Below are 230,686 nucleotides of genomic sequence, written 5' to 3'. Positions count from 1 at the left end.
ACGACGTGCCGCGCATTGCGTTGCGCATCATGACACTCACGCCGCGTCGCAGCGGCCGGCGACAACCCGCGCCCGGCCGCCTGCCGCAATCCGCACGCAACGCGACGCACGTGTGGCGTCAGCCTCCGATACGTCGCGTCGTGGACTCAATTCGAACCGCCGGATACCACCGATTGCCTGACCGACCGGCGGCGCAAACGCGAGATCGTGCGCCGCACCCGCGACGGCCACTTCGGCATCGCGCGGATAGCGCCTCAGCACGCGTGACTGCCCGTCGACCTGCCCGCTGACGATCCAGTCGCACGACCATTCGGCCGGATCGCACCGTTCACCCGCACGCAAACAGGCGCCGCCGCTCCCGGCCCTGCACAGCGTGACACGCACGCCGAGGCGCATCGCCTCGGTACGTGCAAACGACAGCGCGCCGAGCAGCGCGCGCGAGCGTGCATCCACACGTTCACGCATGCGCCACTGATCGAACGCGGGCGCCGCATGGAGCGCGAGCCCGGCCGCCAGCGAGAGCGCGACCATCAGCTCGACGAGCGTGAACCCGCCCGAGCGGCGCAACACATTTTTCAGGGGTAAAGCGTGCAGTCCCATCGCAGCCGTCCTTCGCCAAGGTGATGCGACGACTGTAGCGACGCGTGCGGACGCGCGCCATTTGCCGAACGGCCGACTGGCGGCATGCGATCGCGACCGACACAATCGGCGCAAACTGATCCAACGGAGAAGACGATGAACGGACGCAGCGCGTCAGCGCTTACGCGGAGTCTTGGCGGGAGAGGCGCGACGGAACTCTTCGATCACGTCGGCAAATTCGGAAACGTCCTCGAACCGGCGATACACCGATGCGAAGCGGACATAAGCGATCGTATCGAGGCCGCGCAACTCGTTCATCACGAGTTCGCCGAGCTTCTCGCTACGCACTTCGCGCTCGCCTGTCGCGAGCAGTTGATACTCGATGCGGGCGACCGCCGCGTCGATCGCGTCGGCAGCAACCGGCCGCTTGCGCAGCGCGAGTTGCATGCTGGCGACGATCTTGCGACGGTCGAATTCCGTGCGGCTGCCGTCCTTCTTCACGACGAACGGCAGGGACAGCTCGACCCGCTCGTACGTCGTGAAGCGCTTGTCGCAAGCCGAGCAGCGACGGCGCCGCCGGATCGCGGCGCCATCTTCGGACACGCGCGAGTCCACGACCTGCGTGTCGTCATGCCGGCAGAACGGGCAGCGCATCGTCGATCAGCGATAGACCGGGAAACGCTTGGTCAGCTCGGCGACCTGCGCGCGCACGCGCTCGATCGTCGCTGCATCTTCCGGGTTTTCCAGCACGTCAGCGATCAGGTTGCCCACCTGTTCCGCTTCCGCCGGACCGAACCCGCGCGTCGTCATCGCCGGCGAGCCCAGGCGCACGCCGCTCGTCACGAACGGCTTTTCCGGATCGTTCGGGATCGCGTTCTTGTTGACCGTGATGTGCGCGGCGCCGAGCGCGGCTTCCGCTGCCTTGCCCGTGATGTTCTTCGCGCGCAGGTCGACCAGCATCACGTGGCTTTCGGTGCGGCCCGACACGATGCGAAGGCCGCGCTTCACCAGCGTTTCAGCCAGCACGCGTGCGTTCTCGACCACCTTCTCCTGGTACGCCTTGAATTCCGGCGACAGGGCTTCCTTGAACGCCACCGCCTTGCCCGCGATCACGTGCATCAGCGGGCCGCCCTGGATCCCCGGGAAGATCGCCGAATTGATCGGCTTCTCGTACTCCGCCTTCATCAGGATCACGCCGCCGCGCGGGCCGCGCAGGCTCTTGTGCGTCGTCGTCGTCACGAAGTCCGCGTGCGGCACCGGGTTCGGGTACACGCCCGCCGCGATCAGGCCGGCGTAGTGCGCCATGTCGACCATCAGGTACGCACCGACCGACTTCGCGATCTTCGCCAGACGCTCGAAATCGATCTTCAGCGAGAATGCCGACGCGCCCGCGACGATCAGCTTCGGCTTGTGTTCCTGCGCAAGCTTCTCTGCCGCTTCGTAATCGATATCTTCGTTCTCGTTCAGGCCGTAGCTCACCACGTTGAACCACTTGCCCGACATGTTCACCGGCGAGCCGTGCGTCAGGTGGCCGCCGTGCGCGAGGCTCATGCCCATGATCGTGTCGCCCGGCTTGAGCATCGCGAAGAACACGCCCTGGTTCGCCTGCGAACCCGAGTTAGGCTGCACGTTCGCCGCTTCCGCGCCGAACAGCTGCTTCACGCGATCGATCGCCAGCTGCTCGACCACGTCCACGTATTCGCAGCCGCCGTAGTAACGCTTGCCCGGATAGCCTTCCGCGTACTTGTTCGTGAGCTGCGAACCCTGCGCGGCCATCACCGCCGGGCTCGTGTAGTTTTCCGACGCGATCAGCTCGATGTGATCTTCCTGGCGGCGGTTTTCCTGCTCGATCGCAGCAAAGATTTCGGGATCGACGTTCGCGATGGTGCTTTGGGCTCTGTCAAACATACGGTTTCCGTTAAGTGTGTACAGGTTGACCGAAGTGGCCGAGTACGGTGCGCTGCTGGCGGGACCAGCTCGACGTGGCGGAGGAATCCGTATGACGCGAGGCAGGACAGCCACCGGCGATGCACGCGACGGCGCACAACGGCTGCCCAGGCGAACGGCAAAAACGGCGCCCCGCGCTTCACGGTGGGATGCTCCACCTTGAACCCGAAGGGTTCTATCGCCAGTCACGCAGGGGTGATGAGCGCGTTAGTGTATTGGATGCGTCATGAATAGGCAACCGCACGGCGGTGCGCCCGGAGCAATTGGGGCCAGACTCTACGCGCCCGTGCCGGAACGCTTTGCCGCCTTGCCGCGGTGCGGCATTCTCAGTAGGCTTGCGGGATATCACCCGCTATTTTGTCTTCGACCAGGAGCAGCAATGATCGTGTTCGTCACAGGCGCGTCCGCCGGCTTCGGCGCCGCCATCGCCCGTGCCTTTGTCAACGGAGGCCACCGCGTCGTCGCGACCGCGCGTCGCAAGGATCGTCTCGATGCGCTCGCCGCCGAACTCGGCGACTCCCTTCTGCCGCTCGAGCTCGACGTACGCGATCGCGCGGCCGTCGAGGCCGTACCGGCCGCCCTTCCCGCCGAATTCGCGGCGATCGACGTGCTCGTCAACAACGCCGGCCTCGCGCTCGGCGTCGAGCCGGCCCAAAAGGCCAGCCTCGACGAATGGCACACGATGATCGACACGAACTGCACGGGCCTCGTCACGGTCACGCACGCGCTGCTGCCCGGCATGATCGAGCGCGGCCGCGGCCATATCTTCAATCTTGGCTCGGTCGCGGGTTCGTACCCTTATGCTGGCGGAAACGTCTACGGGGCGACCAAGGCTTTCGTCAGACAATTCAGCCTGAACCTGCGCGCCGACCTGCTCGGCACGCCGTTGCGCGTCACCGACGTCGAGCCCGGCCTGTGCGGCGGCACCGAATTCTCGAACGTTCGTTATCGCGGCGACAACGAAAAAGCGGCGAACGTCTACAACAACGTCCAGCCGCTCATGCCCGAGGACATCGCCGACACGATCTACTGGATCGCGACGCGCCCGGCGCATGTCAACGTCAACACGATCGAGCTGATGCCGATCGCGCAAGCACCCGGCGGCCCGACCGTCCACCGCGGCTGAAGCCCCGCTGGCCGGCCCCTTCGGGCCGGCCAGCAGTGTGCTACCGCATACTACATTCCGTTACGAATCGGTTACGAATCAGGCTCCTGCCTTCCGGTAGAATGCGCGCCATGACCCAGCCTACCCGCTCCCCGGAAGCGCCCTCCGGCTTCATCTGGCCGGTGCGCGTGTACTACGAGGATACCGACGCAGGCGGCATCGTCTTCTATGCCAACTACCTGAAGTTCTTCGAACGCGCTCGCACCGAGTGGCTGCGCGCATGCGGCATCGACCAGCGTCGGCTCGCCGACGAGACCGGTGCGATCTTCGTCGTCCGCAGCACGTCGCTCGACTACCGCGCACCGGCGCGACTCGACGACACCCTCGCGATCACGAGCCGGCCCGGACGCATCGGCCGCGCATCGGTGGAGTTCACGCAGGAAGCCTGGTGTGGAGACACGCTGCTCGTGGCCGGGCACATCCGCCTCGGTTGCGTCGACCGTACCGGCATCCGGCCCGCGGCGATCCCGCCGGCCGTGCTCGACGCGCTGGAACGCGGGCCCGTCATCGACGACGGACAGACTGCACTGTCAACGAAGCTCGCATGAGCGCCGTTTAGACACAGCCTATGAACTTGCCTTTCTGATTCGATACTAAGCAAGGTTCGGCGCCAGGCATGGCCGGCGCGCCGCGCCGCACGCATACCGGGCGCCCCGAAGGGACGTTACTCAAACCTCTATGAACACTTCTCAAGACCTGTCGATCATTTCCCTCGTCCTCAACGCGAGCGTGCTGGCCCAGGCCGTGATGGGGCTGCTGCTGCTGCTGTCGCTGATGTCGTGGACCTTCATCTTCCGCAAGTGGTTCGCGATCCGCCGCGCACGCGCGCAGACCGAACGCTTCGAGAAGGACTTCTGGTCGGGCGGCGACCTGCAGGCGCTGTACCAGAGCGCAGCCAACAACCGCCACACGATCGGCGCGCTCGAGCGGATCTTCGAATCGGGCATGCGCGAGTTCCTGAAGGCGAAAGAAAAGCGCATCAGCGATCCGGGCCTCGTGCTCGACGGCGCACGCCGCGCGATGCGCGCGTCGTTCCAGCGTGAAATGGACGTGCTCGAAGCGAACCTCGCGTTCCTCGCGTCGGTCGGCTCGGTCAGCCCGTACATCGGCCTGTTCGGCACGGTCTGGGGGATCATGAATTCGTTCCGCGGCCTCGCGAACGTGCAGCAGGCCACGCTCGCGAACGTCGCGCCAGGCATCGCCGAGGCGCTCGTCGCCACCGCGATCGGCCTGTTCGCCGCGATTCCGGCAGTGGTCGCGTACAACCGCTACGCGCACGATATCGACCGCCTCGCGATCCGCTTCGAGACCTTCATCGAAGAGTTCTCGAACATCCTGCAGCGTCAGGCCCAGTAAGGAGCGCGCCATGGCAGGAAGCCCCATCCGATCCAGCATGCGCGGCGGCCGCTCGCGCCGTGCAATGGCCGACATCAACGTCGTGCCGTACATCGACGTGATGCTGGTGCTGCTCGTGATCTTCATGGTCACCGCACCACTCGTCGCCCCGTCGATCATCAACCTGCCGACCGTCGGCAACGCCGCGCCGCAGGAGCAAACACCGCCCGTCGTCGTCAACATCAAGGCCGATCGCACGATGAGCGTCAAGTACAAGGGCGACTCGGGCGCGACCCAGGAAGACACGATGACGAAGGCCGAGCTCGACAGCTTCATCGTGGCCCGGCAGGCCGATCATCCCGACCAGCCGGTCGTGATCGCGGCCGACAAGACCGTGCAGTACGATGCAGTCATGACCGTGATGTCCGATCTGAAGGCGCGCGGCGTCAAGCGCGTCGGCCTCCTCGTCAAATCGCAATGAACCGGCAGCAATCCACGCGCAGCTCCGCCTACCCGCCTCAGCCCCCCCGCGAGCGCGGTACCTGGCGCGCATTCGCGCTCGCCGCGCTGATGCACGTGCTGCTCGCGCTGTTCCTCTATCACGGCGTGCAGTGGCAGAACAGCACGCCGGCCGGTGCCGAAGCCGAGCTATGGACCGAGGTGCCCGACGTGCCCGCGCCGCGGCCCGTCGTCACGCCCACGCCGCCCGTGAAGGTCGCGCCGCCCGCTCCCCCCGTGCGCGACGAGCAGGCCGACATCGCGCTGCAACAGAAGAAGCGGCAGCAGGAAGCGGCCGCGCGTGAAGCGCTGCTCGAGCAGCAGCGCCGCGCACAGCAGTTGAAGGCGCAACAGGAAGAGGAAGCCCGGCGCGCGCAGCTTGCCGCGCAGCAGGCGGCCGCACTCGCCGCGCAAAAGGCCGCGGAACGCGACCGGCAGAAACAGGCCGACAAGCTCAAGCAACAGCAGCTTGCCGAGCAGCAGAAGCTCGAACAGCAGAAACTCCAGCAGCAGAAGCAGGCGCAGCTCGAAGCGCAGCAGGCGGCGAAGGCGAAGGCCGACGCGGCCGCGAAGGCAAAGGCGGAAGCCCAGGCCAAGGCGAAGGCCGAAGCCACGGCACGCGCGAAGGCCAATGCGGCGGCGAACGCGAAGCTCGACCGCGAGCGCAGCGCGCGCCTCGCGCAGATGCAGGGCCTGTCCGGCGCCGGTGAAGGCGGCGGCGAAGGCCTCGCGAAAAGCGGCACCGGCACGGGCTCCGGCGGCAATGCCGCGACGCCCGGCTATGCCGACAAGGTGCGCCGCCGCGTCAAGCCGAACATCGTTTGGGGCGGCGAGCGGGCAGGCCTGACCACCGTCGTCAAGATTCGGTGCACGCCGTCCGGTGACGTATTGAGCGCATCGGTCTCCCGCTCCAGCGGGAATTCGGGGTGGGATCAAGCCGTGGTCAATGCGATCCACGCATCGGTCCCGTTGCCGCCCGATTCTAACGGTCGTACCCCGTCGGACATTACGATTACCTTCAAGGCGGCGGAGTGAAACGAAATGCGCTTACACTCCGGGCGTCGCTGTCGGACGGGAACGAATCGGGTATTTTTACTGTCTCTGCCGTTGCGCAGCGATCCAAGCCATACGGGAAGCAAGAAGCATGAGTTTGATGACAAAGCTAGGTTTCAGGGCACTCGTGGCCTCGTGTCTGATTACGGCGGGCAGCGCCGCTAACGCCCAGGTCAACGTGCTGATCACCGGTGTCGGGTCGACCCAGTTCCCTATCGCCACCGCGAATTTCGCGAACGAGGCGAACCTGCCGCAGCAGGTCACGTCGATCGTCCGCGCCGACCTCGCCCGCAGCGGCAAATTCACCAACATCGACGCAGGCAGCACGCCCGTGCCGGAGACCGCATCGGTCGATCTCGGCGCATGGAAGGCCAAGGGCGCCAATGCGTTCGTCGCCGGCAGCGTGAACCGCGAAGCGAACGGCCAGTACAAGGTCAACTTCATCCTGTACGACACCGTGAAGCAGCAAAGCCTCGGCGGCCTGTCGCTGACGGCCACCGACACCACGCTGCGCACGGCCGGCCACAAGATCGCCGACTACATCTACCAGAAGCTGCTCGGCGTACGCGGCGTGTTCGCCACGCGCCTGTCGTACGTGATCAAGACCGGTAACCGTTACCAGTTGCAGATCTCGGATTCGGACGGCCAGAACGCGCGCATCGCGCTGTCGAGCACCGAGCCGATCATCTCGCCGTCGTGGTCGCCGAGCGGCACGAAAGTCGCGTACGTGTCGTTCGAGCGCAAGAAGCCGATCGTCTACATCCACGACCTGCCGACCGGCCGCCGCTACATCGTCTCCGACCAGAAGGGCAACAACAGCGCACCGGCATGGTCGCCGGACAGCAACACGCTGGCCGTCGCGCTGTCGCTGACGGGCAATACGCAAATCTATTCGGTCAATTCGACGGGCGGCGGCCTGCGCCGCCTCACGCAGAGCAGCTCGATCGACACCGAGCCGTTCTACTCGCCGGACGGCCGCTGGATCTACTTCACGAGCGATCGCGGCGGTGCGCCGCAGATCTACCGGATGCCCGCACAGGGCGAAAGCGCCGGCGCCGCGCAGCGCGTGACCTTCACCGGCAGCTACAACACGAGTCCGCGTATCAGCCCGGACGGCAAGCTGCTCGCTTACATCTCCCGCACGGGCGGGGGCTTCAAGCTGTACGTTCAGGATCTGCAATCGGGCGCGGCGAACGCCATCACGAATACGAATCGCGACGAATCGCCGAGCTTCGCGGCAAACGGCCAGTACCTTCTGTACGCTACCCAGTCGGGTGGTCGCAATGTTCTGGCAGCAGTGCCCTCCGACGGCAGCGCGCCGCCGCAAATCCTGTCCGTCCAGGGCGGCTCCGTACGTGAGCCGTCGTGGGGGCCCTTCATGCAATGACCACAAGGAGAGTAACCATGATGTCGAATAAAGCTCGTCTGGCCCTGGCCGTGATGATGATCAGCGCGCTCGCAGCGTGCAAGTCGGGCGTGAAGCTCGACGACAAGGCCAACAACGCGGGTGCGGTCAGCACGCAGCCGAGCGCCGACAACGTCGCGCAAGTGAACGTCGATCCGCTGAACGACCCGAACAGCCCGCTCGCGAAGCGCAGCATCTACTTCGACTTCGACAGCTATTCGGTGAAGGACGACTACCAGTCGCTGATGCAGCAGCACGCCCAGTACCTGAAGAGCCACCCGCAGCGCCACGTGCTGATCCAGGGCAACACCGACGAACGCGGCACGAGCGAGTACAACCTCGCGCTGGGCCAGAAGCGTGCGGAAGCCGTCCGCCGTGCGATGGCACTGCTCGGCGTGAACGATTCGCAGATGGAAGCCGTGAGCCTCGGCAAGGAAAAGCCGCAGGCAACGGGTCACGACGAAGCATCGTGGGCGCAGAACCGTCGCGCCGACCTCGTCTACCAACAGTAAGTAACGGAAGAATCGCCGTATGACGCACCGTGTATCCCTGCTGCGCGTTGCCGCAGCATTCTGCGTCGCGGGCGCGGCGTGGTCGGTCGCGCCGGCGCACGCCGGCGTGTTCGACGACAACGAAGCGCGCCGCGCCGTGCTCGATCTGCGCACCAAGACCGACAACCTGGCCAGCCAGTTGTCGGCCGCCCAGCGTACGATCCTCGATCAATCCGGCCGTCTCGACCAGCTGAACCAGCAGGTCGCGACGCTGCGCGGCGAGAACGAGGATCTGACGAACCGGCTGACGACGCTCGAACGGCAGCAGAAGGAGTACTACCAGGATCTCGACACGCGGCTCAAGAAGTTCGAGCCGCAGCAGGCGACGATCGATGGTGTCGAAGGCACCGTGCAGCCGGGTGAAACGGATGCGCTCAATGCGGCGCAACAGCAGTTCCGCAACGGCAACTTCAAGGCGGCCGCGGCTTCGTTCCGCGCGTTCATCGCGAAGTATCCGCAGAGCCCCTACCAGCCGACCGCGCAGTACTGGTACGGCAATGCGCAATACGCACTGCGCGACTACCGCGGTTCGACTGCAACGTGGCAAGGGATCGTCAGCAAGTTCCCACAGCACCCGCGCGCGGCCGATGCCCTCGTGGCGATCGGCACGAACCAGCTCGAGCAAGGCCAGAAGGCGGCCGCGAAGAAGACGTTCGAGCAGGTCGTTTCGCAGTACGCCGGGTCGAATGCTGCACAGACGGCGCAAGGCAAGCTTGAAACGATCAAATAATTATCGCTGCGGGTTGTTGACAGCCTGACACCCCGTCGCTATAATCTTTTGCTCTTTGGGTCGTTGCCCAAGTTGTTCAAGCAACGAACCGACAGGTTTCAAGAACGTGGGGTGGTAACTCAGTTGGTTAGAGTATCTGACTTTTAATCAGAGAGTCGAGGGTTCGAGTCCCTCCCACCCTACCAACTATCTTTGATAGTGCAAATAAAGCCTCCCAAGCGGAGGCTTTTTTGCGTCTGTCGCATCCGTGTCGATGGCAGGCATCTCCGCGATGCCTGCCGCACTACCCAGCGCCCTCCCCCCGGCTTCGGCAGAAGCGACTTTCCCTTCAAGCCGGCGCAAAGAAAGCCATCGTGAACGCGATCGAGATGATCGACTCGAGCCACATGTTCGTGAACGTGTCGACTGTTGCGCTGGCTTGCGGCCTGGCCGGGTCGTAGCGCACCGGCACCGTGTCACCGAACGCCATCGTCACGAAGCTTCCCGGAAACGATACGCGTTCGCCGCGTTTCGTCACGAACTCGATCAACGGGTGATGCGCGTCGTGCGTCAACCGGACGACCGTCCCCTGCACGGCAACGGACGATCCGATAACCGCGAGCCCCGTTCGTCGATCGTTTCCGCACCCCCACACCGCCAGGATCGCGCCGATCGCCAGCGCCACGCAATTGAACCTCGCAGGCTTGTCGACCATCATGTTCCCGGTATCGATCCGCTCATGATTCCCGTCCCGTCCACGCGTCAACGCACGCTGACGTCGCGCAGCACCGCACCATATCCCGCGTACAGATTGCCGTCAGGCAGCAACTGCCGCTGCACGAGCTGCCGATGCACGGCCGGCAGGTGATGGAACGGCATCCGCGTGAACAGGTGATGCTCGATATGAAAATGAATCGCGTGCGGGCCGAACAGGAACGTCTGCCACGAACGCCGGGCGATCGTGCGCGCGTTGCGGCTCTGGTCGGCACCTGCCGGCAGCCCCGCGTGCTCGAAGATCGCGCGCACCTGCCCGGCGAGCGGCAGCAGCGTGACGGACGGCACGATCCACAACGTGACGTACAGCAGCGGATGTCCGGCCCACGCGAGCGCACCGAGCAGCACACCGTTGCCTGCGAGCATCGACACGACCTCCCACGCGGCATACGCGCGCGACTTCCCGACCTTCGGCAACGCATGGGCGAACTCGCCGCGTGCGAGCTTCACGACACTCGTCACGTAACCGATCCCGCATGCGTACGCGAACAGGCGACCGATCAGGCGCCCGCGCGTCACCGGATAGTCGTGCACGCCGAACAGCAGCGCGACGGGATCGTCCGGCTGCATCGGCGCGCGATGGTGCTTCAGATGGCCTGCACGATACGTACGCAGCGACAGCCACAGCGGGCCGGCCGCGAACAGCTGGCCCAGCGCGTCGTTGACGCGCCGGTTCCGCGCCAGCAACCCGTGCGCGCCTTCGTGCATCATGACCGCGAGCGCCAGCTGGCTGCGCGCGATCACGACCGCGGCCAACGCGTACACGAGCGGATGCGCAAACGCGATCGCAACGGCGAACGCAGCGGCAATCAACAGCCAGTCGCCCGCCAGCGCCGCACCGACACGCGCCGCGCTCACGCGAAACAACGCGGGATCGGGCACGAACCGCGCCAGCTCGGCATTCGGCCCGGCCGGGTGAACACGGGTATCCATCAGGCGAGCCTCCTGCGCAGCGAACGCCGCTCGACCCACCGCGCACTGACCATCGCGAGCGCCACGCCGCCCAGTACATCGGCGACCGTATGCTGCTTGAGCGTCAGCGTCGACGTGCAGATCAGCAGGCCGACCGTCACGGTCACGAGCCGCCGCTGGTCCGCCAGCATCCGGCAGGCCAGACACGTCACCGCGACGTGCAGGCTCGGAAAGCCGTTGGCCGCGAGATCGAGCTGCCACATGCGCGCGAGGCGGTGGCGTACGAACGCGTTGCCGATCTCCGCGACGTCGGGTCTCGGCACGGCTTCCGGAAACAGCAGAAAACACACGACACCGAGCACGAACGCGATCAGCACCGCTTCCTTGAACGCGGCGAACGCGGGCGGCCGGGCATACCCGGCAAGCGCAATCACGAACGGAAAGAAGCCGACATAGACGAACCACGACCATGCGATGAACGGAATCCGTGCATCGATCGCCGTGGCGAACACATGGCGCGGCGTGACGCCGCGCTCCAGCAGAAAGAAGATCGCGAGGCCGGCTGCCATGCCGAACGTCGCGGCCAGCATCTGCCGGATATCGGGCCGGCGATCGTCACGAAACGACAGCGAATTCATCGTGGCGCCGGCGCCTCGCATCGCGTATCCGCATCGGCCACCTGCGCACACGGACGCAGCGCGAGGAGGCGCGACGTCCACGCATCCACGCGCGCACGCGCATGCTCGCGGCCGGCGATCGTTCCAGCCTGCGTACCGGGATCGCGCATCAGCTCGGCCGCGGCCTGCCCGACTTCCCGCCGGAACGCGGCCGCATCGCCGCGCCATGTGACAACGCGGTGCATGAGTTGCAGGCGTGCGGCGCGTGCGGCGTTGCTCGCCTGCTCGGGCTGGTCGGACTGCACGAGCAGGATCGGGCGGCGATACACGCGTGCGATCGACAGTGCGGCCATGCCGGGGGCCGACACGATCAGCGGTGCGTGGGCGGCCCGCGTCACCCAGTCGGCGTCGACGCCGGTCCAGCCGTCGTGCCCCGCATAGCCCTCGCCCACACGGTGTGCGGCGAGCCCCGCGTCGCGCATGCCGGCCGACAACGCATCGGCGAGCGCGATATCGCGGAAGTGCGGATTCAGATAGACGGCTGCGGCGGCCGGCTCCGAGGCCGGCCGTTCGGCGACGATCGGCACCGGAGTCGGCAGCCGGCAATGCGCGTGGGCCCGCCGGACTTCGTCGGCGGCATCGTATGCGAAATCGTGTTCGATGCAGCACCGCGCCGAATCGATCTGCCAGTCGACGATCCGTGCGAAAGCGCGCGCCAGCACACGCGGCAGCCGCGCATCGAAATTCGCGGTCAACGCGCGGCGCAGGCTGCCGCCGTACACGTGCACGACGCGGTGCCGCCAGCTCGGCATCGCGCCCATGAACAGCAGCGCCGGATGGAACGAGTCGTTGATCACGAGATCGGCATCGCGACCGATCGCACGCAGCCGCGCGATGTCGCGCAGCATGCGCGTCGGCCGGAACACGTAATGCGCGACATTGCGATCGGTCGCATCGCGCAGCATGTTCTGCCGCTCGTCGAACTGCACCGCGTAGTGACGGGACAGCACGGCTGCGTCGATGTCGAACGCGGCCAGGAACGCCTGCCCCGCATCGGACGTCGTCAGCACGTCGACCTGCGCGCCGGCCGAGCGCAACGCATGCACGAGCAGTTGTGCGCGCATCAGGTGGCCGCGCGCGTCGGCCGTCGCGAGATAGACGATCCGCGGCATCATGCGCGCGGACGAAGCGACTGGAGCCAGCCGGCCGCGTACATCGCCAGCGCGCCCGTCACGCCGAAACCGGCTTCGATCGCGCGGATCTCGTCCAGCAACGCGGCGAGCCGCGCAACCTCGGACGGCGCGACGAGACGGCGCAGCGTGTCCGCGCAGAGCCGGACGTGCCGCGTCTCGTCCGCGAGCACGCGCGAGAGCAGCGGATACAGCGGATGGGCAACGCCGATCGTCGCGCAGTGGCGCGCGAGCACGCGCATCGCCATCTGTTCCGCGCACAGCCCCGTCGCATAGGCCGGCACGAGCACGCCTTGCGCGAAATGCGGCGCATGGCGCCGCGCGAGCCGGCGCCACCGCATGATCTTGCGCCGGCTCAGCCAGTCCGGCTCGTGCGGCGCGGTCGACGGCGCGACGCCGCGTGCGCGCAGCGCATCGGCGAACGCGGCCGCATGGCGACGCTCGTCCGCGAGATGCTGCTCGATCCGCGGCGCGAGCCAGTCCGGCGGCTGGCCGGTCCAGTCCTCGTGCAACGCGCACTCGGTCGCTTCCTCGCCGATCAGGTACATGCGCAGCACCCAGCGCTCGCCATGCGTGCTGCGATGAAGCTGCCGGATCGCCGCCCGCTTGATGCGATCGACGAGGTACGCACGCACCCGCGCCGCACCGCGCGGCGCGGGCGCATCGAGACAGTCGAAGCGCCCATCGAGCGCCGCCGGCGGCGACGCGGGCAGTTCACCTGCCGCGGTCATGCCGGCACGCCCCGTGCGGACGCGGATTTCGTCGCGGATGCCGCGGCGGCGGCCGGATCGCGACGCCATCCGAGGATCAGGCCGATGAAGCTTTCCTGCATGAACGCATGCGCGGACGCGGTCGCCCCCGCGAATGCCTCCTCGCGGCCGTTCACGCGCAGATAACCGTTGCCGTCGCGCGCGCCGAATTCGATCCGGTCGCTCTTGCGGAAACCGCGCTCGCGCACGTCTTTCAGCAGCGCACTGCCGTCGAGACCGAACAGGAACAGCTCGCGCTGCGCGACCCACACCGGAATGTGATTGCTCAGTGCGTCAAAACGGATCGACCACGTACCCGATGCCAGTGCCTGATCGACGTCCGCATCGTGCGGCGCGCTCGACGTGAAACTCGCGCGCGCGACCGACTTCGTCAGGCCGCCGACGCCGAGTGCGATCGTGATGTCGTCCGCGGACGGCTGCTTCGGATCGGTCGCGCTCACCTTCACGAGATGCCGCGCGAGCCGCGATGCCAGCGACGGATGCGCGAACAGCGCCAGCGTTTCATCCGGCGTGAGCACGTCGTGCTCGCCATCGCCCTCCTTCACGCGCACGCGATACGGATCGATCCGGACATCGGTGAACGTGCCGTGCACGGGCGCATGTACGTACACGTCACGGTCCCATTTCGCGCCGTCGCGACGCAGCAGCACGTGAACGCTCAACGGCACGCGCCGGCCGTCGCGGTCGACGCCCGTGCCCTGAAGCAGCACGTCGCCGAGCACGTCCTTCGTGCGGCGCGTCGCATCGCTCGAGAAGACGATCGCGTGCGCATCGGTATCGATGCTCGCGTGAACGTCGGGCGCATCGAGCGCGACGCGATTGCAGTCGGCGGCGGCCGCGTTCGCGAACGGGCAGCCGCTTTGCGACGCGAAGTGGTAGATCCCGCGCCCCGCGTAATCGACCGGCGCGGCATGGGCGCCGGCGCTGGCGGCAAACAGGGCGACGCAGGCAACACGGGTGGCAAGAGAAGGCATGGTCGTGGACGGAATGAAGGCAGGGTGCGGCGTGTCGTGGCCGCGCGCGATGCGCGGCGCCGGTTCAATGACGGTGATAGGACAGCGCTTCGAGATCGCGCCGGGCCGATGCGCGCCCGACGAGACCGAAACCGCGCGCGAGCGCACCGAGCGTATCGACGGCGGACGCCGCGATCGTGACGCCGACGGCCGCGAGATAACGAAGGGCGCCGAGCCGCGGCAACTGCTGCCGATCGAGCGCGCGCAGGCTGTAGCCGAGCCGCATCGCCATCACGCAGAACGGTCCGAGCGGGCCGCTGCGTCCGAGCCACTGCCATCCGCGCGGCAGGTACGCGTTCACGAGATACGGCGTCAGCCCGACGCTGTCCTCTCCGCGCATCCAGCGCAGCTTCAGCGATTCGCGATGCGTGTCCGGCAGCCGATGCTCGGTATGCGCGGCCGGCGCGAATTCGACGGCCACGCCGGCCGCCTGCATCCGCAGCCCCATCACCTGGCAATGTGCGCGATAGACACCGTCGAGCGGCTCGTAGCGAAATTGCGCGAACACGTCGCGCCGGAACGCGACGTTGTTCGCGTAGAAGTTGCGCGTTGCGCCGGCGCGCAGCGGGCTCGGGAAATACATGAAATCGATCGACGTCAGCGCGACGCCGAGCACGTTCGGCGCATAGCTCGTGCGCCCCGCCACCGCGACGGGTGCATCGCCGGCTTCGCGTGCAAACGGCGCGAGCAGGTGCTCGAGCCAGTCGTCGGCCGGCCGGCAATCGGCATCGCCGAACACGACGATGTCGCAGCGATCCGCGTCGACGCGATCGAACCCGTCGTTCTTCGCATCGTAGTAGCCGGTGCTCGCACCGATCTCGACGAAGTCGATCGGGCGGCCGGCCAGCACGACGATCTCCGCGCACGCATCGGCCGGCAGCCCGTCGTGCGTAATGATCCATTGCGCGAGTGCCGCGGGCGGCACGGTCTGCTTCGACAGCGCCGAAACGAGGCGCTTCAGGCTATCGACGGCCTGCGCGAGGCCGGCACCGCCGCGCAGGTTGTTCGTTTCCAGCACGAGCGCGGCCCTCGCCGCCACGGCGTGAGCCGCCGTGCGCGTGCGCGGCGAGGTTTCCGTGATGTCCGGCATCCTGAATGTCTCCATCGTCATGCGCGACGGCATGGATGAAACGAATGGGCGGCGAGCCCGCGCGCATTGGCGGATGCGGGTCGCCCGCGACCGTCATCGCAAAACGGGCGGCCCGGAAGGCGCCCGCTTCGCGTGTGGTCACTCCTGGACGGACGGCGCCGATTCGGCGTCGGTATAGCGCGGCTTCGCGTTCTGCAGGTCGCGCGTGTTCTTCTGCACGGCCACCGAACCGAACAGCGCGAGCACGAACGACATCGCGTAGAAGCCTTTCTCGCTCAGTTGCAGCGTCGCATTGAAGAGGCCGACGATCAGCAGCGCGATCGACAGCAGCAGCGCGATCCAGCTGAGGCCGTAGTAGATGCCGGTGACGGGAATGCCTTCCGCGCGGTCGCGCACGCTCTTCTGCAGCGAGATCGCCGCGTACAGGCCGAACACCAGCACGGTGAAGTAGTAGCCCTTCTCGTTGAGCTGCATGCCGGCGTTCCAGAGACCGATCAGGAATGCCGCGAAACCGGCGAGCAGCGCGGCCCACGACGCGGCCACGAACGCGAACGACGGTTGCTGGATGGTGGTCTGGTTCATTGCTTTGCCCTCTCTTTCTTCTTGTTCGAAATCGTTTTCGTTGAACTGCGTTTCGCGCATGGTAGCAGCTTTGGCACGCGGCAAGACGGCTTGCTTGCAGTCTTACGATTCGCGCCGCGCGCGTCGCCAGCGCCCCGGCGTCGTGCCGAGCACCGCGCGAAACGCCTTGCCGAACGCGGCTTCCGACTGGTAACCAACCGCCTGCCCGATCTCCGCCTGCCCGCGCTGCGTGTCCTGCAGCAGCGCGCACGCATGCATCATCCGGATCTGCGCGACGAACGCGCCGACGCTCATTCCGGCCCGCTCGCGGAAATGCCGGGCGTACGTCGCACGCGACATCGCGGATGTGTCGCCGAGCGACTCGACCGTCCACGGCTTCTCCGGTGCCTGCAGGACGGCCTGTACCGACGGGCCGAGCCGCGCATCGGCAGCGAGCGCAAGCCAGCCGGACGGCACGCGCGCGCCACGACCGTATGCGCGCAACGCATACGCGAGCAGCGCCTGCCCGAGTGCGTTCACGATCGCGCCGGCGCCCGGCTGCCCATTCGACGCCTCGGTGCGCAGCACGCTCGTCAGCAGTTGCAGCGGCGCGAACACCGACGCCTCGCGCAGCCCGACATGCAGCACGTGCGGCAGCGTACGCATCAGCAGTTCGCCCGCGCCGCGCGCATAGACGAACCGTCCGCACAGCAGATCCACGCTCGCACCGCCCGGTTCGGCCGGATCGAGATTCGTCTTGACCGGCAGCACCGCGCCGCCGCCGGCACCGTGTTCGCGCAGCGCCGCAACCGGCCGCGACCGGCCTGCGCCTGCGTCGAGCAGCTCGTGCGCGCCGCCCGCGGGCAGCAGCACGAAATCGCCGTCGGCGAGCTGCAGCGTGCGCCCTTCCGCGGTACGCAGCCGGCACGTTCCGGCCAGCACCAGGTGAAACGCCGCCTCGCCCGACGGCAGCGGGTCGTGCGGCATCGCGAACGGCCCGCCAAGCAGGCAGCGCACGTCGAGCTCGACATGGCTGCGGCCCAGCGACAGCAGTTGACTCAGGGCATCCATGAGACGATTGCGCTAAAAATTGACACTCTAGCGTATCGAAACCCTCAGCGTGAACGATCAGAATAACCCTGCATCGCCCGAGATCGCGGCGCCCGCCGCCTTCCTCACCTCTTCTCGAAAAGGACGCATCATGCTGAACTGGAACGAATACCGGAAGGAACTCTCGACGCGCATCGGCGACATCGCCAAGCTGTCGCCGGACACGCTGGCCGGCTACCAGGCGCTGGCCGGCGCCGGCGCCAAGACAGGCCATCTCGACGCAAAAACGCGCGAGCTGATCGCGCTCGCGGTGGCGGTCACGACACGCTGCGACGGTTGTATCGCCGTGCACACCGCCGAAGCGGCCAAGCATGGCGCGACGAAGGAGGAAGTAGCGGAAGCGCTCGGCGTCGCGATTGCGCTGAACGCGGGTGCGGCACTCGTCTATTCGGCGCGCGTGATGGACGCGCTCGGCGACTGAACCTGACGGCCGCGGCGCTGCCGTCGCGTGACGGCGCCCGGCTGCATGGCTTCAGGCTGCATGGCTTCAGGCTGCATGGCTGCCCGGTTGCTCACCGCACATCCGGGTAAATGACGTATGAAGATTGGCCAGCGCATCTGCCCGAATGGCGGGCCGGGCGCCCGCGGGCGAGGATGCGCCGCGAAGTCGGCTACCATGCGCGAACGATCCATCGTGAAGGAGCGCTTCATGTGCCGCTGGCTCGCCTATACGGGTAATCCGATCCATCTGGAGACCGTGCTGTTCCGCGCGAAGCATTCGCTGATCGACCAGAGCCTGCATTCGGAGCTGGGGGCGACGACCACCAACGGCGACGGCTTCGGCATCGGCTGGTACGGGCGCCCCGACGAACTCCCGTTCCGCTACCGCTCCGTGCATCCCGCGTGGAACGACCGCAACCTGCGCGAAGCCGCACGCGCGATCCGCTCGCGGATGTTCATCGCGCATATCCGCGCGGCTACCGACACGCCGGTACAGGAAACCAACTGCCACCCGTTCCGCCACGGCCGCTGGCTGTTCGCGCACAACGGGCTGATCCGCGACTTCCACAAGCTGCGCCGCGACCTGACGATGAAGGTCGATCCCGCGCTGTTCCCGACGCTCGAAGGCTCGACCGACTCCGAACTGATGTTCCGCCTCGCGCTGACCTACGGCCTCGAGCAGATGCCGCTGCCCGCGCTCGAGCGGATGGTCGGCATGGTCGAGGAAACGGCCGCGCGGCACCGCGTGGCCGAACCGCTCAACATGACGATCTGCGCGACCGACGGCGAGCGGATCATCGCGGTGCGTTATTCGAGCGAACGGCAGTCGCGTTCGCTGTTCCACAGCACGTCGTTCAAGCACCTCCATGAGCTGTATCCGCACAACCCGCGCATCGCCGAAGCCGGCGACGACGCGTTCATGGTCGTGTCCGAGCCGCTCGTCGACCTGCGCGGCGCGTGGGAGGAAGTGCCAGAGAGCATGGCGATCGTCGCGCAGGGTGCTGATGTGCAGCAGCGGCCGTTCGCGCCGCGGCGAAAGTAGCGGACGGCACCATTGAAGGCATCGTAAGGGGATGCCAAACGTAAACGGAAGAACGAATACGCCCGGAAAATAACGGATTACAAACATACCGGCGCGTTACAATTGTCAATGGAAGTCGACGAGACTCCAAACAAAGTAACTGTGCGATCGTCCGTACCTCTAATCGGAAATGACCCAAGATTCCAAGAATTGGCCACCCGTCAAGCCGACGGACTGCGAACCGGCACGTCCTCGTGTGAAACAGAATCGAGCCTTCGTGGTATGGCTGACCGGGATCTCCGGCGCCGGAAAATCGACGCTGGCGAACCTGCTGAAGGAACAGCTCGATGCACGCGGGCTTCGCACCTATCTGCTGGATGCCGACCGCCTGCGCGAGGGGCTTAACCGCGATCTCGGGTTCAGCGATGCCGATCGTCATGAAAATATCCGGCGAACCGCCGAAGTGGCCAGGCTGCTGGTGGATGCAGAATTCGTCGTCATCGCCGCATTGATCTCGCCATTTCAGGCAGCGCGTGACAAGGCCCGCGCGCGCTTTGACGAAGGCACGTTCGTCGAGGTCTTTGTCGACGCTGCATTGGAGGTCGCCGAGGCGCGTGACCCGAAGGGATTGTATGCATTAGCCCGGCAAGGAAGCATTCGCCAGTTCACCGGCATCGATTCCGTGTACGAGCGGCCGCACTCCCCCGACGTACACGTCAAGACGGCCGAGACAGATCCGTCGGAGTGCGTGGATGCGATCATCCGGAAACTGCCGCTGAACGACTGACATCATCGGAGTCAGCCGCCGTCCCTTGGTTTCCGGCGCGCCGCCCGAACAAATGACGATCGTGTCCGCGCATGGTGCCGATGTACACCGGCGGCCGTTCAGTCCACGGCACAAATCGCGTCAGGCGCGGCGCGAAAACCGCATCCGCACCGAATCAAGTCCGGCGGGCAGCCGGCGCGAACGGGCGCGCGGCCGCGGCAGTGCGGTGAACCCGAGCCGTTCGTACAGCGCGCGGGCCCGCACGTTGCGGGTCAGCACGTCGAGGACGACATCGCGGCTGCCGTCGGCCGGCAATGCCCCCGTGTCCAGCGCGTCGCGGAACAACGCACTGAAGATCCCCGTGCCGCGCTGTCGCTCGTCGGTTGCGCAATGCGCGACGAGAATCTGCGAGCGCTTCGGCGCCGGAATTTCCGTTTCGAGAATCAGCCCGCGCAACAACTGCCCCATCGTGCGGCGCACGCCGAAGAAGCGCGCCAGTGCCCACACGACATGCACGTCGTCGAACATCGTCCGTTGCCCGTCGTGAATCGCCATCACGGCGAGCACGGTGCCGTCTTCACCGACCGCGACGCGATGCCGGCGCCACGAGAAGCGCCCATGGCGCGACCGGAATGCCTTCTGCAGGAAAGCGATGCAGCGCGCATCGCTTTCGCCGAGAAAAAACCCGAATTCCGCCACGCCGGACGCAAACACGAGCGGCCCGCACGACGCCGCGTCGTTCGCCTCGGCCGCACGAAACCGCACGCGCTCGCCGGCACGCGGAGCCGCTTGCGCGAACGCACCGGCCAGCGTCATCCGCTGCGCCCCGCGAGTCGCGACAACACGGCGACCGTCCGGCTGATCTGTTCCGGCTCGTGCGTCGAGCAGATGAAGAAGCGCAGGCGCGCAGCCTTTTCCTCGACGGCCGGATAGAAGATCGGCTGCACGTTGATCCCTTCGTCGAACATCGCATTGGCCCATTGCGCGGCCTTCAGCGAGCTCCCCGTGATCACCGGCACGACCGCGAACCCGGCACTCGTGCCGGTATTCAGCCCGGCGGCGCGCGCTTCGTTCAGGAACTGCCGCCCGCGCGCCTGCAGTCGCGCGACGCGCTCCGGCTCGGCCTGCAGGCGCTCGAGCGCGGCCAGCGACGCTTCGGCGAGCGTCGGCGCCAGCCCGACGCTGTACAGGAAGCCCGGCGCCAGATGGCGCAGCATGTCGACGAGCGGCTGGCAGCCGGCGATGAAGCCGCCGCAGCCGGCCAGCGTCTTGCTCATCGTGCCCATCCACATGTCGACCTGGTCGGGCGCGACGCCGCAATGCTCGCGGATGCCCTTGCCGGTCGCGCCGAGCACGCCGAGCGAATGCGCCTCGTCGACCAGCAGGAATGCACCGTGGCGCGTTTTCACGTCGACGAAGCGCTGCAGGTCGGGGAAATCGCCGTCCATGCTGTACAGCCCTTCGATCGCGATCAGCACGTGCCGGTATTCGCGGCGTACGCGCGCGAGCAGCTCGTCGAGCGCCTGCCAGTCGTTGTGCGCGAAGCTCAGCCGCTTCGCGCCGCTCAGCTGCGCGCCCTGCACGATGCTGTTGTGCGCGAGCGCATCGTGGACGATCAGGTCGCCCGGTCCGAACAGTGCGCCGATCACGGTCACGTTCGTCGCGTGGCCGCTCACGAACGCGACGCAGTCGTCGGTTTCGTAGAACGTGGCCAACGCGCGTTCGAGATCGCGCTGCACCGGGCGTTCGCCCGCGACCATCCGGCTCGCCGATGCCGACGTGCCGTACCGGTCGATCGCGGCCTTCGCGCGCGCGGACACGTCCGGATCGCCAGCCAGGCCGAGGTAGTTGTAGTTCGCGAAGTTCAGGTATTCGCGCCCGCCGATCTGCGTCGTCGCACCGGCGACGCCGTCGTGCACGCGGAAAAACGGCGAGTCGACGCGCAGCTTCTCGCCCATCTCGCGCATGATCCGGACCTGCTGATACTGCGGCATCGATTCGAAGCGGCTGCGCGCCGATGCGGTCTGCGCTGCCTGCGTGCCGGGCACGCCCGGTGCCGCGGCAGCATCCGTCGCGCGCTCCAGCTGCCGTTTCAGCGCTTTCGCCGCCAGTTGCTGGCGAAGATGCTCTCCCAGTGCCATTGCTTCCTTCGCTTAATCTCGAAAAGACGCTATGTTACGCCGCGCGTCATGAAAAGACGTGGTGTCACGCGTCGGAAAACTCGGCCCACTGCCACGCGTCGGGCGAGGCCAGCAGCGCGTCGACCAGCCGGAAATTCATCTCGTGGCTCGGCCGCAACGCGCTCACGCGCGCCAGCAGCGGCGCGCCGGCCAGCGCGAGATCGCCGACCAGGTCGAGCACGCGGTGCCGGACGAATTCATCCGGCAAGCGCATCCCGCCCAGCACGCGGCTGCCGACGATGGATGCGGTACACGACGGCCGTGCGCCGCGCAGGATCGGCACGCCGCGCAGATAGCCGGCGACGATCGCCGGCACGGCCCATTTCACGCGCCCGTACGAGCGCGACGGCGCGATTTCGGTTTCGAATGCGGCCGGCGTCAGCGCACCGTCCCAATGCATGTCGCCGAAGCCGCGCAGGTCGTTGCGCACGCTCAGTTCGTAACGCGGCGCCGGCTCGACCCGCATTTCGCGCCGCTGGTCGCCTTCGCCGTCCGTGACGACGACGGGCCGCAGCACGCGGATGAAGCGTTTCGGCGCATCGAGCGCGACCCGGCCGCACGCGCGGATGGCGTCCACCCACGGCGTGGCGCTGCCGTCGAGAATCGGCACTTCCTCGGCGTCGATCTCGACGATCGCGTGATCGATCTCGCATGCGAGCAGCGACGCGAGCAGATGCTCGATCGTGCGAACGCCAACGCCGTCCGCATTGCGCAGCATCGTGCAGAGCGGCTGGGCGCGGCGCAGCGCGGGATCGACCGGCAGCGTCGCGAGCGTGCGCCCCTGCGTGACGCGACGGAACACGATTCCCGTCACGCCGTCTTCCGGCCGCGCGGGCAGGATCCGCACACCCACCCGGCGCCCCGTGTGCAGCCCGTGACCGTCGATCGCCAGCGGACCTGCCAGCGTGCCCTGGCGCGTCGCCCAGCCGGACGGCGCGCTCATCGCGCGACCTCCAGCGTCGGCGACACCTGGCCCGCCACGGGCGCCGGCCGCGTATCGAGCATCGCGCGCGCTTCGCCTTCGATCGCGTGTTTCGCGGCAAGCGCCGCGACGGCCTCCTGAGCGGCATCGGTCGCCGCCCCGGCGTCGGACGCGTCGGCCGACGCGCCGATCGAATCGACGATGCGTCCGGCCAGCGTCGTCACCGACGCGCCTTCGGCAATCGCCATCACCGACAGCTTGACCTCGAACGCTTCCTCGACCGCCAGGCCAAGCTCCATCCCCATCAGCGAATCCATGCCCATGTCGAGCACCGACTTGTCGAGCGCGATGCGATCCGGCGTCATGTGCAGGATCCGCGCGATCTGCGCCTGCAGCGTCCGGGCAACCAGCGCGATCGCTTCGTCGCGCGGCAAGGCCAGCACTTCTTCCCGCAACTGCGTGCCGCCGTCGCGCGCATCGCCGCCCTTCGCATGCGATTGCAGCAGCGAATACCGGCGTGCCTTCGCGGCGGGCATCCCGCGCGCCACGGCATGCCAGTCGAGCCGGACCACGGCTTCGCCGGCCGCGCCCGCGACCAGCGCGCGCTCGAGCGCGGCCATCGCTTCGTCGGACGTGATCGATGCACCGCCGATCCGCGACTGCAACGCCTCGCGCGTATCCGCGTGGCGCGCGAGGAAGCCGACGTCCTCGAGCGGGCCCCACGCCATGAACGTGCCGGGCAGCCCGGCCGCGCGACGATGTTCGACGAGCGCCTCGAGGAAAGTGTTGGCCGCGACGTAGTTCGACTGCCCCGGATTGCCGAGATAGGTCGTCGCCGACGAATAGACGACGAACAGGTCGAGCGGCAGCGCGCGTGTCGCGCGGTGCAGGTTCCATGCGCCGGCCACCTTCGGGGCGAGCACCGCGGCCATGCGCGCATCGTCGAGATTGCGCACGAGGCCGTCGTCGATCGACATCGCGGAATGCAGCACGCCCTTGAGCGGGCTGCCGCGCCGCGCGATCGCGGCAATCATCGCATCGACCGCCGCGGCATCGGTCACATCGCACGAGACGACATCGACCGTGACGCCGAGCGTCGCGCGCCAGCGCTCGACCTCCTCGCGGGCCGCACCGGCAAGCTCGCCGGAACGGCTCGCCAGCGTCAGCCGGCGAGCGCCGCGCCCGACCATCCAGCGCGCGCTCGCAAACCCGAGCCCGCCCGTGCCGCCGACCACCAGGTACGTGCCGTGCGGATCGAGCGCGAGCGAGCCCGCGCGCGTGACACCGCGCGTCGGGGCCGGCGTGCCGGACGGATAGGTCACGAGTACCTTGCCGATCTGGCGCGCCTGCTGCATGTAGCGGAATGCATCTTCGGCCCGTTCAGCGGGGAACGCGCGATACGGCAGCGGATGCAGCACACCTGCCGCGAACAGCGCCATCACTTCGCCGAACAGGCGTTCGGTCAGCTCCGGCAACGCACCCATCAACTGGTCGGCATCGATGCCGAAATAGCTGATGTTGTTGCGGAACGGCCGCAGCCCGATATGGCTGTTTTCGTAGAAATCGCGCTTGCCGAGCTCGAGGAATCGACCGAACGGACGAAGCGTGTCGATGCTGCGCACCATGGCTTCGCCGGCGAGCGAATTCAGCACGATGTCGATGCCCTGCCCGCCCGTCAGCACGCGAATGTCGTCGGCGAACGCGAGGCTGCGCGAATCGAGCACGTGGTCGGCACCGAGCAGGCGCACGAACTCGCGCTTCTCGTCGCTGCCGGCCGTCGCGAACACTTCCGCGCCGAAGTGGCGCGCAAGCTGGATCGCGGCGATCCCGACGCCGCCCGCGCCGCCGTGCACGAGCACGCGCTCGCCGCGACGCAGGCGCGCGAGTTCGACGAGCGCGTAATACGCGGTGAAAAACGTGGTCGGCACGGTCGCCGCTTCCTCGAACGTCAGACGCTCGGGTTTCAGCGCGATCGCTTGCGCGCGCGTCCTGACGCGCGTCGCGAACGAGGCCGGCGCGAAGCCGAGAATCGCATCGCCCGGCGCGAATGCCGTCACGGCGCCGCCCACGCGGACGACGCGGCCGGACAGTTCCATGCCGATCGTCGCGCCCGCGAAGCCGGTCTCGACCGCCTCATCGGACAAGAGCCCCATCGCATACATCACGTCGCGGAAATTGAGGCCGGTCGCAACCGGCTCGATCTCCACTTCATCCGCGCCCAGCTCACTTTCCGGCAACGCGAACCATTCGAGATTGCGCAACGAGCCCGGTGCATCGAACGCGAGCACGGCCGCGCGCGCAATCGCGCCATCGCTGCGGGCCGCGGCCTGCGCGGCCGTCAGCATGCGCGGCACCAGACGCCCGTGTGCGCCCAGGACGACTTCTTCCTCGACTGCCGAGCCGGTCAGCTCGCGAATCAGCGCATCGGAAATCCCGTCCACCGCGCGATCGACGTCGATCAGGCGGCACGCGAGTTCGGGATGCTCGTTCGCCAGCACCCGACCGAGGCCCCACAGCGTTGCCTGTTCCGGATGCGCATTCGCGGCCCCGGCGAACGGCGCGCCGCCGCGCGTGACGACGGTCAAGCGCGTGGCCGCGTTCGGCTGCCCGCCGAGCGCGCGGACGAGCGCGGCCAGCGCGATCGCGCCGTGACGCTGCGCAGCCATCAGGCCGTCGCCCGTCGCCGATTCGGCCAGCGGCGTTTCCGGTGCGCAGAACACCACGTGCGCCGGCTGCCCGGCCGGCAACGACGCGATCGCGTCGGCCGCATGCGTGATGTCCACGATGTCGGCCGGATAGCCCGCGCGCGCCAGCGCATCGGCCAGCTGCCCGCCGAAACCGCCGGCGGCACCCGGCGCGTGCATCACGAGCCATTGTTCGTTGCGTGCGAGCGTATCGAGATCGCTCGGGTCGTCGGTGCGTTGCGCAGCAGCGGCGCTTGCGGGGTTGCGCGCGATGACGAACGTCGGCGTACCGTCCAGATCGAGCGATTGCTCGACGTGCCGCACGACGTCGACGTAACCCGCGCGTGCGAGGGCTGCCTCGAGATCCGCCGGCGCCAGCGGCGCGGGGGCAGCGGCTTCCGTCGACGTTGCCTGCGAGGCGAACACGATGTCGGAGAAGCGGCCGTGACGAGACTCGGCCAGCAGCAGCAGCCCGCCCGGCGCCAGCCACGACCGCATCGCATTCAGTGCATCGACCACATCATGACGATCGCTCAGCGCGCGGTTCGCGACGATCAGGTCGTAAGGCCCGGCGTCATCGGCCGACAGCGACAGCCGCTCGCCCGACTGCAGTGCCACCGTGCGCACTACCGCTTCCGCATCCGTGTCGAACCCGGCCAGCTGGCCGGCCGTCGCCGCGATCGTGTGGTCGCAGCGCGCGGCAGCGAGATGCATGCCGAGCGTCTGCAGCACGTCGCCGTCCGTCGCGCCCAGTTCGAGCACGCGCAGCCGGCGCGCCGGCTGCCATGCATCGACCGCCTGCTCGACGCTTGCGGTCAGCAACGCGTGCACGTGCTGCCACGTCGGCGACGCGGCAAGGAGCTGCTCGACCAGGCTGTGCCCGGTCGGCGACAGCAAGCGCGCGCCATCCTTTGCGCCGCCCAGCACGTCGGGCAACGCCGCACCGCAATGCGCGAGCAGCGTCAGTTCGGCCACGTGCCCCGGCGATTCGGCCAGCAGCCCGCGCCACAGCTCGTCGAGCGGCGGCAACGCCGCACACGCTGCGTCGTCGCGCACGAGCAGCGCGCCGTCGCGATGAGCGAGACCATCCTCGACCAGCATGTCGGCAAGACGCGCGGCCAGCGCCGCACGCCCGGCCGCCGGCTGCCACGTGCCGGCGAATGCGCCGAGCGCATCGAACGCACGGAGCGCGTAGAGGCTCGCCAGCACGTCGAGCAGCGGCAGGATTTCGGTCAGATGCTGCGTCCGGCGGACGTCGTTACCGGTTGCGTCCAGCCGCGCGACGGCCAGCGCGAGCAACGCGTCGGGGGCCGGCAAACCGGCTGCATCGACGTCGCCCGGCAGCGGCATGTCTTCAAGGCGATAGACGAAGCGTGCAGGCAGGTTCTGCCGACGGCCGACGAGATCGACGCGCCGGAACCGGCAACCGCCGAGCCGCGCGACGATCGCGCCCCGTGCGTCGAGGAATTCGAAATGCGCGACGATCGAATGCGGGCTGTGCCGGTCGATCTGCACAAGCACCCGCTCGACCATGTCGCCGCGCAGATAGTCGACCCGGCCGATCTGCACCGGCACGTAAGCCGGATGCTCGCCTTCGCGTGCGTGCGCCGCCAGCAAGGCGAACAGCGGATGAAACCCGCTGTCCATCAGCGCCGGATGCAGCAGATACGCGGACAAGGCCTTCGCATCGCCGCATGCGGCCGGCGCGGCGACGTCCGCCAGCGCCGCACCGTCACTCGCGGCAACCCGCACGGTGCGAACCCAGCGGAACGCCGGCCCGTAGCCGAGGCCGATGGCCGCGGTGTTTGCGTACAGCGTGTCGCCGTCGGCTGCGGGCAGCGCGAGCAGACGATCGAGCGCGGCGGACGGCACGACGCTCGTATCGCCGAGCGCGTTGCCGCTTTCCAGCATCCGCCCGGTTACGTTCAGCGTCCACGCGCTGTCGGACATCCGGTCGCGCGTCTCGATCGTGAAGGTCGCGGTGCGCGGCTCGATCACGAGCCGGAACAGTTTCGCCTGCTGCGGCTGGAATACGACCGGCGTGCGGATCTCGACGTTTTCGAGCGCTGCATCCGGTGTATCGAAGAAGGTCCGTGCCGCGGCGAGGGCCATTTCCACGTAACCCGCGCCCGGGAACGCCACGCCGCCGTCGACGACGTGATCGGCCAGCATCGGCAGCTTCGCCGGATCGAGCTGGTTTTCCCACGCGAATGCGTGCTCATGCAGGCGATAGCCGAGCAGCGGATGCTCGCGACGGCGATTGACGAGGCCGTAGCCTTCGACGGTCGGCGTCAGCCAGAAGCGGTCGCGCTGCCACGGATAGGACGGCAACGCAGCTCGTGATTCGCCCGGCGCGAAGCGGGCGGGATCGACGCTCGCGCCGTGCGCGATCGCCGCGAGAATCGCTTGCCGCAGCGTCGCCGCGCTGCCGTGACCGCGCTTGAGCGTCGGCAGCGCCATGCCGGTTGCACCGGCGGCCGTGAGCGCCTGCTTCACGTACGTACGCAGGATCGAATGCGGCGAAACCTCGACGAACAGGCGCACGCCCTGCTCGATCAGATGCGCGATGCCGTCGCCGAAGCGCACCGGCTCACGGATATTGCGCCACCAGTAGCGCGCGTCGAGCTCGGTGCCGGCAAGCGCGCCGCCGGTCACGGTCGACACGTACGTGCCGTTGCCCAACTGCGGCCGCAGGCTCGCCAGTTCGGCCAGCACGACCGGCTCGATGCGATCCATGTGGCTGCTGTGGAACGCGTAGTCGAGATCCAGCATCTGGAAGAACTTGCCGCTGCCGCGCAGCGCCGCCTCCAGTGCCTGCAGACCCTGCAGCTCGCCCGCGAGCGTCACCGCATCGGGGCTGTTGATGCCGGCGATCTCGACACGGCGCGCAAGCCCGTGGCGCGCGATCAGTTCGCGCGCCGCTGCATCGCCGATGCCGACGGCCGCCATCCGGCCGCTGCCGCGCGTCATCGCCTGCGCGCGGCTGCGGATCTTGATCACGCGCACCGCATCGGCGAGCGAAAGCGCGCCCGTCACCCACGCCGCCGCAATCTCGCCGACGCTATGGCCGATCGCCGCGTCGTAACGCATCCCGCTCGCATCGATCACGCGGATCATGCCGACCTGGATCGCGAACAGCAGCGGCTGCGCGTTCTCCGTCGCGGCGAGCCATTCGGCGCCCTGGCCGGCCAGCCATTCCGCGCTCGGGCCACCGCGCATCACGTCGACCAGCGACGGGCTGCCGTCGGCGCACCACAGCGCGTCGACTTCGTCGAGCGCCGCGCGGAAGACGGCGTTCTCTGCATAGAGCTCGTTGCCCATCCCGACCCACTGGCAGCCGTTGCCCGAGAAGACGAGCGCGGTGCGTGGCGTGTCGGCCGGAGCCTGGCCGGTCGCCACGCAGGCGGGCAACCCTTCCGGTGCCGGCTGGGCCAGCGCCACGAGTGCCGCACGGCCTTCGGCCAGGTCGGCCGGCGCGACGATCGCGCGATGCTCGAGCCATTGGCGACGACGTGCGGTCGCGGCGGCAAGCGCCTGCCAGTCGCCGCCGTTGTCGAGCATCGACAGATAGCGGCCCGCGAGCGCGCCGAGCGCATTCGCGCTGCGCGCGGTCAGGACGAGCGGAGACAACTGCGCGTGAGTCGGCTCGGGCGCGGCCGCCGACGTCTGGTTTGCAGCCGGCGCCTCGGTCAGCACGACGTGTGCGTTCGTCCCGCCGAAGCCGAACGAGTTGACGCCGACCGTCAGCGGCGCGTCGCCCGTGTCGAGCGGCATGAAGCGATCGACGACACGCAGGCGCCCGCCGTCGAAATCGATGCCCGGGTTGGGCGTGACGAAATGCAGCGAGCGCGGTACCGCGCGATGCTTCAGGCACAGCACGGCCTTCAGCAGCCCGGCCATGCCGGATGCCGTTTCGAGGTGGCCGATGTTGGTCTTCGCCGAACCGATGAGCAACGGACGATCGGCCGGGCGCTCGCCCGACACGACGTCGATCAGCGCACGCGCCTCGATCGGATCGCCGACCGCCGTGCCGGTGCCGTGCGCCTCGAGATACGCCAGGGACTGCGGATCGATGCCCGCGCGCGCGTAGACGCTGCGCAGCAGCGACGCTTGCGCGGCCGCGCCCGGCACGCTGATACCGCCCGGCGAGTGGCCGACCGAGTTCACGCCGGAGCCGGCGATCACCGCATGGATCGTGTCGCCGTCGGCGAGCGCGCGATCGAGCGGCTTGAGCAGCACGAACGCGCCGCCTTCCGAGCGGACATAACCGTCGCCGGTTGCATCGAACGCGCGGCAACGGCCGCGCGGCGACAACATCGACGCCTTGGAGAAGCTGACGAAACCGAACGGGTGCAGCAGCAGGTTGACGCCGCCCGCGAGCGCCATGTTGGCTTCGCCGGATTGCAGCGCCTTGACGGCCTGGTGGAGCGCGACGAGCGACGACGAGCAGGCCGTATCGACGGACATGCTCGGGCCGCGCAGGTCGAACAGGTAGGACACGCGGTTCGACGCGATACTCAGGGTGTTGCCGGTCGCCGAATACGGATCGATCACGTTCAGATCGTCCATGTTGCGGTTGCCGTAATCCATGCTGGCGGCGCCGACGAAGACGCCGCAGTTGCTGCCGCGCATGTCGGCCGGGCGCACGCCCGCGTCCTCGAACGCTTCCCATGCGAGTTCGAGCAGCAGGCGCTGCTGGGGGTCCATCTGGGCCGCTTCGCGCGGGGAAATGCCGAAGAATGCGGCATCGAAGCCGGCGACGTTGTCGACGACGCCGGCCGAGAACGTGTAGCTCTTGCCCGGTTCGCGCTTGGACGGGTGCTGGTAGAAATCGGTGCCGAAGCGGTCGGCGGGGATTTCGGTCACTGCGTCGCGTTCGTCGCGCAGCAGTTGCCAGAAGTCGCCAAGATCGTTAGCGCCCCCGGGAAACCGACAAGCCACCCCAATTATTGCAATCTTACTGTTCATCTTTTATGTCGCTTTCTCGGATGCGCACGGTTGTTGCGTGCGGTTTCCGTCATCTTGTACCACATGCAGCAGTGCCGATCCGAGTTCCTCGGCCGCCAGATTTCGGCATTCGGGGGTATCTACGCCGTAATTCCGCCAAATGAAGTAGTCGCTGTGTTGCGGATTAACGCCGAGCTTCTCGAAGACATGAGGCAAGGCGGGAACGTGGTCGCCGTAAAAACAAACGACTGTTTCACGATCGCTGGTGCGCAAATAATCGAGCAAGCGCCCGATCATTGCGTCTGCATTTTCAATGTGCCGTAAATATGCCGTCAAGTCGCGCCAAGAGGCGTCTTCGCCAAGAGTATGCCTCGAAGACGATTCACCAGGCAAAACCTGCTCGAGGTGCAGCGGGCCGTGGTTTTCCATCGTCATCGCGAAGATGAAACGCGGTTTCTCGCCCTCGCTTTCCAGCGCCGCGATCACTGCATCCAGCACAGCTGCATCGGAGATATACGGACCGGCACGCGACGCATCGACAAAGTATTCGATGTCGAGAAATGTGTTGAATCCGAGCAACGGAAAGACTCGATTGCGGCCAAAGAAGTCGCCGTAGTACGGATGAATCGCCAGCGTTTCGTAACCGCCACGACCAAACCAGCTTGCGATCGACGCGCACGCACGGCGCACGAACGCATACGGATAAAAGCGCGCATAGCCGAGGCGCTCGAACGGCAGGCCGGTCAGCATTGAAAATTCCGTGCGCATCGTATTTGCGCCCCATGCCGGCACCGAAAGCTCGCCGTAGCAAACTGCTTCGCGTCTTGCTCGATCAAATTGGGAAAGCATTGCAGGCGCAATTGCCGGTGAAATGCGTCGCACGTCGAACAGCGATTCGCTCTGGATCACGATGACGTCGGGGCGCTTCCCCGACTTACCGGCGACGAACGGCCCCGATTCGACCACGCGTCGGAAGGCTTCGAACGTCGCGGGCCGCATGCCGTTCAGCAAGTATGCGATGAAGACTGCGAAAAACCCGTGACGGCGCTGATCTTCCTTGGCATCGAGTGCCAATGGCAAGCGAGCGGCAAAGTATCGCGCCAGTAAGAATGTAAAGACGACAACGGCCGCCAACGCGAACGCCGGACGCGGCGTGATCGGCGCCTCGCCGAGATAGCCCGCGACGACGAGCACGATCCCAGCGCCAATCGCCACGACCTTGCCTGCGCTCAGGAACGGCAGATAGAGCCGCGGGTGCGAGAAAAGCTGGCTGAAGAGGCTGAGATCGGTAAAAACGAACGGTTCGCGCAGAGATTCGTACTTGGCGTTACTGACGACCGCGACGAGCCCGACCAGCGCGACCGCGACGGACGAAGAAAAGATCGGACGCGCGGTGACAAGCAACATCAGCGCCGCAAGGAACACGACGGAAAGCACGTGCAAGAGCAGCGCATCCGCGCGACGCCGCAACGGAGCACGCGGAACTGCGATCAGATCCGGCAGAAACGACACACCAGCCGCGACGGCGAACGGAGCCCAGATTGCGCCCGTCAATTTGCGTCTTCCTTGCCGGGCAGATACGAAAGCTTGTCGAGAATCGCATCGGCCAGTGCGATGGGCAGCACGGTCAGGATACGCATGCCGAACGCAAGCAGACCAGGGAACGCGATTTCCGCACGCCCGGCATCGAGCTTCCTGCGAATATATGCGGCGGCCTGCTCGGCAGTCCACATGAACGGCTTGTCGCCGGGAAAAACGTCGCTCATCGACGTTTTGACGAAACCCGGGAGAATGACCGAGACACCAATACCGTCGCGCTTCAGTAGCGGACGGACAGAATCGGCGTAGGCCTTGATCGCCGATTTGCTCGCGCAGTACGCGGGCGAGATGGCCATGCCGCGAAGCGCGGCGAGCGAACTGATCGCGGCGATACGACCATGCTTGCGGGTGCGCATACGCTCGACAATCGGGAGAACCGTGTGCATCGCACCGTAGAAATTCGTATCGACGACGGTGGAGATACGGTCGAGGTCCTCCCAGTCGGACGCGGAAGACAGCGTGCTCGCGACACCCGCGTTGGCGATGAGCAGGTCGATCGGATACTGATCATCGAAACGATGCAGCCACACGCGAATCGGATCGGACGCTCGTACGTCGACGATGCCGACGATCACTTTTGCACCGCGCGCCCTGCACGCCGCCGCAGTCGATTCAAGCTGCGCTTCGTTCCGGCCAACGATGCCGAGCACGGTATCGGGTTGCGCGTATGCGAGCGCCAGAGCGCGGCCGATGCCTGCACTCGCGCCGGTGACAACGACATGCCGAACTGGGGACTTAGTCATCCGTATGCTCTAGCCGGGCAATCGCGCCCGCGATGGCCATCGTGATGCCCGTCCGGGTGTAGAAATCGCCGTTGATCTGCGTGTGATGCATCACGTAGTCAAGGAATGCGTGATAGAGATCCATATCCGGCGGCACGCCTCCAAGCCAAAAGTCATTGAGATCTCCCTGCCAGGTCAAGCCGCGGAAATTGTAGATAGCAGAGCCTAGCGCGACCAGCGGCCGCTTGTGATGCAGCGCAGACAAGCCAACCGTGCTGTTGATAACCACGACCCCGCGCGCATGTTCGAGCAATGTCGGAAGATGGCCGGCATCGATGAAACGAATCCGATTCTCCATCCCTGCGGCACGCGCGATTTTAAGCGAAAAATTTCGATATTCGATCAGCCCCGTATCCAGGGGGTGATTTTTGATGACCAGCAACGCATCTTGCGGCGCATGTCGCGCGAACGATTCCAGAACGTGGTGGATCGCTGCGCGAATTCCGTCGAAAGACGAATGCACGACGATTTGCGCATCCGAATTCAATTGGAGCGGAAACAGATAGTAAATACGGCCGCTATCGAGCAGTTCGCGCGTGACGGCCTCCGCTTCGCGCCGATGCTTGCGCTGCAGCAGCATCCGGACGGCGAGCCCCGAATATTCGAAGAAGCCGTTCCTCGGCCGGTGACTGCGATACTTCGGAAACCGGGGCCAGCATACCGTATTCGCGAAGCGATACGTGATGTCGTGAAACGCGCGCTCGTACAGGTTGTAGCCGGTGGCCTGCCATTGCTCGGCGGGCGGCGTCACGCTGCGTTGCTGCAGATACCATGCGGGGTCACGCGGCAGCAGCGAGCGCCCATTGACGCCATGGCGCTCCAGCGTGATCCAGTGCGGACGGACGTAGCCTTCTTCGAATACATGGACGCGCAGGCCATGCGCCGTCGAGACCCCCAGCATCTCGCGATGGATGTCGCGGCAGTCACCGAACATGATGACGTCGGTGATCGCTTCTCGCCGCACGATATTGTCATACCATTGCGGCAAATTCCCAACTTCACCTCTATAGTTTAAAACGGTCCCTGCCCCGCCATACAGCAAGTCACCGCCGCAAAAATTGACTCGATAGACGGCAAACCCCTTGTCCTGGAGCGCGCGTGAGAGCCGATAGAAAAAAAGCGAGGCAGTGCCTTGCAGCACGAGAAACGAGCGCGGCATCTAGGTTATTGAATGGAAGTCCGAAGAAAGCGGAATGCTTGCGCAATACCACTGAAAGCAAAACGTAATAAACGCAAGTTTCCGAACCAGACTCAGTGGCTGAATGAGGCAACAATGGCCGCCGGAGGGATGGAGGATACCGCATCGCAACACAAATGCGAAATATCCGGCGTCGTCAAAAAAACGACATCCGGTGCTCGTCGAACCCGATTCGTACTCACATCACATTTCCGAGAGTGGTCCAGCGTGACATCGAGCCGACATTTACACCCATGTTGCCGCTAACGCCGACATGCCACGCACCTTCGATTACCTGACGCATGGCCTGGCCCCGGGCTTGCGGCCTCCGCGCTTTGCCGAATCGGGTACGAAAATCGAGACTCCGTCGACTACGACTCGAGTCATTCAGATCAACAACCGGGGCACCACGGCACGTCGTGGAGCACTTCGTCGTCGCAATGCTTGGACGTCACGACCGTGCGATAAGGGGGCTCCACACTACATCGAGGATCGCGCGCCTGCGCGCACGTCGTCGCACCTGTCCCAATGCAGCGGGCACAGTTCATGCCATTACTGCCGGGCGCAGCTTTCGTGTCAAATCCGAGGGACATCGGCAGCAAGCCCAATTTCCAATCGGGTTGCATGTGTTTTCTCAGCGCGTCTCGTCGGCAACGAGATCGCGCATTGCCTGCGGCGTCTTACTGCCCATGGAATTCGCTACGATGCGCCGGCTCATTACTGCCGCGCCCCGTCAATCGCCGACAGAACTGCTTGATTTTCCCAATACGCCGGATTATTGGCCGCCATGCTCTGGCCAGCGGGAGCACATCGCGCACAGCCATTGCCCCCTTCCAACCTTAAATCGTTAAAAAGGCAATTCTGTTGAGCACACAGTTCATCATGTTGACACGAAAGCTGTTCGCAAGATTTCTGCAAGTTCCCAAGCGCCAAGGCGTTAGCAGCACTTTCGGAGAGCGCCGTATCTCGGGCTTCCGAATGAGCCGTCAACTCGTGACTATGGCCCTCGCTTACAATACGTGCGTTTTCGGTCTCGCGAGCCAGTATGAAATCTCGCTCCGCCGTCAGGTTATCGAGACTAAACAGAAGGGTATCCCGATCATACGCCAGGCCATCCCGCTCGGAATGAATGGCCAGACGGCGACTCGCTCTATCCCGGTATACATTGAACATGACTTCCGAGATCAGATCATCAGCCAATCTCATCAATCCCATAAACTTGTACGCGGCGTAGTCATAAAATTCGTCGATCGGATGGAACTTACCTTTACCGAACGTCACATCAAATGATGTGACTGCGAACCGACCATTCAGATCAAGGACATTCAACCTACCCAGGAAACTGTCAATTTTCCTCCGGAGCAGGTCAACCCGCTAATTGATTTCCGCCGAACTGGGATCGCCCAACCCGATCACACCATCGTGAGTAATCTCGTTGACGCACGTTCGCCGCTTCATGATTACAAACGGAAGACCGATCTCGTTAGCAAGCTCAATTAATTCCTTGAGATAATTAAAATAAATCTCAAGATAATGATAGCCCCCGGTGAAATCTTGACCTACCCCGCATCCACAAACCCGTCAAACCATTTCCAGTTCTGTGCCAGCCCTATCGTCTCCATGTCGGAGATGACACAACCGTCCCTCTCGTAATAATCGTTATTGAAATCGCTGGTCGGATCGAAAATCGAAAATTCGTATCCACCAATTTTGAGTTTTCGTAACACCTGCTTCGCCAGTTCAAAATTTATCCGCCCGGACAATTAGTGGCCATCCGATTCGAAGTAAGTGCGCCCTTCCACCCTCTTCGACATCAGGTAAGGTACGCTTACGTGTCACAGATGCGTTACATCCGCGAGCCGGTTCATTCTCCCAGCAAGAACTTCGGTAACGCACCCGCCGATGCTCAAAATTTTGGGCTTTCGCAAAGCAGAGACTGGAACCCGCCCGCTTTCGGCGATGTCGGTTCCAACCACTCGGAAAATTTCGCTGATGCTTATGATCTCCCGATTGCCACGATTGCGCGGACCAAAACTGCACACTGCGATTTCGCCCCGTTCGGTTGCTGTAGCAATCCGACCGTCCGACGAGCCGGCTTATCTAAAAATTTGTGATTTCACCGCGAGGAATTTTGCAATTTATATGCACTTTCCTGACAATAAAATGTTTCTCAACGGAGAAAAAAGAAATGCAACAAAGCACGGCTCATTTGTTGCAATCTAGCCGCGCACGATGAAATGTCTGTCAGGCGGACTTGACATGCACCGATCAGCCCGACAACGGGATGAACGCGCTCAAACTCAGGATTTCCTCTGTATCGTCCATCGGCTTATACATGTCTTCGCGCGTTTGGTGTCGATCACGGAAGCCGCATTTTTTTGCATTTAATTACATGGCGCCGATAGCACGCTCGGTCGATCGCACTTACTCCGTTTTTTGCGCGAATGCCGTGTCCTCGATAGCCTCATGCCGGTTCGAAGCCGAATTTGCCGCCCCGAACCTGAGTGACACTCCCCCGGAAAAACGACTGCGGACATTGACAGGACGGATTGGCGGCCACACCAAAGATGTTCCGGAATTGGATCGAAACGATGGCAGCACGGCCGAACACGCCGCCCGCCAAGACACGCAGAACCGGATTTAAATGGCGCAACCATTGAGGCTCGGGATGTCGCCTAACGACTCGCGTCACTCATTGCACTGATATCCGGCCTACGCGGCAACACACGAATGCGCACCCTCCCCGGATGGGCAGGATGAATGGATACAGACGAGCGAATCGAAAGACAGACAAGGCAGCAAGAAGGCACGATTGCTCCGGGTAATGGGTACGAGCAGGTTGCGGAAACGGCATCGAACTGCTGTCCATGCGACGGGGGCGTGCCGCGGATCGCAAAGCGGGCGGATGTGATCGCAGGTAGCTACACACGCCAGCGGGCGCGCTGATTCGCTTTCCCCGTGGCGGCTCCTTATCCAAGCGGGCCAAGGCTACAGGCAGGCACCGCTGGCTCCACTACGCCGAGAAATGGGCGCCCGTGCGGCGCCACCATTTGCCGACGCCGTGCGAATTCCATTTCATGTGCTCCTCGTCAAACCCGGATTTTTTCCGGTAGCGGGAAACACATTCAATCACACAATCACCCGAATGGGGTCAGGAGGAGGTCATCCACTTGCGCAATCTTCCCGTCAAGGTTCTCGACTCACGCGGCGCGGTGCGTGCAGGCGATACGACTTCCTCGCCCAGATAGGAATTGCGCTTTCGCGATCCATCGACGATGCTGACCAAGTCGCGAAGCTGCAAACGTCCCAGGTATTCGTCGGAAAACGCGGGCGTATAGTAAACACAATCGTCAAAGAAATAATGTGTCACCTGTGACCAGCGCGTCATCACAGCATTGATTTGCGGACTCCCTCCGTGCAGCAGATTGGCGCACCAGATCAGCGCCTGCCCTTTTCGCGCCTCGAAAATCTTGGTACTGGCCCCCTTTGCCTCCACCATTGCATCCCAGATTTCCTGATAGGGCAATTGCGCCGACTCGCTGGACACTCCAAACCCACGCCGACCGGCCACAGCATTGTCGATCATGGGCCAGTTATGTGATCCGGGAACGAGCTGAAGCGGTCCGGCCTCCGGGGAAATGTCTTCCAGTGCGATCCATACGCCGCACATGAAACGCTGAGGAATCGACGAGAAATGCACCGCATCGGTATGCATCTTTTGCTGCGTACCGACCCGGAAATTGAGCGTCTGAAATGGAAATGCAGCGCGGCCATACAAGCGCCCAAGCAAATCCAGCATCTGACGATTGGTGGCGATCGCCTTGACATCAGGATCGCTTATCCAAGCATCCTGAATACGACCGGCAGCGTAGAACACGCCGTCGCTGCCCAATCCCGTGTCGGCAAATCGTGAGGTCAGGCGTTCCCGAATACGCGCAATCCGTGCATCGAGCTCAGGATCGGGAAAGTCGATCACGGCATAGCCGTTACGGTTCAGCGCAACCGCGATCTCACGCTCGTCAGGCGTCAGTTCCGCCTCTGCAACCTCGGTATCGAAAAGTGGCGACTCAATCAGTGGAATGCCAGGCAGCAGCCGTTTTTTAACATCCATGAATATTCCTTCCGCGTTAATTTATTCGGCCCGCCTCGGTATACCCCAAAGAGACCACCGAATTACCCAATCTCCTACAACCCCATGCAGTGCGATGTTCCTGTCAAAAAAACAGAAACTACAGAATCAATTCAACTTATGCCGTTCATTCATTCCATGGAGCATACATTCTCGGAAAATCGGCAATAGTAAAATCCTCTCTATCGAGCGTCAAATTTTGATTGTAATATGGATCATCCAGTCGATCGGTATTCCACCGGGAAAGCATAAATCCCTTCTCCCTATTAAACCTGGCACGCTTCTCGGCGGACATTTGATCGTCGCCTCTGCTGTAGGACTCGAAGTGATGCAGGACTGCGTATGGCGTCCACACCACCCTGTAGCCAGCCTCTCGTACACGGAGACACAAATCCACATCATTAAATGCAACTGGAAGATTTTCTTCATCAAAACCGTCGATCGCACGAAAGATTTCCCGACGCATAACCAGACATGCTCCCGTGACCGCCGTAAAATTTTGAACAAGTGCGGCTCTTCCGGCATACCCTGGGTGTGTCGACGGATACAACCGGTGCGCATGGCTCGCGAAGCCCCCGATCCCCATCACGACGCCTGCATGCTGGACAAATCCATCGGCGTAAAGGAGCTTTGCCCCCACGGCGCCGATATCCGGGCGCAGCGCGTGCGAAACCATCTCCGCCAACCAATCCGGCTCGATTGCCTCGACATCGTCGTTGAGAAAACACAACACATCACCAGACGCATGATTTTCCGCAAAATTATTAATTGACGAATAATTGAAAGGAAAATCATATTTCAATACGGTGACATTATCTCTCAGCGAGAGCGATTGCAGAAAATCGATCGTCTCTCGGTCCTTGCTCTGATTGTCTACAACAACGATTTCCAGGTTCTCATAGGCGGTTCCATCGAATATGCTGAAGATGCATTTTTTCAGCAACAGCCCGCCGTCTCGAGTCGGAATGATGACAGTGACCTTGGGTGCGGGAGCAGGTATCGGGTATCGCACCCGATAGGTTCCAGCGAGCTCGCCGCGCGAAACCTTCACTCCCGGCTGCTCCTTGAAAAATTCGGAAAGCGCCCTTTCTTTCGCGTTGCACGCATCGCCTTCTGCATCCGCATCGGTCGAACCAGATTCACCGAATCGACGAAAATGATAGAGCACGCGCGGAATATGGCAAATCTGAGACGACGTGCTGTTTTTTACGCACCTGAGCGTGAGGTCGATATCCTGACCACCTTCATATTCAACCCGGAACCCACCTATCTCGCGCAGGAGCGACGTTCTATAAGCAGCTGAACGAGAAATCATGTCGCAAGAAAAAAACAAATCCGGATTCCATGAACTCTTGAACAACACGTTATCCCGAATTCCACGCTCGTCGATTTCATCGCTATCAGAATATATGATATTAACATCATCATTCTCATTGATTTTCAAGGCAATGAGATAGAGTGCATGAGATGAAATAACGTCATTTTGATCGAGAATCGCAGAAAATTCCCCAGTCGCCAACCCCAGCGCAGCATTCGCTGCAGCCGACGCATATCCACCTGAATTCATAAAAACGATTTTCACTCGATCGTCTTTTTCAGAAACAGACTTCAGGAATTCAGCAATCCCCGACACATCGACGCCATCGACAGCAATGCACAGCTCCCAGTTTCCGTAAAGCTGTACCAAAATCGACTCGATGGCCGGTTCCAGATACTCCGGGGAAACCCCACGCACCGGAACCAGAATAGAAATCAGCGGATGCTTCGCGAATGAAGCCATGTGCCGTCGAATCGATGCAATATCGGATTGATGCAGTACATCAAATTTCTCTACATACGATCTGTAATCCAAAGGGACGGAATGGAACCGCAATTTTGCACAATCGGCATACGCTCCATTCAGGTCCGTCAACATGCGCCCCAAGGTGATATTGTATTTTCTCGCGCGCCCGGTATCTTTGAATTTTATTATATCCCCGATGGTCCACTCGACCATCCTGGCAATTCTTTCCACGCTTGATATTTTTGTTATTTTAAAAAATTCCAGCCTGACAGCCCCCTCGCCCCGCATCGGCGACAGACGCAAACGGCGTGTATTACGCGGAATCCTGATGACCTGCTTGATATTTCCCGAGCGAGCCGCCGGGATGACAAAGGATTCCAAATCCGAAAAACCCGAGCCTGTATCCACGTAAAGCCGAGCCACCAGGTGTGCGCCTCGTCGAATCATCCTGGATTCGACATAGACCCAGCCGGATGGCACCGCCTCCTCCCCGCCTTCCGGCTCGAGGTCAAAAACCGGATGCTCTCCCGTCGACGTCCAGTCGAAAGGCGTCGCTCCCGACAGGGCGAGATCCCGGACCGGCTTGACCTTGTATCGAACGGCTCGGCGAACTATCGACAGGAGAAAATCTTTCATATTGATCGAAAATGGATGAATCCGGATCGACGGCGTGACGAGCAGACACGCGAACCCGGTCCACCCCACAAAGGGATTTTTTTATGAAGGCGCAAGACGTCGCGCCGAAGCAAGCTGCAGAGTCGCGCCATTCCGAACAGCGAAATCACGGTTCCCTCGGAGGCACCCTCGCTAGCCTACACACACTGTCTTGCAATCGTTCCCGTCTCGCACTTGCAAGAACGGCCGACGATCGGGTGATTCAGTTCAAGGTCGGCATCGGCTGAGTTGCTTGCCAGGTATCCGCACGCACACCGCTCAAGAAGTCGCCGCTCCGGGCACATCAAGGGCGAGACGCCTGAGAGACGCGACACGCGGCGGCCACGCAAGCTGACAATCGAATTGATCGAGCGACAGGTTCGGGTTGTAAGCCGGATCGTTCGCAATCAGGTCAGGCCAGTGATCGCGCATGTACTCGATCTCGCGAGTGGCACGGACCATCTTCTCCTCGGTATCATCGCGACCTCGCGTGGCGGATTCGTGGTGATACAGCACGGCGTGCGGTGTCCAGACCACCGTATAACCCGCCTGCCGGATGCGAAGGCAGAAATCGACGTCGTTGAATGCAACGGCGAGATCGCATTCGTTCAATCCACCCAGTTGCCTATACAGCGATCGCCGGACGACGAGACATGCCCCCGTTACGGCAGACAAGGACTGTGTCGTTACCGCGCGCGCCAGATATCCGGGCTCGTCGCGCCCCAACCCGCGATGCACATGATCGGCGCAGCCGCTGAGCCCGACAATGACACCCGCATGCTGAACGGTTCCGTTCGAAAAGAGCAGTTTGACACCGACGACGCCGACCCCCGGACGCAACGCGTGTCCCATTACTTCGTCGAGCCAGTCTCCGTCGATAATTTCCACGTCGTTGTTGACAAGCGCGACGAACTCACCGTGCGCCAATTCGACCGCGCGATTGTTGAGAGCGGAGTAATTGAACGGACGATCGTCCCGGAGGATACGTACGCCGTGATCGACCGAAAGCCGCTCCATGTAGTCTAAGGTTTCCGGGTCATCGGACCCGTTGTCGACAACGATGATTTCGAAGGCGCGATAGCGTGTCTTCTCGATAATCGAATCGACGCAACGACTGAGCAGCGCAAACCCGTTGCGAGTCGGAATGACGAGCGTGACGAGCGGTGCCTTTTCCGGCAACGGATACCGAATGCGACGGCCATGCTCCGTTGACGAGACCGTTGCCCGGACGCCAGTCCGCAACAGGTGACGTACGACCGCCATCCGGCTTGCATCGCGCGCATCGTGTTGCGCCCCCGGTTCCTGAGCGGCTTCGGGTCGAGCGCGTACGTGGTAGAGCACACGAGGAATATGCAGGATCCTGTCGGGACCGGTATAAGCAAGACAGCGAAGCGTCATGTCATAACACGACGCAGCCCCATGGCGATGGTCCCGCCCGCCAGATGACGCAAAAACTTCAGACCTGTAGACGCCAAGACCGGTGAACAGATCCGACGAGAGCATCAGATCCTCGCTCCAGTTGCTCTTGAAGCGCGGGCCGTGGCGAACTCCGTCGATGCCGATACTGTCTTCATCCGCATAGATCAGGTCGACATCGGGGTGGCGGTTGATCGCGTCAGCCACGACGTAGAGGCCGTGCCGAGGAAGTACGTCGTGCTGCCCGATAAACATGACCCAACGACCGCTTTCGGCGAGCGCCCTATCAAGTGCTGAATGCGCTTCGGCTGAATACCTGTCCGAAATGACGCGGATACGCGTATCGGCAAGCAGGTCACCAGGAATCAATGCCGTGCGATCGGAGCCGGAACGTCGGTCGACGATCAGAAGTTGCCAGTGCGGGTAAATCTGCGCAGCGATCGAACGGATTGCCGTTTCCCAGTGCGGCGACGTTGCGCCGGACACCTCCATGCCGATCGCGAACAGCGGGCCGCCATCGAAGTAGCGCAGGTTGTCCCGCATCACGCTGTACGTGTCAGGACTCGGCGTATCGAAGTGACGAACCCAGTCCGGGTATCCGACTAGGAGTTCCGATTCGTCGAACAGGCAGCAGTAATCGCGCCACGCTTGCGCCATGTCGACACGACCGTGACCGGCATCGATCAGATCGTAATCGTCGCCACATGGCTTGTACCTTGGGTGCAGCGCACCGAGCTTGGTCATAATGCGCGAGTGCGCAAATCGCGTCGTGACCCTGACAAGGCGAAATGCTTCGATTCGATCGACCGCCTGATCACCGCAATCAATCTCGATTTCGATCTTTCCGCGAGCCGGGAGCTGAACCAGACGCTTGCTCACCTGCCGTGCACTAAGCGCCATCGCGAGCGTTGCAGACGATGCCCTTCCGGGCAACCGCAACCGGGCTCGCAGCTGCGTCGCATGACCGCTCATGCGGAGCTCGATCATGTACCAACCCGGCAGCAACTGTACGTTGACCCAATATACCCGGGATCCCGGTCGATCTGCCGACGCATGCGACGCGGCATCGGACCGGTCGATCAGGAACGACATCCCCCACGTCAGGCGTAAGGCGTTGAAGTCAAACATGGACTTGCAGGAAGCAGCTCAAAAGTACTCGGCATCCTTGAAAGCGGGCGCAGCGCCATCCTTGCCGGACACCAGCGCTTCACCTGAGATGGGCCATTCGATCGCGAGCGTCGGGTCGTCCCAGCGGATCGCTCGTTCGGCGTCCGGATACCAGTAATCGGTGGTCTTGTACAAAAACTCCGCCGTGTCCGAAACGACGACAAAGCCATGCGCAAAACCTTCCGGAATCCACAGCTGCCGCTTGTTCTCGGCCGACAGCACGACACCGACCCACTGACCGAACGTCGGCGATTCGCGACGAATATCGACCGCCACGTCGAACACTTCCCCGGCGACTACCCGAACCAGTTTCCCCTGTGCGTGATTGATTTGATAGTGTAGCCCTCGAACGACGTTCTTCGCCGATTTCGAATGATTGTCCTGCACGAATTCGACGGAATGCCCAACCGCCTCTTCGAACACGCGCTGGTTGAAACTCTCGAAGAAGAAACCACGCGCGTCGCCGAATACTTTCGGTTCGAAAATCTTTACGCCGGGAATGGCGGTCGCTATTACGTTCACCGAGCTTTTCCTTCTTTCAGAATGTTCTGCAGGTAACGGCCATAGCCGTTTTTGCTGAGCGGCTCAGCGAGACGCTCAAGTTGCTCATCGTCGATATAGCCGAACCGATATGCGATCTCTTCGACGCATGCGATCTTCAACCCTTGCCGATGCTCCATCGTGGCAATGAAATGCGAGGCCTCCAGCATCGAATCGTGCGTGCCAGTATCGAGCCAGGCAAAACCACGCCCCATGGTCTGCACGTTGAGCAAACCATCCTTCAAGTACAGTGCATTGAGATCGGTGATCTCCAGTTCGCCGCGGCGCGACGGTTTCAACGATTTCGCAAAGGCCACTACCTGCTCGTCGTAGAAGTAGAGCCCCGTCACCGCGTAATGCGATTTCGGAACCTCGGGCTTTTCTTCGATGCTGATTGCTTTACCGGCTGAGTCGAACTCGACAACGCCATATCGCTCCGGATCCTGGACATGGTAGGCGAAGACCTGCGCACCCGAAGTCTTGTCGGTCGCTCCTTTCAAAAGACCGCCGAGATCATGACCATAGAAGATGTTGTCGCCAAGAATCAGCGCGGAAGGGGCGCCATCGATGAAAGACTCACCCAGCAGGAATGCTTGGGCAAGCCCGTCCGGGCTGGGTTGCACCTTGTATTGCAGCCTGATCCCCCACTGGGACCCGTCACCCAGCAACTGCTCGAAACGCGGCGTATCCTGCGGTGTCGAGATGATCAGAATATCCTGAATCCCCGCCAGCATCAGCGTGCTCAACGGATAGTAAATCATTGGCTTGTCGTAAATCGGCAGCAGTTGCTTGCTGACCGCCTGTGTCGCCGGATAGAGACGGGTACCCGACCCTCCGGCGAGAATAATGCCCTTGCGCTTCATGCTTGTTTTTCCGTATCAGTCGTGCAGTTGCTCGAAGACGTAATCAACGCCGGTTCGCCAGTCAGGCAGCGATATCCCGAACGTCGACATCAGTTTGCTGCAATCGAGCCGAGAATTCATAGGGCGCTTTGCAGGCAGCGGATACTCATACGTCGCAATTGGCAAGATATCAGTCGAGCGCAACTTTAGATCAAGGCTTCTCGCTTCCGCAAGCGCCACGACGTGACGCGCATATTCGCACCAATTCGTCTCGCCGGAGGCCGCTAGGTGGTATGTGCCGAACGCAAAGTGTTCGCGATCCGTGAAATAGCGGCCAACGAGGTGTGCCGTCACATCGGCGATCAACGCGGCCGAAGTGGGCGCGCCCGTCTGATCGGCCACGATACGAAGCTGGTCCCGTTCCCGGGCGAGACGCATGATCGTCTTGAGGAAATTGCCCCCATGCGCGCCAACGACCCAGCTCGTCCGAAGAATCAGATGCTGCGCGAACGCCTGCCGAACCGCAATTTCGCCTTCACACTTGGTCGCTCCGTAGATCGATTGAGGATTAACCGGTGCGTCTTCGCGGTACGGCGTCACACCGGTACCTTCGAATACATAATCGGTCGAGTAGTGAACGAGCGGCACATTTTGGGCCGCGCCCCATTGAGCCATCACGCCGGGCGCTGTCGCATTGACTGCCCGTGCCTGTTCCGGCTCGCTCTCGGCCTTGTCCACGGCCGTGTAGGCAGCGGGATTCACGATCAGGTCGGGGCGATGACGGTCCAGCGCAGCAACAAGGCTTGCGGGATCAGCCAGGTCCACGTCGCGGCGAGTCAGCGCAATCACCTCTCCAAGCGGCGCAAGCGCGCGTCGCAATTCGAAGCCGACCTGCCCGTTCGAACCGGTAATCAGGATGCGCGGCATTGTTATTCTCCGTAGTGGCGTTCGACCCACGTACGATACTGGCCGCTTGTGACGTTCGTCACCCAGGCCTGATTCGTCAGGTACCACTCAACCGTCTTGCGGATGCCGGTATCGAAGGTTTCAGCGGGTTTCCAACCGAGCTCGCGCTCGAGCTTGCGCGCATCGATTGCGTAACGACGATCGTGGCCCGGTCGGTCCTGCACAAAGCTGATCTGCTCCACATACGACTTACCGTCATCACGCGGCTGCAGTTCATCGAGGATCGCGCAGATCGTATGCACGACTTCGATATTCGGTTTTTCGTTCCAGCCGCCCACGTTATAGGTTTCGCCAAGCACACCATTCGCCAGGACAGTGCGAATCGCCGAGCAGTGATCCTTGACGTAGAGCCAGTCACGGATCTGCTGGCCATCGCCATAGATCGGCAGCGGCTTGCCTGCGAGCGCATTCAGGATGATCAGCGGAATCAGTTTCTCGGGGAAATGATACGGCCCATAGTTGTTCGAGCAATTGGTTGTCACCACTGGCAATCCATACGTATGGTGCCACGCGCGCACCAAGTGATCCGACGCAGCCTTGCTCGCCGAATACGGGCTGTTCGGCTCGTACGTATTGGTTTCGGTGAATGGAGGATCATTCGCGCCGAGCGTACCGAACACTTCATCGGTGGAGACATGCAGGAAACGAAATGCGCGACGCTCGTCTTCCGCAAGTTCGGACCAGTAGGCGCGCACCGACTCGAGAAGATTGAACGTTCCGACAATATTCGTCTGGATGAAATCGCCGGGGCCGTGGATCGAGCGATCGACATGTGATTCGGCCGCAAAATTGATTACCGCACGCGGCCGATGCTCGGAAAGCAGCCGCGAAACCAACTGCCGATCACCGATATCGCCCCGCACCATGCGATACCGCGAATCGCCGTCCAGCGACTTCAGCGTGTCGAGATTTCCGGCATAAGTCAATTTATCGAGGTTGATGACAGGCTCATCGGAACCAGCAAACCAGTCAAGGATAAAATTTCCGCCGATGAAGCCAGCACCGCCCGTAACGAGAAGCATATATACCCCGCACAATTCCAATAATCATTTCAATTTCGGCTTGCGACCAACCCACTCCACGTCCTGAGGTCACAAGTCGCACAACAACAGAGGTCGTGCAAAGTTCAATTTCGTTTCAACCATACAACGGCAAAGAGCGCTATTTCAAATTCTGCGGGTCCGACATCGAGATGTGTCTTCCCAGCCGTACTCCTCGCGTCAATTCACTGTGCCTTGGCCGCGCGAAGTTCGTTCATCTCCTGTTCCAGACGCCACTCGTAACGCAAGAGCGGCGCGATATCGTCGAGATAAGTTTTGGCTTCCAAAAAGGCGCTTTGCCAGTCCGGCGAATCAGGGAACCCGGATGCCGCCTCACTGAGCGCCCAATACAACGCCTTGACCTGTCGAGGTGCCGAATTTACCAACTGAAGATCATCAACGGTATAGCGAGTGTGCCGCAGCTTGTCGTCGAGAAAGGCAGATTCAAATTCTTCGAGCCTGGATTCAATCAATGGCAAATCAAAAAAATCGGATATGTTTTCAAGCTCTTGACGCGGCATGTCCATGAGGCGATCGTAGTCGATCAGTACCCGACGCACGTCTTGCGTCAGATTGAGTGCCGACACGACATAGGCGAGCCAAAGAATATAAGACTTCTCTACCGGGAAGCCATCTCTCCGCGCAAGCGACTGCACGACACTGATCGGATTTCGCACCGCAATCAGATACAAAACCCGTACGCCGATGCAAGCAAAGACCGGTTTCCAGAATGGCAGCAGCCTGGCCAGACGAGGATCCTTGATAGACAGGATCCGGTTCTCTCGGCATTTTGCGCGCAACAAATCGATGGCGCGAACCCGAAACTGGTCAAGCTGCTCGGGCTGGAGGACACCGAGATCGATAGGGGCCATCGAATGCCAATCTCCCCCAGCCGCATTCAACAAGTCGACATTGAGCGCAACTACGTCGAGATCCTCGAAAAATCCCTTGTCGTTGTTACCGGGAAGAGCAGGCATCAGATTGCTTCCGAATTCCGCCCCCAGCACGGCTGTAGCTCGTGTCAGGGTGCTGGTACCACTTCGATGCATACCGAGAACGACGATAAGAGTCGGCGGACAAGAGTCGCCGGAATTATTAGCATTCAATTGCGCCATAGATTTAGGTGCCATACCAGCATAACAAAACGATTGTGGATAGAACAACAATCACTGCGATTTAAAACAATACTTTTAAAATTGCTCCTTAGAGCAATTCCCGAATAATCTTAAATCGACGTCAAAAGTACCACGACCTGGACACCGGCTCGGCAACCAGATCCATTCTGTTCTGCGCTAGCCCCGGATGAGATGCAGGATCGCTATCGAGCCATCGAGCCCACCTCGAAAGGAACAACGCCACCTCCGCACCATTCGGAATGGTTTCACCACGCGACGCTTTCTCGGCATGAGTGAATTGTGCGTCCGGATTGTAAACGATGCGGTAGCCAAGATTTCGAATCCGCAAACAAAGGTCGACGTCGTTGAATTCGAGAGCGAATCGTTCGTCGAAACCGTTCAACTGGCTGAGAATGGATCGCCGCGTCGCGAACACGGCGCCGGTAACGACTGACCATTCTCGCTGAGCCAGAGCCCAATTCTGATAGGTTTTGGCGTCTGCCGGCCATCCGAGCCATGCGTGGGCGATGGTGCGATGTGTCGGGAACATGCCGGCGTGCTGGATATGGCCATTCTCGAAGTAGAGACGCGCGCCGACACCGCCGACACGTTCGTCAACTGCGAAGGTAAGAAGCGCAGCAAGCCAATCCGTGCCGACCGGAACAACATCGTCATTCATGAAGATGACCTGTTCGTCCGCTGCCGCTCGCCACAGCTGATTCATCTTGGCTGCGTAGTTGAAAGACTCGCCCGCATCCCGGACCGTCTCGATTCGTTTCAACCGGAACGGCCATGCTCGACTTATCCAGTCGGGATGCCCCGCGATGTCATCTCCAACGATAACCGTCAGACGGTCCATGGCCCACCGAACCTTGGAAATCCCTTCCAGCAGCTGCTCGATGTAGCTCCCATCCGCTCCGACCCGAGCGGTCCTGCAAGTAGGAATGACGATGGTCACCGGGGGATAGCCAATATCCGCGAAGCGGCGGCGCTGCGACAGCAAGTTGCTCGCAGGTTCGTTGGAAAGTGCGATATCGGCATACCCCTCTAGCGACAACAGCGCGGCAAGCCGCGCACCGTTGTCCGCGACAGGACGCCGGCCCTCGAAGCCGAGCAGGACCTTGGGAATGCGACTGATTGCACCACCTGCTTCAGCGACACGGAGCACGACGTCATAAAGCAGCGCCGTTCCGCGCCGCACATTCAATCCTCCGATTGCCGTTAGCGTTTTGCGTCGGATCGAGACTGGTGCTCCGATGTAATCCTGCGCGACAAGCAGCGTCGGATTGAAATCCGGCTTCAACCGAACACGATCCAGCGGATCCTCATCCGCGGCGACATCGTCGGCATAGAACAGGACGACATCGGGGCGGTTGGTGGCTGCACTCAGAAATGCCCGTTTGGCATCAGGTGAAATGCGAGCATCACCCGGGGCAAAAATCAACCAGTCATCGGGATCACCATCGGCGAGCGGCGCCCCGGTCCATGAGAGGTCGTCAGCCAATGGGACAGGAACCAGACCATCGCCGGGCGCAAAGTCCGCAAAGCGTCGAGCCGACGCAACGTTGACGGAAATGACCGGCGGCGCCGGCGGAATGTCGACAACCAAGTGACCGGACGAGCCGGCAGCCTTGGTCGCGGAAGCGGCGATCGACGCAGCAAAGCTCGCCTCGACTGCACGTGCCACGGTGTCATACGACAGAAGCCGTGCGATATTCTTTCGAGCAGCCTCGTTCATCGCGCGATCACCCTTCGCGATCGCCGTCGCGGCCTTGACAAGCGCTGCGGCGAACGCGCTTTCATCGACCTTGCCCCAACCGTGACCAGCCAGATAATGGCCGTGGTCTTCTTCCAATACCCAGGGCGCAGCCTGTACAGGATAGCCACAGCCCGAATTGACAAAGTCCCGGGTACCGCCAAAATCCGTCGCGACCACGGACTTGCCGAGCGCCATGGCTTCCGCAACCGTCAGACCGAATCCTTCCGAACAATGGGGCGATGCATAGATGTCGGCGGCAGCCATCAGGCTGGTGACTTCATCCGCGTGAAGCGAAACTTCCAGCAGCTTCACTCCCGGCGTGCTCGTGGCCAATGCATAAAGCGCCTTGCCTGCGTCCGGGCGGTCGTAGAGATGCTTTGTCTTGAGAACGAGATTCCAACCTTGCTTTGCCAGCCCGGATTCGCTAAAGGCGCGTATTAATCCCTCGGGATTCTTTCGAATCAGATAGCTGGCTGCATCGAAAATATAAAGAATTACACGATTCTCCGGGTCGATTCCAAATCGCCGAAGAATCGAATCACGCCCCGAAGCAATACGTGTCGGCACGCGAACCGGATGATGGATGACGTCGACAGGCACCTTGACTTCGGCAGAAAAGATATCGGCGCAATATTGGCTCGGCGCCCAAATGCGATCGACCGAGTGCAACTCCTTTTGCCAGGCCGGCGGAATCCGATCCGTTTCCCAGACCCAGTACCCGATCCTCTGCTTGGCGGACTGAATGATCTCGCGCTGCTCGTCCGTCAACACCTCCCAGGAATCCGGGTTCAGATGAACGACGGCAATATCAGGATTCCCCACGAAATCCAGTGTCTCGACAGCCGGGCAAATGAGCCGGTGAACATGAAACGGCTTGGTCACCGGATAGGCGTTGAGCTGAACATTCGTGTGCCTCAACGTACAGAGCATTTCTCGGCTCGCGGCCCCGAGGCCGTTCTCGTAGTTCCAGGGGCCGAAATATGCGACGCGCAACGGATGGTCGTTGCGAATCGCCTCGTAATCCCTGGCGTTGACGAGCAGCGCATCGTCGGCGCCGGCAGGCTGACGCGCCATGTCCCCGGCACGGATTGATGCACGAACGAGATTGACATCAAAACCGGCTCCCGCAAGTACCTGCGGCCAGTTTTCATGTATCTCCTGAAGCATTGCGGGCTGATCGGTTGCCTCGGCAAACCGCTTGAGCAATATCTCGATCTTGATGAACGGAAAGCCCTGGTCGATTAGTTCACGCCAACTGAAAAACGTCGGATTGACAGGAGAGGATCCAGTGAACAGCGCACTCACCGCCAACCCGGCCTTTCGCATCTGCATCGCGAATGGCATTTCATAGGCGCGAATCGCATCGTCCTCGTTATCGATCCGCCGGATGTCGCGTACAAAGTGCTGAAAAACCCACGAGCTGAGCGCCCTGGGTTTGACACCCATGAAATGGCTCTGTACGTGCCAGCCATGTTCATGACTCGCAGTAAGGCCAACGATATCGGAGGGGCAAGAGCGGACGCGGTCCATCATCTCGAGGAAGGTCGCCCTATCCGCGGTAGGAACAATGCTGTCGTTGGTCATGACCAACAAACTGGCGCCAAACAGGCTGGGACAAAGTTGAAAGGCATGGGCCCACGCGCCGAAGTCGTAGCCGACGTTGTCACGAACGATGATGCCATCTGCGGCCGCAATTTCGTCATCGCGCAACTCCAGTGGTCGATAGACGACGACAACAAGCTGGACCTTCAAACCCGCGCCTTGCAACTGCTGAATATACGGGAGCACATGCGGCTTCAATCGCCCTGCCGGAGCGTGGGTAACAAGAAGCGCGGCCTCGCCCCGAGGCGCGAGGCACATTTCCTTCACGATCACGCTTCGCGCTTCCGCCACCAACCCACCGTAAAGCTGGCGTGCGTTGGTTGCTCGTCCCTCCTGTCGTCCCAGTTTTATGTAGTGAACAAGAGGATTCAATCCGGTACCGGATACGTCTGGGTAGGTGAGAAGATAGAAATTCGTATCGAATTTCGGACCGGGATTTCTATTCTCTCGACTCCCATTGACTACATAGTGCAATAACGGATCGACTCCACCCTCCCGCACATCGGGGTACGTCATGCAATACCAGTCGGGGTCAAATATTCCTTCGACCTTGTTTCGTTCGCTCCGGATTTCTTTTTCATCGATTCCCAGCCAGCCTGCCAATTCTTCCTTTTCTTCAAAACCACGCGACTTGGAATCCACAGGAATGGACTGTGCCCCTTGCTGCCTGCCAGCATGATTGGCACGCACTCGTGCCTTTCGATGAGCTGGCGTCACACCAAGCTCGGAATCGAACAGCGCGAGCCGCCACCCGCCAAGGCGACGCGATTTGCGAAAACGGGCAACCGCAATCGAAAGGCCAGGCACACTCTCCCAATCGGGCCGTACTTCTGCTGATCGAATCAACTGATCCAGGATCGACATACGAGAGTGGCCTTTGCGCAGACGACCGGCATAATATGCTAGCCCGACCGCATCCACTGCTCGTTTGAAGAGCAACTGGAATGCAAGGCCAACAAATAGCTCGTCGCGCGCCTCCATTAGATGATCTATTGAGACGAGATGTCCTTCATCGCCCGCGCCACTCATCTTAGTCACCGAACATTCCCATTAGATTGAATCAACAAAATTGCCATTCATCGAAATTCATCTTAGTCAAACATCTCGCCAATCAGGCGTTCATGTTGATTGCTTCGCTTGATCTCACGGCTCGTCTCGGCCATCGGCGACATGTGCGACTGATCAGAAGACCCGCCGGGGCTTTCGAGCGACGATGCTGCCCTCTGGACAGCGGTAGCTGTCGCGCCATCGAGCGTGTCGAAATATGAGTCGGCGCCACCGCGGAACGCCCCTCCGGCGCGTTGCCACCCATTGTTCCCGCGCCGGTTCCGCAACCACAGCCTCGACTCCGTTCCCGCGCCCCCCCCATCGCTTGAGGTGCAATGAAACGACCACGGAGCCGTACAGGCTTGCTCGGAAAAATATCTAGGTCGGGGCACGTGGCAGACACCGATTCGTTCATTGTGGAGCGGCTGCCTCTGGCACAGCCGCGGGCACTGCAGAAGACATTCCGCCGGACCAACTTGGCACGATGAAATGGTAGATGAACTTTGTGGAAGCCCATAGGGCAGCCTGAGCGCACGTGACAAAACGTCGACCATTGAACCGGAAGAGTTCGGCAGCATGCCACGCGCGGGACACGCGAAAACGCCTGGACGAGAAATGCGTCGGAAACGTGGCGCACGGCCACCAGGCACCGTGCGCTCAAGGGCAGTACACAGAAACTCGCAGCCTAATCCGGCGCTCGCCGACCAACGAACCGAGGCGAGGATCCGCTCGCGGATCGCGCCACGTTTCATATCGTCAAGAACCCTTCTCGCTGTCGCATGACGTAACGCGAAAAGTTGACCAGGCGCGCTGCGCACTTGCCCAACCTGTTCCCCGAGCAAACCCGGCATTCGCGATAAATCTGCTGCGGTCGGTTCATGGAAACAATCCGTCATGCGAGTGAAAGGTCCGGGAAGCGAGGTTCGCCTTCGAGCCCGAGTGGTCTCGACGATCGTCGCTTCGCAGTTTCATCCACAAGACACGACGCCATCGCATTTGCACCCTGCCCGTTGACTCACCGTTCAGCGCTTCCCGGAGTGAACTAACGATATATCGGATCGACACCAATATCGTGCACGGAAGCGTACCCCGAGCACGAAATCATTCAAGTCACATCTTCACGGTGTCGTTTTTTTCGAGAAGATTTCTCGAAACGAACCACAGCCCGTCGATGTATTTCTTCTTGGCCTCGATAATGCCGGCGCAATCAGATTGCGCCAACCCAAGTCGAGCGGCATCCATCATGACAGCCCGCTCGACGTGTCGAATCGAATACAGATAGTCCCTTACGGACGAAAATCTCACGATCCCGAAATTCTGGAACAAAGCTTCCGCTTCCTCCGTTCCTCTCTTGAACGACTCCGCGGGGTTGTTCGTGTAGTCGTGGGAATGAAACACGACAGCACCCGGGCAATACGCCCGGGAATATCCGGCATCAAGCAATCGCTTCGCGATCCCTTGATCTTCCGCAAACTCGACGCTCGGGAAACGGTAGTGCCTGAGCAAGTCACCCCGATAGGCAGCGTTGTTGTCACTGTTGAAGCACAGTCCGGCCCTGAAGAATTGATCGCTTTGATATCGATCCCCCCAGCGCCTTCTGTCCGTCAGAATGCCAAACTGCGTTCCAATGTTGCCGAAATGCTGCGAAAGGTCGTAATCGTAAATCGGATGATGCTGCTGATAAGCCCGATGTGCCCCAAACGAGTACCCGCAGTCCGGCAGCATGGCAAGCGGAGACACCAGAGATTCCAGCCAATACTCAGTTGCCGGAAGCGCATCTTGCGTCAGATAAGCGTAATAATCCGCTTGATGCAACTCAGCCCCAAGATTGCGGGTGTCGCCATGCTGGAACTGCGACACGTCGATCGCATGAACCTTCGCCAAACCAAGACGTTCGATTTTTTCGATAACCGGAGATACTTCTCCACCTTTCCGCGTATCGACAATCTGGATTTCGGTGTTGTAGGACGTCAACTGCCCGTGTATTGCCTCGACTACCCCTTCGAAATCCATATCAGGGTAGTACGTAGGTATGACGACGCCGACGTTCTTTTTCACGACAACAGCGGGAGCACCGCGATGATCCGGGCTCAATTTTTCATCAAGCCAGCCTGACAATTTCTCGAACTCGCTTTCCCATGAAATCGAACGCGCGAAGTTCATGTACTCACTGCGGAGTTCATCGAATTTCGGTTGATCAAGATTCTTTGCCAACGAGAGGATTTTTCCAACGACTGCTTCACTCGTAGGCGCGACAGATATCGCCCCGTGAATATCGGTAGTTTTCTGCGTCGATTCGGATCTCGGCTGAATGACGATCGTTCCAGCCGCCGCCAGTTCCACCGGCAAGATCGAATAGTTGGTCGCCGAAGCTGCAAGACCAAATTTCGCTCGCTGAAACAACTCCGCCATCTGTTGAACGCTCAGTATCCCTGCGTTCGTGACGGTCGGCGACACGCGAGGCCCGGGCTCGTCGTCGCCAAAAATTACAACCTCGCCCATTCCCAACCTGGAGAGTCGATTTGCTACATCGATCATCAAGTCCGAACAGCGTCGATTCGTATGCCCGCGGACGTAGATGACGGCGAGGATATCGCGTTCTTCCAGTTTCGGATCCTTTTTCTGGAAAACCGATTCCGCGCACAATTCAAAATGCGTGTGGTCACCGTCCTGATCGGAAATCAGCGATTCGAGCCAATTCCCTGCACACACAAAGTCCAACCCCATCTTGAACGTGTACTCGGCGCGAAGTGCATCCGTTCCAGCCGGCAAGAAAAGGCTTTCCCTATCCTGCAGAAAATACAGCCTGACATTCGACTGTACGTTCTCGGCAACGGTATATACGGTTGTCCAGGCCGTCGCAATCAAGAACTCGTTCTCGATCGACTTGAACCCGCTCTCCATCAGACGGAAAGAAACATTCGTGCTCGGAAAATGGCCGATATATTCCGAATACAGCGCATCGATTTGAGCACTGTTGGTCGCGTCATCGACCCAGAACACCGACTTCCAACCCAACCGCGCCAACGTTCTGGCGCATCTGAAAATGGTCGTGTGTCCGCCTCCCCCCTTCGAGAACAGCGGAATGACCCAGTTCAGCGTTTTCGTCCCGGCAGATTTTGCGGATTTTTCATACTTGGCTTCCGCGTAGCTGGCTTCACCTTCGAGCAGGTGCAACTCTTTTTTGCCCTGGGTTGGCTCACTCAACCCCAGCCAATGACGAACCCACTCGATCGCCGAGTGATAGTTCAGCCGTCTCGCCCCTGCGGCAACCTCTTGCGACGGGAAATGCCCCGTCAACATGCCGATTGAAAGGAAATGCTCAAGCGCGGAATGCGGCCAACGCTCCAGGCTCGACGAATATTTTTCCTTGTAATAGGACGGATCAAAAAATCTGGATGGCTGGGCACGCTCGGATTCCCCGAACACCACATAGTGTTCAAAGGGATCCACGCTGGCGTTCTTCAGATCCGGCCTATTTTCCAGATAAAAATCGGAATTGAATTGGAAGAATTGTCGAGCCGAACCAATTTCTTCCGTAGAGTAAATTTTACGCGACTTCTCGAACGAGATATCCGCCCGGGAAAACTCCCGCTGCTCCGCATGACCGTACGACACATAATGCAGCAGCGGGTCAGTCAACGTGCGAGCGACATCCGGGTTGAATTTCCAGTAACTAATTGGTGAAAACTCAGCATTCGGGGCAAGCAAGTTGGCCCTGCCAATTTCCTGATAATGCTGGACCGGCTGCTGGCCATCTTCGAGATGATAGATCTTGGCATACCAGTCTACATTGAACTCGACAAAGGCACCGACCTCGGAGAACCCTTGCTCCCTGTAGCTTCTCTGTTCCGCGATGCCATATTGCAGATAATGCAGCATCGCATGCCAACGACTCCACGACTGAGGCAGATCACCGTTCAGCAGGATGTATTTTTTCCAATCAAAATCATTCGGAATATTCGACACCTTCAGATTGAGCGACTCGGTCAGATCCGAGAACGATGAATGGGTTTTTTTCCCGTTGCTGCGATGCCGAACCCCGAAAATATTGCGGACGTGTCTCGTGAGGTTATTGCTGGCGCGCCAGTGATTAATGATCTCATCATCGCTCAGATCTTTGATTTCCGGATACCAATCACGATAAAATTCAAAATCCACTCGCTTCACGAATTTCACTCCCGCAATTTAATTATAAAACCTGGAATAGCGACAAAGAGCTTCCCTTTCATCTACAAGGAAGCCAGCTCTGCGTTGTAGCAACCGTTCCAATTTTCGTGCGAAAACGTCTTCCACACCGAACAATCGATTACAAATCGGATGCAGCCTTACAATATCAAATCGATTCCACTACAAATGCCCGGGCCCCATCCGTCAAGTATCCAACCAACTGCTGAACATGAAGTGACGCGCTCCTCCCTCGCAAGAATCAGCGAACACATTTCGGGCGGTCACCTGCAGAAAATCACTCTTCCACAACGTTAAAGCGATTCGTAGATCTCAATCGCCTCGTCAACCGTCCCGCAAGCCTTCAGTACACCATCATCAAGCACCGCAGCATGGCTGCAATGATTCCGGATGAGATCTGTCTGGTGTGCAACGATAATCATCGCCCGGTCACCGCGCTTCTCGAACAATTCGACATTGCACTTCTGATGAAAACGATGATCGCCGACGGACATCCCTTCGTCGATCAGGAAACAATCGAATTCGATCGACATCGAGATAGCAAAAGCCAGCCTCGAAGCCATGCCGGAAGAATATGACTTGACCGGTTCGTCAAGATACGCACCGAGCTCGGCGAAATCCTCAACCAGGTCGAGCGCTTTTCGATAGTCGACGTTGTATACGCGAGAGATCAGACGTACATTATCCTTGCCCGTCAGGCTGCCCTGGAACGTGCCGCCAAATGCCAGCGGCCACGATACGGACATCGACTTGACGACCTCACCGGAATGCGGTTTGTCAGAGCCGCTGATGATACGAATCAACGTCGACTTCCCGGCACCGTTACGTCCGAGAATACCCCACCGCTCACCCGCCTGCACACGCAGGTTGACGCCTCTGAGCACTTCCCGATGCGAACGCCCGTGATGGATCGAGTAGCGTTTGGTGACATTGCGCAATTCAATCATGCTTCCCCTCAGTTCAACTGCACGCGCCGGATGGCGACGTGGGCAATCGAAAGCGCAAAGAGTGTAAAAAACGTCAACACGGCTACGGTATAGTCAAGGTAAAACATCGTCGGCATACGATCCCCGTAATATCCGTAGTGGAAATATTCCACTGCATCAATCAGGGGAAAATACGTCATCAGTTCACCTATTTTCGGCGGAAGAACATATGTAGGAATAAAGACCCCCGAAAACGGAATCATCAGATACAGGATGATGTGCGAAACCCGCTCTATCGCCTCACTCAATTCCGACAATGCCGCCATAGTCATGACGAAATTGAACGAAAACCAGACGACAAGAAGATACCCGAGAATCATGCTCAGCACGTCAGCCGGGAATTGGCAAATACCAATCACGACCAACACAACGTACAGCACCAGGAACGAAGCAGCCGCCCCCGCAAATTCGAGGATGATCCGTGAATATAATATATCGATCGGACGAATCGGCTTGTGATGCAGCAATGCACGATTGAATTCGATGGCCTTCATCACTCGGCCGGTAGTATTTCGCCAAAGGAGCAAGGTTGGATAACTGACAGCCAGATACTCTGCCACCGAATACCGAGTCGTTGTTTCGGTATGACTGAAAATAACCATCACCCCGATAACGAACATGGCCGGCTCGGCCATTATCCACAGCACGCCGAGCCCCTCTCGGCCGAAGCGCGTGATCATTTCGCGCATCACCAACGCCCAGATTACTCGGACCTGGATACGCAGTTGATCCGAGAATGTCGGGGGACGGTGATCAACGCTCATAGTGTTCCTTCACTCCACCGATAACGATGGTCAGCACGCCCCACAGAACAAGACCGAGAAGGAACGTCGCGAGAATCGCTCGGGCGCGGCGCGGATTCATCGCGTAATCCGGCAAACTGGGTTCCGAGATACGCTCGAGGTAGAGCTGCTTTCGCTCGGCTTCGACACGCGCCTGATCCAGCAACGTGATGGCACCCGCAAGAATCTTGTCGGCCACGTCCTTTTCCAACGTCAGACGCTGGAACTCCGCAGCCTTGCTGGCTAACGAGGCGCCTTGGGTACCGGCAACGTGCTGGCTCACCTGATCGATTGCCTGTTGCAGCAACTTGGCACGATCCCGCAAAGTGGGCAGCCCCGGGTTGGCCGGCGACAGTCGCTCCATCTGGGCAATCTGCACGCGAGTGGCAATCAGGTCGTCCTGCAATTTCCCGACCTGCTGCAACGGAATGGTGGACTGGCGCTCAGGATCGATTACACCCGCATTGTTCCGATAACGCGCCAATGCCAATGTGGCGACACGATCATTTTCCTTGGCAACGTCGACGTCATGTTGGGCGGTATTGATCAAGTCAGCCCTGGCTCGCGCATTCATCTGGTTGACGATTCGCTCGCCCAACTCCAGCAGGCGCTTGTTCATGCTCCAGGCGAGACGTGCGTCATACGCATTCGTGCTCAACGTCACGATCGGAGAATCGGTATCGACTTTCGCATCGACGATTTTCTTGCCATAGTAAAGATAAAACTCTTCCAGACTTTCATTAAAGCCAAGAATGGAAAATCGATTCACAAAATCGATTGAGCTTTTTTGAAATTCCGATTTTATGTGCTGCTCACGATCCAGAACCATCATCGCATCGCGCGAGAGAATGTATTTCTGAACCGTGTACGCGCTTCCTTCGGGCTGCGAAAATCCGCCGACGCCTTTCAGCAACCCACCCAGCCCGGTGGCGCTGGTTTGCTGCGGGCTGCGAATAAGGAAACTGCTGACGGAAGTGTATTCATCGCTAGCAATCAAACCAAAATAAATAATCGCAATACCGGTAGGTATGACGACCGTTATCAAAAACAAACGATTAATGCGCTTCAGAAATTTCATAATTATCTTAACGTCTGCACACCAGACACGATCGGGTAAGCCACGGAGAACACTAGGTTCAGCACTTTCTGCAGTTCCGCCACCGGCGCATTGGAGACGTAGAGGACGTCCTTGTTGCCCATCATGAAACTCTGCGCCACGAAGAACGAATCCGGGTCTTTCAGGTTGACGTGGTAAATGACGGGGACTTTGCCGTTGGCCGTCGTTCGCACAGGCTGGTTGGGCCACTTGAGCGCCTGCTGATCTTCCAGCCGGAAAATGAATACGCCCTGTGCGTCCGAACGCGAGTCCTGCAGGCCCCCAGCCCGCGCCAATGCCTGCGCCAACGTGATGCCCTGTGCCTCGAAATTGATTTCCTCGTTCTTGCCCGTCGCACCGAACGCAGTAAAGCTGTAGGGCTGAAACAATGCAGTGACGACGTCACCGGCCTTGAGCGGCACGTTCTGGCGCGGATCGCGAATCACCGTCTCCAGAGGCTCCAGCGCGACCGTTTCGCCACGCGTCACTTGAATCATGGTCTTGTTGATCGGCTGCTTCACTCCACCGGCCGCGGCGACTGCGTCGAGCACGCGTTCGCCACGCGCGCTCAGTTGCATGCGCGTACTACTCGTTACGTCTCCCACCACGGTGACATACGAGGTCTCGTTGCGCGCCAGTTGCACCAGAACCTGCGGGTCATGCGCGATATTTTTCAGGCGCGCCGCGATATAGGCTTGCAATTGGCTCGGCGTACGTCCGGTTGCCTTGATCGCGCCAACGAACGGCACCTGGATGTTGCCGTTGCCGTCGATCACTTGCGTTGGCAGCTTGGTCAACCGCGCGCCGGTCGGTACGCCGCTGGGCGCCGGGGAGTCGCTCACACCGCCGCCAAACAGAGTCGCAGGCGGCGCCTCCCAGATCGATACTTCGACCACGTCCCCCACACCTAACTGTTGCTGAAACGCCAAGTTGTCGCCCAGTGCTGCTGCAAAATCCGTACTTTTGCGGCCGGCATAGAGTTGCCGCGCAATCTGGTCTGTCACATCAACGACCTGGATTCCTTGCATACTGACCTGATTTGTGCCACCACCACTGGCATTAATCTCGGAACGACTCGGCCCGGACGTGGGAATGGCCCCGCAAGCAGCCAACCCAATGGCACCGCCGATGGCAGCAGCCACCCAAACACTGCGATTTAAACTCTGCATTTAACAATCCAGTCATTCAAAGGCCGCCGGATTTTACCGCACAATGTAAGATGTACCGGAGAATTTACCGGCATGGCGCACGCGAAATGCCGATAGACGCCCTTGGAGCTCCCTCGGTTTTTCGCCGTCCATCTGCCCTGGCTTATGCTCAGCCGAATCCTTAGCCCGCTAAGGAGCGAGCCGGTCTGGCACAAACAGGGGCGGTCTCAAAAGTCCATTGCTGCCGCGCGCGGGGGCGCGAACGAATCGGTAAATCTGACTTCAAGCTTCAATTGTTTGGCATGCCCCGCATTCGTGCAGACGACAGACGCGCACGCGCGAATTGTCCCGCCATGCGAGATACCATAGAATTACCCGGCGGAATTGTTGCATGAGCCATCACGCTTCGGCAAACAGAAACATCTTTCATTTCCGTGCGCACAACCACATTGCACCTGCGTGACAAAAATACTTCTGGACGTCACTCGTCTTGCCACCCGTTTTTATGATGGCCTGATCCCCACCGGGGTAGACAGAGTTGGACTGGCTTACATCCGCCGATACGGCGACCGTGCACGCGCAGTCCTGAGTGAACGCGGTTTTTCCATCGTTTTAACGGAAAAAGACTCGCAAAAAATATTTGCGTTGCTGCTGTCGTCCAGTCGCGATCGATGGGCGCTGCGCAAGATTATCGCTTCTGCGTTGCTGAACCAGCTTTATCCACCGCGATTCGATCGTGCAATTTTGTTGCATACCAGTCACAACGGGATGGAGTTCCCCCGGTACTATCGGGCGATGGCGCAACGTAACGCGCGCTCGGTCTTCATGGTCCATGACCTCATTCCGTTGACGCACCCGGAGTACTGCCGCCCGGGCGTGGACGCATCGCATCGCGCCCGCATCCATACCGCGCTACGGCACGCGAGCGGCTTGATCAGCAACTCGCAGGCGACCTACGACGAGTTGGCGAACGAGGCGCGCCAAGCGTCGCTGCCGCTGCCGCCGGTCGTCGTCGCGCCCCTCGCACCCGCGGTGGAGCCTCATCCGCCGAGCCCGCCACCGATCACAGCACCCTATTTCGTGATGCTCAGCACGATCGAGCCGCGCAAGAACCACTGGTTCATCCTGCACGTATGGCGGCATCTGGTCGAACAGATGGGCGACGCCGCTCCCAAGCTCGTCGTCATCGGCCGGCGCGGCTGGGAATGCGAGAACGTCATCGACATGCTGGAGCGGTGCGCCACGATTCGCGGTGCAGTCATCGAGGAATCGGATTGCAGCGACGATCGGCTGCACGCCTGGTTGCAGCATGCGCGTGCGCTCGTGTTCCCGTCGTTCGCCGAAGGCTACGGCATGCCGCTCGTCGAAGCGTTGATGCTGGGCGTGCCGGTGCTCGCCAGCGACCTGCCGGTCTTTCACGAGATCGCGTCGGACATTCCCAACTATCTCGACCCGCTCGACGGGCCAGGATGGCTCGCTCGGATTCGCGCGTACGCGCTGCCAGACAGCGCCGAACGAGCGAACCAGATCGCGCGGATCGAACGCTTTCGAGCGCCGACGTGGGCCGAGCACTTTGAACGAATCGACGGCTTTCTAGAATCGTTCCGGTAAATGAATCCGGCACCGACTGAATCTTCGATGACGCCCGACATCCAGCCATTCGACACAACCGCCATTGTGCCCGGCAAGCGCAGGGGCACCTGGCCGCCCGGAAAATCGCCGTTCGTGTGGGTCGATTCGTGGCTCGGCGTCGCCCTTGCTCGAACGTCCGCATCGCTCGGACGCACCGTCTACCCGGTCTGCCCCGGCCCCGTCTTCGTACGGCACGCGCCGCCGCTTTCGTGGTTCCGCATTCCACCGGATCTGATTGCGCGCGGCGGGCTTGTCGCCGCACTCGACCGCATGCTCCAGGCTTCGCCCGTCACCGACGCGGACGCGCGATGTCGCGCTCTGATTCACCGCGTCCTCGACAGCGATGCGTTGCACGTTCGGCACCGGGTGGCCGAATTGCCGGATGCATGGCACGCATCCGGCCGCGAAAAACGCATCGTGCTGATCGACGAAAGAGAGGCGTCGCATACCGACGTCTGTACGCCGGCCGGGCACCGCCGCGGGAACTTTGCTGCGATGGCAGATGCAGCGCGTATCGCGCACCCCGGTGCCGACGTGTGGATCCTGCGCTCCGCCGATGCAGGCGCCGGCGATTGGTTGTCGAACAAGGCACGACTGCCCGGGAATGCCCGAGTCCTCGACGTCGCACACTCCTTCAGGGACATCCTTCGACATGCCGGCGCCGTCTATGTCGTCGGCGCGTCCGAAGGGATGGCTGCACTGCTGGCCGGCGTCCCGGTTCATGTGTTCGGTACGCCCTATTACGCCGGCTGGGGACTGACTCGGGATCGCACCGCGATGGCGGAGCGGCGCGCGCGCCCGTCCGTGTTCGCGTTGTTCGATGCCGCGTTCCTGCAACTCGCGCAGTACCTCGACCCGGCACGCGGCACTCAGGGCACGCTCGAGAGCGCACTCGACTGCATCGAGCTGCAGCATGCCGTCGCCACCCGCTACAGCGACCTCGACCGGGTCGCCGGCATACGCTTCCAGTGGTGGAAACGTCCGTATGCAACACCGTACCTGTCGGCGGGAGGCGGGACGTTACGCTGGATAGCGGATCCGCGCGACACGCGCACCGGCGAACACGCTGCAATATGGGGTGGACGTTCGGCAGAAGGCCTGCCGGACGCGGCGGTACGCGTGCGGATCGAAGACGGCTTCATCCATTCGACGGGGCTCGGTTCCGACATGTCGCCGCCGTGCAGCCAGGTAATCGACCGCCGTGGCCTGTATTTCGACGCGAGTCGCCCCAGCGACCTGACTGTCATTCTCAATCAGGCCGCCTTCGACGAACCGGAATTGCAGCGCGCGGCAGCGCTGAGGCACGAGATCGTGCGACTCGGTCTCACGAAATACAATCTCGGCCGCCAGGCGCCGACATGGCGTATCCCGCACGACAAGCGCATCGTGCTCGTCGCAGGCCAGGTTGCGGATGATGCGTCGATCCGACTAGGAACGGGCACGATAGCCACGTCGGAAGCCTTGTTGCAGGAAGTGCGTGCTCGCCGACCTGACGCATTCATCATTTACAAGCCACATCCGGACGTGCTGTCCGGCAATCGTGCGGGGCTGGTCGACGCAGCACACCTCGCAGACATCGTCGATGCGCACGCAGATCTCATTTCGCTGATCGACGTGACGGACGAGCTGCATACGCTGTCGTCGCTCGCCGGCTTCGACGCGTTGATGCGCGGGAAGGAAGTCCATACCTACGGCCTGCCGTTTTATGCCGGCTGGGGACTGACGCACGATGCGCTGGAACAGCCGTGGCGAGAACGCCGGCTGTCGCTCGACATGCTGACGGCAGGCGTGTTGCTGCGTTATGCAATCTATTGGGATTGGCAGCTCTCGCTATTCACAACGCCCGAGGCAATCGCCCGGCAACTCGCGCCGAACGCGGCTCGACCGCTCGAAAAAATACGTGGCAATCGCGCCCGCCCGCTTGTCAAGGCAGTACGCTGGACCCGCAACGCGATACGTTATGCCAGTTGGCAGGGACGGCAATATTTTCGCGATCGCACAATGCGCTGACCAAGATCGGGGCATTTGCGGCCCGATGATCCGTAGGCGCTCGCTTGATCGACAGAAACATGTCGCCTAAGGTGGTTTGAATACCATTTAGATAAAACCCGATACGTCTCCAACGGGCAGCACGCACCCGCGTCCTGCCCGTTTTCCATTACGTCAAGCAGTGTCAGACAGGTTGCCGCCCCTCCCGGCTCAGGTTATAAAAGCGCCACCCACCCGGTGCATGCGCCGCCCTTTCTACCCTTGACTTCGGAGAACGCATGATCGATCTCGCCACCGCCCAGCAATTCCTGATGACCCGCGGCCTCGACTTCGGCCTCAACCTCCTCGCAGCGATCGTCTTGTGGTTCGTCGGCCGCTGGGCGATCCGCATCGGCACCCGCCTGCTCGGCAAGGTCGTGCGCCGCAGCGGCAAGGTCGACCCGACACTCACCGACTACCTGACCTCCGTCGTCGGCGTGCTGCTGACGATCCTGCTGATCCTCGCGATCCTGCAGATCTTCGGCGTGCAGACCACCTCGTTCGCCGCGCTGCTCGCCGGCCTCGGCCTCGCGATCGGTACCGCCTGGGGCGGCCTGCTCGCGCATTTCGCCGCAGGCGTGTTCATGCAGGTGCTGCGTCCGTTCAAGATCGGCGACGTGATCAGCGCGGGCGGCGTCACGGGCACGGTCAAGGAGCTCGGCCTGTTCGGCACGACGATCGTCACGCCGGACAACATCGTGACGATCGTCGGCAACAACAAGATCTTCTCGGACAACATCGCCAACTACAGCGCAACGTCGTATCGTCGCGTCGACCTGACCGCGAAGATCGCGAACGGCGTCGATGCCGTCGACGCGATCAACCGCCTGAAAGCGTCGATCCAGCAGATCCCGAACGTGCTGACCAGCCCGGCGCCGGACGTCGGCGTGCTGCAATTCACGCCGGAAGGCCCGCTGCTGTTCGTGCGCCCGTCCACGCAACCTGAAAACTACTGGCAGGTGTACTGCGACACCAACCGCGTGATCCTCGAGACGTTCCGCGACGCGCAATACCCGACGCCCGAAACGCCGCTCTTGCATCGCAGCGCATGACGGCGGCACCGGACGAAAAAAAAGCGTGGCACCCGCCACGCTTTTTTATTGCCTGAAACCGAAGCGTCCGGGCTTACCGCCCGCCCGTCTTCTGCGCGTTATCCGACTGCTTCCCCCGCACCAGCTTCCACACCGCGCCGAGCGCGACCGGCACGATCGCCGCACCGATACCGACCAGCACGATCACGTTCAGGTACTGGCGGATGAACGGGATGTTGCCGAAGAAATACCCGAGCAGCACGAGCAGCAGCACCCACACCAGCGCACCGATCACGTTGAAGAGCTGGAAACGCGCGACGCTCATCGACGACGCGCCCGCGACGAACGGCGCGAACGTACGCACGACCGGGATGAAGCGCGCGAGCACGATCGTCTTGCCGCCGTGCTTGTCGTAGAACGAGTGGGTTTTCTGCAGCGCGGCGCGGTCAAGGAAGCGCTCGAGCACCGGGATATGCGTATTGAACACCTTCGGGCCGACCCAGCGGCCGATCAGGTAGTTCACGGTGTTGCCGGCGATCGCCGCGACGAGCAGCAGCACGATCAGCGCGCCGACGTTCATTTCGCCCGTCGCCGCGAACGCGCCGCCGATGAACAGCAGCGAATCGCCCGGCAGGAACGGGAACACGACGAGCCCCGTCTCGCAGAACACGATCAGGAACAGCACGAGATAGACCCACGCGCCGTACTGCCGGATGAAATCGCCGAGGAAGGCGTCGATATGCAGGACAAGGTTGACGAAATGAAGCAGCGTATCCAAATGCGATTCCTCGAAGGCGATAGGGCCGGAACGGCCGAAACAGGCCAGACTTGGCGGAAGCGCCCGCCGGCCAAGGCGGCGCGCGAAACGGAGCCATGATACCGAAACTACCTTAAGGCTCCGTGAAAAAACGTAACGCTCCGGCGCCCCGGCACGCATCCGCCGCCTCGCTATAATTCGGCCATGTCCGAAATCACCGAAATGGCCGCGGGCGACACGCCCGCCCCTGCTCCGCGCCCGCTGCGCGCGATCCAGCCCCTGCCCGACCAGCTGATCAGCCAGATCGCCGCCGGCGAGGTCGTCGAACGTCCGGCGTCGGTCGTCAAGGAGCTGCTGGAGAACGCGATGGACGCCGGCGCCACGACGCTGCGCATCGTGCTGGAAGAAGGCGGCGTCAAGCGCATCTCGATCACCGACGACGGCTGCGGGATTCCGCCCGACGAGCTGGCGCTCGCGCTGATGCGCCATGCGACCAGCAAGATCCGCTCGCTCGAGGAGCTCGAGGCGGTCGCCACGCTGGGTTTCCGCGGCGAAGCGCTCGCGTCGATCGCGTCGGTGGCCGAGATGTCGATCACGAGCCGGACGGCCGATGCCGCGCATGCGATGAAGATCGACGCGCAGACGGGCGTGCTGTCGCCCGCCGCCGGTGCGACCGGCACGACGATCGAGGTGCGCGAGCTGTACTTCAACACGCCCGCGCGGCGCAAGTTCCTGAAGAGCGAGCAGACCGAGTTCGGCCACTGCCTGGAAATGATCCGCCGCGCGGCGCTCGCGCGGCCGGACGTCGCGATCTCGGTGCTGCACAACGGCAAGGCCGTCGAGCACTGGAATGCGACCGAGCCCGCGCAGCGCGTCGCGAAGATCCTCGGCGACGGCTTCGCGACCGCGCACCTGCCGCTCGACGAGCAGGCCGGCCCGCTCGCCGTCTACGGCTGCGCCGGGCTGCCGACCGCAAGCCGCGGGCGCGCCGACCAGCAATATTTTTTCGTGAACGGCCGCTTCGTGCGCGACAAGCTGCTGACGCACGCGGTGCGCGCGGCCTATGAGGACGTGCTGCACGGCGACCGCTACCCGTCGTACGTGCTGTTTCTCGACCTGCCGCCGGAAGCCGTCGACGTGAACGTGCATCCGTCGAAGATCGAGGTACGCTTCCGCGATTCGCGCTCGATCCACCAGTACGTGTTCCATGCGGTCCAGCGCGCGCTCGCGCGCCATGCGGGCGCGTCGCCGGAAACCACGGCGGGCGGCCATGCCGCGCATATCGAACCGGCACCGCGCGGGCCGTCGTCGTTCCTGGACACGCCGCTCGGGCAGAGCCAGGGCCACGCGACCGGCGGCATCGGTGGCACGGGCGGCAGCGGCTTCTCGTCGCCGTCGTCCTCGTCGGCAGGCAACACCTGGATGCGCCAGGCACGGATGACGCAGGGCACGCTGCCCGTCGCGCAGCCGCTCGCGCTCTACGACGCGATGTTCGGCCGCAAGGATAGCGGCGCCGGCACACCGGACGGCACGACCACCATCGCGCGCGATTCGGCCGACACGCCGCTCGCACCGCTGCCCGGCTTCACCGTATCGCCGATCGCCGCCACCGCGCACGACGAGCAGCCGCTCGGCTTCGCGCTCGGCCAGATCCACGGCATTTACGTGCTCGCGCAGAACGCGCACGGGCTCGTGATCGTCGACATGCACGCGGCACACGAGCGGATCCTGTACGAACAGTTCAAGAACGCGCTCGCCGACCGCTCGGTCGCCGTGCAGGCGCTGCTGCTGCCGATCTCGATGACGGCCACGCCGGTCGAGATCGGCACGGTCGAGGAAGAGCGCGACACGCTCGAATCGCTCGGTTTCGACCTGGCGGTGCTGTCGCCGACGACGCTCGCGATCCGCGCGGTGCCGGCGCTGCTGAAGGATGCCGACCTGCAGTCGCTCGCGCGCGCGGTGCTCGCCGACCTGCACGCGTTCGGCGGCTCGCGCGTGCTAACCGAGCGCCAGCACGAGCTGCTCGGCACGCTCGCCTGCCACCACGCGGTGCGCGCGAACCGGCGCCTGACGCTCGACGAGATGAACGCGCTGCTGCGGCAGATGGAGGCGACCGAACGCGCGGACCAGTGCAATCACGGCCGGCCGACGTGGTATCAGCTCACGCTGAACGATCTCGACCGCCTGTTCATGCGCGGACAATGAGCGCTTCACCGCAGACCTCTCCGACGACGATCGCCTGCCTGCTCGGCCCCACCGCATCGGGCAAGACGGCCGCGGCGCTGGCGCTCGCCGCGCGCCGCCCGATCGAGATCGTCAGCGTCGATTCGGCGCTCGTCTACCGCGACATGGACATCGGCACCGCGAAGCCTTCGCGCGAAGAGCGCGCGAGCGTGCCGCACCACCTGATCGACATCATCGATCCGGCCGACGCGTATTCGGCCGCGAGTTTCCGCGCCGACACGCTGCGCCTGATCGGCGAGATCGCCGCGCGCGGCCGCACGCCGCTGCTCGCGGGCGGCACGATGCTCTACTACAAGGCACTGACGCAGGGGCTCAACGACCTGCCCGGCGCCGATCCGGACGTGCGCGCGACCCTCGATGCGGAAGCCGCACGCGATGGCTGGCCCGCCCTGCACGCGCGACTCGCGCAGGTCGATCCCGACACGGCCGCGCGGCTCGCGCCGAACGATTCGCAACGGATCCAGCGGGCGCTCGAAGTGTTCATGCTGAGCGGGCAGCCGATGTCGGTACTGCTCGCCGCCCCGCGACGCAGCGACGATGCGGCCGCCGCTTACCGCTTCGTGCCGGTCGCGCTCGAGCCGTCCGATCGCGCGGTACTGCACGCACGGATCGCACAGCGCTTCGATGCGATGCTCGACGCGGGCTTCATCGACGAAGTCGAGCGGCTGCGCCGTCGCGAGGATCTCCATCCCGACCTGCCGTCGATGCGCTGCGTCGGCTACCGGCAGGCATGGGAATTCCTCGACGGCGACACCGACTACCGGACGATGCGCGACAAGGGCATCTTCGCGACGCGCCAGCTCTGCAAGCGCCAGATCACCTGGCTGCGCGCGATGCCGGAGCGGATCGTCGTCGACTGCATCGCGCCGGACGCCACGGCCCGCGCGCTCGACGCGCTCGAACGCGTGCTCGACGGCGGCACGCCGGCCTGACCGTCAGCCGCGCGCGCGTGCTGCCAGGCGCGCGCGGGCGCCGTCGACGATCAGCGCGACGCCGCGCTCGAACGCTTCGTCTCCGCCGCGTGCACGCAGCGCGGCCCAGCCCTTGGCGAGCAACGGATACTCGGCCGCGTCCGGCAGCGGCGCATCGGCCTCGCCTTCGGGTTCCGCCTGTTCCTCCAGCACCCATCCAACCACGAAGCGGCCCAGCGCATACATCACGTCGACCGCCTCGTCCGGCGCGAAACCCGCTTCGCCGAGCAGCGCGACCTTGCGTTCGATCGAGCTGAAATGCAGCGCCCGCGGCCGGGTACCGGCATGCAGGCGCGCGCCGTCGCGATAGGCCAGCAGCGCGCGCCGGAAACTGCGCGCGTTGTCGAGAAGCCACGCATCCCACGCCTCGCCCGGCCGCGGCAGCGACGCATCGTGCCGCTCGAGCATGATCGCCTCGGCCATCGCGTCGAGCAGTTCGGCCTTGTTCCGGAAATGCCAGTAAAGCGTCGGCGACTGCACGCCGAGCCGCTCGGCGAGCCGCCGCGTCGACAGCCCATCGATGCCGACTTCATCGAGCAGGTCGAGCGCCGCGCGCAGTACCGTGTCGCGCGTCAGCCGCGCCCCTGTGTCCTTCATCTCTATCACCGATAGGGAAAGTTGTGGAATAATCGCCACTCTATCACCGATAGAGTCACACCCTTGAATCCGTCCCTGATTGCCATTCTGGCCACGGTCCTGCTCGACGCGATCGGCGTCGGGATCGTGATGCCGATCCTCCCCGGGCTCCTGCGCTCGCTCGCCGATGCGGGCAGCACCGACACCCACTACGGGATCCTGCTCGCGCTGTACGCGTTCGCGCAGTTCCTGTGCGCACCGCTGCTCGGCGCGCTGAGCGACCGCGTCGGCCGCCGGCCCGTACTGCTCGTGTCGCTCGCGGGCGCCGCGCTCGACTACCTGCTGATGGCGCTCGCGCCGACGCTCGCCTGGCTCTACGTCGGGCGGCTGATCGCGGGCATCACCGGCGCGAACGTCGCGGTCGCGACTGCATACGTCACCGACGTCACGGCCGAACCCGACCGCGCACGACGCTTCGGCCAGCTCGGCGCGATGATGGGCATCGGCTTCATCGCGGGCCCGTTGATCGGCGGCCTGCTCGGCGCGCTGCATGTGCGCGCGCCGTTCGTCGCGGCCGCCGTGCTCAACGCGCTCAACCTCGTGTTCGTCTGGCGCGCGCTGCCGGAATCGCGGCCGCGTTCGGCCCGCGAAGGCCAAACGGCCGGCGCGCTCAACCCGTTCGCCAGCCTGCGCCGGCTGACCGGCTCACCGGCGCTCGTGCCGCTGATCGGCATTTACGTGATCGTGGCGCTGGTGTCGCAGGCGCCCGCCACGCTGTGGATCCTGTACGGCCAGGAACATTTCGGGTGGTCGACACCGATCGCGGGGCTGTCGCTGGCGGGCTACGGCGCGTGTCACGCGCTCGCGCAGGCTTTCGCGATCGGGCCGCTGATCGCGCGGCTCGGCGAGCGCCGCGCGCTCGCACTGGGCCTCGCGGGCGACGCGTTCGGGCTCGTGGCGATTGCGTTCGCGACCGCCGCGTGGGTGCCGTTCGCGCTGCTGCCGCTGTTCGCGGCGGGCGGCATGACGCTGCCGGCGCTGCAGGCGATGCTCGCGCGGCAGGTCGACGATGCGCGCCAGGGTGAACTGCAAGGCGCGCTCGCGAGCGTGGCGAGCCTGATCGGTGTCGCGGGGCCGCTGGTCGTCACCGCAACCTATGCGGCGACACGCGCGACCTGGCCGGGGCTCGTCTGGGCCGCGGCCGCGCTACTTTATCTGCTCGTCCCGCCGTTGCTGGCCGGTGCCCGGCCAGCGGGTGCGGCGCGGCCGTCCGCCTGAGCGCCGGCCGGCACCGTCGCGCCCGCCGCCGTGCTCAATGCGCGAGCGTCACGAGATTGGCATCGCGGACGAGCTGCCAGCGGCCGTCGGCCTTGCGGAAGATCGTCAGCGTATGGCCCGAACGGCGGATCGTCTCGCCGCCCGGCGGAGTCGCCTCGATCTCGATGAAATTGCGCATGTACGCCCAGTCGCCCAGCACGCGCAGTTCGTCGATCCGGTAACGGCCGTCGATCGTCGGCGCGGGCCCGCCCCCGGCGTTCGCGTCACGCGATGCGGCCGCAAACGCCGCCTTGTCGAACGGCGGCCTGCCGGCCACCATGAAGATCGCGTCGTCGGCGATCAGGTCGAGCACGGTCGCCAGGTCGCCGCGGCGGCTCGATACGAACCAGTTGTCCACGAGCTCACGGATCGCGCGTTCGTCTTCGGTCATCGTCGCTCCTCCTTCATCGGCGCGCGCCCGTACGCCGCGCGGCGCCCGAAAAAAAAAGCCGCCCGGATCGACTCCGGGCGGCTTTCCTTGCTGCATCTGCTGCGGCCGTGCGTCAGACCACGACGGTCTGCGCCTCGCCTTCGCGGGTCGCACGCACGGTGCCGATCTTCCACACCTGTTCGCCGGCGGCGGTCAGGTCGGCGATCGCTGCGTCGGCATCGGCCGCCGAAACGATCACGGCCATGCCGATCCCGCAGTTGAACACGCGGTGCATTTCCGCGTCGGCGACGCCGCCGTGCTCCTGCAGCCACTTGAACAGCGGCGGCAGCGGCCACGCGTTCTGGTCGAGCTCGGCGGTGAGGCCTTCGCGCAGCACGCGCGGAATGTTCTCGACGAGGCCGCCGCCGGTGATGTGCGCCATGCCCTTCACCGACAGCTTCTGCATCAGCGCGAGCAGCGGCTTCACGTAGATGCGCGTGGGTGCCATCAGCGCGTCGGCGAGCGAGCGGCCGTGGAAATCGGCCGACAGGTCGGGGTTCGCGCGCTCGATGATCTTGCGCACGAGCGAGAAACCGTTCGAGTGGATGCCGCTCGATGCGAGGCCCAGCACCACGTCGCCCTCGGCGATCGTGCTGCCGTCGATGATCTTGCTCTTCTCGACCGCGCCGACCGCGAAGCCGGCCAGGTCGTATTCGCCGTCCGGGTACATGCCCGGCATTTCGGCCGTTTCACCGCCGATCAGCGCGCAGCCGGACAGTTCGCAACCCTGCGCGATGCCCTTGACGACCGTTGCCGCGGTATCGACGTCGAGCTTGCCGCACGCGAAGTAGTCGAGGAAGAACAGCGGCTCGGCGCCCTGCACGAGGATGTCGTTCACGCTCATCGCGACGAGATCCTGGCCGACGGTGTCGTGTTTGTTCAGATGAAAGGCCAGCTTGAGCTTGGTGCCCACGCCGTCGGTGCCCGACACGAGCACGGGCTCCTTGTACTTCTTCGGTACTTCGAACAGCGCGCCGAACCCGCCGATGCCGCCGAGCACGCCGTCGCGCAGGGTTTTCTTCGCAAAAGGCTTGATCTTGTCGATGAGCGCGTCGCCCGCGTCGATGTCGACGCCTGCGTCGCGATAGGACAGACCTTGGGCGTCGGGAGCGGATTTCGGAGGATTCATGGGGGAATGCGAGAAGGTCGGTAAAATGCGATTTTACCCGAAGCCGGCCCGTTGGCCGGAATTCCCAGCACCGAATCGTCAGGGATTGCATCTTGGTCAACACGTCCCCGTTTTCATCGCCGAGCGAACCGCGCCGAAACCGGCGTGGCGCCGTGCGTGCGGGCGCGCGTGAAGCCCGCGAAGGCGCAGTTCCCGGCGCGTGCCCGGCGTACGGCACGCGTATTTTCAACCGACCCGCATTGTGACTGTTGTGTCCCGTCAACTGACGCTCGATCTCGGCACGCCGCCGCCCGCCACGTTCGACAACTTCATCATGAACGAGGAGAACGACGAGCTCATCTCGCGCCTGCAGAAGCTCGACCTCGCGCTCGCGGCGGGCCCCGTGCCGGACCGGTCGTTCTATATCTGGGGCGAGCCCGGATGCGGCCGCACCCATCTGCTGCAGGCGCTCGTGAGCGACGCCTCGTACGGCTATGCGCGTTATCTCACACCGCAAAGCCCGCTCGGCGCGTTCACGTTCGACCCGCGCATCGGCATCTACGCGATCGACGACTGCGACCGGATGAGCGACACGCAGCAGGTCGCGCTGTTCAACCTGTTCAACGAAGTGCGCGCGCACCCGTCGAGCGCGTTCGTCGCGGCGGGCCCCGCGGCGCCGCTCGCGCTCGACGTGCGCGAGGATCTCCGCACGCGCCTCGGCTGGGGGCTCGTGTTCCACCTGTCGCCGCCGTCCGATGCCGGCAAGATCGCCGTGCTCAAGCTCGCGGCGAAGGAACGCGGGATCGCGCTCACCGACGACATCGCCGCCTACCTGCTGACCCATTTCCGCCGCGACATGCCGAGCCTGATGGCGCTGCTCGACGCGCTCGACCGCTTCTCGCTCGAGCAGAAACGCGCCGTCACGCTGCCGTTGCTGCGCCGCATGCTGGCGCGTCCCGGCGACGACATCACCCCACCGGGCACGGGCCCGAACCGCTTCGAGTAAAATGCGCTTCCATGACTAATCTGGCACTCTTTGACCTCGATCACACGCTGATCCCGACCGATAGCGACCACGAATGGGGCCGCTTCATGGTGAAGCTCGGCATCGTCGACGCGGAAAGCTTCTCGCGTCAGAACGACCAGTTCTTCGCCGACTACAAGGCCGGCAAGCTCGACATCCACGCGTACCTCACGGCGATGCTCACGCCGCTCGCGAAGTATTCGCGTGCGCGGCTCGCGCAATGGCACGAGCAGTACATGCACGAGGTGATCCGGCCCGCAATGACGCCCGCCGCGCTCGAACTCGTGCGCAAGCACCTCGATGCGGGCGACCTGTGCTGCGTCGTGACGGCGACCAACGAATTCATCACGCGCCCGATCGCCACCGCGTTCGGCGTCGACACGCTGATCGCCTGCGAGGTCGAGACGACCGACGGGCATCCCGATTCGCCGTACACGGGCCGGCCGACCGGCACGCCGAGCTATCGCGAAGGCAAGATCGTGCGGACCGAAGCGTGGCTCGCGTCGCTCGGCAAGCAATGGAGCGACTTCACGCACACCTACTTCTACAGCGACTCGCACAACGACATCCCGTTGCTCGAGAAAGTCACCGACCCGATCGCGACCAACCCTGACGACACGCTGCGCGCGCATGCAAGCAACCGCGGCTGGCGCATCCTCGATCTCTTCTGAACGTCGTGATCAAAAAATTCATTCGCAAACTGCTCGGCCAGGACGAAACCGAGCAAACCTCTCCCGCAGCGGCTCCGGCCGACGAAGCGGCCCCTGCTACCCCGCGTGCCCCGAAAGGCGCCCGCGGCGGCACGAAAAAGCCGCGCAGCAACCATGAGCCGACCGTCGTGCCGGCCAGCGTGCACGGCATCAACCCGGCGCTGATCTCGAAGAATGCCGTGCGCGTGACCGACACGCTGCAGCAGGCGGGCTTCCGCGCCTTCATCGTCGGCGGTGCGGTACGCGACCTGCTGCTCGGCATCGCGCCGAAGGACTTCGACGTCGCGACCGATGCAACGCCCACCGAAGTTCAGCGCCTGTTCCGCCGCGCGCGCCTGATCGGCCGCCGCTTCCAGATCGTCCACGTGCAGTTCGGCCAGGAGCTGATCGAGGTGTCGACGTTCCGCGCGCTGGTCGATGCGCCGCCCGAGGCGGCCGCTGCCGAGCCGCCGAAGCGCCTGAAGCGCGACGAACTCGATCGCCGCACCCATGCAGTCGACGCGAGCGGCCGCGTGCTGCGCGACAACGTGTGGGGCGAGCAGCACGAAGACGCCGCACGTCGCGACTTCACGATCAACGCGATGTACTACGACCCGTCGACGCAGACGGTGCTCGACTACCACGACGGGATGGCCGACGTGCGCGCCCGCCTGTTGCGGATGATCGGCGATCCGGCCACGCGCTTCCGCGAGGATCCGGTGCGGATGCTGCGCGTCGTGCGCTTCGCGGCGAAGCTCGGTTTCGAGATCGAGCCGCACACGCGCGAGCCGATCAACGCGCTCGCCGACCTGATCAACAACGTGCCGGCGGCGCGCCTGTTCGACGAAATGCTGAAGCTGCTGCTGTCGGGCCACGCGCTCGCGTGCCTGAAGCAGCTGCGCAAGGAGGGTCTGCATCACGGGCTGCTGCCGCTGCTCGACGTCGTGCTCGAACAGCCGCAGGGCGAAAAGTTCATCACGCTCGCGCTGAACAACACCGACGCGCGCGTGCGCGCCGGCAAGACGGTATCGCCGGGCTTCCTGTTCGCGACGCTGCTGTGGCACGACATGCGCCAGCGCTTCGAGCAATACACGGCCGAAGGCGAAATCCCGGTGCCGGCGCTCCATCGCGCGATGGACGACGTGCTCGACATGCAGACCGAGAAACTCGCGATCCACAAGCGCTACTCGGCCGACATGCGCGAGATCTGGGGCCTGCAGCTGCGCCTCGAGAAACGCTCGGGCCGCAGCGCGATGAGGCTGCTGGAACACCAAAGGTTTAGAGCGGGGTATGATTTCCTCCTGTTACGCTGCGAATCCGGCGAGCTCGATGCGGAAGTCGGACAGTGGTGGACGGATTTCATCGAAGGCGACGCGGCCGCTCGCGAGGCATTGCTCACGCAGGGCGGCTCGAAGGAAAAATCGCCCCGCAAGCGGCGCCGCCGCGGCGGTGCGCGAAACCGCAAGCCGGGTGAAGGTGCCGCCGAGCAGGCACCGGACACCTCGGGCGGTTCCGACGACTGACGCGCACGACGGCGAACGACGTAGGAAGTGATGCCATGACGGTTGCATATATCGGACTGGGGGCGAATCTCGGCGATGCGCGCCAGACCCTGAAGGACGCGGTGGTGTGCCTCGCGCAGCAGCGCACCATCTCGATCCTCGGCAAATCGAGCCTGTATCGCACGGCGCCCTTCGAAGCGGGCGGCGACGACTACTACAACTGCGTCGTCAAGCTCGACACGACGCTGTCGGCGCGCGAGCTGCTCGCGCTCTGCCAGAAGATCGAACATCACTTCGGCCGCGAGCGCCCGTATCGCAACGCGCCGCGCACGCTCGACCTCGACATCCTGCTGTTCGGCGCCGACTCGATCGACGAACCCGACCTGATCGTCCCGCACCCGCGCCTCACCGATCGCGCGTTCGCGCTCGTGCCGCTCGTGGAGATCGAGCCCGCACTCGACATTCCCGCGCGCGGCCGTGCCGATACCTTCCTCGCCGCCGTCGCGGATCAGCGTGTCGAGAAGGTGCAGACCTGCCAGTGCCCGATGCAGAAGGCGCTCGCCGCCAGCGCAGACGCCGACAAGAACCGCTGCCGATGACCCCGACACCCCTCACCGTCACTGCGCCCGACCTGCGCGCCCCGCACCGCTATCTCGTGATCGAAGGCCCGATCGGCGTCGGCAAGACGACGCTCGCGCGCCTGCTCGCCGAACGCTGGTCGATGCAGACGCTGCTCGAGCGCCCGCAGGACAACCCGTTCCTCGAACGCTTCTATCGCGATACCGCGCGCTACGCGCTGCCCGTGCAGCTGTCGTTCGCGCTGCAGCGTGCGCAGCAGGCCCGCGAGCTGATCGGTGCGCTCGAAACGGGCCGCCCGGTCATCGCCGATTTCATGCCGCAGAAAAACGACATCTTCGCGCGGCTGAACCTGCCGGAAGACGAGTGGCAGCTCTACCGTTCGGTCGCCACGCACGTGGACGTGCCGCAGGCGCCGTCGCCCGACCTCGTCGTCTACCTGCAGGCGAGCCCCGAAGTGCTGTTCTCGCGCATCCAGAAGCGCGGGCTGCCGATGGAGCTGCAGATCAGCGACGCGTACCTGCGCTCGCTCGTCGACGCGTACAACGAATTCTTCTACCACTACGACCGCACGCCGGTGCTGACGGTCGCCGCGGAACACCTGAACCCGCAGGATTCCCCCGAAGATCTCGCCCTGCTGGTCGAGCGCATCGAGACGATGCGCGGCCGCAAGGAATTCTTCGTCAAGGGCGAGACGACGCGCTGACGCGTCCTCGCCTGTCGTTCCTTACCCATCCGAACCGGATTTCCCATGACCTATCTCCAGGAATCGAGCCGGCCTGCCGTCACGGTGCCCAAGCTGCAGGCAATGCGCGTCGCCGGCGAGAAGATCGCGATGCTCACCTGCTACGACGCGAGCTTTGCCGCCCTGCTCGACCGTTCGGGCGTCGACGTGCTGCTGATCGGCGATTCGCTCGGCAACGTGCTGCAGGGCCAAACGACCACGCTGCCCGTCTCGCTCGACGACATCGCGTATCACACCGCCTGTGTCGCCCGCGCGCAGCCGCGCGCGCTGGTCGTCGCCGATCTGCCGTTCGGCACGTACGGTACGCCGGCCGAGGCGTTCGCGAGTGCCGTCAAGCTGATGCGTGCCGGCGCGCAGATGGTCAAGCTCGAAGGCGGCGAATGGCTCGCCGAGACGATCCGCTTCCTCGTCGAGCGCGCGGTGCCCGTATGCGCGCACGTGGGCCTCACGCCACAATCGGTGCACGCGTTCGGCGGCTTCAAGGTGCAAGGCAAGACCGAAGCCGGTGCTGCCCAGTTGCTGCGCGACGCGCGCGCGATCGAGGATGCGGGCGCGCAGCTCGTCGTGCTCGAAGCCGTGCCGACGCTCGTCGCCTCCGAAGTCACGCACATGCTCAAGATTCCGACGATCGGCATCGGCGCGGGCGTCGACTGCTCGGGTCAGGTGCTCGTGCTGCACGACATGCTCGGCGTGTTCCCCGGCAAGCGGCCGCGCTTCGTGAAGGATTTCATGCAGGGTCAGCCGAACATTCAGGCGGCCGTCGAAGCGTACGTGCACGCGGTGAAGGATGGTTCGTTCCCTGGGGCGGAACATTCGTTCTGATCGGGAGGGCAGCGCCGCGGGCGCGCTGTCGGCGATCGCCGACGCACACTCGCTGACGTGGCCGGCAATGCGGTACGCTGTTTCTCATACTGCATTGTCGGACAACGTGTACTTTCTAACTCGTCCTATTTCCGCTCTTCTTCGTCGCTGCGACCATCAAGCCTTCGTCAATCGAAGGCGTGTGAAAGATGGCTCATGTGTATGAAAAGGCAGCTGACCTCGTCGGGCAAAAGCTGGCAGGCGACGGAGAATGCGTCGCACTGGTCAAAATTTATACGTCCGTCGGCCCCACCGCCATCTGGCGACCGGAAAGGAAGGCAGCGGGCGACCGGAGTATCCGCGTCGGGACCGTCATTGCAACTTTCGAGAACGATCGCTACCCAAGCCGATCGCATGGCAATCATGCTGCGTTCTATCTGAGCCAGGATGTACGCGGTATCTACGTCGTTGAACAATGGCGCTCACTCAAGGCAATTCAGAGACGATGCATTCCGTTCAAAGGCAAGGACAAAAATGGCCGTTACATCGATCCGAGCAATAACGCCGATGCATTTTCGGTCGTGAAATGACGATGCGCATCCGCCAAGCACCGTATCGGCAGCTCGCCATCGCCATGCTCGCATACGGTCCGCTCATCACGTTACCTGCGTCCGCTGCGACAACAGATTGCCCCGCACGCGTCGCCGTTACTCAGCAGCTCGACGGTCAACCACCCGACGGCTGGAAAAACTTCGACACGCAAAGCACATATCCGCTTGCCAGCGTCACCTTCTGGTCGGGGCCACCGGACCGGATGACTTCGTTGCTGCCGAACCGCTCGCGCTCCGAGTCCCAGAGCGACATTTATGTCTGGTCGCTCGCCGAAAACCGTGAAGACTACTGGGTCTCATGTGACTACGGCAATACGAGCGTCGTGATCGCACGGCCGCTCGGCAAACAGGCACAGACTTGCGTCGCGCGTTACAGGCACGGGCACGCCATCGTGCAAAGCTGGCAATGTACGCCGCGGAAATAATCCGCGTTCAGGTCGGTGTTCAGCCGTGAATCAGCCGCGCCACCATCGGCCCGCGCAACGCGTTGCAGATCATCAACTCATCCGCGTTCAGCACATCGTCGAGCGTCAGCGCACGCTCTTTTGCGCCTAGTGCCGGATCGTCGAGCAGTACACCACGCATCACGCCCGGCAGCACGCCGGACGCCAGCGGCGGCGTTCCCCACTGGCCGTCAAGCTTCACGAACACATTCGAGCGCCCGCCTTCCGTCACCTCGCCGCGCTCGTTGACGAACAGCATGTCGAAGCACCCGAGCGCCTCCGCCGCCTGCCACGCGCGATCGTATTCGGCGCGGCGCGTCGTCTTGTGCAGCAGCAGCGCATCGCTCGCACGGGTCGATGCGAAGCCGTGCGCGGACGCCAGCAACACGCCGACCGGCCCCGCCGGCAGCGGCTTGAGCAGTGCCGCGACGATCTCGACCGTGCCGTCCTTCGCGAGCGCGAGCTTCATCCGGTAGGTGACGTCGCCGTCGAGCGCCGCGCAGCGCGCGTCGATCTCGCGGCGTAGCGCCTCGGGGTCGAAGCGGAAGCCGAATGCATCCGCGCTACGCTGCAGCCGCGCGAGATGACGATCGAGGTGCCGGATGCCGTCCGCACGCGTGGCGGCGGTCGTTTCGAACAGCTGGAAGCCGGGATCGGCATCCGTCAGGAATCGTGCTTTCAATTCGCACTCCGCATATTCGTCGGCCGCGACACTGTCGAGCACGATGCCCGCGCCGACCCCCATCGTGCCACGGCGCCGGCCGGCGGTTGGCGTTGCCGGATTGCGTGCTTCGGCACCGGTCGCACCTTCACCGGTAGCATCGAGCGTCAGCGTCCGGATCGCGACCGACAGGCAAAAATCGCCACAACCGGCCAGGCGCTCACCCGGCGCGTCGGAATCGGCGCCTTGCTTCGCGGCGTCAAGCCAGCCGATCGCGCCCGTATAGAGGCCGCGCGGCGTCGACTCGATCGCATCGATCAACTGCATCGTCTTGTACTTCGGTGCGCCCGTGATCGATCCGCACGGAAACAGCGCACGCAGCATCTGCGCGAACGTCGTCCCTTCGCGCCAGCCGGCCTCGACCGTCGACGTCATCTGCCACACCGACGCATACGGCTCGACGGAGAACAGCGCCGGCACGCGAACCGTCCCGGTGCGCGCGATCCGCGATACGTCGTTGCGCAGCAGGTCGACGATCATCACGTTTTCCGCGCGGTTCTTCGGATCGTTCGCGAGGAACGCGGCCGCCGCCGCATCGTCGCGAGGGTCGGCCGAACGGGGTGCGGTGCCCTTCATCGGCCGCGCGCGCAGCACGTCGCCGTGCTTCTCGACGAACAGCTCGGGCGAACACGACACGACCCACGCACCGTCGGGCAACGCGACCAGCGCGCCGTAGCGCACCGGCTGGCGCGCACGCAGCCGCCGGTACAGCGCGAGCGGCGTGCCGAACACGTCGAAGTTCAGCCGGTACGTGTAGTTGACCTGATACGAATCGCCCGCGCGCAGCGCGTCGTGCACCGCGGCGATCGCCGCATCGAACGCATCGCGCGACACGCTCTTCGCGACATGCGCGACACCCGCGATCGACGGCGCGTCGCTGCCGCCGTCCTGCTGCGCGAGCCACGCGTCGACTTCGTCGCGCGACAGGCGTTCGCAGCGCGCATACAGCAAAAAGCGCAGCGGGGCATGGCCCGGCTGCGCCCGTTGCAGGTTGCGTCCGAATTCGTAATCGCCGACGACGACCGCATGCAGCCCGTCGCGCAGGTCCTGCGCCACCGCCGCATCGACTGCGTCGAGCCGCGCCGGATCCGTGCACACGCGTTCGCGCACGAATCCCGAATACAAACGACTCGACCGCGCGGACGCGGTCGAGTCACAATCGTCCAAGAGCGCGAACGACGCGCTCTCGTTGCCTTCAGTCATGCTGTTACTCGAGTTACTCGAAGAAGCTCTTCACACGGTCGAACCAGCTCTTGCTCTGCGGGCTGTGACGCGCGCCGCCCTCGGCCAGCGACTTCTCGAACTGCTTGAGCAGGTCGCGCTGGTTGTCGGTCAGCTTCACGGGCGTCTCGACCTGCACGTGCACGTACAGATCGCCCGCGATGCTCGAACGCAGCCCCTTGATGCCCTTGCCGCGCAGCCGGAACGTCTTGCCCGACTGCGTGCCTTCCGGCACGGGGAACGATGCGCGGCCGGCCAGCGTCGGCACCTCGATCTCGCCGCCGAGCGCGGCGGTCGTGAACGGGATCGGCATCTGGCAGTGGAGATCGTCGCCGTCGCGCTCGAACACCGAGTGCGGCTTGATGTGGATCTCGACGTACAGGTCGCCCGGCGGCCCGCCGTTGATGCCCGGCTCGCCGTTGCCGGCCGAGCGGATGCGCATCCCGTCGTCGATCCCGGCCGGGATCTTCACTTCGAGCGTCTTGGTTTCCTTCACCTTGCCTGACCCGTGGCAATGCACGCACGGCTCGGGGATGTAGGTGCCCGTGCCGTGGCACTTCGGGCAGGTCTGCTGGATGCTGAAGAAGCCCTGCGACATGCGCACCGTGCCCTGGCCATGACAGGTCGGGCAGGTTTCCGGCTTCGTGCCGGGCTTCGCACCCGACCCGTGGCAGACCTCGCACGACACCCAGCTCGGCACGCGGATCTGCGTGTCGTAGCCGTGGGCGGCCTGCTCGAGCGTGATTTCCATGCTGTAGCGCAGGTCGGCACCGCGATACACCTGCGGGCCGCCACGGCCGCCGCGCGCGGCGCCGCCCGCGGCCTGGCCGAAGATGTCGCCGAAGATGTCGCCGAACGCATCCGCGAAGCCGCCGAAGCCCTGTGCGCCCGCACCGCCCATGTTCGGATCGACGCCCGCATGGCCGTACTGGTCGTACGCGGCCCGCTTCTGGCTGTCCGAGAGCATTTCGTAGGCTTCCTTCACCTCCTTGAAATGCTCTTCCGCATCCTTGTTGTCCGGATTGCGGTCAGGGTGATACTTCATCGCAAGCTTGCGATATGCCTTCTTGATTTCGTCGTCGCTCGCATTCTTCGCGACGCCCAGAACCTCGTAGTAATCCCGTTTCGCCATATCGATTCACTGTGCCGCCACGCATCGCGCACGCGGCGGCTCCTTTCGCCCGCAGTAAAGTCTCTCGACTCGTCTGGCGCTGCGCCCGTCCGCGGACGGCTCGTGCAGCACCCGCCAAAAAACAAATGTGCCCGGAGGGCCGCAAAGCCCGCCAGGCGTGGAGTCGATCCGGCCATCCGGAAGGAAAGACAGACCGCTTGTCAGCCAGCCCGTCAGCCGCGCCGCGCGCGTGTTGCGCGCGCGGCGTGCGGCACCGGGGCAACCCGGCTTAGTCCTTCTTCACTTCCTTGAACTCGGCGTCGACGACATCGTCGGCAGCCTGTTGCGCGCCGCCCGCGTGGGCCGCACCTTCCGCTGCACCCGCTGCGCCGGCCGCACCCGCTTGCTGGGCCTGCATGTCGGCGTACATCTTTTCGCCGAGCTTCTGCGAAACCTTGCCGAGTTCCTCGACCTTCGCGTCGATCGCAGCCTTGTCGGCCGACGTGTCCTTCAGCACTTCCTCGAGCGACTTCAGCGACGCTTCGATCGCTTCCTTCTCGCCCGCGTCCAGCTTGTCGCCGTACTCGGTCAGCGCCTTCTTCGTGCTGTGGACCAGCGCATCGCCCTGGTTGCGCGAATCGGCCAGCTCGCGCAGCTTGTGATCTTCCGCTGCGTTCGCTTCCGCGTCCTTGATCATCTGGTCGATTTCAGCCTCGGACAGACCCGAGTTCGCCTTGATCGTGATCTTGTTTTCCTTGCCGGTCGCCTTGTCCTTCGCGCCGACGTGCAGGATGCCGTTCGCGTCGATGTCGAAGGTCACTTCGATCTGCGGCACGCCGCGCGGTGCGGGCGGGATGCCTTCGAGGTTGAACTCGCCGAGCAGCTTGTTGCCGGCTGCCATTTCGCGTTCGCCCTGGAACACCTTGATCGTCACGGCGCCCTGGTTGTCGTCCGCCGTCGAATACACTTGCGCGTGCTTCGTCGGGATCGTCGTGTTCTTGCTGATCATCTTCGTCATCACGCCGCCGAGCGTCTCGATACCGAGCGACAGCGGGGTCACGTCGAGCAGCAGCACGTCCTTGCGGTCGCCCGACAGGACCTGGCCCTGGATCGCCGCGCCAACCGCGACGGCTTCGTCCGGGTTCACGTCACGGCGCGGGTCCTTGCCGAAGAACTCCTTCACCTTCTCCATGACCTTCGGCATGCGCGTCTGGCCGCCGACCAGGATCACGTCGTCGATGTCCGACACCTTGACGCCTGCGTCCTTGATCGCGATGCGGCACGGTTCGATCGTGCGCTCGACGAGATCTTCCACCAGCGCTTCCAGCTTCGCGCGGGTGATCTTCAGGTTCAAGTGCTTCGGGCCCGACGCGTCCGCCGTGATGTACGGCAGGTTGATTTCGGTCTGCTGGCTCGACGACAGCTCGATCTTCGCCTTTTCAGCGGCTTCCTTCAGGCGCTGCAGCGCGAGCACGTCCTTCGACAGGTCGACGCCCTGCTCCTTCTTGAACTCGCCGATGATGTAATCGATGATGCGCTGGTCGAAGTCTTCGCCGCCGAGGAACGTGTCGCCGTTGGTCGACAGCACTTCGAACTGCATTTCGCCGTCGACGTCCGCGATTTCGATGATCGACACGTCGAACGTACCGCCGCCGAGGTCATACACGGCGATCTTGCGGTCGCCCTTCTCGGCCTTGTCGAGGCCGAACGCGAGCGCGGCTGCGGTCGGCTCGTTGATGATCCGCTTGACTTCGAGGCCCGCGATGCGGCCGGCATCCTTGGTTGCCTGGCGCTGGCTGTCGTTGAAGTACGCCGGCACCGTGATCACGGCTTCCGTGACCGGCTCGCCGAGGTAGTCTTCGGCCGTCTTCTTCATCTTGCGCAGCACTTCCGCCGAAACCTGCGGCGGCGCGAGCTTTTCGCCGTGCGCTTCGACCCATGCATCGCCGTTGTCGGCCTTGATGATGCTGTAAGGCATCAGGCCGATGTCCTTCTGGACTTCCTTCTCTTCGAAGCGGCGGCCGATCAGGCGCTTCACTGCGAACAGCGTGTTCTTCGGGTTGGTCACCGATTGACGCTTGGCCGGCGCGCCGACGAGCACTTCGTTGTCGTCCATGTAGGCGATGATCGAAGGCGTGGTGCGCGTGCCTTCCGAGTTCTCGATGACCTTGACCTGGTTGCCTTCCATGATGGCAACGCACGAGTTCGTGGTGCCGAGGTCAATACCGATGATCTTTCCCATTTTTCCTAATCTCCAGAAATGCTTGTTTGCTGCGCAAAACCCCGCGTTTTGGGGCGGTTTCGCGCGCCAGAATTCAACTCTGTTCCCGAAATGCGTCCGGCCGATCCGTTTTCAAGACCCGCCGAGCGATGCGGATATTAAATTTTTTCAATCGCCGCCGGCTAGGGGATCGCTGCCCGCCGCTGCGATTTTCGCGCGCGCCGCCGACACGGCCGCCTGGAACTGCGCGAGGCCATGCCAGCCCGTCGCGCGGCCGAGCCGCTTGCCGCGGTGGAAGAAGAACCACGTCGGCACACCGTGCAGCCCGAAGCGGCGCCCCAGCTGGTGGTGTTCGTACACGTTGCAATGGAACCACTTCAAGCCCAGCGCGCGGATGGCGTCGGGCTGGGCGAGCATCGCCTTCTTCGCGATCTCGCAGTTGAAGCAGTCGACGCCCCAGAAGAACACCACCGCAAGCGCGTCCCCCGCGCCGTCGATCGCCGCGTCGAACGTGCCGGCGTCCAGCGCCTGCATGTCGAACGCGTCAAATGCGGCCGGATCGACGCCGGCGGGCCCCATCGCGACGCCCTTACTTCGGCTGCGCGACGGTGACGAGCGCCGGACGCAGCACGCGGTCGGCGATCGTGTAACCCTTCTGCAGCACCGTGACGACGGTGTTCGGCTCCTGCTCGGCCGGCACCATCGAGATCGCCTGGTGCTGGTGCGGATCGAACTTCTCGCCGACCGGGTTGATCGCGACGACGCGGCCCTTCTCGAGTGCGCTCGTCAGTTGGCGCAGCGTCAGCTCGACACCTTCGCGCACCTTCGCGATGTCGCCGGACGTATCGTTGACGGCCGCTTCCAGGCTGTCCAGCACGGGCAGCAGGTGCTCCGCGAAGCTCTCGATCGCGAACTTGTGCGCCTTCGAGACGTCGTCCTGCGCGCGGCGGCGGACGTTCTCGGTCTCGGCCTTCGCCCGCAGGTAGCTCTCCTGCAGCTCGGCGACCTTGGCTTGAGCCTCCGCGAGCGCCGCGTCGGCTGCTTCGGCGGCGGGAGCAGCGCCTTGCGCCGCCTGCTTCTCGCTGCCGATATCTTCGGCCGATTGGGTAGACGGGTTCTCTTGCGTGTTTTCCATGTCGCTGAAAGTCGATTAGAGGTTGAAGCCAAATCGGCAACCGCCGGACCGTATACCCGGCGGCACCGCACATTGCTGGTGCAAATAAGGGTGAAAACTGCGATTTCAAGAGGGTTATTCGCCGGCATTCTCCAATGCCGCGAAACAACCGCGCGTCGCACCGGTGCATCGCACGCATAGTCCGCCAAAGCAGGCGAAACGGGCTGTAACAACGCTTACCTGGCAAGTACTAGCTTGGCACAGTCCCGCTGCACTACACTCCACTCAAGCGTCGGAAAAGCGTGTTTACCCTTAGCTGACCGACGCCTTACAACCACCACCTGGCGCCGTTTTCACCCCTTCTCGAGGGGAGTACCGTGAAACTGACCTTTGCGATATCGGTGGTCGCGCTGGTACTCATTGCCGGCACCACCACCATCTGCCTGTCGGGAGCCGTCACCGACCGCACGACCGAATACGGGAGCGCGCGGGCGACGTTCGACCAGATGTTCAGCTCCCACCAGAAAATCTGTCGATGATGCGCCGGTCGCGCTTCGTCGGCCGGCCGTGCAATTCGGCCGCCGGCTCGCGATACGTGCGGCGCCGCTCCAGTTCGGCGAGCCGTGCGGCCCGCCCCGCTTCCGTTTCCTCGTAAAGCGTCTGCGCGACGCTCGCCGGCCCGCGCACGTCGCACACGCCGAGTACGGCAATGTGCCAGACGACGCCGTCGATCGCAATTTCGACCTCGTCGCCCACGCGCACTTCCTTCGCCGGCTTGACTGCAGCCCCGCCGATCTTCACGTGCCCCTTGTCGACCGCATCGGTCGCAAGCGAGCGCGTCTTGAAGAACCGGGCCGCCCACAGCCATTTGTCGATGCGCAGCTTCGCGCCCGGTTCGGTCGAAATCTTGTAATTCATCGCACCTCACCCACCGTTTCGGGCTGCGCGGCCTTGACCGGCCAGCCCTGCAGATTCTCGGCGACGATCTCGCCGAGCGCGCCGATCCACGCGGGCGCGCCATTCAGGCACGGAATCCGGTGGAATGCCTTGCCGCCACCGGCGAGGAACTCGTCGCGCACCTCCATGCCGATCTCCTCGATCGTCTCCAGGCAATCGGCCGTGAAACCGGGACAGAACACGTCGGCCCGCTGTACGCCGGCCTCGCCGAACTCGCGCAGCGTCGGCGCGGTATAAGGCTGCAGCCATTCGGCCTTGCCGAAACGCGACTGGAACGTGACGCGGCACTCGGTCGTCGACAACCCGAGCGCGGCCATCAGCAGCGCGCCCGTCTGCTGGCACTGGTCGTGATAGGGATCGCCGAGGTCGAGCGTGCGCTTCGGCACGCCGTGAAAGCTCAGCACGAGCTTGTCGCCGGCCGCGAAGTCCGGCCGGCCGTGCTGCGCCCAATACTGGCGCACCTGCTCGGCCAGCGCGTGGATATAGGCCGGATGGTCTGCGTAGTGCCGTATCGTGCGCACCTCCGGCTGGTTGCGCATGCGCGAGAGCGCGTCGAATGCGGCGTCGAATGCGGTGGCCGTGGTCGACGCCGAGTATTGCGGATACATCGGCATCAGCAGCACGCGCTCGACGCCGGCGCGCTTGAACTGCGCGAGCGCGTGCGAAATGTTCGGACTGCCGTAGCGCATCGCGTAGTCGACCTGCACTTGATAACCGTTCGACGCGAGCAGGTGCCGCACGCCGTCGGTCTGGCGCACGGTATGCACGCGCAGCGGCGAGCCCTCGGGCATCCAGACGGCCGCGTATTTCTTCGCGGACGCGCGGCCGCGCAGCGGCAGGATCAGCGTGCGCAGCAGCACTTGCCAGACGGCCTGCGGAATCTCGACGACCCGCGGATCCGACAGGAATTCGGCCAGATAGCGCCGCACGGCACGCGGCGTGGGCGCATCGGGCGTGCCGAGATTGATCAGCAGCACGCCGATGCGATGGGCAGCCGCGATACTCGAAGGCGGCTCAAGATCGAAACGCATGGGCAAGAACGTGCTCGGGGCACGGGACCGGACGGCTCTCAATTATAGCGGGCCGCCTCGCGCCGGTCGGCTGGCCGTTCGGCCGACTGTCGGCGCACGCGGCGCCGCGGCACGATGACGGGGCGGGATCGGGCTGGCGCTCGCAGGCTACTGCTGGCTCAGCGTGAGCGACAGCAGCCGCGCGGTGATGTCGACGATCGGGATCACGCGGTTGTACGCCATGCGGGTCGGGCCGATCACGCCGAGCGTGCCGACGATCTGCCCGTTCACCTCGTAAGGGGCGGTAACGACGCTCATTTCCTCGATCGGCACGAGCGTCGATTCGCCGCCGATGAAGATCTGCACGCCCTGGGCGTGGCTCGACACGTCGAGCAGTTGCAGGAGGCCCGTCTTTTGGTCGAATACGTCGAACAGCTTGCGCAGCCGGGCCATGTCGGACGACAGATCCGCCACCTCGAGCAGGTTGCGCTCGCCGGAAATCAGCACGGTGTCCTCGGTGTCGGGCACCTCGGTGCTGGCCGTCACGGCCGCATGCATCAGCGTGGTCATGTCGCCGCGCAACTGGTCAATCTCGTCGCGCAGGCGACGGCGCACCTCGTCGAACGACAGTCCGGCGAAATGCGCGTTGATGTAGTTGGACGCCTCGGTCAGTTGCGACGGCGAGTAGTCGCGCGGCGTCGCGAGCATCCGGTTCTGCACGTCGCCCTCGGGCGTCACGATGATCAGCAGGATGCGCTTGTCCGACAGGCGCATGAACTCGATCTGCTTGAACACGTGGCTGCGGCGCGGCGTCAGCACGACGCCCGCGAACTGCGACAGGTTCGACAGCACGCTCGCAGCGGCCGCCACGACGCGCTGCTGCGGCTCGCCGGCCTGCAGCGTGTTCTGCACCTGCCGCGCGACGGCCTCGGCGTCGATCGGCACCTCGACCGTCAGCATCGTGTCGACGAACAGCCGGTAGCCGCGCGGCGTCGGCACGCGGCCGGCCGACGTGTGCGGGCTCGACACGAGGCCGAGCTCCTCCAGGTCGGACATCACGTTGCGGATCGTCGCCGGGCTCAGCTCGAGCCCGGAGTAACGGGACAACGTGCGCGATCCGACTGGCTGACCGTCGGCGATATACCGTTCGATCAGGGTTTTCAGGAGGGTTCGTGCGCGAGGATCTAGCATGGTGGAAAATTTTAGCGCAACCGCGCGACCGCGGCGAGTGGCGTCGGCCACCGATGCGCGGGCCGACCCGATCCGGCCCCGTCAGCGCACAGCCGGTTCTTTTCGTCAACGAGCTATGGTGTAATGCCGGCATGAAAACCGGTAATCAGTTCAACACTGTCGCGCTCGTCGGCCGGAGCAACACGCCGAACATCGCCGAGCCGCTCGCCACGCTGGCCGCCTGCATCGCCAAGCGGGGCTTCGAAGTCGTCTTCGAAGCCGAGACCGCGCGCGAGATCGGCATCACCGGCTACCCGGCGCTGACCCCGGCCGAAATCGGGGCGCGCGCCGACGTGGCGGTCGTACTGGGCGGCGACGGGACGATGCTCGGCATCGGCCGTCAGCTCGCGCCATACAAGACACCGCTGATCGGGATCAACCACGGGCGGCTCGGCTTCATCACCGATATCGCGGCGGCCGACATGCAGGCACTCGTCCCGGTGATCCTGTCGGGCAAGTTCGAGCGCGAGGAGCGCTCGCTGCTCGAGGCCCGGATCATGCGCGACGGCGAACCGATCTACCACGCGCTCGCATTCAACGACGTCGTCGTGAACCGCAGCGGCTTCTCCGGGATGGTCGAGCTGCGCGCGTCGGTCGACGGCCGGTACATGTACAACCAGCGTTCGGACGGCCTGATCGTCGCCACGCCGACCGGCTCGACTGCTTACGCGCTGTCGTCGGCCGGCCCGATCCTCCATCCGCAGCTGCAGGGCATCGTGCTCGTGCCGATCGCGCCACACGCGCTGTCGAACCGGCCGATCGTGCTGCCCGACGATTCGAAGATCGCGATCCAGATCGTCGGCGGGCGCGACGTCAACGTGAACTTCGACATGCAGTCGTTCACGTCGCTCGAGCTGAACGACACGATCGAGGTGCGCCGCTCGAAGCACACAGTGCCGTTCCTGCACCCGATCGGCTACAGCTACTACGCGACGCTGCGCAAGAAGCTGCACTGGAACGAACACGCCTCGAACGAAGACGACAAGGCGTCCTGACGCCGCTCCGCCCGACACCATGCTCCGCCACCTCTCGATCCGCGACTTCGTCATCGTCGCCGCGCTCGATCTCGAATTCGACAGCGGCTTTTCCGTCTTTTCCGGTGAAACCGGCGCCGGGAAATCGATCCTGATCGACGCCCTCGCCCTCGCGCTCGGCGAACGTGCCGACGCGAGCGTCGTGCGCACCGGCTGCGGCCGCGCCGACATCACCGCCGAATTCACGCCGCACGACCGCGTCGCGCGCTGGCTCGACGAACACGCGTTCGACACCGAGGACACCGTGATGCTGCGCCGCGTGATCGACGCGAACGGCCGGTCGCGCGCGTTCATCAACGGCACCAGCGCGACGCTCGCGCAACTGCGCGAACTCGGCGAAATGCTCGTCGACATCCACGGCCAGCATGCGCACCAGCTGCTGATGCGGCCCGACGCGCAGCGCGAGCTGTTCGACACGCACGCGGGGCTCGTCGCCGATGCGGCGAACGTCGCGCGCGCGTGGCGCGTGTGGCGCGACGCGGCGCAGGCGATCGAGGCCGCGAAGGCGCACGAGCGGGAGCTGCAGCTCGAACGCGAAAAGCTCGCGTGGCAGCTCGCCGAGCTCGACAAGCTCGCGCCGCAGCCCGGCGAATGGGACGAAGTCAGCAACGAGCACAAGCGCCTGTCGCATTCGGCGAACCTGATCGACGGCGTGCGCGGCGCACTCAACGCGTTGTCCGAGGCCGACGACGCGATGCTCGCGCAGCTCGGTGCGATCGTGTCGAAGCTGCGCAGCCTGGCCGACTACGACACCGCGCTCGGCGACGCGCTCGCGTCGCTCGAACCGGCCGAGATCCAGCTGCAGGAAGCCGTCTACTCGCTGTCGCACTATGCGCAGCGCGTCGATCTCGATCCCGAGCGGCTCGCGCAGGTCGAAACGCGCCTCGATGCGCTGCACTCGACCGCCCGCAAGTTCCGGTTGCCGCCCGACACGCTGCACGAAGAACACGCGGCACGCCGCGCGCAGCTCGCCGCGCTCGACGCGGCCGCCGATCTCGGTGCGCTCGAGGCGACGCAGGCCAAGGCGCGAGAGGCCTACCTCGCCGATGCCGGGCATCTGTCGAAGGCGCGCGCGCAGGCCGCCAAGGCGCTCGGCACGGCCGTCACGGCCGGCATGCAGGAACTGTCGATGGCGGGCGGAAGCTTCGAAGTCGCGCTCGTCCCGCTCGCCGACGGCGGCCCGCACGGGCTCGAGCAGGTCGAATTCCGGGTCGCCGGCCACCCCGGCGTGCCGCTGCGGCCGCTCGCGAAGGTCGCGTCGGGCGGCGAACTCGCGCGGATCAGCCTTGCGCTCGCAGTGATCGCAAGCGCGGCGAGCCCGACGCCGACGCTGATCTTCGACGAAGTCGATACGGGGATCGGCGGCGGCGTCGCCGAAGTGGTCGGCCGCCTGCTGCACCAGCTCGGGCGCGATCGCCAGGTGCTGTGCGTGACGCACCTGCCGCAGGTCGCCGCGCGCGGCGACCACCACTTCCAGGTCGCGAAGGGCGCCGACGAGCGCGGCGGCACGGTGTCGACGGTCGTCGCGCTCGACCGCGCCAACCGGATCGAGGAAGTCGCGCGGATGCTCGGCGGGCTCGAGATCACGGCCACGACGCGCAAGCACGCGAAGGAAATGCTGGCGGCCTGACGCGGGCATCGCATCGGCCGAATGCAAAAAGACCGGCGCATGCGCCGGTCTTTTTTCCGCACGGCCGCTCGCCCGATTGCGCCCGCCCTGCTCCACGAATTCGAACACCCGATTCGAACGTCCGATTCGAACGCCCGACTCAAACGCCCGTTTCAGCCGTCCCGAACACGCGCGCCCACAGCGCCGTCACGGCTGCGCGCTCGTCGGCCACCACGGCCGGATCGACCCGCGCCTTCTCCATCCCGTCGAGCCGCAGCTTGTGCTGCAGCTTCCGGTACTTCCGGTAGGCCGCGCCGACGCGCTCGGCCTCGTCCTCGCCCATCAGCCCGAAGCGCGCGACCTCGCGCAGCAGCGCGATGTTGCCCGTGTTGCGGATCAGCTCGGCGTCGCTCGACGCGTGCAGCAGCACCCAGTACTGGACGATGAATTCGATGTCGACCATCCCGCCGCGATCGTGCTTCAGGTCGAACAGCTCGGTCTGGTTCGGATGGCCGGCAAACACCTTGCCGCGCATGTCGACGATCTCCTTCGCGAGCACGCCGCCGTCGCGCGGCGTCGTCAGCACCTGCTGGCGGATCGCCTCGAAGTCCGCGCCGATCTGCGCGTCGCCCGCGCTGTAGCGGGCACGCGTCAGCGCCTGGTGCTCCCACACCCACGCGGTGTTCGCGGCGTCGCCCTCGCGCAGCTGGTAGCGGCGGAACGCATCGAGATCGGTGACGAGCAGCCCGGCCTCGCCGTTCGGCCGCAGCCGCAGGTCGATGTCGAACAGCGCGCCGGCCCCGGTCGCCGTGGTGAGCCACGTGATGAGCCGCCGCGTGAAGGTCGTGTAGACGTCCGCCGAGCGCTCGTCCGCGTCGTCGTACAGGAAGATCAGGTCGAGATCGGATGCGTAGCCGAGCTCCTTGCCGCCCAGCTTGCCGTACGCGATCACCGCGAACTTCGGCACGTCGCGATGGCGTTTCGCGAGCTGGGACCAGACGACTTCGATCGTCACGTCGAGCACGGCGTCGGCCAGCTCGGACAGCCGGTCGCTCACGTGCTCGACCGACAGCTGCCCGGCCAGGTCGATCAGCAGGATCCGGAACACCTCCGCGTGCTGCGCGTGCCGCAGCAGGTCCATCTGCTGCTCGGGGCCGTCGGCCGCCGCGAGGCGCGCGCGCAGCGCGTCCTTGAACGCAGGCCAGTCGAACGGGCTCGCGATCGCCTCGTCGTCGAGCAGCTCGTCGAGCAGTTGCGGGTGGCGGATCAGGTAACCGCCGCCCCAGCGCGTCGCGCCGAGCACCGACAGCACGCGGTCGAGCGCGGCCGGATACTCGGTCAGCAGCGCGAGATAGACGCCGCGCCGGCTGACCGTCTCGAGCAGGTCGAACAGGCGCACGATCGTGTCGTCGCGGCGCGCGGCGTCGATGTTCGGCGCGGCCTCGAGCGCCCGCTGCGCGACGCTGTCGAAGCGCTGCCGGCTCTTTTCCGGCAGGCCCATGTAGCGCGTCGATTGCCAGATCGCACGCAGCCGCGCGAGCACGGCGGCCGGATCGGCGAAGCCGAGGCCGTCGAGGCGCGCGACCAGCGCATCGTCCTCGCCGTCGTCGCCCAACGCGCCGCTCCAGATCCATGCGGCGGCCGTGTCGTCACCCGCCGCGCAAGGGCCGCCGCCCTTCACCTTGTCCGCGAAGATCTGGTCGAACTGCGCCTCGACAAAGTTCCGGTGCTCATCCAGCACCGTCATCAGCGCCGCGTAGTCGGCAAAGCCGAGCGATGCAGCCAGCGCCGCGCGTTCATCCGGCTCGACCGGCATCGCGTGCGTCTGCGCGTCGTTGCGGTACTGCAGCCGGTGTTCGAGCGTGCGCAGGAAGTTGTAAGCATCGGCCAGGCGCGCGCACACGTCCTCGCCGATCAGCCCGCGCGCCTGCGCATGGCGCAGCACCGCGAGCGTCGGCCGCACGCGGAATTCCGCATCCTGGCCGCCCCGGATCAGCTGGAATACCTGCGCGCTGAACTCGATCTCGCGGATCCCGCCGCGCCCGAGCTTGATGTCGTCCGACTTGTCGGGCCGCATCGACGCGCGGCGCGCGGCTTCCTGCCGGATCTGCTGGTGCAGCGAGCGGATCGCGCCGATCACGCCGAAATCGAGATAGCGGCGATACACGAACGGCTTGACGATCGACTCGAGCTGCGACTCCAGCCGTCGCGCCGCGTCGCTGTCGCCTTCCGACACGAGCCGCCCCTTGATCCACGCATAGCGCTCCCACTCGCGCCCTTGCACGTAGAAATATTCCTCGAGCATGCCGAGGCTGCAGACGAGCGGCCCCGAATCGCCGTTCGGACGCAGCCGCATGTCGACGCGAAACACGTAGCCGTCGGCCGTGACCTCGGACAGCACGCCGATCAGGCGCCGGCCGAGCCGCGTGAAGTATTCCTGCGTGGACAGCGGCGAACGCGCGCCGCCGGTCGTCTCGCCGTCGTCCTCGTAGACGAAGATCAGGTCGATGTCCGACGACACGTTCAGCTCGCGGCCGCCGAGCTTGCCCATCCCGACCACGCCGAGCACGACGCGCTGGCCGTCGGCGCCGCGCGGCTCGCCGTACAGCGCCTCGAGTTCAACCGACAGCAGCGCGAGCGAACGCTGCACGGCCACTTCGGCGAGATCGGTCATCGCGCCCGTGACCTCGGCGACGTCCGCCAGCCCGCGCAGGTCGCGTTCCGCGACCGCGCCGAACGCCTCGACACGCAACTGCCGCAGCGCGCGCTTCAGTTGCTCCTCGGTCGGCGCGGCCGTGCCGGCCGGCGTCGCCAGCAGCTCGGTGAGGCGCGCGTCGAGCTGCACGCGGCCGAGCGGCGCGGCGGCCCACGCGGCGACCTGTTCGGCCAGCGCGGGCCGCGCGGCAGCCGCGCGAGCAAGGTATCGGGAATAGGACGTGCTGATCAGGGCGGAAGCGTCGGTCATCGAGAAGCGGGCCTGGCGGAAAGACTGGCCGGCAGCGGCCGGCGCGTGCGCGCCCCGCTATCGGCCAGCCCCATGGATTCGGCGCGGCATCGCGGGACGCGCGTGCGCCCGCCGCGAAACCGCGCGCCGGAAAGCCCGTGCCGCGCTGCCGCAACGGCCGCCGGCACGAACCCGTGTGATACATTTCAACGTCAGTCTGCAAAACTACCATATCGCCGCCCGTCCGCCGCATGTCCGACCGTCAGGAATCCGCCGTAGCTGCGCCCGAAGCGGGACCTCCGAAGCACGATCATCCGGTCCTGCGCCGCGTGTTCCGGGTGACGCTGGCAGTCGGGCTCGGCACCTACTTCGTCGCGTCCGGCGCGTTCCTCGGGCTGCGCTACGTACTGCTGCCCCGCATCGACGAATTCCGCCCGCGCATCGAGCGCGCGGTGTCCGACAAGCTCCACGCGCAGCTTTCGATCGGCAAGCTTTCCCCGAACTGGTCCGGCATGCAGCCGGGCGTCGAACTCACGAACCTGACGATCCGCGGCCACGACGGCAAGGTCGCGCTGTCGGTGCCGCATGCGACGGCCGCGCTGTCTTGGATGTCGCTGCTGCGGCTGTCGCCCGCGCTGTCGAGCCTGATCGTCGACCAGCCCGACCTCGTCGTCGCGCGCGCGGCCGACGGCTCGTTGAGCGTCGCGGGCGTCGGCGTGGCAACCACTCACGGCGGCAACGATACGTTCGGCACGTGGCTGCTGAAGCAGGAAGCGATCGTGCTGCGCGGCGGCACGCTGCGCTGGCGCGACGCGCAGCACGACGCGCCGGAGCTCGTGCTGTCGGGCATCCGGCTCGCGGTGCTCAACGACGGCCGCGTGCACAAGGCCGCGCTGCAGGCGCCCGCGAACGGCACGCTGCTGCTCGGCCCGCTCGATTTCCGCGCGCGCTTCAGGCACAAGCCGCTCGCACCGGTCGGCAAGCCATCGAACTGGTCGGGCGACGCGTACCTGTCGACGGGCCCGGTCGACCTGCAGACGCTCGGGCGCTACCTCGACATGCCGCTCACGATCCACGCGGGCCGGATCGACAACGCGATCTGGGCCACCTTCAGCGACGGCCACCTGCATTCGGCGGGCGGCGACCTGCAGGGCGCGGACGTCGCGCTGCGCGTGCGCCCGACGCAGCCGCGGCTCGACGTGCCGACGGTCGGCTTCGGCTGGGACATGCAGCTCGATGCCGGCCACGACTACACGCTGCACCTGACACGCTTCAACGCGGAGCTCGGCCAGCCGCCGCTGCCGGACGGCACACCGCTCGCCCGCTCGCTCGCGCTGTCGACGCTGACGGCCCGCTACCGTGTGCCGACCGCCAGCCAGGGGCAGCTGTTGAGCGTCGTCGGCGACCGCGTCGATCTCGGCATTCTCAGCGAGTTCATTCGCGGGCTGCCGCTGCCGGCGCGCCTGCGCAACGAGCTGATCAAGATCGACCCGCGCGGGATGGTGTCGAACTATCACATCGAGGTCGAACGCGCGAAGCCCGCGCGGGCCGACCTCGCCGACGAGGAGCGGCGCATGGGCGCCGCGCCGATCGTCCGCTATCGCTTCCTCGGCGATCTGCAGGGCATCAGCTTCGCCGCGCAGGAGCCGCCGCCCGGGCTGTCGCCGCGTGGCCACCCGCGGGCCGGCTGGCCGGGCGTCGAGAACCTGTGGGGCCGCGTCGATGCGAACGAGACGGGCGGCAGCGCGCATTTCGATACGGTCAACGCGGCAGTCACGGTACCCGGCGAATTCGACGAGCCGCGCCTGACGTTCGACCGGCTGCGCGGCAACGCAAAGTGGGTGATCACGCCCGCCGCCGGCGAAAAGCATGCGCGCGTCGACGTGACCCTGCCCGACCTGCTCGTCTCGAACCCCGATGCCGAAATCGCGGTATCCGGCTCGTACACGAACCCCGGCCACGGCCGCGGCTCGCTCGACCTGCGTGCCGATTTCGCCCGTGCGTCGGTGGCGCGCATTCCGCGCTACCTGCCGACCGGGATGTCCGAACACCTGCGCGACTATCTCGGCCACGCGCTGCAGGCCGGCCAGGTGACCAAGGGTGCGTCGATCGTCGCGCGCGGCCCGCTCGAGAAATTCCCGTTCGAACACGAGCCGGACGCCGGCGTGTTCCACATCGTCGCGCCGTTCACCGGCGGCCGCTTCGAACCGACGCCGTACCCGCCGCGCAAGCTCGCGAACGGCACGCCGAGCGTCTGGCCGGCGCTCGACGGGATCAACGGCGTGTTCGAGCTCGCGCAGAACAAGCTGCGCTTCGACATCGATCGTGCGCACTACAAGCGCGTCGCGCTGACGAAGGTCGCGGGCCGCATCGACGATCTCGGCAACCCGAGCCACTCGCCGCTCATCATCGACGGTCATGCGCAGGGCCCGCTCGCCGACCTGATCGACTACGCGGACAACAGCTCGCTCGGCACGATGAGCGGGCATATCGGCCAGCGGATCGATGCGCAGGGGCCCGCGTCGCTCGCGCTCAAGATCACGATTCCGCAGCACGTCCCGCATCCGCACACGCACATCGAAGGCGCGCTCGCGTTCGGCGGCAACACGCTGACGACGAGCGGCGTGCCGCCGCTGTCCGCGCTGCGCGGCAGTGTCCGGTTCACCGAGGCCGGCGCATCGCTGCACGACCTGTCGGGGCGCTTCCTCGGCGGCCCGGTGCGCGCGAGCGGCAACTTCCAGTCGCACGGCCCGTATACGGTGGACGTCGACGGCCGGCTCGCGCTCGACGCCGCACGCGGCCTGAACCTGCACGGCCCGGCGGCCGCGCTGCTCGAGCACGTGGTCGGCGACGCGCCGTACAAGGTCGCCGTGCGCGGCGCGCCGGGCCGCCTGCCCGACATCAGCGCGCATTCCGACCTGACCGGCGTGGCACTGAATTTCCCCGCGCCGTTCGCAAAACCGGCCGGCACGCCGATGCCGTTCAGCTTCACGCTGCAGCCGGCGCCGCAGGCGGACGGCAAGCGCCTCGAGCACGCCGACCTGACGCTCGGCCCCGTGTCCGCGACCTACCTGCTCGACGCGACGCGCGGCCAGCCGCTGCGCGCGGTGCGCGGCGCGATGGGCATCCACCGGATGCCCGACATGCCGCAGGACGGCGTGAGCGCGGCCGTCGACGTCAACGAACTGGACGCCGACGCGTGGCTCGCGCTGGCCCATACGCTGAAGCCCGACACGCCGCGCGCGCAGGAGCCGCAAGCCGCGCCGCGCGTCGATTTCGCGAGCTTCGCGCCGAAGCGTTTCGCGCTCCATTTCGGCACGCTGAAGCTGCTCAAGCGCAACTGGGAAAACGTGATCGTCGGCGCGTCGCACGTCGACGAGCTCTGGCAGGCGAACATCGCGTCGAACCAGGTGTCGGGCTACCTGTCATGGGCGCCGGGCGGCGGCCACAACGGCGCGGGCGTGCTGAACGCGCGGCTCGCGAAGCTCGTGGTGCCCGACAGCGCGCAGCACGATCTCGTCGGCCGCGCGATGAACCTGCCGACGCCGACCGACCGCCCGATGCCGTCGATCGACCTGATCGTCGACCAGGTCGTCGCGCGCAACCACGACATCGGCCGTCTCGTCGTCAACGCGCGCAACATCGACGAAGCCGGCACGCCGGTCTGGCAGCTCGACAAGCTGGAGCTGTCGAACCCGGCCGCGAAGCTGACGGCGACCGGCAACTGGCGCACCTCGCGCCGCGCGCTTGCCCGCGGCGCCGACGAAAACGACGCACCGCGCCGCACCGTGTTCGACTTCAAGCTCGACATCGACAACGCGGGCGCGCTGCTCGACCGCGTCGGCCTGCCGCGCACGCTCGCGGACGGTCACGGCACCGTCACCGGCAAGGTCGGCTGGCTCGGCGGCCCGACCGCGGTCGACCTGCCGTCGCTCGGCGGCCAGATCGCGCTCGACCTCGAACACGGCCAGATCCTGAAGGTCGATCCGGGCGCGGCGAAGCTCCTCGGCGTGCTGAGCCTGCAAAGCCTCGCACGGTTCCTGACGCTGAATTTCCGCGACGTGATCGGCAAGGGGCTGCCGTTCGACAAGATCACGGGCACTGGCCGGATCTCGAACGGAATCGCCCGCACCGACGACTTCTCGATGATGACCGGGCCCGCGAACGTCACCGTGCGCGGCGCGGTGGATCTCGGCACCGAGACGCAGGACCTGCACGCGCACGTCGCGCCGAAAATCAGCGCGGGCGCGGCGGCGATCGGGGCGGCCATCGTCAACCCGCTGCTCGGCGTCGGCGTGCTGGCCGCGAACTACGCGCTGTCGGAGACGCTGTCGCGCGCGTTCGCGCTCGACTACACGATCACCGGCTCGTGGGCGCACCCGCACATCGAGCGGGTGCGGGGCGATCAGGGTAAGATGAATCACGGTCCGGCCGATGCGGCGAGCCATTGAGCCGCGCGTCGGGCCGCGCACGGTGCCGGGCCGCACCCCATTTATGACGCAACCGATCCAGCGATGACCGACCACACCCGTTCCGCCACGCCCTTCCAGGTCGCCGCGCTGCAGATGGTGAGCACGCCGGACGTCGCGCGCAATCTCGCCGAGGCGCGCCGCCTGATCGCGGAAGCCGCCGGCGAAGGCGCGCAGCTCGTGCTGCTGCCCGAGTACTTCTGCTTCATGGGTCACCGCGACACCGACAAGCTCGCGCTCGCCGAACCTTACCGGGACGGCCCGATCCAGCATTTCCTCGCGGACGCCGCGCGTCGCCACGGCATCTGGGTGATCGGCGGCACGCTGCCGCTGAAGGCCCCGGAGCCCGATCGCGTACTCAACACGACGCTCGTGTTCGATCCATCCGGCAATGAAGCCGCGCGCTACGACAAGATCCACCTGTTCAACTTCGAGAAAGGCGACGAGTCGTTCGACGAGGCGCGCACGATCCGCGCGGGCGATACGGTCGTGACGTTCGACGCGCCGTTCGGGCGGGTCGGCCTGTCCGTCTGTTACGATCTCCGCTTTCCGGAGCTGTATCGCAGGATGGGCGACTGCGCATTGATCGTCGTACCGTCGGCATTTACCTATACGACCGGCCGCGCGCACTGGGAAACGCTGCTGCGCGCGCGGGCCGTCGAGAACCAGTGCTACGTGCTCGCGGCCGCGCAAGGCGGCAAGCACGAGAACGGCCGGCGCACCTGGGGCCACAGCATGCTGATCGACCCGTGGGGCGAGATCGTCGCGGTTCGCGACGTGGGCGCAAGCGTCGTGCGCGGCACGCTCGATCCGCAGCGCATCGCCGACGTGCGCCAGAGCCTGCCCGCGTGGCGGCATCGCGTGCTGACCTGAATCCGCCGCACCGCTTGAAACACCGCGCGGCCAACCCATCTGCCCAGAAGCACCCGACAACTTTTTGAGAAACCCCGATATCCGCATGAACATCATCGAACCCGGCATCCGCAACCTCGCGCTGGCGAAGGACATCCTGCTCACGCCGTACGGCCTCGACGAAAGCCTGCTCACGCGCACGATCGCCGACATCTTCACGCATCGCGTCGACTACGCGGACCTGTACTTCCAGGCGACCCGCAGCGAAGCGTGGAGCCTCGAGGAAGGCATCGTCAAATCGGGCAGCTTCAGCATCGACCAGGGCGTCGGCGTGCGCGCGGTCGCGGGCGACCGCACCGCGTTCGCGTACTCGGACGACCTGTCCCCGGAAGCGATCGCGCAGGCGGCCGCGGCCACCAAGGCGATCGCGGCGGCCGGCGGCGGCCGCCAGAAGATCAAGGCGGCCACGTCGCTGAAGGGCATCTCGGGCCGCGACCTGTACCTGCCGTCCGATCCGCTCGCGTCGCTCGACGCGACGGCCAAGGTCAAGCTGCTCGAGCGCATCGAGCAGATGGCGCGCGGCCGCGACCCGCGCGTCACGCAGGTGATGGCCGGCCTCGCCGGCGAATACGACGTCGTGCTGGTCGCGCGCAGCGACGGCGCGCTCGCGGCCGACATCCGCCCGCTCGTACGCGTGTCGGTCACGGTGATCGCCGAGCAGAACGGCCGCCGCGAAATCGGCTCCGGCGGCGGCGGCGGCCGCTTCGACTACGGCTACTTCACCGACGAAGTCCTGTCCCGCTACGTCGACGACGCTGTGCATGCGGCGCTCGTGAACCTCGACGCACGCCCCGCGCCGGCCGGCGCGATGACGGTCGTGCTCGGGCCGGGCTGGCCGGGCGTGCTGCTGCACGAAGCGATCGGCCACGGCCTCGAGGGCGACTTCAACCGCAAGGGCTCGTCCGCGTTCGCCGGCCGGATCGGCGAGCAGGTCGCCGCGAAGGGCGTGACGGTGGTCGACGACGGCACGCTGCCGAACCGCCGCGGCTCGCTGAACATCGACGACGAAGGCAACCCGACGCAGTGCACGACGCTGATCGAGGACGGCATCCTGAAGGGCTACATCCAGGACACCCTGAACGCGCGCCTGATGAAGATGCCGGTCACGGGCAACGCGCGGCGCGAATCGTACGCGGCGCTGCCGATGCCGCGCATGACCAACACGTACATGCTGAACGGCGACAAGGATCCGCAGGAAATCATCGCGTCGGTGAAGAACGGCCTGTACGCGGTGAACTTCGGCGGCGGCCAGGTCGACATCACGAACGGCAAGTTCGTGTTCTCGGCGTCCGAGGCGTACATGATCGAGAACGGCAAGATCACCTACCCGGTGAAGGGCGCGACGCTGATCGGCAGCGGCCCGGAATCGCTGAAGTACGTGAGCATGATCGGCAACGACATGTCGCTCGACACCGGTGTCGGCGTGTGCGGCAAGGAAGGCCAGAGCGTGCCGGTCGGCGTCGGCCAGCCGACCCTGCGGATCGACAAGATGACGGTCGGCGGTACGGCATAACCGCATCGCGGCGCAGACATTCCGCGCATTTTGAAGAAAATGCGCGGAATGTCCGCATTTTCGACGCTCCCCGGTTGCCAGCCGCCCGGCGACGGGGTATAAATTCCGAATCAACTTTTTTGACGAACCGAATCTCCGTCATGTCCGCCAAGTTTTACTTTTACTTTTTTTGGCATCTCAGACCGCTGGCGGATCGAGAGGGTTGATGGCGCGTAAAGCGCAACCGAAATTCCCGAAAAAACCGCCGGCGAACCCGGCGGTTTTTTTTCGCCCTTCGCTTCCCGGTCGCCGCCGCAGCGGTTCCGCGGCCCCGACCGAAACCACTGAATCGCTTGAATTGATGAATCTGCCGCACGCCCACTGATCGAACGGCGCCCGGAACCAAGGAGAAACAGCATGCCCCCGCACAACACCGACGACGTCCGCATCCGCGAACTCAAGGAACTGACGCCGCCCGCCCACCTGATCCGCGAATTCGCGTGCTCCGAAGCCGCGTCCGAGCTGATCTACAACTCGCGCCAGTCGATGCACCGCATCCTGCACGGGATGGACGACCGGCTGATCGTGGTGATCGGGCCGTGCTCGATCCATGACACGAAGGCGGCGATCGAGTACGCGGGGCGGCTCGTGAAGGAGCGCGAGCGCTTCAAGGGCGAGCTGGAAATCGTGATGCGCGTGTACTTCGAGAAGCCGCGCACGACGGTCGGCTGGAAGGGGCTCATCAACGATCCGCACCTCGACAACAGCTTCAAGATCAACGAAGGGCTGCGCACCGCGCGCGAGCTGCTGCTCCAGATCAACGAGATGGGCCTGCCGGCCGCGACCGAATACCTCGACATGATCAGCCCGCAGTACATCGCCGACCTGATCTCGTGGGGCGCGATCGGCGCGCGCACGACCGAATCGCAAGTGCACCGCGAGCTCGCGTCGGGGCTGTCGTGCCCGGTCGGCTTCAAGAACGGCACCGACGGCAACGTGAAGATCGCGGTCGACGCGATCAAAGCCGCATCGCAGCCACACCATTTCCTGTCGGTGACGAAGGGCGGCCATTCGGCGATCGTGTCGACGGCCGGCAACGAGGATTGCCACGTGATCCTGCGCGGCGGCAAGACGCCCAACTACGACGCGGAAAGCGTGAACGCCGCGTGCGCGGACATCGGCAAGGCCGGCCTCGCCGCACGCCTGATGATCGACGCGAGCCACGCGAACAGCTCGAAGAAGCACGAGAACCAGATCCCCGTCTGTGCCGACATCGGCCGCCAGATCGCGGCCGGTGACGCCCGCATCGTCGGCGTGATGATCGAGTCGCATCTCGTCGAGGGGCGCCAGGACCTGAAGGAAGGCTGCGAACTGACCTACGGCCAGAGCATCACCGACGCGTGCATCGCGTGGGACGACAGCGTGAAGGTGCTCGAAGGCCTCGCGGAATCGGTGAAGGCACGCCGCGTCACGCGCGGCAGCGGGAACTGATCGTCCGCGCCTGCGCCGAAACGAAAAACGCCCGGCTCGCGCCGGGCTTTTTTTCGCGGGCCGCCGACTGCCGGTCAGCGCATCACTCGAGCGCGCCCGAACCGAAGATCTCGGTATTGATGCGTTCCGGCGCGACGCCGAGCGCGACCAGCGCATCGCGTTGTGCCTTCATGAACGCGATCGGGCCGCAGACGTAGTAGTCGGCGTCCGGCACCAGCGCGTAGTGCCGCACGCGCTCCGGCGTGAGGCGCCCTTCCAGATCGTGGTCGACGCCGACGCGATCGTTCGGACCGACCAGCTCGTACAGCACCGTGCGCTTGACGTTCGCATGCTCGCGCACCGTGTCGTTCAGCCAGCCGCGGAACGCGTGCACCGCGCCCGATCGGCATGCATGGACGAACCGCACGTCGCGCTTGCTGCCTTCGTCGACCAGCGTCGACGCCATCGACACCATCGGCGTCAGGCCGACGCCGCCGGAAATCAGCACCACCGGCGTCTCGACGCCGCGCTTCAGCGAGAATTCGCCCATCGGCGCGGTGACCTCGACGATCGCGCCCTCTTCCACACCGTTGTGCATCAGCGTCGACACCTTGCCGGCCGGAATGACTTCCGGCCTGCCGGCTTCGCGCTTCACCGAGATGCGCAGCCACTTGCCGTGCGGCGCGTCGGACAGGCTGTACTGGCGCGGCTGGTCGACGCCGAGATCGCCGACGAAACGCTTCACCGTGATGTACTGGCCGGGCTCGAACGTCGGCGCCGCGCCGCCGTCGGCGGGCGTCAGGTAGAACGACGTGATCTCGTCGCTTTCGCGCACCTTGCGCTCGACCTTGAACGGACGGAACCCGCTCCAGGCGGCACCCGCGTACAGGTCGGCCTCGGCGCCGATCAGGATCTGCGCGAGCTGGCCGTAAGCCACGCGCCACGCCTCGAGCGTGTCGGCATCGACCGCGTCGCCCAGCACCTCGACGATCGAGGCGAGCAGGTTCTCGCCGACGATCGGGTAATGCTCGGGGCGGATGTTCAGGCTCGCGTGCTTGTGCGCGATGTGCGACACAGCCCCGCCCAGCGCACCGAGATTGTCGATGTTCGCCGCATACGCGTAGACGGCCTTCGCGAGCGCTTCCGGCTGGCCGCCCGTCTTCTGGTGCGTCTGGTTGAACAGGTTCTTCAGTTCCGGATGGCGCGCGAACATGCGCTGGTAGAAGTGCTTCGTGATCGTCGCGCCGTGCACGGCGAGGACAGGGGCAGTGGCCTTCACGCGAGCCATCTGGTCAGCGGTGATGTGGGTCATGTTCGTTCTCCGTTAAACATGCACACACAATACCTTTTTAAAAATTCGATGCCCCTCGGGCAAATTGTCGCAGCGCGGCAAGGGTAAGGGGGCGAATCGTCAGCGGTCAGCGGACACGGCCGCGTTCCCACAGCACGTCCGATCCGCCGTCGGCACGGTTCAGCACGCGCGCCAGCACGAACAGCAGGTCCGACAGCCGGTTCACGTAGCGTCGCGGCGCATCGTTGAGCGTTTCGGTGCGCCCGAGCGCGACGATCGAACGCTCCGCGCGACGGCATACGGTTCGACACACGTGCGCGAGCGACGCCGCGCGCGAGCCGGCCGGCAGGATGAATTCCTTCAGCGGCGGCAGCGTCGCGTTGTAGTCGGCGAGCCAGCGATCGAGACGCGCGAGATGCGTGTCGTCGAGCACCGTATGGCCGGGAATGCACAATTCGCCGCCGAGATCGAACAGGTCATGCTGGATCGTCACGAGCGCCGTGCGGATATCGTCCGGCAGCGTTTCGGCGAGCAGCACGCCGAGGTTCGAGTTCAGCTCGTCGACGTCGCCGATCGCGGCGATCCGCGTATCGTCCTTGCCGATACGCCGGCCGTCGCCGAGGCCGGTGGTGCCGTCGTCGCCGGTACGCGTGGCGATCTTGCTCAAGCGGTTGCCCATGCGGATGTCCTCTCGTGCGCGGCCGCGACGCGGCCCGGTTGCGTTCGAACGCGATTATCGCAGCCCGCGACGGCGGGCGCAGCAGGCGTTACAGCGTAGAATGGGCCGAAACCCAGCAGCACGGGAGCCGGGGCGGCGCCAACGCGCTCATCCGGATTGACAAGGAGACGTTCGTGAATCACCCTGCCCCGCCGGCCGCCACGCGCCGCCCCCTTCCCCCCGCCATGCTCGATGCGCTGCGCGCCGCCTTCGGCGAGCGCGTGTCGACCGCCGACGCCGTTCGCGCCCACCACGGCCGCGACGAATCGCCGTTCGATCCGCAACTGCCCGACGCCGTCGTGTTCGCGCACAGCGCGGACGACGTGCGCGAAGTCGTGTCGCTGTGCTCGCTGTATAGCGTCCCGCTGATCCCGTACGGCGCCGGTTCGTCGCTCGAAGGCCACCTGCTCGCGGTGCGCGGCGGCATCTCGCTCGACCTGTCGGAAATGAACCGCGTGCTGTCGATCAACGCCGAAGACCTGACCGTGACGGTCGAGCCGGGCATCACGCGCAAGGCGCTCAACGAGGCGCTGCGCGACACCGGCCTGTTCTTCCCGATCGACCCGGGCGCCGACGCCAGCATCGGCGGGATGACCGCCACGCGTGCGTCGGGCACCAACGCCGTGCGCTACGGCACGATGCGCGAGAACGTGCTCGGCCTGACCGCCGTGCTCGCCGACGGCCGTGTGGTGAAGACCGGCTCGCGCGCCCGCAAGTCGTCGGCCGGCTACGACCTCACGCGCCTGTTCGTCGGCTCCGAAGGCACGCTCGGCGTGATCACCGAGATCACGCTGCGCCTGCATCCGCTGCCCGAAGCCGTATCGGCCGCGATCTGCACGTTCCCGTCGATGGGCGACGCGGTGCGCACCGTGATCGAGACGATCCAGATCGGCGTGCCGATCGCGCGCGTCGAATTCGTCGATGCGCTCGCCGTGCGCTCGATCAACCGCCATTCGAACCTGACGCTCACCGAAGCGCCGACGCTGTTCTTCGAATTCCACGGCACCGAGGCCGGCGTGAAGGAACAGGCCGAGCTCGTGCAGGCGCTCGCGGGCCAGAACAACGGCCAGGGTTTCGAATGGGCAACCCGCCCCGAAGACCGCACGCGCCTCTGGGCCGCACGCCACAACGCGTATTTCGCGATGCTGCAATTGAAACCCGGCTGCCGCGCGGTGACGACCGACGTCTGCGTGCCGATCTCGCAGCTCGCCGCGTGCGTCGAGGAAACCGAAGTCGACCTGCGCGCCTCGTCGCTGCCCTGCCCGATCGTCGGCCACGTCGGCGACGGCAATTTCCACGTGGCGATCCTGATCGACCCCGACAAGCCCGAGGAAATCGCGGAAGCCGAGCACATCAACGACCGGATCGTCGAGCGCGCGCTGCGCCTCGGCGGCACCTGCACGGGCGAGCACGGCGTCGGGCTGCACAAGATGCGCTTCCTGCCGAAGGAGCACGGCGACAACGCGATCGACACGATGCGTGCGATCAAGCTCGCGCTCGATCCGCGCAACCTGATGAATCCGGGCAAGATTTTCACGTGCTGACACGGCGGCGCGACGCCGCGCCGCCTGCTGCAGGAGACCCCATGAACGCTCCCGTCGAACTGTCGAGCGCGGCACGCGCGCAGCGCCAGCGCGAAGTTGTGCAGGCGCTGATGGCCGTGCTGCCGACGCACTGCCTGCTGTACCGCGACGAAGACACGGCGCCGTACGAATGCGACGGCCTGTCCGCGTACCGCCGCCTGCCGCTCGCGGTCGCGCTGCCCGAAACGGAATCGCAGGTGCAGCGGATCGTGCAGATCTGCCGCCGCATGGAGGTGCCGATCGTGCCGCGCGGCGCGGGCACGAGCCTGTCGGGCGGCGCGTTGCCGATCGCGCTCGGCGTCGTGCTGTCGCTTGCGCGCTTCACGCGCATCGTCGAAGTCGATCCCTACGCCCGCACGGCGACCGTGCAGCCCGGCGTGCGCAACCTCGCGATCTCGGAGGCCGCCGCGCCGTACGGCCTGTACTACGCGCCCGATCCGTCGTCGCAGATCGCGTGCACGATCGGCGGCAACGTCGCGGAAAATTCCGGCGGCGTCCATTGCCTGAAATACGGGCTGACCGTGCACAACGTGATGCGCGTGCGCGCGGTGACGATCGACGGCGAGATCGTCGAATTCGGTTCGCTGGCGCTCGACATGCCGGGCCTCGACCTGCTCGCCGTGATGATCGGCAGCGAAGGGATGTTCGCGATCGTCACCGAGGTCACGGTGAAGCTGATCCCGAAGCCGCAGACGGCCCAGCTCGTGATGGCGAGCTTCGACGACGTCGTCAAGGGCGGCGAGGCCGTCGCGGCGATCATCGCGTCGGGGATCATCCCGGCCGGGCTCGAAATGATGGACAAGCCGGCCACGCAGGCCGTCGAGGCGTTCACGCACGCGGGCTACGATCTCGAGGCGAAAGCGATCCTGCTGTGCGAATCGGACGGCACGCCGGAAGAAGTCGCGGAAGAGATCGTGCGGATGACGGCCGTGCTGCGCGAGCATGGCGCGACACGCATCCAGGTATCGCGCAACGAGCACGAGCGGCTGCGCTTCTGGTCGGGCCGCAAGAACGCGTTCCCGGCCGCCGGCCGCATTTCGGCCGACTACTACTGCATGGACGGCACCGTGCCACGCCGCGCGATCGGCCCGCTGCTCGCGCGCATCGAGCAGCTCGAAACGCGCTACGGGCTGCGCTGCATCAACGTGTTCCACGCGGGCGACGGCAACATGCATCCGCTGATCCTCTACAACGCGAACGATCCGGACGAACTGCACCGCGCCGAGCAGTTCGGCGCGGAAATCCTCGAATGCTGCGTGGAATTCGGCGGCAGCGTGACGGGCGAGCACGGCGTCGGCATCGAGAAGCTCAATTCGATGTGCGTACAGTTCTCGCCGCAGGAGCGCGACGCGTTCTTCGCGGTCAAGCGCGCCTTCGATCCGGCGGGGCTGCTGAACCCGGACAAGGGCATCCCGACCCGCGCGCGCTGCGCCGAATACGGTCGCCAGCACGTGCGCGGCGGGCTGCTGCCGCACCCCGACCTGCCGCGCTTCTGAGCGGCCCGCGCGGGTCGCGGCCGGTGCCCGCGGCCATGCCGCGGCGTTCGACCGTGCCCGCACGGCCTGTTCATGCGGCGACGCGGGCAGACGGCCCGCGATACCGGTCTTAGGGATAGTCGCGATGTGGAATCGCGCCACCCCGGTACAATCGACCGAACAACAAGTCGAGGCAGCAACAGAACATGGAAGAGGACGACATCGTCGCCGGATGGGCCGACCGCGTCCGCGCCGCCAGCGCCGACGGCCGGCCGCTGCGGATTCGCGGCGGCGGCACCAAGGACTGGTACGGCCAGGCGCTCGAGGGCGAAATTCTCGACACGCGCGCGTTTCAGGGCGTCGTGTCGTACGACCCGGCTGAACTCGTCGTCACGGTCCGCGCGGGCACGCCGCTCGCACAGCTTGAAACCGTCCTCGCCGAGTGCGGCCAGATGCTGCCGTTCGAGCCGCCGCACTTCGGCCGCGCGGCCACCGTCGGCGGCTGCGTCGCGGCCGGCCTCGCGGGCCCGCGCCGGGCCACCTGCGGTGCGCCGCGCGATTTCACGCTCGGCGTCACGCTGATGAACGGCCGCGGCGAAGTGCTGCGCTTCGGCGGCCAGGTCGTGAAGAACGTCGCCGGCTACGACGTGTCGCGGCTGATGGCCGGCGCGCTCGGCACGCTCGGGCTGATGCTCGACCTGTCGCTCAAGGTGCTGCCGATGCCCGTCGCCGAAGTCACGCTGAAGTTCGAGATGACCGCGACCGACGCGGTGCGCAAGCTCAACGAATGGGGCGGCCATCCGCTGCCCGTCAGCGCGAGCGGGTGGCGCAACGGCACGCTCGTCCTGCGCCTGTCGGGTGCCGAAGCGGCCGTGAAATCCGCGAAGACGCTGCTCGGCGGCGAAGTCGTCGACGCGGTCGAGGCCGAGCGCTTCTGGGCCGGCCTGCGCGAGCATACCGACCCGTTCTTCCACGGCATCCCACCCGGCTATGCGCTGTGGCGTCTCGCGCTGCCGTCGATCACCGAACCGATGCACCTGCCCGGCACCCAGTTGATGGAATGGGGCGGCGCGCAGCGCTGGTGGATCACCGACGCCGATGCGCAGACCGTGCGGATGAGCGCCAAGCAGGCCGGCGGCCACGCGACGCTGTTCCGCGCGGGCGACGCGTACGACCGCAGCGCGGGCGTGTTCACGCCGCTCCCCGCCCCGATGATGAAAATCCACCGCGGGTTGAAAGCCGCGTTCGATCCCGCGCGCATCTTCAACCGCGGCCGGCTCTATCCGGATCTCTGAGATGCAGACGAACCTCGCCGATTTCATCCGCAATACGCCCGACGGCGACGAAGCCGACGCGATATTGCGCAAGTGCGTGCATTGCGGGTTCTGCACCGCGACCTGCCCGACCTACCAGTTGCTCGGCGACGAACTCGACGGCCCGCGCGGCCGCATCTACCTGATCAAGCAGATGGTCGAAGGCGCGCCCGTCACGCGCAGCACGCAGCAGCACCTCGACCGCTGCCTCACGTGCCGCAGTTGCGAGACGACCTGCCCGTCCGGCGTCCAGTACGGCCGGCTCGTCGAGATCGGCCGCAAGCACGTCGAGGCACAGGTTCAGCGCCCCGTGCAGCAGCGTCTCGTGCGCCGCGTGCTCGCGAGCCTCGTGCCGAACGCCGCGCTGTTCTCGCCGGTGATGCGGCTCGGACAGCACGTCCGTCCGCTGCTGCCGAAGCGGCTGCGCGACAAGGTGCCGCCGCGCACGCGGCTGCTCGAATGGCCGCACCTGACGCATACGCGCAAGATGCTGATGCTCGGCGGCTGCGTGCAGCCGTCGATGCTGCCGAACATCAATATCGCGACCGCGCGCGTGCTCGACGCGCTCGGCATCGAGACCGTCGTCGCGCCCGATGCCGGCTGCTGCGGCGCGATCCGCCTGCACCTGAACTATCACGACGAAGCGCTCGACGACGCGCGCCGCAACATCGACGCGTGGTGGCCCCATGTCGAACAGGGTGTCGAGGCGATCGTGATGAACGCGTCGGGCTGCGGCGCGACGGTGCTCGAATACGCGCACCTGCTGCGCGACGACCCGGCCTACGCGGAGAAGGCGCAGCGCATCGTGTCGCTGACGCGCGACATCTCCGACGTGCTGCTCGCGTTCGAGGCCGAGCTCGCGACGCTCGCGCGCCGCCGTGCGGTCCATACGGTCGCGTACCACCCGCCGTGCACGCTGCAGCACGGCCAGCAGTCGCGCGGCAAGGTCGAACGCCTGCTCGAGACCCTCGGCATCGACGTGCGGCTGCCGGCGGACAGCCATCTGTGCTGCGGCTCGGCCGGCACCTATTCGCTGACGCAGCCGTCGCTGTCGTACCGGTTGCGCAAGCAGAAGCTGCTGAAGCTGCAGGCGCTCGAGCCGCAGATGATCGTCTCCGGCAACGTCGGCTGCATCGCGCACCTGCAGAGCGGCACGCAGATTCCGGTGGCCCACTGGATCCAGCTCGTCGAGCACCTGCTGTATGGCTAGGGCCTGTTCATACGAATGACGGGCGGGCCCTGGGCCTCGCGCCCGGCGTCCGTATAATGGGCGGATCGATGCGCCGCGTGCCGCGGCGCATCCGCTACATGCCCGCTTCCGTGCCTGCTTTCGTGCCCGTCATGTCCGATCTCGCCGCCCGCCTCGAATCCGTTCATCGCCGCATCGCCGACGCCGCCCGCGCGGCCGGCCGCGATCCCGCCACCGTATCGCTGCTCGCCGTCTCGAAGACGTTTCCCGCCGCCGACGTGCGCGCCGCGCATGCGGCCGGGCAGCGTGCATTCGGCGAAAACTACGTGCAGGAATCGATCGACAAGATCGACGCGCTCGCCGACCTGCGCGCGAGCCTCGAATGGCATTTCATCGGGCCGCTGCAATCGAACAAGACGCGCCCGGTTGCCGAACGCTTCGACTGGGTCCATTCGGTCGACCGGCTGAAGATCGCCCAGCGCCTGTCGGAGCAACGCCCCGCGCACCTGCCGCCGCTCAACGTGTGCGTGCAGGTGAACATCAGCGGCGAGGCGTCGAAGAGCGGCGTCGCACCGGCCGACGTGGCCGAGGTCGCGCGCGCGGTCGCCGCGCTGCCGTCGCTGCGGCTGCGCGGCCTGATGGCGATTCCCGAACCGGCCGGCGACACCGACGCGCAACGCGTGCCGCATCGCGCGCTGCGCACGCTGTTCGACGCGTTGCGCGCCGACGGTCTGCCGCTCGACACGCTGTCGATGGGCATGTCCGCCGATCTCGACGCGGCCGTGCTCGAAGGCGCGACGATCGTGCGCGTCGGCACCGCGATCTTCGGCGCGCGCGATTACTCGCACTGAACGCCGCGCCCTTTCCGCCCTCCTGTTCACTCACTCGCTCAATCGAACACCATGAAAATCGCATTCATCGGCGGCGGCAACATGGCCGCGGCCCTGATCGGCGGCCTGATCAAGCGCGGCGTCGCCGCTGACGGCCTGTATGCCATCGACGTCAACGAAGAGGTGCGCGCACGCGCCGCGCAGCAATTCGGCATCCGCACCGGCGCGGCCGTCGACGCAACGCTCGCCGACTACGACGCGATCGTGCTCGCGGTGAAGCCGCAGGTGCTGAAGGACGTCGCGCAGGCGCTCGCGCCGCACCTGAAGACACAGCTCGTGATCAGCATCGCGGCCGGCATCCGCGGCAGCGATCTCGCGCGCTGGCTCGGCGACTACGCACGCGTCGTGCGCACGATGCCGAACACGCCCGCGCTCGTCGGCATGGGCGTGACGGGCCTCGCCGCACTGCCGGGCGTCGATGCGGCGGGCCGCGAACTCGCGTCGAACGTGCTCGGCGCGGTCGGCGAGATCGTGTGGTTCGACGACGAATCGAAGCTCGATGCCGTCACGGCCATTTCGGGCAGCGGCCCCGCGTATGTGTTCTATTTCATCGAAGCGCTGCAGGAAGCCGCGCGCCAGCTCGGCATGAACGACGAACAGGGCCGCGCGCTCGCGGTCGCGACGTTCACGGGCGCCGCGCAACTCGCCGCGCAATCGGGCGAGCCGGCAAGCGTGCTGCGCGAGCGCGTGACGTCGAAGGGCGGCACGACAGCCGCCGCGCTCGCATCGTTCGACGCGCAGGGCGTGAAGGACGCGATCGTGCGCGGCGCGCTCGCGGCCGAAGCGCGTGCGAAGGAAATGGGCGACGAGCTCGGTCGCGCGTAAGCGCCGCGCCCGCCCCGGGCCTCCCTTCCGGCACCGGCAACAAAAAAGCGGCCTCGGCCGCTTTTTTGTTGGCATCGCGCATCGCGTCGCGCGCCGGCGCGCGGCCGCTTCAGTTGCCCGCCGGACCCGCCAGCAGGTAATGCGCGGCGATCCCCGCGAACAGCACGCCGCCGAGCCAGTTGTTGTGCCGGAATGCGGCGAAGCACGGCATCCGCTCGCGGCCCTTGATCAGCGTGTAGTGATACAGCGCGCAGCCGACCGCCGCCGCCCAGCCGGCCCAGTACGCGAGGCCGAAGCCGAGCGTCACGCCGATCCACACGTAGATGCCGAGCGTCGCCGCATAGCACGCCATCACGGCCGCGACGTCGAAGCGGCCGAACGTCAGCGCCGACGTGCGGATCCCGATCTTGATGTCGTCGTCGCGATCGACCATCGCGTATTCGGTGTCGTACGCGACCGACCAGAAAATGTTCGCGACCAGCATCACCCACGCGATCGTCGGCACCGTGTCCTGCACGGCCGCGAACGCCATCGGAATGCCGAAGCCGAACGCGATCCCGAGATACGCCTGCGGAATCGCGAAGAAACGCTTCATGAACGGATACGAACCCGCGACGAACAGCGCGACGACGGACAGTTCCTTCGTCAGCGTGTTGAGCGGCAGGATCAGCAGGAACGAGATGAATGCGAGCCCGACGGCGATCGCAACGGCTTCCCACGCACGGATCTTGCCCGACGTCAACGGCCGGTCGGCCGTGCGCTTCACGTGGCGGTCGAAATCGCGGTCGGCGTAGTCGTTCATCGCGCAGCCGGCCGAGCGCATCAGCAGCGTGCCGAGCGAGAAGATCACGAGCAGCGGCCAGCGCGGATGGCCGTCGGACGCGATCCACAGCGCGTTGAGCGTCGGCCACAGCAGCAGCAGGCTGCCGATCGGCTTGTCCATCCGGACGAGCCGCAGATACAGGGGAAAGCGGGCAAGCATGGCGAGGCACCGGGAAGATAACCCCGGCATTTTAGAGCCGAGCGGTGCTTCGCGTCATGTCGGGGCGGCCCGCGGCGGCAGCCGCCCGGCGCGCCCGGGCCGCCCGGACCCGCTGCGCAGGGCCGGGCCACGATTTGCGCCAATCAAGGGACGGATTCGATCACTCCGGATCGGGCGAGTCAGCGCGCCCTCCCCGGCCGCACCGTACTTACGCGAGCAGCGAGCGCAGCATCCACGCGGTTTTTTCATGCGTCTGCAGGTCGGCGGTCGGCTCGCCGAGTCGGCGATCGGGAAGATTCGCGCGCGCGGTTCGCACGACGGCCTCGTGCCCTTCGACGAGCGGGCGGATCATGTCTTCCGCCGCCGGCACGCCCTTCGCTTCCGGCACCGACGACAGTTTCGCGAAATCGCCGAAGGTACGCGTTCCTGTCCTTCCGGATTCGACGCTACGCGCCGAATCGGATCGCGCCGTTCTCGATGGCAGCCTGGCCGCCGTATTGCCAGGTGATGTTGCGGTGTTCATGTCCGATCGGCAGACCCGAGTAGATCGGCAGGCCGAAGCCGCCCAGCACGTCGACAAGCATCTGCTCGAGCGTGAAATCCGCGCCGTCCGGGATCGGGCAGCGCGTGAATTGCCCGAGTACGAACGCACGGGCTCCGTCGAACGCGCCGCTCAGACGCAGTTGCGTCAGGCTGCGGTCGAGCCGGTAGCCCAACTCCGTCACGTCCTCCAGCAGTACGATCGCGTCGCGTGAGCGAAGCGACCAGCGCGTACCCGCGACGCTCGCGAGTACCGTCACGTTGCCGCCGCACAGACGTCCCCGCACTGCACCAGGGGCGCCGGACAAATGCCGCAGACTCAGCGCGGCGCGTTCGTCGCCGGTCAGCACAGCGCGAATGTCGGCGCGCGTCGCGTCGTCGACCTTGGTCGCCAGACTGTGAAATGTCGGGCCATGCAGCAAACGCACGCCGGGCCGATCCGCGAGTGCGCAGAACAGTGACGTTGCGTCGGAAAAGCCGATGATCGTCTTTGGCGTTGCGATCTCGTCGGGCAAGTGCTCAAGCAAATGCGCACAACCGAATCCCCCCCGCGCGAGCCACACGATCTCGATCGACGGATCCATCAGGGTGCGCCGCAGGTCGTCCGCGCGTTCCTCGGCGGTACCGGCGAAATAGCGGTACCGGCTGCCGAGATGCGCGCCGGCCCTGACCTCGAAGCCCCAACTTTCGACGAGCGCAATGCCACGCGCGATGCCTTCCGGATCGGGCACACCCGCAGGCGCGACCACCCCCACTGCCTTGCGTCGTGATTCCATTGAATGGCTACCTGGATGATGGAGAACCTGCCGAATATATCCGACACCGCTTGCTGACGGCTCGGCCTTGTCACGCAGCGTCGTGCGCGCGGGGATGACGATCGCCGGCGCCCGCGAAACCGCCGCGTTGCCGGCGCCGCCTGAGAATCACCGTCGCGGCAAAATCGCCGACCGATCGATGCGGATCCCGTTCGATCGACGAACCAGGCAGCACGTCGAGCGGATGCACCTCGGAACCGCCGGAGTTGCGGGCCCTTCCCGGCGTCAACGCGTCGGTCGGTAATCAGTCAACGATGTCGAACGCAGGGAATCGTGCCCATCCCCATCGGACGTACGCGCAGGCATTCAAGCAGGATGTGATCAGGGAGACGTTGGCGCCCGGCATGTCGGTGTCGATTGTTGCGCGCCGGCACGACATCAACGCCAATGTGGCGTCCGGATGGCGCGAGCAATATCGTCAGCGCACCGTCAACCGGGTAGATCTGGATAGATCGTGGGTCTTCGTGGGCATGTTGCGGACTCCTCACTCAACGAACCGGAGCAATTCACGCGAATCTGTTGCCCTGCATGCAGACACCGCACCACCCGTATGGCTCGCCACTGCAGCGTGGCGTGCGCTCCGCCGCGCTCAGGCGGCGGCGATCGCGTGCAGCGCCTGCGACACCAGTTCGGCCGCACCGCCGACGACGATCGCGAATCCGACTACGTACCGCGCGATCTCGGCCGGCGCCCGCACCTTCGGTGCCGCCAGTGCGGCGCGCATGTTCAGCATCATTTGCGTCATGATCGTCACTCCTTCAATGAAATCCAGGATCGGGACGAAACGGCCGGCCGGACGACCGGCCGTTTCCCGTTACTGCCTCACCGTGCTACTGCACGGCAACGCTCACGCGAGGTCGAAGCGGTCGAGGTTCATCACCTTGTTCCAGGCCGCGACGAAGTCGCGCGCGAACTTCTCCTTCGCATCCGCGCTGCCGTACACCTCGGCCAGCGCACGCAGCTGCGCATGCGAGCCGAAGATCAGGTCGACGCGCGTGCCGGTCCACTTCACCTTGCCCGTCGCGCGATCGCGCCCTTCGAACACGTCGTTCGCGGCCGACACCGGCTTCCATTCCGTGCCCATGTCGAGCAGGTTCGCGAAGAAGTCGTTCGTCAGCGCTTCCGGACGGTCGGTGAACACGCCGTGCTTCGCGTCGCCGGCGTTCGCACCGAGCACGCGCAGGCCACCGACGAGCACCGTCATCTCGGGCGCGCTCAGCGTCAGCAGTTGCGCCTTGTCGACCAGCAGCGCCTCGGCCGGCGTCTTGAACGCGCTCTTCAGGTAGTTGCGGAACCCGTCAGCCACCGGCTCGAGCACGGCCATCGCTTCGATATCGGTCTCTTCCTGCGATGCATCCGTACGGCCCGGTGCGAACGGCACCGTCACCGCGACGCCCGCGCTCTTCGCGGCCTGCTCGACGCCGGCCGCACCGGCCAGCACGATCAGGTCGGCGAGCGACACCTTCTTGCCGCCCGTCTGCGCGTCGTTGAACGCCTTCTGCACGCCTTCGAGTGTCGCGAGCACCTTCGCGAGTTCAGCCGGACGGTTCACTTCCCAGTCCTTCTGCGGAGCGAGGCGGATGCGCGCACCGTTCGCGCCGCCGCGCTTGTCCGATCCGCGGAACGTCGCGGCCGACGCCCATGCCGTCGACACGAGCTGCGACACCGACAGGCCCGTTGCCAGCACCTTCGCCTTCAGCGCGGCAACGTCGGCGTCGTCGATCAGCGGGTGATCGACTGCCGGGATCGGGTCCTGCCACAGCAGGTGTTCCGCCGGCACTTCCGGGCCGAGATAACGGGAGCGCGGGCCCATGTCGCGGTGCGTGAGCTTGAACCAGGCACGCGCGAACGCATCGGCGAACTCGGCCGGGTTCTCGTAGAAACGGCGCGAGATCTTTTCGTAGGCCGGGTCGAAACGCAGCGACAGGTCGGTCGTCAGCATCGTCGGGCGATGCTTCTTCGACGCGTCGAACGCATCGGGAATCACTTCGCCGGCGTCCTTCGCGACCCACTGGTGCGCACCGGCCGGGCTCTTCGTGAGCTCCCACTCGTAGCTGAACAGGTGCTTGAAGAAGTCGTTGCTCCACTTCGTCGGCGTCGACGTCCACGTGACTTCGAGGCCACTCGTGATCGCGTCCTTGCCCTTGCCCGTGCCGAACGTGCTCTTCCAGCCGAGACCCTGCTCCTCGAGGCCCGCGGCTTCCGGCTCGGGGCCGACGTTCGACGCCGGACCGGCACCGTGCGTCTTGCCGAACGTATGGCCGCCCGCGATCAGCGCGACCGTCTCTTCGTCGTTCATCGCCATGCGCGCGAACGTCTCGCGGATGTCATGCGCGGCGGCGACCGGGTCGGGGTTGCCGTCCGGGCCTTCCGGGTTCACGTAGATGAGGCCCATCTGCACGGCAGCGAGCGGGCTTTCGAGCTCACGCTTGCCCGAGTAGCGGCTGTTCGGGCCGCCGCTCAGTTCCAGCCAGATCTTTTCCGAGCCCCAGTAGACGTCGTCCGGTTCCCACGTATCGACGCGGCCGCCGGCATAGCCGAAAGTCTTGAAGCCCATCGATTCGAGCGCGACGTTGCCGGTCAGGATCAGCAGGTCGGCCCACGAGATGTTGCGGCCGTACTTCTGCTTGATCGGCCACAGCAGCCGGCGTGCCTTGTCGAGGCTGACGTTGTCCGGCCAGCTGTTGAGCGGCGCGAAGCGCTGCTGCCCGCCGCCCGCGCCGCCGCGGCCGTCGGCCGTGCGGTACGTGCCGGCGCTGTGCCAGGCCATGCGGATGAACAGGCCGCCATAGTGGCCGAAGTCGGCCGGCCACCAGTCCTGCGACATCGTCATCAGGGCGTGCAGGTCCTTCTTCACCGCCGCGAGGTCCAGCTTGCTGAACGCTTCCGCGTAGTCGAAATCCTTGTCCATCGGATCGGACAGCGCCGAATGGCGGTGCAGGATGTTCAGGTTGAGCTGATTCGGCCACCAGTCCTTGTTCGTCGTGCCGCCACCAGCGGTGTGGTTGAACGGGCACTTCGTTTCGTTCGACATGCGATTTCTCCTTGGCTTGCTCGTATGACTCCACCGGTTCGCTCCGGCGGCATGCCGGGTGCGGTTGGTGGAGTGTCATTGCGGGGATGGGAAACGGAACAGGTTGATTCTCCTGTCGTACTACGGGATGTCGCGCGGGGCCTGTAACGCGCGTTCCCGCTGCGATGCGCCGCGGGCGGGACGCTCGGGGAACCGGCTGCCGGCAGGCGTCGTGACGACGCCACGGGCGGAATTCCAGCTTTCGGACATGCGATGCTCCCTCATGGCTTGATGGCGGGTGAATCGGGGGAACACTGAACCGGCGCGCGGCGGCGTTCAACCGCCATACACACGATCCGCGAGGTACGCGAACGCAATCGGACGCAGGCTGCGAACCGCCGCCCTGGCGCGATGTACGACCGCGTCGCGCGGCGGGATGTTCCGCTGCGCGTGCTGCAATACCGACCGCATCATGACATCCTCCTTTGACGCTTGCACTCAGCGTGCAGACCGGTCGTCGACAGGACACCGATCCATGGAGAGGATTCTATATACGTCTATCGATTACTTGAATTTAATTAATTTCATCTATGCGATAGAGAAAAATAAACGGGGTCGCAAGACCCCGTTCATCGGGCTACCGCATGCGCATGCCGCAGCGTGCTCAGTTCATCGTCGCCGGCATGTCGAGCTTCGCGACACCCGGCAGCTCGCAGGCGGAAATCGCGTCGCTGATCGCGTCGATCGCGGGCATCCGCGTGAAGCTCTTGCGCCACACGAGCACCACGCGGCGGTCGGGCACCGGCTCGTTGAACGGCACGTACGACAGCAGTTCGGCATCGGGGCCGTTCGCGCGCGGGCCGATCTCGGCAACCGACATTCGCGGCAGCACCGTGATGCCGACGCCGCTCGCGACCATGTGGCGGATCGTCTCGAGCGACGAGCCCTCGAAGGTCTTCTGGATGCCGTCGGCCGTCTGCGAGAAGCGCATCAGCTCCGGGCACACGCCGAGCACGTGATCGCGGAAGCAGTGACCGTTGCCGAGCAGCAGCATGGTTTCCTGCTTCAGGTCCTCGGCGTCGATCTCGTCGCGCTTCTCCCACGGATGGCCGGCCGGCAGCGCGACGACGAACGGTTCGTCGTACAGCGGGCGCACCATCAGGCCGGTTTCCGGAAACGGCAGCGCCATGATCGCGGCGTCGATCTCGCCCTGCTTCAGCAGTTCGAGCAGCTTGAGCGTGTAGTTTTCCTGCAGCATCAGCGGCATCTGCGGGACACGCTGGATCATCTGCTTGACGAGCGTCGGCAGCAGGTACGGCCCGATCGTGTAGATCACGCCAAGGCGGAACGGGCCGACCAGCGGATCCTTGCCCTGCTTCGCGATCTCCTTGATCGCGAAAGTCTGCTCGAGTACGCGCTGCGCCTGCGTGACGATCTGGTCACCGATCGGCGTCACGCTCACTTCGCTCGCGCCGCGCTCGAAAATCTGCACGTTCAGCTCGTCTTCGAGCTTCTTGATCGCCACCGACAGCGTCGGCTGGCTCACGAAGCAGGCTTCGGCCGCACGGCCGAAATGCCGTTCGCGCGCGACCGCGACGATGTATTTCAATTCAGTCAGCGTCATTGTGGGTCAATCAGAGATATACAGGCGATAGGTTTAATTTATACACCCTGTGACACCGGTTCGCCAAGTTTCTCTGCATCGGAATGCGTCGAATGGCGATTCCGGATCCGGCCCCAGCCCGCGGATCAGGCTTTCAGATACTGCTCCCGCGCGCCGAGCCAGCGCGCGAGATGCTGCGTGACGATTTCGGGATACGCGGCAATCAGCCGCGTCGCGGCTTCGCGGGCCGGATCGATCAGCCAGCCGTCGGTCTCCAGGTTCGCGAAGCGCAGCATCGCCGCGCCCGACTGGCGGGCGCCGAGGAATTCGCCGGGGCCGCGGATCTCGAGGTCGCGCCGCGCGATCTCGAAGCCGTCGGTCGTCTCGCGCATCGTCTTCAGCCGCTCGCGGCCGGTGAGCGACAGCGGCCCCGTGTACAGCAGCACGCACACCGACGCCGCGGTGCCGCGCCCGACCCGGCCGCGCAACTGGTGCAGCTGCGCGAGGCCGAAGCGCTCCGCGTGCTCGATCACCATCAGCGACGCGTTCGGCACGTCGACGCCGACCTCGATCACGGTCGTCGCGACGAGCAGCTGCACTTCGTTGCGCGTGAACGCTTCCATCACGGCCGCCTTGTCGGCCGGCGACAGCCGGCCGTGCACGAGCCCGACCTTCAGCTCCGGGAGCGCGGCGGCCAGCGTCTCGTAAGTCTCGACGGCCGTCTGCAGCTGCAGCGTCTCGCTCTCCTCGATCAGCGGGCACACCCAGTACACCTGGCGCCCGGTCAGCGCGGCCTCGCGCACGCGGGCGATCACCTCCTCGCGCCGCGCATCGCCGACGAGGCGCGTCAACACCGGCGTGCGGCCCGGCGGCAGCTCGTCGATCGTCGAGACCTCGAGATCCGCGTAATACGTCATCGCGAGCGTGCGCGGAATCGGCGTGGCCGACATCATCAACTGGTGCGGCTGGAAGTCGCGCGCGCCGTTGGCCGCGTTCGCGGCCTTCGCCCGCAGCGCGAGCCGCTGCTCGACGCCGAAGCGGTGCTGCTCGTCGACGATCACGAGGCCGAGCCGGGCGAATTCGACCGTGTCCTGGATGATCGCGTGCGTGCCGATCACGAGCTGCGCGGTGCCGAGCGCGGCCGCCTCGATCGCCGCGCGCTTCTCTTTCGCCTTCAGGCTGCCCGCGAGCCACGCAACCGTGACGCCGAGCGGCTCGAGCCACGCGCGCAGCTTGCGCGCGTGTTGCTCCGCGAGGATTTCGGTGGGCGCCATCAGCGCGGCCTGGTAGCCGGCGTCGATCGCCTGCGTGGCGGCCAGCGCCGCGACCACCGTCTTGCCGCTGCCGACGTCGCCCTGCAGCAGGCGCTGCATCGGGTGCGCGAGCGTGAGATCGCGCGCGATCTCGTCGACGACGCGCGCCTGCGCGCCCGTCAGCGTGAACGGCAGCGCGGCATAGAGCCGGGTCGTCAGCGCATCGGCATCGCTCGCGGTGCGGCGCGGCATCGCGGGCGCCGCGCGCGTGCGGCGCTCCTCGTGCGCGCGCTTGAGCGACAGCTGCTGCGCGAGCAGTTCCTCGAACTTGATGCGCGTCCACGCCGGATGCGAGCCGTCCATCAGCGCGGCTTCGTCGGAATCGACGCGCGGGTGGTGCAGGATGCGCACCGCCTGCTCGAGCGTCGGCACATCGAGCGGCTTCAGGTAGTCGCGCTGGATCTCGGGCGGCAGCAGCTCGGGCAGCGGCGTGCGCTCCACCGCGTTCTCGATCGCCTTGCGCAGGTACGCCTGCGACACGCCGGCCGTGCTCGGATAGACGGGCGTGAGCACCTGCGGCAGCGGCGCATCGGCTTCGACGACGCGCACCGCCGGATGCACCATCTCCATCCCGAAGAAACCGCCGCGCACGTCGCCGCGCACGCGCAGCCGCTGGCCGACGGCCATCTGCTTGACCTGCGAGCCGTAGAAATTGAGGAAGCGCAGCACGAGCTGCTCGCCGTCGTCGTCCTGGATCTTCACGACGAGCTGGCGGCGCGGGCGATACGCGACCTCGTTGTCGAACACGACCCCTTCCGTCTGCGCGATGCCGCCCGGCAGCAGCTCGCCGATCGGCGTGAGCGTGGTTTCGTCCTCGTAGCGCATCGGCAGATGCAGCACGAGATCGATCGAGCGCGTGAGGCCGAGCTTCGCGAGCTTGTCGACGGTCTTCACGGGCTTGTCGGCGGCCGGCTTCTTCTTGCGCTTCGTGCCGGATGCGCCGGCCGCGCCGGCCTCGCCCGCCGCATCGCCGTCGGCATCGGGCGCGGCGGCCGCCGGCTGCGCGAGCCTGCCGTCGGCGCCGCGCTTCGGGCCGGCACGGCGCGGCACGGTGCGCGCCGCCGTGTCGTGCACGGGCGGCGCAGCATCCTCCGCGTCGAACGGATCGGCGGAATCGGCAACGGCAGCGGAGGAACGGCGTGGTGACACAGGCATCGGATCGTCTGGGTGCTTCGCAAGGCAAGTACAATAGCGGCTTTCACGTCGTCCGAACGAACGACGCCGGCCAGGCCGCGCATCCCGCCATCATAGCGGCTCGCGCGCCCCATTCACGCGTTTCCGCCCTGTCGGCGGCGCCCGCCGGCCGTTTCGAACCAGCCCGCATGTTCACGCTTTCCGATTTCGATTTCAATCTGCCGCCCGAGCTGATTGCGCAAACCGCGCTGCCCGACCGCACCGCGAGCCGCCTGCTCGAGGTCGACGGCACCGTCGAGCCCGCGCGCCTCGTCGACCGCCGCTTCGCCGAGCTGCCGTCGTGCATCGCACCCGGCGACCTGCTCGTGTTCAACGATACCAAGGTGCTGAAGGCGCGGTTCTTCGGCCAGAAGGCCAGCGGCGGCAAGATCGAGGTGCTGGTCGAGCGCGTGACCGGCACGCACACGGCGCTCGCGCAGATCCGCGCAAGCAAGTCGCCGGGTGCCGGCACGACGCTGCGTCTCGCCGATGCGTTCGACGTGACCGTCGGCGAGCGCGTCGAGCCGTTCTTCACGCTGGTCTTCCCCGAGCCGTGCCTCGACCTGATCGAGCAGTACGGCCGCCTGCCGCTGCCGCCCTATATCGAGCACGATCCGGATGCGACCGACGAGACGCGCTACCAGACCGTCTACGCGAGCAATCCGGGGGCGGTCGCCGCACCCACGGCCGGGCTGCACTTCGACCAACCGATGCTCGACCGGCTCGACGCGATGGGTGTCCAACGCGCGACGCTGACGCTGCACGTCGGTGCCGGCACGTTCCAGCCGGTGCGCGTCGACAACATCGCCGAGCACAAGATGCACAGCGAGTGGTACGACCTGCCGCAGTCGCTCGTCGACAAGATCGCCGCGACCCGCGCGCGCGGCGGCAACGTGATCGCGGTCGGCACGACGTCGATGCGCGCGCTCGAAGCCGCGGCGCGCGCCGCCGACGAAGCGGGCCGCCCGCTCGCGGCCACGCAGGCCGAGACCGACATCTTCATCACGCCGGGCTATCGTTTCCGCGTGGTCGACCGGCTCGTCACGAACTTCCACCTGCCGAAGTCGACGCTGCTGATGCTGGTGTCCGCGTTCGCGGGCGTCGAGACGATCCGGGCCGCGTACCGTCACGCGATCGCCGAACGCTACCGCTTCTTCAGCTACGGCGACGCGATGCTGCTCACGCGGCGCGACACGCCGGAGACGCCGCGCGCCTAGCACGACAGGCGCGAAAATGCGGCGGCCCGCGATTGCGCAGCGGCCGTTGCGCTTCGCGCTGCCGCACGCCGCGCGGTTGTCTCCGCGCGGTTGCCCCGTTTCCCGCGGTACGCGCTACGATGGCGCACCTGTTTTTCCCCGCCGCCGGCCTGCCGGCGGCGTTTCCAACATGCGCCGGACTGTTTTCCGGTAGCGAGGAGAATGACGCGATGACCGAAGGTTCATCCCACGATACGCACGATACGCACGCCCCCGTGCAGGACCGCCCCGCAAACGGGCTCGAATTCGAACTGCTGACGACCGACGGCCACGCGCGCCGCGGCCGCGTGAAGCTCAATCACGGCGTGGTCGAGACGCCGATCTTCATGCCGGTCGGCACGTACGGCACCGTGAAGGCGATCCAGCCGCGCGAGCTGCACGAGATCAAGGCCCAGATCATTCTCGGCAACACGTTCCACCTGTGGCTGCGCCCGGGCCTCGACACGATCGACGCGCACGGCGGCCTGCACGGCTTCATGGGCTGGAACAAGCCGATCCTGACCGACTCGGGCGGCTTCCAGGTGTTCTCGCTCGGCGACCTGCGCAAGATCACCGAGGACGGCGTCACGTTCGCGTCGCCGATCAACGGCGACAAGCTGTTCCTGTCGCCGGAAGTGTCGATGCAGATCCAGAAGGTGCTGAACTCCGACGTCGTGATGCAGTTCGACGAGTGCACGCCGTACGCGACCAACGGCGTGCCGACCACGCACAAGGAAGCGGCCGACTCGATGCGCATGTCGCTGCGCTGGGCGAAGCGCTCGCTCGACGAATTCAACCGGCTCGGCAACCCGAACGCGCTGTTCGGGATCGTCCAGGGCGGCATGTTCGAGGACCTGCGCGACGAATCGCTCGCGGGCCTCGCGGAACTCGGCTTCCACGGCCTCGCGATCGGCGGGCTGTCGGTCGGCGAACCGAAGGAAGACATGATGCGCGTGCTGCGCCACGTGGGCCCGAAGCTGCCGGCCAACAAGCCGCACTACCTGATGGGTGTCGGCACGCCGGAGGACCTGGTCGAGGGCGTCGCGAACGGCGTCGACATGTTCGACTGCGTGATGCCGACCCGCAACGCCCGCAACGGCTGGCTCTTCACGCGCTTCGGCGACGTGAAGATCCGCAACGCGACGCACAAGAACTCGCTGAAGCCGCTCGACGCGAGCTGCTCGTGCTACACGTGCCAGAACTTCTCGCGCGGCTACCTGCATCACCTGCACCGCGTCGGCGAGATCCTCGGCGCGCAGCTCAACACGATCCACAACCTGCACTACTACCTGCAGCTGATGAGCGAGATCCGCGACGCGATCGAGACCCACACGTTCGACGCGTTCCGCCAGCGCTTCGCGGAGGATCGCGCGAGAGGCGTCGACTGACGGGCCGGCTGCCCGCGCCGCGGCCCGTCACATAGGACGAGTACTAAATAACGCGTCCCAACTGTCGAATCCGGCCGCCAAACATTACAATTGCCTTTCCAAACGAGTCGCAACGGTACCGGTTCGCGCTTTAACAGCTTGATCCGAAAGCGCATTTGCCGAGCCGTTTGCGCATGGGGCCGGTGGTAGAATAACCGGCTTATTTTTCGATCTTCCCCTACGGAGAGACCAACGTGCCGTTCATTTCCAACGCGTTCGCGCAAGGTGCCGGTGGCGCCGAATCGAGCCTGATGAGCTTCCTGCCGCTCATCCTGATGTTTGCCGTGCTCTACTTCATCATGATCCGTCCGCAGATGAAGCGTCAGAAGGAGCACCGCAACATGCTCGCGGCCATGGCCAAGGGCGACGAAGTCGTCACGAGCGGCGGCCTCGTGGGCAAGGTGACGAAGGTCACCGAAGGCTACATCGGCGTCGAGATCGCCGAAGGCACCGAAATCACCGTGCAGAAGGCCGCGGTCACGACCATTCTGCCGAAGGGCACGATCAAGTCGCTGTAAGCCCTTCACCGAGCGTCCGGCATCCCGCGCCGTGCCCGCCTGAGAGAGCGGGCCGCCGCGGCGCCGGACGCGACGCTTTCACGCCAACCACCCGTTCGGCTCCCTCATGAATCGTTATCCACTCTGGAAATATGTCGTGATGGTCGTGGCGCTCGCCATCGGCCTTCTGTACACATTGCCCAACTTCTTCGGCGAAGCGCCGGCGGTGCAGGTGTCGAGCGGCAAGGCCACGGTCAAGCTCGACTCGACCACGCTGACCCAGGTCGAATCGGCGCTCGCCGCCGCGCAGATCACGCCGGACGACGTCACCTTCGAGAACACGGCGACCAACGCGAACATCCGCGTGCGCCTGAAGGACACCGATACGCAGCTGCGCGTCAAGGACCTGCTGCAGAAGTCGCTGAACGCCGACCCGAACGATCCCCAGTACGTCGTCGCGCTGAACCTGCAGAGCGCGTCGCCGCGCTGGCTGACCGCGCTGCACGCGCTGCCGATGTATCTCGGCCTCGACCTGCGTGGCGGCGTCCACTTCCTGCTCCAGGTCGACATGACGGGCGCGCTCACGAAGAAGCTCGATTCCGACGCGTCCGACGCGCGCACGCTGCTGCGCGACAAGAACATCCGCGACGGCGGCGTGAGCCGCGTCGACCAGTCCGTGGTCGTCAATTTCAGCGATGCGCAGACGGCGGAAGACGCCCGCAAGGTGCTCGCGCTGTCGATCACCGAACTGCAATGGGCGACCCAGCCTGGCGGCGGCGGCACGCAGGTCGTCGGCACGTTTACGCCGGCCGTGCAGAAGTCCGTCGAGGACGCCGCGCTCAAGCAGAACCTGACGACGCTCCACAACCGCGTGAACGAACTCGGCGTGTCGGAGCCGATCCTGCAGCAGCAGGGCAGCGACCGTATCGTCGTCGAGCTGCCGGGCGTGCAGGACACCGCGAAGGCGAAGGACATCATCGGCCGCACCGCGACGCTCGAGGCACGCCTCGCCGACCCGATCAACACGCACCCGAACCCGAACGACCCGGTGCCGCCGGGCGAAGAACTGTTCACGCAGGGCAACCAGGCGCCCGTGCTGCTGAAGAAGGAAGTGATCTTCACGGGCGACCGCATCATCGATGCATCGGCCGGTTTCGACGATCACCAGCGTCCGTCGGTCAACATCCGCCTCGATTCGGCGGGCGGCCGCTCGGTGCGCGCGGTGTCGCGCGAGAACATCGGCAAGCCGATGGCGATGGTGCTGTTCGAGAAGGGCAAGGGCGAGGTGCTGACGGTCGCGACGATCCAGTCGGAGCTCGGCGACCGCTTCCAGATCACGGGCCAGCCGACGCCGCAGGCCGCGGCCGACCTCGCGCTGCTGCTGCGCGCCGGTTCGCTCGCCGCGCCGATGGACATCATCGAGGAGCGCACGATCGGCCCGAGCCTCGGCGCCGACAACATCAAGATGGGCGTCCACTCGGTGATCTGGGGCTTCTGCGCGATCGCCGTGTTCATGATCGCGTACTACATGCTGTTCGGCGTGATCTCGGTGATCGGCCTGTCGGTGAACCTGCTGCTGCTCGTCGCCGTGCTGTCGCTGATGCAGGCCACGCTGACGCTGCCCGGTATCGCCGCTATCGCGCTCGCCCTCGGTATGGCGATCGACTCGAACGTGCTGATCAACGAGCGCGTGCGTGAAGAACTGCGCGCCGGCCAGCCGCCGCAGCTCGCGATCCAGTCGGGCTACGCGCACGCATGGGCGACGATTCTCGACTCGAACGTCACGACGCTGATCGCCGGCCTCGCGCTGCTCGCGTTCGGCTCGGGCCCGGTTCGCGCGTTCGCGATCGTGCACTGCCTCGGTATCCTGACGTCGATGTTCTCCGCGGTGTTCTTCTCGCGCGGGATCGTCAACCTCTGGTACGGCGGCCGCAAGAAGCTGAAGTCGCTCGCGATCGGCCAGGTGTGGAAGCCGGAAGGCGCCGCTGCCGCCGCACCGTTCGCCGAGGCGGACGATGCGACCGACACCGCGCGTGCCGCGAAGCTCGCCGCGCCCGCGAAGGGCAACGCGCCGCGCACCGGCAAGCCGCAGCTGCGCAACCGCGCGCAGCAAAGCGTGTCGCCGAAGAAACCGGGCTCGACCCAATAAGGCCCCGGAGAAGACCATGGAATTTTTCCGCATCCGTAAAGACATTCCGTTCATGCGGCACGCGCTGGTGTTCAACGTGATCTCGCTGGTCACGTTCCTCGCCGCCGTGTTCTTCCTGTTCCACCGCGGGCTGCATCTGTCCGTCGAATTCACCGGCGGGACGGTGATCGAGGTGCAGTACCAGCAGGCCGCCGAACTCGAACCCGTGCGCGCGACGCTCGGCAAGCTCGGCTACGTCGACGCGCAGGTGCAGAACTTCGGCACGTCGCGCAACGTGCTGATCCGGCTGCAGCTGAAGGAAGGCCTCACGTCCGCTCAGCAGAGCGACCAGGTGATGAGCGCGCTGAAGGCACAGAGCCCGGACGTCACGCTGCAACGCGTCGAATTCGTCGGCCCGCAGGTCGGCCGCGAACTCGCGACCGACGGCCTGCTCGCGCTCGCGTGCGTCGTGATCGGCATCGTGATCTACCTGTCGTTCCGCTTCGAGTGGAAGTACGCGGTGGCCGGCATCATCGCCAACCTGCACGACGTCGTGATCATTCTCGGCTTCTTCGCATTCTTCCAGTGGGAGTTCTCGCTGGCGGTGCTCGCGGCCATCCTCGCGGTGCTCGGCTACTCGGTCAACGAGTCGGTCGTCATCTTCGACCGGATCCGCGAAACGTTCCGCCGCGAACGCAAGATGACCGTGCAGGAAGTGATCAACCACGCGATCACGACCACGATGTCGCGTACGATCATCACGCACACGTCGACCGAAATGATGGTGCTGTCGATGTTCTTCTTCGGCGGCCCGACGCTGCACTACTTCGCCCTCGCGCTGACGGTCGGCATCATGTTCGGCATCTACTCGTCGGTGTTCGTCGCGGGCTCGCTCGCGATGTGGCTCGGCATCAAGCGCGAAGACCTGATCAAGGAAAAGAAGACCGCGCACGATCCGGACGATCCCAACGCAGGCGCGCAGGTTTAAGCGCCACGCTGCTTCGGCACGGACGAAAAGCCGGCCCGGTTGGGCCGGTTTTTTTTCGCCCGTATGTTCGCCCGTACCGCCGGCGAGGAACGCGCAGCCCGCTCGCTCGGCCCGGTCACTCGCGTCGGCTACAATCGTGACCGTCCCGCCGGCCGTGCGCCGGCGGGACAGCACCTTCGCCCTCCGTTCCAACGTGCGGTCCCGATGATGCCTTCTACGCGTGCCGTTCTTCGCCTTGCCGTTTGCGCAGCCGCCACGGCCGCGTTCCTGCCGTGCGCGTCACCGGTCGGTGCGCAACAGCCGGCGCCCGCCCGGCCCGCTTCTGCTCCCGCCGCCTCATCCTCGTCATCCGCCTCACCCGCCACCGCCCGGCCGCCTTCGCCCTGCCCGCCCGACTGGGAGCCGCAGATCTGCGAGCTCAAGGCGGCGGTGGAAGTGCTGAAGCGGCAGCACCTGACCGACGTCGACATCGGCGCGCTGCTCGACGCCACGACCCACGCGGGAATCAAGACGCTGCCGTACGCGCGTTTCTTCGATGCGAAGGAGGAGCAGGAGCGGCGCGAAGACGAACGGCGCGCGCGCGACGGCACGCCCGGCATCGGCATCGTGTTCGAGACGCGGCCCGACGGGCTGCACATCGTCGACGTGATTCCCGACGCGCCCGCGGAACAGGCCGGCGTGCGCCCCGACGATCTCGTCGTCGCGATGAACGATACGAGCGTCGTCGGCATCGATGCCGACGACCTGACCAAGCTCGCCAAAGGCGACGCGGGTGTGCCGCTGAAGCTCACGGTACAGCGCGGCCCGTCGCACGCGATGCTGAGCTTCGCGCCCGTGCGGACGATCCTCAAGCCGCACCCTGCGACCGCGAAACGGCTCGCCGGCGACATCCTGTACACGCGGCTGTCGAGCTTTCCGGAACCCGCCGTCGGCGCCTACATCGACGCGGTGCAGGCCGCACGCCGCGCGGGGCCGCCCGTGCAAGGCGTGATCCTGGACCTGCGCATCAACGGCGGCGGCGCGCTCAATGCGGCGATCGGCATCACCGCGCTGTACGCGGGCCGAGATCGCACCGCGATGGTGACGGTCGAGCGCGGCGACGCCAACCGTCGCCGCTACACGACCAACTGGCCCGATTACGCGTTGCCGGTCATGCACGGACAGGATCCGCTCGCGCCGTTGCAGGCCGACGACTGGTGGCACACCGTGCCGCTCGTCGTGCTCGTCGACGGACAGAGCGCGTCGGCCGCCGAAGCGACCGCGGCGGCGCTGAAGGATCTCGGCCGCGCGAAGCTGCTCGGCATGCCGACCTACGGAAAGGGGCTCGCGCAGACGGGCGTCGACCTGATCGACGGTACGCGCCTGAATTTCACGTTCGCGCGCAACCTGCGGCCGAACGGCTGCCCGATGGACGGCTACGGCGTCGTGCCCGACTGGCTCGTGCCGCCGCGCCGCGACTCGGACGTCGACGGCGTACTGCTGTGGTACCGCGAAGCCGATCTCCCGCGCGCGCCGTATGCGGACCGGCTGGCGCCCGACCCGTTCGCGAAGGTGCGCAAGGAGCGGCAGAAGCTGCGCGAGCAGCGTGCGCTTGCAAAGATCGACTCGGCGAAGAGCGCGGCGCTGCCGCAGCGCGAGTTCGGCACGGCCTCCGACTGGCAGCTCGGGCAGGCCCTTGCCGCGCTCGCGGGGCGCCCCGTGCGAACGGTCGACGCCAAGCCGCAACTGATGCCCGCGCAGCCCGTGTGCGAGCGCGCCGGCAACTGACGCGCGCCGCCTGCCCCGTTACCGGAAGCCGAACCGCCGGCGCAGCACGACCAGCGCCGCGAGGCTCAGCACGGCCGCGAACATCAGGTAGAAGCTCGGCGCCGTCTTCATCCCGGTCGCCTTGATCAGCCACGCGATGATGAACGGCCCGAAGCCGCCGAAGATCGTCACCGCGACGTTATAGGCGAGCGACATCCCGGTCGTGCGCGTCTGCACCGGGAACACTTCGGACAACAAACCCGGCAGCGCCGCGAAGTAACCCGTCATCAGGAATGCGAGCAGCACCTGCAGGGCGATCAGCGTGCCGAAGCCCGGATGGGCGACCAGGTACGCGAATGCCGGATAGATCAGCACGAGGATGCCGATCGCCGGCGCGATCATCACGCGCACGCGGCCGTAAGTATCCGACCAGTGGCCGACGAGCGGTGCGAACACCATCTGGATCACGCCGACGACGAGGATCGCCGCGAACGCGGCCGACGGCGCGAGGCCGAGCTGCTTCACGCCGTAGGTCGGCATGAACAGCACGAGATAGGTCGCGACGGTGCCGAGCACGACCACACCCATCGCGGCGACGAGACGCGCCTTGTGCGACGCGAACGTGTCCCGCAGCGGGTTCGCGGTGCCTTCCGCCGCGAGGAATTCGGGCGTCTCATCGACCTTCGTGCGGATGTAGTACGCGACCGGCCCGAGCAGCAGGCCGAAGAAGAACGGCACGCGCCAGCCCCACGACGCCATCTGCTCGGCCGAGAGCTGCGCGTTCAGCACGGTGCCGAAGCCGGCGGCGAGCAGCGTCGTGAGCCCCTGGCTCGCGACCTGCCAGCTCGCGAAGAAGCCGCGCCGGCCCGGCACGTGTTCGGCGAGGAACGCGGTCGCGCTGCCGAATTCGCCGCCGGCCGAGAAGCCCTGCATCAGCCGCGCGGCGACGAGGATCACCGGCGCCGCGACGCCGATCGCCCCGTAGGTCGGCAGCACCGCGATGATCAGCGTGCCGGCCATCATCAGCAGGATCGACAGCGTGAGCGCGGCCTTGCGGCCCGCGCGGTCGGCGTACGCGCCGAGCACGATCGCGCCGAGCGGGCGCATGAAGAACGACACGCCGAACGTGCCGAGCGTGAGCAGCAGCGACACGGTGTCGTTGCCGGCCGGGAAGAACAGCTTCGAGATCGTCACCGCGAAAAAACCGTAGACGACGAGATCGAACCACTCGAGCGCATTGCCGATCGACGCGGCGACCACCGCGCGCCACACGCGCGGCGACGAGGCAATGGGACGGGACTGCGTGACGGCATGCATCGGCGATCTCCTTGTCGTTGTACGTTCTGTTCGAGGCGGCCGCGGCCACGCGTGCGCCGTCGGCGCCGCCCGGGCGCCGCGAGCGGCGCTCGGGCGATTATAGGCGCGCAAAAAAACCGCCGCGCCCGTGGAACGGGAACGCGGCGGTTGGCGCGCGACGGGCCGGCGCGGCGGCCGGCCCGGCTGGCAGTATTACTGCTGCTTGACGGCTTCGGCCGTGATCAGCAGCTTCGTCTTCATCTTGAAGCCGTACTGCTTGCCGTAGTCGAGGCCGAAATCGTCGCGGCTGAATTCGCCGACCGCGTCGACGCCGCACACTTCACGCTTGAGCATCGGATGCGGCATGCACTTGAACGAGTCGATCTTCAGCGTCAACGGCTTCGTGACGCCATGCAGCGTCAGGTTGCCGACCACCGACACCGGCTTGTCGCCGTCGAACTTGATCGTGCCCTTGTAGTTCGCCTGCGGGAACTTCGCGACGTCGAAGAATTCGTTCGTCTGCAGGTGCTCGTCGAGCTTCGCGCTGCCGGTGTGGATCGACGCGATGTCGGTCGTCACGTCGACCGTACCCGTCTTCGCCGCGCGATCGAGCGTCACGGTGCCGCTCGACTTGTCGAACTTGCCGCGCCAGACCGACAGGCCGCCGAAGTGGTCGGCCTCGAAGCTCGGGTACGTGTGGGACGGATCGAACTGGTAGGTTGCGCTGTCGGCGAATGCCGAGAACGACAGCGTGGCAGCCAGTGCGCCCGCGGCGATCATCAGATGCTTTTTCAACTCTTTCTCCTTGGAACGGCGCCGCGCCCTCGCGCGGCATTCGGGTGATGCGATGGTTCGCCGCTTACTTCGTGGCGACGAGATGGAACTTGATCTGCACTTCGTCCGCGACGACCGACGTGTCCTTCCATTCGCCGGTGCCGACGTTGAAGGCCGAACGCTTGATCGGCAGCACGCCGTCGAACGTCTGCGTCGCGCCGTTCTGCGTGACCGTGACGGGCACCGTGACGGTTTCGGCCTTGCCCTTGATCGTCAGCTTGCCGGTCACGTTGTACTTGTTGCCGCCGGCCGGTGCGATCGCCGACGACACGAACGTCGCCTGCGGGAAAGCCTTCGCGTCGAACCAGTCCTTGCCGGCGACCTGGTCGTTGTACATCTTGTCGCCGAGGTCATAGCTCGCGACGTCGATCGTCATCTGGGCGCTGCCCTGCGCGGCCTTCGCCGGATCGAACTTCACCTGCGCGGAAAACTTCTTGAACGCGCCTTCGGTCGGCACGTTCATCTGCTTCGATACGGCAGACACCTTGCTCTTCGCGAGATCGACATCGGCGTGCGCCGCGCCCGACGCGACAAGTGACACCGCGGCGAGCGCGGTCAGCATGGAGCGGGAGAAAGACACTTTCATGGGATCCTTCATTTGGCAAAGGGAAGCATCCGCGACAGCAGGCCGTCGCGGTCCAACAACTGGTGCTTGAGCGCCGCGAGCACGTGCATCGCGACGAGCGCAAGCAGAATGTAATTCAAGGACACGTGGAGCGTCTTGAAGGTTTCCTTCAGCACCGGATCGGGGTCGATCAGGCGCGGCAGCGGCACGATGCCCAGGTAGACGACCGGGATGTTCGAGGCCGAGCTGTACAGGTAGCCCGTCACGGGGATCACGATCATCAGCACGTACAGCAGCATGTGCACGCCGTGCGATACCACGCGCTGCCACGCCGGCGTATCGGCCGGCAGCGGCGGCGGCACGTGGGTCGCCCGCCACAGCACGCGGATGACGGCCAGCGCGAACACCGTCACGCCGATCCACTTGTGCCACGAGAAGTACTTCAGCTTGGTCGGCGTGAAGCCGGGGATGTCGGTCATCACCCAGCCGAGCGCGAAGCCGCAGATGATCAGCAGCGCGATCAGCCAGTGCAGCGCGATCGCGGTATGCGCATAACGTGCCGGCACGGCCGGCGGCGATTTCGATACCATCCTGGATTCCTCAGTTCAGCGAACAGCCGCGCCGGCCATTCGTCCGACGCTTGTCAAGGGCGCCATGCTACCGCAACCTTTTGACGCGCGCGGACTCTGAGGACAGGCATGTCAGCCGGCCGACAGCTTCCCGTCATGTTACCGGCCGGTCACAAACCGCACGATCCTTGACACGCCGAAAAGGCCCTTTTGGTAAGATTGGCGCGGGTTCCGGCCCCGTCGACGCGTGTCCCCGGCCGTCGCACAACTGCCTTTTCCATGCAACGATACGACCTGATTGCCTGTCACGAGTGCGACGCACTGTTGCACAAACCGCGCCTGAGCGGCCGCGAAATCGCGCGTTGCCCGCGCTGCGACGCGCTGCTTTATCGCAACAGCGCGGCGCAGATCGAGCGGATCTGCGCGCTCGCGCTCGCGGCACTGATCACGTTCACGATTGCCCAGGCGTTCCCGATCCTCGAAATGGACGTGAACGGCAACCGCGTGCAGACCACGCTGATCGGCGCGATCGACTCGCTGTGGCGCCAGGACATGGCGATCGTCGGCGTGATGGTGTTCTGCTCGACCGTGCTGTTCCCGCTCGTCGAGATGGCCGCGCTGCTGTACCTGCTGCTGCCGATCCGCCGCGGGGTCGTGCCGCCCGGTTTCAACCTCGTGCTACGCGCGATCGAGATGGTGCGGCCGTGGGGGATGATCGAGGTATTCATGCTCGGGATCCTCGTCACGATCGTCAAGATGGTGAGCCTCGCGCGCGTCGTGCCGGAAGCCGCGCTGTTCGCGTTCGCCGCGCTCACGCTGATGATCGCCGTAGTGCTGATGTTCGATCCGCGCACGCTGTGGGACATCGTCGACGACCTGCGCGCCGGGCGCTCGCCCGGGCAGCCCGACGCACCCCCGTTGCCGGAAGCCGCCCGCCGATGACGATCCCGACCGCCGCCCGCGAGGGCTACGTCAGCTGCCACACGTGCGGGCTCGTGCAGACGCTCGACCATCCGCACGCGCATTGCGCGCGCTGCGGCAGCGCGCTCCATTTCCGCACGCCGAACAGCCTGATGCGCACGTGGGCGCTGCTGCTCGCGGCCGCGATCCTGTACATTCCGGCGAACCTGCTGCCGATCATGCGCACCGCGTCGATCGTCGGCTCGCAGGAAGACACGATCATGAGCGGCGTCATCTATTTCTGGGTGTCGGGCGACTGGCCGCTCGCCGTCGTCGTGTTCGTCGCGAGCATCCTCGTGCCGATGCTCAAGCTCGGCGTATTGCTGATCCTCGTGATCAGCGCGCAGCGCCGCACCGCATGGCGGCCGCAGCAGCGCACGCGGCTGTTCCGGATCGTCGAGCGCATCGGCCGCTGGTCGATGCTCGACATCTTCGTCGTGACGCTGACCGTCGCGCTCGTCCATTTCCGTTCGCTCGCCGTCATCACGGCCGGCCCCGGCGCACTCGCGTTCGGTTCCGTCGTGATCCTGACGATGCTCGCGTCGATGCAGTTCGATCCCCGCCTGATCTGGGATCCAGTCGAAACCTCAGGGAATCACCATGAATAGTCCACAAGGCCCGCAGCACGACGCGCCCCGGCCGCCCGATCCGACGATCTCGACGAAAAGCGGCTGGCTGCCGTCGCTCGTCTGGCTCGTGCCGCTGATCGCCGCGCTGATCGGCATCGGCCTCGTGATCAAGTCCGTGCGCGAACGCGGCCCGGAAATCACGATCAGCTTCCATAGCGCCGAAGGGCTCGAGCCCGGCAAGACCCAGGTCAAGTACAAGGACGTCGAGATCGGCATGGTCAAGACGATCAAGCTGTCGAAAGACCTGTCGCGCGTGCTCGTCCAGGTGCAGCTCAAGAAGGAAGCCGAGGACTTCGCGGTCAAGGGCTCGCGCTTCTGGATCGTGCGGCCGCGCGTCGGCGCGACCGGCGTGTCGGGGCTCGGCACGCTGCTGTCGGGCGCGTACATCGGCGTCGACGCCGGCCGCGGTCAGGACACGCTGACCGATTTCACGGGCCTCGAGACGCCACCGGCCGTCACGGGCGACCAGAAAGGCACGCAGTACGTGCTGCGCGGCGATTCGCTCGGCTCGGTCGACATCGGCTCGCCGGTCTACTACCGCCGCGTGCAGGTCGGCCAGGTGGTCGGCTTCTCGCTCGACAAGGACGGCACGGGCGTCACGTTCAACGTGTTCGTCAATGCGCCGTACGACCAGTACGTCGGCATCAACTCGCGCTGGTGGCAGGCGAGCGGCGTCGACCTGCGGCTCGATTCGAGCGGCCTGAAGCTGAACACGCAGTCGCTCGCGACGGTGATCCTCGGCGGCATCGCGTTCCAGACGCCGCCGAACCAGGGCTCCGGCACGACCGCGCCGAACAACACGACGTTCCGCCTCGCGTCCGACGAGGGCGACGCGATGCGCGACCCGGACGGCCAGCCGCTGCAGGTCGTGATGAACTTCAACCAGTCGCTGCGCGGGCTCGCCGTCGGCGCGACGGTCGACTTCCGCGGCATCGTGCTCGGCGAAGTGACGAACATCGGTATCGACTTCGATCCGAAGACGAAGAACTTCCTGATGCCGGTGACGATGAACATCTATCCGGAACGCCTCGGCCGGCGCTTCCGCGAAACGATCGAGAGCAAGGGCGAACCGGCCCGCCGCGAGATCGTCGAGCGGCTCGTCCAGCACGGGCTGCGCGGCCAGTTGCGCACCGGCAACCTGCTGACGAGCCAGCTGTACGTCGCGCTCGACTTCTTCCCGAAGGCGCCGGCCGTGAAGATCGACACGGCCCGCCAGCCGCTCGAGCTGCCGACCGTGCCGAACACGCTCGACGAGCTGCAGTTGCAGGTCGCCGACATCGCGAAGAAGCTCGACAAGGTGCCGTTCGACCAGATCGGCGCGAACCTGAACAGCGCGCTCGCGAACGCCGACAAGCTGTTCAAGCAGCTCGACACGCAGGTCGCGCCGGAAGCGCGCGACACGCTGTCGGCCGCGAAGCAGACCTTCTCGACCGCCGAAGCGACGCTGCAGCAGGATTCGCCGCTGCAGTCCGACGTGCGCGGCGCGCTGAAGGAACTCACGCGCACGCTGCAATCGCTGAACGCGCTCGCCGACTACCTCGAGCGTCACCCCGAATCGCTGCTCAAGGGCAAGCCAGGAGATCAACCATGACGACACGCGTGAACGGTTTCGCGAGCGGTGCTGCGGCGGTTGCCGCCGCCCTCGCGCTCGCCGCGTGCAGCTCGCCGCCCGCGCGGTTCTACACGCTCAGCCCGGCCGACGCCGCGGCGCCGCTGCGCACCGCGCCGGCCAACCCGGCGTTCCTGATCGAGGTGCCGTCCGTCGGCGTGCCCGAGCAGGTCGCGAAGAACCAGCTGGTCGTGCAGAAGAACGCCGCGCAGGTCGACGTGCTCGAGCAGGAACGCTGGGCGTCGCCGCCCGCCGACGAGATCCGCCGCGCGCTGTCGGACGATCTCGCCGCGCGGCTCGGCACGATCGACGTCGCGAATTCCGCGTATCCGCCCGGCGTGCCCGTGTATCGCATCAGCGTGAACGTGCAGCGCTTCGAGTCGTGGCCGGGCAAACGGGCGGCGGTCGATGCGGTGTGGAGCGTGCGCTCGCTCGCCACGCAGGCCGTGATGACCTGCCGCACGAGCGTCGCCGAACCGGTCGCCGACGGCTACGACGCACTCGTCGCCGGCCACCGGCGCGCGCTCGACGTGATCGCCACGCAAGCCGCGGCCGGCGTGCGTGCCATGGCCGCGCGCCGTGGCGCATCGGCTGCCGCGGCACCCGCGGCCGGCGGCAAGACGGCCGCCGCGCCGGTCGTGCCGTGCCCGGCCAATCCGGCGCCGGGCGGCGACGCCGGCGCGACGGGCAAGTCCGGCGCGTAAGCGTGCGGCGCGCAGGCGAACGCTCGACGGCGTACGCGCCTGCGCGGCTTCGTCCAGCGCGGCGCGTCCGATAGCGACCGCCGGCCGCCATCGGCGATGCGCTGCCGCGGCCGGCCCCCGGCCCCGCATCGCGCTCCCCGGCCGGACGGCCATGACATTGTTTGTCAAAGTCGGCCGGAACCGGCTTCGTGCAACGCGGTCGGCTTGCGTTTTCCGGCCCGATTGACGATCCTACGCACTTTCAGGCCCGCGCCGCTCGTCGTGCGCGCCAGCCAGCGGCGCCGGGCCGTGTTCGGCCCGACCGCCGTGCCGCCCGGCGCCCGCACCGTGCACCGCAGCGGGGCAGCCGCATCGCGGGTCGCCTCGCATCGTCCGGCAACCTGCCCCGTCTCACCCGTTCTCCCCGGCGCCGCGCCGTTTCCCGGCCGGCATCCCGAACCCGCCCGCCGAGGGCTTTCGCTATTCCGTTTATGTTTCGTTCCCTGACGACCCTGATCAAGAAGTGGCGCGCGTCGCGCAATGCCGGTCACCAGCTCGATGCGCTGCTCGCGCACGCCGACGCCGATGCGTCGTACGCCGAGCGCAGCGAATGGCTGATCGAGCTCGCGCACTGGCTGCGCCGCACCGGCACGATGCAGGACGCGCCGGCCGATCGCGACGCCGATGCGCGCGCGTATCCGGCCCACGCGCGCTTGCGCTACCTGTTCCACGTGCTCGATCGCAACCCCGCATGGAAGGCGCACGCCGCGCGCATCCTGCGCGGCATCCTGCGCGAGTGCGACGGCATCTCGCTCCTGTGCGACGCCGGCATGCCCGTGCACTCGGGCTTCTTCGGCGCGCTGTTCGAGCGGATCGACTCGTCGCTGATCCCGCCGGCGCCGAACCGCCGCGAGCTGTCGGCGCTCTTCACGCTGATGTTCCCGACGCCGGAAGACGCGCAATGGATCGACGCGCTGCCCGACGATCTCCTCACGCGCCTCGCCGACCTGTTCTCGTTCGACGTCACCGACGAAGAGCGCCACGAGCCGGGTTCGTTCTCGCGCGACCTGCTGGCCGCGCTGCACAACCTGACCTGCCAGATCAGCTCGACCGGCCTGTCGCAGACGGTGCGCAGCCGGCTCTCCGACGACGACGCGCGCAAGCCGCTGGAACGCCAGCCGCTGGAAACGCAGCCGTTCTACCGCCTCACGCGCGCGATGCTCGCGGTCGAGACCGCGCACGCGGCCGTCGAGGACGGCGGCGACCCGAGCAAGCTGCTGCACGAGGTCAACTACCTGCGCGTGCTGCTCGACGAATGCCGGATCGCCGTCGACGAGGTGTTCTCGCACCTGTACCGCAACGGCGTGTCGGTCGACATCGTGTTCCAGGTCGAGCGGATGCGCATGCGCATCCTGCGCGCCGAGATGCTGCTCAACGCGTGGATGGCGCGCGACGACCTGCACGGGATGGCGCACCTGACGGCCGAGCTCGTCGACGCGAACCACAACAGCCAGAGCGTGTCGCACCTCGTGCGCAGCAACTTCTCGCTGTTCGCGCGCAAGCTCGTCGAAACCAACGCGGACACCGGCGAGCACTACATCTCGCGCGGCCGCGCCGAGTACCTGAAGATGCTGCGGATGGCCGCGGGCGGCGGCCTCGTCACCGTCGTGACGGTGTGCGTGAAGTTCGCGATCACGGGCGCGCACCTGCAGTCGATGCTCGAAGGGCTGCTCGCGGGCATCAACTACGCGGCCAGCTTCATGCTGATGCACTTCCTGCACTTCACGCTCGCGACCAAGCAGCCTGCGATGACCGCGCCGACGCTCGCGCGCGAGCTGGACGACACGGGCCACGACGAAGGCGTGAAGGCGTTCGTGGCATCGGTGATCGCGCTGATCCGCACGCAGGCCGCCGCGATTTCGGGCAACGTGCTCGTCGTGCTGCCCGTGTGCCTGCTGGTGCAGCTGTTCGCCAGCAACCTGCTGCATGCGAACCTGATCTCGCCGGAGAAGGCGCACGCGACGCTGCACTCGTTCTCGCTGCTCGGCCCGACGCCGCTCTACGCGGCGCTGACCGGCGTGCTGCTGTGGGCGTCGAGCCTGCTTGCGGGCTGGGCCGACAACTGGTTCGTGCTGCACCGGGTCGGCGACGCGCTCACGTACAACCGCCGGCTGCGCCTCACGCTCGGCGCGGCCGGCGCCGCGAAGCTCGCGCATTTCTGCCGGTCGAACGTGGCCGGCGTGGTCGCGAACGTCGGCCTCGGCCTGATGCTCGGTCTCATCCCCGCGATCGTCACCGTGTTCATGTTCCCGTTCGAGGTGCGGCACGTGACGCTGTCGGCCGGTTCGATCGGGATCGCGCTCGGCGTGCTGGGCAAGGACGCGCTGGGCACCCCCGAGCTGTGGTGGGCCGGCGCCGGCGTGCTCAGCATGGCGATCCTCAACGTGCTCGTGAGCTTCGCGCTCGCGTTCACGATGGCCGTGCGCTCGCGCAGCCTGCGTCCGACCAAGGTGCGCGCGCTCGTCGCCGCGATCGTCCGCACGGTGCTGTCGAATCCGCTCGCGCTGTTCTGGCCGGGCAGCAGCCCGGCCGCCCGCGCCGGCCAGCCGGGCTCGCACTGAGCCCGCGGCGGCCTGGCGGTGCCCGCCCGGGCGCCGCCGGGCCGCCCCCGGCACGCATGCGCGGCGCCCGCGGCACCGAAACGCGACGCAACGCCGGCCCCGGCCGCCCGCGCCGCGTACAATAGTGGACTTTTGCACGTCCTCACCCGCCTTATGTCCTCGCCCACCCTGTACGAATTCTTCGCCCCCTGCCCGCGCGGCCTCGAAGCGGCGCTCGCCGCCGAGCTGGCCGAAATCGCCGGCCGCCACCTGAACGGCGCGCCGTTCACCGCGGGCGCGCAGGTGCCGGGCGGCGTCCACTTCAGCGGCGGCTGGGCCGCCGGCATGGCCGCGAACCTCCATTCGCGGATCGCGAGCCGGGTCCTGCTGAAGATCGCGCACCGCGCCTACCGCAACGAGCAGGACGTCTACGCGCTCGCGCTCGAGCAGCCGTGGGAGCGCTGGTTCGCGGCGACGCAGACGCTGCGCGTCGACATCACCGCGATCAAGTCGCCGCTGAAGAGCCTCGAATTCGCGACGTTGCGCGTGAAGGACGCGATCTGCGACCGGATGCGCGAGAAGACCGGCGCGCGCCCGAGCATCGATACCGGTGCGCCCGACGTGCGCGTGTTCGCGTTCCTGACGGCCAACGAGTGCACGCTGTACCTCGACACGTCGGGCGAGCCGCTGTTCAAGCGCGGCTGGCGCCTCGACAAGGGCGCGGCGCCGCTGCGCGAGAACCTCGCGGCCGGCATCCTGCGCCTGACGGGCTGGACGCCCGGCACGGCGCTGTACGACCCGATGTGCGGCAGCGGCACGTTCCTCGCGGAAGCCGCGCAGATCGCGCTCGGCGTGGCACCCGGCGTCGAGCGCCGGTTCGGCTTCGAGAAACTCAAGCAATACGACATCACCGCATGGCAGGGGCTGAAGGTCCCGGCGCTGGACGCGAAGCGTGCGGCGCGCGGCAAACGCGGCGAAGCGCTCGGCGTGTACGGCAGCGACATCTCCGGCGACATGCTCGAGAAGGCACGTGCGAACCTCGAGCGCGCGGGCGTGCCGTCGGTGTGGCTCAAGCAGGTCGACGCGCGCGGGATGACGCCGCCCTGCGACGGCCCGGGCATCATCCTCGCGAACCCGCCGTACGGCGAGCGGATCGAGGTGCGCGGCCGCAGCGCGCGCGGCGAGGTGCGCGAGACGGGCCGCAACCGCGGCAACGACGACGCGTTCCGCCGCACCCACACCGACGCACCGGACAGCGAATTCTTCAACGCGCTCGGCGATGCGCTGAAGCAGCGCTTCACGGGCTGGCAGGCGTTCCTGCTGACGTCCGATCGTTCGCTGCCGGGCCAGCTGCGGCTGCGCGAATCGGCCAAGACGCCGCTGTTCAACGGCGCGCTCGAATGCCGGCTGTTCCGCTTCGACCTGATCGCCGGCAGCGTGAAGGCGCGCCCGGCCACGCCGGAAGGCGACGCGTAATCCGCATCATGGTCGCGACGGGGCCGCCGATACGGCCCCTGCGCGACAACCGGAACGACGCCGTTACCGCATCCGCGGCAACGGCGTCGTTCCGTTTCAATGCTTCGACTTCTCCCGGCGCCCCGTCGTGAACGGCAGCGCCTGCCCCGTCTCGAGCAGTGTCTTGCGGCTCGACGGCACGACCGGCCACCCGCCGCGAATCCCGCGATCCCTCTCCCATCTCCGAGCCCGGCACCAGCCCGTCGTGCGTGACGGTCGGCTTCACGACGCAGGTCACGCGCGATTCCCCACTCTCCCCCGACGGCATGCGCCACGTGACGACCAGCCGGTGCGGCGGATCGTTCCCGACCTCTACTGACAATACGGTGTCAGCAGACCGCGATCACACTGCAATCCCGGCGCAATGCAAGGCTGGTTTCCGCACCGAACCCGAACAACAACGCAACAAGGAACTCGTCATGACGTCCGCAACTGCAACTGCCACCGCCACTGCCACCCCCGAGCGCGCGATCGCGTGGTTCGACATTCCGTCCCTCGATTTCGACCGGGCGATCCGCTTCTACGAAACCGTGCTGCAAACGACGCTGCAGCGCGAAGTCATCGGCGGCGTGCCGATGGCCACGTTCGACCGCGACGCATCGAGCACGGGCGGCAGCATCGTGTTCGATCCGCAGCAGATCAAGCCGAGCGCGAACGGCGTACTCGTCTACCTGAACGCCGGCGAATCGGTCGTCGCGGCGCTCGAACGCGCGAAGCGCGCGGGCGGCGTCGTGCAGGGCTCCGTCGTCGAGCTGCCGAACAACTACGGCTACGTCGGCTACCTGATCGACACCGAAGGCAACCGCGTCGGCCTGCACTCGCCGAAATGCCACTGAGCGCAGCGGCCATCGGGCGCGCGCGGCGCTATCATCGCGAAGTCCCCATTGCCGTTGGAGCCGAGGTGCCGTCATGACGCGCCGTGCCGACCGCCTGTTCCAGATCGCCGAGCTGCTGCGCGGGCGTCGTCTCACGACCGCGCAGCAGCTGGCCGACTGGCTGTCGGTGTCGCCGCGCACGGTCTATCGCGACGTGCGCGACCTGCAACTGTCAGGGGTACCGATCGAAGGTGAAGCCGGCATCGGCTACCGGCTGAACCGCAACGCGAGCCTGCCGCCGCTCACGTTCACGGCCGAGGAGCTCGCGGCGCTCGCCGCCGGCGCACGCATGCTCGAAACCTGGGGCGGTGCGCGCTTCGCGAGCGGCGCACGCTCGGCGCTCGCGAAGATCGCGTCGGCGATGCCGGCCGACAAGCGCACGGCGCTCGACCGCCTGCCCGTGTTCGCGCCGTCGTTCCACATCGACGAGACGTTTTGCGCGAAGGTCGATGCGATCCACCAGGCCATCGATACGCGCCACGTCGTCAGCTTCGACTACCGCGACCGGCTCGGCGCGCATTCGCAACGCCGCGTGTGGCCGCTCGGGCTCGTCTACTGGGGCGGGCGCTGGACGATCGGCGCGTGGTGCGAGCTGCGCGGCGATTTCCGCACCTTCGACATCGCGCGGATGGGCGACATCGTCGTGCACGAGCAGTTTCCGGACATGGAAGGACGGCGGATCGCCGATTACATGCGGATCGCGGAAGCGCCGATGCGCTGATGCGGCACGGCGGCGGGCGCACCGCCGCCGTCCCTGTTCCGGGCCGCCCGCCGCCCGCCGTGCGGCGCCCGGCCCGCCTTTCCCTACGCGCCGAACACCACCGTGCGCTTCGGCCGCTCGTCGACGTGCAGCGAGAACACGTCGGGCCGCGCGTAATGCCCGACCACGTCGAAGTCGTAGCGCGCCCGCACGAGTTCGTCGGTATCGATACGCGCGGTCACGAGCCCGGCCGTGCCGATCAGCGGCTCCGTCAGCAGGTCGCCGAGCGGCCCGACGATCACGCTGCCGCCGCGGATCAGCGGCCGCTCCGGATCCCAGCCCGGCACGTCGATCCCGAGCGCGCGCGGCGACGGCTGCACCTGGCACGCGCTGACGACGAAGCAGCGCCCCTCGTGCGCGATATGCCGCATCGAGCTCTGCCACACGTCGCGCTCGTCGACGGTCGGCGCGCACCAGATCTGCACGCCTTTCGCGTACATCGCGCAGCGCAGCAGCGGCATGTGGTTCTCCCAGCAGACCGCGGCGCCCGCGCGGCCCGCGGCCGTCTCGACGACAGGCAGCGTCGAGCCGTCGCCCTGCCCCCAGATCAGCCGCTCGGTGCCGGTCGGCATCAGCTTGCGGTGCTTCGCGACGAGCCCCTCGCGCGGATCGAAGAACAGCGCCGTGCAATACAGCGTGCTGCCGCCGCGCTCGATCACGCCGACCACGAGGCTCGCGCCCGTGCGCTGCGACAGCGCGGCCAGCTCGTCGGTTTCCGGCCCCGGCACGTCGATCGCCTGCGCGGCGTAGCGCGCATACGCGTCGCGGCCCTCGGGCAACCGGTAGCCGAGCCGCGTGCCGAAGATCTCGCCTTTCGGATAGCCGCCGAGCACGGCCTCGGGCAGCACGACGAGCGACGCCCCGCTGTCGCGGATCGCGGTTTCGTAGCCGAGGATCGTGTCGAGCGTGGCGCGCGTGCCGTCGGGCGATGCGCCGATCTGCAGCGCGGCGATGACTGAAGTGGACATGAAGGCGTCTCCGGTGAATGGGGTAACGCCATCTTTATCGATATGATTTCATCGATCAAATCGATAGAACGATAAGTGTCATGAATACGGATGATATCGCCGGCCTCGACCTGAACCTGCTGAAAGTGTTCGAGGCGCTGTACGAGGAAGGCGGCGCGAGCCGCGCGGCGCTGCGGCTCGGCCTCACGCAGTCGGCGGTGAGCGCGGCGCTCGCGCGGCTGCGCGTGATCTATGCCGATCCGCTGTTCGTGCGCACCGGCCGCGGGCTCGCGCCGACGCCGCGCGCGGACGAACTGAAACCGATCCTGTCCGACGCGCTCGACCGTTGCCGCGAAAGCCTCGCGATCGCGGCCGACGGCGGCGACCGCATCGGCCGCACGATCTCGATCGGGCTGTCGGACGACTTCGAGATCGCGCTCGGCCGCGCGCTGATCGACGCCGTTGCACGGGAAGCCGCCGGCATCCGGCTGATCTTCCGGCAGACGCACAGCGGCATCGCCGGCGACGCGCTGCTGCGCCACGGCGTCGACCTCGCGATCGCATCGGGCGGCTTCTCGGCGAACGGGCTCAGCCGGCGCGCGGTCGCGACGGGCGGCTACGCGTGCCTGATCGACCCGGCCGCCCGCCCACGGCCGCCGCGCACGCTCACGCTCGCCGATTTCCTGCAGCGCGACCACCTGCTCGTGTCGTCGGGCGGCGTGATCGGGATCGTCGACGAGGCGCTGGCCACGCTCGGCCACAAGCGGCGCGTCGCGGCGTCGACCACGCATTTCGCCGCGTTGCCGTACCTGCTCGCCGGCTCCGACGCGGTGGCGACGATTCCCTCGCACGCGGCGCGCGCGATCGCGCGATCCACGCCGTTGCGCGCGCTCGCCTGCCCGGTCGACTTGCCGCACTACCCGGTCGAAATCGGCTGGCGCTCGAGCACGCAGCGCGACCCGGCGATCGTGCGCGTACGCGACACGATCGCCGCGTGCATCGCGAACCTCGTCGCACCATGAAAACGGCCCGGCCGGCTTGCGCCGGTCGGGCCTGTCCTTCGAGGCTGCCCGTGAATCGGGGCAGGCCGCCTGCGTTGCCGGCGCATGCGTCAGTCGACCGCCTTCACCATGTCCTCGATGACCTTTTTCGCATCGCCGAACACCATCATCGTCTTGTCCATGTAGAACAGGTCGTTGTCGAGGCCCGCGTAGCCGGCCGCCATCGACCGCTTGTTGACGATCACCGTGCGCGCCTTGTACGCCTCGATGATCGGCATCCCCGCGATCGGCGATGCCGGGTCGTTCTTCGCGGCCGGGTTCACCACGTCGTTCGCGCCGAGCACGAGCACGACGTCGACCTGGCCGAATTCGCCGTTGATGTCGTCCATCTCGAACACGATCTCGTACGGCACTTCCGCTTCCGCGAGCAGCACGTTCATGTGGCCCGGCATCCGCCCCGCGACCGGATGGATCGCGTACTTCACGTCGATGCCCTTCTCGACCAGCTTGTCGGTCAGTTCCTTCAGCGCGTGCTGCGCACGGGCGACGGCCAACCCGTAGCCCGGCACGATCACGACCGTTTCCGCGTTGCCGAGCATGAACGCCGCATCGTCGGCCGAACCCGATTTCACCGGCCGCTGCTCCTTCGCGCCCGCGGCACCGCCGGCCGCCGCCTCGCCGCCGAAGCCGCCGAGGATCACGTTGAAGAACGAGCGGTTCATTGCGCGGCACATGATGTACGACAGGATCGCGCCCGACGAGCCGACCAGCGACCCCGCGATGATCAGCATCGCGTTGTTCAGCGAGAAGCCGATGCCGGCCGCCGCCCAGCCGGAGTACGAGTTCAGCATCGACACGACCACCGGCATGTCCGCGCCGCCGATCGGGATGATGATCAGCACGCCGAGCGCGAACGCGATCGCCGTCATGATGATGAACGGCAGCCACGACTGCGTGATGAAGAACAGGATGCCGAAGCCGAGCATCCCGAGCGCGAGCATCAGGTTGAGCAGGTGCTGGCCCGCATACACGACCGGCGCGCCCTGGAACAGCCGGAACGTGTACCTGCCCGACAGCTTGCCGAACGCGATCACCGACCCGGAGAACGTGATCGCGCCGACGAACGTGCCGATGAACAGCTCGACGCGATTGCCGTACGGAATGAAGTCCGGCGCGACGGCGTCCTGCGGCACGAGCCCGAACGCTTCCGGCTCCGACACCACCGCGTACGCGATGCACACGGCCGCGAGACCGATCAGCGAGTGCATCGCCGCGACGAGCTCCGGCATCTTCGTCATCTCGACGCGCGCGGCGACGAACGCCCCCACGCCGCCGCCGGCGATCAGCGCGCCGAGCACCAGCGCGAGGCCGAGCGGCAGGTTCGCGCCGAGCCAGGCCGCCTGCCTGGCGATCAGCGCGATCGTCGTGAGGATCGCGACGGCCATCCCGGCCATCCCGAACAGGTTGCCGCGCCGCGCGCTCGTCGGGTTCGACAGGCCCTTCAGCGCCTGGATGAAACACACCGATGCGACGAGGTACAGCAGCGTGACGACGTTCATGCTCATCGCGCGCCCTCCTTGCCGCGCCCGGGCTGCCGGGGCGCCTTCTTGCGGAACATCTCGAGCATGCGCCTCGTCACGAGGAAGCCGCCGAACACGTTGACCGCCGCGAGCGCGACCGCGAGCGTGCCGAACACCTTGCCGGTCGCGCCGACGGTGAGCGCCGCCGCGAGCATCGCACCGACAATCACGATCGCCGAGATCGCGTTGGTCACGGCCATCAGCGGCGTATGCAGCGCCGGCGTGACGTTCCACACCACGTGGTAGCCGACGTACACCGCCAGCACGAAGATGATCACGTCGATCACCGTGTGATTGACGACTTCCATGGTCTCCTCCGTTATCGGCGCGTGACTTCGCCGTCGCGGCACAGGAGCGTCGCGGCGACGATGTCGTCGGTCAGGTCGATGTTCAGCGTGCCCTCCTTCGTGACGATCAGCTTCATGAAGTCGAGCAGGTTGCGCGCATACAGCGCCGATGCGTCCGAGGCGACCATCGACGCGAGATTCGTGTAGCCGGCGATCGTCACGCCGTGGTGCGCGATCACCTGGTCGGCGACCGTCAGCGGGCAGTTGCCGCTCTTGCGGCCGTCGAATTCCGGGCCGCGGCCGGCCGCGAGATCGACGAGCACCGAGCCCGGCTTCATCGACTGCACGGTTTCGACCGAGATCAAGGTCGGCGCCGGGCGCCCGGGAATCAGCGCGGTGGTGATCACGATGTCGGCCTGCTTCGCGCGCTCGTGCACGAGCGCGGCCTGGCGGCCGAGCCACGACGGCGGCATCGGGCGCGCGTAGCCGCCCACGCCCTGCGCAGCGTCGCGCTCCTCGTCGGTTTCGAACGGGACGTCGAGGAATTTCGCGCCGAGCGACTCGATCTGCTCCTTCACGGCCGGCCGCACGTCGGACGCCTCGATCACCGCGCCGAGGCGCTTCGCGGTCGCGATCGCCTGCAGGCCCGCGACGCCCGCGCCGAGGATCAGCACGCGCGCGGCCTTCACGGTGCCCGCGGCCGTCATCAGCATCGGAAAGAAGCGCGGATACAGCGCCGCGGCAACCAGCACGGCCTTGTAGCCCGCGATGTTCGCCTGCGACGACAGCACGTCGAGCCCCTGTGCGCGCGTCGTGCGCGGCGCGGCTTCGAGCGCGAAGCCCGTCACGCCGGCCGCGGCGAGCTTCGCCGCCTGCTCGCCGTTGAACGGATCGAGCATGCCGACCAGCACGGCGCCGCGCTTGAGCAACGGCAGCTCGGCGTCGGTGGGGGCCTGGACCTTCAGCACGATGTCGACGTCGAACGCGGCCGACTGGCCGGTCAGTTCGGCACCGGCGGCCGCATAGGCTGCGTCGGGATAACTGGCCGCGAGGCCGGCCCCTCTCGCGATACTGACCCGATGCCCGGCCGCCGCGTATTTCTTCACGGTTTCCGGCGTCGCGGCCACCCGCGCCTCGTTCGCCCGCGTTTCGGCAGGCACGCCAATATGCATCGTCAGTCCCTCCAGTCATCGCCGGCAGGTCGTTTCCGGCGATTTCCACCGCGCAACGAGCCGGGCAGCCGGACTACCGGCTCGCGAGCGACGGCACTCACGTTTCACTTTAGGCGAAAGCGGCGGCCGCACCCGCCTTTGCGCGCGATCGCGCGAGATCGACGCGTCAGCCTGGCCGGCGTGGCCGCGCACCGGCGCGACGGACGATTACGAGGGTCGGATTCGTCTGACCGAACGCCGGGCAGCGTTCGGGCGCAACCGGTAAAATGCCGAACCATGAAACCCGAAATCTGGACCCCGCATGTGACGGTCGCGGCGCTCGTCGAGCATGCCGGCCGCTTTCTCGTGATCGAGGAAGAAACCTCGTCGGGCCTGCGCATCAACCAGCCGGCAGGCCATCTCGAAGCCGGCGAAACGCTGGCCGACGCCGTGATCCGAGAGACGCTCGAGGAAACCGCGCACCCGTTCACGCCCGACGCGCTCGTCGGCGTCTATCTGGCGCACTACGACCGTCCCGGCACCGCCGGCGCGACCTACCTGCGCTTCACGTTCTGCGGCACGGCCGGCGAGCCGGTCGCGGGCCACGCGCTCGACGACGGCATCGTCCGCACGCTGTGGATGACCGCCGACGAACTGCGCGCGTGCAGCGAGCGCCATCGCTCGCCCGCGGTGATGCGCTGCGTCGACGATTACCTCGCCGGGCGGCGCATTCCGCTCGATTTCGTGCATACGCATTCGGTCGCGCCGCGCCCCGAAGCATTCGAACGTCAGGCGGTCAACAAATGAGCAAGCGCCGTGTAGTGGTGGGCATGTCGGGCGGCGTCGATTCGTCGGTGACCGCGTGGCTGCTGAAGGAACAGGGTTACGACGTGGTCGGCCTGTTCATGAAGAACTGGGAAGACGACGACGACGGCGAATACTGCTCGACGCGCCAGGACTGGATCGACGTCGTGTCGGTGGCCGACCTGATCGGCATCGACGTGGAAGCCGTCAACTTCGCGGCGGAATACAAGGATCGCGTGTTCGCCGAGTTCCTGCGCGAATACTCGGCCGGCCGCACGCCGAACCCCGACGTGCTGTGCAACGCCGAAATCAAGTTCAAGGCGTTCCTCGATCACGCGATGTCGCTCGACGCGGAAATGATCGCGACGGGCCACTATGCGCGCGTGCGCGAGCGCGACGGGCGTTTCGAGCTGCTGAAGGCCTTCGACCATACGAAAGACCAGTCGTACTTCCTGCACCGGCTGAACCAGGCGCAACTGTCGAAGACGATGTTCCCGCTCGGCGAGATCCCGAAGACGAAGGTGCGCGAGATCGCCGCGCAGATCGGGCTGCCGAACGCGAAGAAGAAGGATTCGACCGGCATCTGCTTCATCGGCGAACGGCCGTTCCGCGATTTCCTGAACCGCTATCTGCCGACCAAACCCGGCCCGATGAAGACGCCGGACAGCAAGGTCGTCGGCGAGCATATCGGCCTCGCGTTCTACACGTTCGGCCAGCGCAAGGGCATCGGCCTGGGCGGCAGCAAGAGCGGCAGCGGCGAACCGTGGTTCGTCGCCGCGAAGGACATCGCGTCGAACACGCTGTACGTCGTGCAGGGCCACGATCATCCGTGGCTGCTGTCGCGCGAGCTCGTTGCCGGCAACGTGAGCTGGGTCGCCGGCGAGCCGCCGGCCGAGGGCTTCGCGTGCGGCGCGAAGACGCGCTACCGGCAGACCGACGCGGCATGCGCCTTCGGCGCCGCCGTGCCCGGCCCGGCAGGCGAAGCACGCTTCTCACTCGCGTTCGACGACGCGCAGTGGGCCGTCACGCCCGGCCAGTCGGCCGTGCTGTACGACGGCGAGATCTGTCTCGGCGGCGGCATCATCGAAAGCGCGGCAACCGGCGACCGGCAGGCGCTCGACGCGCCGGCACTCGCGGCCGCACGCTGACGCGCCGCAGGCGCCGGCCGAAAGCGGCCGCGCCCGCTACCGCCCGCCTGTTCAGCGCATGTGCTGCACGGCCGCGTCGTAGCGCTCGCGCGCCGCGTCGAGTACCGGGAAATGGCGCTCGGCCCAGCGATCGAGCGCCACGAGCGTGTCCACCAGCGATTCCGCCACCGGCGTCAGCCGGTATTCGACATGCGATCGCCGCGCGGCGATCGCGATCCGTTCGATCAGCCCGTTGCGCTCCAGCTCGCGCAGCGTCTGCGTGAGCACCTTCTGCGAGATGCCGCCGATGCGCCGCAGCAGTTCGCCGTTGCGCAGCGGCCGCTCGGCCAGCGCCGGCAGGATCAGCAGCGTCCATTTGCCGGCGATCAGCGCGAGCGCGTCGCGTGCCGAACAGTCCGCCGCATAGACGTCGCCGGGAAATGCCATGGTTACCTCCGGGTGCGTGATTGCGCGGCCCCGCTGCCGCCGGCCATCATCGTCGCATACTCACGGAGCCCGCCATGCATGCGCTGATCGTCGTCGCCCATCCCGAACCGCAGTCGTTCAACGCGGCCCTCTCCCATGCGGCGGCCGATACGTGGCGCGCCGCCGGCCATACCGCGACCGTCGCGGACCTGTACGCCGACGGGTTCGACCCGAGCGAGGCGCCGCGCCATTACGCCGATCGGCTCGACACGGCACGCTTCGACGCGCAACGCGAGCAGCGCCACCACTGGGAGCGCGGCACGCTCGCGCCGGAGGTCGGGCATCACGTCGGGCTGCTGCAACAGGCCGACGCGCTGATCCTGCAGTTCCCGCTGTGGTGGTTCGGCGCGCCGGCGATCCTGAAGGGCTGGATGGATCGCGTGTTCGTCTACGGCGGCCTCTACAGCAGCCGCCGGCGCCATGACAGCGGCGTGTTGCACGGGCGCCGCGCGCTGCTGAGCGTGACGACCGGATCGTCGGCCGCCGCCTGCGCGCCCGACGGCCGCGAGGGCGACACGCGCCTGCTGCTGTGGCCGCTCATGCATGCGCTGCGCTACGTCGGCTTCGACGTGCTCGAACCGCACCTGATCCACGAGGTTCGCGGCGATCCGGCCGGCGACGCCGCGCGGCACCGCGACGCGCGCCTCGCGCAAGCGCTCGCGGACTACCGCGCGCGACTGCGCGCCTGGCACACGTGGCCGCGGGTGCCGTTCAACCGCGACACGGACTTCGAAGCCGGCGTCAGGCTGAAGCCCGACGCGCCCGCATACGGCCCGTTCATCCGTCACGCGCTCACCTGACGCGGCGGGCCGGCTCGGCAACGCGAGCTTCACGGGACCCGTAGTAGACTCTCGACCATCGTGGGCGCCGGCGGCGGCCAGGCACGGCTCGGGCACCCTGCCCGCCGGCCCGGCGCGACGCCGAGGGCGCCGACCTGCCGGCCGCCGCGCGACCGCTCGCGAGCGATGGCCATCCAGATAATTACGACGGAGTCCCCATGTTTTCCCGACGCTATCTCGCGATGTGGTGCGCGGTCCTGCTGTTCGTGGCCGTCGCGGCACTCGCCGCGCGGCACGCGATCGCGTGGCTGTGGATCCTGATTCCCGCCGCCCTCGTCGCGCTCGGCCTGTACGACCTGAAGCAGGACCGCCACGCGATCCTGCGCAACTACCCGCTCTGGGGCCACTTCCGCTTCCTGTTCGAATTCATCCGACCTGAAATCCGCCAGTATTTCGTCGAGGACGACACCGACGAAAAGCCGTTCTCGCGCGCGCAGCGCAGCCTCGTCTACCAGCGCGCGAAGAACGTCGCCGACAACCGCCCGTACGGCACCGAGCTGAACGTGAAGGCCGTCGCGCACGAATGGATCAGCCACTCGCTCGCGCCGACGAAGCTGCCGAACCATGATTTCCGTGTCCGCGTCGGCGCGAATCGCGCGCAACCGTACGACATTTCGATCTTCAACATCTCGGCGATGAGCTTCGGCTCGCTGTCCGCGAACGCGATCCGCTCGCTGAACCTCGGCGCGAAGAAAGGCGGGTTCGCGCATGACACGGGCGAAGGCTCGCTGTCGAAATACCACCGCGAGAACGGCGGCGACATCATCTGGGAAATCGCGTCCGGCTACTTCGGCTGCCGCAACGACGACGGCACCTTCAACCCCGACAAGTTCGCGAAGCAGGCCGCCGATCCGCAGGTCAAGATGATCGAGGTCAAGCTGTCGCAGGGCGCGAAGCCCGGCCACGGCGGCGTGCTGCCGGCCGCGAAGATCACGCCGGAGATCGCCGAGACGCGCGGCGTGCCGATGGGCAAGGACTGCATCTCGCCCGCGACGCACTCGGAATTCTCGACCCCGCGCGGGCTGCTCGAATTCGTCGAACGGCTGCGCACGCTGTCGGGCGGCAAGCCGACCGGCTTCAAGCTGTGCGTCGGCCATCCGTGGGAATTCTTCGGGATCGCGAAGGCGATGCTCGAGACCGGCATCGTGCCGGACTTCATCGTCGTCGACGGCGCGGAAGGCGGCACGGGCGCGGCGCCGCTCGAATTCACCGACCACGTCGGCGTGCCGCTGCAGGAAGGGCTGCTGCTCGTGCACAACACGCTCGTCGGGATCGGCGTGCGCGACCGCGTGAAGATCGGCGCGAGCGGCAAGATCATCACGGCGTTCGACGTCGCCCGCACGCTCGCGATCGGCGCGGACTGGGTGAACTCGGCGCGCGGCTTCATGTTCGCGGTCGGCTGCATCCAGGCGCAGACCTGCCACACGGGCCGCTGCCCGACCGGCGTCGCGACGCAGGACCCGGTGCGCCAGCGCGCGCTCGTCGTGCCCGACAAGGCCGACCGCGTGTACAACTTCCACCGCAACACACTGCACGCGCTGCAGGAGCTCGTGCAGGCGGCCGGCCTCGCGCATCCGTCGGAGCTGCGCGCGCATCACATCGTGCAGCGCATCGCGCCGCACGAGGTCCGGCTGATGTCGCAGCTGCTGAAGTACCTGAAGCCCGGCGCGCTGCTCGACGGCAACACCTGCGGCTTTACGCTGTACGACAAGTGGTGGCCGATTTCGCGCAGCGATTCGTTCACGCTCGGCGAGGCCGTCTACGCGTCGATCGAATGATGCAGGCGAGCGCCCCCGCCGCGGGGGCGGCCCGGCAAAAAGAAAAGCGCCCCGCGGGGCGCTTTTCTTTTGTCTGCCGAATGCGTGAATGCGTGTACGCGTCGCGCGCGGCTCAGTTCTGCGGCAGCGTGTCGGCGAACGACTGGCGCTGCAGCAGCTTCACGAAGTGCTTGTCGAGGTTCGGGTGGCGGTCGCGCCAGTTGAGCTCGGGCATCCGGAAGTCGAGATAGCCGAGCGCGCAGCCGAGTGCGATGTCGGCGAGCGTGTAATGATTACCGACGCACCACGTCTTGCCGCCGAGCCCTTGCGACATCGCGACGAGCGCGTCGTCGATCTTGCGCTGCTGGCGCGCGATCCAGCTCGCGCTGCGCTGCGCTTCGTCCCGCTGCGTGTATTCGAGACGAATCGCCACGGCCGCGTCGAGCACGCCGTCGCCCAGCGCTTCCCAGCAGCGCACTTCGACGCGCTCGCGCCCCGACGGCGGAATCAGCTTGCCGACCGGCGACAGCGTGTCGACGTATTCGCAGATCACGCGGGAATCGAACACCGCGGCACCATCCTCCATCACGAGGCACGGGACCTTGCCGAGCGGATTCGAAGCATGAATATCCGTCTCCGGCGCCCACACGTTCTCGAGCTCCAGCTTGTAGTCGATCTTCTTTTCAGCCAGCACGATCCGCGCCTTGCGGACGTACGGGCTGCTGAGCGAACCGATTAATTTCATCATCTGCCTTTTTAAGGGAACCGCCGAGAGTATACGTTGTCGCCGATCATAACCGGCCGGCGTCGCGCGACAGAAAATCGCCCGACCGGCCTGTGGATGGTTTGCAACAACCGTCACGCGGGCCGCCCGGCGCGGCTTCCCGCCCCCTCTCTCACGCGCGGCGTCACGCGGCGCTACAATCGCACGAATGAACGCGCCCCTCGATACCGCCATCGCCGTCGACGTCTACCGCCAGCGCCGTGAACGCGTGCTTGCCGCACTGCGTGCCGCCGGCGGCGGCGTCGCCATCGTCCCCACCGCGCCGGAACTGCTGCGCAACCGCGATACGGCCTACCCGTACCGGTACGACAGCTACTTCCATTACCTGACGGGCTTCACCGAGCCGGATGCCGTGCTCGTGCTGAACGCGGCCGCGCCGCACGGCGCGCCGGAGTCGATCCTGTTCTGCCGCGGCAAGAATGCCGACCGCGAGATCTGGGAAGGCTTCCACTACGGGCCCGAAGCCGCGCGCGATGCGTTCGGCTTCGACGCGGCGTTCGCGGTCGACGTGATCGATACGGAGATGCCGCGCCTGCTCGCCGACTCCGGCACCGTGCACTACCGGTTCGGCGCATCGGCCGACTTCGACCGCCGGCTCGCGGGCTGGATCGACGCGGTGCGCGCGCTGGCGCGCACGGGCGTCGCCGCACCGGACGCGATGCTCGACCTCACGCCGCTCCTCGACGACATGCGGCTCGTGAAGGACGAGCACGAGCTCGCGATCATGATGCGCGCCGCGCACATCTCCGCGCTCGCGCACCGCCGCGCGATGCAGGCGTGCCGCCCCGGCATCCGCGAATACGAACTCGAAGCCGAGCTGCTGTATGTGTTCCGCAAGCACGGCGCGCAGTCGCCCGCGTACGGCTCGATCGTCGCGGCCGGCGCGAACGCGTGCGTGCTGCACTACCCGGCCGGCAACGCAACCGCGAAGGACGGCGACCTGATCCTGATCGACGCCGCGTGCGAACTCGACGGCTACGCGTCGGACATCACGCGCACGTTTCCGGCCAACGGGCGCTTCTCGCCCGCGCAACGCACGCTGTACGACATCGTGCTCGCCGCCCAGCAGGCCGCGATCGACGCGACGCGCGCCGGCGTGCCGTTCGAAGCACCGCACGACGCCGCCGTGCGCGTGCTCGCGCAGGGGCTGCTCGACACCGGCATCATCCCGAAAACGCGCTTCTCGAACGTCGACGACGTGATCGCCGAGCGTGCGTACACGCGCTTCTACATGCACCGCACCGGCCACTGGATCGGCATGGACGTGCACGATTGCGGCGACTACCGCGAGCGGCTCGCCGAGCGCGACGGCAACGGCGCGCTGCCATGGCGCACGCTGAAGGCCGGCATGACGCTGACGGTCGAACCCGGCCTCTATGTGCGCGCCGCCGACGACGTGCCGCCCGAGTACTGGAACATCGGCATCCGCATCGAGGACGACGCGATCGTGCGCGAGCAGGGCTGCGAGCTGATCACGCGCGGCGTGCCCGTCGCGGCGGACGAGATCGAAGCGCTGATGCGCGCACTCGCATGACCGGCTGCCGCCGACCGTTACCTCCGTTTCACGAATCAAGATGACGACCGCCTCCTCCCCGGCCACGCCGGACTACGACCTCGCCATCGTCGGCGCGGGCCCCGTCGGGCTCGCGCTCGCCGGCTGGCTCGCGCGCCGCAGCGCCACGCAGCACGCATCGATCGCGCTGATCGATGCGCGTGAACCGGCCGCGAGCGCAAACGATCCGCGCGCGATCGCCGTGTCGCACGGCAGCCGCGTGCTGCTCGACACGCTCGCGTGGCCCGCCGACGCGACGCCGATCGAACACATCCACGTATCGCAGCGCGGCCATTTCGGCCGCACGCTGATCGACCGCGACGAACACGACCTCGCCGCGCTCGGTTATGTCGTGCGCTTCGGCTCGCTCGTGCAGGCGCTCGCCGGCGCCGTGCGCGGCACCCGCGTCGACTGGCTCACGTCGACCACCGCGCGCGAGCCGCAGCAGGATGCCGACGGCGTCACGCTGACGCTCGATGGCCCGCAAGGCGAGCGCACGCTGCGCGCACGCATCGTCATCAATGCCGAAGGCGGGCTGTTCCACGAACAGCGGGCCGATACCGGCAAGCATCGCCGCGACTACGGCCAGACCGCGATCGTCGGCACGGTCACGGTATCGGCGCCGCGCCCGAACGTCGCGTGGGAACGCTTCACGCACGAAGGCCCGCTCGCGCTGCTGCCGCTTGGCGGCCCGCGCCAGGCCGAGTATTCGCTCGTGTGGTGCTGCACGCCCGACGAAGCGGCGCGCCGCGCCGCGCTGCCCGACGACGCATTCCTGCGCGAGCTCGGCAGCGCGTTCGGCGAGCGCATGGGCGACTTCGTCGCGATCGCGGGCCGCGCGTCTTTCCCGCTCGGCCTGAACGCCGCGCAGACGCTCGTCAACGGCCGCGTCGCGATCGTCGGCAATGCCGCGCAAACCCTGCACCCCGTCGCGGGCCAGGGGCTCAACCTCGGGCTGCGCGATGCGCATACGCTCGTCGACACACTGTCCACGCAAGGCTTCGAAGCGACCGCGCTCGCCACCTTCAACGCGCGCCGCGCACTCGACCGGCGCTTCACGATCGGCGCGACCGACACGCTGGCACGCCTGTTCACGATCGACTCGGGCCCGCTCCCGCTGCTGCGCGGTGCCGCGCTCACCGCACTCGAGTTCGTGCCGCCGCTCAAGAAGGTGATCGCGCGCCAGATGATGTTCGGCCAGCGCAACTGACGCGCGGCGCGCACAGTCGCGCCACTCAAACCGGGTCAAATCGGCGGGGCATGGGAATACGGTAAAATGCGCGTTTCCGTCTGCCCTTTTCATGCCCGCGCCCGCCGCGGGCGGTGCCATTGCGATGCCCGTTATCGGCTCTCACGTATTGCGTAACAACCTGTTCGTCGCCCCGATGGCCGGCGTGACGGATCGTCCGTTCCGCCAGCTCTGCAAGCGGATGGGGGCCGGTTACGCCGTGTCCGAGATGGTCGCGTCCAACGCGCAGCTGTGGAAAAGCGCGAAGACGATGCGGCGCGCGAACCACGAAGGCGAGGTGGAGCCGATCGCGGTCCAGATCGCGGGCGCCGATCCGGCGATGATGGCCGAAGCGGCCCGCTACAACGTCGACAACGGCGCGCAGATCATCGACATCAACATGGGCTGCCCGGCGAAAAAGGTCTGCAACGTCGCGGCCGGCTCCGCGCTGCTGCAGAACGAGCCGCTCGTGCAGCGCATCGTCGAGGCGGTGGTCGCGGCGGTCGGCACGGGGCCCGATGCGGTGCCCGTCACGCTGAAGATCCGCACGGGCTGGGATCGCGAGCACAAGAACGCGATCACGGTCGCGCGCCTGGCCGAAGCCGCCGGCATTTCGATGCTCACCGTGCACGGCCGCACGCGCGCCGACCTGTACCGCGGCGACGCCGAATACGACACCATCGCGGCCGTGAAGGCGGCGGTGCGGATTCCGGTGGTCGCGAACGGCGACATCACGTCGCCCGCGAAGGCGAAGGCCGTGCTCGACGCGACCGGCGCCGATGCCCTGATGATCGGTCGCGCTGCGCAAGGTCGGCCATGGTTGTTCCGCGAAATCGATCATTTCCTGCAAACCGGCGAGCTGCTGCTCCCGCCGCGGATCGACGAGATTCAGCACGTGATGAACGAACACCTGGAAGACCACTACGCCTTCTATGGTGAATTCACGGGAGTCCGTACTGCGCGCAAGCACATCGGCTGGTACACTCGCGGCCTTTCCGGTGCCAACGGGTTCCGGCACAGGATGAACACGCTCGATTCCACCCGCGAGCAACTCGCCGCCGTCAATGCATTCTTCGAGGCGCAAAAGGCGCTGTCGGACCACCTCGTCTACGTCGACGACGAAGAGGAAAACGGCCAGGGCGAGTCGGACGACCATAACCAGTTAGCAGCATGAGCAAGCACAACATCGAACAATGTGTCCGCGAGAGCCTGGACGTGTATTTCCGGGATCTAGACGGCTCCAATCCGCACGACGTCTATGAAATGGTGATGTCCTGCGTCGAAAAGCCGATGCTCGAGGTCGTGCTCGTACAGGCAGGCGGCAACCAGTCGCTCGCCGCGGAGTACCTCGGCATCAATCGCAATACGCTGCGCAAGAAGCTGCAGCAGCACGGCCTGCTGTAGGCGGCCGTCCCGTCCCCGTTTCCCTGGCTATTGGTGGTTCCATCATGATCAAGCAAGCGCTCATTTCCGTTTCCGACAAGACCGGCATTGTCGACTTCGCGAAGTCGCTGTCCGACCTCGGCGTCAAGCTGCTGTCGACGGGCGGCACCGCGAAACTCCTCGCCGACGCCGGCCTGCCCGTGACCGAAGTGGCCGATTACACGGGCTTCCCGGAGATGCTCGATGGGCGCGTGAAGACGCTCCACCCGAAGGTGCACGGCGGCATCCTCGCCCGCCGCGACCTGCCCGAGCACATGCAGGCGCTGGAGCAGCACGGCATCCCGACGATCGACCTGCTCGTCGTGAACCTGTATCCGTTCGTCGCGACGATCGCGAAGGACGACTGCACGCTCGCCGACGCGATCGAGAACATCGACATCGGCGGCCCGACGATGCTGCGCTCGGCCGCGAAGAACCATCGCGACGTGACGGTCGTCGTCGATCCGGCCGACTACGCGGTCGTGCTCGATGAAATGAAGGCGAACGGCAATGCGGTGGGCTACGCGACCAACTTCCGCCTCGCGACGAAGGTGTTCGCGCACACCGCGCAATATGACGGCGCGATCACGAACTACCTGACGAGCCTGACCGACGAGCTGAAGCACGCCTCGCGCAGCACGTACCCGGCCACGCTGAACCTGGCGTTCGACAAGGTGCAGGACCTGCGCTACGGCGAGAACCCGCACCAGAGCGCGGCGTTCTACCGCGACCTCGCGACGCCGGCCGGCGCGCTGGCGAACTACCGCCAGCTGCAAGGCAAGGAACTGTCGTACAACAACATCGCGGATTCCGACGCGGCGTGGGAATGCGTGAAGACGTTCGACGCACCGGCCTGCGTGATCATCAAGCATGCGAACCCGTGCGGCGTTGCAGTTGGCAACGATTCGGCCGACGCGTACGCGAAGGCGTTCCAGACAGATCCGACGTCGGCCTTCGGCGGCATCATCGCGTTCAACCGCGAAGTCGACGAAGCGGCTGCCCAGGCCGTCGCGAAGCAGTTCGTCGAAGTGCTGATCGCCCCGTCGTTCTCCGACGCCGCGAAGCAGGTGTTCGCCGCGAAGCAGAACGTGCGCCTGCTCGAGATCGCGCTGGGCGACGGCCACAACGCATTCGACCTGAAGCGCGTGGGCGGCGGCCTGCTCGTGCAGTCGCTCGATTCGAAGAACGTGCAGCCGAGCGAGCTGCGCGTCGTCACGAAGCGCCAGCCGACCGCGAAGGAAATGGACGACCTGCTGTTCGCGTGGCGCGTCGCGAAGTACGTGAAGTCGAACGCGATCGTGTTCTGCGGCAACGGCATGACGCTCGGCGTCGGCGCCGGCCAGATGAGCCGCGTCGATTCCGCGCGCATCGCAAGCATCAAGGCGCAGAACGCGGGCCTGACGCTGGCCGGTTCGGCCGTCGCGTCGGATGCGTTCTTCCCGTTCCGCGACGGCCTCGACGTCGTCGTGGCGGCCGGCGCGACCTGCGTGATCCAGCCGGGCGGCTCGATGCGCGACGACGAAGTGATCGCCGCAGCCGACGAGCACGGCATCGCGATGATCCTGACGGGCGTGCGTCACTTCCGTCACTGATCGCGGCATGCGGCCCGCGCGGCCGCTGCACGACAACCCGGCGGCATTGCACCCGCCGGGTTTTTTATTGCGTTGCGCCGGCGCACGCGAACGTGCGGCCGGCGCCGCACACCATTCGTTGTAGTATCGCTGCATCACGCCATTCTCCTCACTCATGCGAATTCTCGGCATCGACCCCGGCCTGCGCGTCACCGGTTTCGGCATCATCGACGTCAGCGGCCACCGGCTCGCCTATGTCGCGAGCGGCGTGATCCGCACGCCGACCGCCGACCTGGCCACCCGGCTCGGCACGATCTTCCAGGGCGTCTCGACCATCGTGCGCGAGCACGCACCCGATCAGGCCGCGATCGAAAAGGTGTTCGTCAACGTGAACCCGCAGTCGACGCTGCTGCTCGGCCAGGCGCGCGGCGCCGCGATCTGCGGCCTCGTCGCGGGCGGCCTGCCCGTCGCCGAATACACGGCGCTGCAGCTCAAGCAGGCCGTGGTCGGCTACGGCCGCGCGACCAAGACGCAGATGCAGGAGATGGTCACGCGGCTGCTCAATCTCTCCGGACAGCCGGGCTCCGACGCGGCCGACGCGCTCGGCATGGCGATCTGCCACGCGCACGGCGGCGACACGCTCAACACGCTCGGCGGCCTCGCGCCGGCGCTCGCGAAGAAAGGGCTGCGCGTACGGCGCGGGCGGCTGGTCGGCTGACCTCGCGCGTGCCGGCGTGCGGTCCGCCGGATCGACCGTGTCGACCGTTTCGACCGCACGCGGCACACCCACGACACCCGTTGCCCCGGCCTGACGGCCGATCCCGTCGGCATTGCGCCGCACGTGCGCTACACTCGCGCTTTATTCCTCGCATCCCGCCCTCCATGATCGGTCGCATCGCCGGCATCCTGCTCGAAAAGAACCCGCCTCACCTGCTCGTCGACTGCAACGGCGTCGGCTACGAAATCGACGTGCCGATGAGCACCTTCTACAACCTGCCGCAAACGGGCGAGCGCGTCGTGCTGCTCACGCAGCAGATCGTCCGCGAGGACGCGCACCTGCTGTACGGCTTCCTGACGCCTCAAGAGCGCACGACCTTCCGCGAACTGCTGAAGATCACCGGCATCGGCGCGCGCATGGCGCTCGCCGTGCTGTCCGGCATGAGCGTGCAGGAACTCGCGCAGGCCGTGACGATGCAGGACGCCGCACGCCTCACGCGCCTGCCCGGCATCGGCAAGAAGACGGCCGAACGCCTGCTGCTCGAACTGAAGGGCAAGCTCGGCGCCGATCTCGGCGCGCTCGCCGGCGCCGCGTCGCCGTCCGACCACGCAACCGACATCCTCAACGCGCTGCTTGCGCTCGGCTATTCCGAAAAGGAAGGCCTGGCCGCGATCAAGAACGTGCCGGCCGGCACCGGTGTATCCGAAGGCATCAAGCTCGCACTGAAGGCGTTGTCGAAGGCGTAACGCGCGTTCAATCCGGCCGTCGAAACCAGTGTCGCGCGGCGCGGCATCGCGCGCCAGTCGGCCTTTCGGCCAGGTGGGCGGGAGTGCGGCGCGCGGTACAATGGCCGCATGATTGAAACCGACAAACTCGCCACCGAGCAGCGGATCATCGCCGCCACGCCCGCCTCGTCGCACGAGGAGGTGTTCGAACGTGCGCTGCGGCCGCGCCAGCTCGACGACTACGTCGGCCAGGAAAAGGTGCGCGGCCAGCTCGAGATCTTCATCGAAGCCGCCAAGCGCCGCTCCGAGCCGCTCGACCACGTGCTGCTGTTCGGGCCGCCGGGCCTCGGCAAGACGACGCTCGCGCACATCATCGCGCGGGAGATGGGCGTGAACCTGCGCCAGACGTCCGGCCCCGTGCTCGAGCGCGCGGGCGATCTCGCCGCGCTGCTGACGAACCTCGAGGCGAACGACGTGCTGTTCATCGACGAAATCCACCGGCTGTCGCCGGTCGTCGAGGAAATCCTGTATCCGGCACTCGAGGATTACCAGATCGACATCATGATCGGCGAAGGCCCGGCCGCGCGCAGCGTGAAGCTCGACCTGCAGCCGTTCACGCTGGTCGGCGCCACCACCCGCGCCGGGATGCTGACCAACCCGCTGCGCGACCGTTTCGGGATCGTCGCACGCCTCGAGTTCTACGACGCCGATCAACTGTCGCGCATCGTGCGGCGCTCGGCATCGCTGCTGAACGCGCAGATCGATCCGAACGGCGCGCTGGAAATCGCGAAGCGCTCGCGCGGCACGCCGCGGATTGCGAACCGGCTGCTGCGACGCGTGCGCGACTTCGCGGAAGTGAAGGCCGACGGCCAGATCACCGCGGCCGTCGCCGATGCCGCGCTCGCGATGCTCGACGTCGATCCGGTCGGCTTCGACCTGATGGACCGCAAGCTGCTCGAGGCGATCCTGTACAAGTTCGACGGCGGCCCGGTCGGTATCGACAACCTCGCGGCGGCGATCGGCGAAGAGCGCGACACGATCGAGGACGTACTCGAGCCCTACCTGATCCAGCAGGGCTTCCTGCAGCGCACGCCGCGCGGGCGCGTCGCGACGCTGCTCACGTATCGCCACTTCGGGCTTTCCGTGCCCGACGCCGGCCGCACCGAACGCGGCGAGTGGGATACCCCCGACGGGAAGTAACCCGTCGCCCGAGCCGCACCCGCCATGACGACGCCGCCCAGCCGCCACACCGCCGCACCCGCACCGGGCCCGCGCTGGGCCGAGCCGATCCGCAAGCGGCTCGTGGCCGGCGTCACGCACCTGACGGCGGGCGGCGGCGGCCCGTCGCTCGACCTCTCCTCTCCGCCCGGAGACCCGGGGCTGTTCGGCCCCGACGCCGTCTGCTGGCGCGTGCATGCCGACTTCACGTCGATGATGACAGGCGGCATCGCCGCACTGCTGCTGCAGGCGCTCCATCCGCTCGCCCTCGCGGGCGTCTGGGATCACTCGTCGTTTCGCACCGACATCCTGGGTCGCTTGCGGCGCACCGCCACGTTCATCACCGGTACGACCTTCGGCAGTCGCGCGGACGCACTCGCACTGATCGAGCGCGTGAAATCGATCCACGCGCACATATCGGGCACCGCACCGGACGGCCGGCCGTATCGCGCCGACGATCCGGCGTTGCTGACCTGGGTGCACGTCGCGGAAGTATCGAGTTTCCTCGCCGCGCATCTGCGCTACGTGAATCCGGCGCTGCCGGGCGAATTGCAGGATCGCTACTACGCCGAGACGGCACTGGTCGCCGAACTGCTCGGCGCACACGAGGTTCCCCGTTCGCGTGCCGAGGTGGCCGCGTATCTCGCACGCATGCAGCCCGAACTCGAGGCCGGGCCGCGTACGTTCGACGTGATGTCCATCCTGCTGAACGTGCCGGTCGCGAAGCCGGTGCTGCGGCCGGCCGCGTCACTGGTGATGCATGCCGGAATCGACCTGCTGCCGCCGTGGGCGCAGCGCATGCTCGGCGTGTCGACGTTCGCGCCGCTGCGGCGCGCGGTGGTCCGGCCCGGCATACGGGTCGTCGCGCCCGTGCTGCGCTGGGCGCTCGTGAACGGCGCGTCAAAGCGTGCGCGCCGCCGCGCGACGGCAGCACCGCCCGACGGCGCCTCGTCCACCTGACGATCCGCTGCTTCCCGTCATTTCAATTTGCTGTCAAATACCTGTGACAAGCTGACGGGCTTGCACCCGCGCACGGTCGCACGCGCCGTCCGTCCCGCCTGTCCGTGACCCGCACGGTGTTCCGCCAATCCGACCGACACCCGATACCCGCGATGCCACGCCTGCCGATCCGTTTCGCCCTCGCCGCCAGCCTGTCCGCCGTCCTCGCCCTCGGCGCCTGTGGAGGCGACGATGTCGCCGCCGTCGCGCGTTCGGACGCGCAAACGCCGTCCGGCGGCACCCCGACCGCGCCTGCCCCGGCGCCGCCCGCCACCGTCACGCCGCAACCGGGCAAGTGGAAGGCTGCCCGTGCGGGCGACCTGATCGACGTGACGCTCGGCGACCTCCATCCGACGCAGGGTGCAATCGGTTACGACCAGATCTACTACAAGCTCGGCCGCTACGAACTGCAGCCCGACAAGAAATTCGACGACTTCTGTGCGGACGAAGGCCTCGGCGGTGTCGCTTCGGCGGGCTACACGGCCAGGTCGGTGCTGCGCGATCCCGCCAGCTACGCGTGCAAGACGACCGACGCGAACGCCCGCGACCGGTCGGTGCTGAACCCGGTCGTGATCGGCCCGAACGGCGATGCGCTGTACCTGACCGACGGCCACCACGGCCTGTCGACCTACTACGAGACGCCCGACGGCGGCCCGGCGCTGCACGTGCACGTCGTCGTCAAGGACAACCTCAGCGACTACTCGGGCGACGCGTTCTGGCAGCAGATGCAGAGCCGCGGTTATCTGCGCCTCAAGAACGGTGAAGGCAAGCCGATCACGGCCGCCCAACTGCCGACCGGGCTCGGCCTGAAACTCGGGATGACGAACGACCGCTACCGCTCGCTCGTCTATTTCACGCGCGACATCGCCTACAGCAAGCCCCCACAAGCCACCGACTACCTCGAGTTCTACTGGGCCGACTGGCTGCGCGCGCAACCGGGCACGTTCTCGCTCGACGGCTACGACCTGACGCGCGCCGGCGCAACCGATCCCGATCCGGCAAAGGCCGACACGGGCTACCTGAACGCGGTCTGGAATGCGTCTGCGCGCATGGTCGCGGCCACGGACCCCGTGATCGACGGCAAGACGGGCGCCGACCTCGGGCGCGCGGACGCGATCAACGGCGGGAAGAAATACAACAAGGGGGAATTCGACAAGCTGCGCCAGCCGATCGCGGCGGACAAGCCCGGCAAGATCGCGTACGCGCTCGACTACAAGACCCGCCACGCGCTGCCGCAGTAAGCGGCGAGCGCCACGCAGGAAGGAAGCCCCGGCCGGCCATGGCGGACGGGGCCTGCCGGTTCAGAGCACCTTGCGGTACCCGTCGTCGTCGCTTGCGGCGTCGAGGTGCGAGACGTCGGCCCACTGCACGACCTGCGCGCGGCCATCCACGTAATCGACGACGTTGATGCTCGTGTTGAGCAGCTGATAATTGCGGGGCGCCGACAGTTCGATGCCGTTTGCAAACCGGTACACGCTGTCGAGCACGCCGCCGTGCGCGACACACGCGATCCGGCCGCCCGGGTGCGCGGCCACGATCGGCTCGAGCGCGTGCAGCACGCGGTGATAGAACTCGCGCTGCGACTCGCCGCCTTCCGGCGCGAAACCCGGATCGCGCGTCTGCCACGCCGCGTATGCGTCCGGAAACAACGCCTCGATCTCGGTACTGTCGTGCCCCTGGAATGCGCCGTACGAGCGTTCCCGCAGCCCCTCCCGCAGCAGCAGCGGCAACCCGAGCGCATCGGCGAAGGGCTGCGCGGTCTGTTGCGCGCGCATCAGGTCGCTCGAATAAACCGCGTCGATCCGTGCACCGTCACGCGCGTCGCGTGCGAGCCGCGCGGCCAGCTTTTGGGCCTGCGCGAGCCCCGTGTCGGCCAGCGGGATGTCGATATGACCCTGGATGCGCTTGATGCGGTTCCAGGCCGTCTCGCCATGGCGGATGAAAAGAATCTGCGTGGTGGCCATCGCGGGGCGTCTCCGGCAAAGAATCAGGGCCGCACTTGCAGCCAGAATGTCACGGGGCCGTCGTTGACGAGCGACACCTGCATGTCGGCGCCGAACTCGCCCGTCTCGACGACCGGATGGCGCGCACGCGCGGCCGCGACGAAATAGTCGAAGAGCCGCGCGCCTTCGTCGGGCGGCGCGGCCGGCGTGAAGCTCGGACGCAGCCCGCTGTTGGTATCGGCCGCCAGCGTGAACTGCGACACGAGCAGCAGGCCGCCTGCGCGGCCCTCGCCGTCGATATTCGACACCGGCAGGTTCATCTTGCCGGCGGCATCGCTGAACACGCGGTAGCCGAGCATTTTCGCGAGCAGCTTGTCGGCCGCTGCATCGGTGTCGCCGCGCTCCGCGCAGACGAGCGCGAGCAGGCCCGCGCCGATCTCGCCCGTCGTGCGGTCGCCGACGCGCACGTCGGCGCGCTTCACGCGCTGGATCAGCGCGATCATGCGGTCAGCGTGACGCGCGCGAAGCGGCGCTTGCCGACCTGAACGACGAACTCGCCGGCTTCGACCTTCAGGCCCTTGTCCGACACGGTCGCGCCGTCGATCTTCACGCCGCCCTGCTCGATATTGCGCAGCGCTTCGCTCGTCGACGGCACGAGGCCCGCCTGCTTCAGCAGCTGGCCGATCGCGAGCGGTGCGCCCGCGAGCGTGACCGACGGGATGTCGTCCGGCACGCCGCCCTTCGCGCGGTGGTTGAAGTCCTCGAGCGCACGTTCGGCGTCGGCCTGCGAGTGGAACCGCGCGACGATTTCCTGCGCGAGCAGCACCTTGAAGTCGCGCGGGTTGCGGCCGCCTTCGGCCTCGCGCTTGAAGCCGGCGATCTCGTCGAGGCCGCGGAACGACAGCAGTTCGAAGTAACGCCACATCAGCGTGTCCGAGATGCTCATCAGCTTGCCGAACATGTCGGTCGGCTTCTCGCTGATGCCGACGTAGTTGCCCTTCGACTTCGACATCTTCTCGACGCCGTCGAGGCCTTCGAGCAGCGGCATCGTGAGAATGCACTGCTGTTCCTGGCCGTACTGCTTCTGCAGCTCGCGGCCGACCAGCAGGTTGAACTTCTGGTCGGTGCCGCCCAGCTCGAGATCGGCGTTCAGCGCGACCGAATCGTAGCCTTGCATCAGCGGGTACAGGAATTCGTGGATCGAGATCGGCACGCCGCCCTGGAAGCGCTTCGTGAAATCCTCGCGTTCGAGGATCCGCGCAACCGTGTAGCGCGATGCGAGCTTGATCATCCCGTCCGCGCCGAGCGGCATCGACCATTCGCTGTTGTAGCGGATCTCGGTCTTCGCGCGATCGAGCACGAGCGCGGCCTGCTCGAAATAGGTCTTCGCGTTCGACTCGATCTGCTCGCGCGTGAGCGGCGGGCGCGTCGCGTTGCGGCCCGACGGATCGCCGATCAGCGACGTGAAATCGCCGATCAGGAAGATCACCGTGTGGCCGAGGTCCTGCAGCTGACGCATCTTGTTCAGCACGACGGTGTGGCCGATGTGGATGTCGGGTGCGGTCGGGTCGAGGCCGAGCTTGATGCGAAGCGGCGTGCCCGTGGCCGCGCTGCGCGCGAGCTTCTGCGCGAACTCTTCCTCGATCAGCAGTTCGTCGACGCCGCGCTTCGTGACGGCGAGCGCATGCCGGACTTCGTCGGTGATCGGGAAAACAGGCTTGGAACTGGGTTCGGTGCTCATCGGTGCCAGGAAGAATGTCGCAAAAACAGGGATTTTCCCATAACTTGCGCGCCCATCGCTTAACGGCGCGCCGCGTTGCGCGGATAATCGGGCGCAAGGCGCGCGGCACCGGCCCGCGCCGCACGATCCAGGAGAACCCAACGTGCCGCAACGACAGCCGCAAAACGCCCATCCGGCCGACGGCATCTACTTCGGGCTGATGTCGGGAACCAGCATGGATGGCGTCGATGGCGTCGCCGTGCGTTTCGAGGCCGGCAAGGCGCCGGTCGTGCTCACGGAAGCGTTCGTCGGCTTCGCGCAATCGCTGCGCGACGTGCTGTTCGCGCTGCAGCAGCCCGGCGACGACGAGATCGACCGCGAATCGCTCGCCGCGAACGCGCTGGTCGCGCGCTATGCGGTGTGCTGCCACGAATTGCAGCGCACGGCCGGGCTGTCGCGCGACGAGATCCGCGCGATCGGCGTGCACGGCCAGACCGTGCGCCATCGCCCCGAGCGCGGTTATACGCGGCAGATCAACAACCCGGCACTGCTCGCCGAGCTGGCCCAGGTCGACGTGATCGCCGATTTCCGCAGCCGCGACGTCGCGGCAGGCGGCCACGGGGCACCGCTCGCGCCGGCCTTCCATGCAACGGTGTTCGGCGCAGCGGGCGAGACGCGCGTCGTTTGCAATCTCGGCGGGATCAGCAACATCACGATCCTGCCCGGCGAAGGCGGCGACGTGCGCGGTTTCGACTGCGGCCCCGCGAATGCGCTGCTCGACGAATGGGCGACCCGCCATCTCGGCAAGCCGTACGACGACGGCGGCAAGTTCGCGGCGCGCGGCACCGTCCATGCAGCGCTGCTCGACGCGCTGCTCGACGAGCCCTATTTCGCCGCACCGCCGCCGAAAAGCACCGGGCGCGACCTGTTCAATCCCGCCTGGCTCGACGCGAAGCTCACCACGTTCTCACACGTCGCGCCGCAGGACGTGCAGGCCACCCTCACCGCGCTCACTGCCGTTTCGGTCGCGCGCGAGATCGCACAGCATGCAGCGGGCTGCAAGGCCGTGTTCGTATGCGGCGGCGGCGCACGCAATCCGGTGCTGCTCGATGCGCTCCGGCACGCGCTGCGCGAGGCCGGCGTGCCGGCCACGGTCGATACGACGGCGGCACTCGGCGTGCCGCCTCAGCAGGTCGAGGCACTCGCGTTCGCGTGGCTCGCGTACCGTTTCACCGCGCGCCAGCCCGGCAATCTCGCGACGGTCACCGGTGCGGCCGGCAACCGCGTGCTCGGCGCGCTCTATCCGCGCTGACGCGACGCCGGCCGCGCGGCGAGCGCCGCATGGAAAACGGGCACAAAAAACGGGGCATGATGCCCCGTTTTTCATTCCGGCGAACCGGCGTGGATCTGTCGTGCGCTCAGACCGAGAACGACGAGCCGCACCCGCAGGTGGTGGTCGCGTTCGGGTTCTTGATCACGAACTGGGCGCCGTTGAGGTCGTCCTTGTAGTCGATCTCGGCGCCGACCAGGTACTGGTAGCTCATCGAGTCGATCAGGAGCTGGACGCCGTTCTTGTTCATCACGGTGTCGTCCTCGTTGACTTCCTCGTCGAACGTGAAGCCGTACTGGAAGCCGGAGCAGCCACCGCCCTGCACGAACACGCGCAGCTTCAGGTCGGGATTGCCCTCTTCGTCGATCAGTTGCTTGACCTTGTCGGCTGCGGCGTCGGTGAAGACGAACGGAACCGGCATTTCGGCCGTCGTTGCTGCGGATTCGGTAACAGCGTTCATTGCGAACTCTCCAAAAAGCTTTAGCCGCTATTGTAGGGCCGATCAGAAGATCGTGCTGAAGTCCATGAAATCAATAGGTTCTTGTCGATTTCATCAAACACGCATGCGCAGGCCGCGGCAGCACGCGCCTGGAAACGGGCATAAAAAAACCGCCAGCGCAAAAGCTGGCGGTTTTTCCGGCGGACGCCGCCCGGAAGCGGCGCGGCCATGAAGCGGAATTAACGCTTCGAGAACTGCTTGGCGCGGCGTGCCTTGCGCAGACCGACCTTCTTACGCTCGACTTCACGTGCATCGCGCGTGACGAAGCCTGCGTTCGACAGCGACGGCTTCAGCGTCGCATCGTAGTCGATCAGTGCACGGGTGATGCCGTGGCGCACTGCACCTGCCTGACCCGTTTCGCCGCCGCCGTTCACGTTCACCTTGATGTCGAACGTCTGGCCGTGGTTCGTGAGTTCCAGCGGTTGACGCACGATCATCAGCGACGTTTCGCGCGAGAAGTAGTCAGCGATGGGCTTGCCGTTGACGATGATGTCGCCCTTGCCAGCCTTGATGAAGACACGTGCGACTGCGCTCTTGCGGCGGCCCGTACCGTAGTTCCAGTTACCGATCATGTGGGTCCCCTTAGATCTCGAGCGCCTTCGGCTGTTGAGCCGAGTGCGGATGCGTCGCTTCTGCGTAGACCTTCAGCTTCTTGATCATCGCGTAACCGAGCGGGCCCTTCGGCAGCATGCCCTTGACCGCCTTCTCGAGCGCGCGGCCCGGGAAGCGTTCCTGCATCTTGCCGAACGTCGTTTCATAGATACCGCCCGGGTAGCCCGAGTGACGGTAGTACTTCTTGTCCAGAGTCTTGTTGCCCGTGACCTTCAACTTGCTCGCGTTGATGATGATGATGAAATCACCAGTGTCGACGTGCGGGGTGAACTCAGGCTTGTGCTTGCCGCGCAGACGGCGTGCCACTTCGCTGGCAACACGGCCGAGAACCTTATCCGTCGCGTCAATCACGTACCATTCGCGCGTCACCTCATGGGCTTTTGCGGAAAACGTCTTCATGATCGATCCAAAAAAATTGCTTTGCCCGATGTGTTCTTCCTGCTTGTCTGTGTGCGCTTCGAGGCGCGGTGCAGGCTCTCCCTGTTCTTTTTCCGTGGGCATGAATGCGGAAAAGCCCTGAATTATAAAGGAAATACCGCAACGCGGTCAAAGGGAATCCGCTCCCCGTGTCCACAGCGGCCGAAATGGGCCAAAATCCGGTCGTGCCCCGACAAGCCAGGCGAACCGAGCGCCCGGGGAGGCACCCATCGACACGCGGCACATGACCTTGCCGCGCCAGACCGGCCGAACACGGAAAACAACAAACAAGCATGATGAATCAACGACTTACACCCTTCCTCGCGGCCGTGATGCTGGCCGCCGCAGCACCTGCCGTCGCCGCCCGCGCCGACTGCGAAGCCAAGCTCGAAGCCCTCGATACACGCCTTGCCGAAGCCCGTGCCGCGCATGCCGAGGATCGCGTCGCCCGCCTGCGCGCGGTGCGCGAACGCGTCCGCCACTTCTGCGCACGCGGGCACGGCCATGCATCGGCCGTCCATGCGCCGGCGCCCGATGCGCGCCCGCGCGGCACGCCGCCCGACGCGACCTCGCAACCTGCCGCAAGGCAACCCGCGTAACCCTGTCGGTGCGCGCAAACCGCGCGCCGATGTTTGCATGGGACGAAAAAAAGCCCGAACGGCTGGTTCGGGCTTAATCCACCATAGGAGGAGGGTGGAGGAGACATTCGGAGGTTGCCGCAGCGCGACAACCAATGAGGCTCATTATACGAACGCGTCGTCGACTCCACAAGAAAATTTGCATTGCGAAATCAAACGCCACAATATGAAATTTAATGCGGCGCGTTTGAATCACGACTTTTCTCTTTGAAATCAATGGCCTGATTCCGGAAAGCACGATCAGGAGCCGCCCTCGTCTAGAGCAAAACCCCTAAGTCCCGAGGGGAATTGGCTGTCCGGGGCGCCGCTCGCGCGGTGCCCGCGTTGCGCGTCGTGCACCGCATCAGCCGGTCGTTGCGCCGCGGGCTACAATGCCGGATCGAATCCGAATCAGGCAACGCTGGAGTGCAAGCATGGAATGCAAAGTAAGCTGGATGGGTCAGGACGGCATGGCGTTTTCCGCCGAGACCGGCAGCGGCCACCTCGTCGCGATGGACGGCGCGCCCGAAGGCGGCGGTCACAACCTCGCGCCGCGCCCGATGGAGATGGTGCTGCTCGGCACCGGCGGCTGCACGGCCTATGACGTCGTGCTGATTCTGAAGAAGAGCCGCCAGGAAGTCAGCGGCTGCTCGGTCACACTGAAGGCCGAACGCGCGAGCGAAGACCCGAAGGTGTTCACGAAAGTGCACTTCCACTTCACCGTCACCGGCCGCAACCTGAACCCGGCCACGGTCGAACGCGCGATCAACCTGTCGCACGACAAGTATTGCTCCGCGTCGATCATGATCGCGAAGACGGCCGAACTCACGCATTCGTTCGACATCGTCGCCGGCTGACCGCACGGCGAGCACACATGAAAAAAGGGCCGGCGCTCCATTGGGAGACGCCGGCCCTTTCGCATTCGAACGGCAAAGCAGGCCGATAAGCCGGATTCTGTGCACGCTGCGCGCCGAAGCACGCAACGCGTGGCAGCCATTCCTCTAGGCGCGCCATTGCTGACGCGCTCAAGCTTCCTACCCGCAGACGAGACGGGGGCCCCGTCCTGCATCCGAAGACGCGCGCCTGCCTACTTGGAATTGCTCCGGGTGGAGGTTACCGTGCCGGCGAACGTCGCCGTCGCCGCGGTGCGCTCTTACCGCACCGTTTCACCCTTACCTGATCCCGGCTTGCGCCGGGCCATCGGCGGTTTGCTTTCTGTTGCCCTGTTCCGCGTGTCGCCACGGATGGCCGTTAGCCATCACCCTGCCCTGTGGAGTCCGGACTTTCCTCGCCCCCGCGCGCCCGAAGGCGGCGAGGCCGCGACTGCCTGGCCTGCTTTGCGACGCGCATTCTAGCACTGCGCGCCGCCGCCGGCAGCGCGCGAGCGGCGGCCGCTGCGAAATACGGCCGGATCGTCGTAGAACGCGGGCTCGACATTCGCATCGCACCAGCCCGGCACGCCGAGCACCGGAAGCGGCGCGAAATCGCGGCTCGTCAGCGCGCGCGTCGCGAGTTCCGCGGCGACACGGGCGTCGACATGCGCAATGCGTTGCGTGTCGGGCCACGAAAAATAGTCGGCGCCCACTTCGACGATCCACGTGTGCGCGGTGCAGGATTTGTAAGGCGCGACGAGTTTCTCGAGCAGCGCATGGCCGACCAGCCGCGCCTCGCAGCGCGTGCCCCACGCATCGCGCGCGGCGACCAGCAGCCGCGGCCAGTCGAACCCGCGCAGCGCGTCGGCGAGCGCACGGTCGGCCGTCACGAACAACGCGGCGTTCTCGTCGAACAGCGTGAGCGCGTCGCGCAACGTGCCGCGCACGGGGCCGACCCCGCCCGCCGCGTCGATCGCCGCGGCCTGGCGCGCGTTCAGTGCGGCCTTGACGCGCGGATACGCGAACCAGACGAGCGCGTTGAAGAAGTCGTGCAGATTGTGGCGGGTCGGGACACCGCCCGTCTCCGCGATATGGGTCTCGTACGCGACGCCGGGCGGCAATGCTGCCTGCGGCACGAACCGCAGCGGCCGGCCACGGCCGCTGGTGCGCGGGCCGTCGGGCCCGGTATCGCCCAGGGTGCCGTTCAGCGCGTCGAGCAGCGCGGCCTCGCCCGCCCTCGCGGCCGCCTGTACAACGCGGCCGGGGCCCGCGTACGGCGCGAGCCACGGCACGGACCAGTCGATCCGCGCAAAATCCGCCGCCCCGCTACCGGCCGCCTGGCCAGGTTCGCGCGGCGGCGCGAAGGTCACGCCAGTTTCCAGCCGATCGTCTCGCCGCCGCGCAGCGGCACGACGGGCGTATCGCCCGCGAAGATCTCGCGCGGCAACTCCCACGCCTCGCGACGCAGCGTGACCGTCTCGGCGCTGCGCGGCAGCCCGTAGAAATCGGCGCCGAAGAAGCTCGCGAAACCTTCCAGCTTGTCGAGCGCACCGGCGTGGTCGAACGCTTCCGCATACAGTTCGAGCGCATGCAGCGCCGTATAGCAACCCGCGCAGCCGCACGCGGTTTCCTTCGCGTCGCGCGCATGCGGCGCGCTGTCGGTTCCGAGGAAGAAGCGCGGGTTGCCCGACGTCGCGGCCTCGACCAGCGCGACGCGATGCGTCTCGCGCTTCAGCACCGGCAGGCAGTAGTAATGCGGGCGAATCCCGCCGACGAACAGCGCATTGCGGTTGTACAGCAGGTGATGCGCGGTGATCGTCGCGCCGAGCAGGCCGGGCGCCGCATCGGCGTCGCGCACGTAGTCGGCCGCGTCCTTCGTCGTGATGTGTTCGAACACGACCTTCAGGCCCGGGAAATCGCGGCGCAGCGGCGTCATCACGCGGTCGATGAAGACCTTCTCGCGGTCGAACAGGTCGATCGATGCGTCGGTCACCTCGCCGTGCACGAGCAGCGGCATGCCGGTTTCCTGCATCGCCTCGAGCGTCTTCGCGCATTTCGCGAGATCGGTGACACCGTGGTCGGAATTCGTCGTCGCACCGGCCGGATACAGCTTCACGCCGTGCACGAAGCCGCTTTCGCGCGCGCGGCGGATCTCGTCGGGCGGCGTGTTGTCGGTCAGGTACAGCGTCATCAGCGGTTCGAACGTCATCCCGGCCGGCAGCGCGGCGAGGATGCGCTCGCGATAGGCCTGCGCCTGCGCGGTGGTCGTCACCGGCGGCTTCAGGTTCGGCATGACGATCGCGCGGCCGAACTGGCGCGCGGTGTGCGGCAGCACGGCGGCCAGCATGTCGCCGTCTCGCAGGTGCAGGTGCCAGTCGTCGGGACGGGCGAGCGAGAGCGTCGCCGGGGAGGAAGCGTTCGAGGCAGTCATAGGAGGCGTCGTGAGGAACGTGCTTGCCGTTGGCGGGGCCGGAACACGCGTGCGCGGGCCGACTGACGGCAAACCGCAACACGGGGCCTTTGGCCAGCGGAATCCGCTTTTTACCGCTCAGGGCTCGGTGATATGCTAGAAGCCGCATTGTACCGGGGTTCGCCCGGTTCGTTACCCCCCGCCTGAGCCTGCTGCCCCAAGTAAAATGTGCCAACTCTTAGGAATGAACTGCGCCGCGCCGACGGACGTCACATTCTCCTTCACAGGTTTCGCGGCCCGGGGCGGGCTCACCGATCACCATGCCGACGGCTGGGGCATCGCGTTCTTCGAGGACAAGGCCTGCCGCCTGTTCATCGATCACCAGGCATCGGCCACGTCGCCGATCGCCGAAATGGTGAAGCGCTACCCGATCAAGTCCAAGAACACCATCGCGCACATCCGCAAGGCGACGCAAGGCCACATCCTGCTCGAGAACAGCCATCCGTTCATGCGCGAGCTGTGGGGCCGGCACTGGATCTTCGCGCATAACGGCGACCTCCAGGACTACGCACCGGACATGGACGGCAGCGTCTATCATCCGGTCGGCACGACCGACAGCGAACAGGCGTTCTGCGTGCTGATGCAGGGGCTGCGCGAAGCGTTTCCCGGCGCGCAGCCGCCGTTGCCCGAACTGTTCGAGCGCGTCGGCGAGCTGACACGCGGCATCACCGATCACGGCGTGTTCAATTTCCTGATGTCGAATGGCCAGGCGCTGTTCGCGCACTGCTCGACGCGGCTGCACTACCTCGTGCGGCGCTGGCCGTTCTCGACCGCGCATCTCGTCGACGAAGACCTGTCGATCGACTTCGCGAAGTACACGACGCCCGAGGATCGCGTCGCGGTGATCGCGACGCAACCGCTCACCGACAACGAAGTCTGGACCGCGTTCGAGCCGGGCGAACTGATCATGTTCCAGTGCGGCGACGTCGCCGCGCGGATGCGGATCCCGGTGCCCGAACGCGTGCTCGAGAAGCTGCGCAATCCGGCGCTCGACGCATCGGCATCGGCGCCGCGTGACACACGCGAGGCGCTCGCCACCGCCACCGACGTCGATTCCGACGACGCGATCGACTTCTGAGCCCCGCGCGCCAGCGCCCTTCCCCTGTCAGCCACTGTCCGGCAAGTCGACGGCTCGCCGCCGGGTCATATCGCTCGCCGGGTGCCGATTCCGGTTCATCCGGGCCAGATTCCCGTATATCGAAGCGAAGCAGCACAACATTCGCCCGATTCGATTCGTTTCAATATAAAACGATCCAGGCGAGAAAATAATAAATCACTCAATCGGAATGCAGATAATCCGGAAACCGCATTTTAACGTATCGACCTGACGCAAACCGTGCGCCACCCCACTGATCCCGCGATCACGAACCCGCACGCAAATAATCGGGCGAATCCTTACCCCACAAGGCTTTCAGTTCGATTCATCACACAATCAAAAAATACCGAACGAAAGCGGCACTATTGCCGCATTTGTTAGCTTCCCGACAATTCACCTCCTTCCCGATCAGTAGAGTCCGCTCATCCTCGGTGTAACGAATCGCGAATGACGGAGATACGGCCACGGACGCCACACATCCATTCACGCCATTCCCCACCGCGGATTGCGATTTCACCGCACCGCGGTGAAAACCACATCAAAACAAGAGAGAGGGGCTTGTCGTGAATCACTCATTTCGATCGATATGGAGCGAGACCACCGGCTGCTGGGTCGCGGTTGCGGAAACGGCGCGGGCGCGCGGCAAGCGGTCGGGCAGCCCATCCGGTGCAGGCCTTCGCGCCGCCCACGCGGCAGCGCGCCGGACGCCGCTTCGCGCCGCGGCACTCGGTGCCGTGCTGGCCATGCTGTCGGCAAGCTCCGCGTACGCATCGACGTGCGGTAGCGGCGCGGCCGTCGCGAGCGGCGGTACCTGCGCGCTCGGCAGCTTCAGCCCGACCGTCAATGACAACCTCGCCGGCGCCACGACCGTGTCGGGCGGCGACCGCGTCGGCCTGACAGGCGCATGGACCGGCGCAACCGGCGACATGGGCTACACGCCGATGCCGTTCGCCAACACGCCCATCATTTCAGGCAATCCGGATCAGCCGCTGGTGTCGCTCGGCGGCAAGACGCAGAGCGTCGGCACCCCCGACTCGATCACGGGCGGCCATACGTCCGTCGCCACTTACGACTCGACCGCGTTCGTCGCGTCGAACGCGGGCTCGACCGTCGTGCAGGTCTATCACGACGTGAACGGCGACCAGTACGTGAACACGCGCATCGGCACGGTCGCGAATTCGGGCGGCACGCTCGACGTATCGATCGGCAATCCCGCGAACGCGCCCGCGGCGACCGGCAACGCGATCACGATCGCGGCCAAGCAGACCGACCTGACCTACGCGGACGGCACCGGCTCGACACCGAGCGTCATCAACTGGAATTCGCGGAACCAGGTCTGGTTCATCACCGGCGACTATCTGGCAAGCGGCGGCCCCGTCGGCCGCATCGAGCTCGACGTGCCGACCTACGCGGGCACCTTCACCGCGTTCGACGGCAGCAAGTGGACCGTCACCGACGCTGCGTCGCTCGCCGCGTACAACAACTTTCTCGTGCGTTCGGTCCAGAACGGCGCACTCGGCTCGCAGGCAGCCTACGACAATGCGTTCGGCCAGGCCGTGACGTTCGCCACGCAAACCTTCGAGTATGCGAACAACGTGTCGCCCGACGACAAGAACGCGCTCCCCAGAAACTATCCGTCGGCGATGCACGGCACGGGCGCGAACGCGACGCTGCACATCGGCAAGGACGGCCAGATCGACTTCCGCGGCGCCAATACGATCGACGCGAGCGCGGCCGTCGTCGCGGAAAACGGCGCGCACTTCGTCAACGACGGGCGCCTGTCGGGCGACTTCACCCTGGTGCGCCTGTTGAGCGGCGCGAGCGGCGTCAACAACGGCGTGATTTCGTCCGGTTACACGTCGGGCGACAATGTCGGCACGGGCGGCACCGCACCGCCCGACAATTTCGGCCTCGATACGTACGTCGAAGGCAGCGGCGTGTATGCCAACGGTACGGGCACCACGTTCGTCAACAACGGCGTGATGAACGTCGGTGCGTGGAATCTCGACCACAACCGGCTCGACCTGCAGAACTACGCGATCGCCGCGACCGACGGCGCGAACGCATCGAACGCCGGCACGATCAACGTCGGCGTCAACGCGACGACGCTCGACAGCCAGGTGATCGGCGGCCTCGTCGCCGGCGGCAGCTTCACGAACGAAGCCGGCGGCACGATCTATCTCGGCCGCGCGGCCCAGTACGATGCCGGCACGCCGGAGGCCGCGAACGACGTCGCGCTGTCCACGCACGCATACGGCATCCTGCTCGGCCCGTCGGGCACCGCGAACAACCTCGGCACGATCGTGATCGGTTCGCAGACGCAGAACGGCGCCGCCATGGCGAGCATCAACTCGTCGTCCGGCACGCTGACCAACGCGGGCTCGATCGTCGTCAACGGTGCCGCGCCCGGCACGCCGCTCGCCAACGTCGGCATGCTCGCGGCCAACACGGCGGCGACCGTGACCAACACCGGCACCATCACGCTGAATGGCGTAAACGGCATCGGCATCATGGTCGTCGGAACCGGCACGAACGCGACGGCCGCGACCTCGACCGGCACGATCAACGTGGCCGGCGGCCTCGATCCCGCATCGGGCACACGAAACTACGGCGTGTGGGCCGAGGGGCCGCACGCGAAAGCCACGCTCGACGGCGCACTCAACCTGACGGGCACCGGCGCGATCGGCGTGCACGCGCGCTCGGGCGCGACGATCGACGTCGGCGCCAACGCGGTGCCGGCGTTCATGTCGGGCACCAGCCAGATCGGCTTCTATGCCTATGGCGCCGGCTCGAAGATCAACGTCGCCGCGCAGCACCTGAGCGTCGACACCGACGATTCGACGCTGTTCCGAGTCGCGGGCGGCGCTGCCTACACGGGCGCGTCGGCAGCCGGAACGCTGACGACCGACGTCAACGGCCGGCGCGCGCACGGCGTGCTCGCGACCGACGCCGGCACCGTGCTGTCGACCGGTAACGCGATCTACAACGTCAACGGCGCGAGCGGGATCGCGATCGGCGTCGAGGGCGGCGCGCAAGGCACGATCGACGCGGGCGCGACGATCAACCTGAATGCCGCAGGCGCGATCGCGGGCGTCGTCGACGGCCAGGCGCACGACCTCGCCGGCGCCAATGCCGGCGCGCCGGTCGCGACGACGCTGACCAACGACGCGGCCGTTACGTCGTCGACCGCGGGCGTGACGGGCTTCGTCGCGCAGAACCTCGGCACGCTCGAGAACCGCGACTCGGTGCTGCTGACGGGCGCCGGCTCGACGGGCGTCGTGGTCGGCACGCTCGGCACGGTGAACAACGCGTCGACGATCCGCGTATCGAACGGCACCGGTGCGCTCGTGCAGGGCGCGTCGGCCACGCTGGCCAACGCGGGTTCGATCGAAGCCGATGACGGCGTCGCGGGCGTGCGTCTGACGGGTGCCGGCGCATCGGTCGCGCTGTCGGGCACCGGCACCGTGATCGCGAACGGCAGCGCCGACGGCGTGCTGATCGACTCGACCGTATCGGGCGGCGGGATCGCGGCCGGTGCGACGTCGATCGCGGCCGGCGGCTCGGGCAGCGGGATTCACAACCTCGGCACGAATACGACGATCGCGCTGTCCGGCACACAGGTCACGACGACCGGCGGCGGCGCGAACGGCATCGTGTCGACGGGCGGTGGCGCGCGCATCGCGGCCGATGCGGCGACGGTCGTGCGCACCGCCGGCAGCAACGCGCTCGGCGTCCACGTGACGGGCGCGGATTCGACGCTCGCGGCGACCGGCACGACCGTCGCGACGACGGGTGCCGGCGCACACGCGATCGTCATGGATGGCGGTGCGACGGCCCTGCTGTCGGCCGCGAAGATCGCCGCATCGGGCAGCCTGGCCGACGGCATCGTCGCACGCAACGGTGGCCGCATCGGCGATACGGGCTCGACGATCGCCAGTGCCGCCGGCAACGGTGCAACCGCCGACAGCGGCGGCGTGCTCGCACTGACCGGCACGACGCTCAAGGGCGCGGCGGCCGGCGTGCTGACGTCCGATACGCTCGCAAACGGCGCGACGAGTTCGGTGCTCGTCGACGGCGGCAGCGTGACGTCCGCGACCGGCCCGGCCTTCGCCGCCCGCGGCGGCACGGCCGACATCGCGGTGCGCAACGGTACGGTCGTGACGGCCGGCAACGGTACGCTGCTCGACCTGTCGAACGGCACCAACGCCACCTTCACCGCCTCGGCCGTGAACCTGGCCGGCGACATCGTCTCGGACGCCTCGAGCACCGGCAACGTGCTCCTCGCGAACGGCACGACACTGACCGGCAAGATCGACCCGGTCGCACTGACCGTCGACCCCACCAGCACGTGGCGCATGACGGGCAGCTCCGTGCTGAGCAGCCTGAACAACGCGGGCCTGGTCGGATTCGCCGCGCCGACCGGTTCGCCGACGCTCGCGGGCAGCTACAAGACGCTGACGACCGGCAGCTACGTCGGCAACGGCGGCACGATCGCGCTCAACACGTTCCTCGGCGCCGACGCATCGCCGACCGACCGGGTGATCGTGAACGGCGGCACGGCAAGCGGCACGACGGGCCTGAAGATCGCCAACACGGCCGGCACCGGCGCGCAGACGAAGGGCGACGGGATTCCGGTGGTCGTCACGACCAACGGCGGCACGACCACTGCATCGGCATTCCAGCTCGCCGGGCCCGTGCAGGCGGGCGCGTACGAATACCGGCTCTATCGCGGCGGGCAAGGCGACGCGAACGGCTGGTACCTGCGCTCGCAACTCGATCCGTCGGACCCGGGCGACCCGATCCACCCGTCCGGTGGCGGCGACGGCGGCGGGAACGGGAACGGCAACGGCAGCGGCGGCACGCTCGCGTATCGCCCCGGGGTCGCCGGCTACGCGCTCACGCCGCTGCTGAACGCCGACTACGGCTTCTCGACGCTCGGCAAGCTGCACGAGCGCGTCGGCGACATCGCCAACCTCGACAAGCAGCAGCCCGGCAATCGCGACGGCGTGTGGGGGCGCATAGGCGGCCAGAGCCTCGACGCGAACGCGGGCCGCTTCGCGGCCGACGAGCGCACCTTCTTCGCGCAGTTCGGCAAGGACTGGACGCTCGACCAGGCGCCGAACGGCGCCGGCAGCACGCATGCGGGCGTGACGGCCAGCATCGGCGTGTCGAACGCGAGCTTCAGCGACATGGCGCGCGCCGATACGGCCAACCTGTCGACGTCGACGGGCTCGGTCGAGATGCACGCGCAGAGCGTCGGCGGCTACTGGACGAAGTACCTGTCCGACGGCACGTACTTCGACAGCGTCGGGCAGGTCACGCACTACGGCAACCGCTATCGCGACAGCTACGGCAACGAGGCGTCGCAAAACGGCTTCGGCGTCGCGCTGTCGCAGGAAGTCGGCAAACCCTTCGCGATCGGCGGCCTGCCGGTCGCGGTCGAGCCGCAGGCGCAGCTGATGTACCAGTACCTGAAGCTGAACGGGTTCAACGACAACGTATCGGCGGTATCGGGTACGACGACGAACGCGCTGCGCGGCCGCGTCGGGGTGCGCATCTTCCGGCCGAACCTGCAGTCCGGTTCGGGCGGCAGCGCTGCCACGCCGTACTTCACGGCCGACGTGCTGCACGACTTCCTGTCGCCGGGCCAGACCGTCGTCGGCGGCACGCCGTTCGCGACGCATCTCGGCCGCACGTGGTACGAACTCGGCGTCGGCGTGACCGCGAGCTTCGGCAAGTCTGGCGAGCTGTACGCGAACGCGAAGATCGCGCGCAACATCGGCGGCGACTATCGGCGCGGCATCGTCGGGCAGGTCGGCTACCGCTACAGCTGGTAACGCCAGCGAACGGCGGACAGCGGACGAAAAAAAACCGCCCGGCGCTCGGCCGGGCGGTGTTCGCATCGACGCGCGTGACCCGCGCGAACGCTCAGTGCAGGATCTTCGCGAGGAAGTCCTTCGCGCGTTCCGATTTCGGATTCGAGAAGAAATCGTCCTTGCGGTCGTCCTCGACGATCGCGCCCTTGTCCATGAAGATCACGCGATGCGCGACCTTCTTCGCGAAGCCCATCTCGTGCGTGACGACCATCATCGTCATCCCTTCCTGCGCGAGTTCGACCATCACGTCGAGCACTTCGTTGATCATCTCGGGGTCGAGCGCGGACGTCGGTTCGTCGAACAGCATCGCGATCGGATCCATCGACAGCGCGCGCGCGATCGCGACACGCTGCTGCTGGCCGCCCGACAACTGGCCCGGGAACTTGTGCGCGTGCGCCTTCAGGCCGACGCGGTCGAGCAGCTTCAGGCCCTTCTCGTTCGCCTCGTCCTTGCCGCGGCCGAGCACCTTGATCTGCGCGAGCGTCAGGTTCTCGGTGATCGACAGGTGCGGGAACAGCTCGAAATGCTGGAACACCATCCCGACCTTCGAGCGCAGCTTCGACAGGTTCGTCTTCTTGTCGCCGACCGACTGGCCGTTCACGAGGATCTCGCCCTGCTGGAACGGCTCGAGACCGTTCACGGTCTTGATCAGCGTCGACTTGCCCGAGCCCGACGGGCCGCACACGACGACCACTTCGCCTTTCTTGACCTCGGTCGTGCAGTCGGTGAGGACCTGAAACTGGCCGTACCACTTCGAAACGTTCTTGATGGAAATCATCTTGTGACCTTTTTCTGGAGACCCTTGACGAGAGCAGACGCCAACGAGCAAATCACGAAATAGCATGCGCCGGCGAACAGGACCATCTCGACGGTCGTGCCGTCGCGATCGCCGATGTTGGCGGCCGTGCGGAAGAAGTCCGCGAGGCTGATCACGTACACGAGCGACGTATCCTGGAACAGGACGATCGCCTGCGTGAGCAGCAGCGGCACCATCGCGCGGAACGCCTGCGGCAGGATCACGAGGCGCATCGCCTGCGCGTAGTTCATGCCGAGCGCGAACGCGGCGTTCACCTGCCCGCGCGGCACCGCCTGGATACCGGCGCGGATGATCTCGGAATAATACGCGGCTTCGAACAGCGAGAACGCGACCATCGCCGATGCAAGCCGGATGTCGATCGTCGGCGACAGCCCGAGCACGCCCTGCAGCACCTGCGGCACGATCAGGAAGAACCACAGCAGCACCATCACGAGCGGGATCGAGCGGAACACCGTCACGTACGCCTTCGCGAACCACGCGAGCGGCTTCACGCCGGACAGCCGCAGCAGCGCCAGCAGCGTGCCCCAGACGATGCCGACGACGATCGCGATCAGCGTGATCTTGAACGTGACGATCGCGCCCGTCCACAGCGTCGGTATCGCGCCGGGAATACTACTCCAGTCGAACTGATGCATCACTTGCCTCCGATATAGCCGGGCAGCCGCGTGCGGCCTTCGATCCAGCGCATGAACGCCATCACGACGAGGTTGATGATCACGTAGGCGAGCGTCACCGCGATGAAGGATTCATACGTCTGCGCGGTGTAGTCGACGAGCTGGCGCGCTTGCGCGGACAGGTCGAGCAGGCCGATCGTCGACGCGACCGCGGAGTTCTTGAAGATGTTCAGGAATTCCGACGTGAGCGGCGGCACGATGATCCGGTACGCGACGGGCAGCAGCACATAGCGGTACGTCTGCCATTGCGTGAAGCCCATCGCGAGGCCGGCGGCGCGCTGGCCCTTCGGCAGCGCGTTGATCCCCGAGCGCACCTGTTCGCACACGCGCGCGCCCGTGAACAGGCCGAGACAGATGATCGAAGCGGTGAAGAACTGCGTGGTGGGCGGCAACTGCTTGATCCAGGTACCGATCGACGCGGGCAGCAGCTCGGGTATCACGAGATACCAGACGAAGAACTGCACGATCAGCGGAATGTTCCGGAAGATCGACACGTACACGGTGCCGATCGCGGACAGCCATTTGTTCGGCACGGTGCGCAGTACGCCGAACAGCGACCCGACGATCAGCGCGATGACCCAGGCGACGAGCGACACTTCGATCGTCACCCAGAAACCGGACATCAGCCATCCGAAATAAGTCGTCGGCTCGCCGGTCGACACGGGGCTCAGGAAGATGCCCCAGTTCCAGTGGTAAGACATGGGCAAGACTCCAGCAAAAAGAGACGGAAGAAGCGTGGCCTCTTCCGTCTCATTAGCGTCATTTCTGCATCAACGGCCGTGCGGTCAGTCGAGCGCCTTGTCGTTCGGGTTCGCGTACAGCTTCTTCATCGAATCGGACAGCGGGAAGTTCAGGTTCAGCCCCTTCGGCGGGATCGGGTTCTCGAACCACTTCGCGTAGATCTTCGCGGCTTCGCCCGACTTCTCGACTTGCGAGATCGCGTCGTCGACGACCTTCTTGAAGTCCGCATCGCCCTTGCGCATCATGCAGCCGTACGCTTCTTCCGATTGCGGCGTGCCGACGATCACCCACTCGCCCGGCTGCTTCGCCTTCGCGCGCTCGCCTGCGAGCAGCGCGTCATCCATCATGAACGCGACCGCGCGGCCCGATTCCAGCGTGTTGAAGGAATCGCCGTGATCCTTCGCGCTGATGATGTTCATGCCGAGTTGCTTGTCGTTGTTCATCTTGCGCAGCAGGCGCTCCGACGTCGTGCCGGCAGTCGTCACGACCGTCTTGCCCTTCAGGTCGGCGAAATCCTTGACGCCCGAATCCTTCTTCGTCATCAGGCGCGTGCCGATCACGAAGATCGTGTCGGAGAACGCGGCCTGCTGCTGACGCTCGGTGTTGTTGGTCGTCGAGCCGCACTCGATGTCCACCGTGCCGTTCTGCACGAGCGGGATGCGGTTCTGCGACGTGACCGGGATGTTCTTGACCTGCAGGTTCGGCAGGTTCAGCTTCTTCTTCACCGCGTCGACCACCTTCAGCTGGAATTCGCGCGAATAGCCGACAACCTGCTGGTTCTGGTCGTAGTAGGAGAACGGAATCGACGATTCGCGGTGGCCCAGCGAGATCACGCCCGTGTCCTTGATCTTCTTCAGCGTGCCCGTCTCCTGAGCATGCGCGCCGCTTGCGAACGCGCAAAGCGCCGCGACCATCAGGACTGCCTTTTGGTATTTCATTTTGGTCATCTCCTTGGCTAAAACCCGCGCCAGTGTATCAAAGTAATATTTTTGAAAGTACTGTTGTTTACCGCACGTCGCAGCGCCCCTGACAAAGCCTTCCTCCCGGCTCCAGGCGCCCCGAATGCGCGCGCGGGCGATGCCGGATTCGGCACCGCCCGCGAGGGTTCATATCCGCAACCGGGTGGATTGCGTCATGAATGGATCATAGTCAATGATCAGGGACGCCCGGTCAGGGGTAGAGGCCACGCATTTCGCGCGCCATCAGGATGCGCTTGCACGCCACGATGAACGCCGCCGTACGCACCGACACCTTGTGCTCTTCCGCGACCGCCCACACGCCGGAGAACGCTTCGCGCATCACGCGCTCGAGACGGTGGTTGATCTCGTCTTCCGTCCAGAAGAAGCTCGAGAAATCCTGCACCCACTCGAAGTACGACACGGTCACGCCGCCCGCATTCGCGATCACGTCGGGGATCACGAGCACGCCGTTCGCGGTCAGGATGTCGTCCGCCGCCGTCGTCGTCGGGCCGTTCGCGCCTTCGACGATGATCTTCGTGCGGATCTTCGCTGCGTTCTTCTCGGTGATCTGGTTTTCCAGTGCCGCCGGGATCAGGATGTCGGTTTCGACCGTCCAGAACTCGTCGTTCGGCATCGGCTCCGCGCCTTCGAAGCCCGCGACGCCGCCCGTGCGGGCAACGTGGTCGAGCAGCTTGTTCGAATCGAGGCCGGCCGGCTGGTAGATCGTGCCCGTGTGATCCTGCACCGCGATCACCTTCGAACCCGCTTCCTGGAACAGCTTCGCCGCGATGCCGCCGACGTTGCCGAAGCCCTGCACCGCGATGCGTGCGCCTTCGATTTCCAGGCCTTTCTTCTTCGCCGCTTCGGAGCCGACGACGAACACGCCGCGGCCCGTTGCTTCCTTGCGGCCGAGCGAACCGCCGAGCGCGATCGGCTTGCCGGTCACGACGCCGGTCGACGTCTGGCCCTGGTTCATCGAGTACGTGTCCATCATCCACGCCATCACCTGTTCGTTGGTGTTGACGTCCGGTGCCGGAATGTCGGTGTTCGGGCCGATGATGATGCCGATTTCGCTGGTGTAGCGGCGCGTGACGCGCTCGAGCTCACCACGCGACAGCTTGCGCGGGTCGACGCGGATGCCGCCCTTCGCGCCGCCGTACGGCACGTTCACTGCTGCGTTCTTCACGGACATCCATGCCGACAGCGCCATCACTTCCGACAGCGTCACGTCCTGGTGGTAGCGCACGCCGCCCTTGCCCGGGCCGCGCGACACGTTGTGCTGCACGCGATAGCCTTCGAAGTGCGCGACGGTACCGTTGTCGAGCTCGATGGGGCAGTCGACGATCAGGATACGCTTCGGACGCTTCAGCGTTTCGAGCCAGCGCGACAGCGAGCCGAGGTACGGTGCGACGCGATCGACCTGCTGAAGGTAGTTGCCCCACGGGCCGAGATCGTCGGCGTGCAGGTAGGACGGGATGGACTGCTGTTGCGAAGACATGGATGCTCCAACGTTCAACGAAGTGCGCACATTGTCGAAAAACCCGTTTTTTTTATCCAATGCCGTTTGCTTATTCGATTATGCGTTTCTTGCATGATCGCGATTTTTCGCAAATCTGCGGTCGATTTGCGCAAGAACGCCCGCGATCGGCCGTGCATCGCGTGCTCGAGAAATCGTGTTGCGCGGGCGCGGGCCGGCCGCCGGGAAGGTGCCCGACAGGCGCCGCAAGCCCGACGACAGCCGGCCGGGCCGGACGATCGACGGTTAACCGCCCACGGTTAACCGGCGGATTCGCGCAGTTCGTCGCGCACGACGTCCCACAGCGCACGCACGAGCTTCTGTCGTGGATCGTCGCCCTGCAGCGCGAGCTTGTCGCAGTACAGCCGGATCTCCATCGTCAGCGTGAACGGATGTGCGCCGCCGCGCACCGACCGGTCGAGCCGGATCAGGCGGCCGCCCGCCACCGCATCCTCGACCGCGCTGTGCGGCAAGAACGCGACGCCGTGGCCCGCGAGCGCCATCGCCTTCAGCCCTTCGGCCATGTCGGTTTCATAGACGCGATCGAGGAACAGCGGCGTCGACGCATTCGCGACGATGACCTCCGTCATCCGGCCGAGATACGCGTTCGGCGTATATGACAGGTACGGCACGCGCGCGTCGGCCGTGCCGGGCAGCGTATAGCGCGGCCGCCCCGCGCGGCCCGGCGCCGAGAACGGGCTGATCGGCTCGCTGCCGAGGATCAGCATGTCGTAGCGCGCCGGGTCGAGCGCGACGGGGTGGCTCGGGTGGTGGTAGCCCATCACGAGATCGCAGCCGCCCTCGACGAGCGACAGCACCGCATCGTGCACGTTCAGCGCGCGCAGCCGCGTGTGAACCTGGCCCATCTTCGCCTCGATCCGCTGCAGCCAGCGCGGGAAATACGTGAGCGACAGCGTGTGCGGCACCGCGAACTCGATCGTCGGCACCGGCGCGCCGACGTGGCCGCGCAGCAGCGTGCGCGCCTCGTGCGCCTGCGACAGCATCGTCAGCGCCTGCTCGTAGAAGATCTGCCCGGCCTGCGTCAGCCGCGTCGGATAGACCGAACGATCGATCAATTCGGTCGCGAGCCATGCCTCGAGCGCCTGGATGCGCCGCGAAAACGCCGGCTGCGACACGTGCCGCAGCTCGGCGGATCGGCTAAAGCTGCGCGTTTCCGCGAGCGAAACGAAGTCTTCGAGCCATTTCAGTTCCATGTAGGCGGGCGCGGCGGGCGGCGGTCGGGAAGAAGCCTGCATTCTACCGGCGGGCGGGCCCGGCCGGCGGCCGCGCAAGCGGCCCGGCGCGCTGCCGGATGCGGGCGCCGGCATGGCGTCGGCACGCGGCGGCGGCGGCTCGCCGGGCGCGGCCGGAATCGTCCCGCGCCGATGGTAAAATGCCGGATTCTCCCTCCTCGCTCGACCCGGCCCTCAAAGCCCGCCCGATCATGTCCGACACTCGTCCCGATACGCTTTTCGCCCTCACCGCGCTCTCGCCCATCGACGGCCGCTACGCCAGCAAGACCGAAGCGCTGCGCGACTGGCTCTCCGAAGCCGCCTTCATGCGCCACCGCGTCACCGTCGAGGTGCACTGGCTGATCGCGCTGTCGCGCGCCGGCTTCGCGGAAGTCCCGCGCTTCTCGGAAGCCTCCGAGCAGTTCCTGCTGCAGCTCGCCGAGCGCTTCACCGCCCACGACGCCGCGCGCATCAAGGAAATCGAGCGCGTGACGAACCACGACGTGAAGGCCGTCGAATACTGGCTGAAGGAATCGGTGAAGGGCCAGGAAGAACTCGAAAAGGCCAGCGAATTCATCCACTTCGCGTGCACGTCCGAGGACATCAACAACACGTCGCACGGGATGATGCTCGCCGGTGCGCGCACGCACGTGATCGTGCCGGCGCTGCGCACGGTCCACCAGCGCCTCGTCGCGCTCGCGCACGCGCTGGCCGACCAGCCGATGCTGTCGCGCACGCACGGCCAGCCGGCCAGCCCGACGACGCTCGGCAAGGAGCTCGCGAACGTCGCGGCCCGTCTCGACCGCGCGATCGCGCGCATCGAGAAGGTCGAGATCCTCGGCAAGATGAACGGCGCGGTCGGCAACTTCAACGCGCACCTGTCCGCGTATCCGGAATTCGACTGGGAAGCGTTCTCGCGCGACGTGATCGAAAACCGCCTGAAGCTCACGTTCAACCCGTACACGATCCAGATCGAGCCGCACGACTACATGGCCGAGCTGTTCGACGCCGTGGCACGGGCGAACACGATCCTGCTCGACCTCGACCGCGACGTGTGGGGCTACATCTCGGTCGGCTACTTCAAGCAGAAGACGAAGGCCGGCGAGATCGGCTCGTCGACGATGCCGCACAAGGTCAACCCGATCGATTTCGAGAACTCGGAAGGCAACCTCGGCCTCGCGAACGCGACACTGCGCCACCTCGCCGACAAGCTGCCGGTGTCGCGCTGGCAGCGCGACCTGACCGACTCGACGGTACTGCGCAACATGGGCGTCGCGCTCGGCTACTCGCTGCTCGCATACGACTCGCTGATCCGCGGCCTCGACAAGCTCGAAGTGAATCCGCAGCGCCTGAACGAAGATCTCGACAACTGCTGGGAAGTGCTCGCCGAGCCGGTGCAGACGGTGATGCGCCGCTACGGCATCGAGAACCCGTACGAGCAGCTGAAGGAACTGACGCGCGGCAAGGGCATCACGCGCGAAGCGCTGCAGGAATTCGTCGGCACGCTCGCAATCCCGCAGGACGCGAAGGATCGCCTGCTCGCGATGACGCCTGCGTCGTACATCGGCAAGGCCGTCGAACTCGCGAAGCGGATCGCGTAAGCGCCCGTCTCCGTACGTAAAAAAAAGCCCGATGCGAGCAATCGCATCGGGCTTTTTCATTGCGTGCCGCGTCCGCTCAGAACGAAATCATCCGCCCCGGATTGAGCGCGCTCATCACGCTCATCGCAGCCTTCGCCGCCGGGATCGCGATCGGCGACAACTGGCGGCCAAGCGGAATCGCGCGATGGTCGATGCCGGTCAGCATCGAGAAATCGTCGTTGCGTCCGACGAAATCGTCGCAGATCGCCTTGCCGATCCGCACCGTCTGCGCGACGCCGTGGCCGCTCCAGCCCTGCACCATGTACATCGGCACGCGGCCGTCGGTCTTGCGGCTGTCGGTCGCGCCGTTCAGCGTGAAGTCGCTGACGCCGCTCCAGCAATAATCGAGCGCGAACTGGCCGTCGACCTGCGGGAACACCGTGTTCAGCCGCGTCAGCAGATACGCGTTGACGTCGGGCTGCGCCCAGCACGTGCCGGTGCCCTGCCCGCCGAACAGCAGGCGGTTGCCGCGTACCGGCCGGTAGTAGTCGATCTGGAACTGCGTGTCGTACACGGGCATGCCGGCCGGCATCAGCGTCGCGACGTCGACGTCGAGCGGCGCCGTCACGCTCACATAGGTAAAGAACGGCACGGTCGTCGCGGCGCCGTCGTCGAGCAGCCGGAACGTCGTGTTGTGCAGCGCGAGCACGACGCCCTTGCGTGCGGTGATCGTGCCGCCCGGCGTCGTCGCGACGACGCCCGCGGGCGTCTCGTCGAGCTCGAGTACCTCGGTGCCTTCGTACAGCGTGCCGCCGTTAAGGCGGAAACCGTGGACGAGCCCGCGCACCAGTGCGAGCGGATGGATCTGCCCGCCGATCGCATCGATCGCCGCGCCGTGGTACAGCCCCGAACGCACGTATTCGTCGTGCAGCTGATGGCGGCCGACGAGCGTCACGCCCGCGTCGCCGAGATGACGGCGCGCATCCGCGCCGTCCAGCAGCGCACTCATGTGGCCGGGGTGGACGGCCGCCGTGATGTGCCCGCGTTTGCGGTCGAGTTCGAGCGCGTAACGCGCACCGATCGTATCGATCAGGTCCATCGATTCGGTCGACGCGAAGCGCCACAGCCGCTTCGCGTCGTCGTGCGACAGGTGGTCGATCATGTCGGCCGCTTCCCAGCGCGCGAGGCCGGGCGTCAGTTGCCCACCGTTGCGCCCCGATGCGGCCGAGCCGACGTGGTGCTTGTCGACGAGGATCGTGTCGACGCCCGCTTCGGCGAGATGCAGTGCGGCCGATGCGCCGAGCAGACCCGCGCCGATCACGAGCACGTCGCATACCGCGTCGTGCGCGAGCGGCGCGGTGTTTTCATGACGCGACAGCGACGCCTCGTACCAGTTCGCCGGGCGCTCGCCGTCGTGGCGGGCCGGATCGCACCAGTTCCAGTTGTCTTTTTCGATGTTCAGTTGCGTTTGCTCGAAACGCGATTCGCCCTGGATCAGGGGTTGATTGTTGAAAGTCATGATTGCACTTGCATGGTCTTGGGCCGCCTGTCGAAGAGCCTTCTGGCTTTGCGTGTGGGGCAGCCGGTTCCACATGGGTGTCAACGAGAAAAGGGGCGCGATGGCCCGTGTTGACGGCGGGCACGCTCGTGCCGCCTGGATCCCGGACTGTGCGAAAGCACGTATTGAAAGGTGCCGGGACACCCAATTTCTACATCGCAGAAATAATTCTACAGTGTAGAATCAGCTTTCGTCAAGTTTACAGCCGGGCACACCGGCCCGTATCGATGAAAGACAAACCCGCCCAGGGCCCGCGCGGCCTCGACAAGGATGCGATCGTCGCGGCAGCGCTCGCGCTGCTCGAAGACGTCGGCGAAGCCGCGTTCAGCGTGCGCAAGCTCGCGCAGTCGGTCGGCTGCGACCCGATGAGCGTGCTGTACCACTTCAAGTCGAAGGAAGGCCTGAGCCGCGCGATCGCGAACGCGCTGTCGCGCTCGCTCGTGCCGGTCGACGCCACACTGCCGTGGCGCGAACGGCTGCGAGACCTCGCGCGCCAGTACCGCGCGCTCGCGCTGCGCTACCCGGCCGCGTTCGCACTGCTGCAGCGGCACATGAGTACCGGGCCGGCCGATCTCGCGCACATCGAGGCCGTGCATCGCGCGCTGGCCGACGCCGGCATCCCGCGCGCGGCGCTGCCATCGGTTTGCGTCGGCTGGTATGCGAGCGTGATCGGGCTTGCCGCGGCCGAAGCCGGCGGCCTCACGCGCGCCGCGAACGACGTCGAGCTCGCGGAAATGGAGGCGCTGTCGGACGCCGCGCATCCGCTCGTCAAGGCGGCCGCCCCGCTCTACGCGCAGCTCGATCCGGCAGCCGTGCACGACACGATGCTCGACGTACTGCTCGACGGCATCGCGAAGCAGGCGCCCACGGCCTGACCGGCCCGCCGGCCACCAACGCAAAAGGCGCCCCTCGGGGCGCCTTTTGCGTGATGAATGCCGCGAACCGCGCTCAGTGCTGCTGCGCGATGCCGATCTTCAGCATGACCTGATCGACGATCTGTTCGGGCGTCAGCTCGATGCTGACCTCGATCGCTTCGTCCGGGCCCGGTTCCTCGAGCGTGTCGAGCTGGCTCTTCAGCAGCGACGGATCGAAGAAATGGCCGGTGCGGCTCTTCAGGCGCTCGTGCAACACCTCGAACGAACCCTTCAGATACACGAACCGCACGTCGGTGTCGGTGCCGCGCAGCACGTCGCGGTACGACCGCTTCAGCGACGAGCACGTGAACACGGCCGTCTCGCCCGCGCGCTGCTTTTCCTCGATGGCCGCGCGGATCGTGCGCAGCCACGGCCAGCGGTCGTCGTCGGTCAGCGGAATGCCGTGGTGCATCTTTTCCTTGTTCGCCGCGCTGTGAAACGCGTCGCCGTCGGTATAGCTGCACGACAGGCGTTCCGCCAGCATTTCGCCGATTCGCGATTTGCCCGCGCCCGACACGCCCATTGCGATCAGAATCATTGACTACCCCTTGTTACAAAACCATGCTCAGCAGCAGCGTGAAGCTCAGGCCGAGAATCGAGATGATCGTTTCGAGCAGCGTCCAGGTCTTGAACGTCTGGCCGACCGTCATCCCGAAATATTCCTTGATCAGCCAGAAGCCGCCGTCGTTCACGTGCGAGAAGATCAGCGAGCCCGAGCCCGTTGCGAGCACCAGCAGTTCCGGACGGACCGCCGCCCCCGATGCCGCCGCGATCGGCGCGACGATGCCGCAGGCCGTCGTCATCGCGACCGTTGCCGAGCCCGTGGCCAGACGAATCAGCGCGGCGACGAACCAGCCGAGCAGCAGCGGCGACAGGTGCGCCTGCGTGGCCGTTGCGACGATCTGCTGCGAGATCCCGCTATCACGCAGGATACCGCCAAAGCCGCCGCCCGCGCCGACGATCAGCGTGATCCCGGCGATCGGCGCCAGGCACTCGCCGCAGAACTTCTGGATCTGGTCGCGGTTGAAGCCCTGCAGCTTGCCGAACGTGAAGAAGCTCACGAGCACGGCGATCAGCAGCGCGACGTCCGAGTTGCCGGCAAAGCGCAGCAGGTTGTTCGGCAGCGTCTTCGGCGCGAACAGCAGGTCGGCCCAGCTGCCGACCAGCATCAGGATCACTGGCAGCAGGATCGTGAACAGCGTGATGCCGAAGCCCGGCAGTTCGCGCTTCTTGCCTTCGGTGTGCGTGTCGACGAATTGCGCGGCGAGCGGGTTGTTCTCCGGCAGCTTCACGAACTTCGAGATCGTCAGCGCGAACAGCGGGCCCGCGACGATCGCGGTCGGCACGCCGACGATCAGGCCGAATGCGATCGTCTTGCCGATATCGGCGCCGTACTGCTGGACCGCGAGCAGCGCGGCCGGGTGCGGCGGGATCAGCCCGTGCACGACCGACAGGCCGGCCACCATCGGCAGGCCGACGACGAGCAGCGACTTGCCGGTGCGCTTCGCGACGTTGAACGCGATCGGGATCAGCAGCACGAAGCCGACTTCGAAGAACACCGGCAGGCCGACGATGATCGCGACGAACATCATCGCCCAGTGGATGTTCTTTTCACCGAACCAGTCGATCAGCGTGGTCGCGATCCGTTCGGCGCCGCCCGATTCGGCCATCATCTTGCCGAGCATCGTGCCGAGGCCGACGACGATCGCGATGTGGCCGAGCGTATTGCCGTTGCCCGTCTCGAACGACTTGACGATCTTGTCCATCGGCATCCCGACCACCAGGCCGAGGCCGAGCGACACGATGATGAGCACCAGGAACGGATAGATCTTGAACCGCGCGATCATCACGATCAACGCCACGATCGCGATCACGGTATAGATGAGCAGCATGCTGCCTTGGACAGCCCCCATGTGGACTCCTCCTTGGGATTATTCGAACCGGGCGATCGTTGCGAGTATGCCCGGCTATGCAGGTCTCCGAAACAGCGGGGAGACCCCCACCGTCAGGACGCTGAATTTTACTTATCTTTACGGTTCGCGGATAGAACCGGTTCCATCAGCAAAAACCCTCGGTAAAACAAGCACTAAGCGCTTGTCTTCCGAGGGTCAAACCATCATTCCGTACAAGTCTTAACGGGGAAGCTGGCTCGCGGCTTGCGCGAGACGCGTGACTTCGGCCCAGTCCTGCGCGGCGAGCGCGGCCTTCGGCGTGAGCCACGAGCCGCCGACGCACACCACGTTCGGCAGCTTCAGGAAATTCGGGGCGGTTTCGACCGTGATGCCGCCGGTCGGGCAGAACTTCAGCGCCGGGAACGGGCCGTGGAACGCCTGCAGCATCGGCACGCCGCCCGCTTGTTGAGCGGGGAAGAACTTCACGATCTCGTAGCCGAATTCGAGTGCCTGGATGATGTCGCTCGGCGTCATCACGCCCGGCAGCAGCGGCAGGCCCGCGTCGAGCGACGCGAGGTGCAGCTCTTTCGTCAGCCCCGGCGACACGCCGAACTTCGCGCCCGCGCGCTTCGCCTGCTCGCAATGCTCGGGCTTCGTGATCGTGCCGACGCCGACGACGATGTCGTCCGCGAGCTGGCTCGCGCGCTGGATCGCTTCCAGGCCGGCCGGCGTGCGCAGCGTGATCTCGAGTACCTTCACGCCGCCCGCGTGCAACGCGCGCGACACGTGTTCACCCTGCTCGACCGAGTCGAATGCGAGCACCGGGATGACCGGGCCCAGCTTCACGATTTCAGCAATCGTCTTCATTGAATTGGCTCCTTGAAATTCATGCGGCGACGTGGGCGGCCGATTCGCCGACCAGCGCGCCGAATACCGATGCGCCCTGCTCGGCCGGCGCCGCGGCCGCGCGGAACACGCCGAACAGTTCACGCCCGAAACCGACCTCGTTCTCGGCCTGGTGCAGCGGCTGCGCGACCGGGCGCGCCTGCCACTCGGCGGCGTCGACCTCGATGTCGAGCACGCCGGCTTCGGCGTCGATCACGAGCGTATCGCCCGTCTTCACCTTGCCGAGCGGGCCGGCCAGCAGCGCTTCCGGCGACACGTGGATCACGGCCGGCACCTTGCCCGACGCACCCGACATGCGGCCGTCGGTGACGAGCGCGACGTGGAAGCCCTGATCCTGCAGCACGCCGAGCAGCGGCGTCAAACGGTGCAGCTCGGGCATCCCGTTCGCGCGCGCGCCCTGGAAGCGCACGACCGCGACGAAATCGCGCTTCAGCTCGCCGCGATCGAAGGCTTCCTGCACGGCTTCCTGCGAATCGAACACGATCGCGGGCGCCGTCACCTTGCGGTGCTCGGGCGCGACCGCCGAAATCTTGATGACGCCGCGGCCGAGCCGGCCCTGCATCAGGCGCAGGCCGCCGTCCGGCTGGAACGGGTCGCGGATGCCGCGCAGCACCTTCGTGTCGTGGCTCTCGGCCGCGCCGTCGACCCACGTCAGCTTGCCGTCGATCAGCTTCGGCTCCTTCGTGTAGTGCGACAGGCCCTTGCCCGCGACGGTCGTCACGTCTTCATGCAGCAACCCGCCTTCGAGCAGGTTGCGCACCAGGAAGGCCACGCCGCCCGCCGCGTGGAAGTGGTTCACGTCGGCCTTGCCGTTCGGGTAGATCTTCGCGAGCAGCGGCACGACGGCCGACAGTTCGTCGAAGTCGTTCCAGTCGATCAGGATGCCGGCCGCGCGTGCGATCGCGACGAGGTGCAGCGTGTGGTTGGTCGAGCCGCCCGTCGCGAGCAGCGCGACGATCCCGTTGACGATCGCCTTCTCGTCGATCACATGGCCGATCGGCGTGTAGTGGCCGCGTTCGACGGTCAGGTCGAGCACGCGGCGCGCGGCCTCGGCCGTCAGCGCGGTGCGCAGCGGCGTGTGCGGATGAACGAATGCCGAGCCCGGCAGGTGGAGCCCCATCAGCTCCATCAGCATCTGGTTGCTGTTCGCGGTGCCGTAGAACGTGCAGGTGCCGTGGCCGTGATACGCGGCCGATTCGGCTTCGAGCAGCGCGTCGCGGCCGACCTGGCCGGTCGCGAACTGCTGGCGGATCTTCGCCTTGTCGTCGTTCGACAGGCCGCTCGTCATCGGGCCGGCCGGCACGAAGATCGTCGGCAGGTGGCCGAACTGCAGCGCGCCGATCAGCAGGCCCGGCACGATCTTGTCGCAGATGCCGAGGCAGAGCGCCGCGTCGAACATGTTGTGCGTGAGCGCGATCGCCGTGCCCATCGCGATTGCCTCGCGCGAGAACAGCGACAGCTCCATCCCCGGGTTGCCCTGCGTGACGCCGTCGCACATCGCCGGCACGCCGCCCGCGAACTGCGCGACGCCGCCGTTCTCGCGCGCGGCCGCCTTGATGATGTCGGGGAAATCCTTGTACGGCGCGTGCGCGGACAGCATCTCGTTGTACGAGGACACGATGCCGATGTTCGGCTCGCGGATCGCCTTGATCGAGAACTTGTCGTTGCCCTCGAGGCCCGCGAAACCGTGCGCGAGGTTCGCGCACGACAGTGCGCCGCGTGCCGGGAACTTGCCCTGCGCGCCGTCGATGCGCTGCAGATAGGCGGAACGGGTCGATTGGCTGCGGGCGATCACGCGTTCGGTGACCTTCGCCAGAGTGGGGTGCAGCGATGTCATGCTGGGCGCTCCTGTATGCCGGCCGACACCGGCGGTTGGAATCGTGGGAACGATCGAGTGCGTCGAACGAACGAAGCCAGTCTAGTAGAAAAACTACAAGCGCGCAATGTCGATCCGCATGCGCGCAACCCTTATTCCCGCCACCAGCAAGGCTTTACCTAGTGAAAACCCTAATCATCGGTATCCCACGCGCCATGAAATGCCGACAAATCAGCTAGTAATTTGATGTAGATTTTCTACAATTCGATTGCGATACACTCGCTCATCCGAACCCGATTTCTGCCTGCCCGTCCCATGCTGCCCCGCATTGAAGCGATCCGCGCCGAGTTGCGCCCGTCCGAGCGCAAGCTCGCCGACTACATCCTCGCCGCGCCGCGCGAGGTGCTCGACCTCGCGATGACCGAGCTGTCGACGCGCGCGGGCGTCAGCCAGCCGACGATCGCGCGGTTCTGCCAGGCGCTCGGCTGCAGCGGTTTCCGCGAATTCAAGATCCGGCTCGCGCAGAGCGTCGCGCCGGGCGTGTCGTCGGTCTATCGCGACGTCGAGCCCGACGAACCGGCGCCCGGCATCATCGGCAAGGTGTTCGACCGTACGATCGGCGCGCTGATCGAGGTGCGCAACAGCCTGTCGGCCGGCAGCGTCGCCGAAGCGATCGCGCTGCTGTCGAACGCATCGCGGATCGAGTTCTACGGCGCCGGCGGCTCCGGCATCGCCGCGCAGGACATCCAGCACAAGTTCTTCCGGCTCGGCGTGCCGAGCGTCGCGTATTCGGACCCGCACACGTTCTCGATGTCGTCGGCGCTGCTCGGGCCGCACGACGTCGTCGTCGCGATCTCGAACACCGGCCGCACGCGCGACATCGTCGACGCCGCGCGCTCCGCGCTCGCGTGCGGCGCGAAAGTCGTCGCGATCACGCAGAGCCATTCGCCGCTCGCGAAGCTCGCGACGGTGAGCCTCGCGTCGAACGTCGCGGAGGAAACCGACGTGTTCTCGCCGATGACGTCGCGGATGTCGCATCTCGCGATCGGCGACATCCTCGCGGTCGGCGTCGCGCTGTCGCGCGGCCCCGCGCTCATGGAACGGGTCGGCCGCGCGAAGGAGGCGATCACGCGCCGCCGGATCGACGACGGCACGAAGGATTGAGCAGGCGGCAGGCAGCGCGCGCGTAAACGACGAACGGCGCCCCGAGGGGCGCCGTTGCGCAGGGTTCCGCACCGGCAACCGCGCCGGCCGCGCCGCTCAAAACGGCTTGATCACGACCAGCGCGACCGCCGCGAGCATGCCGAGCACCGGCAGCTCGTTGAACACGCGATACCACTTGTCGGTGCGGCGGTTCTCGCCACGCTCGAACACCCGCAGCAGGTGCCCGCAATAGGCGTGATAGACGATGAGCAGCAGCACGACCGTCACCTTCGCGTGGATCCAGCCCTGCCCCTGCCCGATGCCGATCGAAAGCCACAGCCACAACCCGCAGGCCAGCGCCGGCACCGCGATCATCGTCATGAAGCGGAACAGCTTGCGCGCCATCAGCAACAGGCGCCGCACGGCGGCCGGATCGGTTTCCATCGCCAGGTTCACGTAGATGCGCGGCAGGTAGAAGAGCCCCGCGAACCACGCGGCGATCAGTACGATATGGAACGTCTTGACCCAGAGCATCGCCATCGGTTGTGTGCCTCGCTTGTTATTGGCGGCCTTCGCCGTGCCCGAGCACGACGTACTTCAGCGACGTCAGCCCCTCCAGGCCGACGGGGCCGCGTGCATGCAGCTTGTCGTTCGAGATGCCGATTTCCGCGCCGAGGCCGAATTCGAAACCGTCCGCGAAACGCGTCGACGCGTTGACCATCACGCTCGCCGAATCGACTTCGCGCAGGAACCGCATCGCGCGGTCGTGATCCTCGGTGACGATCGCATCCGTGTGATGCGAGCCGTAATGGTTGATGTGCTCGATCGCGGCGTCGAGGCCGTCGACGACCTTGATCGCGAGCACCGGCGCGAGATACTCGGTGTGCCAGTCTTCCTCGGTGGCATCGATGAGCGGGCCGACGCCCGCATCGGCGAGCACCGCGCGCGCGGCCGCATCGACGCGCAGCTCGACCTGCTTGTCGCGATACAGTTTGCCGAGCGGCGGCAGCAGCTTCGCCGCGACACCGCTCGCGACGAGCAGCGTCTCCATCGTGTTGCAGGTGCCGTAGCGGTGCGTCTTCGCGTTGTCGCAGACGGTCAGCGCCTTGCCGAGGTCGGCGCGATCGTCGACGTACACGTGGCAAATGCCGTCGAGGTGCTTGATCATCGGCACGCGCGCCTCGTTGATCAGGCGCTCGATCAGGCTCTTGCCGCCGCGCGGCACGATCACGTCGACGTATTCGGTCATCGTGATCAGCTTGCCGACCGCCGCGCGATCGGCCGTCGCGACGACCTGCACCGCATCCTGCGGCAGGCCGGCGGCTTCGAGCCCTTCGCCGATCAGCTTCGCGAGCGCCGCGTTCGATTCGAGCGCTTCGGAGCCGCCGCGCAGAATCGTCGCGTTGCCCGACTTCAGGCACAGCGCGGCCGCGTCGATCGTCACGTTCGGGCGCGATTCGTAGATGATGCCGATCACGCCGAGCGGCACCCGCATCTGGCCCACCTGGATTCCGCTCGGGCGGTACTTGAGGTTGCCGATCTCGCCGATCGGATCGGCCAGCGACGCAACCTGGCGCAAGCCCTCGACCATCGTCTTCAGCGCCTTGTCCGACAGCGTCAGGCGATCGACGAACGCTGCATCGAGCCCCTTTTCACGGGCACGGGCGACGTCGCGGGCATTCGCGTCCTTCAGTGCCTGCGCGTCGCGTTCGATCGCGCGAGCCACGGCGTCGAGTGCCGCGTTCTTCGCGGCCGTGCTGGCGCGCGCCATCGCGCGGGAAGCGTGCCGGGCGCGACGGCCCAGGTCGGTCATGTACTGATCGATATCCATCGTGTGACTCGAGAAGCGCGCCGCGCTGGGCGGCATGAATTCGTGGGGAAGCGTGGACGGCGGCCGGAGAGCCGCGCCCGTGATCGAAACATTGTATGCGGGTTGCGCAGCGCGCGCTGAAGGCCCGGACGGGACTTAGCGTCGCACGCGGCCCGCGGTCGGCGGTCGCTCGCCGCGGGCACCGGCCACCGTCATCGCGAGCTGGAACAGCCCGTCCCACGGATCGGGCGGCGGCTCGTCCTGCGTGCGCCGGCCCGGCACGACGGCCGTGAGCCCCTTGACCTGCCGGTCGAGCTTCGCGGCAAACGCGAGTGCCTTCTCGAGCACGGCTTCCGACACACGGTTCAGCGCGGGGCCGATCAGCCGCTCGCGCGGCCCCCACACGCGGTTCTCGCGCAGCAGCGTCGCCAGCGGCTTGCCGGCCGTCGTGCCGCGCTTGATCCGCAGCAGCGTGCGTAGTTCCTCGACGACGGCCCACATCACCAGCACGATCGCCTCGCCCTCGCCCTTCAGCCCGTCGATCATCCGTGCGAGCCGCGCGGCGTCGCCGGCGAGCATCGCTTCGTTCAGCTTGAAGACGTCGTAACGCGCGACGTTCAGCACCGCGTCGTGCACCTGTTCGAACGACAGCGCGCCCTGCGGATACAGCAGCCCGAGCTTCTGGATTTCCTGGTGCGCGGCGAGCAGGTTGCCTTCGACGCGCTCGGCGATGAACTGCAGCGCGCGCCGCCCGTCCTCGCCGGGCGCGGCGCGCTGGCCCTGCATCGCGAGACGCTGGCCGATCCAGTTCGGCAGCTGCGCGCGGTCGACCGGATCGATCTTCAGCGCGACGCCACCGTTCTGCAGCGCGGTAAACCAGGCGGATTTCTGCGTGGCCGCGTCGAGGCGCGGCAACGTGACGAGCATCAGCGCGTCGGGGTTGGGCGTGGCCGCGAGCGTCTTCAGTGCGTCGGCGCCTTCCTTGCCGGGCTTGCCCGACGGAATGCGCAGCTCGATCAGCTGGCGCTCGCCGAACAGCGACATCGCCTGGGTCGCGCCGAGCAGCACGCTCCAGTCGAAACCGCGCTCGACCGTATGCACCGAACGCTCGGTGAAGCCGGCCGCACGCGCGGCCGCACGAATGCGGTCGCACGCCTCCTGCGCGAGCAGCGGCTCGTCGCCGTACACGGTATAGAGCCCGGCCAACCCCTTCGCGAGGTGCGGCTCCAGTGCATCAAGTCGCAATTGCATCGGTGCGTATGCCGTCGATCAGAGCGGCGGCGGCGGCAACGGCGCGCGCGGCGCGACGCCCGGCACCACGTCTTCCGGCGCCGGCGTCAGCGAGTGGACGATCGCGAGACGCCGCATCAGCTGGTCGACCGCGTCGTTCTGCATGTCGCCGTACAGGATGTCGGCTTCCTGCGCCTTCGCGTTCGTGTACTGGTCGCTGTACGTCATCGCGCGATTCAGCGCGATCGCGCTCGGCGGGATCAGCACGGTGCCGTCCTTGCTCGTGAGCGTGTAGCTCAGCGTATAGAACAGTGCGTATTCCTGCGCCGAGCCGAACTTGTTGAGCGTCAGCGTATTCTGCCCGCGCGACTCCCACATGCGCAGCACGGCGTCTGCGTCGTCCGCCGACTTGACGATCTTCGTGTCGCTGCCGGCCTCGACGAGGCGCACGAAGCGCGCCTCGACCGGCGCCGGCGCGCCGACGATCAGCAGGTGCTTGAACGCGTAGTCCTGCTGGCCGCGCAACTGGAAGCCGCATGCCGACAGCGCGACCGCGCTGCCGACGGCGAGCATCAAAAACGATCTGCGGATCACCTTCGCTCCTTCTGGGTACGTCCGACGGCCGGCGGCCGTCAGACGACGATGTTCACGAGGCGGCCCGGCACGACGACGATCTTCTTCGCCGGCTTGCCGTCGCTGAACTTCGCGAACGCTTCGTCGGCCACCGCCGCAGCTTCGATCGCCTCGCGGCTCGCGTCCTTCGCGACCTTCAGCGCGCCGCGCACCTTGCCGTTCACCTGCAGCACGAGTTCGATCTCGGCCTGCTCGAGCGCGGCCTCGTCGACCTTCGGCCACGGTGCGTCGAGCAGCGGGCCGAATTCGTCCGCATAGCCGAGCGCCTTCCACAGCTCGAACGTGACGTGCGGCACGACCGGGTACAGCACGCGCAACAGCACGCCGTACGTTTCGCGCAGCACGCCGGGCGTCGCGCCCTTCGCGCCGTCGATCGCGTTCAGCATCTTCATCGCGGCCGACACGACCGTGTTGTATTGCAGGCGCTGGTAATCGAAATCGGCCTGCTTCAGCACGCTGTAGATTTCGCGGCGCAGCGCCTTGTCGGCTTCGCCGAGCGCGGCCGCATCGAAGCCCGCGCGCGCGGCGAGCGCTTCACGGTTCGTCGCACCGAAGCTCCACACGCGGCGCAGGAAGCGGCTCGCGCCCTCGACGCCCGCACCCGACCACTCGAGCTGCTGCTCGGGCGGCGCGGCGAACATCGTGAACAGGCGCGCGGTATCGGCACCGTACTGGTCGATCAGCACCTGCGGATCGACACCGTTGTTCTTCGACTTCGACATCTTCTCGATGCCGCCGAGCACGACCGGCTGGCCGTCCGTATTCAGCGTCGCGCCGACCGGGCGGCCCTTGTCGTCGTGCGTGACCGTCACGTCGGCCGGGTTGTACCAGGTCTTCTTGCCGGAAGCGTCTTCACGGTAGAACGTCTCGTTCAGCACCATCCCCTGCGTGAGCAGGTTCTTCGCCGGCTCGCCGAACTTCACGAGGCCGAGGTCGCGCATCACCTTGGTCCAGAAGCGCGAATACAGCAGGTGCAGGATCGCGTGCTCGATGCCGCCGATGTATTGATCCATCGGCATCCAGTAATCGGTGCGCGCGTCGACCATGGTCTCGGCGTCCGGCGCCGTGTAGCGCGAGAAGTACCACGACGAATCGACGAAGGTGTCCATCGTGTCGGTTTCGCGCTTCGCGGCCGCGCCGCACTTCGGGCACGAACAGTTCAGGAACGCTTCCGACTTCGCGAGCGGGTTGCCCGAGCCGTCCGGCACGAGGTCTTCCGGCAGCACGACGGGCAGATCCTGCTCGGGCACCGGCACGTCGCCGCACGACGGGCAGTGGATGATCGGGATCGGCGTGCCCCAGTAGCGCTGGCGCGATACGCCCCAGTCGCGCAGGCGCCACGTGACCTGCTTGTCGCCGAAACCGCCGGCGTTCAGGTCGGCCGCGACCGCGTCGACGGCTTCCGTGTAGCGCAGGCCGTCGTACTTGCCGCTGTTCACGCAGACCGCGGTTTCCTTGTCGCCGTACCACTCCTGCCATGCGTCGAGCGAGTACTGCTGGCCTTCGGCCGAGATCACCTGCCTGATCGGCAGGTCGTATTTCTTCGCGAACGCGAAATCGCGCTCGTCGTGGCCCGGCACGCCCATCACCGCGCCTTCGCCATAGCTCATCAGCACGTAGTTGCCGATCCACACCTCGACCGGCTCGCCGGTCAGCGGGTGCGTGACCGAGAAGCCCGTCGCGACGCCCTTCTTCTCCATCGTCGCGACGTCGGCCTCGGCGACACCGCCGCGCTTGCATTCGTCGATGAACGAGAGCAGCTCGGGCTTGTCCTGCGCGAGGCGCGTGGCCAGCGGATGCTCGGCCGCGATCGCGCAGAACGTGACGCCCATGATGGTATCGGCGCGCGTCGTGAACACGCGCAGCAGCTTCTTCTCGCCGTCGAGTTCGTACGGGAAGCCGAAGTTTACGCCGAAGCTCTTGCCGATCCAGTTCTGCTGCATGATCTTCACGCGCTCGGGCCAGCCGAGGCCGTCGAGGTCGTTCAGCAGCTCATCCGCGTACTGCGTGATGCGCAGGTAGTACATCGGGATCTCGCGCTTCTCGACGAGCGCGCCCGAGCGCCAGCCGCGGCCGTCGATCACCTGCTCGTTCGCGAGCACGGTCTGGTCGACCGGGTCCCAGTTCACGGTGCCCGTCTTCTTGTACGCGATGCCCTTCTCGAGCATCTTCAGGAACAGCCACTGGTTCCACTTGTAGTAGTCCGGCTTGCACGTCGCGATCTCGCGCGACCAGTCGATCGCGAGGCCCATCGACTGCATCTGGCCCTTCATGTAGTCGATGTTGTCGTAGGTCCACTTCGCGGGCGGCACGCCGTTCGCCATCGCGGCGTTCTCGGCCGGCATCCCGAACGCGTCCCAGCCCATCGGCATCAGCGTGTTGTAGCCGTTCATCCGCAGATAGCGGTACATCACGTCGTTGATCGTGTAGTTGCGCACGTGACCCATGTGCAGCTTGCCGGACGGGTACGGCAGCATCGACACGCAGTAGAACTTCGGCTTCTGCGAATCTTCCTGCGTCTTGTAGGCATCGGCTGCGCGCCAGTCGCCCTGGGCGGCGGCTTCGACGTCGGCGGGTACGTATCTCTCGTGCATGGTGTGGTTCGGACTAGGCTTTAAGCGGCGCGACGGCGCGCGCAGGAGTGGATCGAAAATCGTGCTTGCCCGGCGGACCGGCAGGTTCGCTGTTGCCGGACCTGTTCACGGTTTCCGGGAATTTTCCGGGCAACCCGCAGCATGCCCGGGTAGCCTGGAAAATTCCGGGTTACCTGAAAAGAGCCTGCCAACCGGGAAAAACGTTGATTATACCGCCCGCGCCGGCCCATTCGACCGGTCTTGCGGCGGGCGGCCCGATCCCGCGCCAGGGGCGGGCCCGCCGGAGCCGCTCAGCGGTTGGCCGGCACGGCAGGCGCCGCCGCGGAACCGCCCGCCTGCGGCGGCACGTCGGTCACGAAGCCGATCCGCGTGAGGCCGGCGGCCTGCGCGGCGCCCATCACCTGCGCAATCACGTCGTAGCGGGTCGCGCGCGACGCTCGCAGCCGCAGCTCGGGCGGCGCGCCGCCCGCGGCGGCGGCCCGGAAGCGCGCGGGCAGCGCGTCGAGCGCCACCTGCGTGTCGTCCCAGTACAGCTTGCCCGCGTCGTCGATCGACAAGGTGACGGATTGCGGCGTGTCGCGCGCGACGCTGGCCGCGACCTTCGGCAGGTCGAGCCGGATCGCGTGCGTCATCAGCGGCGCGGTGATGATGAAAATGACGAGCAGCACCAGCATCACGTCGATCAGCGGCGTCATGTTGATCTCCGCCATCGGCGCGGACGTCTTGTGGTGCTCGAGCCCGCCGAATGCCATGGTCGCTCCTCCGGAATGGGCGCGTCAGGCTTCCTGCGCGCAGACGAACACGTGCAGGTCGCGCGCGAAACCGTCGAGCTCCTCGGCGAGCTGCCGCACGAGCCGCCCGAGGATGTTGTAGGCCAGTACCGCGGGAATCGCGACCACGAGCCCGAACGCGGTCATGATCAGCGCCTCGCCGACCGGCCCCGCGACGCTCTCGATCTGCGCCTGCCCGCTCGCGGCGATGCTGCCGAGCGCGTGATAGATGCCCCACACGGTGCCGAGCAGCCCGACGAACGGCGCGGTGCTGCCGATCGACGCGAGCAGCACCTGGCCGAATTCGAGGCGCCGCTGCGAGCGCAGCATCGCGTGCCGCAACGCACGCAGCACGCGTTCGCCGCGCTCGACGCGCGCGGCCAGCGCGGCCGGGTCGTGATCGTCGGCCGCATCGCGCGCGGCTTCGGCGAGCGGCACGAACACGCGCTCGCGATCGGCGCCGGCGAGCGCGGTTATGCCCGCGTCGAGCGACGGCGCGCGCCAGAACGCGGCGAGCGCGCGCGGCCCCTGCCGCTTCGCGCGGACCAGCAGCCAGGCTTTCATGAGGAGGAAGCACCAGCTGGCGACGGACATCGCCAGCAGCACATAAGCGACGGCATGCGTGATCGCATCGCCGCTTTCGAGGTAGTGGACAACGCCGGTGGGTATCGCCATCGGAGTTTCCCCGTGGGGTCAGCGCAGGCCGAGCACGTCCTGCATGTCGAACAGGCCGGCGCCGCGCGCCGACAGGAAGCGGACCGCGCGCAGCGCGCCCTGCGCATACGACACGCGGCTCGACGACTTGTGCGTGATCTCGATGCGCTCGCCGATCCCGGCGAACAGCACGGTGTGATCGCCGACGATGTCGCCGCCGCGCACCGCCGCGAAGCCGATCGACGACGGATCGCGTTCGCCCGTCACGCCGTGGCGGCCGTACACCGCGCAATCGTCGAGCGAGCGCCCGAGCGCGCCGGCGACCGCTTCGCCCATCATCAGCGCGGTGCCCGACGGCGCGTCGACCTTGTGGCGGTGATGCGCCTCGATGATCTCGATGTCGTAGCCGTGCGAGAAGTGCTTCGCCGCGAATTCGAGCAGCTTCAGCGTGACGTTCACGCCGACGCTCATGTTCGCCGCGAACACGATGCCGATCTTGCCCGCAGCGGCCTGCAGCCCGGCCTTCTGCTCGGCGGTGAAGCCGGTCGTGCCGATCACGAGCTTCACGTCGTGGCGCAGCGCGGCCTCGATATGGGCCATCGTGCCTTCCGGACGCGTGAAGTCGATCAGGTAGTCGGCCTGCGCGAACACGGCGTCGAGATCGGCGGTCAGCCTGACCCCGGTTTCCTTGCCGAGGAACGCGCCGGCGTCCTGGCCGAGGAACGGCGAATCGGCGCGGTCGAGCGCGCCGACGAGCTGCGCGTCGGAATCGTTGAGAACGGCTTCGATCAGCATCCGGCCCATACGGCCCGATGCGCCGGCAATCGCAATCTTCATGGCTTTCTACACGACAGGTCTAAAGGCGGGCGGCGCATGCCGCCCTGTTTCCGCGCGCGGGCTTATTGCGCCGGCGCGGTGAGCGGCTGGTTCTGCAGCGTGTCGGAACCTTGCGGGCCGACCGGCGGCGACGCCTCGTTCGACGCGTTCGGCGGCGGCGGACGATGGAACTGGAACTGCGGCTGGATCGCCGGAACCGCGCCCGGCGGCTGGCCGCCCGGCACCGGCGCACCGCCGGAAGCCTGTGTGGACGGCGTGAACCGCCGCGCGGCCGAGCCCTGGCCCGACACCTGGTTGGTCGCGCGGTTCGCCGCGCGGGCGGCCTGCGCGTTCGCATCCTGGTCGACCACCGCGCCGGACGCCGGCACGGTGGACGGGCTCGCGACGGTCTCCGGCGCCGGCGCGCTCGCCGCCTGCGCGGCGCTCGCGGCGGCGGCAGCCTCGGCGGCCTTCTTCGCCGCTGCGGCCGCCTTCGCCTTCTTGCCGCCACGGTCGCCGTCGATGTCGGCCAGCAGGTCGAGCTCCGAAGGCAGGTTGTCCGCCCCCGTCCAGCCCGCGACGCGATCGCCCGAGAACGTCACGACGAGATCACGCTGCTGGACGACCGCCGTCGAGCCGCGCTTGAAGTAGAAGAGGTAATCCCAGCGGTCGGCGTGGAACATGTCCGCCAGCAGCGGGGTGCCGAGCAGCGCGCGTACCTGCTCGCGCGACATGCCGACCTGCAGCTGCGAGGCTTTCTCCTGCGACACGAAGTTGCCTTGCACGACGGTGATCCGGTAGGGGGTGATGCTCTGCGCGATGCGCTGCGTCACGCTGTCGTAAGACGAACAACCAGCCAGCGCGGCAACGGCGGCGGCAGCGATGATGACACTCCGCATGCGGCTCCTCTGAAAGTGCGAAAGAGATTCTGGAATCATTTCCCTCACCGTGCAGGCCCGCGTCGCAGGCCGCGCGTGTTTCTGGAACGGCGAAAAGCCGGTAACATTGAAGCCCTGCATTGTACTCTAGGGATGCCTAGCCATGACCAATCCGACGGATCTCAAGAATATCGGGCTAAAGGCCACCCTACCGCGCCTCAAGATTCTCGAGATCTTCCAGCAAAGCCCGGTGCGCCATCTGACCGCAGAAGACGTCTACCGGAACCTGCTCAACGAGCAGCTCGACATCGGGCTTGCCACCGTCTACCGCGTGCTGACGCAGTTCGAGCAGGCCGGCCTGCTGTCGCGCAGCAACTTCGAATCCGGCAAGGCCGTGTTCGAACTGAACGAAGGCTCGCACCACGACCACCTCGTGTGCCTCGATTGCGGCCGGGTCGAGGAATTCTTCGACGCCGAGATCGAAAGCCGCCAGCAGGCGATCGCGAAGGAGCGCGGCTTCCGGCTCCAGGAGCACTCGCTCGCGATGTACGGTTCCTGCACGACCGAGAACTGCCCGCACCGCAAGCACTGAAATCCAGCCGCGCGCGCGGCGCATGCAGGACGGCCCGGACGGCGATTCGCCTTCCGGGCCGTCTTCTTTTCGGGATACGCAGGAGGCGCCCGCCCGGGGAAACCGGCGGCGCACCGCCGCCCCACGGGCGGGCCCGCCCAGGCTTTCGCACACCCTTCGCGTTGCCTGCCCGGGCGGCCCCGGGTGACATCAGGCCGCCGGAGGGGCCGGCCTGCCCGCCTTCGTCATGCCGCGCCCGCGCAGGCCGGTTCGAACTCCAGCGCCCATGCGCACTCGAGCGGGATTTCGTCGCAGTTCGGCTGCGGGCCGCCGCGATCGACGATCACGAAATCGCTGACCGCATCCAGCGCGAGCAGCGGATGGTGCCAGACGCCCTTCGCATAGTTCACGCCCTGCCAGCCTTCCGCGAGGAACGCGCGCATTGCGTCGGGCCGGAACTCGCCGGCCGGCGCGACGACGATCGCGTAACGCGACACCGCCGCGAGCGGGATGAACGCCTGGCTGCCATGCGGATGGCGCTCCATCAGCGTGACCGCAACCGGCAGCGCACGCGGCTGCGCGCGGAACACACTGACGAGCGGGCGGCCGCCGTCCGCGCACACGTCGATCGTCGCGAGATCGTGGAAGCGCTCGGTCGTGCCGCCGTTGATCGGAAAATGGCGCGCGCCTTCGAGCGCGATCACGTCGCCGAACGGCGCGAACGCTTCGCGGGTCAGGCGCTCGACGCGCAGGATGCGGGATCCGCTCATGCCGTTGCCCTCCTTCAAGCCGGCTCGCCCCACAGACGCAGGCGCGACACGCCGCCGTCCGGGAAGATGTTGAAACGCACGTGCGTGACGGGGCCGAGCGCCGCAAGCTGGTCAAACGTGTGGACGTGGTCCATCGACAGCTTCTGCTCGCCGAGCAGTTCGGCCCAGAACATCGCCTGCGTGACGAGCGAGTCGTCGGTGCCGCCCGCCACCCTCGCGGCCTGCAGCGAGCAGCGGTCGGGGAAATTGCCCTTGAAGAACGCGGTATCGACCTCGACGCGCCGGATGATGCCCGGCCGCGCGAGCGCGACGATCGCCCAGTCGTTGCCGGGCTCGCGGCGGCGCCGCGTTTCCCAGCCGTCGCCCATGTTCGCGCCGCGCCCCGGCATCAGCATCTGCGATGCCGGGCCGAAGTGCTGGTTGTTCGCGGCCACCAGGTAGCCGCCGTTCTCGATCGCCGCGAGATCGACGAGCTCGCCGGCCGGCACCTGGCGCCAGTCGCGCTGCGGCTGGCCGTACACGCGCAGCCGCGCGAGGCCGCCGTCCGGGTACAGGTTCACGCGCAGGTGCGTATAAGGCTGCGCATCGTCGACGCTCACGTAGTGATGCGAATTGCCCTGCAGCGTCGTCGCCGGGACGATCGTGCGCCATTCGGCGTTGTCGGACGGCGTGTCGCCTTCCGCGACGCACGCGTCGATCGATGCGGCCGGCGGGAAGTTGCCGGTGAAATGGCTCGTGTCGAGGTCGACGCCGTGAATCACGCCCGGCCGCGCGAGCCGCACCACGCAGAAGTCGTGGCCGGTCGTGCGCTTGCGGCGCGTTTCCCAGCCGTCCATCCACTTGCCGTGGTCGTCGTACTTGCCGGGAATGAACACGGCCGGCTCGGGATTCAGCATGCGCTCCTTCGGCGCGAAGAACTCGTCGCTGGCAAAGAGCGCCTGCGCCCCGAGGCGCGGGTCGGCGAGGTTCATGTAACGCCGCGTAAACGCCGGCGCATCCGGATCGAGGATGGGGGCTGCCATGTCGTCTCCTGTAGTTTGATGAAGGGCCGGCGCATCGAGGCGCCGGCCACATGAATGCCAGGTGCGCGGGGCGGCCCGGGGCAAGGCCGCCCGCGCGGGGTCGCGCTCAGAGCGCGTGAGCCTGATCGCCGGCGACCGGCGCCGTGCGGTCTTCCTCTTCGGCCGGCACGTAGCGCAGCTCGCGGTTCAGCACGCGCTTCGCGCGGGCCCGGTCGATGTCGTTCTCCCACACCGCGACGACCACCGTCGCGACGCAGTTGCCGATCAGGTTGGTCAGCGCACGGGCGATGCCGACGAACCAGTCGACCGGCAGGATCAGCACGAGGCCGAGCACGGGAATCGCGGGGATCGCCGACAGCGTCGCCGCGAGGATCACGATCGCCGAGCCCGGGATCCCGTGCGCGCCCTTCGACGTGACGAGCGACACGAGCAGCACGACGATCAGGTCGTGCGTCGACAGCGGCGTGTTGGTGGCCTGCGCGATGAACAGCACGGCGAGCGTCAGGTAGATCGAGAAGCCGTCGAGGTTGAACGAATAGCCGGTCGGGATCACGAGGCCGACCGTCGAATCCTTCACGCCCATGTATTCGAGCTTGCGCATCACCTGCGGCAGCACCGCGTCCGACGACGCCGTGCCGAGCACGATCGACAGTTCCTCGCGCAGGTAGCGGATCAGCTTGAACACCGAGAAGCCCGCGAGCCGCATCACCACGCCGAGCACGACCGTGACGAACACGAAGCAGCTCAGGTAGAACACCGCGACCAGGTAACCAAGCTGCTTGAGCGACGCGACGCCGTACTTGCCGGTCGTGAACGCGATCGCGCCGAGCACGCCGAGCGGCGCGAGCTTGATGATGAAGCCGATGATCCGGAAGAACACGTGCGACAGCTCCTCGATCAGCGAGTTGACGCGTTGCGCCTTGTCGCCGAGCAGCGACAGCGCGGAACCGAACAGCACCGCGAACACGAGGATCTGCAGGATGTCGCCCTTCGCGAACGCGTCGATCGCGGTCTCGGGGATGATCTTCATCAGGTAGCCGGCCGTGTCCTTCAGGCTCTCGGCGTTCTTCGCGTACGACGCGAGCGACGACGCGTCGAGCGAGCGCAGGTCGATGTTCATCCCGACGCCCGGGCGCGTGACCCACGCGAGCACGAGGCCGATGCCGAGCGCGAGCGTCGTCATCACCTCGAAGTAGATGACGGCCTTCAGGCCGACCCGGCCGACCTTCTTCAGGTCGCCCGCGTTCGCCATCCCGCTGACCACGACGCAGAACACGATCGGCCCGATCACCATCTTGATGAGCTTCAGGAAGCCGTCGCCGAGCGGTCGCAGCGACTCGGCAAAATGCGGGAAGAACGCGCCTAGCGCGATCCCCAGGATCAATGCGACGACTACCCGGCCAAACAGCGAATTGAGGAATTTCGACACGGCGCTCTCCCGATCCAACGGTTGCAGTTTCGTCTGTTCATACTGGTAAGACCAGTGATGTTATGGTCGATAGTAGGAAGCCGATATAGTGGCGTCAAGGACGGACAAAATAGGGATTTCCCACCCCCTCCCCACCCGCCTGACACGCACCGGACAGGGGCAGATCGTGGCTTTCCCGTAGGGCGTCCATGCACCGCCTGCGTGCGGATTACAATGCCGGTCAGACCGGCCAAAGTTCACCTCATGAAAAACGTTCCGCATACCGTGACCGACGCCGCCATCGCGACGATCCGCGACCGGATCGAGGCAGGCGTGTATCCGGTCGGCAGCCTGCTGCCGGCCCAGCGCCAGCTCTCCGAGGAGCTGGAGATCAGCCGCGCGTCGCTGCGCGAGGCGCTGTCGACGCTCGAGGCGCTCGGGATGCTGCGCATCCGCGCGGGCAAGGGCGTGTATGTCGAAAGCGCGCAGGCCACGGCCGCCCATGCGTGGCGGTTCGCCGAGCAGTCGTCGCCGCCCGATACCTACCAGATGCGCTACGCGCTCGAAGGATTCGCCGCGCGAATGGCCGCGCACGTCGTCACCGACGACGACATCGCGTGGTTCGAGGACAATCTCGCCGACCTGCACGTCGCGCTCACCGAAAGCGAGCTCGACGCGGCATCGCAGCTCGACTTCGACTTCCACATGCGGATCATCCATCTCGCGGGCAACGCGGCGATCGAATCGATCCTGCGCAGCAGCGCCGACATCATGAAGGAAAGCCAGCGCATGCCGTTCTACCGGCGCGAGCTGCTGCTGTCGACGTGGACCGAGCACCGCGCGATCGTCGACGCGCTGATCGCACGCGATGCGGCCGCCGCGGGCACCGCGATCGAAACGCACATCGCGAACGCCGCGCAGCGCGCGGGCATCTTCTTCCCGACACCGCGCACCTGACGGCCCGGGCGGCCGCGCGCCGCGCGCGCCGCCCCGTCGTACCGGTCAACCTCCCGACGGATCCCGATACGCGAGCGCACGCTCGATGAACGCGCGCGCCGCGACGCTGCGGTACGCGCCCTTGCGTGTCAGCAGCGCCGCCGTGCGCGCGGGCAGCGGCGGATCGATCTCCAGCGCGCACAGGTCGGCACTCTCGCGCGCGACCGCGTCGGGCAGCACCGTCGCGAGCCGGCCGCACCGCACGAGCTCCAGCACCGCGCTGACCGTATTCGTCTCGATCGCGATCTTCGGCCTCGCGCCGTGCTCGATGAAATAGCGGTCGATGCTCTCGCGCGTCGCGAACGCGCGGCTCAGCAGCACCAGCGGCTCGCCGCCGAGCTCGGCCGGCGTCAGCGCGCGGCGCCGCCGCGCAAGACGGTGCGTGCGGCCCGTCACGAGCGCGAGCGGCTCGTCCCACAGCGGCAGTGCGTCGACGTCCGGCGCCCGCGGCGGCATGAACGCGAAGCCCGCGTCGAGCCGGTCGTCGGCGAGCAGCGCCTCGATGCGTTCCTGCGGCATCGCGTCGATCGTCAGCGCGACGTTCGGATAGTCGGCATGGAACGCGTCGATCAGCGAGCCGCTCAGGTAGGCCGCGAAGGTCGGCATCATCGCGAGCCGCAACGACCCGCCGCCGAGGCCGGCGACGTCGTGCAGCGCGCGCTGCCCCGTATCGAGTTCGTGCAGCGCGGCGCGCGCGTGGCGCGCATAGACCTCGCCGAACTCGGTGAGCTGCACCGTGCGGCCCGAGCGGTCGAACAGCTGCACGCCGAGCGTTTCCTCGAGCTGGCGGACCTGCTGCGACAGCGTCGGCTGCGACACGTGCAGCGCGTCGGCCGCGCGCGTGAAACTGCGCTGCTCGGCGACGGCCAGGAAATAGCGGATGTGGCGGAGTAGCATGGCGGCCGACGTATTGGTTTTACCAATGAAGAGCATAACGATCCAGTCTTGGACGCTATGGTTCGATTCCCGCATCATACGCACATCCGTTCCGGCGCATCGCACCTGCTTTGCGCATCGGAACGGCCCGCCCGGGCCCGCCTGCCTGCGCCCGCCGCACGACGATCCGCCGCCCGCCCGATCCGGGCCCGGCCGCGATCCGCCCGGCGCGCATCGGTTCACCGCCGATCCGTTGATGCCGGCCCCGATTTCCGTCACCCCGCGCAGCCGACAGCCCCCGTGCCGCCGGCCGGCGCCGCTGTTTTTCGCGACCATGGAACCGCATCAAGACAACCATCCTCCCCTGACCCGCGGCATGACGCTGCTGTTCGCGTGCGCGTGCGGCATCGTCATCGGCAACATCTATTACGCGCAGCCGCTGCTCGCCGCGATCGCGCACAGCTTCGGCCGCGCGCCGACCGAACTCGGCTATCTCGTCACGCTGACGCAGCTCGGTTATGCGGCGAGCCTGCTGCTGATCGTCCCGCTCGGCGACGCGGTCAACCGCCACACGCTGATCGTGCGGCTGCTGATGCTCAACGTCGTCGCGCTGGCCGCGGTCACGTTCAGCACGAACTTCACGATGTTCGTCGTCGCGAACGTCGCGGTCGGCTTCGTCACCTGTTCGACGCAGCTGCTGGTGCCGTTCGCGGCGTCGCTCGCCGACGCGCGCTCGCGCGGCCGCGCGGTCGGCACCGTGATGAGCGGGCTGCTGCTCGGCATCCTGCTCGCGCGCGTCGCGGCCGGTGCGATCGCCGACGGGTTCGGCTGGCGGGCCGTGTACGGCATCGCCGCGGTGATGGTGCTCGCGCTGACGGCCGTGCTCGCCGTGAAGCTGCCGAAGGATCGCCGCGACGCGCGCCTCGACTATGCGGCGCTGATGAAGTCGCTCGTCGCGCTGGTGCGCGCGCAACCGCTGATCGCGCTGCGCTCCGCCTACGGCGCGCTCGTGTTCGCGTGCTTCAGCCTGCTGTGGACGGGCCTCACGTTCCTGCTGAGCCAGCCGCCGTACAGCTATTCCGAAGGGCAGATCGGCCTGTTCGGCGTCGTCGGCGCGGTAGGCGCGCTCGCGGCGACGTCGGCCGGCCGGCTGGTCGATCGCGGACACGGCAATGCCGCGACGGGCTTGTTCGCGGCGGCCGTGCTCGCGTCGTTCGCGCTGATCGCGACCGGCGCGCACTCGCTGGCGGCGCTGATCGCGGGCATCCTGCTGCTCGACGTCGGCGTGCAGGGCGTCCACATCTCGAACCAGAGCGTGATCTATGCGCTGGCCGGCAACGCGCGCAGCCGCGTGACGACGATCTACCTGACAAGCTACTTCATCGGCGGCGCGCTCGGGTCGTTCGCGGCGAGCGTCGCGTACGGCATCGACGGCTGGCGCGGCGTGTGCATCGCGGGCGCGGCGCTCGCGGGCGTGCTGGTCGTGTTGTGGCTCGCGTCGCAGCGCGCCGGCGCGCGGCAGGTCACGCAGTAATTCAGCGGGGCGTTTTCTCGTCACCATGAAAAAGGGCACGCCCCGCGAAGCGCGGGCGTGCCCTTTTCACGATCGCGTCGAGACAGTCGCGCCAGTGCGTGACCGTCACGCAGCTTCGTCGACGAAATCGATCAGCACCTTCATCGCACGCTGCCGGTCGCCGGCCAGTTCGAACGCGAGGTTCGCGTCGCGCATCGGGAACACGCGCGTGACGGCCGGCCGCAGGTCGACGCGCCCCGCGTTGATGAGCTGCACCGCGAGCGCGAATTCCGCGTGAAAGCGGAACGAACCGCAAATCGACAGCTCCTTCGCGACCACGACGTTCTGCGGCAGGCTGACGTCGCCGCCGAGCCCGAGCTGCACGACGACCCCGCGCGGACGCATCACGTCCAGCCCGTCGCGCAGCGCGCGCGCATTGCCCGAACACTCGATCATCACGTCGAACGTGCCCTTGCCGGCGCTGTAGCGCTCGACCCATCCGGCGTCGGCCGCCGCGTTGATCGTGCGGTCGGCGCCGAGCGCGCTCGCCACTTCCAGCGGCGCCTCGACGACGTCAGTCGCGACGATCTCCGCCGCGCCGTGCACGCGCGCCGCCGCGACGGCGAGCACGCCGATCGGCCCGCAGCCCGACACGAGCACGCGCTTGCCGATCAGCGGGCCCGCGCGCGACACCGCATGCAGCCCGACCGCGAACGGTTCGGCGAGCGCCGCGAGCGACATCGGCACGTGATCGGCAACCTTCACGCACTGCACCGCGTCGCACACGAGCGCGTTGCGGAATGCGCCCTGCACGTGCGGCATCCGCATCGCGCTGCCGTAGAAGCGCATGTCGAGGCACTGGTTCGGCAGCCCTTCGAGGCAGTAGCGGCACGCACCGCACGGCCGGCTCGGATTGACCGCGACGCGATCGCCGACCTTCACCGACGTCACGTCCGGCGCGACTTCCGCGACCGTGCCGGCGACCTCGTGGCCGAGCACCATCGGCTGCTGCAGCCGGATCGCACCGAAGCCGCCGTGCCGGAAGTAATGGAGATCGGAGCCGCAGATGCCGCCCATCGCGACCTCGACGCGCACCTGACCCGGGCCGATCTCGCCCGCGTCCTGTTCTTCCACCCGCAGGTCGTTCGGCCCGTGGATCACGACACACATGCAACGCATACGCATGACAGCCTCCTCAGACGACCGGCGTGACCAGCGGCGCGCCGGCGAAGTGCTCGGCAAGGTTGTCGCGCACCAGCCAGCCCATCGCCTGGCGCGTCTCGATCGTGCCGCTCGCATGGTGCGGCTGCAGCAGCACGTTCGGCAACGCGAGGAAACGCGGGTCGATGCGCGGCTCGTTCCAGAACACGTCGAGCGCCGCACCGGCGATCGCACCGCGCTCGAGCGCGTCGAGCAGCGCGGGTTCGTCGACGGTCGTGCCGCGCGACACGTTCACCAGATAGCCTTGCGGCCCGAGCGCGTCGAGCACGGCGGCGCCGACGAGGTGACGCGTCGCCGGCCCGCCCGCGAGCGTGACGATCAGCAGGTCGCACCAGCCGGCCAGCTCGGCGAGGTCGCCGAAGAAGCGGTGCGGGCTGTCCGCGCGCGGCGCGACGTCGAAGTAACCGAGCTCGACGTCGAAGCCCGACAGCCGGCGCGCGATCGTCGAGCCGATCCGGCCGAAGCCGACCACGCCGACGCGCTTGCCGTACAGCCGCGTGACGAGCGGCATGTCGCCGTCGCGCCAGGCGCCGGAACGCACGTACGCGTCGCCGGCGCCGATGCGGCGCATCATCGCGAGCGCGAGCCCGACGCCGAGGTCGGCCACGTCGCCGGTCAGCACGTCGGGCGTGTTCGTCACGCGGATGCCGCGCTCGCGCGCGGCGGCCAAGTCGATCGCATCGGTGCCGACGCCGTAGCACGCGATGATCTCGAGCTTCGGCAGCGCGGCGATCAGCGCGGCATTCGCGCCGAGATCGCCGCGCGTCGCGATCGCGCGCACGCCGGCGCCGTGTTCGGCGAGGAACGCCGCGCGGTCGGCGGCTTCCCACAGCCGGTGGACGTCATAGCCTGCCGACAGCCATGCGTCGTCCCACGGCTGGTAAGGGCCCGTCATCAGCAGTTCGGGCCGCTGGGTCGATTCGTGCGCCATCTGCGCTTGCTCCTGTCGAGATAAGTTGAATGCGAAGGCAGGCCGGGCCGCGTCAGCCGCCCGACCCGTTCATGCGTGCCGCGCGAGCGCATCGGCGCCCGGGGCCTGCGCCACCTGTGCCGCGTCGAGCGGATCGTCGAGATCGCGGTTCAGCGTTTCGGGCATCCGCGACGTCGTGAACAGCGTGATCAGCGTCAGCAGCACCAGGTACGCGGCGATCGGCACCCAGGCGCGCACGCCGGCCGCGTGATCGCCGCCGTGCAGCGCGATCACGGTCGCGATGATCGTCGCGCCGACGAGCGGCGCAATCCCGCCCGCGAGCACAGCCGACACTTCGCGCGAGAACGACACGCCCATGTAGCGATGCCGCGCGCCGAACAGTTCGGGCAGCAGCGCGGCCTGCGCGCCGAGCATCCCCCAGTTCGCGAAGCCCTGCGCGACCGAGATCGCGATCACGCTCGCGACCACGTTCCCCTGGCTGAAGATCCACCACACCGGGAACGCGAGCGCGAGCTGCAGCCACGCGAACGTGCGATACACGCGCACGCGGCCGAAGCGGTCGCTGAGCCGGCCCGCCAGCGGCACCGTACACGCGCCGACGGTCGCCGCGCACACCAGCGCGAGCGCGCCGATCGGCCCCTTCATGCCGATCACGCCCGCGAGATAGCTGACGGCGAGTGCCTGGTAGATCGACGAGCCGCCGTTCTCGGCCATCCGCAGGCCGATGCCGATCAGCAGCGAGCGCTTCGAATGCTGCACGGCGCTCTTCAGCGGATTCGCCAATACCTGCGCACGCTTCTCGAGCCGCACGAAGGTCGGCGACTCGTGCAGCCGCACGCGCATGTAGATCCCGACCGCGACGATCACCGCGCTGAACAGGAACGGCACGCGCCAGCCCCAGCCGTCGGTGACGCGGTCGAGGTTCGCGAGCAGCAGGAAATAGACCGCGGCCGCCAGCACCGTGCCGAGCTGGATGCCCAGGAACGGCAGCGACGCATAGAAGCCGCGCTTGCCGGGCGGCGCGTATTCGGTCATCAGCACCGCGGCGCCGGCCTGCTCGGCTCCGGCACCGAGGCCCTGCAGGATGCGCAGCAGCACGAGCAGCCCGGGGGCCCAGTAGCCCGCCGTTTCGAAGGTCGGCAGTACGCCGATCAGCGTGCTCGCGACGCCCATCAGCAGCACCGTCGCCGTCAGCACGAACTTGCGGCCGATCCGGTCGCCGAGCACGCCGAACACGACCCCGCCGAGCGGGCGCACCGCAAAGCCGACGAAGTAGGTGCCGAAGCTCGCGATCAGCCGCGTCTCGGCGGTCTGCGCGGGAAAGAACAGCGGCCCAAAAACCAGCGCCGATGCGAGCGTGTACAACGCGAAATCGTAGTATTCGAGCGCGCTGCCGAGCGAGCAGGTCCATGCCGCGCGGTTGAGCTGCTTCGCGTCGACGCCGCGGCGCTCGACGGTCTCGCCCGGCGCACCGGACCCTGCATCGTGCCGCGCGGGCGGCGGGGAAATGCGATCCATCGTTGTCTCCTGTCTCCTGCCTTCCGTTCCGGAACCCGGCGCGTACCGCGACCGGGACATCGGCCCGCTCGTGCGGCGGGCTCTTCTGGGAATTCGGATGCCGGCCGCGGCCGGCGCAACGGCGCTGCGCGCATGGCGCGCTCGCGCCGCCGCTCAGACGGCGCTGGTCAGGCCGCCGTCGACGAACAGCGTCTGGCCGTTCACGAAATCGGACGCGGCCGATGCGAGGAAGATCGCCGCCCCGCACAGCTCGTCGACGCGCCCCCAGCGGCCGGCCGGCGTGCGCTTGCACAGCCAGTCCGAGAACGCGGCGTCGTCGACCAGCGCGCGGTTGAGTTCGGTTTCGAAATAGCCGGGCGCGAGGCCGTTCGCCTGGATGCCGTGGCGCGCCCAGTCGGCGCACATCCCTTTGGTCAGCATCCGCACCGCGCCCTTGGTCGCGGCATACGGCGCGATCGTCGGCCGCGCGAGCTCGCTCTGCACCGAGCAGATGTTGATGATCTTCCCGCGGCCGCGCGCGATCATGTGCCGCGCCACCGCCTGCGCGACGTTGAACACGCCGTCGAGGTTCACGCGCATCAGCGCCTGCCAGTCGTCGGGTTCGAATGCGTCGAGCGGCGCGCGGCGCTGGATGCCGGCGTTGTTCACGAGGATGTCGATTGCGCCGACGCGCGCCTCGAAATCGTCGATCGCCGCACGCACCTGCGCGTGCTCGGCGACGTCGAATACCGCGTAGTCGGCCGTGAAGCCTTCCTCGCGCAGATGCCGCACGAGCGTCGCGGCCTTCTCCTCATTGCGATCGTTGATGACGATCGCCGCGCCGGCTTCGGCCAGCCCGCGGGCAAGCGTCAGCCCGATCCCGCGTCCGGAACCGGTAATCAGTGCGCGGCGGCCGTCGAGTCGGAACCGTTCAAGCGCGTGGGTCATGCGTGTCTCCTCGTGCCAGTCGAGCCGGCGGCCCATCGCGGCCGGTCTCGCGTTGACGGTATCTTCGGCCGCCGGCCGGGCACCGCGCCAATGGTCTTTTTTGATCCGGTTATCATGAAATCTGATTACCGCTCACGCCTGCCCGCCGCCCATGGAACTCAAGCAATTGCGCGCCTTCGTCACGCTCGCGGAAGAACTGCATTTCGGGCGCGCCGCGCAGCGCCTGTTCATCGTGCAGCCCGCGCTGAGCATGCAGATCAAGGCGCTCGAGGAAGAACTCGGCGCACGCCTGTTCGAGCGCGACCGCCACAAGGTCGAACTGAGCGATACCGGGCGCGTGTTCCTGCCCGAGGCGCGTGCCACGCTGCAGCAGGCCGCGCGCGCGGAACAGATGGCGCGGCTGTCGAGCCGCGGCGAAATCGGCACGCTGCGGATAGCGTTCGTGTCGTCGGTGCTGCCCGCGCTGCTGCCGGCCGTGCTGCGCACGATGCGCGAGCGTTATCCGCTGATCACGCTCGAACTGAAGGACATGCCGACGCCCGACCAGGTCGCCGCGCTGCGCGACCGGCGGATCGATTTCGGGATGATCCGGCTGCCGGCCGCGTATGCGGGCATCGACACGCGCGTGGTGCTCGAGGAAGGCTTCGTCGTCGCGCTGCCGCTCGACCATCCGCTCGCCGCGCACGACGCCATCCCGCCGGCCGCGCTGCGCGGCCAGCCCGCGTTCGTGCTCGCGCGCCGCTACGCGCCGGGCTTTCACGACGACATGCTGCTCGCGCTGAGCCGCGCGGGCACGACGCTCGAGATCGCACAGGAGTTCGGGGAGTTCACGACGATGCTCGCGCTCGTCGCGGCGGGGATGGGAATCGGGCTGATGCCGGCGGAGGCTGCCAGCGCGCTGCCGCCGAACGTGCTCGCGCGGCCGCTCGACCTGGCAGGGCACCGCACCGGTATCGGCCTCGCGTGGACCGATCTCGACAGCCCACTGAAGCGTGCGTTCGTCGACGCGCTCGAACACGTGACGGCGAACGCCGGGCAATAAAAAACCCGGCCGGAAAACCGGGCCGGGCTCGTTCGCCACGCCGGCCGCCTTGCGGCGGCCGCGCAACGTACGGGATTACTTCGCGTTCGCGAATGCGACAGCCGTATCCAGCATGCGGTTCGAGAAACCCCACTCGTTGTCGTACCAGCTCGACACCTTCACGAGGCGGCCCGACACCTTGGTCAGCGTTGCGTCGAACGTCGACGAAGCCGGGTTGTGGTTGAAGTCGATCGACACCAGCGGTGCGTCGTTGTAGCCGAGGATGCCCTTCAGCGCGCCTTCCGATGCTTCCTTCATGATCGCGTTGACTTCCTCGACCGTCGTGTCGCGCTTCGCGATGAACGACAGGTCGACGATCGACACGTTGATCGTCGGGACGCGGATCGCGTAACCGTCGAGCTTGCCGTTCAGTTCCGGCAGCACGAGGCCGACGGCCGAAGCGGCGCCCGTCTTCGTCGGGATCTGGCTGTGGGTAGCCGAACGCGCGCGGCGGAGGTCTTCGTGATAGACGTCCGTCAGCACCTGGTCGTTGGTGTAAGCGTGGATCGTCGTCATCAGGCCGGTTTCGAGGCCGATCTTGTCGTTCAGCGGCTTGACGAGCGGCGCGAGGCAGTTCGTCGTGCACGATGCGTTCGAGATGACGGTGTGCTCGGCCTTCAGCACGTCGTGGTTCACGCCGTAGACGATCGTCGCGTCGACGTCCTTGCCGCCCGGTGCCGAGATGATGACCTTCTTCGCGCCGCCCTTCAGGTGCGCGCTCGCCTTTTCCTTCGTCGTGAAGAAGCCCGTGCATTCCATCACGACGTCGACGCCCAGCTCGCCCCACGGCAGTTCTGCCGGGTTGCGGTTCGCCAGCACGCGGATCTTGTCGCCGTTCACGACGAGGTAATCGCCGTCGACCGACACTTCGCCCGGGAACTTGCCGTGCGCGGTGTCGTACTGGGTCAGGTGCGCGTTGGTCTTCGCATCGCCCAGGTCGTTGATCGCGACGATCTCGAGATCGTGCTTCTTGCCGTTTTCATAGAACGCGCGCAGCGTGTTGCGGCCGATACGGCCGTAGCCGTTGATTGCGACGCGAATCGTCATGGTCTATCTCCTGATGGCTGAAAAAATTCGTTTCGTGCAGCTTCACGTGCGACGCGCGCGAGGGGCGGCGCGCGTCGCGTATGTCTTTAGGCCAGCACGGCCTTGGCGGTCTCGACGACGTGCTCGACGGTGAAGCCGAAGTACTTGAACAGTACGCCGGCCGGTGCCGATTCGCCGAACGTGTCGATCCCGACGACGCCGCCTTCGAGGCCGACGTACTTGTGCCAGAACGCGGTCACGCCCGCTTCGATCGCGACACGGCGCACGCCGTGCGGCAGCACGCGTTCACGGTATTCGGCGTCCTGGCGGTCGAACACGTTGGTCGACGGCATCGACACGACGCGTGCCGCGATGCCTTGCTGCGCGAGCGGCTCGACGGCCTTCATCGCGAGTTCGACTTCCGAGCCCGTCGCGATCAGGATGATCTTGCGCGCGACGATCTCTTCGTCCCAGTCCTTCAGCACGTAGCCGCCCTTGTCGATGTTCGCGATCTGCGCATCGGTACGCGGGTTGAATGCCAGGTTCTGGCGGCTGAAGATCAGGCTCGACGGACGGTCGGCGGCGACCGCGTGGGTCCACGCGACGGCCGTCTCGACCGTGTCGGCCGGACGCCACACGTCGTGGTTCGGGATCAGGCGCAGGCTCGACACGTGCTCGATCGACTGGTGCGTCGGACCGTCTTCGCCGAGGCCGATCGAATCGTGCGTGAACACGAAGATCGACGGCACCTTCATCAGCGCGGCCACGCGCAGCGCGTTGCGGCTGTAGTCGGAGAACGTCAGGAACGTGCCGCCGAACGGCTTGTGGCCGCCGTGCAGCGCGAGGCCGTTGATCGCGGCGCTCATGCCGAATTCGCGCACGCCGTAGTTGATGTGGTTGCCCAGCACGACGCCCGGGCCTTCCGGATTCGCGCGGACGGCCTTCGACGCCTTCCAGTTGGTCAGGTTCGAGCCGGTCAGGTCGGCCGAGCCGCCGAGCAGCTCCGGCAGCGCGGCAGCCAGCCCTTCGATCGCCTGCTGCGACGCCTTGCGGGTCGCAACCGTCTCGGCGCGCTCGTTCGCGCCGGCGATGATCGCCGCGGCCTTTTCAGCCCAGTCGGCCGGCAGCTTGTTGGCCATCCGGCGCTCGAATTCGGCGGCTTCTGCCGGGAACTTCGCGCGATAGGCGGCGAACGTCGCGTCCCATTCGGTTTCGGCGCGCTTGCCCGCTTCCTTCGCATCCCATGCCGCGTAGACTTCCTGCGGGATCACGAACGGCTCCCACTTCCAGCCGAGCGCTTCGCGCGTCTTCGCGATTTCTTCCGCGCCGAGCGCCGCGCCGTGCACGTCGTGGCCGCCGGCCTTGGTCGCCGCGCCCTGGCCGATCACCGTCTTGCAGCAGATCAGCGTCGGCTTGTCCGACAGCTTCGCCTTCGCGATGGCCGCGTCGACCGCGTCGACGTCATGGCCGTTCACGTTCGGGATCACGTTCCAGCCGTAGGCTTCGAAGCGCTTCGGGGTGTCGTCGTGGAACCAGTTCACGACGTCGCCGTCGATCGAGATGCCGTTGTCGTCGTACAGCGCGATCAGCTTGTTCAGCTTCAGCGTGCCGGCGAGCGAGCAGGCTTCGTGCGAGATGCCTTCCATCAGGCAGCCGTCGCCGAGGAACACGTACGTGTGGTGATCGACGATCTTCGCGCCGTCACGGTTGAACTCGTCGGCCATCAGCGCTTCGCCGAGCGCCATGCCGACCGCGTTCGCGAGACCCTGGCCGAGCGGGCCGGTGGTCGTCTCGACGCCCGGCGTGATGCCGTATTCCGGGTGGCCCGGCGTCTTCGAGTGCAGCTGGCGGAAGTTCTTCAGCTCTTCCATCGGCAGGTCGTAGCCGGTCAGGTGCAGCAGCGAGTACAGCAGCATCGAGCCATGGCCGTTCGACAGCACGAAGCGGTCGCGGTCCGCCCAGTGCGGGTTCGTCGGGTTGTGCTTCAGGTGGCGCGACCAGAGCGCGACGCCGATTTCGGCCATGCCCATCGGCATGCCGGGGTGGCCGGAGTTCGCTTGCTGGACGGCGTCCATCGCGAGCGCGCGGATCGCGTTGGCCATCAGGGTGGTGGAGGCGGGAGACGAAGTCGTCATGTCGAGTCCGGAGAACGAGTCGAGGAAACGGGGCACGGCGGCATCCGGAAGCTCGGGCGTCGATCGTTCCCGGCGCGCGGTGCGGCGCCTGACGGACGCGAAGCGGACGGAGCCTACGGACGAGGCTGCAAAGCTCGTCATTTTAACAGATGGCCTGACATTTCCCTTGTCGGCGCGTAGTGTTCCGGCACGGTTTTCCGTCAAACCGCCCGCCTCCTATAATTCAGACGTCGGAACTCCCTGCCCTGGCGGCCCGCCCGTGAGCACGACCCTTCTCTTTCATCCCACGCCCGACGCCGCGTACGGCTTCCCGAACGCCCGTCGGCTCGCGCACGTCGCGTCGCCGCACCAGCAGATCGAAGTCTGGGAAACGCCGCAGCTCGGCCGCCTGTTTACGCTCGACGGCCGGCCGATGACGTCGGTCGGCGACGAATACGTGTATCACGAGTGCATGACGCACCCGGCCGCGCTCGCGCATCCGTGCCCGAGGAAGGCGCTCGTGCTCGGCGGCGGCGACGGCGGCGCGGCGCGCCAGTTGCTCAAGCACGCATGCATCGAGCGGATCGTCGTCGCGGAGCTCGACGACGAGGTGGTCGGCATGGCACGTCGTTATCTCGACGACGTACACCAGGGCGCGCTCGACGATCCGCGCGTCGAGGTCGTGATCGGCGACGCCGCGCATTTCGTCACGTCGACCGTCGAGCACTTCGATCTCGTCGTGTTCGACCTCACGCCGCCCGATTCGCCGGCGGCCGGCCTCTATACGCGCGAGTTCTACGCGCGACTCAAGCGGATCCTCACGCCGTGCGGCGCGATCTCGATGCACCTCGGCTCGCCGCTGTTCCACACGGCGCGCATCGCCGCGCTGCTCGACGACCTGCGCGCGAGCTTCTCGGTCGTCGATCCGTTGTCCGCGCACGTGCCGCTGTACGGCTCGCAGTGGCTGATGGCGATCGCGAGCGACACGCTCGACGCGGCCGCGCTGTTCGCGCACGACGTCGACGAGCGGCTCGCCGCCCGCCGCGTCCAGGGTTTGCGCTACTACGACGCCCGGCTGCATGCGTCCCTCTTTGCCCTGCCGCGCGCGCTGCGCGATACACTGGGCGTTCGCCGCTGAGCGTCGGCGCGGCGCCTCGCTCCGCTTTCCCGTCGTGTCTTCGCAAAATGCGTGACGTGCGGCACGGGGCGAGCCGCCCCGGACGCCGCGCCGCCCCCTGAACGAACGCCGAAGCATGGAATCAGCGCAAGCGCCGAAGCGCCCACACAGGAGATTTTCATGACCGATCCACGTCCGGCCAACGTGCCTTGGTTGACACCCTACCTGGCCGTACGCAACGCGCGCGCGGCCATCGATTTCTTCAAGGCCGCATTCGGCTTCGAGCTGCGCGACGTGCACGACGAGGACGGCGCGATCATGCACGTCGAGATGGCCTACCGCGGCCAGCTGATCGTGATGTTCGCGCCCGAGGGTGCGTTCGGCTCGACCGCACTCACGCCGAAGAGCGCGAACGCCACCGCGCCGCAGTCGTTCTACCTGTATGTCGACGACGTCGACGCCACCTGGCAGCGCGCGCTCGACGCGGGCGCGAAATCGCTGAGCCCGCCGCAGGACCAGTTCTGGGGCGACCGGTTCGCGCAGATCGAGGATCTCGACGGCTACCGATGGGCGCTCGGGCGCCGTCTCGACGCATGACCCCAACCGCTACACGCATGAACGAAGCCACCACCACCGCGGCCGTGCCGCGCTTTTTCGTCGACGCGGCACTGCGCGCCGACGCCACGCTCGCGTTGCCGGCCGATGTCGCGCGCCACGCGCAGGTGCTGCGCCTGCAGCCCGGCGACGTGCTCGCGCTGTTCGACGGCACCGGCGGCCAGTACCGCGCGCGGCTCGTCGAGATCGACAAGCGCAGCGCGCTCGCGCAGATCGACACGTTCGACCCGGCCGAAGCCGAGCCGCCTTATCGCGTGACGCTCGCACAAGGCATCGCCGGCGGCGACAAGATGGACTGGGTGATCGAGAAAGCCGTCGAGCTCGGCGTTGCCGCGGTCGTGCCGCTGTCGACCGCGCGCGGCGTCGTGAAGCTCGCCGGCGAGCGCGCGGACAAGCGCGTCGCGCACTGGCGCGGCGTCGTGCGCGCGTCGTGCGAACAATGCGGGCGCAACCGCGTGCCCGACGTCGCGCAGATCGCCGGCTTCAACGCGTGGCTCGATACGCTGCCGGCCGCACCGGCCGACGGCGAGCTGCGGCTGCTGCTGTCGCCGCGCGCGAGCATCCCGTTCGCGTCGCTGCCCGACGCGCCGCCTGCGGCAACCGTCACGCTGCTGATCGGGCCGGAAGGCGGGCTGTCGCCCGACGAGGAAAACGCGGCCCGCGCACGCGGGTTCACCGCGCTGTCGCTCGGGCCCCGCGTGCTGCGCACCGAGACGGCCGGCGCGGCCGTGCTCGCCGCGCTCGCGGCGCGCTGGGGCGGGTGGTGATCGCGAGGCGCGGCCGGGCACGCCCCGCGGCATGACGCCGGCGCACGGCGACGCGTGTCAGCGCGCCGCGCTGAACGGCTCGATGTCGATGACGGGGGAAGTCTGGAGCGCGGATGCCAGCGCGTCGAGGTTGTCCGCATCGAGCGCGAGCGTCGGCCCGGTGATCCGCAGTTTGCGCGCCGGCGGCGTCGCCCGGATCGCCGTGATCAGCGGGCCGCGATAGCGCAGGTTCATCATCATCTGCACCGCCTGCACGATGCTGACCGATCGGCCGCCCTGCTGGAACGTGGCCGCGTCCACCGTGTCGTTCCAGCCCTGGATGAAGCCGCCGGCGTCGATCCGCGTGTTCAGGTCGATCCACCGCTGCTTCTTCGCGTCCGCGCTGTCGTCCGACGCCCGCAGCGCGTCGGACGCGCGGCTCACGTCGGCATCGTGCTTCGCGCGCCATGCCATGTAGCCGAGCGCGAACACCATGTTGTCCGGCAGGATGTCGTCGTCCTGCACGACGTCGAACAGGCGCCGCGGCGCCTGTTGCGCGACGAACGCCGGCGTCAGGATCCACACGCTCCCGTTGCGCAACGCGCCGGTCGTCCTGCCGAGCGCGGGCTCGCCGCTGTCGACCGCGATGCGCGTCAGCAGGCCGGCGTCGACCAGTTCGTCCAGTTGCGCCGCCAGCGCCGGCGACGCGTGAATCGCGGCGGCCACCGCCGCGTACTGGTCCGGTGTCGAGCGCGTGCGCAGATCGGCGAGCAGCCGCTCGACGGCCGCGTGCGCCGCCGGCGAAACCGGCAGCGCGACCGGCTCGGCGGCGTTGTCGCCCGCCACAGCCGCTCCGCACATCGAAACGGCCACCGCGACAACCAGCATCCCTCGCGTGAGGATCTTCATCGTTCACTCCCCGTTCGAATGCACGGCATGCCGGCCATGTGCAGCGGCCGGGATCGCGTCGCTTACTTGTCGGCTTCTCCGCCCGCCGAGCCGATCGGCCCCAGCAACGCATCAACCAGCGGCGACAGCACGTCACCCGGAGAACCCGTGAGCCAGCCCTTCTCGTTCGTGCCGTAGAGATCGACCTGCCCCGTCACGGGGCGGCCCATCGGTGCCTCGTCGTAGACGCGCGCCATGCCCGAGAAAAACGCGGCGAGGAAGGCCGTCCGGGCCTTGTCGGTCTTCAGGCGCGGGTTGCCCAGCTTCTCCTTCAGCGCCTTTACGCCGGGCTCCACGTCGACGACATGGCACGAAAAATCGACCGTCGCGATCGATTCGCCCGCCACGTACTCGTTCGGCTTCTGCGTCGAGCCGGTCGCCTTGCATTCGGAACGGGCCAGCACATGCTGATACGACGTGATCGACGCGCTGATCGGTTCGCGCAATGCCGCGCGAGACCTGGTCGGCATCTTCGACAGCAGCGCGGCGATCATGTTGTCGCGCATCGTGTCGCCGAGCTTCGGGATCGCCGCGACGTCGAGTGCGTCCTTGCCGTCGAAGCGCGTGCGCATGGCATCGTTGAACTGCGCCGCCTTGGCGACGTCGCCGTTGACGAAGGTGCCGAGATACAGATCGGTGGTCTGCTCGGGCGTCAGCACCGCCGCGTGCGCGGCACCGCCCGCGACGAGCGCGGACAGCACGGCCGCGCGCGTCGCGCGGAACAACGGAAAACGCGCGCCGCGGCGCGCATGAAGGGAAACGTCCATCGGTCGGGTCATGTCGGTATCGAATCGATCGGGCCGGCGCGGCAGCCTCATTGCTGGCTGGCGGCGACCGCCGCGACAACCGGGCCGGACAGCGCATCGACGACGGGCTTCAGCAGGCTTTCGGGGCTGTCGGTCGTCCAGCCCTTGCTGTCCGAACCGACCATCTCCACCTGCCCCTTGATGCGCCGGCTGACCGGGGCGTCGTTGAACGCGCGCGCCACGTCCGTGAACGTCGTCCTGACAGCCGCGAAGCGCTGCTGGTCGGTTTTCGCGTTCGCGCGCGCTTTCGTGGCCGCGTCGCCCGGCGGCGTGACGTCGGCCACCTTGCACTCGAAACTGACCGTGGCGCGTTCCTGCCCCTTCCCGCCTGCACCCGGCGTGCGCTTGACGCCGGTGACGTTGCATTGCGATCGCCGCAACGCGCCCGTGTACGCGACCAGCATCGAGTCGAGCGACGGCGCCAGCGCTTCGCGCGCGGATTCCGACATCAATGCCAGCGTCTGCCCGAGCATCTGTTCGCGCATGTCGCCGTACATGTCGGCCGGCAGCAGCATGTTCCGGGCCTCCTTCGGATCGGCTGTCTCGCGCACCGTGTCGTTGAATTGCTCGACCTTCGCCGCGTCGTTGTTGACGATGGCGCCCAGATAAACGTCGACGGTCTGTTCGGGTGTGAGCGCCGCGGCCTGCGCGGCAAGCGGGATGCCGAGCGACAGCGCACACGCGGCCAGCGCGCGGACGAGCGGGCGACGCGCACGGGCGCGCGCCACGAATCGGGTAGCGGTCATGGGAAAACGGCCCTCTCTCGAATGATTGGAGTTGTGCGCCCGGCGCGGCGGCCGCGGCCGGGCTGACCGATTGTCGCGGAAAAAGGTGCGCGATGAAAGGCTTTTGTCGGGCCGGGCGCGGCGCGTGCAGCGCATCGCGCGCGGACGCAAAAAAGCCCGCTCGAAGCGGGCTTTGGGCGGGTGTTTCGCCGGATCGGCCGTTGGCCGACCCGTGCTTACGCGAACGAGTAGAACACGCGGAACGCGACCTTGCGCTCGGCCCAGAATTCGGCCGCCTCGCGGAACACGTCGAGCAGCGTCTCGCGCCCTTCCTTGTCGAATTTCTGCGCGATCGGCAGCCCTTCGAGGACGATCACGAAACCGGGCTGCGCGCCGGCCTTCGCGACGAGGTCGGTCAGGCAGTCGTACAGCGCGTCGTAGTTCTTCCCGAAATGTTTCGGGAACAGGAACGATGTCGCGATCGTTTCCATCACTTCCTGCTTCGACTGCGCGGCGCCGCAATATGCATACAGGAAATGCTGGCCGAGCCGGCCGGCTTCGTCGGCAAGATCCTGCACGCGGAACGCGCGGATCGACTGCACGAGATTGGGTCGCACGGTCGTGAAAAGGCTCATAGGCTCCTCGTTCGATGAAAGCCCGGGCTCGGCTTCCTGTTGCTCCGGCGTGCCGCCGGCCTGCGCCGCCGCGTGCAGTTGAATCACGCGCTGAAACAGGTTGCCGTCGCCGGCCGCGAACAGTTCCGCCGCCGCCGTTTCGTGCGCGTAGATGGAGTCGCTCATGCCATTCGTCCCGAAGTCATTCAACAATACGTTTAAAACTGTTGTAGTGGTCGCCCGTGTAATAACAGTTGTCGATCCGGCGCAACGGCCCGCCACAGACGATCCGGCGCGCGCCGCGATTGCGGGCACGCGGCATCGGTACCGTGTACTCATGGTAGTAGCCGCGCTTCGCTTTTGGCAGGATCCGCTCGCGGTTGCCAAACACGACGCCGTCTTTCTCGTACGGATAGGGGCCGCCGGCGCCGATCAGGCCCAGCGTGGTCACGGCCTCGCGCGGAAGACTGGCGGTCGGGATCGTATCGAGCCCGCTCGCCGCGACGTCGGCCGGAACGGCCTCCCGTGCGTAAGCGGCGGAAACCAGACTGCCCGTCGGCGTGCCGACGATACCCATCGCGAACATCGCGAAGACGGACGCGAGCGCGCCGTTGCGGAGCCACTTGCGTGCCATGAACCAGGGTTCCCGCTGTTAAATCAAGTAGTTGACGACCAACAAAGGCGTTAGCGTAGCGTTATTGGCCGCGCGAATCAATGTCCGTTTGGGAATCGAAAGCATCGCGATGTCCGGAATTACGCATTTTTTACCGAAATCACACTACATTTATCTTACACAGGATAAAATAAAGGCGGCATCTCTCGTACGGCAAGACCTGCCTCCTTGCCGCGCTCGCTACCAGGAGTGGAGAGATGCTGCTGTTGCCTTGAGGGAAGCGCGTTTGCGCCCTGCCCGCGGCGTGCCCATTGCGGGCACGCCTCTTTTTGCTTTTGTTTACAATTTCGCCCGACGCGCCACGCCGGTTCGACCGGCCTGGCGCGTTCGTTTTGGCTCAGCGCGCGGCGTTCACGTCGGCGACCAGCAGCGCCGCCATGTTGACGATGCGACGAACGGTCGCCGATTCGGTCAGCACGTGCACCGGCTGTGCGGCACCCAGCAGGATCGGCCCGATCGCGATGTTGTTGCCCGCAGCCGTCTTCAGCAGGTTGTACGCGATGTTCGCTGCGTCGATGTTCGGCAGGATCAGCAGGTTCGCTTCGCCTTCCAGCGTCGATTCCGGCAGGATTTCCTTGCGCAGCGCCGCGTCGAGCGCGACGTCGCCGTGCATCTCGCCATCGACCTTCAGCTCCGGTGCACGTTCCTGCAGGATCGCGAGCGTATCGCGCATCTTCTTCGCCGAAGGTGCATTGCTCGTGCCGAAATTCGAGTGCGACACCAGCGCGACCTTCGGCTCGATGCCGAAGCGGCGCACTTCTTCCGCGGCCATGATCGTGATCTCCGCCAGTTCCTCCGGGGTCGGATCGACGTTCACGTGCGTGTCGACGAGGAAGATCTGGCGGCCCGGCAGCACGAGGCCGTTCATCGCCGCGTACACGCTGCAGCCCGGGCGCTTGCCGATCACCTGGTCGATGAAGTGCAGGTGGCGGTGCGTGGTGCTGATCGTGCCGCAGATCATCCCGTCCGCTTCGCCCTTCTTCACCAGCATCGAGCCGATCAGCGTGGTGCGGCGGCGCATCTCGACGCGCGCGAGCTGCTCGCTGATGCCCTTGCGCGCCATCATCTTGTAGTACGTCTGCCAGAAGTCGCGGTAGCGCTCGTCGTGCTCGGTGTTGACGACCGTGAAATCGGTGCCCGGCGTCAGGCGCAGGCCATAGCGCTGGATACGGTGCTCGATCACCGACGGGCGGCCGATCAGGATCGGCTTCGCGAGTTTTTCGTCGACGATGATCTGAACGGCACGCAACACACGCTCTTCTTCGCCTTCCGCGAATACAACGCGCTTCTTCTCTTCCGGCGCAGCGCGCGCGATCTGGAAGATCGGCTTCATCGTCGTGCCGCTGTGGTACACGAACTGCTGCAGGTGCTGCTTGTAGGCTTCCATGTCCTCGATCGGGCGCGTCGCGACGCCGCCGTCCATCGCGGCCTGCGCGACGGCCGGCGCGATCTTCACGATCAGGCGCGGATCGAACGGCTTCGGAATCAGGTATTCGGGCCCGAACGACAGATCCTGGATGCCGTACGCGGTCGCGACGATGTCGCTCTGCTCGTGCTGCGCGAGCTCGGCGATCGCGTTGACCGCCGCGATCTCCATTTCACGCGTGATCGTCGTCGCGCCGACGTCGAGTGCGCCACGGAAGATGAACGGGAAGCACAGGACGTTGTTGACCTGGTTCGGGTAGTCGGTGCGGCCGGTCGCGAGAATCGCGTCGGGGCGCACTTCGAGCGCCGCTTCCGGCAGGATTTCCGGCGTCGGGTTCGCGAGCGCGAGGATCAGCGGGCGCTCGGCCATGCCCTTCACCATCTCCGGCTTCAGCACGCCGGCGGCCGACAGGCCGAGGAAGATGTCCGCGCCGTCGATCACTTCGGCCAGCGTCCGGGCTTCCGTTTCGCGGGCGAAACGCTCCTTGTCCGGGTCCATCAGCTCGGTGCGGCCCTTGTAGACCACGCCGGCCAGGTCGGTCACCGTAATGTTCTCGAGCGGCAGGCCGATGTCGACCAGCAGGTCGAGACACGCGAGCGCAGCCGCGCCCGCGCCGGACGCGACGAGCTTGACCTTCTTGATGTCCTTGCCGACGACCTTCAGCCCGTTCGTGACGGCCGCGGCCACGACGATCGCGGTGCCGTGCTGGTCGTCGTGGAACACCGGGATCTTCATCCGCTTGCGCGCTTCGCGCTCGACGATGAAGCAGTCAGGCGCCTTGATGTCTTCCAGGTTGATCCCGCCGAAGGTGGGCTCCAGCGCGGCGATCACGTCGACGAGCTTGTGCGGATCCGACTCGTTCAGCTCGATGTCGAACACGTCGATGCCCGCGAACTTCTTGAACAGCACCGCCTTGCCTTCCATCACCGGCTTCGACGCGAGCGGCCCGATGTTGCCGAGGCCGAGCACTGCCGTGCCGTTCGTGACGACGCCGACCAGGTTGCTGCGCGCGGTGAAGCGTGCCGCGTTGAGCGGATTCTCGACGATCTCCTCGCACGCGTACGCCACACCCGGCGAGTACGCGAGCGCGAGGTCGCGCTGGTTGATCATCTGCTTGGTCGGGGCGATCGCGATTTTCCCGGGGGTCGGGAATTCGTGATAGTCGAGGGCGGCTTCGCGGAGCTTGGCTTTGGAGGAGGATTGGGTGGACATGTGTCTCGTGACGGGCGGATTAGAATAACTGTTCGACGGCATTGTAGCGCCAATCATCGGCCGCCAGACCGGCGATTCGGGTGCAACAGCCGCGACAAAAATGTACCGGATGGTGCAGAAGCGCCGCCGTTCGCCTCGTACAATGCCGTTCCTTCAACCGTTCCGGATCGCCCGCCGTGCCAGCCGCCCTCTCCGAGTTTTCACTGATCGAACGCTTCTTCACGCGCCGCGCCGCGCAGGGGGCGCGCGCGTCGACGCTCGGCATCGGCGACGATTGCGCGCTGATCGCACCGCGATCCGGGAAATTGCTGGCCATTTCGACGGACATGCTGGTGGAAGGCCGCCACTTCTTCCCCGATGTCGCGCCCGACGCCCTCGGCCACAAGACGCTCGCGGTCAACCTGTCCGACCTCGCGGCGATGGGCGCCGAACCGCGTGCCTTCACGCTCGCGTGCGCGCTGCCGCGTGCCGACGCGGCGTGGCTGGAAGCGTTCAGCAACGGGCTGTTCGCGCTCGCCGAGCGCTACGGCTGCGAGCTGATCGGCGGCGACACCACGAGCGGCCCGCTGAACCTGTGCGTCACCGTATTCGGCGAAGTCGCGCCCGACGCCGCACTGCGGCGCGATGCCGCGCGCGACGGCGACGACGTCTGGGTGTCCGGCACGCTCGGCGATGCGCGCGCCGGCCTCGGCGTCGCGCGCGGCGAATGGGCGGCCGGCGCGGCCGAAGCCGCTGCGTTCCGGCGCGCGCTCGAGCGCCCCGAGCCGCGCATCGCGCTCGGCCTGGCGCTCGCGGGCGTCGCGCACGCGGCGCTCGACATCTCGGACGGCCTCGCCGGCGACCTGCAGCACATCCTCGCACGCTCGCACGTGTGCGCCGAGATCGATGCCGACGCGGTGCCGCGCTCGGCCGCGCTCGCGACGCTGCCGCCCGACGTGCAGCGACGCTGCACGCTGGCCGGCGGCGACGACTACGAACTGTGCTTCACCGCGCCGGCGGCGGCCCGCGCGGCGGTCGAGGCGGCCGGCCTGACGGCCGGCGTGCCGGTCACGCGAATCGGTACAATACGCGCGTTGTCCGCGCCGTCGGAACAGCCCGCGATCGCGTGGCGCGACGCCGCCGGCGCGCCCCTCGCCCTCACGTTGCACGGCTTCGACCACTTCCATGCAGACTGACCCGACGCCCGCGCACGCCGCGGCCGAGCCCGGCGCCGCACCTGGCGAACACGCGCCGCGGCGCGCGACCGCGCGCTTCATGCTGTCGCACCCCGCGCACCTCGTGTCGCTCGGCTTCGGCAGCGGGCTCGCGCCGCTCATGCCTGGCACGTTCGGCTCGCTGTTCGGCTGGCTCAC

Annotated in this window: 198 protein-coding genes, 1 tRNA gene, 1 other RNA gene, 2 pseudogenes and 1 riboswitch (2 of these 203 running past the window's edge); of the genes and pseudogenes, 88 read left to right on the top strand and 114 right to left on the bottom strand. The window is 66.3% G+C overall.

Annotation, left to right across the window (positions count from 1 at the left end):
- The 4 genes from APZ15_RS07665 to glyA form a co-directional block, all read right to left on the bottom strand.
- Positions 1–16, bottom strand: the beginning of a protein-coding gene (locus tag APZ15_RS07665; RefSeq protein ID WP_172535135.1) for a hypothetical protein. 374 nt of this gene lie to the left of the window's left edge; 16 of the gene's 390 nt are visible here — the first part of the coding sequence; it begins with the start codon at positions 14–16; its stop codon lies off the left edge, out of view.
- Positions 17–36: 20 nt separating this feature from the next.
- Positions 37–600: a GspH/FimT family pseudopilin gene (locus APZ15_RS07660; RefSeq protein WP_027788262.1), complete on the bottom strand. Its 564-nt coding sequence runs from the start codon at positions 598–600 to the stop codon at positions 37–39.
- Positions 601–753: 153 nt separating this feature from the next.
- On the bottom strand, positions 754–1,233 hold the full coding sequence (nrdR, locus tag APZ15_RS07655; RefSeq protein WP_006476792.1) for a transcriptional regulator NrdR: 480 nt from the start codon (positions 1,231–1,233) through the stop codon (positions 754–756).
- A gap of 6 nt (positions 1,234–1,239) precedes the next feature.
- Positions 1,240–2,487 carry a serine hydroxymethyltransferase gene (gene glyA, locus APZ15_RS07650; protein WP_027788263.1) on the bottom strand — a complete coding sequence of 416 codons (1,248 nt, stop codon included), beginning with the start codon at positions 2,485–2,487 and terminating at the stop codon, positions 1,240–1,242.
- 137 nt (positions 2,488–2,624) lie between these two features.
- A riboswitch (ZMP/ZTP riboswitch) is annotated at positions 2,625–2,725 on the bottom strand.
- Between the two features lie 180 nt (positions 2,726–2,905).
- Between glyA and APZ15_RS07645 the strand changes: the two genes are divergently transcribed.
- From APZ15_RS07645 to APZ15_RS07605, 9 genes are all read left to right on the top strand, one after another.
- Positions 2,906–3,652 carry an SDR family NAD(P)-dependent oxidoreductase gene (locus APZ15_RS07645; protein ID WP_027788264.1) on the top strand — a complete coding sequence of 249 codons (747 nt, stop codon included), beginning with the start codon at positions 2,906–2,908 and terminating at the stop codon, positions 3,650–3,652.
- Between the two features lie 101 nt (positions 3,653–3,753).
- A complete protein-coding gene (ybgC, locus tag APZ15_RS07640; RefSeq protein ID WP_027788265.1) occupies positions 3,754–4,239 on the top strand; it encodes a tol-pal system-associated acyl-CoA thioesterase in 486 nt (161 codons plus the stop codon).
- 130 nt (positions 4,240–4,369) lie between these two features.
- A complete protein-coding gene (gene tolQ, locus APZ15_RS07635; RefSeq protein ID WP_021157170.1) occupies positions 4,370–5,047 on the top strand; it encodes a protein TolQ in 678 nt (225 codons plus the stop codon).
- 10 nt (positions 5,048–5,057) lie between these two features.
- Positions 5,058–5,507, top strand: coding sequence for a protein TolR (gene tolR, locus APZ15_RS07630; protein ID WP_011351075.1), 450 nt, complete (start codon positions 5,058–5,060; stop codon positions 5,505–5,507).
- Entirely contained in the window at positions 5,504–6,559 is a 1,056-nt protein-coding gene (gene tolA / locus APZ15_RS07625; protein WP_027788266.1) for a cell envelope integrity protein TolA, read from the top strand. The genes tolR and tolA overlap by 4 nt, the downstream gene beginning before the upstream one ends.
- Before the next feature lie 109 nt (positions 6,560–6,668).
- Positions 6,669–7,964: a Tol-Pal system beta propeller repeat protein TolB gene (gene tolB / locus APZ15_RS07620; RefSeq protein WP_027788267.1), complete on the top strand. Its 1,296-nt coding sequence runs from the start codon at positions 6,669–6,671 to the stop codon at positions 7,962–7,964.
- Between the two features lie 17 nt (positions 7,965–7,981).
- Complete coding sequence (gene pal, locus APZ15_RS07615; protein ID WP_021157174.1) at positions 7,982–8,494, top strand: peptidoglycan-associated lipoprotein Pal; 513 nt, start codon at positions 7,982–7,984, stop codon at positions 8,492–8,494.
- Between the two features lie 19 nt (positions 8,495–8,513).
- On the top strand, positions 8,514–9,263 hold the full coding sequence (gene ybgF / locus APZ15_RS07610; RefSeq protein ID WP_021157175.1) for a tol-pal system protein YbgF: 750 nt from the start codon (positions 8,514–8,516) through the stop codon (positions 9,261–9,263).
- 108 nt (positions 9,264–9,371) lie between these two features.
- Positions 9,372–9,448: transfer RNA gene (locus APZ15_RS07605), tRNA-Lys, on the top strand.
- 143 nt (positions 9,449–9,591) lie between these two features.
- Here APZ15_RS07605 and APZ15_RS07600 read toward each other — a convergent pair.
- The 9 genes from APZ15_RS07600 to APZ15_RS07560 form a co-directional block, all read right to left on the bottom strand.
- Positions 9,592–9,960, bottom strand: coding sequence for a DUF3592 domain-containing protein (locus APZ15_RS07600; protein ID WP_049096796.1), 369 nt, complete (start codon positions 9,958–9,960; stop codon positions 9,592–9,594).
- A 44-nt stretch (positions 9,961–10,004) separates the two neighbouring features.
- Positions 10,005–10,949, bottom strand: coding sequence for a fatty acid desaturase family protein (locus tag APZ15_RS07595; protein ID WP_049096799.1), 945 nt, complete (start codon positions 10,947–10,949; stop codon positions 10,005–10,007).
- Positions 10,949–11,566 carry a phosphatase PAP2 family protein gene (locus tag APZ15_RS07590; protein ID WP_027788269.1) on the bottom strand — a complete coding sequence of 206 codons (618 nt, stop codon included), beginning with the start codon at positions 11,564–11,566 and terminating at the stop codon, positions 10,949–10,951. Before APZ15_RS07590 ends, APZ15_RS07595 begins: the two co-directional genes overlap by 1 nt.
- Positions 11,563–12,720, bottom strand: coding sequence for a glycosyltransferase family protein (locus tag APZ15_RS07585; RefSeq protein WP_027788270.1), 1,158 nt, complete (start codon positions 12,718–12,720; stop codon positions 11,563–11,565). Before APZ15_RS07585 ends, APZ15_RS07590 begins: the two co-directional genes overlap by 4 nt.
- Positions 12,717–13,466 (bottom strand): hypothetical protein, encoded by a 750-nt coding sequence (locus APZ15_RS07580; protein ID WP_049096812.1) that lies wholly within the window; start codon positions 13,464–13,466, stop codon positions 12,717–12,719. The genes APZ15_RS07585 and APZ15_RS07580 overlap by 4 nt, the downstream gene beginning before the upstream one ends.
- The gene (locus APZ15_RS07575) at positions 13,463–14,479 is read right to left on the bottom strand and encodes a hypothetical protein (RefSeq protein WP_049096815.1); all 1,017 of its coding nucleotides are present in this window, start codon (positions 14,477–14,479) and stop codon (positions 13,463–13,465) included. Before APZ15_RS07575 ends, APZ15_RS07580 begins: the two co-directional genes overlap by 4 nt.
- A 64-nt stretch (positions 14,480–14,543) precedes the next feature.
- Positions 14,544–15,608 (bottom strand): glycosyltransferase family 2 protein, encoded by a 1,065-nt coding sequence (locus APZ15_RS07570; RefSeq protein WP_049096818.1) that lies wholly within the window; start codon positions 15,606–15,608, stop codon positions 14,544–14,546.
- 138 nt (positions 15,609–15,746) lie between these two features.
- Positions 15,747–16,190, bottom strand: coding sequence for an inner membrane protein YiaA (gene yiaA / locus APZ15_RS07565; protein WP_027788274.1), 444 nt, complete (start codon positions 16,188–16,190; stop codon positions 15,747–15,749).
- 102 nt (positions 16,191–16,292) lie between these two features.
- The gene (locus tag APZ15_RS07560; RefSeq protein WP_027788275.1) at positions 16,293–17,240 is read right to left on the bottom strand and encodes a cupin domain-containing protein; all 948 of its coding nucleotides are present in this window, start codon (positions 17,238–17,240) and stop codon (positions 16,293–16,295) included.
- A gap of 130 nt (positions 17,241–17,370) precedes the next feature.
- Between APZ15_RS07560 and APZ15_RS07555 the strand changes: the two genes are divergently transcribed.
- The 3 genes from APZ15_RS07555 (at position 17,371) to cysC (ending at position 19,528) form a co-directional block, all read left to right on the top strand.
- The gene (locus APZ15_RS07555) at positions 17,371–17,700 is read left to right on the top strand and encodes a carboxymuconolactone decarboxylase family protein (protein ID WP_027788276.1); all 330 of its coding nucleotides are present in this window, start codon (positions 17,371–17,373) and stop codon (positions 17,698–17,700) included.
- Between the two features lie 228 nt (positions 17,701–17,928).
- Complete coding sequence (locus APZ15_RS07550) at positions 17,929–18,762, top strand: class II glutamine amidotransferase (RefSeq protein ID WP_027788277.1); 834 nt, start codon at positions 17,929–17,931, stop codon at positions 18,760–18,762.
- Between the two features lie 169 nt (positions 18,763–18,931).
- Positions 18,932–19,528, top strand: a complete 597-nt coding sequence (gene cysC / locus APZ15_RS07545) for an adenylyl-sulfate kinase (protein WP_080981967.1) — start codon at positions 18,932–18,934, stop codon at positions 19,526–19,528.
- A gap of 120 nt (positions 19,529–19,648) precedes the next feature.
- Here the strand turns inward: cysC and APZ15_RS07540 are convergent, their stop codons facing one another.
- The 8 genes from APZ15_RS07540 to APZ15_RS42100 all read right to left on the bottom strand — a co-directional run bounded on the left by APZ15_RS07540 (position 19,649) and on the right by APZ15_RS42100 (position 35,127).
- Positions 19,649–20,323: a GNAT family N-acetyltransferase gene (locus tag APZ15_RS07540; RefSeq protein WP_027788279.1), complete on the bottom strand. Its 675-nt coding sequence runs from the start codon at positions 20,321–20,323 to the stop codon at positions 19,649–19,651.
- Positions 20,320–21,648: an aminotransferase class I/II-fold pyridoxal phosphate-dependent enzyme gene (locus tag APZ15_RS07535; RefSeq protein WP_027788280.1), complete on the bottom strand. Its 1,329-nt coding sequence runs from the start codon at positions 21,646–21,648 to the stop codon at positions 20,320–20,322. The genes APZ15_RS07540 and APZ15_RS07535 overlap by 4 nt, the downstream gene beginning before the upstream one ends.
- A 64-nt stretch (positions 21,649–21,712) precedes the next feature.
- Positions 21,713–22,630 (bottom strand): UDP-3-O-acyl N-acetylglycosamine deacetylase, encoded by a 918-nt coding sequence (locus APZ15_RS07530; protein ID WP_027788281.1) that lies wholly within the window; start codon positions 22,628–22,630, stop codon positions 21,713–21,715.
- Positions 22,627–30,261, bottom strand: coding sequence for a type I polyketide synthase (locus APZ15_RS07525; protein WP_027788282.1), 7,635 nt, complete (start codon positions 30,259–30,261; stop codon positions 22,627–22,629). Before APZ15_RS07525 ends, APZ15_RS07530 begins: the two co-directional genes overlap by 4 nt.
- Before the next feature lie 3 nt (positions 30,262–30,264).
- Complete coding sequence (locus APZ15_RS07520; RefSeq protein WP_027788283.1) at positions 30,265–31,794, bottom strand: LTA synthase family protein; 1,530 nt, start codon at positions 31,792–31,794, stop codon at positions 30,265–30,267.
- Positions 31,791–32,582 carry an SDR family NAD(P)-dependent oxidoreductase gene (locus APZ15_RS07515; RefSeq protein WP_027788284.1) on the bottom strand — a complete coding sequence of 264 codons (792 nt, stop codon included), beginning with the start codon at positions 32,580–32,582 and terminating at the stop codon, positions 31,791–31,793. Before APZ15_RS07515 ends, APZ15_RS07520 begins: the two co-directional genes overlap by 4 nt.
- Positions 32,575–33,780 carry a capsule biosynthesis protein gene (locus APZ15_RS07510; protein WP_027788285.1) on the bottom strand — a complete coding sequence of 402 codons (1,206 nt, stop codon included), beginning with the start codon at positions 33,778–33,780 and terminating at the stop codon, positions 32,575–32,577. Before APZ15_RS07510 ends, APZ15_RS07515 begins: the two co-directional genes overlap by 8 nt.
- 735 nt (positions 33,781–34,515) lie before the next feature.
- Positions 34,516–35,127 (bottom strand): hypothetical protein, encoded by a 612-nt coding sequence (locus APZ15_RS42100; protein ID WP_226153256.1) that lies wholly within the window; start codon positions 35,125–35,127, stop codon positions 34,516–34,518.
- Between the two features lie 573 nt (positions 35,128–35,700).
- Between APZ15_RS42100 and APZ15_RS42095 the strand changes: the two genes are divergently transcribed.
- Entirely contained in the window at positions 35,701–36,021 is a 321-nt protein-coding gene (locus APZ15_RS42095) for a hypothetical protein (protein ID WP_226153255.1), read from the top strand.
- 61 nt (positions 36,022–36,082) lie between these two features.
- Positions 36,083–36,442, top strand: coding sequence for a hypothetical protein (locus APZ15_RS40780; RefSeq protein WP_138143309.1), 360 nt, complete (start codon positions 36,083–36,085; stop codon positions 36,440–36,442).
- 507 nt (positions 36,443–36,949) lie between these two features.
- Here APZ15_RS40780 and APZ15_RS07500 read toward each other — a convergent pair.
- The 14 genes from APZ15_RS07500 to APZ15_RS07440 form a co-directional block, all read right to left on the bottom strand.
- Positions 36,950–37,909, bottom strand: a complete 960-nt coding sequence (locus APZ15_RS07500; RefSeq protein WP_034195813.1) for a phytanoyl-CoA dioxygenase family protein — start codon at positions 37,907–37,909, stop codon at positions 36,950–36,952.
- Positions 37,910–38,054: 145 nt separating this feature from the next.
- On the bottom strand, positions 38,055–40,346 hold the full coding sequence (locus APZ15_RS38925; protein WP_226153254.1) for a glycosyltransferase family 2 protein: 2,292 nt from the start codon (positions 40,344–40,346) through the stop codon (positions 38,055–38,057).
- 297 nt (positions 40,347–40,643) lie between these two features.
- On the bottom strand, positions 40,644–42,908 hold the full coding sequence (locus tag APZ15_RS07495) for a glycosyltransferase family 2 protein (RefSeq protein WP_051363295.1): 2,265 nt from the start codon (positions 42,906–42,908) through the stop codon (positions 40,644–40,646).
- Between the two features lie 18 nt (positions 42,909–42,926).
- The gene (rfbC, locus tag APZ15_RS07490) at positions 42,927–43,469 is read right to left on the bottom strand and encodes a dTDP-4-dehydrorhamnose 3,5-epimerase (RefSeq protein ID WP_027788289.1); all 543 of its coding nucleotides are present in this window, start codon (positions 43,467–43,469) and stop codon (positions 42,927–42,929) included.
- A complete protein-coding gene (gene rfbA, locus APZ15_RS07485; RefSeq protein WP_027788290.1) occupies positions 43,466–44,350 on the bottom strand; it encodes a glucose-1-phosphate thymidylyltransferase RfbA in 885 nt (294 codons plus the stop codon). Before rfbA ends, rfbC begins: the two co-directional genes overlap by 4 nt.
- 15 nt (positions 44,351–44,365) lie before the next feature.
- Positions 44,366–45,256, bottom strand: a complete 891-nt coding sequence (gene rfbD, locus APZ15_RS07480; protein ID WP_027788291.1) for a dTDP-4-dehydrorhamnose reductase — start codon at positions 45,254–45,256, stop codon at positions 44,366–44,368.
- 2 nt (positions 45,257–45,258) lie between these two features.
- Positions 45,259–46,317, bottom strand: coding sequence for a dTDP-glucose 4,6-dehydratase (gene rfbB, locus APZ15_RS07475; protein ID WP_027788292.1), 1,059 nt, complete (start codon positions 46,315–46,317; stop codon positions 45,259–45,261).
- A gap of 203 nt (positions 46,318–46,520) precedes the next feature.
- Positions 46,521–47,498, bottom strand: coding sequence for a sulfotransferase family protein (locus APZ15_RS07470; RefSeq protein WP_148668955.1), 978 nt, complete (start codon positions 47,496–47,498; stop codon positions 46,521–46,523).
- 73 nt (positions 47,499–47,571) lie between these two features.
- Positions 47,572–51,840, bottom strand: coding sequence for a rhamnan synthesis F family protein (locus tag APZ15_RS38920; protein ID WP_080981968.1), 4,269 nt, complete (start codon positions 51,838–51,840; stop codon positions 47,572–47,574).
- 1,128 nt (positions 51,841–52,968) lie between these two features.
- Positions 52,969–56,028, bottom strand: coding sequence for a glycosyltransferase family 2 protein (locus APZ15_RS07460; RefSeq protein WP_138143306.1), 3,060 nt, complete (start codon positions 56,026–56,028; stop codon positions 52,969–52,971).
- Between the two features lie 311 nt (positions 56,029–56,339).
- Positions 56,340–56,993, bottom strand: coding sequence for an ABC transporter ATP-binding protein (locus APZ15_RS07455; protein ID WP_027788296.1), 654 nt, complete (start codon positions 56,991–56,993; stop codon positions 56,340–56,342).
- Positions 56,994–57,001: 8 nt separating this feature from the next.
- Positions 57,002–57,796: an ABC transporter permease gene (locus APZ15_RS07450; protein WP_027788297.1), complete on the bottom strand. Its 795-nt coding sequence runs from the start codon at positions 57,794–57,796 to the stop codon at positions 57,002–57,004.
- On the bottom strand, positions 57,786–58,892 hold the full coding sequence (locus APZ15_RS07445) for a KpsE/RkpR family capsule polysaccharide export protein (protein ID WP_027788298.1): 1,107 nt from the start codon (positions 58,890–58,892) through the stop codon (positions 57,786–57,788). Before APZ15_RS07445 ends, APZ15_RS07450 begins: the two co-directional genes overlap by 11 nt.
- Positions 58,893–58,894: 2 nt before the next feature.
- Complete coding sequence (locus APZ15_RS07440; protein WP_027788299.1) at positions 58,895–60,079, bottom strand: polysaccharide biosynthesis/export family protein; 1,185 nt, start codon at positions 60,077–60,079, stop codon at positions 58,895–58,897.
- 438 nt (positions 60,080–60,517) lie between these two features.
- Between APZ15_RS07440 and APZ15_RS07435 the strand changes: the two genes are divergently transcribed.
- The 3 genes from APZ15_RS07435 (at position 60,518) to APZ15_RS07425 (ending at position 64,770) form a co-directional block, all read left to right on the top strand.
- A complete protein-coding gene (locus APZ15_RS07435; protein WP_027788300.1) occupies positions 60,518–61,669 on the top strand; it encodes a glycosyltransferase family 4 protein in 1,152 nt (383 codons plus the stop codon).
- A 27-nt stretch (positions 61,670–61,696) separates the two neighbouring features.
- The gene (locus APZ15_RS07430; RefSeq protein WP_034195924.1) at positions 61,697–63,700 is read left to right on the top strand and encodes a capsular polysaccharide biosynthesis protein; all 2,004 of its coding nucleotides are present in this window, start codon (positions 61,697–61,699) and stop codon (positions 63,698–63,700) included.
- A gap of 257 nt (positions 63,701–63,957) precedes the next feature.
- On the top strand, positions 63,958–64,770 hold the full coding sequence (locus APZ15_RS07425) for a mechanosensitive ion channel family protein (protein ID WP_027788301.1): 813 nt from the start codon (positions 63,958–63,960) through the stop codon (positions 64,768–64,770).
- Between the two features lie 73 nt (positions 64,771–64,843).
- Here the strand turns inward: APZ15_RS07425 and APZ15_RS07420 are convergent, their stop codons facing one another.
- Complete coding sequence (locus APZ15_RS07420; RefSeq protein WP_021162200.1) at positions 64,844–65,527, bottom strand: DedA family protein; 684 nt, start codon at positions 65,525–65,527, stop codon at positions 64,844–64,846.
- Between the two features lie 183 nt (positions 65,528–65,710).
- Here APZ15_RS07420 and mutL point away from each other — a divergent pair, with 183 nt between their 5' ends.
- Positions 65,711–67,711, top strand: a complete 2,001-nt coding sequence (gene mutL, locus APZ15_RS07415) for a DNA mismatch repair endonuclease MutL (protein ID WP_027788302.1) — start codon at positions 65,711–65,713, stop codon at positions 67,709–67,711.
- Positions 67,708–68,682 carry a tRNA (adenosine(37)-N6)-dimethylallyltransferase MiaA gene (gene miaA / locus APZ15_RS07410; RefSeq protein ID WP_027788303.1) on the top strand — a complete coding sequence of 325 codons (975 nt, stop codon included), beginning with the start codon at positions 67,708–67,710 and terminating at the stop codon, positions 68,680–68,682. The genes mutL and miaA overlap by 4 nt, the downstream gene beginning before the upstream one ends.
- 3 nt (positions 68,683–68,685) lie before the next feature.
- Here miaA and tetR read toward each other — a convergent pair whose 3' ends face one another.
- The gene (gene tetR / locus APZ15_RS07405) at positions 68,686–69,318 is read right to left on the bottom strand and encodes a tetracycline resistance transcriptional repressor TetR (protein WP_027788304.1); all 633 of its coding nucleotides are present in this window, start codon (positions 69,316–69,318) and stop codon (positions 68,686–68,688) included.
- Positions 69,319–69,381: 63 nt separating this feature from the next.
- Between tetR and tet the strand changes: the two genes are divergently transcribed.
- Positions 69,382–70,575, top strand: coding sequence for a Tet(A)/Tet(B)/Tet(C) family tetracycline efflux MFS transporter (gene tet / locus APZ15_RS07400; protein ID WP_027788305.1), 1,194 nt, complete (start codon positions 69,382–69,384; stop codon positions 70,573–70,575).
- Positions 70,576–70,609: 34 nt separating this feature from the next.
- Here tet and APZ15_RS07395 read toward each other — a convergent pair whose 3' ends face one another.
- Positions 70,610–71,005: a YybH family protein gene (locus tag APZ15_RS07395; protein WP_027788306.1), complete on the bottom strand. Its 396-nt coding sequence runs from the start codon at positions 71,003–71,005 to the stop codon at positions 70,610–70,612.
- A 112-nt stretch (positions 71,006–71,117) separates the two neighbouring features.
- Positions 71,118–72,173, bottom strand: a complete 1,056-nt coding sequence (purM, locus tag APZ15_RS07390; RefSeq protein WP_006484927.1) for a phosphoribosylformylglycinamidine cyclo-ligase — start codon at positions 72,171–72,173, stop codon at positions 71,118–71,120.
- 250 nt (positions 72,174–72,423) lie between these two features.
- Here purM and hda point away from each other — a divergent pair, with 250 nt between their 5' ends.
- The 8 genes from hda to APZ15_RS40775 all read left to right on the top strand — a co-directional run bounded on the left by hda (position 72,424) and on the right by APZ15_RS40775 (position 78,525).
- Positions 72,424–73,158 carry a DnaA regulatory inactivator Hda gene (hda, locus tag APZ15_RS07385; RefSeq protein WP_006484992.1) on the top strand — a complete coding sequence of 245 codons (735 nt, stop codon included), beginning with the start codon at positions 72,424–72,426 and terminating at the stop codon, positions 73,156–73,158.
- 11 nt (positions 73,159–73,169) lie between these two features.
- Positions 73,170–73,847 (top strand): histidinol-phosphatase, encoded by a 678-nt coding sequence (locus APZ15_RS07380; protein WP_027788307.1) that lies wholly within the window; start codon positions 73,170–73,172, stop codon positions 73,845–73,847.
- Positions 73,848–73,852: 5 nt separating this feature from the next.
- Entirely contained in the window at positions 73,853–75,388 is a 1,536-nt protein-coding gene (gene pcnB, locus APZ15_RS07375) for a polynucleotide adenylyltransferase PcnB (protein WP_027788308.1), read from the top strand.
- Positions 75,389–75,423: 35 nt separating this feature from the next.
- A complete protein-coding gene (folK, locus tag APZ15_RS07370) occupies positions 75,424–75,966 on the top strand; it encodes a 2-amino-4-hydroxy-6-hydroxymethyldihydropteridine diphosphokinase (RefSeq protein WP_027788309.1) in 543 nt (180 codons plus the stop codon).
- The gene (locus APZ15_RS07365; RefSeq protein WP_027788310.1) at positions 75,963–76,649 is read left to right on the top strand and encodes a deoxynucleoside kinase; all 687 of its coding nucleotides are present in this window, start codon (positions 75,963–75,965) and stop codon (positions 76,647–76,649) included. The genes folK and APZ15_RS07365 overlap by 4 nt, the downstream gene beginning before the upstream one ends.
- Positions 76,650–76,694: 45 nt before the next feature.
- Positions 76,695–77,510, top strand: a complete 816-nt coding sequence (gene panB / locus APZ15_RS07360; protein ID WP_027788311.1) for a 3-methyl-2-oxobutanoate hydroxymethyltransferase — start codon at positions 76,695–76,697, stop codon at positions 77,508–77,510.
- A 188-nt stretch (positions 77,511–77,698) separates the two neighbouring features.
- The gene (locus APZ15_RS38915; RefSeq protein ID WP_080981970.1) at positions 77,699–78,079 is read left to right on the top strand and encodes a BPSL0067 family protein; all 381 of its coding nucleotides are present in this window, start codon (positions 77,699–77,701) and stop codon (positions 78,077–78,079) included.
- Positions 78,076–78,525 (top strand): STY0301 family protein, encoded by a 450-nt coding sequence (locus tag APZ15_RS40775; RefSeq protein WP_060078892.1) that lies wholly within the window; start codon positions 78,076–78,078, stop codon positions 78,523–78,525. The genes APZ15_RS38915 and APZ15_RS40775 overlap by 4 nt, the downstream gene beginning before the upstream one ends.
- Positions 78,526–78,544: 19 nt before the next feature.
- Here APZ15_RS40775 and APZ15_RS07345 read toward each other — a convergent pair whose 3' ends face one another.
- From APZ15_RS07345 to grpE, 5 genes are all read right to left on the bottom strand, one after another.
- Entirely contained in the window at positions 78,545–80,467 is a 1,923-nt protein-coding gene (locus APZ15_RS07345; protein ID WP_027788313.1) for a chorismate-binding protein, read from the bottom strand.
- A 13-nt stretch (positions 80,468–80,480) separates the two neighbouring features.
- Positions 80,481–81,617: a molecular chaperone DnaJ gene (gene dnaJ, locus APZ15_RS07340; protein WP_021162212.1), complete on the bottom strand. Its 1,137-nt coding sequence runs from the start codon at positions 81,615–81,617 to the stop codon at positions 80,481–80,483.
- A 268-nt stretch (positions 81,618–81,885) separates the two neighbouring features.
- Entirely contained in the window at positions 81,886–83,838 is a 1,953-nt protein-coding gene (dnaK, locus tag APZ15_RS07335) for a molecular chaperone DnaK (RefSeq protein ID WP_021162213.1), read from the bottom strand.
- 147 nt (positions 83,839–83,985) lie between these two features.
- Positions 83,986–84,396, bottom strand: coding sequence for a thioredoxin family protein (locus APZ15_RS07330; protein WP_027788314.1), 411 nt, complete (start codon positions 84,394–84,396; stop codon positions 83,986–83,988).
- A 10-nt stretch (positions 84,397–84,406) separates the two neighbouring features.
- Positions 84,407–84,952 carry a nucleotide exchange factor GrpE gene (grpE, locus tag APZ15_RS07325; RefSeq protein ID WP_027788315.1) on the bottom strand — a complete coding sequence of 182 codons (546 nt, stop codon included), beginning with the start codon at positions 84,950–84,952 and terminating at the stop codon, positions 84,407–84,409.
- Positions 84,953–85,308: 356 nt separating this feature from the next.
- Between grpE and APZ15_RS41690 the strand changes: the two genes are divergently transcribed.
- Positions 85,309–85,470 carry a hypothetical protein gene (locus APZ15_RS41690; protein ID WP_006476841.1) on the top strand — a complete coding sequence of 54 codons (162 nt, stop codon included), beginning with the start codon at positions 85,309–85,311 and terminating at the stop codon, positions 85,468–85,470.
- Here the strand turns inward: APZ15_RS41690 and APZ15_RS07320 are convergent.
- The 3 genes from APZ15_RS07320 to hrcA form a co-directional block, all read right to left on the bottom strand.
- A complete protein-coding gene (locus tag APZ15_RS07320; RefSeq protein ID WP_027788316.1) occupies positions 85,442–85,849 on the bottom strand; it encodes an RNA-binding S4 domain-containing protein in 408 nt (135 codons plus the stop codon). The genes APZ15_RS41690 and APZ15_RS07320 overlap by 29 nt on opposite strands.
- Complete coding sequence (hemH, locus tag APZ15_RS07315; RefSeq protein ID WP_027788317.1) at positions 85,846–86,919, bottom strand: ferrochelatase; 1,074 nt, start codon at positions 86,917–86,919, stop codon at positions 85,846–85,848. Before hemH ends, APZ15_RS07320 begins: the two co-directional genes overlap by 4 nt.
- Positions 86,920–87,066: 147 nt before the next feature.
- Entirely contained in the window at positions 87,067–88,089 is a 1,023-nt protein-coding gene (gene hrcA, locus APZ15_RS07310; protein ID WP_021162218.1) for a heat-inducible transcriptional repressor HrcA, read from the bottom strand.
- Positions 88,090–88,220: 131 nt separating this feature from the next.
- Between hrcA and APZ15_RS07305 the strand changes: the two genes are divergently transcribed.
- Both APZ15_RS07305 and recN read left to right on the top strand, forming a co-directional pair.
- Positions 88,221–89,123: an NAD kinase gene (locus APZ15_RS07305; protein WP_027788318.1), complete on the top strand. Its 903-nt coding sequence runs from the start codon at positions 88,221–88,223 to the stop codon at positions 89,121–89,123.
- Positions 89,124–89,142: 19 nt separating this feature from the next.
- On the top strand, positions 89,143–90,792 hold the full coding sequence (gene recN / locus APZ15_RS07300) for a DNA repair protein RecN (RefSeq protein ID WP_027788319.1): 1,650 nt from the start codon (positions 89,143–89,145) through the stop codon (positions 90,790–90,792).
- Positions 90,793–90,931: 139 nt separating this feature from the next.
- Here the strand turns inward: recN and glnE are convergent, their stop codons facing one another.
- Positions 90,932–93,736, bottom strand: a complete 2,805-nt coding sequence (gene glnE / locus APZ15_RS07295; RefSeq protein WP_027788320.1) for a bifunctional [glutamate--ammonia ligase]-adenylyl-L-tyrosine phosphorylase/[glutamate--ammonia-ligase] adenylyltransferase — start codon at positions 93,734–93,736, stop codon at positions 90,932–90,934.
- Positions 93,737–93,966: 230 nt separating this feature from the next.
- Here glnE and APZ15_RS07290 point away from each other — a divergent pair, with 230 nt between their 5' ends.
- The 3 genes from APZ15_RS07290 to tldD all read left to right on the top strand — a co-directional run bounded on the left by APZ15_RS07290 (position 93,967) and on the right by tldD (position 100,609).
- Entirely contained in the window at positions 93,967–98,166 is a 4,200-nt protein-coding gene (locus APZ15_RS07290) for a YhdP family phospholipid transporter (protein WP_027788321.1), read from the top strand.
- A 63-nt stretch (positions 98,167–98,229) separates the two neighbouring features.
- Positions 98,230–99,057: a carbon-nitrogen hydrolase family protein gene (locus APZ15_RS07285; protein WP_027788322.1), complete on the top strand. Its 828-nt coding sequence runs from the start codon at positions 98,230–98,232 to the stop codon at positions 99,055–99,057.
- An 85-nt stretch (positions 99,058–99,142) separates the two neighbouring features.
- Positions 99,143–100,609 carry a metalloprotease TldD gene (tldD, locus tag APZ15_RS07280; RefSeq protein WP_021163847.1) on the top strand — a complete coding sequence of 489 codons (1,467 nt, stop codon included), beginning with the start codon at positions 99,143–99,145 and terminating at the stop codon, positions 100,607–100,609.
- 110 nt (positions 100,610–100,719) lie between these two features.
- Here the strand turns inward: tldD and APZ15_RS41685 are convergent, their stop codons facing one another.
- The gene (locus tag APZ15_RS41685) at positions 100,720–101,007 is read right to left on the bottom strand and encodes a hypothetical protein (protein WP_162269110.1); all 288 of its coding nucleotides are present in this window, start codon (positions 101,005–101,007) and stop codon (positions 100,720–100,722) included.
- On the opposite strand from APZ15_RS41685, the gene aroG reads away from it, so the two are divergent.
- Positions 101,006–102,079: a 3-deoxy-7-phosphoheptulonate synthase AroG gene (gene aroG, locus APZ15_RS07275; RefSeq protein ID WP_027788323.1), complete on the top strand. Its 1,074-nt coding sequence runs from the start codon at positions 101,006–101,008 to the stop codon at positions 102,077–102,079. The genes APZ15_RS41685 and aroG overlap by 2 nt on opposite strands.
- An 82-nt stretch (positions 102,080–102,161) precedes the next feature.
- On the opposite strand, the gene hmpA is transcribed toward aroG, so the two are convergent.
- Together hmpA and APZ15_RS07265 are read right to left on the bottom strand one after the other, a co-directional pair.
- Positions 102,162–103,370 (bottom strand): NO-inducible flavohemoprotein, encoded by a 1,209-nt coding sequence (gene hmpA / locus APZ15_RS07270; RefSeq protein WP_027788324.1) that lies wholly within the window; start codon positions 103,368–103,370, stop codon positions 102,162–102,164.
- A 106-nt stretch (positions 103,371–103,476) separates the two neighbouring features.
- Positions 103,477–104,028 carry a cob(I)yrinic acid a,c-diamide adenosyltransferase gene (locus tag APZ15_RS07265; RefSeq protein ID WP_027788325.1) on the bottom strand — a complete coding sequence of 184 codons (552 nt, stop codon included), beginning with the start codon at positions 104,026–104,028 and terminating at the stop codon, positions 103,477–103,479.
- Positions 104,029–104,201: 173 nt separating this feature from the next.
- On the opposite strand from APZ15_RS07265, the gene APZ15_RS07260 reads away from it, so the two are divergent.
- The 6 genes from APZ15_RS07260 (at position 104,202) to proC (ending at position 111,342) form a co-directional block, all read left to right on the top strand.
- Positions 104,202–105,611 (top strand): FAD-binding oxidoreductase, encoded by a 1,410-nt coding sequence (locus tag APZ15_RS07260; protein WP_027788326.1) that lies wholly within the window; start codon positions 104,202–104,204, stop codon positions 105,609–105,611.
- 41 nt (positions 105,612–105,652) lie between these two features.
- Entirely contained in the window at positions 105,653–107,146 is a 1,494-nt protein-coding gene (locus tag APZ15_RS07255) for an FAD-linked oxidase C-terminal domain-containing protein (protein WP_011351007.1), read from the top strand.
- A 185-nt stretch (positions 107,147–107,331) separates the two neighbouring features.
- Positions 107,332–108,420 (top strand): glycolate oxidase subunit GlcE, encoded by a 1,089-nt coding sequence (glcE, locus tag APZ15_RS07250; protein ID WP_027788327.1) that lies wholly within the window; start codon positions 107,332–107,334, stop codon positions 108,418–108,420.
- Position 108,421: 1 nt separating this feature from the next.
- The gene (gene glcF / locus APZ15_RS07245; protein WP_021163859.1) at positions 108,422–109,648 is read left to right on the top strand and encodes a glycolate oxidase subunit GlcF; all 1,227 of its coding nucleotides are present in this window, start codon (positions 108,422–108,424) and stop codon (positions 109,646–109,648) included.
- Positions 109,649–109,779: 131 nt separating this feature from the next.
- Entirely contained in the window at positions 109,780–110,478 is a 699-nt protein-coding gene (locus APZ15_RS07240) for a YggS family pyridoxal phosphate-dependent enzyme (RefSeq protein WP_027788328.1), read from the top strand.
- Positions 110,479–110,529: 51 nt separating this feature from the next.
- A complete protein-coding gene (gene proC / locus APZ15_RS07235) occupies positions 110,530–111,342 on the top strand; it encodes a pyrroline-5-carboxylate reductase (RefSeq protein ID WP_027788329.1) in 813 nt (270 codons plus the stop codon).
- Between the two features lie 109 nt (positions 111,343–111,451).
- Here the strand turns inward: proC and ubiA are convergent, their stop codons facing one another.
- The 4 genes and pseudogenes from ubiA to APZ15_RS40770 form a co-directional block, all read right to left on the bottom strand.
- Complete coding sequence (gene ubiA, locus APZ15_RS07230) at positions 111,452–112,324, bottom strand: 4-hydroxybenzoate octaprenyltransferase (RefSeq protein ID WP_027788330.1); 873 nt, start codon at positions 112,322–112,324, stop codon at positions 111,452–111,454.
- Between the two features lie 208 nt (positions 112,325–112,532).
- A pseudogene (locus tag APZ15_RS07225) lies at positions 112,533–112,742 on the bottom strand (DNA starvation/stationary phase protection protein); the annotation flags it as partial.
- Positions 112,743–112,770: 28 nt separating this feature from the next.
- On the bottom strand, positions 112,771–113,640 hold the full coding sequence (locus APZ15_RS07220; RefSeq protein WP_027788331.1) for a S66 peptidase family protein: 870 nt from the start codon (positions 113,638–113,640) through the stop codon (positions 112,771–112,773).
- Between the two features lie 70 nt (positions 113,641–113,710).
- Positions 113,711–113,869 (bottom strand): hypothetical protein, encoded by a 159-nt coding sequence (locus tag APZ15_RS40770; protein WP_155253131.1) that lies wholly within the window; start codon positions 113,867–113,869, stop codon positions 113,711–113,713.
- Positions 113,870–113,933: 64 nt separating this feature from the next.
- Between APZ15_RS40770 and APZ15_RS42655 the strand changes: the two are divergent.
- Positions 113,934–114,089 (top strand): annotated as a pseudogene (locus APZ15_RS42655) (transposase); the annotation flags it as partial.
- A 179-nt stretch (positions 114,090–114,268) separates the two neighbouring features.
- Here the strand turns inward: APZ15_RS42655 and APZ15_RS41680 are convergent.
- The 4 genes from APZ15_RS41680 to recG form a co-directional block, all read right to left on the bottom strand.
- Positions 114,269–114,424 (bottom strand): hypothetical protein, encoded by a 156-nt coding sequence (locus tag APZ15_RS41680; protein WP_021163864.1) that lies wholly within the window; start codon positions 114,422–114,424, stop codon positions 114,269–114,271.
- Positions 114,425–114,526: 102 nt separating this feature from the next.
- The gene (gene katG, locus APZ15_RS07215; RefSeq protein ID WP_027788332.1) at positions 114,527–116,713 is read right to left on the bottom strand and encodes a catalase/peroxidase HPI; all 2,187 of its coding nucleotides are present in this window, start codon (positions 116,711–116,713) and stop codon (positions 114,527–114,529) included.
- A 643-nt stretch (positions 116,714–117,356) separates the two neighbouring features.
- Entirely contained in the window at positions 117,357–118,316 is a 960-nt protein-coding gene (locus APZ15_RS07210) for a LysR substrate-binding domain-containing protein (RefSeq protein ID WP_006483664.1), read from the bottom strand.
- Positions 118,317–118,441: 125 nt separating this feature from the next.
- Positions 118,442–120,763, bottom strand: a complete 2,322-nt coding sequence (gene recG, locus APZ15_RS07205; protein WP_027788333.1) for an ATP-dependent DNA helicase RecG — start codon at positions 120,761–120,763, stop codon at positions 118,442–118,444.
- A gap of 167 nt (positions 120,764–120,930) precedes the next feature.
- Between recG and queA the strand changes: the two genes are divergently transcribed.
- The 6 genes from queA to APZ15_RS07175 all read left to right on the top strand — a co-directional run bounded on the left by queA (position 120,931) and on the right by APZ15_RS07175 (position 128,823).
- On the top strand, positions 120,931–121,998 hold the full coding sequence (queA, locus tag APZ15_RS07200; RefSeq protein ID WP_027788334.1) for a tRNA preQ1(34) S-adenosylmethionine ribosyltransferase-isomerase QueA: 1,068 nt from the start codon (positions 120,931–120,933) through the stop codon (positions 121,996–121,998).
- A gap of 209 nt (positions 121,999–122,207) precedes the next feature.
- Positions 122,208–123,404, top strand: coding sequence for a tRNA guanosine(34) transglycosylase Tgt (gene tgt, locus APZ15_RS07195; RefSeq protein WP_027788335.1), 1,197 nt, complete (start codon positions 122,208–122,210; stop codon positions 123,402–123,404).
- Between the two features lie 233 nt (positions 123,405–123,637).
- Positions 123,638–123,961, top strand: a complete 324-nt coding sequence (yajC, locus tag APZ15_RS07190; protein WP_006476868.1) for a preprotein translocase subunit YajC — start codon at positions 123,638–123,640, stop codon at positions 123,959–123,961.
- 106 nt (positions 123,962–124,067) lie between these two features.
- Positions 124,068–126,089, top strand: coding sequence for a protein translocase subunit SecD (gene secD / locus APZ15_RS07185; protein ID WP_027788336.1), 2,022 nt, complete (start codon positions 124,068–124,070; stop codon positions 126,087–126,089).
- A 16-nt stretch (positions 126,090–126,105) separates the two neighbouring features.
- Complete coding sequence (gene secF / locus APZ15_RS07180; protein WP_027788337.1) at positions 126,106–127,056, top strand: protein translocase subunit SecF; 951 nt, start codon at positions 126,106–126,108, stop codon at positions 127,054–127,056.
- 204 nt (positions 127,057–127,260) lie between these two features.
- Entirely contained in the window at positions 127,261–128,823 is a 1,563-nt protein-coding gene (locus tag APZ15_RS07175) for a S41 family peptidase (protein ID WP_027788338.1), read from the top strand.
- Between the two features lie 18 nt (positions 128,824–128,841).
- On the opposite strand, the gene APZ15_RS07170 is transcribed toward APZ15_RS07175, so the two are convergent.
- The 4 genes from APZ15_RS07170 to APZ15_RS07155 all read right to left on the bottom strand — a co-directional run bounded on the left by APZ15_RS07170 (position 128,842) and on the right by APZ15_RS07155 (position 132,087).
- Positions 128,842–130,119, bottom strand: coding sequence for an MFS transporter (locus APZ15_RS07170; protein WP_027788339.1), 1,278 nt, complete (start codon positions 130,117–130,119; stop codon positions 128,842–128,844).
- Positions 130,120–130,311: 192 nt separating this feature from the next.
- A complete protein-coding gene (locus APZ15_RS07165; RefSeq protein ID WP_027788340.1) occupies positions 130,312–130,893 on the bottom strand; it encodes a YceI family protein in 582 nt (193 codons plus the stop codon).
- A gap of 64 nt (positions 130,894–130,957) precedes the next feature.
- Positions 130,958–131,518, bottom strand: coding sequence for a YceI family protein (locus APZ15_RS07160; RefSeq protein ID WP_027788341.1), 561 nt, complete (start codon positions 131,516–131,518; stop codon positions 130,958–130,960).
- An 8-nt stretch (positions 131,519–131,526) separates the two neighbouring features.
- Positions 131,527–132,087 carry a cytochrome b gene (locus APZ15_RS07155; protein WP_027788342.1) on the bottom strand — a complete coding sequence of 187 codons (561 nt, stop codon included), beginning with the start codon at positions 132,085–132,087 and terminating at the stop codon, positions 131,527–131,529.
- Positions 132,088–132,345: 258 nt separating this feature from the next.
- On the opposite strand from APZ15_RS07155, the gene APZ15_RS07150 reads away from it, so the two are divergent.
- The 8 genes from APZ15_RS07150 (at position 132,346) to APZ15_RS07110 (ending at position 141,658) form a co-directional block, all read left to right on the top strand.
- Complete coding sequence (locus APZ15_RS07150) at positions 132,346–133,008, top strand: paraquat-inducible protein A (protein WP_027788343.1); 663 nt, start codon at positions 132,346–132,348, stop codon at positions 133,006–133,008.
- Positions 133,005–133,634, top strand: a complete 630-nt coding sequence (locus tag APZ15_RS07145; RefSeq protein WP_021156371.1) for a paraquat-inducible protein A — start codon at positions 133,005–133,007, stop codon at positions 133,632–133,634. Before APZ15_RS07150 ends, APZ15_RS07145 begins: the two co-directional genes overlap by 4 nt.
- Positions 133,627–135,246, top strand: coding sequence for a PqiB family protein (locus APZ15_RS07140; RefSeq protein WP_027788344.1), 1,620 nt, complete (start codon positions 133,627–133,629; stop codon positions 135,244–135,246). The genes APZ15_RS07145 and APZ15_RS07140 overlap by 8 nt, the downstream gene beginning before the upstream one ends.
- Entirely contained in the window at positions 135,243–135,968 is a 726-nt protein-coding gene (locus APZ15_RS07135; RefSeq protein WP_027788345.1) for a PqiC family protein, read from the top strand. Before APZ15_RS07140 ends, APZ15_RS07135 begins: the two co-directional genes overlap by 4 nt.
- Before the next feature lie 470 nt (positions 135,969–136,438).
- Entirely contained in the window at positions 136,439–138,568 is a 2,130-nt protein-coding gene (locus tag APZ15_RS07130) for a site-specific recombinase (protein ID WP_027788346.1), read from the top strand.
- A 153-nt stretch (positions 138,569–138,721) separates the two neighbouring features.
- Positions 138,722–140,023, top strand: coding sequence for a THUMP domain-containing class I SAM-dependent RNA methyltransferase (locus APZ15_RS07125; RefSeq protein ID WP_021164196.1), 1,302 nt, complete (start codon positions 138,722–138,724; stop codon positions 140,021–140,023).
- 458 nt (positions 140,024–140,481) lie between these two features.
- Positions 140,482–140,898, top strand: a complete 417-nt coding sequence (locus tag APZ15_RS07115) for a VOC family protein (RefSeq protein ID WP_027788347.1) — start codon at positions 140,482–140,484, stop codon at positions 140,896–140,898.
- Positions 140,899–140,971: 73 nt separating this feature from the next.
- A complete protein-coding gene (locus tag APZ15_RS07110) occupies positions 140,972–141,658 on the top strand; it encodes a helix-turn-helix transcriptional regulator (protein ID WP_027788348.1) in 687 nt (228 codons plus the stop codon).
- A gap of 83 nt (positions 141,659–141,741) precedes the next feature.
- Here the strand turns inward: APZ15_RS07110 and APZ15_RS07105 are convergent, their stop codons facing one another.
- Positions 141,742–142,665 (bottom strand): carbon-nitrogen hydrolase family protein, encoded by a 924-nt coding sequence (locus APZ15_RS07105; protein ID WP_027788349.1) that lies wholly within the window; start codon positions 142,663–142,665, stop codon positions 141,742–141,744.
- 80 nt (positions 142,666–142,745) lie between these two features.
- Between APZ15_RS07105 and APZ15_RS07100 the strand changes: the two genes are divergently transcribed.
- A complete protein-coding gene (locus APZ15_RS07100) occupies positions 142,746–143,666 on the top strand; it encodes a LysR family transcriptional regulator (protein WP_027788350.1) in 921 nt (306 codons plus the stop codon).
- A gap of 89 nt (positions 143,667–143,755) precedes the next feature.
- Here the strand turns inward: APZ15_RS07100 and APZ15_RS07095 are convergent, their stop codons facing one another.
- The 3 genes from APZ15_RS07095 to APZ15_RS07085 are packed head-to-tail and all read right to left on the bottom strand — an operon-like array spanning position 143,756 to position 146,684.
- Entirely contained in the window at positions 143,756–145,210 is a 1,455-nt protein-coding gene (locus APZ15_RS07095) for an NAD(P)(+) transhydrogenase (Re/Si-specific) subunit beta (RefSeq protein WP_027788351.1), read from the bottom strand.
- Complete coding sequence (locus tag APZ15_RS07090) at positions 145,207–145,533, bottom strand: NAD(P) transhydrogenase subunit alpha part 2 (protein WP_027788352.1); 327 nt, start codon at positions 145,531–145,533, stop codon at positions 145,207–145,209. The genes APZ15_RS07095 and APZ15_RS07090 overlap by 4 nt, the downstream gene beginning before the upstream one ends.
- A gap of 11 nt (positions 145,534–145,544) precedes the next feature.
- Positions 145,545–146,684 (bottom strand): Re/Si-specific NAD(P)(+) transhydrogenase subunit alpha, encoded by a 1,140-nt coding sequence (locus APZ15_RS07085; protein ID WP_027788353.1) that lies wholly within the window; start codon positions 146,682–146,684, stop codon positions 145,545–145,547.
- 276 nt (positions 146,685–146,960) lie between these two features.
- Between APZ15_RS07085 and APZ15_RS07080 the strand changes: the two genes are divergently transcribed.
- Entirely contained in the window at positions 146,961–147,470 is a 510-nt protein-coding gene (locus APZ15_RS07080; protein WP_021164203.1) for an NUDIX hydrolase, read from the top strand.
- Entirely contained in the window at positions 147,467–148,615 is a 1,149-nt protein-coding gene (mnmA, locus tag APZ15_RS07075) for a tRNA 2-thiouridine(34) synthase MnmA (protein WP_027788354.1), read from the top strand. Before APZ15_RS07080 ends, mnmA begins: the two co-directional genes overlap by 4 nt.
- Positions 148,616–148,666: 51 nt before the next feature.
- On the opposite strand, the gene APZ15_RS07070 is transcribed toward mnmA, so the two are convergent.
- Positions 148,667–149,041, bottom strand: a complete 375-nt coding sequence (locus APZ15_RS07070; protein WP_027788355.1) for a winged helix-turn-helix transcriptional regulator — start codon at positions 149,039–149,041, stop codon at positions 148,667–148,669.
- A gap of 74 nt (positions 149,042–149,115) precedes the next feature.
- Here APZ15_RS07070 and APZ15_RS07065 point away from each other — a divergent pair, with 74 nt between their 5' ends.
- Together APZ15_RS07065 and APZ15_RS07060 are read left to right on the top strand one after the other, a co-directional pair.
- Positions 149,116–149,880 carry an NAD(P)H-dependent oxidoreductase gene (locus tag APZ15_RS07065; protein ID WP_027788356.1) on the top strand — a complete coding sequence of 255 codons (765 nt, stop codon included), beginning with the start codon at positions 149,116–149,118 and terminating at the stop codon, positions 149,878–149,880.
- 197 nt (positions 149,881–150,077) lie between these two features.
- The gene (locus tag APZ15_RS07060) at positions 150,078–151,697 is read left to right on the top strand and encodes an FMN-binding glutamate synthase family protein (protein WP_021162498.1); all 1,620 of its coding nucleotides are present in this window, start codon (positions 150,078–150,080) and stop codon (positions 151,695–151,697) included.
- Between the two features lie 112 nt (positions 151,698–151,809).
- Here the strand turns inward: APZ15_RS07060 and APZ15_RS07055 are convergent, their stop codons facing one another.
- Entirely contained in the window at positions 151,810–152,421 is a 612-nt protein-coding gene (locus tag APZ15_RS07055; RefSeq protein ID WP_027788357.1) for a glutathione S-transferase family protein, read from the bottom strand.
- A 187-nt stretch (positions 152,422–152,608) separates the two neighbouring features.
- Between APZ15_RS07055 and APZ15_RS07050 the strand changes: the two genes are divergently transcribed.
- The 10 genes from APZ15_RS07050 (at position 152,609) to APZ15_RS07005 (ending at position 163,134) form a co-directional block, all read left to right on the top strand.
- Complete coding sequence (locus APZ15_RS07050) at positions 152,609–153,994, top strand: aminopeptidase P N-terminal domain-containing protein (RefSeq protein ID WP_027788358.1); 1,386 nt, start codon at positions 152,609–152,611, stop codon at positions 153,992–153,994.
- Between the two features lie 40 nt (positions 153,995–154,034).
- Positions 154,035–155,222: a UbiH/UbiF/VisC/COQ6 family ubiquinone biosynthesis hydroxylase gene (locus APZ15_RS07045; RefSeq protein ID WP_027788359.1), complete on the top strand. Its 1,188-nt coding sequence runs from the start codon at positions 154,035–154,037 to the stop codon at positions 155,220–155,222.
- Between the two features lie 124 nt (positions 155,223–155,346).
- Complete coding sequence (gene dusB / locus APZ15_RS07040) at positions 155,347–156,414, top strand: tRNA dihydrouridine synthase DusB (protein WP_027788360.1); 1,068 nt, start codon at positions 155,347–155,349, stop codon at positions 156,412–156,414.
- Entirely contained in the window at positions 156,411–156,644 is a 234-nt protein-coding gene (locus APZ15_RS07035) for a Fis family transcriptional regulator (RefSeq protein ID WP_006476892.1), read from the top strand. The genes dusB and APZ15_RS07035 overlap by 4 nt, the downstream gene beginning before the upstream one ends.
- Before the next feature lie 44 nt (positions 156,645–156,688).
- Positions 156,689–158,254: a bifunctional phosphoribosylaminoimidazolecarboxamide formyltransferase/IMP cyclohydrolase gene (gene purH / locus APZ15_RS07030; RefSeq protein ID WP_021162493.1), complete on the top strand. Its 1,566-nt coding sequence runs from the start codon at positions 156,689–156,691 to the stop codon at positions 158,252–158,254.
- A gap of 154 nt (positions 158,255–158,408) precedes the next feature.
- The gene (ruvC, locus tag APZ15_RS07025) at positions 158,409–158,951 is read left to right on the top strand and encodes a crossover junction endodeoxyribonuclease RuvC (RefSeq protein WP_027788361.1); all 543 of its coding nucleotides are present in this window, start codon (positions 158,409–158,411) and stop codon (positions 158,949–158,951) included.
- Positions 158,952–159,115: 164 nt separating this feature from the next.
- A complete protein-coding gene (ruvA, locus tag APZ15_RS07020) occupies positions 159,116–159,697 on the top strand; it encodes a Holliday junction branch migration protein RuvA (RefSeq protein ID WP_021162490.1) in 582 nt (193 codons plus the stop codon).
- 108 nt (positions 159,698–159,805) lie between these two features.
- Positions 159,806–160,876 (top strand): Holliday junction branch migration DNA helicase RuvB, encoded by a 1,071-nt coding sequence (ruvB, locus tag APZ15_RS07015; RefSeq protein ID WP_021162489.1) that lies wholly within the window; start codon positions 159,806–159,808, stop codon positions 160,874–160,876.
- 24 nt (positions 160,877–160,900) lie between these two features.
- Positions 160,901–161,854 (top strand): oxygenase MpaB family protein, encoded by a 954-nt coding sequence (locus APZ15_RS07010; protein ID WP_027788362.1) that lies wholly within the window; start codon positions 160,901–160,903, stop codon positions 161,852–161,854.
- Positions 161,855–162,006: 152 nt separating this feature from the next.
- A complete protein-coding gene (locus APZ15_RS07005; protein WP_027788363.1) occupies positions 162,007–163,134 on the top strand; it encodes a ParB/Srx family N-terminal domain-containing protein in 1,128 nt (375 codons plus the stop codon).
- Positions 163,135–163,194: 60 nt separating this feature from the next.
- Here APZ15_RS07005 and APZ15_RS07000 read toward each other — a convergent pair whose 3' ends face one another.
- The 3 genes from APZ15_RS07000 to tyrS are packed head-to-tail and all read right to left on the bottom strand — an operon-like array spanning position 163,195 to position 165,577.
- The gene (locus APZ15_RS07000; RefSeq protein WP_027788364.1) at positions 163,195–163,857 is read right to left on the bottom strand and encodes a histidine phosphatase family protein; all 663 of its coding nucleotides are present in this window, start codon (positions 163,855–163,857) and stop codon (positions 163,195–163,197) included.
- Between the two features lie 23 nt (positions 163,858–163,880).
- Positions 163,881–164,339 carry a D-aminoacyl-tRNA deacylase gene (gene dtd / locus APZ15_RS06995; RefSeq protein ID WP_011350959.1) on the bottom strand — a complete coding sequence of 153 codons (459 nt, stop codon included), beginning with the start codon at positions 164,337–164,339 and terminating at the stop codon, positions 163,881–163,883.
- Positions 164,336–165,577 (bottom strand): tyrosine--tRNA ligase, encoded by a 1,242-nt coding sequence (gene tyrS / locus APZ15_RS06990; protein ID WP_021163702.1) that lies wholly within the window; start codon positions 165,575–165,577, stop codon positions 164,336–164,338. Before tyrS ends, dtd begins: the two co-directional genes overlap by 4 nt.
- A gap of 142 nt (positions 165,578–165,719) precedes the next feature.
- Here tyrS and APZ15_RS06985 point away from each other — a divergent pair, with 142 nt between their 5' ends.
- Entirely contained in the window at positions 165,720–166,868 is a 1,149-nt protein-coding gene (locus tag APZ15_RS06985; protein ID WP_027788365.1) for an anhydro-N-acetylmuramic acid kinase, read from the top strand.
- Between the two features lie 106 nt (positions 166,869–166,974).
- Here APZ15_RS06985 and erpA read toward each other — a convergent pair whose 3' ends face one another.
- The 3 genes from erpA to rplM form a co-directional block, all read right to left on the bottom strand.
- Positions 166,975–167,346 (bottom strand): iron-sulfur cluster insertion protein ErpA, encoded by a 372-nt coding sequence (gene erpA, locus APZ15_RS06980; RefSeq protein ID WP_006751888.1) that lies wholly within the window; start codon positions 167,344–167,346, stop codon positions 166,975–166,977.
- A 218-nt stretch (positions 167,347–167,564) separates the two neighbouring features.
- Complete coding sequence (rpsI, locus tag APZ15_RS06975) at positions 167,565–167,957, bottom strand: 30S ribosomal protein S9 (RefSeq protein WP_011883283.1); 393 nt, start codon at positions 167,955–167,957, stop codon at positions 167,565–167,567.
- Between the two features lie 10 nt (positions 167,958–167,967).
- Positions 167,968–168,396: a 50S ribosomal protein L13 gene (rplM, locus tag APZ15_RS06970; protein WP_009687896.1), complete on the bottom strand. Its 429-nt coding sequence runs from the start codon at positions 168,394–168,396 to the stop codon at positions 167,968–167,970.
- 311 nt (positions 168,397–168,707) lie between these two features.
- Between rplM and APZ15_RS06965 the strand changes: the two genes are divergently transcribed.
- Positions 168,708–169,013 carry a DUF1090 family protein gene (locus APZ15_RS06965; protein ID WP_027788366.1) on the top strand — a complete coding sequence of 102 codons (306 nt, stop codon included), beginning with the start codon at positions 168,708–168,710 and terminating at the stop codon, positions 169,011–169,013.
- 410 nt (positions 169,014–169,423) lie between these two features.
- Complete coding sequence (locus tag APZ15_RS06960) at positions 169,424–169,888, top strand: OsmC family protein (RefSeq protein WP_027788367.1); 465 nt, start codon at positions 169,424–169,426, stop codon at positions 169,886–169,888.
- A gap of 70 nt (positions 169,889–169,958) precedes the next feature.
- Here APZ15_RS06960 and rnpB read toward each other — a convergent pair.
- The 3 genes from rnpB to pyrC all read right to left on the bottom strand — a co-directional run bounded on the left by rnpB (position 169,959) and on the right by pyrC (position 172,334).
- Positions 169,959–170,370, bottom strand: an RNA gene (gene rnpB / locus APZ15_RS17500) — RNase P RNA component class A.
- Positions 170,371–170,382: 12 nt separating this feature from the next.
- Positions 170,383–171,273 (bottom strand): DUF3025 domain-containing protein, encoded by an 891-nt coding sequence (locus tag APZ15_RS06955; RefSeq protein ID WP_027788368.1) that lies wholly within the window; start codon positions 171,271–171,273, stop codon positions 170,383–170,385.
- Positions 171,270–172,334, bottom strand: coding sequence for a dihydroorotase (pyrC, locus tag APZ15_RS06950; RefSeq protein WP_027788369.1), 1,065 nt, complete (start codon positions 172,332–172,334; stop codon positions 171,270–171,272). The genes APZ15_RS06955 and pyrC overlap by 4 nt, the downstream gene beginning before the upstream one ends.
- Positions 172,335–172,539: 205 nt before the next feature.
- Here pyrC and APZ15_RS06945 point away from each other — a divergent pair, with 205 nt between their 5' ends.
- A complete protein-coding gene (locus tag APZ15_RS06945; RefSeq protein WP_027788370.1) occupies positions 172,540–173,451 on the top strand; it encodes a class II glutamine amidotransferase in 912 nt (303 codons plus the stop codon).
- Between the two features lie 581 nt (positions 173,452–174,032).
- On the top strand, positions 174,033–179,306 hold the full coding sequence (locus tag APZ15_RS06940) for an autotransporter outer membrane beta-barrel domain-containing protein (RefSeq protein ID WP_027788371.1): 5,274 nt from the start codon (positions 174,033–174,035) through the stop codon (positions 179,304–179,306).
- Positions 179,307–179,397: 91 nt separating this feature from the next.
- On the opposite strand, the gene APZ15_RS06935 is transcribed toward APZ15_RS06940, so the two are convergent.
- The 6 genes from APZ15_RS06935 to APZ15_RS06910 all read right to left on the bottom strand — a co-directional run bounded on the left by APZ15_RS06935 (position 179,398) and on the right by APZ15_RS06910 (position 185,266).
- Positions 179,398–180,123 carry an amino acid ABC transporter ATP-binding protein gene (locus APZ15_RS06935; protein WP_027788372.1) on the bottom strand — a complete coding sequence of 242 codons (726 nt, stop codon included), beginning with the start codon at positions 180,121–180,123 and terminating at the stop codon, positions 179,398–179,400.
- Positions 180,120–180,797: a glutamate/aspartate ABC transporter permease GltK gene (gene gltK / locus APZ15_RS06930; RefSeq protein WP_027788373.1), complete on the bottom strand. Its 678-nt coding sequence runs from the start codon at positions 180,795–180,797 to the stop codon at positions 180,120–180,122. The genes APZ15_RS06935 and gltK overlap by 4 nt, the downstream gene beginning before the upstream one ends.
- Positions 180,797–181,537, bottom strand: coding sequence for an amino acid ABC transporter permease (locus tag APZ15_RS06925; protein ID WP_027788374.1), 741 nt, complete (start codon positions 181,535–181,537; stop codon positions 180,797–180,799). The genes gltK and APZ15_RS06925 overlap by 1 nt, the downstream gene beginning before the upstream one ends.
- A gap of 84 nt (positions 181,538–181,621) precedes the next feature.
- Complete coding sequence (locus tag APZ15_RS06920) at positions 181,622–182,515, bottom strand: glutamate/aspartate ABC transporter substrate-binding protein (RefSeq protein ID WP_027788375.1); 894 nt, start codon at positions 182,513–182,515, stop codon at positions 181,622–181,624.
- Positions 182,516–182,747: 232 nt separating this feature from the next.
- Positions 182,748–184,034 carry a Glu/Leu/Phe/Val family dehydrogenase gene (locus tag APZ15_RS06915; RefSeq protein ID WP_021163078.1) on the bottom strand — a complete coding sequence of 429 codons (1,287 nt, stop codon included), beginning with the start codon at positions 184,032–184,034 and terminating at the stop codon, positions 182,748–182,750.
- Between the two features lie 278 nt (positions 184,035–184,312).
- The gene (locus APZ15_RS06910; protein WP_027788376.1) at positions 184,313–185,266 is read right to left on the bottom strand and encodes a LysR substrate-binding domain-containing protein; all 954 of its coding nucleotides are present in this window, start codon (positions 185,264–185,266) and stop codon (positions 184,313–184,315) included.
- Between the two features lie 230 nt (positions 185,267–185,496).
- Here APZ15_RS06910 and purB point away from each other — a divergent pair, with 230 nt between their 5' ends.
- Positions 185,497–186,885, top strand: coding sequence for an adenylosuccinate lyase (gene purB / locus APZ15_RS06905; RefSeq protein ID WP_027788377.1), 1,389 nt, complete (start codon positions 185,497–185,499; stop codon positions 186,883–186,885).
- 76 nt (positions 186,886–186,961) lie between these two features.
- On the opposite strand, the gene APZ15_RS06900 is transcribed toward purB, so the two are convergent.
- A complete protein-coding gene (locus tag APZ15_RS06900) occupies positions 186,962–188,383 on the bottom strand; it encodes an NAD(P)/FAD-dependent oxidoreductase (RefSeq protein WP_027788378.1) in 1,422 nt (473 codons plus the stop codon).
- 266 nt (positions 188,384–188,649) lie between these two features.
- Between APZ15_RS06900 and APZ15_RS06895 the strand changes: the two genes are divergently transcribed.
- Positions 188,650–189,297, top strand: a complete 648-nt coding sequence (locus APZ15_RS06895) for a TetR/AcrR family transcriptional regulator (protein ID WP_027788379.1) — start codon at positions 188,650–188,652, stop codon at positions 189,295–189,297.
- 73 nt (positions 189,298–189,370) lie between these two features.
- On the opposite strand, the gene APZ15_RS06890 is transcribed toward APZ15_RS06895, so the two are convergent.
- The 4 genes from APZ15_RS06890 to edd all read right to left on the bottom strand — a co-directional run bounded on the left by APZ15_RS06890 (position 189,371) and on the right by edd (position 193,971).
- Complete coding sequence (locus APZ15_RS06890; protein WP_027788380.1) at positions 189,371–189,874, bottom strand: gluconokinase; 504 nt, start codon at positions 189,872–189,874, stop codon at positions 189,371–189,373.
- Positions 189,875–189,887: 13 nt separating this feature from the next.
- On the bottom strand, positions 189,888–191,249 hold the full coding sequence (locus APZ15_RS06885; protein ID WP_027788381.1) for a GntP family permease: 1,362 nt from the start codon (positions 191,247–191,249) through the stop codon (positions 189,888–189,890).
- A gap of 219 nt (positions 191,250–191,468) precedes the next feature.
- Positions 191,469–192,095: a bifunctional 4-hydroxy-2-oxoglutarate aldolase/2-dehydro-3-deoxy-phosphogluconate aldolase gene (eda, locus tag APZ15_RS06880; protein ID WP_011350938.1), complete on the bottom strand. Its 627-nt coding sequence runs from the start codon at positions 192,093–192,095 to the stop codon at positions 191,469–191,471.
- Positions 192,096–192,114: 19 nt separating this feature from the next.
- Positions 192,115–193,971: a phosphogluconate dehydratase gene (gene edd, locus APZ15_RS06875; protein WP_027788382.1), complete on the bottom strand. Its 1,857-nt coding sequence runs from the start codon at positions 193,969–193,971 to the stop codon at positions 192,115–192,117.
- A 294-nt stretch (positions 193,972–194,265) separates the two neighbouring features.
- Between edd and APZ15_RS06870 the strand changes: the two genes are divergently transcribed.
- Positions 194,266–195,114: a MurR/RpiR family transcriptional regulator gene (locus tag APZ15_RS06870; RefSeq protein WP_021158790.1), complete on the top strand. Its 849-nt coding sequence runs from the start codon at positions 194,266–194,268 to the stop codon at positions 195,112–195,114.
- Between the two features lie 96 nt (positions 195,115–195,210).
- On the opposite strand, the gene APZ15_RS06865 is transcribed toward APZ15_RS06870, so the two are convergent.
- The 9 genes from APZ15_RS06865 to APZ15_RS06825 all read right to left on the bottom strand — a co-directional run bounded on the left by APZ15_RS06865 (position 195,211) and on the right by APZ15_RS06825 (position 204,499).
- The gene (locus APZ15_RS06865) at positions 195,211–195,633 is read right to left on the bottom strand and encodes a CopD family protein (RefSeq protein WP_011350935.1); all 423 of its coding nucleotides are present in this window, start codon (positions 195,631–195,633) and stop codon (positions 195,211–195,213) included.
- A gap of 19 nt (positions 195,634–195,652) precedes the next feature.
- On the bottom strand, positions 195,653–196,924 hold the full coding sequence (locus tag APZ15_RS06860; RefSeq protein WP_027788383.1) for a glutamate-5-semialdehyde dehydrogenase: 1,272 nt from the start codon (positions 196,922–196,924) through the stop codon (positions 195,653–195,655).
- A gap of 135 nt (positions 196,925–197,059) precedes the next feature.
- Complete coding sequence (holA, locus tag APZ15_RS06855) at positions 197,060–198,154, bottom strand: DNA polymerase III subunit delta (protein ID WP_027788384.1); 1,095 nt, start codon at positions 198,152–198,154, stop codon at positions 197,060–197,062.
- An 18-nt stretch (positions 198,155–198,172) separates the two neighbouring features.
- On the bottom strand, positions 198,173–198,727 hold the full coding sequence (locus APZ15_RS06850) for an LPS-assembly lipoprotein LptE (RefSeq protein WP_027788385.1): 555 nt from the start codon (positions 198,725–198,727) through the stop codon (positions 198,173–198,175).
- 38 nt (positions 198,728–198,765) lie between these two features.
- Positions 198,766–201,360, bottom strand: a complete 2,595-nt coding sequence (leuS, locus tag APZ15_RS06845) for a leucine--tRNA ligase (protein ID WP_027788386.1) — start codon at positions 201,358–201,360, stop codon at positions 198,766–198,768.
- A gap of 290 nt (positions 201,361–201,650) precedes the next feature.
- Positions 201,651–202,112: an ExbD/TolR family protein gene (locus tag APZ15_RS06840; protein WP_027788387.1), complete on the bottom strand. Its 462-nt coding sequence runs from the start codon at positions 202,110–202,112 to the stop codon at positions 201,651–201,653.
- Positions 202,113–202,136: 24 nt separating this feature from the next.
- On the bottom strand, positions 202,137–202,805 hold the full coding sequence (locus APZ15_RS06835; RefSeq protein WP_027788388.1) for a MotA/TolQ/ExbB proton channel family protein: 669 nt from the start codon (positions 202,803–202,805) through the stop codon (positions 202,137–202,139).
- Between the two features lie 18 nt (positions 202,806–202,823).
- Positions 202,824–203,621 (bottom strand): 4-hydroxy-tetrahydrodipicolinate reductase, encoded by a 798-nt coding sequence (gene dapB / locus APZ15_RS06830; protein WP_021159286.1) that lies wholly within the window; start codon positions 203,619–203,621, stop codon positions 202,824–202,826.
- A gap of 62 nt (positions 203,622–203,683) precedes the next feature.
- Positions 203,684–204,499 carry an outer membrane protein assembly factor BamE gene (locus tag APZ15_RS06825; RefSeq protein ID WP_027788389.1) on the bottom strand — a complete coding sequence of 272 codons (816 nt, stop codon included), beginning with the start codon at positions 204,497–204,499 and terminating at the stop codon, positions 203,684–203,686.
- 142 nt (positions 204,500–204,641) lie between these two features.
- On the opposite strand from APZ15_RS06825, the gene fur reads away from it, so the two are divergent.
- Positions 204,642–205,070: a ferric iron uptake transcriptional regulator gene (gene fur / locus APZ15_RS06820; RefSeq protein ID WP_006400349.1), complete on the top strand. Its 429-nt coding sequence runs from the start codon at positions 204,642–204,644 to the stop codon at positions 205,068–205,070.
- 224 nt (positions 205,071–205,294) lie between these two features.
- Here fur and APZ15_RS06815 read toward each other — a convergent pair whose 3' ends face one another.
- From APZ15_RS06815 to APZ15_RS06805, 3 genes are all read right to left on the bottom strand, one after another.
- A complete protein-coding gene (locus tag APZ15_RS06815) occupies positions 205,295–205,819 on the bottom strand; it encodes an ureidoglycolate lyase (protein WP_027788390.1) in 525 nt (174 codons plus the stop codon).
- Positions 205,820–205,833: 14 nt separating this feature from the next.
- The gene (gene alc, locus APZ15_RS06810) at positions 205,834–206,841 is read right to left on the bottom strand and encodes an allantoicase (RefSeq protein ID WP_027788391.1); all 1,008 of its coding nucleotides are present in this window, start codon (positions 206,839–206,841) and stop codon (positions 205,834–205,836) included.
- 106 nt (positions 206,842–206,947) lie between these two features.
- The gene (locus APZ15_RS06805; RefSeq protein WP_021159282.1) at positions 206,948–208,270 is read right to left on the bottom strand and encodes a C4-dicarboxylate transporter DctA; all 1,323 of its coding nucleotides are present in this window, start codon (positions 208,268–208,270) and stop codon (positions 206,948–206,950) included.
- A gap of 213 nt (positions 208,271–208,483) precedes the next feature.
- On the opposite strand from APZ15_RS06805, the gene APZ15_RS06800 reads away from it, so the two are divergent.
- Positions 208,484–209,206 carry a FadR/GntR family transcriptional regulator gene (locus APZ15_RS06800; RefSeq protein WP_021159281.1) on the top strand — a complete coding sequence of 241 codons (723 nt, stop codon included), beginning with the start codon at positions 208,484–208,486 and terminating at the stop codon, positions 209,204–209,206.
- A 45-nt stretch (positions 209,207–209,251) separates the two neighbouring features.
- Here the strand turns inward: APZ15_RS06800 and cynR are convergent, their stop codons facing one another.
- A complete protein-coding gene (gene cynR, locus APZ15_RS06795; protein WP_027788392.1) occupies positions 209,252–210,142 on the bottom strand; it encodes a transcriptional regulator CynR in 891 nt (296 codons plus the stop codon).
- 313 nt (positions 210,143–210,455) lie between these two features.
- Between cynR and APZ15_RS06790 the strand changes: the two genes are divergently transcribed.
- Positions 210,456–211,655 carry an MFS transporter gene (locus tag APZ15_RS06790; protein WP_027788393.1) on the top strand — a complete coding sequence of 400 codons (1,200 nt, stop codon included), beginning with the start codon at positions 210,456–210,458 and terminating at the stop codon, positions 211,653–211,655.
- Between the two features lie 105 nt (positions 211,656–211,760).
- Here the strand turns inward: APZ15_RS06790 and APZ15_RS06785 are convergent, their stop codons facing one another.
- From APZ15_RS06785 to APZ15_RS06770, 4 genes are all read right to left on the bottom strand, one after another.
- Positions 211,761–212,819: an L-idonate 5-dehydrogenase gene (locus tag APZ15_RS06785; protein ID WP_027788394.1), complete on the bottom strand. Its 1,059-nt coding sequence runs from the start codon at positions 212,817–212,819 to the stop codon at positions 211,761–211,763.
- 10 nt (positions 212,820–212,829) lie between these two features.
- The gene (locus tag APZ15_RS06780; RefSeq protein ID WP_027788395.1) at positions 212,830–213,786 is read right to left on the bottom strand and encodes a 2-hydroxyacid dehydrogenase; all 957 of its coding nucleotides are present in this window, start codon (positions 213,784–213,786) and stop codon (positions 212,830–212,832) included.
- Positions 213,787–213,855: 69 nt separating this feature from the next.
- Positions 213,856–215,304, bottom strand: a complete 1,449-nt coding sequence (locus APZ15_RS06775; protein ID WP_027788396.1) for an MFS transporter — start codon at positions 215,302–215,304, stop codon at positions 213,856–213,858.
- Positions 215,305–215,457: 153 nt separating this feature from the next.
- The gene (locus tag APZ15_RS06770) at positions 215,458–216,231 is read right to left on the bottom strand and encodes an SDR family NAD(P)-dependent oxidoreductase (RefSeq protein WP_027788397.1); all 774 of its coding nucleotides are present in this window, start codon (positions 216,229–216,231) and stop codon (positions 215,458–215,460) included.
- A gap of 151 nt (positions 216,232–216,382) precedes the next feature.
- On the opposite strand from APZ15_RS06770, the gene APZ15_RS06765 reads away from it, so the two are divergent.
- Positions 216,383–217,273: a LysR family transcriptional regulator gene (locus tag APZ15_RS06765; protein WP_027788398.1), complete on the top strand. Its 891-nt coding sequence runs from the start codon at positions 216,383–216,385 to the stop codon at positions 217,271–217,273.
- A 75-nt stretch (positions 217,274–217,348) separates the two neighbouring features.
- Here APZ15_RS06765 and gap read toward each other — a convergent pair whose 3' ends face one another.
- Positions 217,349–218,359 carry a type I glyceraldehyde-3-phosphate dehydrogenase gene (gene gap, locus APZ15_RS06760; protein WP_006485712.1) on the bottom strand — a complete coding sequence of 337 codons (1,011 nt, stop codon included), beginning with the start codon at positions 218,357–218,359 and terminating at the stop codon, positions 217,349–217,351.
- An 86-nt stretch (positions 218,360–218,445) separates the two neighbouring features.
- A complete protein-coding gene (gene tkt, locus APZ15_RS06755; RefSeq protein ID WP_049098284.1) occupies positions 218,446–220,473 on the bottom strand; it encodes a transketolase in 2,028 nt (675 codons plus the stop codon).
- Between the two features lie 259 nt (positions 220,474–220,732).
- On the opposite strand from tkt, the gene speE reads away from it, so the two are divergent.
- From speE to APZ15_RS06740, 3 genes are all read left to right on the top strand, one after another.
- Positions 220,733–221,590, top strand: coding sequence for a polyamine aminopropyltransferase (gene speE, locus APZ15_RS06750; RefSeq protein ID WP_027788400.1), 858 nt, complete (start codon positions 220,733–220,735; stop codon positions 221,588–221,590).
- A 159-nt stretch (positions 221,591–221,749) separates the two neighbouring features.
- On the top strand, positions 221,750–222,166 hold the full coding sequence (locus APZ15_RS06745) for a VOC family protein (protein ID WP_021159271.1): 417 nt from the start codon (positions 221,750–221,752) through the stop codon (positions 222,164–222,166).
- Positions 222,167–222,183: 17 nt separating this feature from the next.
- Entirely contained in the window at positions 222,184–222,951 is a 768-nt protein-coding gene (locus tag APZ15_RS06740; RefSeq protein ID WP_027788401.1) for a 16S rRNA (uracil(1498)-N(3))-methyltransferase, read from the top strand.
- A 57-nt stretch (positions 222,952–223,008) separates the two neighbouring features.
- Here APZ15_RS06740 and APZ15_RS06735 read toward each other — a convergent pair whose 3' ends face one another.
- From APZ15_RS06735 to APZ15_RS06710, 6 genes are all read right to left on the bottom strand, one after another.
- Positions 223,009–223,839, bottom strand: coding sequence for a hypothetical protein (locus APZ15_RS06735; RefSeq protein ID WP_027788402.1), 831 nt, complete (start codon positions 223,837–223,839; stop codon positions 223,009–223,011).
- Positions 223,840–223,901: 62 nt separating this feature from the next.
- Positions 223,902–224,657: a hypothetical protein gene (locus APZ15_RS06730; RefSeq protein ID WP_226153329.1), complete on the bottom strand. Its 756-nt coding sequence runs from the start codon at positions 224,655–224,657 to the stop codon at positions 223,902–223,904.
- Positions 224,658–224,692: 35 nt separating this feature from the next.
- Complete coding sequence (locus APZ15_RS06725) at positions 224,693–225,430, bottom strand: hypothetical protein (protein WP_027788404.1); 738 nt, start codon at positions 225,428–225,430, stop codon at positions 224,693–224,695.
- Between the two features lie 215 nt (positions 225,431–225,645).
- A complete protein-coding gene (locus APZ15_RS06720) occupies positions 225,646–226,209 on the bottom strand; it encodes a barstar family protein (RefSeq protein WP_021159266.1) in 564 nt (187 codons plus the stop codon).
- Between the two features lie 16 nt (positions 226,210–226,225).
- Positions 226,226–226,657, bottom strand: coding sequence for a guanyl-specific ribonuclease (locus APZ15_RS06715; RefSeq protein WP_027788405.1), 432 nt, complete (start codon positions 226,655–226,657; stop codon positions 226,226–226,228).
- 376 nt (positions 226,658–227,033) lie between these two features.
- Positions 227,034–229,376 carry an NADP-dependent malic enzyme gene (locus APZ15_RS06710; RefSeq protein ID WP_027788406.1) on the bottom strand — a complete coding sequence of 781 codons (2,343 nt, stop codon included), beginning with the start codon at positions 229,374–229,376 and terminating at the stop codon, positions 227,034–227,036.
- Between the two features lie 134 nt (positions 229,377–229,510).
- Here APZ15_RS06710 and thiL point away from each other — a divergent pair, with 134 nt between their 5' ends.
- On the top strand, positions 229,511–230,509 hold the full coding sequence (gene thiL / locus APZ15_RS06705; protein WP_027788407.1) for a thiamine-phosphate kinase: 999 nt from the start codon (positions 229,511–229,513) through the stop codon (positions 230,507–230,509).
- A protein-coding gene (locus tag APZ15_RS06700) for a phosphatidylglycerophosphatase A family protein (protein ID WP_027788408.1) crosses the window boundary here: on the top strand, positions 230,499–230,686 show its 5' end (the start). 364 nt of this gene lie beyond the right edge of the window; the window shows 188 of its 552 coding nt (coding positions 1–188); its start codon is at positions 230,499–230,501; its stop codon lies off the right edge, out of view. Before thiL ends, APZ15_RS06700 begins: the two co-directional genes overlap by 11 nt.

Source organism: Burkholderia cepacia ATCC 25416 (assembly GCF_001411495.1).
Lineage (GTDB): Bacteria > Pseudomonadota > Gammaproteobacteria > Burkholderiales > Burkholderiaceae > Burkholderia > Burkholderia cepacia.
The sequence above is the reverse complement of the archived record's forward strand: the minus strand, read 5'-3'. Positions and strand labels throughout refer to the sequence as shown.

What these genes read in the sequence shown, in the direction of transcription:
- APZ15_RS07660 (WP_027788262.1), bottom strand. Translation starts at nt 600, where the DNA reads ATGGGACTGCACGCTTTACCCCTGAAAAATGTGTTGCGCCGCTCGGGC.
- nrdR (WP_006476792.1), bottom strand. Translation starts at nt 1,233, where the DNA reads ATGCGCTGCCCGTTCTGCCGGCATGACGACACGCAGGTCGTGGACTCG.
- glyA (WP_027788263.1), bottom strand. Translation starts at nt 2,487, where the DNA reads ATGTTTGACAGAGCCCAAAGCACCATCGCGAACGTCGATCCCGAAATC.
- APZ15_RS07645 (WP_027788264.1), top strand. Translation starts at nt 2,906, where the DNA reads ATGATCGTGTTCGTCACAGGCGCGTCCGCCGGCTTCGGCGCCGCCATC.
- ybgC (WP_027788265.1), top strand. Translation starts at nt 3,754, where the DNA reads ATGCGCGCCATGACCCAGCCTACCCGCTCCCCGGAAGCGCCCTCCGGC.
- tolQ (WP_021157170.1), top strand. Translation starts at nt 4,370, where the DNA reads ATGAACACTTCTCAAGACCTGTCGATCATTTCCCTCGTCCTCAACGCG.
- tolR (WP_011351075.1), top strand. Translation starts at nt 5,058, where the DNA reads ATGGCAGGAAGCCCCATCCGATCCAGCATGCGCGGCGGCCGCTCGCGC.
- tolA (WP_027788266.1), top strand. Translation starts at nt 5,504, where the DNA reads ATGAACCGGCAGCAATCCACGCGCAGCTCCGCCTACCCGCCTCAGCCC.
- tolB (WP_027788267.1), top strand. Translation starts at nt 6,669, where the DNA reads ATGAGTTTGATGACAAAGCTAGGTTTCAGGGCACTCGTGGCCTCGTGT.
- pal (WP_021157174.1), top strand. Translation starts at nt 7,982, where the DNA reads ATGATGTCGAATAAAGCTCGTCTGGCCCTGGCCGTGATGATGATCAGC.
- ybgF (WP_021157175.1), top strand. Translation starts at nt 8,514, where the DNA reads ATGACGCACCGTGTATCCCTGCTGCGCGTTGCCGCAGCATTCTGCGTC.
- APZ15_RS07600 (WP_049096796.1), bottom strand. Translation starts at nt 9,960, where the DNA reads ATGATGGTCGACAAGCCTGCGAGGTTCAATTGCGTGGCGCTGGCGATC.
- APZ15_RS07595 (WP_049096799.1), bottom strand. Translation starts at nt 10,949, where the DNA reads ATGGATACCCGTGTTCACCCGGCCGGGCCGAATGCCGAGCTGGCGCGG.
- APZ15_RS07590 (WP_027788269.1), bottom strand. Translation starts at nt 11,566, where the DNA reads ATGAATTCGCTGTCGTTTCGTGACGATCGCCGGCCCGATATCCGGCAG.
- APZ15_RS07585 (WP_027788270.1), bottom strand. Translation starts at nt 12,720, where the DNA reads ATGATGCCGCGGATCGTCTATCTCGCGACGGCCGACGCGCGCGGCCAC.
- APZ15_RS07580 (WP_049096812.1), bottom strand. Translation starts at nt 13,466, where the DNA reads ATGACCGCGGCAGGTGAACTGCCCGCGTCGCCGCCGGCGGCGCTCGAT.
- APZ15_RS07575 (WP_049096815.1), bottom strand. Translation starts at nt 14,479, where the DNA reads ATGCCTTCTCTTGCCACCCGTGTTGCCTGCGTCGCCCTGTTTGCCGCC.
- APZ15_RS07570 (WP_049096818.1), bottom strand. Translation starts at nt 15,608, where the DNA reads ATGCCGGACATCACGGAAACCTCGCCGCGCACGCGCACGGCGGCTCAC.
- yiaA (WP_027788274.1), bottom strand. Translation starts at nt 16,190, where the DNA reads ATGAACCAGACCACCATCCAGCAACCGTCGTTCGCGTTCGTGGCCGCG.
- APZ15_RS07560 (WP_027788275.1), bottom strand. Translation starts at nt 17,240, where the DNA reads ATGGATGCCCTGAGTCAACTGCTGTCGCTGGGCCGCAGCCATGTCGAG.
- APZ15_RS07555 (WP_027788276.1), top strand. Translation starts at nt 17,371, where the DNA reads ATGCTGAACTGGAACGAATACCGGAAGGAACTCTCGACGCGCATCGGC.
- APZ15_RS07550 (WP_027788277.1), top strand. Translation starts at nt 17,929, where the DNA reads ATGTGCCGCTGGCTCGCCTATACGGGTAATCCGATCCATCTGGAGACC.
- cysC (WP_080981967.1), top strand. Translation starts at nt 18,932, where the DNA reads ATGACCCAAGATTCCAAGAATTGGCCACCCGTCAAGCCGACGGACTGC.
- APZ15_RS07540 (WP_027788279.1), bottom strand. Translation starts at nt 20,323, where the DNA reads ATGACGCTGGCCGGTGCGTTCGCGCAAGCGGCTCCGCGTGCCGGCGAG.
- APZ15_RS07535 (WP_027788280.1), bottom strand. Translation starts at nt 21,648, where the DNA reads ATGGCACTGGGAGAGCATCTTCGCCAGCAACTGGCGGCGAAAGCGCTG.
- APZ15_RS07530 (WP_027788281.1), bottom strand. Translation starts at nt 22,630, where the DNA reads ATGAGCGCGCCGTCCGGCTGGGCGACGCGCCAGGGCACGCTGGCAGGT.
- APZ15_RS07525 (WP_027788282.1), bottom strand. Translation starts at nt 30,261, where the DNA reads ATGAACAGTAAGATTGCAATAATTGGGGTGGCTTGTCGGTTTCCCGGG.
- APZ15_RS07515 (WP_027788284.1), bottom strand. Translation starts at nt 32,582, where the DNA reads ATGACTAAGTCCCCAGTTCGGCATGTCGTTGTCACCGGCGCGAGTGCA.
- APZ15_RS07510 (WP_027788285.1), bottom strand. Translation starts at nt 33,780, where the DNA reads ATGCCGCGCTCGTTTCTCGTGCTGCAAGGCACTGCCTCGCTTTTTTTC.
- APZ15_RS42095 (WP_226153255.1), top strand. Translation starts at nt 35,701, where the DNA reads ATGCTCAAAATTTTGGGCTTTCGCAAAGCAGAGACTGGAACCCGCCCG.
- APZ15_RS40780 (WP_138143309.1), top strand. Translation starts at nt 36,083, where the DNA reads ATGAACGCGCTCAAACTCAGGATTTCCTCTGTATCGTCCATCGGCTTA.
- APZ15_RS07500 (WP_034195813.1), bottom strand. Translation starts at nt 37,909, where the DNA reads ATGGATGTTAAAAAACGGCTGCTGCCTGGCATTCCACTGATTGAGTCG.
- APZ15_RS38925 (WP_226153254.1), bottom strand. Translation starts at nt 40,346, where the DNA reads ATGAAAGATTTTCTCCTGTCGATAGTTCGCCGAGCCGTTCGATACAAG.
- APZ15_RS07495 (WP_051363295.1), bottom strand. Translation starts at nt 42,908, where the DNA reads ATGTTTGACTTCAACGCCTTACGCCTGACGTGGGGGATGTCGTTCCTG.
- rfbA (WP_027788290.1), bottom strand. Translation starts at nt 44,350, where the DNA reads ATGAAGCGCAAGGGCATTATTCTCGCCGGAGGGTCGGGTACCCGTCTC.
- rfbD (WP_027788291.1), bottom strand. Translation starts at nt 45,256, where the DNA reads ATGCCGCGCATCCTGATTACCGGTTCGAACGGGCAGGTCGGCTTCGAA.
- rfbB (WP_027788292.1), bottom strand. Translation starts at nt 46,317, where the DNA reads ATGCTTCTCGTTACGGGCGGTGCTGGCTTCATCGGCGGAAATTTTATC.
- APZ15_RS38920 (WP_080981968.1), bottom strand. Translation starts at nt 51,840, where the DNA reads ATGAGTGGCGCGGGCGATGAAGGACATCTCGTCTCAATAGATCATCTA.
- APZ15_RS07455 (WP_027788296.1), bottom strand. Translation starts at nt 56,993, where the DNA reads ATGATTGAATTGCGCAATGTCACCAAACGCTACTCGATCCATCACGGG.
- APZ15_RS07450 (WP_027788297.1), bottom strand. Translation starts at nt 57,796, where the DNA reads ATGAGCGTTGATCACCGTCCCCCGACATTCTCGGATCAACTGCGTATC.
- APZ15_RS07445 (WP_027788298.1), bottom strand. Translation starts at nt 58,892, where the DNA reads ATGAAATTTCTGAAGCGCATTAATCGTTTGTTTTTGATAACGGTCGTC.
- APZ15_RS07440 (WP_027788299.1), bottom strand. Translation starts at nt 60,079, where the DNA reads ATGCAGAGTTTAAATCGCAGTGTTTGGGTGGCTGCTGCCATCGGCGGT.
- APZ15_RS07430 (WP_034195924.1), top strand. Translation starts at nt 61,697, where the DNA reads ATGACGCCCGACATCCAGCCATTCGACACAACCGCCATTGTGCCCGGC.
- APZ15_RS07425 (WP_027788301.1), top strand. Translation starts at nt 63,958, where the DNA reads ATGATCGATCTCGCCACCGCCCAGCAATTCCTGATGACCCGCGGCCTC.
- mutL (WP_027788302.1), top strand. Translation starts at nt 65,711, where the DNA reads ATGTCCGAAATCACCGAAATGGCCGCGGGCGACACGCCCGCCCCTGCT.
- miaA (WP_027788303.1), top strand. Translation starts at nt 67,708, where the DNA reads ATGAGCGCTTCACCGCAGACCTCTCCGACGACGATCGCCTGCCTGCTC.
- tetR (WP_027788304.1), bottom strand. Translation starts at nt 69,318, where the DNA reads ATGAAGGACACAGGGGCGCGGCTGACGCGCGACACGGTACTGCGCGCG.
- APZ15_RS07395 (WP_027788306.1), bottom strand. Translation starts at nt 71,005, where the DNA reads ATGACCGAAGACGAACGCGCGATCCGTGAGCTCGTGGACAACTGGTTC.
- purM (WP_006484927.1), bottom strand. Translation starts at nt 72,173, where the DNA reads ATGAATCCTCCGAAATCCGCTCCCGACGCCCAAGGTCTGTCCTATCGC.
- APZ15_RS07380 (WP_027788307.1), top strand. Translation starts at nt 73,170, where the DNA reads ATGACTAATCTGGCACTCTTTGACCTCGATCACACGCTGATCCCGACC.
- folK (WP_027788309.1), top strand. Translation starts at nt 75,424, where the DNA reads ATGACGGTTGCATATATCGGACTGGGGGCGAATCTCGGCGATGCGCGC.
- APZ15_RS07365 (WP_027788310.1), top strand. Translation starts at nt 75,963, where the DNA reads ATGACCCCGACACCCCTCACCGTCACTGCGCCCGACCTGCGCGCCCCG.
- panB (WP_027788311.1), top strand. Translation starts at nt 76,695, where the DNA reads ATGACCTATCTCCAGGAATCGAGCCGGCCTGCCGTCACGGTGCCCAAG.
- APZ15_RS38915 (WP_080981970.1), top strand. Translation starts at nt 77,699, where the DNA reads ATGGCTCATGTGTATGAAAAGGCAGCTGACCTCGTCGGGCAAAAGCTG.
- APZ15_RS40775 (WP_060078892.1), top strand. Translation starts at nt 78,076, where the DNA reads ATGACGATGCGCATCCGCCAAGCACCGTATCGGCAGCTCGCCATCGCC.
- APZ15_RS07345 (WP_027788313.1), bottom strand. Translation starts at nt 80,467, where the DNA reads ATGACTGAAGGCAACGAGAGCGCGTCGTTCGCGCTCTTGGACGATTGT.
- dnaJ (WP_021162212.1), bottom strand. Translation starts at nt 81,617, where the DNA reads ATGGCGAAACGGGATTACTACGAGGTTCTGGGCGTCGCGAAGAATGCG.
- dnaK (WP_021162213.1), bottom strand. Translation starts at nt 83,838, where the DNA reads ATGGGAAAGATCATCGGTATTGACCTCGGCACCACGAACTCGTGCGTT.
- APZ15_RS07330 (WP_027788314.1), bottom strand. Translation starts at nt 84,396, where the DNA reads ATGGGGCCCGCCGGCGTCGATCCGGCCGCATTTGACGCGTTCGACATG.
- grpE (WP_027788315.1), bottom strand. Translation starts at nt 84,952, where the DNA reads ATGGAAAACACGCAAGAGAACCCGTCTACCCAATCGGCCGAAGATATC.
- APZ15_RS07320 (WP_027788316.1), bottom strand. Translation starts at nt 85,849, where the DNA reads ATGAATTACAAGATTTCGACCGAACCGGGCGCGAAGCTGCGCATCGAC.
- hemH (WP_027788317.1), bottom strand. Translation starts at nt 86,919, where the DNA reads ATGCGTTTCGATCTTGAGCCGCCTTCGAGTATCGCGGCTGCCCATCGC.
- hrcA (WP_021162218.1), bottom strand. Translation starts at nt 88,089, where the DNA reads ATGCTAGATCCTCGCGCACGAACCCTCCTGAAAACCCTGATCGAACGG.
- APZ15_RS07305 (WP_027788318.1), top strand. Translation starts at nt 88,221, where the DNA reads ATGAAAACCGGTAATCAGTTCAACACTGTCGCGCTCGTCGGCCGGAGC.
- recN (WP_027788319.1), top strand. Translation starts at nt 89,143, where the DNA reads ATGCTCCGCCACCTCTCGATCCGCGACTTCGTCATCGTCGCCGCGCTC.
- glnE (WP_027788320.1), bottom strand. Translation starts at nt 93,736, where the DNA reads ATGACCGACGCTTCCGCCCTGATCAGCACGTCCTATTCCCGATACCTT.
- APZ15_RS07290 (WP_027788321.1), top strand. Translation starts at nt 93,967, where the DNA reads ATGTCCGACCGTCAGGAATCCGCCGTAGCTGCGCCCGAAGCGGGACCT.
- APZ15_RS07285 (WP_027788322.1), top strand. Translation starts at nt 98,230, where the DNA reads ATGACCGACCACACCCGTTCCGCCACGCCCTTCCAGGTCGCCGCGCTG.
- tldD (WP_021163847.1), top strand. Translation starts at nt 99,143, where the DNA reads ATGAACATCATCGAACCCGGCATCCGCAACCTCGCGCTGGCGAAGGAC.
- aroG (WP_027788323.1), top strand. Translation starts at nt 101,006, where the DNA reads ATGCCCCCGCACAACACCGACGACGTCCGCATCCGCGAACTCAAGGAA.
- APZ15_RS41685 (WP_162269110.1), bottom strand. Translation starts at nt 101,007, where the DNA reads ATGCTGTTTCTCCTTGGTTCCGGGCGCCGTTCGATCAGTGGGCGTGCG.
- hmpA (WP_027788324.1), bottom strand. Translation starts at nt 103,370, where the DNA reads ATGACCCACATCACCGCTGACCAGATGGCTCGCGTGAAGGCCACTGCC.
- APZ15_RS07265 (WP_027788325.1), bottom strand. Translation starts at nt 104,028, where the DNA reads ATGGGCAACCGCTTGAGCAAGATCGCCACGCGTACCGGCGACGACGGC.
- APZ15_RS07255 (WP_011351007.1), top strand. Translation starts at nt 105,653, where the DNA reads ATGAACGCTCCCGTCGAACTGTCGAGCGCGGCACGCGCGCAGCGCCAG.
- glcE (WP_027788327.1), top strand. Translation starts at nt 107,332, where the DNA reads ATGGAAGAGGACGACATCGTCGCCGGATGGGCCGACCGCGTCCGCGCC.
- glcF (WP_021163859.1), top strand. Translation starts at nt 108,422, where the DNA reads ATGCAGACGAACCTCGCCGATTTCATCCGCAATACGCCCGACGGCGAC.
- APZ15_RS07240 (WP_027788328.1), top strand. Translation starts at nt 109,780, where the DNA reads ATGTCCGATCTCGCCGCCCGCCTCGAATCCGTTCATCGCCGCATCGCC.
- proC (WP_027788329.1), top strand. Translation starts at nt 110,530, where the DNA reads ATGAAAATCGCATTCATCGGCGGCGGCAACATGGCCGCGGCCCTGATC.
- ubiA (WP_027788330.1), bottom strand. Translation starts at nt 112,324, where the DNA reads ATGCTTGCCCGCTTTCCCCTGTATCTGCGGCTCGTCCGGATGGACAAG.
- APZ15_RS07220 (WP_027788331.1), bottom strand. Translation starts at nt 113,640, where the DNA reads ATGGAATCACGACGCAAGGCAGTGGGGGTGGTCGCGCCTGCGGGTGTG.
- APZ15_RS41680 (WP_021163864.1), bottom strand. Translation starts at nt 114,424, where the DNA reads ATGACGCAAATGATGCTGAACATGCGCGCCGCACTGGCGGCACCGAAG.
- katG (WP_027788332.1), bottom strand. Translation starts at nt 116,713, where the DNA reads ATGTCGAACGAAACGAAGTGCCCGTTCAACCACACCGCTGGTGGCGGC.
- APZ15_RS07210 (WP_006483664.1), bottom strand. Translation starts at nt 118,316, where the DNA reads ATGACGCTGACTGAATTGAAATACATCGTCGCGGTCGCGCGCGAACGG.
- recG (WP_027788333.1), bottom strand. Translation starts at nt 120,763, where the DNA reads ATGCCTGTGTCACCACGCCGTTCCTCCGCTGCCGTTGCCGATTCCGCC.
- queA (WP_027788334.1), top strand. Translation starts at nt 120,931, where the DNA reads ATGTTCACGCTTTCCGATTTCGATTTCAATCTGCCGCCCGAGCTGATT.
- tgt (WP_027788335.1), top strand. Translation starts at nt 122,208, where the DNA reads ATGACCGAAGGTTCATCCCACGATACGCACGATACGCACGCCCCCGTG.
- secD (WP_027788336.1), top strand. Translation starts at nt 124,068, where the DNA reads ATGAATCGTTATCCACTCTGGAAATATGTCGTGATGGTCGTGGCGCTC.
- secF (WP_027788337.1), top strand. Translation starts at nt 126,106, where the DNA reads ATGGAATTTTTCCGCATCCGTAAAGACATTCCGTTCATGCGGCACGCG.
- APZ15_RS07175 (WP_027788338.1), top strand. Translation starts at nt 127,261, where the DNA reads ATGATGCCTTCTACGCGTGCCGTTCTTCGCCTTGCCGTTTGCGCAGCC.
- APZ15_RS07170 (WP_027788339.1), bottom strand. Translation starts at nt 130,119, where the DNA reads ATGCATGCCGTCACGCAGTCCCGTCCCATTGCCTCGTCGCCGCGCGTG.
- APZ15_RS07160 (WP_027788341.1), bottom strand. Translation starts at nt 131,518, where the DNA reads ATGAAAGTGTCTTTCTCCCGCTCCATGCTGACCGCGCTCGCCGCGGTG.
- APZ15_RS07155 (WP_027788342.1), bottom strand. Translation starts at nt 132,087, where the DNA reads ATGGTATCGAAATCGCCGCCGGCCGTGCCGGCACGTTATGCGCATACC.
- APZ15_RS07150 (WP_027788343.1), top strand. Translation starts at nt 132,346, where the DNA reads ATGCAACGATACGACCTGATTGCCTGTCACGAGTGCGACGCACTGTTG.
- APZ15_RS07145 (WP_021156371.1), top strand. Translation starts at nt 133,005, where the DNA reads ATGACGATCCCGACCGCCGCCCGCGAGGGCTACGTCAGCTGCCACACG.
- APZ15_RS07140 (WP_027788344.1), top strand. Translation starts at nt 133,627, where the DNA reads ATGAATAGTCCACAAGGCCCGCAGCACGACGCGCCCCGGCCGCCCGAT.
- APZ15_RS07135 (WP_027788345.1), top strand. Translation starts at nt 135,243, where the DNA reads ATGACGACACGCGTGAACGGTTTCGCGAGCGGTGCTGCGGCGGTTGCC.
- APZ15_RS07130 (WP_027788346.1), top strand. Translation starts at nt 136,439, where the DNA reads ATGTTTCGTTCCCTGACGACCCTGATCAAGAAGTGGCGCGCGTCGCGC.
- APZ15_RS07125 (WP_021164196.1), top strand. Translation starts at nt 138,722, where the DNA reads ATGTCCTCGCCCACCCTGTACGAATTCTTCGCCCCCTGCCCGCGCGGC.
- APZ15_RS07115 (WP_027788347.1), top strand. Translation starts at nt 140,482, where the DNA reads ATGACGTCCGCAACTGCAACTGCCACCGCCACTGCCACCCCCGAGCGC.
- APZ15_RS07110 (WP_027788348.1), top strand. Translation starts at nt 140,972, where the DNA reads ATGACGCGCCGTGCCGACCGCCTGTTCCAGATCGCCGAGCTGCTGCGC.
- APZ15_RS07105 (WP_027788349.1), bottom strand. Translation starts at nt 142,665, where the DNA reads ATGTCCACTTCAGTCATCGCCGCGCTGCAGATCGGCGCATCGCCCGAC.
- APZ15_RS07100 (WP_027788350.1), top strand. Translation starts at nt 142,746, where the DNA reads ATGAATACGGATGATATCGCCGGCCTCGACCTGAACCTGCTGAAAGTG.
- APZ15_RS07095 (WP_027788351.1), bottom strand. Translation starts at nt 145,210, where the DNA reads ATGAGCATGAACGTCGTCACGCTGCTGTACCTCGTCGCATCGGTGTGT.
- APZ15_RS07090 (WP_027788352.1), bottom strand. Translation starts at nt 145,533, where the DNA reads ATGGAAGTCGTCAATCACACGGTGATCGACGTGATCATCTTCGTGCTG.
- APZ15_RS07085 (WP_027788353.1), bottom strand. Translation starts at nt 146,684, where the DNA reads ATGCATATTGGCGTGCCTGCCGAAACGCGGGCGAACGAGGCGCGGGTG.
- APZ15_RS07080 (WP_021164203.1), top strand. Translation starts at nt 146,961, where the DNA reads ATGAAACCCGAAATCTGGACCCCGCATGTGACGGTCGCGGCGCTCGTC.
- mnmA (WP_027788354.1), top strand. Translation starts at nt 147,467, where the DNA reads ATGAGCAAGCGCCGTGTAGTGGTGGGCATGTCGGGCGGCGTCGATTCG.
- APZ15_RS07070 (WP_027788355.1), bottom strand. Translation starts at nt 149,041, where the DNA reads ATGGCATTTCCCGGCGACGTCTATGCGGCGGACTGTTCGGCACGCGAC.
- APZ15_RS07065 (WP_027788356.1), top strand. Translation starts at nt 149,116, where the DNA reads ATGCATGCGCTGATCGTCGTCGCCCATCCCGAACCGCAGTCGTTCAAC.
- APZ15_RS07060 (WP_021162498.1), top strand. Translation starts at nt 150,078, where the DNA reads ATGTTTTCCCGACGCTATCTCGCGATGTGGTGCGCGGTCCTGCTGTTC.
- APZ15_RS07055 (WP_027788357.1), bottom strand. Translation starts at nt 152,421, where the DNA reads ATGAAATTAATCGGTTCGCTCAGCAGCCCGTACGTCCGCAAGGCGCGG.
- APZ15_RS07050 (WP_027788358.1), top strand. Translation starts at nt 152,609, where the DNA reads ATGAACGCGCCCCTCGATACCGCCATCGCCGTCGACGTCTACCGCCAG.
- APZ15_RS07045 (WP_027788359.1), top strand. Translation starts at nt 154,035, where the DNA reads ATGACGACCGCCTCCTCCCCGGCCACGCCGGACTACGACCTCGCCATC.
- dusB (WP_027788360.1), top strand. Translation starts at nt 155,347, where the DNA reads ATGCCCGTTATCGGCTCTCACGTATTGCGTAACAACCTGTTCGTCGCC.
- APZ15_RS07035 (WP_006476892.1), top strand. Translation starts at nt 156,411, where the DNA reads ATGAGCAAGCACAACATCGAACAATGTGTCCGCGAGAGCCTGGACGTG.
- purH (WP_021162493.1), top strand. Translation starts at nt 156,689, where the DNA reads ATGATCAAGCAAGCGCTCATTTCCGTTTCCGACAAGACCGGCATTGTC.
- ruvC (WP_027788361.1), top strand. Translation starts at nt 158,409, where the DNA reads ATGCGAATTCTCGGCATCGACCCCGGCCTGCGCGTCACCGGTTTCGGC.
- ruvA (WP_021162490.1), top strand. Translation starts at nt 159,116, where the DNA reads ATGATCGGTCGCATCGCCGGCATCCTGCTCGAAAAGAACCCGCCTCAC.
- ruvB (WP_021162489.1), top strand. Translation starts at nt 159,806, where the DNA reads ATGATTGAAACCGACAAACTCGCCACCGAGCAGCGGATCATCGCCGCC.
- APZ15_RS07010 (WP_027788362.1), top strand. Translation starts at nt 160,901, where the DNA reads ATGACGACGCCGCCCAGCCGCCACACCGCCGCACCCGCACCGGGCCCG.
- APZ15_RS07005 (WP_027788363.1), top strand. Translation starts at nt 162,007, where the DNA reads ATGCCACGCCTGCCGATCCGTTTCGCCCTCGCCGCCAGCCTGTCCGCC.
- APZ15_RS07000 (WP_027788364.1), bottom strand. Translation starts at nt 163,857, where the DNA reads ATGGCCACCACGCAGATTCTTTTCATCCGCCATGGCGAGACGGCCTGG.
- dtd (WP_011350959.1), bottom strand. Translation starts at nt 164,339, where the DNA reads ATGATCGCGCTGATCCAGCGCGTGAAGCGCGCCGACGTGCGCGTCGGC.
- tyrS (WP_021163702.1), bottom strand. Translation starts at nt 165,577, where the DNA reads ATGAGCACCGAACCCAGTTCCAAGCCTGTTTTCCCGATCACCGACGAA.
- erpA (WP_006751888.1), bottom strand. Translation starts at nt 167,346, where the DNA reads ATGAACGCTGTTACCGAATCCGCAGCAACGACGGCCGAAATGCCGGTT.
- rpsI (WP_011883283.1), bottom strand. Translation starts at nt 167,957, where the DNA reads ATGATCGGTAACTGGAACTACGGTACGGGCCGCCGCAAGAGCGCAGTC.
- rplM (WP_009687896.1), bottom strand. Translation starts at nt 168,396, where the DNA reads ATGAAGACGTTTTCCGCAAAAGCCCATGAGGTGACGCGCGAATGGTAC.
- APZ15_RS06965 (WP_027788366.1), top strand. Translation starts at nt 168,708, where the DNA reads ATGATGAATCAACGACTTACACCCTTCCTCGCGGCCGTGATGCTGGCC.
- APZ15_RS06960 (WP_027788367.1), top strand. Translation starts at nt 169,424, where the DNA reads ATGCCGGATCGAATCCGAATCAGGCAACGCTGGAGTGCAAGCATGGAA.
- pyrC (WP_027788369.1), bottom strand. Translation starts at nt 172,334, where the DNA reads ATGACTGCCTCGAACGCTTCCTCCCCGGCGACGCTCTCGCTCGCCCGT.
- APZ15_RS06945 (WP_027788370.1), top strand. Translation starts at nt 172,540, where the DNA reads ATGTGCCAACTCTTAGGAATGAACTGCGCCGCGCCGACGGACGTCACA.
- APZ15_RS06935 (WP_027788372.1), bottom strand. Translation starts at nt 180,123, where the DNA reads ATGATTTCCATCAAGAACGTTTCGAAGTGGTACGGCCAGTTTCAGGTC.
- gltK (WP_027788373.1), bottom strand. Translation starts at nt 180,797, where the DNA reads ATGCATCAGTTCGACTGGAGTAGTATTCCCGGCGCGATACCGACGCTG.
- APZ15_RS06925 (WP_027788374.1), bottom strand. Translation starts at nt 181,537, where the DNA reads ATGTCTTACCACTGGAACTGGGGCATCTTCCTGAGCCCCGTGTCGACC.
- APZ15_RS06920 (WP_027788375.1), bottom strand. Translation starts at nt 182,515, where the DNA reads ATGAAATACCAAAAGGCAGTCCTGATGGTCGCGGCGCTTTGCGCGTTC.
- APZ15_RS06915 (WP_021163078.1), bottom strand. Translation starts at nt 184,034, where the DNA reads ATGTCTTCGCAACAGCAGTCCATCCCGTCCTACCTGCACGCCGACGAT.
- APZ15_RS06910 (WP_027788376.1), bottom strand. Translation starts at nt 185,266, where the DNA reads ATGGAACTGAAATGGCTCGAAGACTTCGTTTCGCTCGCGGAAACGCGC.
- purB (WP_027788377.1), top strand. Translation starts at nt 185,497, where the DNA reads ATGTCCGACACTCGTCCCGATACGCTTTTCGCCCTCACCGCGCTCTCG.
- APZ15_RS06900 (WP_027788378.1), bottom strand. Translation starts at nt 188,383, where the DNA reads ATGACTTTCAACAATCAACCCCTGATCCAGGGCGAATCGCGTTTCGAG.
- APZ15_RS06895 (WP_027788379.1), top strand. Translation starts at nt 188,650, where the DNA reads ATGAAAGACAAACCCGCCCAGGGCCCGCGCGGCCTCGACAAGGATGCG.
- APZ15_RS06890 (WP_027788380.1), bottom strand. Translation starts at nt 189,874, where the DNA reads ATGATTCTGATCGCAATGGGCGTGTCGGGCGCGGGCAAATCGCGAATC.
- APZ15_RS06885 (WP_027788381.1), bottom strand. Translation starts at nt 191,249, where the DNA reads ATGGGGGCTGTCCAAGGCAGCATGCTGCTCATCTATACCGTGATCGCG.
- eda (WP_011350938.1), bottom strand. Translation starts at nt 192,095, where the DNA reads ATGAAGACGATTGCTGAAATCGTGAAGCTGGGCCCGGTCATCCCGGTG.
- edd (WP_027788382.1), bottom strand. Translation starts at nt 193,971, where the DNA reads ATGACATCGCTGCACCCCACTCTGGCGAAGGTCACCGAACGCGTGATC.
- APZ15_RS06870 (WP_021158790.1), top strand. Translation starts at nt 194,266, where the DNA reads ATGCTGCCCCGCATTGAAGCGATCCGCGCCGAGTTGCGCCCGTCCGAG.
- APZ15_RS06865 (WP_011350935.1), bottom strand. Translation starts at nt 195,633, where the DNA reads ATGGCGATGCTCTGGGTCAAGACGTTCCATATCGTACTGATCGCCGCG.
- APZ15_RS06860 (WP_027788383.1), bottom strand. Translation starts at nt 196,924, where the DNA reads ATGGATATCGATCAGTACATGACCGACCTGGGCCGTCGCGCCCGGCAC.
- holA (WP_027788384.1), bottom strand. Translation starts at nt 198,154, where the DNA reads ATGCAATTGCGACTTGATGCACTGGAGCCGCACCTCGCGAAGGGGTTG.
- leuS (WP_027788386.1), bottom strand. Translation starts at nt 201,360, where the DNA reads ATGCACGAGAGATACGTACCCGCCGACGTCGAAGCCGCCGCCCAGGGC.
- APZ15_RS06840 (WP_027788387.1), bottom strand. Translation starts at nt 202,112, where the DNA reads ATGGCATTCGGCGGGCTCGAGCACCACAAGACGTCCGCGCCGATGGCG.
- APZ15_RS06835 (WP_027788388.1), bottom strand. Translation starts at nt 202,805, where the DNA reads ATGGCGATACCCACCGGCGTTGTCCACTACCTCGAAAGCGGCGATGCG.
- dapB (WP_021159286.1), bottom strand. Translation starts at nt 203,621, where the DNA reads ATGAAGATTGCGATTGCCGGCGCATCGGGCCGTATGGGCCGGATGCTG.
- APZ15_RS06825 (WP_027788389.1), bottom strand. Translation starts at nt 204,499, where the DNA reads ATGCGGAGTGTCATCATCGCTGCCGCCGCCGTTGCCGCGCTGGCTGGT.
- fur (WP_006400349.1), top strand. Translation starts at nt 204,642, where the DNA reads ATGACCAATCCGACGGATCTCAAGAATATCGGGCTAAAGGCCACCCTA.
- APZ15_RS06815 (WP_027788390.1), bottom strand. Translation starts at nt 205,819, where the DNA reads ATGAGCGGATCCCGCATCCTGCGCGTCGAGCGCCTGACCCGCGAAGCG.
- alc (WP_027788391.1), bottom strand. Translation starts at nt 206,841, where the DNA reads ATGGCAGCCCCCATCCTCGATCCGGATGCGCCGGCGTTTACGCGGCGT.
- APZ15_RS06800 (WP_021159281.1), top strand. Translation starts at nt 208,484, where the DNA reads ATGCCGGTCAGACCGGCCAAAGTTCACCTCATGAAAAACGTTCCGCAT.
- cynR (WP_027788392.1), bottom strand. Translation starts at nt 210,142, where the DNA reads ATGCTACTCCGCCACATCCGCTATTTCCTGGCCGTCGCCGAGCAGCGC.
- APZ15_RS06790 (WP_027788393.1), top strand. Translation starts at nt 210,456, where the DNA reads ATGGAACCGCATCAAGACAACCATCCTCCCCTGACCCGCGGCATGACG.
- APZ15_RS06785 (WP_027788394.1), bottom strand. Translation starts at nt 212,819, where the DNA reads ATGCGTATGCGTTGCATGTGTGTCGTGATCCACGGGCCGAACGACCTG.
- APZ15_RS06780 (WP_027788395.1), bottom strand. Translation starts at nt 213,786, where the DNA reads ATGGCGCACGAATCGACCCAGCGGCCCGAACTGCTGATGACGGGCCCT.
- APZ15_RS06775 (WP_027788396.1), bottom strand. Translation starts at nt 215,304, where the DNA reads ATGGATCGCATTTCCCCGCCGCCCGCGCGGCACGATGCAGGGTCCGGT.
- APZ15_RS06770 (WP_027788397.1), bottom strand. Translation starts at nt 216,231, where the DNA reads ATGACCCACGCGCTTGAACGGTTCCGACTCGACGGCCGCCGCGCACTG.
- APZ15_RS06765 (WP_027788398.1), top strand. Translation starts at nt 216,383, where the DNA reads ATGGAACTCAAGCAATTGCGCGCCTTCGTCACGCTCGCGGAAGAACTG.
- gap (WP_006485712.1), bottom strand. Translation starts at nt 218,359, where the DNA reads ATGACGATTCGCGTCGCAATCAACGGCTACGGCCGTATCGGCCGCAAC.
- tkt (WP_049098284.1), bottom strand. Translation starts at nt 220,473, where the DNA reads ATGACGACTTCGTCTCCCGCCTCCACCACCCTGATGGCCAACGCGATC.
- APZ15_RS06745 (WP_021159271.1), top strand. Translation starts at nt 221,750, where the DNA reads ATGACCGATCCACGTCCGGCCAACGTGCCTTGGTTGACACCCTACCTG.
- APZ15_RS06740 (WP_027788401.1), top strand. Translation starts at nt 222,184, where the DNA reads ATGAACGAAGCCACCACCACCGCGGCCGTGCCGCGCTTTTTCGTCGAC.
- APZ15_RS06735 (WP_027788402.1), bottom strand. Translation starts at nt 223,839, where the DNA reads ATGAAGATCCTCACGCGAGGGATGCTGGTTGTCGCGGTGGCCGTTTCG.
- APZ15_RS06730 (WP_226153329.1), bottom strand. Translation starts at nt 224,657, where the DNA reads ATGACCCGACCGATGGACGTTTCCCTTCATGCGCGCCGCGGCGCGCGT.
- APZ15_RS06725 (WP_027788404.1), bottom strand. Translation starts at nt 225,430, where the DNA reads ATGACCGCTACCCGATTCGTGGCGCGCGCCCGTGCGCGTCGCCCGCTC.
- APZ15_RS06720 (WP_021159266.1), bottom strand. Translation starts at nt 226,209, where the DNA reads ATGAGCGACTCCATCTACGCGCACGAAACGGCGGCGGCGGAACTGTTC.
- APZ15_RS06715 (WP_027788405.1), bottom strand. Translation starts at nt 226,657, where the DNA reads ATGGCACGCAAGTGGCTCCGCAACGGCGCGCTCGCGTCCGTCTTCGCG.
- APZ15_RS06710 (WP_027788406.1), bottom strand. Translation starts at nt 229,376, where the DNA reads ATGCCGTCGAACAGTTATTCTAATCCGCCCGTCACGAGACACATGTCC.